The sequence below is a fragment of the Pseudomonas sp. 2995-1 genome (genome assembly GCF_002742505.1).
GTDB classification, from domain to species: domain Bacteria; phylum Pseudomonadota; class Gammaproteobacteria; order Pseudomonadales; family Pseudomonadaceae; genus Aquipseudomonas; species Aquipseudomonas sivasensis.
Window position 1 is genome coordinate 1 of the sequence record NZ_LJSA01000604.1, and the last position, 230,686, is coordinate 230,686.

General features: G+C 57.3%; 195 protein-coding genes, 2 tRNA genes, 1 other RNA gene and 11 pseudogenes (1 of these 209 cut by a window edge). 94 read left to right on the top strand and 115 right to left on the bottom strand.

Annotated elements, in window-relative coordinates:
• Positions 1-186 (top strand): annotated as a pseudogene (locus AOA61_RS32015) (hypothetical protein); the annotation flags it as partial.
• A gap of 114 nt (positions 187-300) precedes the next feature.
• Here AOA61_RS32015 and msrQ read toward each other — a convergent pair.
• The 9 genes from msrQ to mrcB form a co-directional block, all read right to left on the bottom strand.
• Entirely contained in the window at positions 301-921 is a 621-nt protein-coding gene (gene msrQ, locus AOA61_RS28255) for a protein-methionine-sulfoxide reductase heme-binding subunit MsrQ (RefSeq protein WP_099603189.1), read from the bottom strand.
• Positions 921-1,934, bottom strand: coding sequence for a protein-methionine-sulfoxide reductase catalytic subunit MsrP (gene msrP / locus AOA61_RS28260; protein WP_099603190.1), 1,014 nt, complete (start codon positions 1,932-1,934; stop codon positions 921-923). The genes msrQ and msrP overlap by 1 nt, the downstream gene beginning before the upstream one ends.
• 63 nt (positions 1,935-1,997) lie before the next feature.
• On the bottom strand, positions 1,998-2,855 hold the full coding sequence (gene pssA / locus AOA61_RS28265; protein ID WP_099603191.1) for a CDP-diacylglycerol--serine O-phosphatidyltransferase: 858 nt from the start codon (positions 2,853-2,855) through the stop codon (positions 1,998-2,000).
• A gap of 143 nt (positions 2,856-2,998) precedes the next feature.
• Positions 2,999-4,015: a ketol-acid reductoisomerase gene (gene ilvC, locus AOA61_RS28270; RefSeq protein WP_003194132.1), complete on the bottom strand. Its 1,017-nt coding sequence runs from the start codon at positions 4,013-4,015 to the stop codon at positions 2,999-3,001.
• Positions 4,016-4,062: 47 nt separating this feature from the next.
• Positions 4,063-4,554, bottom strand: coding sequence for an acetolactate synthase small subunit (gene ilvN, locus AOA61_RS28275; protein WP_003176102.1), 492 nt, complete (start codon positions 4,552-4,554; stop codon positions 4,063-4,065).
• A 2-nt stretch (positions 4,555-4,556) separates the two neighbouring features.
• On the bottom strand, positions 4,557-6,281 hold the full coding sequence (locus tag AOA61_RS28280) for an acetolactate synthase 3 large subunit (protein WP_095186270.1): 1,725 nt from the start codon (positions 6,279-6,281) through the stop codon (positions 4,557-4,559).
• A 431-nt stretch (positions 6,282-6,712) separates the two neighbouring features.
• Positions 6,713-7,042: a YqcC family protein gene (locus AOA61_RS28285; protein WP_032884758.1), complete on the bottom strand. Its 330-nt coding sequence runs from the start codon at positions 7,040-7,042 to the stop codon at positions 6,713-6,715.
• Entirely contained in the window at positions 7,042-7,776 is a 735-nt protein-coding gene (locus tag AOA61_RS28290; RefSeq protein ID WP_099603192.1) for a M48 family metallopeptidase, read from the bottom strand. Before AOA61_RS28290 ends, AOA61_RS28285 begins: the two co-directional genes overlap by 1 nt.
• Before the next feature lie 16 nt (positions 7,777-7,792).
• Positions 7,793-10,117 carry a penicillin-binding protein 1B gene (gene mrcB / locus AOA61_RS28295; RefSeq protein ID WP_099603193.1) on the bottom strand — a complete coding sequence of 775 codons (2,325 nt, stop codon included), beginning with the start codon at positions 10,115-10,117 and terminating at the stop codon, positions 7,793-7,795.
• Between the two features lie 118 nt (positions 10,118-10,235).
• On the opposite strand from mrcB, the gene AOA61_RS28300 reads away from it, so the two are divergent.
• The 3 genes from AOA61_RS28300 to AOA61_RS28310 all read left to right on the top strand — a co-directional run bounded on the left by AOA61_RS28300 (position 10,236) and on the right by AOA61_RS28310 (position 12,705).
• A complete protein-coding gene (locus AOA61_RS28300; RefSeq protein ID WP_099603194.1) occupies positions 10,236-11,792 on the top strand; it encodes a bifunctional aminoglycoside phosphotransferase/ATP-binding protein in 1,557 nt (518 codons plus the stop codon).
• Between the two features lie 93 nt (positions 11,793-11,885).
• On the top strand, positions 11,886-12,230 hold the full coding sequence (locus AOA61_RS28305; protein WP_032884754.1) for a pentapeptide repeat-containing protein: 345 nt from the start codon (positions 11,886-11,888) through the stop codon (positions 12,228-12,230).
• Between the two features lie 202 nt (positions 12,231-12,432).
• Positions 12,433-12,705: a TfoX/Sxy family protein gene (locus AOA61_RS28310; RefSeq protein ID WP_032884753.1), complete on the top strand. Its 273-nt coding sequence runs from the start codon at positions 12,433-12,435 to the stop codon at positions 12,703-12,705.
• A gap of 244 nt (positions 12,706-12,949) precedes the next feature.
• Here AOA61_RS28310 and AOA61_RS28315 read toward each other — a convergent pair whose 3' ends face one another.
• From AOA61_RS28315 to AOA61_RS28325, 3 genes are read right to left on the bottom strand one after another with little or no spacing between them, the layout of a single operon-like run.
• Positions 12,950-13,717: a heme ABC transporter ATP-binding protein gene (locus AOA61_RS28315; protein WP_099603195.1), complete on the bottom strand. Its 768-nt coding sequence runs from the start codon at positions 13,715-13,717 to the stop codon at positions 12,950-12,952.
• Positions 13,717-14,700 (bottom strand): iron ABC transporter permease, encoded by a 984-nt coding sequence (locus AOA61_RS28320; RefSeq protein ID WP_163034915.1) that lies wholly within the window; start codon positions 14,698-14,700, stop codon positions 13,717-13,719. Before AOA61_RS28320 ends, AOA61_RS28315 begins: the two co-directional genes overlap by 1 nt.
• A 50-nt stretch (positions 14,701-14,750) precedes the next feature.
• Positions 14,751-15,629, bottom strand: coding sequence for a hemin ABC transporter substrate-binding protein (locus AOA61_RS28325; protein ID WP_099603196.1), 879 nt, complete (start codon positions 15,627-15,629; stop codon positions 14,751-14,753).
• A gap of 155 nt (positions 15,630-15,784) precedes the next feature.
• Here AOA61_RS28325 and AOA61_RS28330 point away from each other — a divergent pair, with 155 nt between their 5' ends.
• Positions 15,785-16,102, top strand: coding sequence for a Rieske 2Fe-2S domain-containing protein (locus AOA61_RS28330; protein WP_032884749.1), 318 nt, complete (start codon positions 15,785-15,787; stop codon positions 16,100-16,102).
• Here the strand turns inward: AOA61_RS28330 and sfsA are convergent.
• Together sfsA and AOA61_RS28340 are read right to left on the bottom strand one after the other, a co-directional pair.
• Positions 16,099-16,809 (bottom strand): DNA/RNA nuclease SfsA, encoded by a 711-nt coding sequence (gene sfsA, locus AOA61_RS28335; protein WP_032884747.1) that lies wholly within the window; start codon positions 16,807-16,809, stop codon positions 16,099-16,101. The genes AOA61_RS28330 and sfsA overlap by 4 nt on opposite strands.
• Positions 16,809-17,981: a pyridoxal phosphate-dependent aminotransferase gene (locus AOA61_RS28340; protein ID WP_099603197.1), complete on the bottom strand. Its 1,173-nt coding sequence runs from the start codon at positions 17,979-17,981 to the stop codon at positions 16,809-16,811. The genes sfsA and AOA61_RS28340 overlap by 1 nt, the downstream gene beginning before the upstream one ends.
• Positions 17,982-18,299: 318 nt before the next feature.
• Between AOA61_RS28340 and dksA the strand changes: the two genes are divergently transcribed.
• The 14 genes from dksA (at position 18,300) to AOA61_RS28410 (ending at position 37,729) form a co-directional block, all read left to right on the top strand.
• Positions 18,300-18,743, top strand: coding sequence for an RNA polymerase-binding protein DksA (gene dksA / locus AOA61_RS28345; RefSeq protein WP_032884743.1), 444 nt, complete (start codon positions 18,300-18,302; stop codon positions 18,741-18,743).
• Between the two features lie 83 nt (positions 18,744-18,826).
• Positions 18,827-19,714, top strand: a complete 888-nt coding sequence (gene gluQRS / locus AOA61_RS28350) for a tRNA glutamyl-Q(34) synthetase GluQRS (RefSeq protein WP_032884742.1) — start codon at positions 18,827-18,829, stop codon at positions 19,712-19,714.
• Positions 19,715-19,776: 62 nt separating this feature from the next.
• Complete coding sequence (locus AOA61_RS28355; protein ID WP_003176118.1) at positions 19,777-19,953, top strand: hypothetical protein; 177 nt, start codon at positions 19,777-19,779, stop codon at positions 19,951-19,953.
• The gene (locus AOA61_RS28360; protein ID WP_163033263.1) at positions 19,937-22,891 is read left to right on the top strand and encodes a sensor histidine kinase; all 2,955 of its coding nucleotides are present in this window, start codon (positions 19,937-19,939) and stop codon (positions 22,889-22,891) included. Before AOA61_RS28355 ends, AOA61_RS28360 begins: the two co-directional genes overlap by 17 nt.
• Before the next feature lie 22 nt (positions 22,892-22,913).
• On the top strand, positions 22,914-24,344 hold the full coding sequence (locus tag AOA61_RS28365) for a sigma-54 dependent transcriptional regulator (protein WP_032884739.1): 1,431 nt from the start codon (positions 22,914-22,916) through the stop codon (positions 24,342-24,344).
• Between the two features lie 697 nt (positions 24,345-25,041).
• A complete protein-coding gene (locus AOA61_RS28370; RefSeq protein ID WP_099603198.1) occupies positions 25,042-26,442 on the top strand; it encodes a polynucleotide adenylyltransferase PcnB in 1,401 nt (466 codons plus the stop codon).
• A 2-nt stretch (positions 26,443-26,444) separates the two neighbouring features.
• Positions 26,445-26,924 carry a 2-amino-4-hydroxy-6-hydroxymethyldihydropteridine diphosphokinase gene (gene folK, locus AOA61_RS28375; protein ID WP_099603199.1) on the top strand — a complete coding sequence of 160 codons (480 nt, stop codon included), beginning with the start codon at positions 26,445-26,447 and terminating at the stop codon, positions 26,922-26,924.
• Between the two features lie 245 nt (positions 26,925-27,169).
• Complete coding sequence (gene panB / locus AOA61_RS28380; RefSeq protein WP_099603200.1) at positions 27,170-27,970, top strand: 3-methyl-2-oxobutanoate hydroxymethyltransferase; 801 nt, start codon at positions 27,170-27,172, stop codon at positions 27,968-27,970.
• Entirely contained in the window at positions 27,967-28,818 is an 852-nt protein-coding gene (gene panC, locus AOA61_RS28385; RefSeq protein WP_099603201.1) for a pantoate--beta-alanine ligase, read from the top strand. The genes panB and panC overlap by 4 nt, the downstream gene beginning before the upstream one ends.
• Before the next feature lie 224 nt (positions 28,819-29,042).
• Positions 29,043-30,707: a glucose-6-phosphate isomerase gene (gene pgi / locus AOA61_RS28390; protein WP_095186254.1), complete on the top strand. Its 1,665-nt coding sequence runs from the start codon at positions 29,043-29,045 to the stop codon at positions 30,705-30,707.
• Positions 30,708-30,812: 105 nt separating this feature from the next.
• A complete protein-coding gene (acs, locus tag AOA61_RS28395; RefSeq protein WP_099603202.1) occupies positions 30,813-32,750 on the top strand; it encodes an acetate--CoA ligase in 1,938 nt (645 codons plus the stop codon).
• 16 nt (positions 32,751-32,766) lie between these two features.
• The gene (locus tag AOA61_RS28400) at positions 32,767-33,636 is read left to right on the top strand and encodes an oxygenase MpaB family protein (RefSeq protein ID WP_099603203.1); all 870 of its coding nucleotides are present in this window, start codon (positions 32,767-32,769) and stop codon (positions 33,634-33,636) included.
• Between the two features lie 55 nt (positions 33,637-33,691).
• Complete coding sequence (locus AOA61_RS28405; protein WP_032884726.1) at positions 33,692-34,708, top strand: class I SAM-dependent rRNA methyltransferase; 1,017 nt, start codon at positions 33,692-33,694, stop codon at positions 34,706-34,708.
• Between the two features lie 87 nt (positions 34,709-34,795).
• Positions 34,796-37,729 carry a DUF748 domain-containing protein gene (locus tag AOA61_RS28410; RefSeq protein WP_099603204.1) on the top strand — a complete coding sequence of 978 codons (2,934 nt, stop codon included), beginning with the start codon at positions 34,796-34,798 and terminating at the stop codon, positions 37,727-37,729.
• A 154-nt stretch (positions 37,730-37,883) separates the two neighbouring features.
• Here the strand turns inward: AOA61_RS28410 and AOA61_RS28415 are convergent, their stop codons facing one another.
• From AOA61_RS28415 to rlmE, 16 genes are all read right to left on the bottom strand, one after another.
• A complete protein-coding gene (locus AOA61_RS28415) occupies positions 37,884-38,504 on the bottom strand; it encodes a BON domain-containing protein (protein WP_032884723.1) in 621 nt (206 codons plus the stop codon).
• A gap of 294 nt (positions 38,505-38,798) precedes the next feature.
• Positions 38,799-40,904, bottom strand: a complete 2,106-nt coding sequence (gene pnp / locus AOA61_RS28420; protein ID WP_032884722.1) for a polyribonucleotide nucleotidyltransferase — start codon at positions 40,902-40,904, stop codon at positions 38,799-38,801.
• Between the two features lie 196 nt (positions 40,905-41,100).
• On the bottom strand, positions 41,101-41,370 hold the full coding sequence (gene rpsO / locus AOA61_RS28425; RefSeq protein WP_003177875.1) for a 30S ribosomal protein S15: 270 nt from the start codon (positions 41,368-41,370) through the stop codon (positions 41,101-41,103).
• Between the two features lie 115 nt (positions 41,371-41,485).
• Complete coding sequence (gene truB, locus AOA61_RS28430) at positions 41,486-42,403, bottom strand: tRNA pseudouridine(55) synthase TruB (RefSeq protein ID WP_032884721.1); 918 nt, start codon at positions 42,401-42,403, stop codon at positions 41,486-41,488.
• A 3-nt stretch (positions 42,404-42,406) separates the two neighbouring features.
• Complete coding sequence (rbfA, locus tag AOA61_RS28435; protein ID WP_003176137.1) at positions 42,407-42,802, bottom strand: 30S ribosome-binding factor RbfA; 396 nt, start codon at positions 42,800-42,802, stop codon at positions 42,407-42,409.
• 159 nt (positions 42,803-42,961) lie between these two features.
• Positions 42,962-45,487 carry a translation initiation factor IF-2 gene (gene infB, locus AOA61_RS28440; RefSeq protein WP_032884720.1) on the bottom strand — a complete coding sequence of 842 codons (2,526 nt, stop codon included), beginning with the start codon at positions 45,485-45,487 and terminating at the stop codon, positions 42,962-42,964.
• 27 nt (positions 45,488-45,514) lie between these two features.
• Complete coding sequence (gene nusA, locus AOA61_RS28445; RefSeq protein ID WP_003212187.1) at positions 45,515-46,996, bottom strand: transcription termination factor NusA; 1,482 nt, start codon at positions 46,994-46,996, stop codon at positions 45,515-45,517.
• Positions 46,997-47,043: 47 nt separating this feature from the next.
• Positions 47,044-47,502, bottom strand: a complete 459-nt coding sequence (gene rimP / locus AOA61_RS28450; RefSeq protein ID WP_032884784.1) for a ribosome maturation factor RimP — start codon at positions 47,500-47,502, stop codon at positions 47,044-47,046.
• 140 nt (positions 47,503-47,642) lie between these two features.
• A tRNA-Met gene (locus tag AOA61_RS28455) sits at positions 47,643-47,719 on the bottom strand.
• A 96-nt stretch (positions 47,720-47,815) separates the two neighbouring features.
• Positions 47,816-47,901: transfer RNA gene (locus AOA61_RS28460), tRNA-Leu, on the bottom strand.
• 22 nt (positions 47,902-47,923) lie between these two features.
• Positions 47,924-48,307 (bottom strand): preprotein translocase subunit SecG, encoded by a 384-nt coding sequence (gene secG, locus AOA61_RS28465; RefSeq protein ID WP_010206600.1) that lies wholly within the window; start codon positions 48,305-48,307, stop codon positions 47,924-47,926.
• 4 nt (positions 48,308-48,311) lie between these two features.
• Entirely contained in the window at positions 48,312-49,067 is a 756-nt protein-coding gene (gene tpiA, locus AOA61_RS28470) for a triose-phosphate isomerase (protein WP_099603205.1), read from the bottom strand.
• Between the two features lie 66 nt (positions 49,068-49,133).
• On the bottom strand, positions 49,134-50,471 hold the full coding sequence (gene glmM / locus AOA61_RS28475; RefSeq protein WP_032884717.1) for a phosphoglucosamine mutase: 1,338 nt from the start codon (positions 50,469-50,471) through the stop codon (positions 49,134-49,136).
• A gap of 16 nt (positions 50,472-50,487) precedes the next feature.
• Positions 50,488-51,339 carry a dihydropteroate synthase gene (folP, locus tag AOA61_RS28480; protein WP_032884716.1) on the bottom strand — a complete coding sequence of 284 codons (852 nt, stop codon included), beginning with the start codon at positions 51,337-51,339 and terminating at the stop codon, positions 50,488-50,490.
• An 8-nt stretch (positions 51,340-51,347) separates the two neighbouring features.
• Complete coding sequence (gene ftsH / locus AOA61_RS28485; protein ID WP_027605365.1) at positions 51,348-53,258, bottom strand: ATP-dependent zinc metalloprotease FtsH; 1,911 nt, start codon at positions 53,256-53,258, stop codon at positions 51,348-51,350.
• Positions 53,259-53,458: 200 nt separating this feature from the next.
• On the bottom strand, positions 53,459-54,109 hold the full coding sequence (rlmE, locus tag AOA61_RS28490) for a 23S rRNA (uridine(2552)-2'-O)-methyltransferase RlmE (protein WP_003235041.1): 651 nt from the start codon (positions 54,107-54,109) through the stop codon (positions 53,459-53,461).
• A 105-nt stretch (positions 54,110-54,214) separates the two neighbouring features.
• On the opposite strand from rlmE, the gene AOA61_RS28495 reads away from it, so the two are divergent.
• Positions 54,215-54,523, top strand: coding sequence for a YhbY family RNA-binding protein (locus AOA61_RS28495; protein ID WP_017139256.1), 309 nt, complete (start codon positions 54,215-54,217; stop codon positions 54,521-54,523).
• An 8-nt stretch (positions 54,524-54,531) separates the two neighbouring features.
• Here the strand turns inward: AOA61_RS28495 and AOA61_RS28500 are convergent, their stop codons facing one another.
• From AOA61_RS28500 to grpE, 8 genes are all read right to left on the bottom strand, one after another.
• Positions 54,532-54,936 (bottom strand): hypothetical protein, encoded by a 405-nt coding sequence (locus AOA61_RS28500; protein WP_032884715.1) that lies wholly within the window; start codon positions 54,934-54,936, stop codon positions 54,532-54,534.
• A 28-nt stretch (positions 54,937-54,964) separates the two neighbouring features.
• Positions 54,965-55,441: a transcription elongation factor GreA gene (gene greA / locus AOA61_RS28505; protein WP_032884714.1), complete on the bottom strand. Its 477-nt coding sequence runs from the start codon at positions 55,439-55,441 to the stop codon at positions 54,965-54,967.
• Positions 55,438-58,659 (bottom strand): carbamoyl-phosphate synthase large subunit, encoded by a 3,222-nt coding sequence (carB, locus tag AOA61_RS28510; protein WP_032884713.1) that lies wholly within the window; start codon positions 58,657-58,659, stop codon positions 55,438-55,440. Before carB ends, greA begins: the two co-directional genes overlap by 4 nt.
• 105 nt (positions 58,660-58,764) lie before the next feature.
• Positions 58,765-59,901, bottom strand: a complete 1,137-nt coding sequence (gene carA / locus AOA61_RS28515) for a glutamine-hydrolyzing carbamoyl-phosphate synthase small subunit (RefSeq protein ID WP_032884712.1) — start codon at positions 59,899-59,901, stop codon at positions 58,765-58,767.
• A gap of 259 nt (positions 59,902-60,160) precedes the next feature.
• Entirely contained in the window at positions 60,161-60,967 is an 807-nt protein-coding gene (gene dapB / locus AOA61_RS28520) for a 4-hydroxy-tetrahydrodipicolinate reductase (RefSeq protein WP_032884711.1), read from the bottom strand.
• A gap of 10 nt (positions 60,968-60,977) precedes the next feature.
• The gene (gene dnaJ, locus AOA61_RS28525) at positions 60,978-62,102 is read right to left on the bottom strand and encodes a molecular chaperone DnaJ (protein ID WP_032884710.1); all 1,125 of its coding nucleotides are present in this window, start codon (positions 62,100-62,102) and stop codon (positions 60,978-60,980) included.
• A 318-nt stretch (positions 62,103-62,420) separates the two neighbouring features.
• Entirely contained in the window at positions 62,421-64,337 is a 1,917-nt protein-coding gene (gene dnaK, locus AOA61_RS28530; RefSeq protein WP_032884708.1) for a molecular chaperone DnaK, read from the bottom strand.
• A gap of 102 nt (positions 64,338-64,439) precedes the next feature.
• On the bottom strand, positions 64,440-65,000 hold the full coding sequence (gene grpE / locus AOA61_RS28535) for a nucleotide exchange factor GrpE (protein WP_017139264.1): 561 nt from the start codon (positions 64,998-65,000) through the stop codon (positions 64,440-64,442).
• 254 nt (positions 65,001-65,254) lie between these two features.
• On the opposite strand from grpE, the gene recN reads away from it, so the two are divergent.
• The gene (gene recN / locus AOA61_RS28540) at positions 65,255-66,928 is read left to right on the top strand and encodes a DNA repair protein RecN (protein ID WP_032884707.1); all 1,674 of its coding nucleotides are present in this window, start codon (positions 65,255-65,257) and stop codon (positions 66,926-66,928) included.
• An 84-nt stretch (positions 66,929-67,012) separates the two neighbouring features.
• Here the strand turns inward: recN and fur are convergent, their stop codons facing one another.
• A complete protein-coding gene (gene fur / locus AOA61_RS28545) occupies positions 67,013-67,417 on the bottom strand; it encodes a ferric iron uptake transcriptional regulator (RefSeq protein ID WP_003194220.1) in 405 nt (134 codons plus the stop codon).
• A gap of 98 nt (positions 67,418-67,515) precedes the next feature.
• Here fur and AOA61_RS28550 point away from each other — a divergent pair, with 98 nt between their 5' ends.
• Positions 67,516-68,043, top strand: coding sequence for an outer membrane protein assembly factor BamE (locus AOA61_RS28550; RefSeq protein WP_017528805.1), 528 nt, complete (start codon positions 67,516-67,518; stop codon positions 68,041-68,043).
• Between the two features lie 63 nt (positions 68,044-68,106).
• On the opposite strand, the gene AOA61_RS28555 is transcribed toward AOA61_RS28550, so the two are convergent.
• Entirely contained in the window at positions 68,107-68,409 is a 303-nt protein-coding gene (locus AOA61_RS28555; protein ID WP_032884706.1) for an RnfH family protein, read from the bottom strand.
• Positions 68,402-68,836 (bottom strand): type II toxin-antitoxin system RatA family toxin, encoded by a 435-nt coding sequence (locus AOA61_RS28560; protein WP_032884705.1) that lies wholly within the window; start codon positions 68,834-68,836, stop codon positions 68,402-68,404. Before AOA61_RS28560 ends, AOA61_RS28555 begins: the two co-directional genes overlap by 8 nt.
• Positions 68,837-69,004: 168 nt before the next feature.
• On the opposite strand from AOA61_RS28560, the gene smpB reads away from it, so the two are divergent.
• The gene (gene smpB, locus AOA61_RS28565; RefSeq protein ID WP_003176160.1) at positions 69,005-69,487 is read left to right on the top strand and encodes an SsrA-binding protein SmpB; all 483 of its coding nucleotides are present in this window, start codon (positions 69,005-69,007) and stop codon (positions 69,485-69,487) included.
• Between the two features lie 37 nt (positions 69,488-69,524).
• Here smpB and AOA61_RS28570 read toward each other — a convergent pair whose 3' ends face one another.
• Complete coding sequence (locus AOA61_RS28570) at positions 69,525-70,292, bottom strand: FCD domain-containing protein (protein WP_032884703.1); 768 nt, start codon at positions 70,290-70,292, stop codon at positions 69,525-69,527.
• Between the two features lie 261 nt (positions 70,293-70,553).
• On the opposite strand from AOA61_RS28570, the gene AOA61_RS28575 reads away from it, so the two are divergent.
• The 8 genes from AOA61_RS28575 to AOA61_RS28615 all read left to right on the top strand — a co-directional run bounded on the left by AOA61_RS28575 (position 70,554) and on the right by AOA61_RS28615 (position 79,778).
• Positions 70,554-72,248, top strand: a complete 1,695-nt coding sequence (locus tag AOA61_RS28575) for a lactate permease LctP family transporter (protein WP_032884701.1) — start codon at positions 70,554-70,556, stop codon at positions 72,246-72,248.
• A gap of 106 nt (positions 72,249-72,354) precedes the next feature.
• Positions 72,355-75,165 (top strand): FAD-binding and (Fe-S)-binding domain-containing protein, encoded by a 2,811-nt coding sequence (locus AOA61_RS28580; protein ID WP_099603206.1) that lies wholly within the window; start codon positions 72,355-72,357, stop codon positions 75,163-75,165.
• A 136-nt stretch (positions 75,166-75,301) separates the two neighbouring features.
• A complete protein-coding gene (locus tag AOA61_RS28585) occupies positions 75,302-75,583 on the top strand; it encodes a hypothetical protein (RefSeq protein ID WP_032884699.1) in 282 nt (93 codons plus the stop codon).
• 94 nt (positions 75,584-75,677) lie between these two features.
• Positions 75,678-76,074, top strand: a transfer-messenger RNA (tmRNA) gene (ssrA, locus tag AOA61_RS28590).
• A 155-nt stretch (positions 76,075-76,229) separates the two neighbouring features.
• Complete coding sequence (locus tag AOA61_RS28595; protein WP_099603207.1) at positions 76,230-76,982, top strand: hypothetical protein; 753 nt, start codon at positions 76,230-76,232, stop codon at positions 76,980-76,982.
• 399 nt (positions 76,983-77,381) lie between these two features.
• Complete coding sequence (locus AOA61_RS31395) at positions 77,382-77,540, top strand: hypothetical protein (protein ID WP_158234839.1); 159 nt, start codon at positions 77,382-77,384, stop codon at positions 77,538-77,540.
• A gap of 308 nt (positions 77,541-77,848) precedes the next feature.
• Entirely contained in the window at positions 77,849-78,133 is a 285-nt protein-coding gene (locus AOA61_RS28610) for a transposase (RefSeq protein ID WP_241150105.1), read from the top strand.
• Between the two features lie 436 nt (positions 78,134-78,569).
• Complete coding sequence (locus AOA61_RS28615) at positions 78,570-79,778, top strand: hypothetical protein (RefSeq protein WP_099603209.1); 1,209 nt, start codon at positions 78,570-78,572, stop codon at positions 79,776-79,778.
• Positions 79,779-79,882: 104 nt separating this feature from the next.
• Here the strand turns inward: AOA61_RS28615 and AOA61_RS28620 are convergent, their stop codons facing one another.
• Both AOA61_RS28620 and AOA61_RS28625 read right to left on the bottom strand, forming a co-directional pair.
• Positions 79,883-80,503: a tyrosine-type recombinase/integrase gene (locus AOA61_RS28620; RefSeq protein WP_065935688.1), complete on the bottom strand. Its 621-nt coding sequence runs from the start codon at positions 80,501-80,503 to the stop codon at positions 79,883-79,885.
• 203 nt (positions 80,504-80,706) lie between these two features.
• Positions 80,707-81,927 carry an FAD-dependent monooxygenase gene (locus tag AOA61_RS28625; RefSeq protein ID WP_099603210.1) on the bottom strand — a complete coding sequence of 407 codons (1,221 nt, stop codon included), beginning with the start codon at positions 81,925-81,927 and terminating at the stop codon, positions 80,707-80,709.
• Positions 81,928-82,062: 135 nt separating this feature from the next.
• Between AOA61_RS28625 and AOA61_RS28630 the strand changes: the two genes are divergently transcribed.
• Positions 82,063-82,980 (top strand): LysR family transcriptional regulator, encoded by a 918-nt coding sequence (locus AOA61_RS28630; protein WP_099603304.1) that lies wholly within the window; start codon positions 82,063-82,065, stop codon positions 82,978-82,980.
• Between the two features lie 99 nt (positions 82,981-83,079).
• Here the strand turns inward: AOA61_RS28630 and AOA61_RS28635 are convergent, their stop codons facing one another.
• Positions 83,080-83,718, bottom strand: coding sequence for a TetR/AcrR family transcriptional regulator (locus tag AOA61_RS28635; RefSeq protein ID WP_003192639.1), 639 nt, complete (start codon positions 83,716-83,718; stop codon positions 83,080-83,082).
• Positions 83,719-83,833: 115 nt separating this feature from the next.
• Here AOA61_RS28635 and AOA61_RS28640 point away from each other — a divergent pair, with 115 nt between their 5' ends.
• The 3 genes from AOA61_RS28640 to AOA61_RS28650 all read left to right on the top strand — a co-directional run bounded on the left by AOA61_RS28640 (position 83,834) and on the right by AOA61_RS28650 (position 86,405).
• Positions 83,834-85,384 (top strand): MFS transporter, encoded by a 1,551-nt coding sequence (locus tag AOA61_RS28640; protein WP_015885950.1) that lies wholly within the window; start codon positions 83,834-83,836, stop codon positions 85,382-85,384.
• An 80-nt stretch (positions 85,385-85,464) separates the two neighbouring features.
• Positions 85,465-86,067, top strand: a complete 603-nt coding sequence (locus AOA61_RS28645) for a hypothetical protein (RefSeq protein ID WP_003192635.1) — start codon at positions 85,465-85,467, stop codon at positions 86,065-86,067.
• 29 nt (positions 86,068-86,096) lie between these two features.
• Complete coding sequence (locus AOA61_RS28650; RefSeq protein WP_015885952.1) at positions 86,097-86,405, top strand: hypothetical protein; 309 nt, start codon at positions 86,097-86,099, stop codon at positions 86,403-86,405.
• A 464-nt stretch (positions 86,406-86,869) separates the two neighbouring features.
• Here the strand turns inward: AOA61_RS28650 and AOA61_RS28655 are convergent, their stop codons facing one another.
• A complete protein-coding gene (locus AOA61_RS28655) occupies positions 86,870-87,832 on the bottom strand; it encodes an alpha/beta fold hydrolase (RefSeq protein WP_017530053.1) in 963 nt (320 codons plus the stop codon).
• A gap of 169 nt (positions 87,833-88,001) precedes the next feature.
• Here AOA61_RS28655 and AOA61_RS28660 point away from each other — a divergent pair, with 169 nt between their 5' ends.
• Positions 88,002-88,892 carry a LysR family transcriptional regulator gene (locus AOA61_RS28660; RefSeq protein ID WP_017530052.1) on the top strand — a complete coding sequence of 297 codons (891 nt, stop codon included), beginning with the start codon at positions 88,002-88,004 and terminating at the stop codon, positions 88,890-88,892.
• Between the two features lie 653 nt (positions 88,893-89,545).
• The gene (locus AOA61_RS28665) at positions 89,546-89,905 is read left to right on the top strand and encodes a hypothetical protein (protein ID WP_017530051.1); all 360 of its coding nucleotides are present in this window, start codon (positions 89,546-89,548) and stop codon (positions 89,903-89,905) included.
• Positions 89,906-89,925: 20 nt separating this feature from the next.
• On the opposite strand, the gene AOA61_RS28670 is transcribed toward AOA61_RS28665, so the two are convergent.
• Together AOA61_RS28670 and AOA61_RS28675 are read right to left on the bottom strand one after the other, a co-directional pair.
• Positions 89,926-90,198, bottom strand: coding sequence for a hypothetical protein (locus AOA61_RS28670; protein WP_017530050.1), 273 nt, complete (start codon positions 90,196-90,198; stop codon positions 89,926-89,928).
• Between the two features lie 110 nt (positions 90,199-90,308).
• Positions 90,309-90,914, bottom strand: a complete 606-nt coding sequence (locus AOA61_RS28675) for a VOC family protein (RefSeq protein ID WP_236373601.1) — start codon at positions 90,912-90,914, stop codon at positions 90,309-90,311.
• 87 nt (positions 90,915-91,001) lie between these two features.
• Between AOA61_RS28675 and AOA61_RS28680 the strand changes: the two genes are divergently transcribed.
• Positions 91,002-91,781: a helix-turn-helix domain-containing protein gene (locus AOA61_RS28680; RefSeq protein ID WP_026067431.1), complete on the top strand. Its 780-nt coding sequence runs from the start codon at positions 91,002-91,004 to the stop codon at positions 91,779-91,781.
• 467 nt (positions 91,782-92,248) lie between these two features.
• On the opposite strand, the gene AOA61_RS28685 is transcribed toward AOA61_RS28680, so the two are convergent.
• Positions 92,249-93,031 carry an ABC transporter substrate-binding protein gene (locus tag AOA61_RS28685; RefSeq protein ID WP_065910937.1) on the bottom strand — a complete coding sequence of 261 codons (783 nt, stop codon included), beginning with the start codon at positions 93,029-93,031 and terminating at the stop codon, positions 92,249-92,251.
• A gap of 704 nt (positions 93,032-93,735) precedes the next feature.
• On the opposite strand from AOA61_RS28685, the pseudogene AOA61_RS31005 reads away from it, so the two are divergent.
• Positions 93,736-93,864 (top strand): annotated as a pseudogene (locus AOA61_RS31005) (transposase); the annotation flags it as partial.
• Between the two features lie 153 nt (positions 93,865-94,017).
• Positions 94,018-94,209, top strand: a pseudogene (locus AOA61_RS28695) (hypothetical protein); the annotation flags it as partial.
• Here the strand turns inward: AOA61_RS28695 and tnpB are convergent.
• On the bottom strand, positions 94,196-94,324 hold the full coding sequence (tnpB, locus tag AOA61_RS33055) for an IS66 family insertion sequence element accessory protein TnpB (protein WP_368731127.1): 129 nt from the start codon (positions 94,322-94,324) through the stop codon (positions 94,196-94,198). The pseudogene AOA61_RS28695 and the gene tnpB sit on opposite strands and share 14 nt — an antisense overlap.
• Before the next feature lie 27 nt (positions 94,325-94,351).
• On the opposite strand from tnpB, the pseudogene AOA61_RS32555 reads away from it, so the two are divergent.
• Positions 94,352-94,651: pseudogene (locus tag AOA61_RS32555) on the top strand (hypothetical protein); the annotation flags it as partial.
• Positions 94,652-94,690: 39 nt separating this feature from the next.
• On the opposite strand, the pseudogene AOA61_RS28710 reads toward AOA61_RS32555, so the two are convergent.
• Positions 94,691-94,975, bottom strand: a pseudogene (locus AOA61_RS28710) (chemotaxis protein); the annotation flags it as partial.
• 358 nt (positions 94,976-95,333) lie between these two features.
• Here AOA61_RS28710 and AOA61_RS28715 point away from each other — a divergent pair.
• The gene (locus AOA61_RS28715; RefSeq protein ID WP_158234840.1) at positions 95,334-96,335 is read left to right on the top strand and encodes an amidohydrolase family protein; all 1,002 of its coding nucleotides are present in this window, start codon (positions 95,334-95,336) and stop codon (positions 96,333-96,335) included.
• A 381-nt stretch (positions 96,336-96,716) separates the two neighbouring features.
• Here the strand turns inward: AOA61_RS28715 and AOA61_RS28720 are convergent, their stop codons facing one another.
• Positions 96,717-97,064 (bottom strand): hypothetical protein, encoded by a 348-nt coding sequence (locus AOA61_RS28720; RefSeq protein ID WP_256583510.1) that lies wholly within the window; start codon positions 97,062-97,064, stop codon positions 96,717-96,719.
• A 655-nt stretch (positions 97,065-97,719) separates the two neighbouring features.
• Between AOA61_RS28720 and istA the strand changes: the two are divergent.
• The 3 genes and pseudogenes from istA to AOA61_RS28735 all read left to right on the top strand — a co-directional run.
• Positions 97,720-98,439 (top strand): annotated as a pseudogene (istA, locus tag AOA61_RS28725) (IS21 family transposase); the annotation flags it as partial.
• Positions 98,439-98,651: pseudogene (gene istB / locus AOA61_RS28730) on the top strand (IS21-like element ISPsy20 family helper ATPase IstB); the annotation flags it as partial. The pseudogenes istA and istB, both read left to right, overlap by 1 nt.
• A 654-nt stretch (positions 98,652-99,305) precedes the next feature.
• Entirely contained in the window at positions 99,306-100,754 is a 1,449-nt protein-coding gene (locus tag AOA61_RS28735) for a PucR family transcriptional regulator (protein WP_099603213.1), read from the top strand.
• Between the two features lie 107 nt (positions 100,755-100,861).
• On the opposite strand, the gene AOA61_RS28740 is transcribed toward AOA61_RS28735, so the two are convergent.
• The 3 genes from AOA61_RS28740 to AOA61_RS28750 are packed head-to-tail and all read right to left on the bottom strand — an operon-like array spanning position 100,862 to position 104,067.
• On the bottom strand, positions 100,862-101,212 hold the full coding sequence (locus AOA61_RS28740; RefSeq protein WP_099603214.1) for a cupin domain-containing protein: 351 nt from the start codon (positions 101,210-101,212) through the stop codon (positions 100,862-100,864).
• 12 nt (positions 101,213-101,224) lie between these two features.
• Entirely contained in the window at positions 101,225-102,607 is a 1,383-nt protein-coding gene (locus AOA61_RS28745; protein WP_099603215.1) for an FAD-binding oxidoreductase, read from the bottom strand.
• 59 nt (positions 102,608-102,666) lie between these two features.
• Positions 102,667-104,067, bottom strand: coding sequence for an amino acid permease (locus AOA61_RS28750; RefSeq protein WP_099603216.1), 1,401 nt, complete (start codon positions 104,065-104,067; stop codon positions 102,667-102,669).
• A 419-nt stretch (positions 104,068-104,486) separates the two neighbouring features.
• Here AOA61_RS28750 and AOA61_RS32455 point away from each other — a divergent pair.
• Positions 104,487-104,667, top strand: a pseudogene (locus AOA61_RS32455) (hypothetical protein).
• 227 nt (positions 104,668-104,894) lie between these two features.
• Here AOA61_RS32455 and AOA61_RS28760 read toward each other — a convergent pair.
• The gene (locus tag AOA61_RS28760; protein ID WP_099603217.1) at positions 104,895-105,248 is read right to left on the bottom strand and encodes a hypothetical protein; all 354 of its coding nucleotides are present in this window, start codon (positions 105,246-105,248) and stop codon (positions 104,895-104,897) included.
• 114 nt (positions 105,249-105,362) lie between these two features.
• On the opposite strand from AOA61_RS28760, the gene AOA61_RS28765 reads away from it, so the two are divergent.
• Genes AOA61_RS28765 through AOA61_RS28775 form a run of 3 tightly spaced genes read left to right on the top strand, consistent with a single transcriptional unit; the run spans position 105,363 to position 108,746 of the window.
• The gene (locus AOA61_RS28765) at positions 105,363-106,928 is read left to right on the top strand and encodes a recombinase family protein (protein ID WP_099603305.1); all 1,566 of its coding nucleotides are present in this window, start codon (positions 105,363-105,365) and stop codon (positions 106,926-106,928) included.
• Complete coding sequence (locus AOA61_RS28770; protein ID WP_043205933.1) at positions 106,925-107,839, top strand: plasmid partitioning protein RepB C-terminal domain-containing protein; 915 nt, start codon at positions 106,925-106,927, stop codon at positions 107,837-107,839. Before AOA61_RS28765 ends, AOA61_RS28770 begins: the two co-directional genes overlap by 4 nt.
• Before the next feature lies 1 nt (position 107,840).
• Complete coding sequence (locus AOA61_RS28775; RefSeq protein WP_015885958.1) at positions 107,841-108,746, top strand: plasmid partitioning protein RepB C-terminal domain-containing protein; 906 nt, start codon at positions 107,841-107,843, stop codon at positions 108,744-108,746.
• A gap of 289 nt (positions 108,747-109,035) precedes the next feature.
• Here the strand turns inward: AOA61_RS28775 and AOA61_RS28780 are convergent, their stop codons facing one another.
• Together AOA61_RS28780 and AOA61_RS28785 are read right to left on the bottom strand one after the other, a co-directional pair.
• Positions 109,036-109,293 (bottom strand): hypothetical protein, encoded by a 258-nt coding sequence (locus AOA61_RS28780; RefSeq protein ID WP_236417899.1) that lies wholly within the window; start codon positions 109,291-109,293, stop codon positions 109,036-109,038.
• A gap of 299 nt (positions 109,294-109,592) precedes the next feature.
• Positions 109,593-110,633 carry a GTP pyrophosphokinase family protein gene (locus AOA61_RS28785; protein WP_015885964.1) on the bottom strand — a complete coding sequence of 347 codons (1,041 nt, stop codon included), beginning with the start codon at positions 110,631-110,633 and terminating at the stop codon, positions 109,593-109,595.
• Between the two features lie 430 nt (positions 110,634-111,063).
• Between AOA61_RS28785 and AOA61_RS28790 the strand changes: the two genes are divergently transcribed.
• From AOA61_RS28790 to AOA61_RS28810, 4 genes are all read left to right on the top strand, one after another.
• A complete protein-coding gene (locus AOA61_RS28790) occupies positions 111,064-111,552 on the top strand; it encodes a hypothetical protein (protein WP_043205935.1) in 489 nt (162 codons plus the stop codon).
• A complete protein-coding gene (locus tag AOA61_RS28795; protein WP_099603218.1) occupies positions 111,542-112,204 on the top strand; it encodes a hypothetical protein in 663 nt (220 codons plus the stop codon). The genes AOA61_RS28790 and AOA61_RS28795 overlap by 11 nt, the downstream gene beginning before the upstream one ends.
• 1,025 nt (positions 112,205-113,229) lie before the next feature.
• Complete coding sequence (locus AOA61_RS28800; RefSeq protein WP_099603219.1) at positions 113,230-114,474, top strand: integrase domain-containing protein; 1,245 nt, start codon at positions 113,230-113,232, stop codon at positions 114,472-114,474.
• Between the two features lie 366 nt (positions 114,475-114,840).
• Positions 114,841-115,560 (top strand): hypothetical protein, encoded by a 720-nt coding sequence (locus AOA61_RS28810; RefSeq protein ID WP_099603220.1) that lies wholly within the window; start codon positions 114,841-114,843, stop codon positions 115,558-115,560.
• An 80-nt stretch (positions 115,561-115,640) separates the two neighbouring features.
• On the opposite strand, the gene AOA61_RS28815 is transcribed toward AOA61_RS28810, so the two are convergent.
• Positions 115,641-116,711, bottom strand: a complete 1,071-nt coding sequence (locus tag AOA61_RS28815) for an inovirus-type Gp2 protein (protein ID WP_099603221.1) — start codon at positions 116,709-116,711, stop codon at positions 115,641-115,643.
• A 378-nt stretch (positions 116,712-117,089) separates the two neighbouring features.
• On the bottom strand, positions 117,090-117,320 hold the full coding sequence (locus AOA61_RS28820) for an AlpA family transcriptional regulator (RefSeq protein WP_099603222.1): 231 nt from the start codon (positions 117,318-117,320) through the stop codon (positions 117,090-117,092).
• 647 nt (positions 117,321-117,967) lie between these two features.
• On the opposite strand from AOA61_RS28820, the gene AOA61_RS32460 reads away from it, so the two are divergent.
• From AOA61_RS32460 to AOA61_RS28840, 3 genes are all read left to right on the top strand, one after another.
• Positions 117,968-118,240 carry a hypothetical protein gene (locus AOA61_RS32460; RefSeq protein ID WP_256583514.1) on the top strand — a complete coding sequence of 91 codons (273 nt, stop codon included), beginning with the start codon at positions 117,968-117,970 and terminating at the stop codon, positions 118,238-118,240.
• Positions 118,241-118,326: 86 nt separating this feature from the next.
• The gene (locus AOA61_RS28830; RefSeq protein WP_099603224.1) at positions 118,327-119,295 is read left to right on the top strand and encodes a DUF932 domain-containing protein; all 969 of its coding nucleotides are present in this window, start codon (positions 118,327-118,329) and stop codon (positions 119,293-119,295) included.
• Between the two features lie 490 nt (positions 119,296-119,785).
• Complete coding sequence (locus tag AOA61_RS28840; protein WP_099603226.1) at positions 119,786-120,058, top strand: hypothetical protein; 273 nt, start codon at positions 119,786-119,788, stop codon at positions 120,056-120,058.
• Positions 120,059-120,097: 39 nt separating this feature from the next.
• Here AOA61_RS28840 and AOA61_RS28845 read toward each other — a convergent pair whose 3' ends face one another.
• Positions 120,098-120,442 carry a helix-turn-helix domain-containing protein gene (locus tag AOA61_RS28845; RefSeq protein ID WP_099603227.1) on the bottom strand — a complete coding sequence of 115 codons (345 nt, stop codon included), beginning with the start codon at positions 120,440-120,442 and terminating at the stop codon, positions 120,098-120,100.
• Between the two features lie 136 nt (positions 120,443-120,578).
• On the opposite strand from AOA61_RS28845, the gene AOA61_RS28850 reads away from it, so the two are divergent.
• Positions 120,579-121,031, top strand: coding sequence for a hypothetical protein (locus AOA61_RS28850; protein WP_178075228.1), 453 nt, complete (start codon positions 120,579-120,581; stop codon positions 121,029-121,031).
• A gap of 33 nt (positions 121,032-121,064) precedes the next feature.
• Positions 121,065-121,442 carry a hypothetical protein gene (locus AOA61_RS28855; RefSeq protein WP_206199181.1) on the top strand — a complete coding sequence of 126 codons (378 nt, stop codon included), beginning with the start codon at positions 121,065-121,067 and terminating at the stop codon, positions 121,440-121,442.
• Between the two features lie 1,008 nt (positions 121,443-122,450).
• On the opposite strand, the gene AOA61_RS28860 is transcribed toward AOA61_RS28855, so the two are convergent.
• Positions 122,451-124,133 carry a DNA cytosine methyltransferase gene (locus tag AOA61_RS28860; RefSeq protein ID WP_099603228.1) on the bottom strand — a complete coding sequence of 561 codons (1,683 nt, stop codon included), beginning with the start codon at positions 124,131-124,133 and terminating at the stop codon, positions 122,451-122,453.
• 285 nt (positions 124,134-124,418) lie between these two features.
• Here AOA61_RS28860 and AOA61_RS28865 point away from each other — a divergent pair, with 285 nt between their 5' ends.
• Positions 124,419-124,877: a very short patch repair endonuclease gene (locus AOA61_RS28865; protein WP_099603229.1), complete on the top strand. Its 459-nt coding sequence runs from the start codon at positions 124,419-124,421 to the stop codon at positions 124,875-124,877.
• A 50-nt stretch (positions 124,878-124,927) separates the two neighbouring features.
• Here AOA61_RS28865 and AOA61_RS28870 read toward each other — a convergent pair whose 3' ends face one another.
• The 5 genes from AOA61_RS28870 to AOA61_RS28890 are packed head-to-tail and all read right to left on the bottom strand — an operon-like array spanning position 124,928 to position 132,384.
• The gene (locus AOA61_RS28870; RefSeq protein ID WP_099603230.1) at positions 124,928-125,863 is read right to left on the bottom strand and encodes a PD-(D/E)XK motif protein; all 936 of its coding nucleotides are present in this window, start codon (positions 125,861-125,863) and stop codon (positions 124,928-124,930) included.
• A complete protein-coding gene (locus tag AOA61_RS28875) occupies positions 125,856-126,554 on the bottom strand; it encodes a hypothetical protein (protein ID WP_099603231.1) in 699 nt (232 codons plus the stop codon). Before AOA61_RS28875 ends, AOA61_RS28870 begins: the two co-directional genes overlap by 8 nt.
• Positions 126,551-127,510, bottom strand: coding sequence for a hypothetical protein (locus AOA61_RS28880; protein WP_099603232.1), 960 nt, complete (start codon positions 127,508-127,510; stop codon positions 126,551-126,553). Before AOA61_RS28880 ends, AOA61_RS28875 begins: the two co-directional genes overlap by 4 nt.
• Positions 127,507-129,552: a hypothetical protein gene (locus tag AOA61_RS28885; RefSeq protein WP_099603233.1), complete on the bottom strand. Its 2,046-nt coding sequence runs from the start codon at positions 129,550-129,552 to the stop codon at positions 127,507-127,509. Before AOA61_RS28885 ends, AOA61_RS28880 begins: the two co-directional genes overlap by 4 nt.
• Before the next feature lie 3 nt (positions 129,553-129,555).
• Positions 129,556-132,384: a Z1 domain-containing protein gene (locus AOA61_RS28890; protein WP_158234841.1), complete on the bottom strand. Its 2,829-nt coding sequence runs from the start codon at positions 132,382-132,384 to the stop codon at positions 129,556-129,558.
• A 381-nt stretch (positions 132,385-132,765) separates the two neighbouring features.
• Between AOA61_RS28890 and AOA61_RS28895 the strand changes: the two genes are divergently transcribed.
• Entirely contained in the window at positions 132,766-133,656 is an 891-nt protein-coding gene (locus AOA61_RS28895) for a hypothetical protein (RefSeq protein WP_143521279.1), read from the top strand.
• A gap of 523 nt (positions 133,657-134,179) precedes the next feature.
• Here the strand turns inward: AOA61_RS28895 and AOA61_RS28905 are convergent.
• The 6 genes and pseudogenes from AOA61_RS28905 to AOA61_RS28930 all read right to left on the bottom strand — a co-directional run.
• Positions 134,180-135,856: an NERD domain-containing protein gene (locus tag AOA61_RS28905; protein WP_099603237.1), complete on the bottom strand. Its 1,677-nt coding sequence runs from the start codon at positions 135,854-135,856 to the stop codon at positions 134,180-134,182.
• Positions 135,856-137,709 carry a DUF1998 domain-containing protein gene (drmB, locus tag AOA61_RS28910; RefSeq protein ID WP_099603238.1) on the bottom strand — a complete coding sequence of 618 codons (1,854 nt, stop codon included), beginning with the start codon at positions 137,707-137,709 and terminating at the stop codon, positions 135,856-135,858. Before drmB ends, AOA61_RS28905 begins: the two co-directional genes overlap by 1 nt.
• On the bottom strand, positions 137,699-140,887 hold the full coding sequence (locus tag AOA61_RS28915) for a helicase-related protein (protein ID WP_099603239.1): 3,189 nt from the start codon (positions 140,885-140,887) through the stop codon (positions 137,699-137,701). Before AOA61_RS28915 ends, drmB begins: the two co-directional genes overlap by 11 nt.
• Before the next feature lie 5 nt (positions 140,888-140,892).
• Positions 140,893-142,743, bottom strand: coding sequence for a UvrD-helicase domain-containing protein (locus AOA61_RS28920; RefSeq protein ID WP_099603240.1), 1,851 nt, complete (start codon positions 142,741-142,743; stop codon positions 140,893-140,895).
• Positions 142,744-143,522: 779 nt separating this feature from the next.
• Positions 143,523-144,434 (bottom strand): restriction endonuclease, encoded by a 912-nt coding sequence (locus AOA61_RS28925; protein WP_081797595.1) that lies wholly within the window; start codon positions 144,432-144,434, stop codon positions 143,523-143,525.
• A 27-nt stretch (positions 144,435-144,461) separates the two neighbouring features.
• Positions 144,462-145,007: pseudogene (locus AOA61_RS28930) on the bottom strand (type I restriction endonuclease subunit R); the annotation flags it as partial.
• Positions 145,008-145,594: 587 nt separating this feature from the next.
• On the opposite strand from AOA61_RS28930, the gene AOA61_RS28935 reads away from it, so the two are divergent.
• From AOA61_RS28935 to AOA61_RS28950, 4 genes are all read left to right on the top strand, one after another.
• Positions 145,595-146,527 (top strand): chemotaxis protein CheV, encoded by a 933-nt coding sequence (locus AOA61_RS28935; RefSeq protein ID WP_032884688.1) that lies wholly within the window; start codon positions 145,595-145,597, stop codon positions 146,525-146,527.
• 75 nt (positions 146,528-146,602) lie between these two features.
• Positions 146,603-147,718 (top strand): HD-GYP domain-containing protein, encoded by a 1,116-nt coding sequence (locus AOA61_RS28940; protein WP_099603241.1) that lies wholly within the window; start codon positions 146,603-146,605, stop codon positions 147,716-147,718.
• 132 nt (positions 147,719-147,850) lie between these two features.
• Positions 147,851-150,013 (top strand): methyl-accepting chemotaxis protein, encoded by a 2,163-nt coding sequence (locus tag AOA61_RS28945; RefSeq protein ID WP_095186248.1) that lies wholly within the window; start codon positions 147,851-147,853, stop codon positions 150,011-150,013.
• Between the two features lie 149 nt (positions 150,014-150,162).
• The gene (locus tag AOA61_RS28950; protein ID WP_099603242.1) at positions 150,163-151,596 is read left to right on the top strand and encodes a glycosyltransferase family 39 protein; all 1,434 of its coding nucleotides are present in this window, start codon (positions 150,163-150,165) and stop codon (positions 151,594-151,596) included.
• A 19-nt stretch (positions 151,597-151,615) separates the two neighbouring features.
• Here the strand turns inward: AOA61_RS28950 and AOA61_RS28955 are convergent, their stop codons facing one another.
• Positions 151,616-152,104, bottom strand: coding sequence for a TIGR00645 family protein (locus tag AOA61_RS28955; RefSeq protein WP_005791582.1), 489 nt, complete (start codon positions 152,102-152,104; stop codon positions 151,616-151,618).
• A 165-nt stretch (positions 152,105-152,269) separates the two neighbouring features.
• Here AOA61_RS28955 and AOA61_RS28960 point away from each other — a divergent pair, with 165 nt between their 5' ends.
• Positions 152,270-154,093, top strand: coding sequence for a hypothetical protein (locus AOA61_RS28960; RefSeq protein ID WP_099603243.1), 1,824 nt, complete (start codon positions 152,270-152,272; stop codon positions 154,091-154,093).
• Positions 154,094-154,099: 6 nt separating this feature from the next.
• Here the strand turns inward: AOA61_RS28960 and AOA61_RS28965 are convergent, their stop codons facing one another.
• A complete protein-coding gene (locus tag AOA61_RS28965; RefSeq protein ID WP_032884774.1) occupies positions 154,100-154,417 on the bottom strand; it encodes a hypothetical protein in 318 nt (105 codons plus the stop codon).
• Positions 154,418-154,715: 298 nt separating this feature from the next.
• The gene (locus tag AOA61_RS28970) at positions 154,716-157,154 is read right to left on the bottom strand and encodes a Lon protease family protein (RefSeq protein WP_032884683.1); all 2,439 of its coding nucleotides are present in this window, start codon (positions 157,152-157,154) and stop codon (positions 154,716-154,718) included.
• 267 nt (positions 157,155-157,421) lie between these two features.
• Here AOA61_RS28970 and AOA61_RS28975 point away from each other — a divergent pair, with 267 nt between their 5' ends.
• From AOA61_RS28975 to AOA61_RS28995, 5 genes are all read left to right on the top strand, one after another.
• Positions 157,422-157,910, top strand: coding sequence for a DUF3015 domain-containing protein (locus AOA61_RS28975; protein ID WP_027605327.1), 489 nt, complete (start codon positions 157,422-157,424; stop codon positions 157,908-157,910).
• 92 nt (positions 157,911-158,002) lie between these two features.
• Positions 158,003-159,856, top strand: a complete 1,854-nt coding sequence (locus AOA61_RS28980) for a DUF4105 domain-containing protein (RefSeq protein ID WP_099603244.1) — start codon at positions 158,003-158,005, stop codon at positions 159,854-159,856.
• A 153-nt stretch (positions 159,857-160,009) separates the two neighbouring features.
• A complete protein-coding gene (locus AOA61_RS28985; RefSeq protein WP_099603245.1) occupies positions 160,010-160,315 on the top strand; it encodes a chorismate mutase in 306 nt (101 codons plus the stop codon).
• 159 nt (positions 160,316-160,474) lie between these two features.
• Positions 160,475-160,831: a hypothetical protein gene (locus AOA61_RS28990; protein WP_032884679.1), complete on the top strand. Its 357-nt coding sequence runs from the start codon at positions 160,475-160,477 to the stop codon at positions 160,829-160,831.
• A 70-nt stretch (positions 160,832-160,901) separates the two neighbouring features.
• Positions 160,902-161,399 (top strand): GreA/GreB family elongation factor, encoded by a 498-nt coding sequence (locus AOA61_RS28995; RefSeq protein WP_032884678.1) that lies wholly within the window; start codon positions 160,902-160,904, stop codon positions 161,397-161,399.
• Here AOA61_RS28995 and gdhA read toward each other — a convergent pair.
• Together gdhA and ettA are read right to left on the bottom strand one after the other, a co-directional pair.
• The gene (gdhA, locus tag AOA61_RS29000; RefSeq protein WP_032884677.1) at positions 161,396-162,733 is read right to left on the bottom strand and encodes an NADP-specific glutamate dehydrogenase; all 1,338 of its coding nucleotides are present in this window, start codon (positions 162,731-162,733) and stop codon (positions 161,396-161,398) included. The two genes, AOA61_RS28995 and gdhA, sit on opposite strands and share 4 nt — an antisense overlap.
• A gap of 350 nt (positions 162,734-163,083) precedes the next feature.
• Positions 163,084-164,748: an energy-dependent translational throttle protein EttA gene (ettA, locus tag AOA61_RS29005; RefSeq protein ID WP_032884676.1), complete on the bottom strand. Its 1,665-nt coding sequence runs from the start codon at positions 164,746-164,748 to the stop codon at positions 163,084-163,086.
• 285 nt (positions 164,749-165,033) lie between these two features.
• Here ettA and AOA61_RS29010 point away from each other — a divergent pair, with 285 nt between their 5' ends.
• The gene (locus tag AOA61_RS29010) at positions 165,034-168,885 is read left to right on the top strand and encodes a bifunctional diguanylate cyclase/phosphodiesterase (protein WP_099603246.1); all 3,852 of its coding nucleotides are present in this window, start codon (positions 165,034-165,036) and stop codon (positions 168,883-168,885) included.
• A gap of 220 nt (positions 168,886-169,105) precedes the next feature.
• Positions 169,106-170,359: a serine hydroxymethyltransferase gene (gene glyA, locus AOA61_RS29015; RefSeq protein ID WP_032884674.1), complete on the top strand. Its 1,254-nt coding sequence runs from the start codon at positions 169,106-169,108 to the stop codon at positions 170,357-170,359.
• Between the two features lie 185 nt (positions 170,360-170,544).
• Here glyA and yjiA read toward each other — a convergent pair whose 3' ends face one another.
• From yjiA to AOA61_RS29030, 3 genes are all read right to left on the bottom strand, one after another.
• A complete protein-coding gene (gene yjiA, locus AOA61_RS29020; protein ID WP_095186243.1) occupies positions 170,545-171,504 on the bottom strand; it encodes a GTPase in 960 nt (319 codons plus the stop codon).
• A 148-nt stretch (positions 171,505-171,652) separates the two neighbouring features.
• Positions 171,653-171,850: a YbdD/YjiX family protein gene (locus AOA61_RS29025; protein ID WP_003176208.1), complete on the bottom strand. Its 198-nt coding sequence runs from the start codon at positions 171,848-171,850 to the stop codon at positions 171,653-171,655.
• A 15-nt stretch (positions 171,851-171,865) separates the two neighbouring features.
• Entirely contained in the window at positions 171,866-173,932 is a 2,067-nt protein-coding gene (locus AOA61_RS29030; RefSeq protein WP_032884672.1) for a carbon starvation CstA family protein, read from the bottom strand.
• A gap of 174 nt (positions 173,933-174,106) precedes the next feature.
• Here AOA61_RS29030 and AOA61_RS29035 point away from each other — a divergent pair, with 174 nt between their 5' ends.
• On the top strand, positions 174,107-174,475 hold the full coding sequence (locus tag AOA61_RS29035) for a PilZ domain-containing protein (protein ID WP_032884671.1): 369 nt from the start codon (positions 174,107-174,109) through the stop codon (positions 174,473-174,475).
• 4 nt (positions 174,476-174,479) lie between these two features.
• Here AOA61_RS29035 and AOA61_RS29040 read toward each other — a convergent pair whose 3' ends face one another.
• From AOA61_RS29040 to katB, 4 genes are read right to left on the bottom strand one after another with little or no spacing between them, the layout of a single operon-like run.
• Positions 174,480-175,205, bottom strand: a complete 726-nt coding sequence (locus tag AOA61_RS29040) for a hypothetical protein (RefSeq protein WP_099603308.1) — start codon at positions 175,203-175,205, stop codon at positions 174,480-174,482.
• Positions 175,206-175,221: 16 nt separating this feature from the next.
• On the bottom strand, positions 175,222-176,589 hold the full coding sequence (gene radA / locus AOA61_RS29045; RefSeq protein ID WP_032884669.1) for a DNA repair protein RadA: 1,368 nt from the start codon (positions 176,587-176,589) through the stop codon (positions 175,222-175,224).
• Between the two features lie 35 nt (positions 176,590-176,624).
• Positions 176,625-177,164 carry an ankyrin repeat domain-containing protein gene (locus AOA61_RS29050; RefSeq protein ID WP_032884667.1) on the bottom strand — a complete coding sequence of 180 codons (540 nt, stop codon included), beginning with the start codon at positions 177,162-177,164 and terminating at the stop codon, positions 176,625-176,627.
• Between the two features lie 55 nt (positions 177,165-177,219).
• A complete protein-coding gene (gene katB, locus AOA61_RS29055) occupies positions 177,220-178,761 on the bottom strand; it encodes a catalase KatB (protein ID WP_032884665.1) in 1,542 nt (513 codons plus the stop codon).
• Positions 178,762-179,048: 287 nt separating this feature from the next.
• Between katB and mscL the strand changes: the two genes are divergently transcribed.
• Complete coding sequence (gene mscL, locus AOA61_RS29060; RefSeq protein ID WP_032884664.1) at positions 179,049-179,465, top strand: large-conductance mechanosensitive channel protein MscL; 417 nt, start codon at positions 179,049-179,051, stop codon at positions 179,463-179,465.
• Between the two features lie 46 nt (positions 179,466-179,511).
• Here the strand turns inward: mscL and AOA61_RS29065 are convergent, their stop codons facing one another.
• On the bottom strand, positions 179,512-180,288 hold the full coding sequence (locus AOA61_RS29065; protein ID WP_095186240.1) for a ferredoxin--NADP reductase: 777 nt from the start codon (positions 180,286-180,288) through the stop codon (positions 179,512-179,514).
• Between the two features lie 371 nt (positions 180,289-180,659).
• On the opposite strand from AOA61_RS29065, the gene AOA61_RS29070 reads away from it, so the two are divergent.
• Positions 180,660-181,370, top strand: coding sequence for a LuxR family transcriptional regulator (locus tag AOA61_RS29070; protein WP_099603247.1), 711 nt, complete (start codon positions 180,660-180,662; stop codon positions 181,368-181,370).
• Positions 181,371-181,526: 156 nt separating this feature from the next.
• Positions 181,527-182,651 (top strand): class I SAM-dependent methyltransferase, encoded by a 1,125-nt coding sequence (locus AOA61_RS29075; RefSeq protein WP_032884661.1) that lies wholly within the window; start codon positions 181,527-181,529, stop codon positions 182,649-182,651.
• A gap of 69 nt (positions 182,652-182,720) precedes the next feature.
• Here AOA61_RS29075 and AOA61_RS29080 read toward each other — a convergent pair whose 3' ends face one another.
• Genes AOA61_RS29080 through AOA61_RS29090 form a run of 3 tightly spaced genes read right to left on the bottom strand, consistent with a single transcriptional unit; the run spans position 182,721 to position 185,349 of the window.
• The gene (locus tag AOA61_RS29080; protein ID WP_081797589.1) at positions 182,721-182,888 is read right to left on the bottom strand and encodes a DUF2474 domain-containing protein; all 168 of its coding nucleotides are present in this window, start codon (positions 182,886-182,888) and stop codon (positions 182,721-182,723) included.
• Between the two features lie 12 nt (positions 182,889-182,900).
• Positions 182,901-183,908: a cytochrome d ubiquinol oxidase subunit II gene (gene cydB, locus AOA61_RS29085; RefSeq protein ID WP_032884660.1), complete on the bottom strand. Its 1,008-nt coding sequence runs from the start codon at positions 183,906-183,908 to the stop codon at positions 182,901-182,903.
• A gap of 1 nt (position 183,909) precedes the next feature.
• Complete coding sequence (locus tag AOA61_RS29090; RefSeq protein WP_099603248.1) at positions 183,910-185,349, bottom strand: cytochrome ubiquinol oxidase subunit I; 1,440 nt, start codon at positions 185,347-185,349, stop codon at positions 183,910-183,912.
• 317 nt (positions 185,350-185,666) lie between these two features.
• Between AOA61_RS29090 and AOA61_RS29095 the strand changes: the two genes are divergently transcribed.
• Positions 185,667-186,914: an MFS transporter gene (locus AOA61_RS29095; RefSeq protein WP_032884658.1), complete on the top strand. Its 1,248-nt coding sequence runs from the start codon at positions 185,667-185,669 to the stop codon at positions 186,912-186,914.
• 194 nt (positions 186,915-187,108) lie between these two features.
• Positions 187,109-187,285, top strand: a pseudogene (locus AOA61_RS29100) (MFS transporter); the annotation flags it as partial.
• A 141-nt stretch (positions 187,286-187,426) separates the two neighbouring features.
• Here the strand turns inward: AOA61_RS29100 and AOA61_RS29105 are convergent.
• From AOA61_RS29105 to AOA61_RS29120, 4 genes are all read right to left on the bottom strand, one after another.
• The gene (locus tag AOA61_RS29105) at positions 187,427-189,610 is read right to left on the bottom strand and encodes a xanthine dehydrogenase family protein molybdopterin-binding subunit (protein ID WP_099603249.1); all 2,184 of its coding nucleotides are present in this window, start codon (positions 189,608-189,610) and stop codon (positions 187,427-187,429) included.
• Positions 189,607-190,596 (bottom strand): xanthine dehydrogenase family protein subunit M, encoded by a 990-nt coding sequence (locus AOA61_RS29110; protein WP_032884656.1) that lies wholly within the window; start codon positions 190,594-190,596, stop codon positions 189,607-189,609. The genes AOA61_RS29105 and AOA61_RS29110 overlap by 4 nt, the downstream gene beginning before the upstream one ends.
• Positions 190,593-191,099 (bottom strand): (2Fe-2S)-binding protein, encoded by a 507-nt coding sequence (locus AOA61_RS29115; RefSeq protein WP_095186235.1) that lies wholly within the window; start codon positions 191,097-191,099, stop codon positions 190,593-190,595. The genes AOA61_RS29110 and AOA61_RS29115 overlap by 4 nt, the downstream gene beginning before the upstream one ends.
• A gap of 96 nt (positions 191,100-191,195) precedes the next feature.
• A complete protein-coding gene (locus AOA61_RS29120; protein ID WP_095186268.1) occupies positions 191,196-191,642 on the bottom strand; it encodes a DUF4879 domain-containing protein in 447 nt (148 codons plus the stop codon).
• Between the two features lie 188 nt (positions 191,643-191,830).
• On the opposite strand from AOA61_RS29120, the gene AOA61_RS29125 reads away from it, so the two are divergent.
• Both AOA61_RS29125 and trmA read left to right on the top strand, forming a co-directional pair.
• Positions 191,831-193,126, top strand: a complete 1,296-nt coding sequence (locus AOA61_RS29125) for an NCS2 family permease (RefSeq protein ID WP_032884654.1) — start codon at positions 191,831-191,833, stop codon at positions 193,124-193,126.
• Positions 193,123-194,202: a tRNA (uridine(54)-C5)-methyltransferase TrmA gene (gene trmA / locus AOA61_RS29130; RefSeq protein WP_099603250.1), complete on the top strand. Its 1,080-nt coding sequence runs from the start codon at positions 193,123-193,125 to the stop codon at positions 194,200-194,202. The genes AOA61_RS29125 and trmA overlap by 4 nt, the downstream gene beginning before the upstream one ends.
• Positions 194,203-194,345: 143 nt before the next feature.
• On the opposite strand, the gene AOA61_RS29135 is transcribed toward trmA, so the two are convergent.
• The 7 genes from AOA61_RS29135 to AOA61_RS29165 all read right to left on the bottom strand — a co-directional run bounded on the left by AOA61_RS29135 (position 194,346) and on the right by AOA61_RS29165 (position 204,107).
• Positions 194,346-195,662 (bottom strand): TolC family outer membrane protein, encoded by a 1,317-nt coding sequence (locus AOA61_RS29135; RefSeq protein ID WP_032884652.1) that lies wholly within the window; start codon positions 195,660-195,662, stop codon positions 194,346-194,348.
• Complete coding sequence (locus AOA61_RS29140; protein ID WP_099603309.1) at positions 195,659-196,978, bottom strand: HlyD family type I secretion periplasmic adaptor subunit; 1,320 nt, start codon at positions 196,976-196,978, stop codon at positions 195,659-195,661. Before AOA61_RS29140 ends, AOA61_RS29135 begins: the two co-directional genes overlap by 4 nt.
• Positions 196,979-196,980: 2 nt before the next feature.
• Positions 196,981-198,717 (bottom strand): type I secretion system permease/ATPase, encoded by a 1,737-nt coding sequence (locus AOA61_RS29145; protein ID WP_032884650.1) that lies wholly within the window; start codon positions 198,715-198,717, stop codon positions 196,981-196,983.
• 176 nt (positions 198,718-198,893) lie between these two features.
• A complete protein-coding gene (locus AOA61_RS29150; RefSeq protein ID WP_032884649.1) occupies positions 198,894-199,517 on the bottom strand; it encodes a heme acquisition protein HasA in 624 nt (207 codons plus the stop codon).
• A 103-nt stretch (positions 199,518-199,620) separates the two neighbouring features.
• Positions 199,621-202,371, bottom strand: coding sequence for a TonB-dependent receptor (locus AOA61_RS29155; protein ID WP_099603251.1), 2,751 nt, complete (start codon positions 202,369-202,371; stop codon positions 199,621-199,623).
• A 151-nt stretch (positions 202,372-202,522) separates the two neighbouring features.
• Positions 202,523-203,521 (bottom strand): FecR family protein, encoded by a 999-nt coding sequence (locus AOA61_RS29160; RefSeq protein WP_099603252.1) that lies wholly within the window; start codon positions 203,519-203,521, stop codon positions 202,523-202,525.
• 64 nt (positions 203,522-203,585) lie between these two features.
• Positions 203,586-204,107, bottom strand: a complete 522-nt coding sequence (locus AOA61_RS29165; protein WP_095186230.1) for an RNA polymerase sigma factor — start codon at positions 204,105-204,107, stop codon at positions 203,586-203,588.
• 207 nt (positions 204,108-204,314) lie between these two features.
• Between AOA61_RS29165 and aroQ the strand changes: the two genes are divergently transcribed.
• Both aroQ and AOA61_RS29175 read left to right on the top strand, forming a co-directional pair.
• Positions 204,315-204,764 carry a type II 3-dehydroquinate dehydratase gene (aroQ, locus tag AOA61_RS29170; protein WP_099603253.1) on the top strand — a complete coding sequence of 150 codons (450 nt, stop codon included), beginning with the start codon at positions 204,315-204,317 and terminating at the stop codon, positions 204,762-204,764.
• Positions 204,761-205,609 carry a shikimate dehydrogenase gene (locus AOA61_RS29175; protein ID WP_032884644.1) on the top strand — a complete coding sequence of 283 codons (849 nt, stop codon included), beginning with the start codon at positions 204,761-204,763 and terminating at the stop codon, positions 205,607-205,609. Before aroQ ends, AOA61_RS29175 begins: the two co-directional genes overlap by 4 nt.
• 47 nt (positions 205,610-205,656) lie before the next feature.
• Here AOA61_RS29175 and AOA61_RS29180 read toward each other — a convergent pair whose 3' ends face one another.
• Both AOA61_RS29180 and quiC read right to left on the bottom strand, forming a co-directional pair.
• Positions 205,657-206,322, bottom strand: a complete 666-nt coding sequence (locus tag AOA61_RS29180) for a TetR/AcrR family transcriptional regulator (protein ID WP_099603254.1) — start codon at positions 206,320-206,322, stop codon at positions 205,657-205,659.
• Positions 206,323-206,402: 80 nt separating this feature from the next.
• Positions 206,403-208,304: a 3-dehydroshikimate dehydratase QuiC gene (gene quiC, locus AOA61_RS29185; protein WP_099603255.1), complete on the bottom strand. Its 1,902-nt coding sequence runs from the start codon at positions 208,302-208,304 to the stop codon at positions 206,403-206,405.
• A 232-nt stretch (positions 208,305-208,536) separates the two neighbouring features.
• Between quiC and AOA61_RS29190 the strand changes: the two genes are divergently transcribed.
• Complete coding sequence (locus AOA61_RS29190) at positions 208,537-209,871, top strand: MFS transporter (RefSeq protein ID WP_032884641.1); 1,335 nt, start codon at positions 208,537-208,539, stop codon at positions 209,869-209,871.
• A 1-nt stretch (position 209,872) separates the two neighbouring features.
• Here AOA61_RS29190 and AOA61_RS29195 read toward each other — a convergent pair whose 3' ends face one another.
• Complete coding sequence (locus AOA61_RS29195; RefSeq protein ID WP_099603256.1) at positions 209,873-210,751, bottom strand: DMT family transporter; 879 nt, start codon at positions 210,749-210,751, stop codon at positions 209,873-209,875.
• Between the two features lie 198 nt (positions 210,752-210,949).
• On the opposite strand from AOA61_RS29195, the gene AOA61_RS29200 reads away from it, so the two are divergent.
• From AOA61_RS29200 to AOA61_RS29210, 3 genes are read left to right on the top strand one after another with little or no spacing between them, the layout of a single operon-like run.
• Positions 210,950-211,363 (top strand): membrane lipoprotein lipid attachment site-containing protein, encoded by a 414-nt coding sequence (locus AOA61_RS29200; RefSeq protein ID WP_095186226.1) that lies wholly within the window; start codon positions 210,950-210,952, stop codon positions 211,361-211,363.
• Positions 211,364-211,420: 57 nt separating this feature from the next.
• Positions 211,421-212,308, top strand: a complete 888-nt coding sequence (locus AOA61_RS29205) for a neutral zinc metallopeptidase (protein WP_032884638.1) — start codon at positions 211,421-211,423, stop codon at positions 212,306-212,308.
• A complete protein-coding gene (locus AOA61_RS29210) occupies positions 212,309-213,283 on the top strand; it encodes a hypothetical protein (protein ID WP_099603257.1) in 975 nt (324 codons plus the stop codon). It begins immediately after the preceding gene.
• A gap of 131 nt (positions 213,284-213,414) precedes the next feature.
• Here AOA61_RS29210 and AOA61_RS29215 read toward each other — a convergent pair whose 3' ends face one another.
• Genes AOA61_RS29215 through AOA61_RS29225 form a run of 3 tightly spaced genes read right to left on the bottom strand, consistent with a single transcriptional unit; the run spans position 213,415 to position 215,475 of the window.
• A complete protein-coding gene (locus tag AOA61_RS29215; protein ID WP_099603258.1) occupies positions 213,415-214,002 on the bottom strand; it encodes an HAD family hydrolase in 588 nt (195 codons plus the stop codon).
• Positions 213,999-214,868: an acyl-CoA thioesterase II gene (tesB, locus tag AOA61_RS29220; protein WP_032884635.1), complete on the bottom strand. Its 870-nt coding sequence runs from the start codon at positions 214,866-214,868 to the stop codon at positions 213,999-214,001. The genes AOA61_RS29215 and tesB overlap by 4 nt, the downstream gene beginning before the upstream one ends.
• A gap of 37 nt (positions 214,869-214,905) precedes the next feature.
• Positions 214,906-215,475 (bottom strand): GNAT family N-acetyltransferase, encoded by a 570-nt coding sequence (locus AOA61_RS29225; RefSeq protein ID WP_099603259.1) that lies wholly within the window; start codon positions 215,473-215,475, stop codon positions 214,906-214,908.
• A gap of 76 nt (positions 215,476-215,551) precedes the next feature.
• On the opposite strand from AOA61_RS29225, the gene AOA61_RS29230 reads away from it, so the two are divergent.
• Together AOA61_RS29230 and AOA61_RS29235 are read left to right on the top strand one after the other, a co-directional pair.
• Positions 215,552-216,472 carry a histone deacetylase gene (locus AOA61_RS29230; protein ID WP_032884633.1) on the top strand — a complete coding sequence of 307 codons (921 nt, stop codon included), beginning with the start codon at positions 215,552-215,554 and terminating at the stop codon, positions 216,470-216,472.
• Positions 216,473-216,642: 170 nt separating this feature from the next.
• Complete coding sequence (locus AOA61_RS29235; RefSeq protein WP_099603260.1) at positions 216,643-217,869, top strand: TIGR03862 family flavoprotein; 1,227 nt, start codon at positions 216,643-216,645, stop codon at positions 217,867-217,869.
• Positions 217,870-217,988: 119 nt separating this feature from the next.
• On the opposite strand, the gene AOA61_RS29240 is transcribed toward AOA61_RS29235, so the two are convergent.
• Positions 217,989-219,326 (bottom strand): DEAD/DEAH box helicase, encoded by a 1,338-nt coding sequence (locus AOA61_RS29240; RefSeq protein WP_099603261.1) that lies wholly within the window; start codon positions 219,324-219,326, stop codon positions 217,989-217,991.
• A 48-nt stretch (positions 219,327-219,374) separates the two neighbouring features.
• A complete protein-coding gene (yedA, locus tag AOA61_RS29245; RefSeq protein ID WP_032884630.1) occupies positions 219,375-220,271 on the bottom strand; it encodes a drug/metabolite exporter YedA in 897 nt (298 codons plus the stop codon).
• A 161-nt stretch (positions 220,272-220,432) separates the two neighbouring features.
• Here yedA and AOA61_RS29250 point away from each other — a divergent pair, with 161 nt between their 5' ends.
• Positions 220,433-220,894: an Lrp/AsnC family transcriptional regulator gene (locus tag AOA61_RS29250; RefSeq protein WP_095186224.1), complete on the top strand. Its 462-nt coding sequence runs from the start codon at positions 220,433-220,435 to the stop codon at positions 220,892-220,894.
• Positions 220,895-220,980: 86 nt separating this feature from the next.
• On the opposite strand, the gene AOA61_RS29255 is transcribed toward AOA61_RS29250, so the two are convergent.
• Both AOA61_RS29255 and AOA61_RS29260 read right to left on the bottom strand, forming a co-directional pair.
• Positions 220,981-221,265 carry an acyl carrier protein gene (locus AOA61_RS29255; protein ID WP_032884628.1) on the bottom strand — a complete coding sequence of 95 codons (285 nt, stop codon included), beginning with the start codon at positions 221,263-221,265 and terminating at the stop codon, positions 220,981-220,983.
• Complete coding sequence (locus AOA61_RS29260; protein WP_099603262.1) at positions 221,243-221,809, bottom strand: hypothetical protein; 567 nt, start codon at positions 221,807-221,809, stop codon at positions 221,243-221,245. The genes AOA61_RS29255 and AOA61_RS29260 overlap by 23 nt, the downstream gene beginning before the upstream one ends.
• A 144-nt stretch (positions 221,810-221,953) precedes the next feature.
• On the opposite strand from AOA61_RS29260, the pseudogene AOA61_RS29265 reads away from it, so the two are divergent.
• Positions 221,954-222,153 (top strand): annotated as a pseudogene (locus AOA61_RS29265) (DUF3077 domain-containing protein); the annotation flags it as partial.
• A gap of 140 nt (positions 222,154-222,293) precedes the next feature.
• On the opposite strand, the gene AOA61_RS29270 reads toward AOA61_RS29265, so the two are convergent.
• The 3 genes from AOA61_RS29270 to AOA61_RS29280 form a co-directional block, all read right to left on the bottom strand.
• Complete coding sequence (locus AOA61_RS29270; RefSeq protein WP_032884626.1) at positions 222,294-222,905, bottom strand: PolC-type DNA polymerase III; 612 nt, start codon at positions 222,903-222,905, stop codon at positions 222,294-222,296.
• 42 nt (positions 222,906-222,947) lie between these two features.
• A complete protein-coding gene (locus tag AOA61_RS29275) occupies positions 222,948-223,424 on the bottom strand; it encodes an NYN domain-containing protein (RefSeq protein ID WP_032884625.1) in 477 nt (158 codons plus the stop codon).
• Positions 223,425-223,541: 117 nt separating this feature from the next.
• Positions 223,542-224,291 (bottom strand): DUF2076 domain-containing protein, encoded by a 750-nt coding sequence (locus AOA61_RS29280; protein WP_099603263.1) that lies wholly within the window; start codon positions 224,289-224,291, stop codon positions 223,542-223,544.
• 180 nt (positions 224,292-224,471) lie between these two features.
• On the opposite strand from AOA61_RS29280, the gene AOA61_RS29285 reads away from it, so the two are divergent.
• Together AOA61_RS29285 and AOA61_RS29290 are read left to right on the top strand one after the other, a co-directional pair.
• A complete protein-coding gene (locus AOA61_RS29285) occupies positions 224,472-225,131 on the top strand; it encodes a YciC family protein (RefSeq protein WP_032884770.1) in 660 nt (219 codons plus the stop codon).
• Positions 225,132-225,171: 40 nt separating this feature from the next.
• Positions 225,172-226,260 carry an endonuclease/exonuclease/phosphatase family protein gene (locus AOA61_RS29290; RefSeq protein ID WP_099603264.1) on the top strand — a complete coding sequence of 363 codons (1,089 nt, stop codon included), beginning with the start codon at positions 225,172-225,174 and terminating at the stop codon, positions 226,258-226,260.
• Positions 226,261-226,384: 124 nt separating this feature from the next.
• On the opposite strand, the gene hrpB is transcribed toward AOA61_RS29290, so the two are convergent.
• Positions 226,385-228,892 carry an ATP-dependent helicase HrpB gene (gene hrpB, locus AOA61_RS29295; protein WP_099603265.1) on the bottom strand — a complete coding sequence of 836 codons (2,508 nt, stop codon included), beginning with the start codon at positions 228,890-228,892 and terminating at the stop codon, positions 226,385-226,387.
• Between the two features lie 110 nt (positions 228,893-229,002).
• On the opposite strand from hrpB, the gene AOA61_RS29300 reads away from it, so the two are divergent.
• Positions 229,003-229,422 (top strand): hypothetical protein, encoded by a 420-nt coding sequence (locus AOA61_RS29300; RefSeq protein WP_032884621.1) that lies wholly within the window; start codon positions 229,003-229,005, stop codon positions 229,420-229,422.
• A 9-nt stretch (positions 229,423-229,431) separates the two neighbouring features.
• Positions 229,432-230,325 (top strand): cation diffusion facilitator family transporter, encoded by an 894-nt coding sequence (locus AOA61_RS29305; RefSeq protein ID WP_099603266.1) that lies wholly within the window; start codon positions 229,432-229,434, stop codon positions 230,323-230,325.
• Here AOA61_RS29305 and AOA61_RS29310 read toward each other — a convergent pair.
• Positions 230,322-230,686, bottom strand: the final stretch of a protein-coding gene (locus tag AOA61_RS29310; RefSeq protein ID WP_095186217.1) for a DUF6515 family protein. The gene runs 709 nt beyond the window's last position; 365 of the gene's 1,074 nt are visible here — the last part of the coding sequence; the start codon falls outside the window, past its right edge — the gene reads right to left on this strand; its stop codon occupies positions 230,322-230,324. The genes AOA61_RS29305 and AOA61_RS29310 overlap by 4 nt on opposite strands.

Genomic DNA, 230,686 nt, shown 5'->3' on the forward strand with positions numbered 1-230,686 from the left:
GAGGCGCGCATTCTACAGCAGCCTCATTTGCTGTCAAGTGATTATTTTCAGAAGCTTTCGAAGATTTCTTCAACAACTTCAACCACTTGCGCTTCTGATCTCTCATCAGCGGGAGGCGAATTCTACAGCGTTACACGCTGCTGTCAACACCTCTTTTTCAACTTCCTTTCGGCTTCGATGAACTGAAGCAACTTACTGCCGAAAACTGCGTAACTCATTGTTTACCAAGGAGTTTTACGTTTCGACTGCGCCGGAAGTGGGGCGAATTATAGGCTCCCAGAATCTGCGGTCAAGCGTTAATTACGCTTTTGTTGCAGAAGGTGCTTTTTTCGCAATAAGCCGGGGGATTCGGCGCATCACCGGTGGTAAACGCAACACCAGCAGCAGCGCACCTACAGATGCATAGATTACCCACTCCTTTAGATCAGCTCGCACGATCCACAACATATGCAGCAGTCCAAGCCCAAGAATCACATATACCAGGCGATGCAGCTTCTTCCAACGACTGCCCAGTCGACGTTGGCTATAGCGATTAGACGTCACCGCCAACACCAGCAACGACAAGAACCCTAACGTACCCACAATAATATAAGGCCGCTTACGTAGCTCGACCCCAAGCTGAGACCAATCCAGACCCAGAACAAACACACAATAGGCCGCCAGATGCAGCACCACATAAGCAAAGCACCACAACCCTAGCTGTCGGCGCACCGCTATCCACCCCGCCCAGCCGCTCAACTTTTGCAGCGGGGTCATCCCCAGCGTGATCAACAGCAGGATCAAAGTGCCCAACCCCAGTCGATCAACCAGCACCTTTCCTGGATCTGGTCCAAGAACAAAACTCCACGCCTCATATAGCCATAACAAAGGCCACACTGCCGCGGCTATAAAAACGCCGAGGCGCCAGATGGGGTAGCGCATTAGTAGTTCTTCCGCAGGTCGAGACCTGCATATAAAGAAGCAACCTCATCCGAGTAGCCATTGAACATCTGCGTTTCACGTACATTCGGACTGAACAAACCACTTGGCAGACGACGCTCACGCGCCTGAGTCCAACGCGGATGGTCCACTGTAGGGTTCACATTGGCATAGAACCCATACTCATCCGCCGCAATACTCTGCCACGTGGTTTTCGGCTGCTCACTCACAAGGCTGATCCGCACGATCGACTTCACACTCTTGAAACCGTACTTCCAAGGCACGACGAGACGTAACGGCGCGCCGTTCTGATTGGGCAACTCGCGCCCATACATCCCGACGGCAAGAATCGCTAAAGGATTCATCGCCTCATCCAAGCGCAAACCTTCAACATAAGGCCAATCGATCAAGCCAAAACTCGAACGCTGCCCCGGCATACTCTTGGAATCCTGGAGTGTTTCAAAGCGGATGTATTTGGCCTTGGAAGTTGGCTCAACCTGCTGGAGCAACGCGGAGATCGGAAAGCCCATCCATGGAATGACCATCGACCAAGCCTCGACGCAGCGCAACCGGTAGATCCGCTCTTCCAACTGATAGGGCTTCATGAAGTCCTCCAAGGCATAACGCCCCGGCTTGGCAACCTCACCATCAATCACGACACTCCAAGGTTCGGTCTTGAGTGAACCCGCGTTGTTCGCCGGATCCCCTTTGTCAGTGCCGAATTCATAGAAGTTGTTGTAGTGGGTTGCGTCCTTGAACGGGGTGATAGCCTCACCTTCAACCGTCACAGCCTGCCATTTAGTAGCAGGCAGCTTGCCAGCAAACCAGCCCGGCGCCTTCCCCGGCTCAACATCGGCATATCGCGCAGCGTCATCTGCACTGGCCCAACGCGGCAGGCCGCTGGCAGCAATGCCCGCAAGCGCACCACCGATCAAGCTACGGCGAGAAAAATAGAAGGATTCAGGGGTGACATCCGATTCATGGCAATCGGACGCTTTAGGCAATTTGATTAACATGGCAACTCCGCAGCATTGGAGGACTGATGCACCAATAGACTGCGGAGTATGGGGGAAATTACATTAAGGCAACGTTTTGTCCCGCCGCACATGTAGCAAGTACTGAACTGGCCCAGAAGCGGCGTAGACCAAGAAGGCCAATAGCAGAATCCGAGGCGGATCACTGAAGACCACCGCAAACACCAGCACCACTGCCAGGATTGCCACGAAAGGTACTCGCCCTTTGAGATCAAGCTCCTTGAAGCTGTTGTACTTGATGTTGCTGACCATCAGCATTCCGGCAGCGGCAACCATTAACGCCACCAGGAAAGACATTTTCGAGCCCTGGATGCCGTAGTCACTGAATGCCCAGACGATACCCGCCACGACACCCGCCGCTGCCGGACTGGCCAACCCGATGAAGTAACGTTTATCAGCAGTACCCACCTGAGTGTTGAAGCGCGCCAGACGCAAAGCGGCGCCCGCGACATAGATGAAGGCAACCATCCAGCCAACCTTGCCCATGTCACCCAACGCCCAAGCAAATGCTAACAGCGCTGGCGCGACCCCAAATGCAACCATGTCAGACAACGAGTCGTACTCGGCACCGAAGGCACTTTGGGTATTGGTCATACGTGCAACACGACCATCCAAACCGTCGAGCACCATGGCCACGAAAATGGCAATGGCCGCGAAACCGAAGTACTTGCTGGCACTCGCCGCATCACCCGCCGCCAGCGCACTTTGGGCACTCATGGAGTTGATAATGGAATAGAAACCGGCAAACAAGTTTGCCGTAGTGAACAGATTGGGCAGCAAATAGATGCCACGATGCCGGACCTTGCGGCCTTCAGCGTCATGCCCTTCTTCGACATGTTCATCGATCGGTAGCAGGCTTTCGGCGTCAGGAGCCTGGTTAGGCTCTTCGGGACGTTCGCTCATGGACTTTACCTTGCAACGGTGTGAAAAAATTCGACCAATACTTGCGGCGAGTGTTCGCTCGCAAACGATGCAGCTTTATACCAGAACCCGCCCCCAAACGAAAAAACGCGGCCTAAGCCGCGTTTTCTCTTGATGCGTACGACTTAGTTTTTAGCTTTGTCGACGATCTTGTTGGCACCGATCCACGGCATCATGGAACGCAGTTGCTCGCCGATGACTTCGATACCGTGAGCAGCGTTGTTACGACGCTTGGCGGTCATCGAAGGGTAGCCGGTAGCGCCTTCACTGATGAACATTTTGGCGTATTCGCCGTCCTGAATACGTTTCAGGGCGTTGCGCATAGCCTGGCGGGACTCGGCGTTGATCACTTCTGGGCCAGTCACGTACTCGCCGTATTCGGCGTTGTTGGAGATCGAGTAGTTCATGTTGGCGATACCGCCTTCGTACATGAGGTCAACGATCAGCTTCAGTTCGTGCAGGCATTCGAAGTAGGCCATTTCCGGCGCGTAGCCAGCTTCAACCAGGGTTTCGAAACCGGCTTTAACCAGCTCAACGGTACCGCCGCACAGAACGGCTTGCTCGCCGAACAGGTCGGTTTCGGTCTCGTCCTTGAAGGTGGTTTCGATGATGCCGGTACGACCACCACCGACGCCAGCAGCGTAGGACAGTGCAACGTTTTTGGCATTGCCGGATGCGTCCTGATAGATCGCGATCAGGTCAGGGATACCACCGCCTTTGACGAACTCGGAGCGTACGGTGTGACCTGGCGCTTTTGGCGCGATCATGATCACGTCCAGGTCTGCGCGTGGCACAACCTGGTTGTAGTGAATCGCAAAGCCGTGGGAGAAGGCCAGGGTGGCGCCTTTCTTGATGTTCGGCTCGATTTCGTTTTTGTACAACGAGGACTGGAACTCGTCCGGGGTCAGGATCATCACCAGGTCAGCAGCAGCAACAGCGGAAGCAACGTCAGTCACTTTCAGGCCATGAGCTTCCGCCTTGGCAACGGTGGCCGAGCCTTTACGCAGGCCAACAGTCACGTCAACGCCGGAGTCTTTCAGGTTGCAAGCTTGCGCGTGACCCTGGGAGCCGTAGCCGATGATGGCGACTTTCTTGCCCTGGATGATCGACAGGTCACAATCTTTATCGTAATAAACTTTCATGAGGTTCCTCTATATATCCAGGCCGTAAGGCCATTCACTAATTTGGGTTAGATGCTGAGTACTTTGTCGCCACGGGCAATCCCGGTGACACCACTGCGTACCGTTTCCAGAATCGAGGCCGTCCCGATCGACTGGATGAAGCTGTCCAACTTGTCGCTTGTACCGGTCAGTTGCACGGTATAAACGCTGGCGCTCACATCGACGATCTGCCCGCGATAGATGTCGGTAGTCCGCTTGATTTCGGCACGTTGGGCACCCGTAGCCTTGACCTTTACCAGCATCAGCTCGCGCTCGATGTGGGCACTTTCCGACAGGTCGACCAGCTTGACCACTTCGATCAGCTTGTTGAGGTTCTTGGTGATCTGCTCGATCACCTCATCGTGGCCCACGGTGGTCAACGTCAGGCGCGACAGAGTCGGGTCTTCGGTCGGAGCCACGGTCAGGCTTTCGATGTTGTAGTTGCGTTGCGAAAACAGGCCGACAACACGAGACAGAGCGCCGGGTTCGTTCTCCAGAAGCAGGGAGATAATGTGCCGCATGATTAAGTACGCTCCGTCTTGTTCAGCCACATGTCGCGCATAGAGCCGTCTTTGATCTGCATCGGATAAACGTGCTCGCTGGTATCCACTTGAATATCGAGGAACACCAGGCGGTCCTTCATGGCGAACGCCTCTTCCATCTTCGGCTTCAGATCTTTCAGATCGGTGATGCGAATGCCGACGTGGCCATAGGCTTCAACCAACTTGATGAAATCCGGAAGCGATTCCATATAGGAATGAGAGTGACGGCTGCCGTAGCTCATGTCTTGCCATTGACGAACCATACCCAGCACGCCGTTGTTCAGGCAGACGATCTTCACCGGAAGACCGTACTGCAGGCACGTCGACAGTTCCTGAATGTTCATCTGGATGCTGCCTTCACCGGTAACGCACGCGACGTCGCTGTCCGGGAAGCTCAGCTTCACACCCATGGCCGCAGGAAAACCAAAGCCCATCGTGCCCAGACCACCGGAGTTGATCCAGCGGTTAGGCTTGTCGAACTTGTAGTATTGCGCGGCGAACATCTGGTGCTGACCCACGTCGGAGGTCACAAAGGCGTCGCCCTTGGTCACTTCGCACAGGGTCTCGATCACGGTTTGAGGCTTGATGATGCTGCCGTCGCCCTTGTCGTAAGGGAACAGGCCGCGGTCACCGCGCCATTCGTCGATCTGCTTCCACCAGCTGGCGACGGATTCCTTGTTCGGCGTCTCACCGATGTCCTTAAGCGCAGCGACCATTTCGGTCAGCACACTTTCCACAGGACCTACAATTGGCACGTCGGCCTTGATGGTCTTGGAGATGGACGCTGGATCGATATCGATGTGGATGATCTTCGCGTTCGGGCAGAATTTGCTCGCGCCGTTGATCACACGATCATCAAAACGCGCACCCACAGCCAGGATCACGTCGGCGTGGTGCATGGTCAGGTTGGCGGTGTAGCTGCCGTGCATGCCGAGCATGCCGACGAACTGACGGTCCGTACCCGGAAAGGCGCCGAGGCCCATCAGGGTGTTGGTGACCGGCAGGTTGAGCAGCTTGGCCAACTCGGTCAATGGGGCGGAGCCCCCGCCGAGGATCACACCGCCACCCGAGTACAACACAGGGCGCTTGGCTGCCAGGAGCATTTCTGCCGCCTTGCGAATTTGCCCCGAGTGCCCACGAACGGCCGGACTGTAGGAGCGCAGCTTGGCTTTCTTCGGGAAGACGTATTCGAATTTCTCAGCCGGGTTGGTCATGTCTTTCGGGATATCGACCACGACAGGGCCCGGGCGACCGGACTGCGCGAGGTAGAACGCCTTTTTCATGACTTCCGGAATTTCCGACGCATGCTTGATCATGAAGCTGTGTTTCACGATCGGCCGGGAGATACCGATCATGTCGGTTTCCTGGAATGCATCGGTACCGACCATGGTGCTTGGCACCTGGCCAGAAATGATCACCATCGGGATGGAGTCCATATAAGCAGTCGCAATGCCGGTAATGGCATTCGTTGCGCCTGGGCCGGACGTTACCAGCACCACGCCGGCTTTACCGGTGGCACGGGCGTAACCGTCAGCCATATGGGTCGCGGCTTGTTCGTGGCGAACCAGGATGTGGGTAACAGCCGGCTCCTTGAACAGTGCGTCGTAAACATGCAACAGAGCACCACCTGGGTACCCGTAGATATAGTCGACGCCTTCGTCACGCAAAAAGCGGACGAGCATCTCACCGCCAGATAAAAGCTCCACGTTGTTCACCTCTAAAACGCCAGAATACCGTCCGTTGAAAACCGACGGGTCTTAATAGGTTTACTTCTCAACAGAGCATGAGCGACGGTGGTCGCCGACTACGTCAGCACTGACTGAGCAAGTATTGGGATCGTCCCAAGTGTTGCGGGCTTTTCCCACCCAGCGCGAGGTAACGCGTTGCGGGTGTAACAGGTCGGCGCGGATGTGCGCCTCATGATCTGCTGAGCGGGCCTGCTTCTGGCAGTCCCGATACAGCGGACTTTGGATTCTTCTGTTTCAGGCCGTTCAAGTCAAGCAATAATTGCGCTTTTTTCCAACTAAGCGCATGAGAACGTAGAAGAAAGGGCTTTGAGGAGGGATAAAACTCGCCTGAATGTCGTCAAGCGGTAGAAATATGCGCAAGACTGCCGAAAAAACCGGCAGTCAGGCAATTAACGAGCGTCGACGATCAATTGATCGAACTTTTTCAGCGCATTGCGTAAACCGAGGCTCTCGCGCGGCCGATCGGCGTACACCATCTCGGCCATCTCCAGAATCCCTGACGCATTGGGCAGTGGCAGGTCCTGTTCGAGGATCTGCTTCATGCGCGTCAGGAAAATCCATTGCAGCCACTGGTGAAAGTCCAGGGTATCCACCGAAAACGGCTCAACACTGCTGAGCGCCTCGATGCTGGGGGACACCTCATCCCACCAGCCTTGTATGCGCAGTTCGCGCTCAATCAGCAATAACTGTTCGGCAATCGCGGGAAACCGTACATCCATCAGAGGCTGACCTTGGCTTTCTGCCGGGCCTGAGCAGCGCCAGCGGCATCACCTTGTGCGGCGCGCGCATCTCCGATTAACGCCCAGAGACTGGCCTGCAGATCGGGACGACCGTTGGCCAGCGTGAGGCCACGACGGGCGAACTGTTCGGCCTGAGGCGCATCGCCTTGGGCCATGCGTACCTGTGCCAGGCGATACAGTACTTGCGGTTCACGAGGTGCAACTCGCTGCGCCCGCTCAAGGCTCGATGAAGCGCCGTTCAGGTCGCCACCGGCCTGTTGTTGCTGCGCCGTAGTCAGCAAGGCCAGCACCGGACCGTCCAGTTGCTCGTCAGCCGAAAGGCCGCCGCCACTGGAGGAAGATGGAATGCCACTCGGCGTCGACGGCATGTTGTAAGTGCCCTGGTTGATCGGCGCGGTCTGAATGGGCGTGGACTCAATCGGTCCGGAGGTGCTTGGCCCTGGAGTCCATGGCTCGGCACTGATCGGTGCGGACGTAGCGGCGCCGCCGCCCGGCACCATCACCACCACGCCCGAATCTTGCGGCACGGCCTGAGGCTTGGCCTGCGCCGGACGGTTGGTCACGGTCTGGCGGAAACCGCCATTGGCCGAGATCCGGTCGCTATTGGAGACGGCAGTGCTCGAATCCACCACGGGAATGGAGCCGCGCTGCACGCTGGAGCAACCGCTGAGCAAAGCCAGAGCTGTAATCGCTGGAATACACCACTTGTTCACTTGAAACCCTCTTTGCTTAATTCATCCAGCCCTTGACCCAATCCATCACCGATTCCGCGTCCGCAGGGGCACCGCCGCCGCACGCAGCACCGGGTGGTGGCTCGCTGCCGCGAATATACGGCATCTGTACTGCGCCCGGACAGTTAGCGTCGGAACCCTGGCCGGTATGCGGATCAATCCAGGCCTGCACGATGTTATCCGGCTGCGGCATATTCAATGGCAACGGGTCGGCCTTGCGCATAAAACTGGTCCAGACCTGCAACGCACCGGTAGCACCGGTAAAAGGCGTCTTACCGTTGTCGTCTCGACCGAGCCACACCACGGCCAGTACATCCTGACCGAAACCTGCAAACCAGCTATCGCGCGAATCGTTACTGGTACCGGTCTTGCCCGCCAGCGTCAGGTTGGACGGAAGCACCTTATAGACCGAGCTACCGGTACCTTCACGCATCACGCGCTGCATGGCGTTCTGGATCAGGTAGATAGAGCCAGCGTCAAAGCGCTGCTGGATCTGGAACGGGTAGCGCTTGAGCGGCTCACCCTCAGCCGTCAGTACACTGCGGATCCCGCGCATCGGAGTGTTGAAGCCACCGTTGGCGAGGGTCTGGTACATGGTCGCGACTTCCATCGGCGTCATGGCGCCGGCGCCCAACAGGATCGATGGGAACGCCGGGAATTCGCGGGTGATGCCCAGTCGAGCCAGCGTCTTGAGGACATTCGGCACGCCGACTTCCAAGCCAAGCCGAGATGTAGAGATGTTGTAGGAGTGCGCCAAGCCTTGATACAGGAACACCGTGCCGTGGGAACGGCGATCGAAGTTCTGTGGGGTCCACACCTGGCCGTCCCCGCCTTTGACCGACAGCGGATCATCCGACAGCCAGCTCGTCAGGGTGTACTTGCTCGGTTTTTCCAACGCAGTGAGGTAGACCGCAGGCTTGACCAGCGAACCAATCGGCCGCACCGCATCCAAAGCACGATTGAATCCGGCAAAACTCGCCTGGCGACTGCCGATCATGGCTTGGACTTCACCGGTTTCCGGATTGGTGACCACCATTGCGGCTTCTACTTCGTCGGAGCCCTTACGACCCGTCAGACGCTTGAAGGTATCGCTGACTGACGCTTCGGCCTTCATCTGCAAAATCGGGTCAAAACTGGTGAAAATTCGCAAACCTTCTTCGGTCAAGTCCTCGTCGCGGTAGTCTTCACGCAGTTGACGTTTAACCAGATCGATAAAGCCTGGGAATGAACTGTCCGCCAACTTGCCGCGAGTTGTCACACCCAGCGGCATTTTCTTCGCTGCGGCCACCTGTTCAGCCGTGGCCACGCCTTGCTGCTCAAGCACATCCAGCACCAAGTTACGGCGCTCAAGCGCACGCTCAGGATTGCGACGCGGGTTGTAGTAGGAAGGCCCCTTGACCATCCCCACCAACAAGGCCACTTGATGCAGCTTCAACTCAGACAGCGGCTGACCGAAGAAGAACTGGCTGGCCAGACCGAAGCCATGTACCGCGCGCTGGCCATCCTGCCCGACGAAGACCTCGTTGAGGTATGCCTCAAGGATTTCCTGCTTGCTGTAGTGAAGCTCAAGCAGCATAGCCATCATCGCTTCGGTGAGCTTTCGGGTCAGACTGCGCTCGTTGGTGAGGTAGAAGTTCTTCACCAACTGCTGAGTCAGCGTACTGCCGCCCTGGGTCATCTTGCCGCCGGACGTGTTCACCCAAACCGCACGGGCAATCGACTTCGGCGAAACACCCCAGTGGCTATAAAAATCGCGATCCTCTACCGCAACCAGAGTTTCCAGCAGGTACGGAGGCACCTGATCAAGCTTGATCAGGATGCGATCTTCAAGGTTTTTCGGGTAAATCCCGCCGATCATCAACGGTTCAAGACGTACCACCGGCAATTTCGAGCCGTTGAGGGAGGACAACTCGGCGACGTAATCACCGGAAAAGCGCACGCGGACCGGCTGGGCTTTTTCCAGGCCTTCATAGAACTGGAAGCCACGGGTATTCAGGTCGACAGTGTTTCCGCTGACAGCGGCCGCACCCGGGCCGTTGCTCACGGGTTCGCGGCGGTAGCCGAGGGCATCGAGCTCGGTAAGGAAGTCATCCTTGCTCAGCTTCTGGCCGCTGAACAATTCCAGCGGGCGCGCGTACACCTTTGCAGGAATGGTCCAGCGCTTGCCGGAGAACTTCTCCTGGACCACAGCGTCGAGGTACACGGCGAAGCCGGCGAGTACCACAAGGCCTACGAGGCCGAGCTTGAGCGCCCAGCCAAGCCAAGGGCGCAGGCCGCGGGAAGGAGGTTTTTTACGGGAACGGGGAGATCGGGTTCGAGTCATGGCGGCGGATTATACGCACTTTATTGATGATCAACATGAGCCGGACAGCGGTTTGCACGACCGTCCGTAGCAGCCATAATGCGCGCCATGATTTCCCCCAGACTCTGAAGGATCGCCCGTGAGCCAGTCACTGATCGCCGCCCTGCAAAACCCGGCTTTGTACCCTCATCCGGTTGAAGCGTTCCAAGTCATCGAGACCCATATTTCATGGGTCGTATTGACCGGCCCTTACGCCTATAAACTGAAAAAGCCGATGAATTTCGGGTTTCTGGACTTCACCGACCTGGAAAAGCGCGAACACTTCTGCAACGAAGAGCTGCGTCTGAACCAGCGTCTGACGAACGATTTGTATCTGGACGTGTTGCCGATTACCGGCACTGCCGAAGCGCCTCAATTGGGCGGCGACGGCCCGGTGATCGAATACGCACTAAAGATGCGCCAGTTCCCGCAAAGCCAACTGCTCAGCACCCTGCAAGCCAATGGCGAACTGACGGCAGCGCACATTGATGAAATGGCCAAGCAAATTGCACACTTCCATCTCACGGCACCGAAAGTCCCGCAAACGCATCCGGCAGGCACTCCTGACGAAGTGATGGCACCGGTACGGCAGAACTTCGACCAGATCCGTCCGTTCCTAAGCGATAAGGCAGACCTGGTTCAACTCGAAGCCTTGCAAGCCTGGGCCGAAAGCAGCTTCGAACGCCTCAAGCCACTGCTGGCACAGCGCAAGCTCGACGGTTTCACCCGCGAATGCCACGGTGATATCCACCTCGGTAACGCCACCTTGATCGACGGCCAAGTGGTGATTTTCGACTGCATCGAGTTTAACGAACCGTTTCGCTTCACCGACGTGTATGCCGACACCGGCTTCCTGGCAATGGACCTGGAAGACCGCGGACTCAAGTCCCTGGCCCGCCGCTTCATCAGCCAATACCTGGAACTGACCGGCGACTATCAGGGCCTTGAAGTGCTGAACTTCTATAAAGCCTACCGCGCCCTGGTACGCGCCAAGGTGTCGTTGTTCAGCATGCCGAGCGAAGCAAGCCCGGTACAACGCGCCACCACTCTGCGCCATTACCGCAACTACGCGAACTTGGCAGAAAGCTACAGCACTATTCCTTCACGCTTCCTGGCGATTACCCACGGCGTCTCGGCTGTGGGCAAGAGCCACGTATCCATGCGCCTCGTGGAAGCGCTCGGTGCCGTGCGCCTGCGGTCGGACGTGGAACGCAAACGCCTATTCGGCGAGCAGCAAGTGGAAAACACGCTGCAGGCCGGTATCTATGCAGCCGACGCCAGCACAGCAACCTACGCTCGTTTGAACGACCTCGCAGATACCGTGCTGCGCGCCGGCTTCCCGGTGGTACTGGATGCCACCTTCCTGAAACGCGAACAACGTGAAGCCGCCGCCAAGGTTGCCGAAGCCACCGGTGCGCCCTTCCTTATTCTGGACTGCAACGCACCACAGGCCGTTATCAGCAGTTGGCTGGCACAACGTCAGGCAGACAAAAACGATCCGTCCGACGCTACTCTGGCCGTTATCGAAGCACAGCAGGCCAACCGTGACCCCCTCACAGCTGAAGAACTGTTGCTGAGCAAACGCGTCGAGACCAATCAAAGCGGAACTCTCGACGCGGTGGTCGCGCAAATTCGCCAGCGCTTGCCAGGCCTGTAAGAAAAATTTCTTGGTCGTGTCGTCTACTTGGGCGCACGGCCGAGCAATAGTGGCACTATAATGGCGCCATAAATCCAACAGGAGTTCGTTGTCATGAGTCAGCCCAAGCTTCTTGATACCCCGCTCTACTCGCTCCTGCATAAAGATGATGTTCGCGGTTTCAACCAGGAGCGTCCGAAAGACGGCGCTATCGACATGCGCGGAGGCGACTTCCGTGGGCTGGACTTACGCGAGTTGAATGTCACCGGCGTAGATTTTACCGACGCGTATTTCCGCTCCACCGACCTGCGCGGTTTGGATTTGCGCGACTGCTCGCTGGAGGGCGCCAGCCTGGCCCATGCGCAGATTTCGGGCACTTACTTTCCGCCTGAGTTGACCGCCGACGAAATTCTCATGTCGGTCAATTTCGGCACGCGTCTGCGCTACCGTACCAAGTAACACACGCCTCAAGCCCGCTACGTGCAACGTGTAGCGGGCAGCTCACGCCTGCTCACCGTCAAAATCCCCGCGCCATTCTTATAAGCTTTTTGGCCGTTTCGGACCAAAGAACCACGCTTTTCCTACTGAACGCTACACTCCTGTTCAGGCTTGCCTGGTCACGAATACCCACCGCACCATTCGGCCGTCGCAAGGAGGCTTGATGAACGATGAGCTGCAACACCTGAAAAACCTTGGCAAGACGTCAGCGCAGTGGCTGCATGCGGTGGGCATCCACAGCGCGTCCGACTTGCGGCGCTTGGGCGCGGTCGATGCGTATCGAGCTGTAAGGACTCGCGGCTTCCGCGCATCGAAAGTTTTGCTGTATGCCATCGAAGGGGCGCTGATGGATGTGCACTGGAACGACATCCCCGTTGAGCGTAAGGAAGCGTTGAACCGGCAACTGGATGCAATCTCAACGCGCCAGAAGAATTAGATTGACCAAAACACTCAATATTTACGTAGGTTTCGAACATCTGTTTAAGGAAAGCGGATGGTCACGTAAAAACAATTGTTGACTCTCAAATGAGAATCGTTATGATTATCACAACTGGTCGCGAGATCAGCCGATAACTGAAAGACCATTGGTTCGGACTCTCAGATTATCTCCTCATCAGGCTAATCACGGTTATTTGACCCGGCTCTTGCCGGGTCTTTTTTTGTCTGTAAGAAAGCAGACTTTAACGCGCAATGATCAGCGGATGCCCGCGCTCCGGGTGTGGCTGTACCAGCACATCCAAACCAAACACGGCTTTAAGCGGTTCTGGACGCAGCACCCGCACGGGCGTATCCAGAGCGTGGGGGCGCCCCCCGTCAAGCAGCAGAATACGATCACAGTAGCGCGCCGCCAGATTCAGATCATGGAGGATCACCAGCACTGCCGCGCCCCGATCTGCGAAAGTCCGAATAGCTTGCAAGGTCGTGTGCTGGTGCAGGGGATCCAACATTGACGTAGGCTCATCCAGCAGCAACGTCTGCCCCTCCTCCCCCGGCCATAGCTGCGCCAGCACCCGCGCCAAGTGCACGCGCTGGCGCTCGCCACCGGATAACGCCAGGTAGCTGCGACCGCTCAAGTGCGAAACATCTGCTGCTTGCAAGGCTGCATCGATGATTTCGTCATCCCGCACGCGTCCGGTCTGATAGGGCAGACGCCCCATCCCGACGACCTCCTCTACGCGGAATGCAAAGTCCAGGGTCGAGGTTTGTGGCAACACCGCTAGTCGCTGGGCGCGCTGCGATCCGCTCCAGTCTTTCAGCGCCTGCTGCCCCAGCCAGACCTTGCCGTGATCGGGATGCAACTCACCGCACAACGCCCCCAGCAACGTGCTTTTGCCGGCGCCATTGGGGCCCAGCACGCCGAGCACTTCGCCTGGCAGCAAGTCCAAAGTGACATCCGCCAACACGGTTTTTCGACCGCGGCTGATCTGCAGGTTTTCAACACGCAGCATCAGGCACGCCCCCGTAACAACAGGTAAAGAAAAAACGGCGCTCCAATGAACGCCGTCACAATCCCAATCGGCAACTCCGCGGGCGCCAAAGCCAGCCGTGCGACCAAGTCAGCTAACAGCAGCAGACTCGCGCCCGCCAAAATTGAAGCCGGAAGTAACACGCGGTGATCAGGCCCTGCGAGCAATCTGACCAGATGCGGCACCACCAGCCCCACAAAACCAATCATTCCGGCTGCCGCCACCGCCGCGCCGACACCTAATGCGGTGCAGAACACCAACTCGCGCTTGAGTGCTTCGACATCAATCCCCAGGTGACTGGCCTCGGACTCACCGAGCAGCAGCGCATTCAGTGCCTTCGCCCGGCGCGGTAACCACAGCGCCACACCCGCGCTGACCATCAACAACGGCCACAGGCGGGAATAGCTCGCGCCGTTGAGGCTGCCCAGGTTCCAGAACGCCAGGGTCCGCAGGGTGGCGTCGTCAGCCAAGTAAGTAAAAAGGCCCACCGCCGAGCCGGCCAGCGCAGTGAGGGCAATACCGGCGAGCAGCATCGTCGCCACATTGGTCTGGCCATTACGCCGCCCCAGTCGATAGACCAGCGCGGTAACGCCCAACCCGCCAAGAAATGCGCACAGCGACAGGAGATACGGCCCGAATGCATCCGGCAAACCACCAAAAAACGCACCACCGACGATGGCGACGGCGGCCCCGAGCGCCGCACCACTCGACACCCCCACCAGTCCCGGATCGGCCAACGGGTTGCGAAACAGCCCTTGCATGGCTACGCCCGACAATGCCAATACGCCACCCACCGCCAGGCCCAGCAAGGTACGCGGCAGACGAATCTGCCCAAGAATAAGCTCGGCCTGCTCCAAGCCCTGCGCTTCAATTGGCACGCCGACCAAACGCAAGGCCGCCTTAAGCGTGTCGAGTAACGGCAGGCTCACCGGCCCCAGCGCCAACGAAAGCCAGATCGCCAACACACACAACAGCGTCAGCCCGATAAACAGCGTTTTTGGCTTAACCAGCGTGGTCATAGGGCTGGTTTAGCCTGGGCCGGATATAACCCGGCGGACAACTTCACCAGGCTTTGCGGCAGGCGCGGCCCGAGCCCTCCCACCAACAATGTCGGGTCCAGCTCAAATACACGTCCACTCTTGGCGGCTGGCGTCGACGCCAGAATAGGATTCTCTTTGAACAGCGCCGCACGGGCCGCATCACCTGTGAGGGCACGGTCAGCGAATACCAGTACATCCGGGCTCAACCCTGCCAACGACTCCACCGAAAACGGCTTGTAACCGGTGTGCGTGGCTAGGTTCTTACCGCCCGCCTGCTGCACCATCCAATCTCCGGCCGTGTCCTTGCCTGCGATCAGCGGCTTGCCGCCGGCGTGACCGATCAGTAGCAAGACACCAGGGGTCTTTTGGGAGGCCTGGGCCTTCGCGACCCAACTTTTCTGCTGACTGAGGGCATTCTCGTACCGGGTAAACAATTCGTCGGCTTTAGCCTCATCACCCAGCAACTTGCCCAAGTGCTGAAGATTGCCTTTCAAGGTCGGTAAATCCGGCTGCGCCGAGAACATTTCAACCCGAACCCCCGCGCTGCGAATCTGCGCCAGTACCGGCGGCGGGCCCATCTCTTCAGTGCCTACCAGCACCTGCGGGCGCAGGCTGAGAATGCCTTCGGACGACAATTGCCGCTGATAGCCAACACTTGGCAACGCTTTTAGAGACTCTGGATGCTGGCTCGTGGTATCCACGCCGACCAACTTCGGCTCACCGCCCAGAGCCGCCACCCACTCCGACAGCGCCCCACCGGCACTCACCCAACGCTGTGGCAGTTCAGAGGCGTGCGCCCCAGGGTTGACCAGCAATCCGACAATAAGCGCAATAGCGCTGGCACTCAGGCGCATAACAGGGTTTCCTTCCTAAGGCGGGGCCTTTCGGGCACTCATTGATGTGACAGTTACCCCCTGCCGCGCATCGAACTGAGCACCCAGTCAGCTAACGGGCGAGCCGGCATTTGATAATTGTTTGCATTTGAACGTCAAGGCACTTAAGGATTGAAATGAAGTTTCTCTGCCCCTCCTCTAGCCTCGCGCCAGACAGCAGCCTCGGTTTTGAAATCGATGGTTGCAAATTATTCGCGGTACGCCGGGACGGCATTGCCTACTTCTATATCAACCGCTGCCCTCATCGCGGCATACCGCTTGAATGGCAACCCGATAAGTTCCTCGACGAGAGCGCCAGCCTGATCCAATGCGCCACCCACGGCGCTCTGTTCCTGATCGAAAGCGGTGAGTGCATTGCCGGGCCGTGCTCCGGTAAAAGCCTACAAGCCCTGCGCGGTCGCGAAGACGAACAGGGCCTGTGGGTAGAGCTCTAATCGAGCAGCACGTCCAACCGGCGATCCACGCAAATTTCCTCGGACGTCACGCGCACGCCGTATGCCAATACTTCCACTCCAGCAGCTTTAGCCTCACGCAAGGCAGCGCCATAGAAAGCATCGATTTCCAAAGCTGGGCGCACGGCGTCAATCCCGGAGAGGTTGACGCAGTACAACTGCACCGCTCGCACACCTTCGCGCGCCAAGTGGGCCAGCTCCCGCAGATGCTTGGCGCCACGCTGGGTCACTGCGTCGGGGAAGGCGGCAACCCGGGTGTTATCAAAGCCTAGGGTGACGCTTTTGACTTCGACATAGGCCGCACCCTCTGGATACTCCAGCCGAAAGTCGATACGGCTTTTCTCCTGACCGTAAGGCACTTCGCGCTTCAGTGCGGTAAAGCCATTGAGCTCCGTGATCACACCAGCCAGTAACGCCTCTTCGACCAACTGATTGGCGCGCGCCGTGTTCACGCACGCCAAACGGCCCTGAGGCGTTTCGGCAATCTCCCAGGTGCCGGGCAGCTTACGCTTGGGGTCGTTGGAGCGACTGAACCAAACTTGCCCGCCTTCCACCATGCAATTGAGCATGGAACCGGTGTTTGGGCAGTGAATAGTCAACAACTCGCCGGTAACAGTTTCGATATCGGTGAGAAAACGCTTGTATCGGCGAATCAGTCGACCTTCTTCGAGGGGAGGATAAAAGCGCATCAGCCTTGCCAGCTCCGCAAGCCACGGGCGATGCGTTCCACCGCTTCCTGTAACCGATCGAGGTTTTGCGTGTAGGCAAAACGCACATGATGGCCCGCTTGATAGCGACCAAAATCCAAGCCGGGCGTAAACGCAACATGCTCGGTTTCGAGAAAGTGCCGGCAAAACGCGAAGGCATCACCGCCGAATGCGCTGATATCGGCGTACAAATAGAACGCCCCTTCCGGCTCGACGGCAATGCCAAAGCCCAATTCGCGTAAGGCGGGCAGCAGGAAGTCGCGACGACGGCCAAACTCGGCACGACGCTCCTCCAGAATGCTCAGTGTTTGCGGGGTAAAACAGGCGAGCGCCGCATATTGGGCCATGCTCGGGGCACTGATATAAAGGTTTTGCGCCAGCTTCTCCAATTCACTCACTGCAGCCGGCGGCGCCACGAGCCAACCCAGCCGCCAGCCGGTCATGCCGAAATACTTCGAAAAACTATTCAGAACGAAGGCGTCATCATCGACCTCCAGCACGCTGGCGGCATCAGTGCCGTAGGTTAGGCCGTGATAGATCTCATCCACCACCAAATGGCCGTTACGCGCCTTGATTGCTTCGGAAAGCCCGGCTAATTCATCGCGCGAGAGGATCGTGCCGGTGGGATTTGCAGGGGAGGCAACCAACGCGCCCACGCTGTCTTGATCCCAGTATCTGGCCACTAGGTCAGCGGTCAGTTGATAACGCACTTCAGGGCCTACCGGCACCAGTTGCGCGGCGCCTTCCACTAAGCGCAGGAAGTGTCGGTTACAGGGATAACCCGGGTCTGCCAGCAGCCAATGCTTGCCCGGGTCCACCAGCAGGCTGCTGGCCAGCAGCAACGCGCCAGAGCCTCCCGGAGTGATCAGAATACGCTCGGGATCTACATTCAACCCGTAGCGCTGCTGGTAGAAACCGCTGATGGCTTCACGCAATTCAGGCAGGCCTCGGGCTGCGGTATAGCGAGTCTTGCCATTGGCAAGCGCCGCCTGACCGGCCTGGATGATCGGCTCCGCCGTTGTGAAATCGGGCTCGCCAATTTCCAGGTGAATCACGTCATTGCCGGCGGCCTGTAGCTCATTGGCCCGCGCCAGCAACGCCATGACATGAAAAGGTTCGATGGCGCGACTGCGCGCACTGTAGGGCTGAGCCATTAGCCTTCCTTAACGGTGAGGATAAAATCGGGATTCTACCGAACCCGCGCGGTAAAACATGTTCTATTGCCTGCCCGGCCACCTGTGCGGTGCGGGCAAGCGCGCGCAAAACGACTAAAATCAACATTCGAGCCGAAACATACCCAGCCACGACGGGCCTCTGCAGTTTGCAACCCCGACGCGACAGGCTCGACAACCGGGAGTGGCGCACCCCGAATCTATCTGGTAAGTTCGCCCGCTTGCAGCCGCAGGGCCGGCAGGTGTCGGTGACGTTGCAATCCTGCGCAATGGATTAGAAGAGTGAGAGGCGGTCTATTCATGTCCACCCAAGCAAAGCAACAGCAGACTCAAGGCCTCAATGGCTTCGAACCTTACGTAGAGAAGAAAGGTGAGGAGTACATGGGCGAGCCCATGCGCGAGCACTTCACCAAGATCCTGAGCAAATGGAAACAGGACTTGATGCAGGAGGTCGACCGTACCGTTGACCATATGAAGGACGAAGCAGCCAACTTCCCTGACCCGGCCGACCGTGCCAGCCAGGAAGAAGAGTTCGCCCTTGAACTGCGCGCCCGTGATCGCGAGCGCAAGTTGATCAAGAAGATCGACAAGACACTGCAACTGATCAAAGACGAAGAGTACGGCTGGTGCGAAAACTGCGGGGTCGAGATCGGTATTCGCCGCCTGGAAGCCCGCCCAACCGCGGACCTGTGCGTAGACTGCAAGACCTTGGCTGAAATCAAGGAAAAACAGGTCGGCAAGTAATCCTGTCGAGCTGAACGAATGGAGCGTGTAAACGCTCCATTTTTGTTTCTGGCGTTTACCGATTTTCCAGTAGTATCCGGCCCATGACAGCCTCTACCTATATCGGGCGATTCGCCCCCACGCCCAGCGGCCATTTGCACTTCGGCTCCCTGGTCGCCGCCCTCGCCTCCTATCTTGATGCCCGCGCCAACCACGGCCGCTGGCTGATGCGCATGGAAGACCTCGACCCACCCCGCGAAGAGCCCGGTGCACAGGCGGCGATCCTGCATGCCCTGGAAAGCTATGGCTTTGAGTGGGACGGCGAACTGGTCCGACAAAGCGAGCGGCACGAGGCCTACGCCAAAGTGCTGAACGACATGTTCAACCACGGCTTGGCCTACGCCTGCACCTGCTCACGCAAGCAACTGGAACCCTACAATGGGATTTACCCAGGCTTGTGCCGCAACGCCGGTCACGAGCAGCAAGATGCAGCCATCCGCTTACGTGTACCTGAGCTTTCGTACCACTTTACTGACCGTGTGCAGGGTGAGTTCAGACAACACCTGGGGCGCGAAGCAGGCGATTTCGTCATCCGACGCCGCGACGGCCTCTATGCTTACCAACTGGCCGTGGTCCTGGATGACGCCTGGCAAGGTGTTACCGATATCGTGCGGGGTGCCGATTTGCTCGACTCCACCCCGCGCCAACTGTATCTGCAAGAACTGCTGGGCCTACGCCAACCGCGCTACCTGCACGTGCCCCTGATCATCCAGCCGGACGGTAACAAACTGGGTAAGTCTTACCGTTCGCCGCCGTTGACGCCCGACCAGGCCACGCCTTTGCTATTGAGAGCACTACGCGCCCTTGGCCAACAACCCGGCAGCGAATTGCTTCACGCCAGCCCTAGGGAACTGCTGGATTGGGGCATTCGGCACTGGGATGCCACACAGATCCCGCGCACACTCACCCTGGCCGAAGCGCAATTGAACTGACGGCGCTTGCAGCTTGCCAAGCATCCGTTACCATCGCCGCAGTTTTCTAATCAGAGGCCAACATGTACATCTATCGATTGGTCCTGCTGTTGGTCGTCGGGATCTACCTGTTTTCTCCCGCCATCATGGATTGGTGGATCGATGCCACGGGCGCTTGGTATCGCCCTTATCTGCTGTGGCTGATCCTGATCGTCGTGACCTTCATCCTGCAGAGCCAAAAAGATGCCGATGAGCTTTAGCCTCACTCAGATGCTGCTGATCAGCGCCGCCTACCTGGCCGCGCTGTTCGGGGTTGCCTGGATCAGTGAGCGCGGAATGATTCCGCGGGCGATCATTCGCCATCCGTTGACCTACACCTTGTCCCTGGGCGTATACGCCAGCGCCTGGGCGTTCTATGGCACCGTGGGCCTGGCCTATCAGTACGGTTACGGCTTTCTCTCCAGCTACCTGGGGGTATCCGGCGCGTTTCTGCTGGCGCCGGTATTGCTGTACCCGATCCTCAAAATCACCCGCACCTATCAGCTGTCGTCCCTGGCCGACCTGTTCGCCTTCCGCTTCCGCAGCACATGGGCCGGGGCCTTGACCACGGTGTTCATGCTGATCGGAGTGCTGCCCCTGCTGGCTCTGCAAATCCAGGCGGTGGCCGACTCCATCAGTATCCTCACCCGTGAGCCGGTACAGCATCGGGTGGCTCTGGCGTTCTGTGCACTGATCTCCCTGTTCACCATCTTTTTCGGCTCACGCCATATCGCCACCCGCGAGAAACACGAAGGCTTGGTGTTTGCGATTGCTTTCGAGTCGGTGATCAAGTTGATCGCCATCGGCGGCGTCGGCCTCTATGCGCTGTATGGTGTGTTCGACGGTCCGCAACAGCTGGAACTGTGGTTGCTTCAAAACCAGACCGCCCTCGCCGCCCTGCACACTCCGTTGCAGGAAGGTCCATGGCGCACGCTGTTGCTGGTGTTCTTCGCCTCGGCGATCGTAATGCCGCACATGTATCACATGACCTTTACCGAGAACCTCAACCCGCGCTCGCTGGTGAGCGCCAGCTGGGGCTTGCCGCTGTTCCTGCTGTTGATGAGCCTCGCGGTGCCGCTGATCCTGTGGGCCGGCCTGAAACTGGGGGCCACCACCAACCCCGAGTATTTCACCCTGGGTATCGGTATCGCCGCCAATAGCCCTGCGTTGGCGCTGCTGGCTTACGTCGGCGGTTTGTCTGCTGCCAGCGGGCTGATTATCGTCACGACGCTGGCTCTATCGGGCATGGCCCTCAATCACCTGGTGCTGCCGCTGTACCAGCCACCGGCCGAAGGCAATATCTACCGCTGGCTGAAGTGGACTCGCCGCGCGCTGATCGTCGCAATCATCATGGCCGGTTACTGTTTCTACCTGCTGCTCGGCGCCGGGCAAGACCTGGCCAACCTGGGTATCGTCGCGTTTGTCGCCACCTTGCAGTTCCTGCCGGGGGTACTGTCGGTGCTGTACTGGCCGACGGCCAATCGCCGAGGTTTTATCGCGGGTCTGCTCGCCGGGATCCTGGTGTGGATCGTCACCATGCTGTTACCGCTGGTCGGTAACCTGCAGGGCTTCTACATCCCGCTGCTAAACATGATTTACGTGCTGGACGACACCAGTTGGCACATGGCCGCGATTGCTTCTTTGGCCGCCAACGTCCTGATGTTCACCCTGATCTCACTGTTCACCAATGTCAGCCCAGAAGAAACCAGCGCCGCCGAGGCTTGCGCGGTGGATAACGTACGTCGCCCGCAACGCCGCGAACTGCACGCGGCCTCGCCCCAGGAGTTCGCCACCCAACTGGCCAAGCCCCTGGGCGCCAAGGCCGCGCAAAAGGAAGTCGAGCAGGCGCTGCGCGACCTCTACCTGCCGTTCGACGAGCGCCGACCGTATGCGCTACGCCGTCTGCGTGACCGCATTGAGGCGAACCTGTCTGGCCTGATGGGCCCCAGCGTGTCCCAGGACATGGTAGAGACGTTTTTGCCCTATAAAGCCGGTGGCGAAAATTACGTCACCGAAGACATCCATTTCATCGAGAGCCGGCTGGAGGATTACCACTCCCGCCTCACCGGCCTTGCCGCCGAGCTTGATGCCCTGCGCCGCTACCATCGCCAGACGCTGCAAGAGTTGCCCATGGGCGTGTGCTCCCTGGCCAAGGATCAGGAGATCCTGATGTGGAACAAAGCCATGGAAGAACTCACCGGTATCGCCGCGCAACGCGTGGTGGGTTCGCGCCTCAACACACTCGGCGATCCGTGGAAAGAATTGCTGCAGGGTTTTATTAACCTGCCCGACGAACACTTGCACAAGCAGCACCTGGCCCTCGACGGTCAGACCCGTTGGCTCAACCTGCACAAAGCGGCCATCGATGAGCCACTGGCCCCCGGTAACAGCGGCTTGGTGCTGTTGGTGGAAGACCTGACCGAAACCCAGATGCTCGAAGACAAGCTGGTGCACTCCGAGCGCCTGGCCAGTATCGGGCGTCTAGCGGCGGGGGTGGCCCACGAAATTGGCAACCCGATCACCGGTATCGCCTGTCTTGCGCAGAACCTGCGGGAAGAGCGTGAAGAGGACGGGGAAATTACCGAGATCAGCGGGCAAATTCTCGAACAGACCAAACGCGTATCGCGCATCGTGCAGTCGTTGATGAGCTTTGCTCATGCGGGCGCCCATCAGAATCAGGACGAAGCGGTCTGCCTGGCCGAAGTGGCGCAGGACGCCATTGGGTTGCTCGCCTTGAACCGGCGCAATTTCGAAGTGCAGTTTTTCAATCTGTGCGACCCCGACCATTGGGTCGATGGTGACTCACAACGCCTGGCCCAAGTACTGATCAACCTGCTATCCAACTCCCGCGACGCGACGCCGGCCGGTGGTGCGGTACGCGTCAAGACCGAGGCTTTCGAACATACGGTCGATCTGATCGTCGAAGATGAAGGTAGCGGTATTCCACAGAACATCATGGATAGATTGTTCGAACCCTTCTTCACCACCAAGGACCCAGGTGAAGGTACAGGTCTGGGCCTTGCACTGGTCTATTCCATCGTTGAAGAGCATTATGGACAAATCACCATCGACAGCCCGGCTGACACCGAAAGCCAACGCGGCACCCGTATTCGGGTGACCTTGCCGCGTCATGTCGAAGCGACGTCCGCTGTGAACTGAGACCGTCGAGAGAATTGAATCAATGCCGCACATTTTGATCGTCGAAGACGAAACCATTATCCGCTCTGCCTTGCGTCGCCTGCTTGAACGTAACCAGTACCAAGTCAGCGAAGCCGGCTCGGTGCAGGAAGCACAAGAGCGTTTCAGCATTCCCACGTTCGACCTGATTGTCAGTGACCTGCGCCTGCCTGGCGCACCGGGCACCGAGCTGATCAAGCTTGGCCAGGGCACCCCAGTGCTGATCATGACCAGCTACGCGAGCCTGCGCTCTGCGGTGGACTCCATGAAGATGGGCGCGGTGGACTACATCGCCAAACCCTTCGACCACGATGAAATGCTCCAGGCCGTCGCGCGCATCCTGCGTGACCGTCAGTCGGCCAGCAGCGCGCCGGCCGAGCAGCGCCCCGCCAGCAAAGCCGCCGACAAACCGGGCGTCGACAACAGCAATGGGGAAATCGGCATCATCGGCTCCTGCCCACCGATGCAGGACCTGTACAGCAAGATTCGCAAAGTGGCACCTACAGACTCCAATGTATTGATCCAGGGCGAGTCAGGCACCGGTAAGGAGCTGGTGGCCCGCGCCCTGCACAACCTCTCCAAGCGCGCCAAAGCACCGATGATATCGGTGAACTGTGCGGCGATCCCCGAATCCCTGATCGAATCCGAACTGTTCGGCCACGAAAAAGGCGCGTTCACAGGCGCCAGCGCCGGACGCGCGGGCCTGGTGGAAGCGGCGGACGGTGGCACGCTGTTCCTCGATGAGATCGGCGAACTGCCGCTGGAAGCACAAGCGCGATTACTGCGCGTATTGCAGGAAGGCGAGATTCGCCGGGTAGGTTCGGTGCAATCGCAGAAGGTCGACGTGCGTCTGATCGCGGCCACGCACCGAGACCTGAAGAGCCTGGCCAAGATCGGTCAGTTTCGTGAAGACTTGTACTACCGCCTGCATGTGATCGCGCTCAAATTGCCGGCCCTGCGTGAGCGCGGCGCCGACGTCAATGAGATAGCCAGTGCGTTCCTGCTGCGCCAGAGTGCGCGCATCAACCGTACCGACCTCAAGTTCGCGCCGGACGCCGAGCAAGCGATTCGGCATTACTCGTGGCCGGGTAACGTGCGGGAGCTGGAGAATGCGGTGGAGCGCGCGGTGATCCTGTCGGAGAGCCCAGAGATCTCCGCCGAGCTGCTCGGTATCGATATTGAACTCAGTGACTTGGAGGATGACGACTTCATCGGCCTCGCCCCGACACCGGGCGGCGGTAGCAATACCAGCCATGAGCCGACGGAAGATTTGTCACTGGAAGACTACTTCCAGCATTTCGTCCTTGAGCATCAGGACCACATGACCGAGACCGAACTGGCACGCAAACTGGGCGTGAGCCGTAAATGCCTGTGGGAACGGCGCCAGCGCCTGGGTATTCCACGACGCAAGACCGGTGTGGCCAGCGAAAGCTGAGGGTGCGCCCCCATAGGTAACACCCAATGATGTGAAAAAACTGTTACCGCTGATTTTTTGCGTAACAAAAGCCGGGGCTTACGGTAACGAAGCCCCGGCTTTTTTTGGCCCGTCAAAAACCCGAACCCCCCTCAACCCCCCGGTTTTACTAGGCACTGCAAAAGTTGGCACGCACCCTGCTATATGCTTAGTACAAAAACAATAACAAGCTTTGTACAAGACAATAAAAATAAGACGAATCGACTCACGCATAATAAAAACAACACGGCGGAGGCGCAGCTAACTGATTCTTTTGGAGAGGCGTTGCATTTGGGGCTTGCCCCGCAACCAGGCCGAGAACAACAAAAACTGCCCTAAGGCAGAGCCTGAACTGGTTGGATCATAGATCAGCAACACAGCGACCAAAGCAATCCGTTTGCTCTTGACTCCCGATTGGGAGTGTCATGAAGGTGAAGCTTCGTGGCGAGGGCGATCAACAAAAACAAGAAGCCCGCAACCAATAATAAAAATAGAGCACGCAACTACTTCTGGGGGAGCTTCGGCTCCCCTTGTAGTTTCTGGGATTTGGTGCTCAAAGGCTTGTGGCGCAATGCCTGTAGCTTGTTCCTACACCATCCCCTGACTAAATGCTAGAATCCCGACCCATCATGCGGTCATTCTTCGTTATGGCCGAACATTCCTTCAAACAGTGCATCCCATGCTGAAGAAGTTGTTCCAGTCATTCCGTTCTCCCTTGCGTCGTACGCAACACATTCGCAGCACGCCTGAAGTGCTTAACAGCAATCAGCATTCATTGCAGCGCGCTCAGTTCAGCCGTTATGCGGTGAACATCGTCGAACGTTTGCAGAACGCCGGCTACCAGGCTTATCTGGTGGGTGGGTGCGTACGCGACATGCTGCTCAATATCACGCCCAAGGACTTCGACGTCGCCACCAGCGCCACGCCCGAGCAGGTCCGCGCCGAGTTTCGCAATGCGCGCATCATCGGTCGGCGTTTCAAGTTGGTGCACATCCACTTTGGTCGCGAAATCATTGAAGTCGCGACATTCCGCGCCGGTCATCCGCAAAACGATGAAGAGGAAGATACCAATCAGTCTTCCCGCAACGAGAGCGGGCGCATTCTGCGCGACAACGTCTATGGCACTCTTGAAGAAGACGCGCAACGCCGCGACTTCACCATCAATGCCCTGTATTACGACCCGGTCAGCGAGCGCATCCTCGATTACGCCAATGGCGTACACGACATCCGCAACAACCTGATTCGCCTCATCGGCGACCCAACACAGCGCTATCAGGAAGACCCGGTGCGCATGCTGCGGGCCGTGCGTTTTGCCGCCAAGCTCAACTTCGGCATCGAGAAACACACCGCCGCGCCGATTCGGGAACTGGCACCAATGCTGCGGGAAATCCCTTCGGCACGTCTGTTCGAAGAAGTGCTCAAGCTGTTCCTCTCGGGCTACGCCGCCGACACCTTCGAGATGCTCGTGGACCTGGAGTTGTTCGACCCACTGTTCCCGGCCAGCGCCGAAGCACTGGAGTACAACCCTACCTATACGCACACGCTGATCAGCGAAGCGTTGATCAACACCGACCTGCGCATCAAGCAGAACAAACCGGTCACCCCGGCGTTCCTGTTTGCCGCCCTGTTGTGGCCAGCCCTGCCAAAACGCGTACTGCGCCTGCAGGACCGTGGCATGCCGCCGATTCCGGCAATGCAGGAAGCCGCGCACGAACTGATCACCGAACAGTGCCAGCGCATCGCTATTCCGAAGCGCTTCACCATGCCGATCCGCGAAATCTGGGACATGCAGGAACGCCTGCCCCGCCGCAGCGGCAAACGCGCCGACCTGCTGCTGGAAAACCCGCGTTTCCGTGCGGGCTATGACTTCCTGCTGCTGCGCGAGAGTGCCGGCGAGCAGACTGACGGCCTGGGCGAATGGTGGACCGACTACCAGGACGCCAACGACAGCCAGCGCCGCGACATGATCCGCGACCTCGGCAGCAAAGGTGATGGAGCCAGCGAAGGGCCCAAAAAGCGTCGTCGCAGCGGCAGCAAGCGCAAACGCAGCGCCGATGCCTCGGGCGCCGCTGGCGAATAAACGTGGAACGTATCTACATAGGCATGGGCAGCAACCTCGCTGCCCCGGAGCAACAATTGCGCAGCGCTGTCGAAGCGCTCGCGCGTTTGCCAGACACCACCGTCTTCGGCGTCTCTGCCTTCTATCAAAGTGACTCCCTGCTCCCGGGCCAACCGCGCTACACCAACGCGGTCGCCGCCCTGGACAGCAGCCTGGCGCCCCTGGACCTGCTGGATGCGCTGCAAGCCATCGAGAATGACCAGGGCCGCGAACGCCTTGAACGGTGGGGCCCGCGCACGCTTGACCTGGACATCTTGCTGTTTGGCGATCGCCTGATCGACGAGCCGCGTTTGAAGGTGCCGCACTACCAGATGCACCTGCGCGCATTTGTGCTCTACCCCTTGTCCGAATTGGCACCTGAGGCCCTGCAGCTACCCGATGGCAGGGCACTGCGCGATTTGCTCGAAGCCTGCCCATTCGTCGGCCTGGAACGCATTGTTTAAGCCAGCTCACACAGCTGAAACGCGTCAGTAACAGCGGTAACACCCCACGCGTAACAATGCGGTAACACATCCAATTGACTTCCCGTGTCCTCCTCACGACTATAGGCGTCCCGCTGCCGCCAACCCGGCGCTAAAGGGCGCAATCCAGGCCTTATAAGCACTGCTCTCAAGACAGTGCGCCTGTATAAACGAAGACTCACGCGCGTAACTCGCTGTTTCCAAGCGCCTGAACGAGGACCCTTTTCATGCCAGACATTACCCTGACCACCTTGCAGAGCCTCAAGCTCAAAGGTGAAAAAATCACCATGCTGACCTGCTATGACGCCACCTTCGCCCACGCCAGCTGCCAAGCCGGGGTTGAAGTGTTGCTGGTAGGCGACTCCCTGGGCATGGTTCTTCAAGGGAATGACAGCACCCTGCCCGTTACCACCGATGACCTGGCTTACCACACTGCCAGCGTCAAGCGCGGTAACGACGGCGCCTTCATCATCGCCGACCTGCCGTTCATGGATTACGCCACCACTGAGCAGACCTTCCTCAACGCAGGCAAACTGATGCGCGCCGGCGCACACATGGTCAAAGTGGAGGGCGCACTGTGGCTCGCCGAGTCGATTCGCTTGCTGGCAGAACGCGGCGTGCCGGTGTGCGCACATATGGGCCTGACGCCACAGTCGGTAAACCTTCTCGGCGGCTACAAGGTACAAGGTCGCAACGAAGCCCAGGCACGCCAGATGCGTGCCGATGCCATCGCCCTGGAACAGGCCGGCGTTGCAATGATCCTGCTTGAGTGCGTGCCCAGCGAACTCGCCGCAGAAATCCCCCAAGCCGTAAAAGTGCCGGTAATCGGCATTGGCGCGGGCTCGGCCACTGATGGCCAGGTGCTGGTGCTGCACGACATGCTCGGCCTGTCGATCACGGGTCGCGTGCCGAAGTTCGTGAAGAACTTCATGACCGGCCAGGACAGCATCCACGCGGCATTGAGCGCGTACGTTACCGAAGTCAAAGGCGTGACCTTCCCAGGCGCCGAACACGGATTCTCTGCATGAACACCGTAAGAACCGTACGCGAACTACGCGCCGCCGTCGCCCACGCCCGCAAGGCGGGTAAACGCATTGGCTTCGTACCTACCATGGGCAACCTGCACAGCGGCCATGCAACCCTGGTGACGAAGGCTGTTCAGCAAGCGGACTTTGTCGTCGCGAGTATCTTCGTCAACCCGCTGCAATTTGGCGCGGGTGAAGACCTGGACAAGTATCCCCGCACCCTCGCCGCCGACCAGGAAAAGCTACTGCAAGCCGGCTGCAACCTGCTGTTCGCACCCACCGTCGAGGAAATGTACCCCGGCGGCATGACCGGCCAGACCCGCGTCAGCGTCCCGCAACTGTCCGAAGGCTTGTGCGGCGCCAGCCGTCCCGGGCATTTCGAAGGCGTGGCGACCGTGGTCAACAAGCTGTTCAACATGGTCCAGCCGGACATGGCCGTGTTCGGTCAAAAGGATTACCAGCAACTGGCCGTGATTCGCGCCATGGTCCATGACCTGAACATGCCGATTCAGATCATCGGTGAGCCCACCGTACGCGCCGACGATGGCCTGGCGCTGTCGTCGCGCAACGGTTTTCTCAGCGAAGAGGAACGCGGGATCGCGCCGGTGCTGTATCGCAGCCTCAGCCAGATTGCAGCAGCCATCAAGGACGGTGACCATGACTTCGCCACGCTGCGCGCCGAACAGGTCAAGCAGATCGAAGCTGCCGGGCTGCGCGTGGATTACCTCGAAGTGCGCCAGGGCGTGCATCTGCGCCCGGCAACCCCTGAGGACAAGGACATCGTGATCCTGGTGGCAGCCTTCCTGGGCACGACTCGGTTGATCGACAACCTGCATCTGAGCCTCAATTAAACCTCGCTGAACACCCCGCCTGTTGCCCTGCTCGCTGTGCCGGTATAAAAAAGTACCGGCCACAGCGCAGACAAAGCCAAGACATATCGACACGCTAGGTTTAATGTAATCGCCCGGCGCTATAGTTAGCGCTGTCTGGAACCCAATGCTTGAGATAAGACTGGATGTTCCGGGCTATGAAGTGTCCTAAAGGCAGTCCCCGTAATAAAAGGAAACCCGCAGCGATGGCGTACTACCGCACCCCTCATGACGTTACCGCTCTGCCCGCCTGGCAAGCGCTCAATCAACATCGCCAAGCCATGCAGGATTTCAGCATGCGTGAAGCGTTCAATGCCGATCCTCAGCGTTTTTCCCAATTCACCTTGAGCAGCTGCGGACTTTTCCTCGATTACTCGAAAAACCTGATCACCAGCGAAACCCGCGACCTGCTGGTAGGGCTGGCGGAGGAAGTCGGCCTCAAGGACGCGATCAACTCGCTCTACGCTGGCGAACCGGTCAACTCGTCAGAAGGCCGCCCGGCCCTGCACACCGCCCTGCGCCGCCCAGTGGGTGACAAGCTGTCGGTCAATGGCGTGAACATCATGCCGGACGTGCACAAGGTGCTGAACCAGATCACCGACCTGGTCGGCCGCATCCACGATGGCCTGTGGCGTGGCTACACCGAGAAGCCAATCACCGACGTGGTGAACATCGGCATCGGTGGCTCGTTCCTCGGCCCAGAGCTGGTCTCCGAAGCGCTGTTGTCCTACGCCCACAAAGGCGTGCGCTGCCATTACCTGGCGAACATCGATGGCAGCGAGTTCCACGAGCTGACCATGAAGCTGCGCGCCGAAACCACGCTGTTCATTGTTTCGTCGAAGTCCTTCAACACCCTCGAAACCCTGAAAAACGCCCAGGCCGCACGTGCCTGGTACTTGGCCCAAGGTGGCTCGGAAGCTGAGCTGTATCGCCACTTCATCGCCGTGTCGAGCAACAACGCGGCAGCCGTGGCCTTCGGTATTCGCGAAGAAAACATCTTCCCGATGTGGGACTGGGTCGGCGGCCGTTACTCGTTGTGGTCTGCCATCGGCTTGCCAATCGCACTGGCCATCGGCATGTCCAACTTCAAGGAACTGCTGTCCGGTGCCTACACCATGGACCAGCATTTCCAGAACGCGCCATTCGAACAAAACATGCCAGTGCTGCTTGGCCTGCTGGGCGTGTGGTACGGCAACTTCTGGGGTGCGCAGAGCCATGCGATCCTGCCGTACGACCACTATCTGCGTAACATCACCAAGCACTTGCAACAGCTGGACATGGAATCCAACGGCAAGAGCGTGCGCCAAGACGGCAAACCGGTGTCCACCGACACCGGCCCAGTGATCTGGGGTGGCGTCGGTTGCAACGGTCAGCATGCTTACCACCAGTTGCTGCACCAAGGCACCCAACTGATCCCGGCCGACTTCATCGTGCCGATCGTCAGCTTCAACCCGGTGTCCGACCACCATCAGTGGCTGTACGCCAACTGCCTGTCCCAAAGCCAGGCACTGATGCTCGGCAAGACCCGCAGCGAAGCTGAATCCGAGCTGCGCGACAAGGGCATCCCGGAAGACGAAGTGCAGAAGCTGGCCCCGCACAAGGTGATCCCGGGCAACCGTCCGAGCAACACCCTGGTGGTGGAGCGCATCAGCCCGCGTCGCCTCGGCGCGCTGGTTGCCATGTATGAGCACAAAGTGTTCGTACAAAGCGTGATCTGGGGCATCAACGCGTTCGACCAATGGGGCGTTGAACTGGGTAAAGAGCTCGGCAAAGGCGTCTACAACCGCCTGACCGGCGCCGAAGAAACCTTGGCTGAGGACGCTTCGACCCAGGGTCTGATCAACTACTTCCGCGGCCGTCACCGCGGCTGATGCAGGTATAGCAAGGCCAACGTCCTTTTGGACGTTGGCCTTGAACCCTCTCCACACAGGGTGCATCTTTATGACTTGTCGCAAAAACAAGAATAAGGATCGCTCATGTTCGATATCAGCACGTTTCCCATCGCCGATGCCGTCCGCCGGGCTGCGCAACTCAGTCAAGAGGACTATCACCGCCTCTATCGCCAATCCATCGAACAGCCGGACACCTTCTGGGCTGAACAGGCCAAGAGCTTTCTCGACTGGATGACCCCATGGCACACCGTTCAACACTCGGACATCAACACTGGCGCCGCCCAATGGTTTGCCGGTGGCCAACTGAACGTCAGCTACAACTGCATTGATCGTCACCTGGCGCAACGCGCCGATCAGCCGGCCTTCATCTGGGAGGGCGATGATCCGACAAAGTCTTCCAACATCACCTACCGTCAACTGCATCAAAACGTCTGCCGCCTGGCCAACGTGCTGAAAAGCCGTGGCGTGAAGAAAGGTGACCGGGTGTGCATCTACATGCCGATGATCCCGGAAGCGGCCTACGCCATGCTGGCCTGCACGCGGATTGGCGCGGTGCACTCGGTCGTGTTTGGTGGTTTTTCGCCGGACGCCCTGCGCGACCGCATTCTCGACGCCGACTGCCGGACTGTGATCACCGCCGATGAGGGCGTGCGCGGCGGCAAGCCCGTCGCTTTGAAACAGAATGTCGACAAGGCCCTGGCCAGTTGCCCGAATGTCAGCACCGTCTTGGTGGTGCAACGCACCGGTGCCGACGTGAACTGGAGCGAAGGCCGCGACCTCAAATACCAGCAGGCCGTTGACGCTGCGATCGACGATTGCCCGCCAGAGCCGATGGACGCCGAAGACCCGCTGTTCATCCTCTACACCTCCGGTAGCACCGGTAAACCCAAGGGCGTGTTGCACACCACCGGCGGTTATCTGCTGCAGGCAGCGATGACCTTCAAGTACGTACTCGACTACCGTGACGGCGAGGTGTTCTGGTGCACCGCCGATGTGGGCTGGGTCACCGGCCATAGTTATATCGTGTATGGCCCGCTGGCCAATGGCGCGACCTCACTGATGTTCGAGGGCGTGCCGAGCTACCCGGACAGCTCGCGGTTCTGGCAGGTGATCGATAAACACCAGGTGAATATTTTCTACACCGCGCCGACAGCCCTGCGCGCGTTGATGCGTGAGGGCCACGGACCACTGGAAAGCACCTCCCGCGCCAGCCTGCGTTTATTGGGCAGCGTGGGCGAGCCGATCAACCCGGAAGCCTGGGACTGGTACTTCAACGCCGTGGGCGAACAACGCTGCCCGATTGTGGATACCTGGTGGCAGACCGAGACCGGCGGCATCATGCTCAGCCCGTTAGTCAGCTCCCAGCGGATCAAGCCGGGCTGCGCGACTCAACCGATGTTTGGTGTGCAACCGGTGTTGCTGGATGAGCAAGGCAAGGTCATCACCGGTGCCGGCAGCGGCGTACTCGCCATTAAATCAAGCTGGCCGGGGCAGATCCGCAGCGTGTACGGCGACCCGCAGCGCATGATTGACACCTATTTCAAACCCTACCCCGGTTACTACTTCACCGGAGATGGCGCGCGCCGCGATGAAGACGGCGACTACTGGATCACCGGGCGTATCGACGATGTGATCAACGTGTCCGGCCACCGTATCGGTACCGCCGAGGTGGAAAGTGCGCTGGTGTTGCATGACCAAGTGGCCGAGGCCGCTGTGGTGGGCTACCCCCACGACGTCAAGGGCCAGGGCATCTACGCCTTCGTCACGCCCATGAACGGTGTGGAACCCAGCGATGCGCTGAAAAAACACCTGCTTGAGCTGGTCAGCAAGGAAATCGGCAGCTTTGCCAAGCCGGAACTGATCCAATGGGCACCGGCCCTGCCGAAAACCCGCTCAGGCAAGATCATGCGCCGGATCTTGCGCAAGATCGCCTGCAACGAACTCGACAGTCTTGGTGATACCTCGACCCTGGCCGACCCCAGCGTCGTGGACGGCCTGATCGACAAACGCCTGAACCGCTAGGAAAACCTGAGCCGCCATGGAATTTATCCGCAGCCGTATCGAAACCCAGCTGATGAGCCTCACCGGATTGTCACTGGGGCAACTGGACCTGGAAAACCCCAAGGGCGATCCCGGCCTGTTCGGGCCAGACTCGGTCAGTTGGCAAGTCCATGGTGACTTCAGCAGCATGCTGATCGGCGGCATCAGCGCATTGATGCTGCAAGCCTTGCACCCACTGGCCCTGGCCGGCGTTTGGGACCATTCGAACTTTCGCCAGGACATGCTCGGGCGCCTGCGGCGTACCTCGCAGTTCATTTCAGGTACTACCTTTGGTTCGCGCAAAGACGCCGACTGGCTGATCGAAAAAGTGCGCACCATCCACCTGCAGGTGGTCGGGCATGCGCCGGATGGACGGCCTTATTCGGCGAGCGACCCCGAGCTACTGACTTGGGTTCATGTAGCCGAGGTGAGCAACTTTATGGCCGCTCACTTGCGCTATCGCAACCCGACTCTGTCTAGCCGCGATCAAGATCGTTACTACAGCGAAATCGCCCTGGTGGCGGAGCGCTTGGGGGCGCGGCATGTACCGCGCTCGCGGCAGGAAATTTCCGATTATCTGGAGCGTATCCGTCCGCAATTGCTGTGTGACGAACGCAGCCGCGAAGTACTGCGCCTGCTGCTGAACGCCCCCTCGCCCAGTACCTTAGCCAAGCCGTTTGGCGTTTTGATGATGCAGGCCGGGATCGATCTGCTGCCAGACTGGGCCAGCACCATGCTCGATCAGCATCAGAACCCGCTGCAACGCCAGATGATCCGTGCAGGGGTCAAGCGTAGCGCGCCGTTATTGCGCTGGGCGATGCGCAATGGCTCGGTGCAAGGGGCACACAGGCGGATGGGGTTGGTGTAGGCAAGGCGCCATAGCTGTTAAACTTCGCGCCCTCATTTACAGCCAGGCGCGCTCCATGTCTCCCTTGAATCAGGCGCTGCGCGCCGCCCTCGATCATCGCCAAGACCTGATCAACGAGCTGCATGCCCAGGGCACCGATTGCTATCGCCTGTTCCACGGCAGCCAGGAGGGCGCCGGCGGCCTGACCATTGACCGTTATGGCCCGCAGTTGCTGGTGCAAAGCTTCCACCAGTCGCTGGAAACCACAGACCTACTGGACCTGCATCAACTGATCAACCAGTACCTGGGCCTGGAGTTGCTGCTCGTGTACAACGACCGCTCCCGCGGCAACTCGCGGATCGACCGCGAAGACACGGTATACCGAGCCGAACCCGCAGCACTGGAAGATATGGTCGGGCACGAATGGGGCCTCAATTACCGTGTTCGCGGGCGCCATGCCGGGCAGGATCCGTTGCTGTTCCTCGATCTGCGCAATACCCGCGGCTGGGTCAAAGATCACAGCGCCGGTAAAAGCGTACTGAACCTGTTTGCCTACACCTGCGGCGTGGGCCTGAGCGCCGCCGCTGGCGGCGCGCGTGAGGTGTGCAATTTGGACTTCGCGGAAGGCAACCTGGCGGTCGGGCGTGAAAACGGCCAGCTCAACCCGCAGCTGCCGAGTATGGAGTTCGTGCAGTCGGACTACTTTCCGGCGATTCGCCAACTGGCCGGCCTGCCGATCACCCAGCGGCGCGGGCAGAAACTGCCGAGCTACCCGCGTCTTGAACAGCGCCAATATGACTTGGTGCTGCTCGATCCTCCGGCCTGGGCCAAGAGCGCGTTCGGCACCGTCGACCTGTTGCGCGACTACCAGAGCCTGCTCAAGCCCGCACTTCTCGCGACTGCCGACAACGGTGTGCTGATCTGCTGCAACAACCTGGCAAAGGTCAGCATGGAGGATTGGCGCGAGCAGGTCCTGCGATGCGCGGAGAAAGCCGGTCGCCCAGTGCGCGACTGGCAAATCATGACGCCGGGTGCGGATTTTCCCTCACAGGATCAGCAGCCCCCCTTGAAAACGCTGATACTCCAGCTGTAGGAAGCGTCCCAACGCCCCGGCTCTTCGGAACCGAAAACCCGTGCCATACTCCAAGGCACTCCTGTTCGATATAGATGGCGCCGCCCCATGCCCAAAGGATTGATTCGCGCCACTGGCGCCTTGTTGACCGCCCTTGCCCTGTACAGTTTGCTGGGCTTTTTGATTCTGCCGGGCATCGCCCTTCGCGTTGCCAACCAACAATTGGCCCATTACGCCACGGTGCCGGCGCGGCTTGAGCGCATTGAACTCAATCCCTTCAGCCTGGAAGTCACCGCATGGGGCTTAAAGATTGGCGAACCCGGCAAGGAACAGGTGGGTTTCGAGCGCCTTTACGCCAATCTGCAGATTGACAGCCTGTGGACCCGGGCACTGCATTTGGCCGATGTGCAAATGGATCAGCCCAAGACGGAGCTGCTGTTCGACAAGTCTGGCCAATTGAATCTGGCGCAGTTGTTCAAGCTCCCTGCGAGCGAACCCTCCCCGGCCGCTCCCGATGCCAAGCCGTTCCCACTGCGTATCGACAGCATCAAGCTGGCAGGCGGCTATGTGCACTTTCAAGATCTGCGCCCCAGCGAACCTATCGAATTTCTCTACAACAAACTCGACTTCGAGCTGAAAAACCTCAGCACCTTGCCTGAAGACAACGCCGATATGACCCTGGTCGCGGCAGGCCCTGAAGGTGGTCAAATTGATTGGAAAGGCAACTTCAGCCTGGTGCCGATCACGTCCGAAGGTACGCTAAAGGTCACTGACGGCAAGATGAAAGCCTGGTGGCCATATGTGCGTGACGCGCTCCCCTTGGTACTCGAAGACGGTGTGCTCAATTTCAGCACCGACTACAAATTCAGCCTGGCCAAAGAAACCGAACTGAACTTGACCAACACCGCCGCCAGCATCGCGCCGTTCGCCTTAAAGGCACCGGATGGCCGCCCACTGGTGCGCCTGGAACGCCTGGACGTCAGCGAGACCACAGTGGACCTCGCCAAGCAGCAAGTGGTGGTCGGCAAGATCCGCAGTAATAAGCTGGAGACCTGGGCTGCTCGTGAGGCCGATGGGCAATTGGACTGGCAGAAACTGTTCGCCAGCCAACCGAGCAAACCAGCCAAGGCGCCGGAGCCTGCCACTGCGCCAGCTACAGCCGACTCTCCAAAGCCTGCCCCGACTGCGCCAAGCAAGCCTTGGCAAGTGCTGCTCAAAGACGTGCAACTGCGCAACTATCAAGTACATCTGGCCGACCGTCAGGCCAAACCTGCGGTAGCGCTGGAGCTGGGCCCGTTGAATGTGGATGTACAGAATTTCGACAGCCTCAACCAGAGCCCCTTTAACCTCAAGGTCGACAGCGGCCTGGGCAAGCAAGGCAAGATTCAGGCAACGGGCGTGGTCAACCTCAACCCAGTCAGCGCCAAGCTGAAGGTCACCACCAAAGATATTGACCTACGGGTTGCCCAGTCCTATATCAGCCCATTTATCCGTTTGGAGCTGCGTAGCGGCATGCTCGGCAGTGACCTCGACGTGAACCTGAAGAGCACCGAGCCCCTGGCGCTGCAGATTACCGGCCGAGCGCAGGTCGACCAGTTGCATACCCTGGACACCCTCAAGACACGTGACTTCCTGAAATGGCAGCGTCTGGTCGTCGAGGGCCTGAACTACCAGCACGGCGACAGCCTGTCGATCGACAAGGTCAACCTGCTGCAGCCATATGCGCGGTTCATGATCAACGATGACCGCACCACTAACGTCGATGACCTGCTGATCCCGCAGCCGGCCGACAGTGGCGCCAAGTCGGCCCCCAAGCCTGCGGCGAGCAAAGATAAACCCCTGGGCATTCGTATCGGGCAGATTGCGATCAACGATGGCTCGGCCAACTTTGCCGACTTCAGCCTGACACCCAACTTCGCCACTGCCATCCAACAGCTCAACGGCCAGATCGGCACGATTGACAGCCGTCAGGCCAAACCAGCCAGCGTCGACATCAAGGGCAAGGTGGACCGTTACGCGCCAGTGACGATCAAAGGCAGCGTGAACCCGTTCGATCCGATGGCGGCGCTGGATATCGCCACCAGCTTCAAGCGTGTCGAGCTGACGACCCTGACGCCCTACTCAGGCAAGTTCGCGGGTTTCCGTATCCGCAAGGGACGCCTCAACCTCGACCTGCACTATGTGATCACCAAGGGCCAGCTGAAGGCCGAGAACAAAGTGGTGGTCGAGCAACTGCAACTGGGTGAGAAAGTCGACAGCGCCGATGCCGTGGACTTGCCGATTCGCTTGGCAATCGCCCTGCTTAAAGACACTGACGGCAAGATCTCCATCGAACTGCCGGTGACCGGTGACCTGAATAACCCGCAATTCAGCGTGATGCCGATTGTGTGGCAGACCCTGCGTAACCTGGTGGTGCGTGCAGCGACCGCACCGTTCAAGTTCATCGGCGGGCTGGTCACCGGCGGCGGAGCGGAAGATCTGAGCAACGTGTCCTTCGCTGCCGGCTCAAGTGAGTTGAACAAAGACGCCGAAAGCGCGCTAAACACCCTGGCTAAAGCGCTGAAGGAACGCCCTGCCCTACGCCTGGAAATTGAAGGCACGGCCGCTGCCAGCAGCGATGGCCCCTTCCTCGCAGCGCAACGTCTGGAACGTGAATACCAGTACAACTATTACAAAATCCTGCAGCGCCGTGGCGACAAGGTTCCTGCCCAGGCGTCCTTGCTGGAAGTCCCGGAAAGCGAAAAAGCGCCATTGCTCGAAGGCATCTACCGCATCCGCGTGAAACAACAGCCGCCGGCGGAGTGGAAAGACCTGAGCCGCGATGACCGCACGGCCAAGCTGCGTGACGGCGTGATCAAGTTCTGGAGCAACAGCGACGTGCTACTGCGCCAACTCGGTCAGGACCGCGCGAGCACTATCAAAGACTACTTGGTGGATAAGGGCCAGTTGGAAGACGACCGCGTGTACTTCATTGATGCCCACCTGGGACAGGCGGAGAAAGATGGTCGCGTTGTAACGCCTATGCATCTGGATGCTGAATAACCACCGGCACCAGAAATAGAACAGGCCCCGACACAAGTGCCGGGGCCTGTAATGACCACATCCATATGGTCAGTCGCATGAACCTTAGAGGTGCATTTGAGTGGATATCTAACTCACTCGTGGCCGCCGCTTAATTCAAACGAACTGTCGAGCGTTACTCTGCTTTCAGGCCGTCGGCCGATACAGCTTTAACGCCTTTGATTTTCTTGGTGATTGCTACGGCGGTGGCTTTCTGTGCGTCGGTAACAGCTACAGTCGACGACAGGGAAACAACGCCTTTGTTGGTTTCGACTTTGATGTCGGTGCCAGGAATACCTTTCTCGGTAACCAGATCAGCTTTTACCTTGGTGGTGATCCAAGTGTCGCTGGTGGTTTCTTTGGCGTCATGAGCGGCGCCTTTGGTTTTATCGATACCGTCTGCTTTGGTAGCACCGCCAGCCATCAGGCCATCAGCGGAAACAGCGGTCACGCCTTTGATCTTTTTGGTGATCGAGACAGCAGTAGCTTTCTGTGCGTCAGAGATAGCGACTGTCGAGGACAGGGAAACCACGCCTTTGTTGGTTTCAACCTTGATGTCCGAACCAGGAATGCCCTTCTCGGTCAGCAGGTCGGATTTAACTTTGGTGGTGATCCAAGTATCCGAAACGCTTTCCTTAGCCTTGGTAGCTTCGCCAGCCGCCAACGTCATAGGGGCTTGGGAAGTCTGAGCAAAGGCTACGTTAGCACCCATGGCCAGAGTCAGAGCGGTAGCAGTAGCGAGAGCGAACTTCTTCATACGAGTAACTCCTGTTTTATTAAAAGTCTGCAGTACGTAAACCTTGATGCTGCAGCGTTAACAGGGATATTGCAGGCAGTGTGCCAAGTCGAAGCTCTAAATTAAATCCTTATAAAACAATGACTTAACAATAACGCTAATTTCCGGAATCGTGCAACTTGCATGAAGCCCATCATGCCTGCATGCAAGTTGCGGCTTTTGCAGAGGGCTAAACGGCTGATTTCACTTCACTTTCCCTCGCCCATAAAAAAAGGACCCCGAAGGGTCCTTTTTTTCAGCATAAGCCAGGGGTAATTAAACGCCCGAAGCCTTAGCTGCTGCTACGTCTTTGATGGACAGCTTGATGCGGCCGCGGTTGTCCACGTCCAGCACCAGCACTTCCACTTCCTGACCTTCTTTCAGAATGTCGGTCACTTTCTCAACACGAGCGTCGCTCAACATGGAGATGTGAACCAGACCGTCTTTGCCCGGCAGGATGTTGACGAATGCGCCGAAGTCGACGATGCGCTCAACCTTACCGACGTAGATCTTGCCGATCTCGGCCTCAGCTGTGATACCCAGAACGCGCTGACGTGCTGCCTCAGCCGCTTCCTTGGTTTCGCCGAAGATCTTGATCGAACCGTCGTCTTCGATATCGATCGAAGCCTTGGTTTCTTCGCAGATCGCACGGATGGTCGCGCCACCTTTACCGATAACATCACGGATTTTGTCGGTGTCGATTTTCATCGCGATCATGGTCGGAGCATTTTCCGACAGCTCGGTGCGAGACTGACCAATGATCTGGTTCATCTGGCCGAGGATGTTCAGGCGCGCTTCCAGGGCTTGGCCCAGAGCGATCTCCATGATTTCTTCGGTGATGCCTTTGATCTTGATGTCCATCTGCAGCGCGGTAACACCTTTAGCGGTACCGGCTACTTTGAAGTCCATGTCGCCCAAGTGGTCTTCGTCACCCAGGATGTCGGTCAGGATGGCGAACTTCTCGCCTTCTTTAACCAGACCCATGGCGATACCGGCAACCGGTGCCTTCATCGGCACACCAGCGTCCATCAGTGCCAGGGAAGCACCACAAACGGAAGCCATAGAGCTGGAACCGTTGGACTCGGTGATTTCCGACACAACACGGATGGTGTAAGGGAACACGTCAGCAGCAGGCAGCATGGCCTGAACCGAACGACGCGCCAAACGGCCGTGACCGATTTCGCGACGACCAGCGCCGCCCATACGACCACACTCGCCCACCGAGAACGGAGGGAAGTTGTAGTGCAGCATGAACGGGTCTTTTTTCTCGCCTTCCAGGGTGTCCAGCAGTTGTGCGTCACGGGCAGTACCCAGGGTCGCGACTACCAGAGCCTGAGTTTCGCCACGGGTGAACAGTGCCGAACCGTGAGTTTTCGGCAGAACACCAACTTCGATATTCAGCGGGCGCACAGTGCGAGTGTCGCGACCGTCGATACGTGGCTTGCCGTTAACGATGTTCTCGCGAACGGTGCGGTATTCGATTTCACCGAATGCAGCTTTGACTTCGCTGGAAGATGGCTGACCTTCTTCGCCCGAAAGCTTGGCAACAACCTGGTCCTTCAGCTCGCCCAGGCGAGCGTAACGGTCGGCCTTGACGGTGATGGTGTAGGCGTCGGAAATGGCGGCGCCGAACTCGGAGCGGATAGCGCCCAGCAGTTCGGTGGCTTCGGCTTGCGGAGCCCAGGCCCAAGTAGGCTTGGCGGCTTCAGCAGCCAGTTCTTTAACGGCGTTGATCACAACCTGGAATTCGTCGTGAGCAAACAGTACAGCACCCAGCATCTGGTCTTCGGTCAGCTCTTTAGCTTCCGATTCAACCATCAATACGGCTTCCGAAGTACCGGCAACGACCATGTCCAGGCTCGATGCTTTCAGTTGCTCGTAAGTTGGGTTGAGCAGGTAGCCGGTGCTCTCGTGGAAAGCAACGCGGGCAGCGCCGATAGGGCCATCGAAAGGAATGCCGGAGATAGCCAGGGCAGCCGAAGTACCGATCATCGCAGCGACGTCCGGATCGGTTTTCTTGCTGGTGGAAACGACGGTGCAGACAACCTGCACTTCGTTCATGAAGCCTTCTGGGAACAGCGGACGGATCGGACGGTCGATCAGTCGGGAAGTCAGGGTTTCTTTCTCGGAAGGACGGCCTTCACGCTTGAAGAAACCGCCAGGGATCTTACCGGCAGCGTAAGTCTTTTCCTGGTAGTGAACAGAAAGAGGGAAGAAGCCTTTGCTCGGGTCAGCGGTCTTGGCGCCAACAACGGTCACCAATACGGTGACGTCGTCATCAACGGTAACCAGCACTGCGCCGGAGGCTTGACGGGCGATACGGCCTGTCTCAAGGGTAACGGTCGACTGACCGAACTGGAATTTTTTGATAACCGGGTTCACGGTGTCCTACCTTCTTTGTGGCTCTTGGGGAACTTGTTTTCTTACGAAATTCTTGGGCAATGTCGGGAATCGGCCCAACCCTTGTCCAGGGGGTAAAACGTGTATCCAGATAAAACTTGAGGCTGGGAGCCTACCATGGGCCAGCGGGAATCCCACTGACACACGGCAGACAACCAACCTCTAGCGCAATCGCTTATTAGCGACGCAGACCCAGGCGACCGATCAGAGTCTGATAACGACCCAGATCCTTGCCTTTCAGGTAATCCAGCAGCTTACGACGCTGGTTTACCATGCGGATCAGACCACGACGGGAGTGGTGATCTTTACCGTTGGCCTTGAAGTGACCTTGCAGCTTGTTGATGTTGTGGGTCAGCAGTGCAACTTGCACTTCTGGCGAACCAGTGTCACCAACAGCTTGCTGATAGTCAGCAACGATTTGTGCTTTTTCTTGAACGTCGAGAGCCATGAGGCAATCCTTTTTTCAGGAAACCACCCAAAGGGCAGTCTCAACAGGCCAGGGACAAATCCCTGTATCTAAAAATGAGTGTTGACCGTGCCTGTTAACAGCCACACTCGTTCGGTCATTCTGACCGAATCAGTCTACGTGGCGCGATGCGCCCGTCTTCGCTCACTTCACCGATACCGATAAAGCGACCGTTATGATCCTGTACTCGCACCATGCCGAACTTAGGGGCATCCGGGGCACGTACCGGCTGGCCGTTAAGCCAGTAGAACGCGCTGTGCTCCGAGAAGTGCAGCAATGGCCAATCCAGCAAACCACTGTCCGATGGCATCAGGAAGCGATCAACCGCTTCATTGCCGCCTTCGGCGTGTACCGCTTCCAACTCTTCCAGCGTAACCGTCTGGGCCAGGCTGAAAGGTCCGGCCTGAGTGCGTCGCAGTTCTGCGACGTACGCGCCGCAACCGAGCTGTTCACCAATATCCTCCACCAGGGTACGGATATAGGTGCCTTTGCTGCAGTCCACGGCCAGTCGTGCGGTTTCACCCTCACAAGCGAGCAATTCCAAGCGCGCAATAGTAACAGAACGCGGTTCACGCTCCACTACTTCGCCGGCACGTGCCAGCTTGTAAAGTGGCTGCCCGTCACGCTTGAGAGCCGAGTACATCGGCGGTATCTGACTGATTTGCCCACGAAAAGCGGGCAAAGCGGCTTCGATATCAGCACGACCAACGGTCACGTCGCGAACCTGTAAAACATCACCTTCAGCATCCGCCGTGGTGGTGGTCTTGCCCAGTTGCATCAGGGTTTCGTAACCCTTATCGGAATCAAGCAGGTATTGCGAGAACTTGGTCGCTTCGCCAAAGCACAGCGGCAGTACGCCGGTGGCCAGTGGGTCGAGGCTACCGGTATGCCCGGCCTTCTCGGCATTGAGCAGCCAGCGGACCTTCTGCAACGCCGCATTGGACGTAAAGCCAATGGGCTTATCAAGCAGAATGATGCCGCTGACGTTGCGACGGATACGTTTGACCTGAGCCACCGCTTACTCCTTGGCGTCTTCAGGTGTGGACGGATGCTGGCTGTCTTCAGCCACGGCGCGCTCGATCAATGCAGACAAGTGTGCGCCACGCACGACGCTTTCGTCGTAGTGGAAGTGCAACTGCGGAACACTGCGCAGCTTCATCTCGCGGGCCAACTGCATGCGCAGGAAGCCGGCAGCCGAGTTGAGCACTTTGATGCTTTGTGCGATTTCTTCGCTGTTGTCCTGGCCCATCACGGTGATGAAAATCTTGGCGTGACCCACGTCACGGCTCACTTCAACAGCGGTGATGGTGACCAGGCCAACGCGTGGGTCTTTGACTTCGCGACGGATCAGTTGGGCCAGCTCGCGCTGCATTTGATCGCCGATACGTTGGGTACGGCTGTATTCTTTTGCCATGTCTTGTTACCTGTTACTGCCACACGGTGAAACCCATGGGGTCTGAAAGCGGCAAACGCCCGGCCTGACAAAAGCCAGACCGGGCGTTGCGTTTAGAGTCCGTACGCTGCGCGAGGCATTTGCATGCCCACACGCGGCGTGGCTCCGGAAGTGCGCGAGTTAGAGGCTGCGAGCAACCTGAACCTTCTCGTAGACTTCGATCTTGTCGCCAGCCTTGACGTCGTTGTAGCTCTTGACGCCAATACCGCATTCCATGCCGGCACGTACTTCAGAAGCGTCATCCTTGAAGCGGCGCAGGGATTCCAGCTCGCCTTCGAAGATAACGATGTCTTCACGCAGTACACGGATTGGACGGTTACGGTACACAGTGCCTTCGACAACCATGCAACCGGCGATCGCGCCGAATTTCGGCGAACGGAACACGTCACGTACCTCGGCGATACCCAGGATATTCTCCCGAACGTCACTGCCAAGCATGCCGGTAAGGGCTTTCTTGACGTCTTCGATGATGTCGTAGATGACGTTGTAGTAACGCATGTCCAGGCCTTCCTGCTCGACGATCTTCCGTGCGCCAGCATCAGCACGCACGTTGAAACCGAACAGTACAGCGTTGGAAGCCAGTGCCAGGTTGGCGTCGGATTCGGTGATACCACCGACACCGCCACCGACAACACGCACTTGCACTTCATCGTTACCCAGGCCATTCAAGGCGCCGTTCAACGCTTCGAGAGAACCACGAACGTCAGATTTAAGGACGATATTAAGCGTCTTCTTCTCTGCCTGGCCCATGTTCTCGAAGATGTTTTCCAGCTTGCCAGCGTGAGCGCGAGCCAGTTTGACTTCACGGAACTTGCCTTGACGGAACAGAGCCACTTCACGGGCTTTCTTCTCGTCGGACAGCACGCTCATCTCGTCGCCAGCGTCCGGGGTACCATCCAGGCCGAGGATCTCGACAGGGATGGAAGGACCCGCTTCTTTGATTGGCTTGCCGTTCTCGTCGAGCATGGCACGTACACGGCCATAGTTCGAACCGACCAGCACCATATCGCCTTGGCGCAGGGTACCGTCTTGAACCAGCACGGTCGCAACCGGGCCACGACCTTTGTCGAGACGCGATTCAACCACAACGCCACGACCTGGGGCCGATGGAGTTGCTTTCAGTTCGAGTACTTCAGCTTGCAGCAGGACCGCTTCGAGCAGTTCGTCCACGCCAGTACCGACTTTCGCCGAAACCGAAACGAATGGCGTATCACCGCCCCACTCTTCAGAGGTCACACCGTGAACCGACAGTTCGCTGCGGATGCGATCGAGATCGGCGCCAGGCTTATCGATCTTGTTCACAGCAACAACCAGTGGAACACCAGCGGCCTTGGCGTGCTGGACAGCTTCAATGGTCTGCGGCATCACGCCGTCGTCCGCTGCAACTACCAGGATCACGATATCAGTCGCCTTGGCACCACGGGCACGCATTGCGGTAAACGCGGCGTGACCTGGGGTGTCGAGGAAGGTGACCATGCCGCGCTCGGTTTCAACGTGGTACGCACCGATGTGCTGAGTGATACCACCGGCTTCGCCAGCAGCTACCTTGGCACGACGAATGTAGTCGAGTAGCGAAGTCTTACCATGGTCAACGTGACCCATTACGGTCACAACTGGCGCACGGGAGAACGTCTCACCTTCAAACTTCAGGGACTCTGCCAGGGAATCTTCCAGGGCGGTGTCGCTGACCAGGGTCACTTTGTGGCCCAGTTCTTCGGCTACCAGTTGAGCAGTTTCCTGATCAAGCACCTGGTTGATGGTCGCTGGAGTACCCAGTTTGAACATGAACTTGATGATTTCAGCAGCCTTGACCGACATCTGATTGGCAAGATCGCCAACAGTGATGGTCTCGCCAATCTGCACATCACGCACGACAGGACCGGTTGGGCTCTGGAAACCGTGGGCGTTGCGCTTCTTCAGCTTGGCCTTGCCGCGACCACCGCGACGGAAGCCATCGCTCTCTTCGTCGGTAGTACGTGGAGCAACGCGTGGAGCAGGCGCTTTCTCTTTGACCGAAGCACGATGCGGAGCGTTTTTGCGCTCGCCATCGCCACCACCACCGCGACGATTGTTATCGTCGGCACGTGGTTTGTCCGGACGACGAGGTTCCTCACGCTTACGGGCATCAGCAGCAGGTGCTGGTGCAGCGGCAACCGGAGCGGCCTCGCGCACAGCTTCCACAGGAGCGCTAGGCGCGGCGACCGCATCAGCCGAAGCAGTTTGCGCAGCAGCAGGCTGGCGACGCGCTTCTTCTTCGGCGCGACGCTTGGATTCTTCTTCAGCCTTCTGACGAGCAGCATTATCTACTGCGCGACGTTCATCCAGTTCACGCTTGCGCTCGGCTTCAATTTCTTCCGGGCTGCGCTGTACGAAGACTTTCTTCTTGCGTACTTCAACGCTGATGCTCTTGCTACCAGCAACACGCAGGGTGCTGGTGGTTTTGCGCTGCAATGTAATCTTGCGCGGTTCTTCCACTTTCGCCTTGTGGCTGCTCTTCAAGTGAGTCAGCAAAGACTGCTTCTCACTATCGCTCACACCTTCATCGGCGGCGGTGTGCGGCAGACCTGCCTCACGCATCTGCTGCAACAGGCGCTCTACCGGTGTTTTGACCTCATCGGCCAGTTGTTTCACCGTGACTTGCGTCATGCACTTCTCTCCTCAGGCCGCGCCTAATTACTCGAACCAATGGGCTCGGGCGGCCATGATCAACTTGCCGGCACGATCATCGTCAATGCCGTCGATGTCGAGCAGATCGTCAATAGACTGCTCGGCCAGGTCTTCGCGGGTAATTACGCCGCGCACCGCCAGTTCCATCGCCAAATCCTTGTCCATACCCTCAAGCGAGAGTAGGTCTTCGGCCGGATGGGCGTCTGCCAGCTTTTCCTCAGTAGCGATGGCTTTAGTCAACAAACGATCCTTGGCCCGAGCGCGAAGCTCGTTGACGGTGTCTTCGTCAAAGCCGTCGATGTTGAGCATTTCTTCCAACGGTACGTAGGCAATCTCTTCCAGGCTGGTGAAGCCTTCATCTACCAGCACCTGTGCCAGGTCTTCGTCGACTTCCAACTCGTCAATGAAGTTGCGCAGGATGTCACCGGTTTCAGCTTGCTGCTTAGCCTGGATGTCCGATTCGGTCATCACGTTCAGGGTCCAGCCGGTCAATTGGCTGGCCAGACGCACGTTCTGACCACCACGACCAATGGCCTGAGCCAGATTGTCTGCGCCAACGGCGATGTCCATTGCATGGGCATCTTCGTCAACGATAATTGCCGCCACTTCAGCAGGCGACATGGCGTTGATCACGAACTGCGCCGGGTTATCGTCCCACAGGACGATGTCCACACGCTCACCGCCCAATTCGCCCGACACTGCCTGGACGCGCGAGCCGCGCATACCGATGCAAGCGCCTTGCGGGTCGATGCGTTTGTCCTTGGAACGGACCGCGATCTTGGCGCGCGAACCCGGGTCGCGGGACGCAGCCATGACTTCGATCAGGCCTTCGGCGATTTCCGGCACTTCGATACGGAACAGCTCGATCAGCATTTCCGGCGCGGTACGCGACAGGATCAACTGAGGGCCACGGTTCTCGGTGCGGATTTCCTTGAGCAGCGCACGCAAACGCACGCCGACACGGAAGGTTTCGCGAGAGATGATGTCTTCGCGGGCCAGCAACGCTTCGGCGTTGTTGCCCAGATCGACGATCACATTGTCGCGGGTAACTTTTTTCACAGTGCCGGAGATAATTTCTCCCAGCCGCTCGCGATAGGCGTCAACGACTTGAGCGCGCTCGGCTTCACGAACCTTCTGCACGATGACCTGCTTGGCGGTCTGTGCAGCAATGCGGCCGAACTCGATGGACTCGATCTTTTCTTCGACGACATCACCAACCTGGGCGCCTGGGTGCGTTTCGGCAACCTTGCTTGGCCAGGTTTCGATGGCCGGATCATCAAGATCGGCTTCTTCGACGACCGTCCAGCGACGGAAAGTCTCATAGGCACCGGTGTGGCGGTTAATTTCCACACGCAGATCAACTTCGTCTTCAAAACGCTTTTTGGTAGCAGTGGCCAGAGCCAACTCCAGCGCTTCAAAAATCACGTTTGCCGGTACGCCCTTTTCATTGGATACCGACTCAACAACCAGCAGTACTTCTTTGCTCATCGTACGCCTCGCCTTTCGCAAGCCATTGGATCCGCGGGATCCGCGTCTCAGTCAAAACTGGGAATAATGTTGGCCTTGTCGATCATATCGATCGGCAACAGGAACTCATGGTCTTCTACCTGCACCACGACATCCTGTTCTTCTACACCGCGCAGAAGGCCCTGAAAGTTGCGTCGTCCTTCAAAAGGAGATCGCAGCTTGATCTTCACTTGTTCACCGGCAAATTTTGCAAACTGATCAATAGTGAACAGTGGGCGTTCCATGCCTGGCGAGGAAACTTCGAGGGTGTATTCAACGGAAATTGGATCTTCAACATCCAGCACACCGCTGATCTGACGGCTGACAATGGCACAATCGTCCACCAGCACACCGCCCTCTTTATCGATATAAACGCGCAACATTGAGTGGCGACCTTGAGCCGAAAACTCAACACCCCAGCATTCATAGCCTAGGGCCACGACCACCGGGGCCAACAAGGCCTGCAACTCTTCTAGCTTGCTCGACACCTGAACCCCCTCGTGCATGTATGTGCATGCTGTGCAAAATAAAAAAATGGGCGAAACGCCCATCCTTGAAACGCCGTCGAACAGCGGCGTTGAAAGTGTCCAGCTAACAAAAAGCCCCTTAAAAGGGGCTCCGCTAAAACTGGTTGCGGGGGCCGGATTTGAACCGACGACCTTCGGGTTATGAGCCCGACGAGCTACCAGACTGCTCCACCCCGCGACAAAGCTGGGGCGGAAGTATACGACCGATCCCTTACAGGGTCAATGTAACCTTCCACCTACAAGAAAGCCCGCAACAGCGGGCTTTCCTGATAATTGGTACCGAGAAGGGGACTCGAACCCCTACACCCTATGGGCACAACCACCTCAAGGTTGCGTGTCTACCAATTCCACCACCTCGGCAATACAGCGCTTACAACCCTTCTTACTTCTGCTCTTGAGCTGGAGGTACGTCAGTCGCTGGAGTAGCCGACTTTTGCTCTTGAAGCACCGGAACATCATCAGAAGCCGGTTTTGCTTTTGGTACTTCCAACACTGCAGGGTTTGGCAAACCTACTTGAGTCAGCACATGAGCTTTCTCTTTAGCAAAGTAACCTAACCCTAAGCTGGTTATGAAGAAACCGGCGGCAAGTATAGCAGTAAACTTACTAAGAAAGGTAGAGGAACCTTGGCTTCCGAATACAGTATTTGAAGCACCTGCACCAAAAGACGCACCAGCATCCGCACCTTTACCCTGTTGCAACAAAACCAGGGCAACTACGCCCAGGGCTGCCAACAGATGAAAAACGACTACGACTGTTTCCAGCATTTTTTCAGTTTCCCGCGGCGCGACAAATCGCACCGAACTCATCTGCATTCAGGGAAGCTCCACCAATGAGCCCCCCATCGATATCCGGCATGCCGAACAGTTCGACCGCATTGGCCGCCTTCACGCTGCCGCCGTATAGAAGCCGCACACCTTGTGCGACTTCAGAATTCTCTGCCGCTAACTGCGCACGGATGGCTGCGTGCACATCCTGCGCCTGTTGCGGTGTAGCAGTCAGCCCGGTGCCAATGGCCCAGACCGGCTCGTAAGCAATTACCGCCTTTGCGAAAGCACCAACACCCAGCTCCTCGATGATGCTGCCAAGCTGACGCGAGACAACCTCAAGAGTCTTGCCAGATTCACGCTGCTCAAGGGTCTCCCCAATACACAGCACCGGAATCAAGCCACAAGCCTGTGCAGCTGCGAACTTGCGATTGAGCGTTCCATCACGCTCGCCCATCACCTGACGGCGCTCGGAGTGCCCAACAAGCACATAGGAACAACCCGCATCAACCAGCTGACTCGGTGCAATCTCACCGGTCAACGCACCTTGCATGGCTTCCACCGCAGAATTCTGCGAGCCGACCTGAATCGACTTACCTTTCAAGCCATCAACCACTTGGGTGATATGCAAGTAAGGCGGGAACACCGCGATGTCAACACCGCTAGGCAAGGCCAAGTGACGAAGGCCATTGATCAGCTCAGCGACACTGGCGCGGGTACCGTGCATCTTCCAGTTACCAGCTACCATAGTGCGACGCATGCTGTACCTCGTCGGTCAAAGTGGGCGCAGATGTTACCCAACCACATCATCACTGGCAAGCCGAATTCAGGCGCAAACTTCAGTTACCAGTTTTGCCAGGTCTTCGGCGTGGCCGCGAACCTGTATTTCATCGTCACCTTCGACCATAACGCGCACCAAAGGCTCTGTGCCGGACTTACGTAGCAATACCCGTCCACGACCAGCCATTGCCAGGGTCGCGCGCTCGCAAGCCTCTTTGACAGCAGGGTGGTCGATCGGGTTTTCTCCACCTGCGAAACGCACGTTAAGCAATACTTGCGGGCATTTGCGCAAAGCCTGACGAGCCTGAGCCAGGCTCTCTTCGCGGCGACGCAAAGCCAATAGCACCTGCAACGCAGCAATAATCGCGTCACCGGTGGTGGTGTGCTGGAAGCACACCACGTGCCCGGAGTTCTCACCACCTACCTGCCAGTTACGCTCCAGCAGCTCGGCGATCACATATCGGTCACCGACATTGGCGCGAACAAAAGGAATACCCAGGTCTGCCAACGCAAGCTCAAGCCCAAGATTGCTCATCAGCGTACCGACGACACCGCCTTGCAGCTTGTTGCGCTCATGCAGGTCGCGGGCAATGATAAACAACAGATCATCGCCATCGACCACGGCACCCGTGTGGTCAACCATCAGCACGCGGTCGCCGTCACCGTCGAAGGCAATACCGAGGTCGGCATGCTCGGCCAGGACAGCAGCTTGCAGCTGCTCCATATGGGTCGAGCCGCAGTTCTCGTTGATGTTCAGTCCGTTGGGCTGAGCCGACAGCACAGTCACGTCTGCGCCCAGCTCCTTAAATACGCTTGGCGCGACTTTGTAGGTCGCACCATGGGCGCAGTCGACGACAACCTTCAGGCCGGCAAAGTTGGTACTGGTTGGCACACTGCTCTTGCAGAACTCGATATAACGACCGGATGCGTCATTGATCCGCGACACCTTGCCCAGCTTGCTGGACTCGACCACGGTCATCGGCGCATCCAACAGCTCTTCGATCATCAACTCAATCTCGTCCGGCAATTTGGTGCCCTGCCCCGAGAAAAACTTGATGCCATTGTCGTCATGAGGGTTGTGCGAGGCGCTGATCACAATACCTGCTTCAGCGTGAAACGTACGCGTCAGGTAAGCGATCGCCGGAGTCGGCATCGGGCCCAGCAACATCACATCAGCACCTGCGGCGGACAAGCCAGCCTCTAGCGCAGACTCAAACATGTACCCGGAAATCCGGGTGTCCTTGCCCACCAGGATGCGGCATGCGCCCATGCTGCGGAACGCCATGCCTGCCGCCCAACCCAGCTTGAGCATGAAATCTGGAGTAATCGGAAACTCGCCGACCCGACCACGGATCCCGTCGGTGCCAAAGTATTTTTTTGTCATAAGTGCTCCATCATTCTTATTCGGCAGATTCTACAGCGGCAATCATGCGCACCACATCCACGGTTTCTGCAACGTCATGCACACGCAAGATGCGTGCGCCTTTGGTCACTGCAAGTGCCGCCAGTGCGAGGCCACCATACAACCGCTCACCCACCGGACGGCTCAATGCCAGCCCTATCATGCTTTTGCGCGATACACCGACCAACAGGGGCCGACCAAGGGCATGCAAGGACTCCATGTGTTTGAACAAACTTAAATTGTGTTGCAGGGTCTTGGCGAAACCAAACCCCGGATCAAGGATGATCCTTTCAGGCGCAATACCTACCGCAGCGCATTGGGCAACGCGTTCTGAGAGAAAACCACTCACCTCACCAACCAGGTCATCATAGTGCGGACTGTCCTGCATATTGCCGGGCTCACCCAGCATATGCATCAAACACACCGGCAAACCGGTAGCCGCAGCTGCATCCAGAGCGCCGTCGCGCTGCAGGGACCGCACATCGTTGATCAAGCCGGCACCTAATCGCGCAGTCTCACGCATCACGGCCGGGGTGGAAGTATCAACCGAAATAATCACATCCAACTCTCGAGCGATGCGCTCGACAATCGGCGCCACGCGCTCCAACTCTTCCAGAGGAGAAACAACGCGAGCACCAGGCCGAGTTGATTCACCACCGACATCAATCAAGGTCGCGCCGGCCGCCACCATGGCTTCTGCGTGACGCAGTGCAGCATCAAGTTGGCTGAAGCGGCCACCATCGGAAAAGGAGTCAGGGGTTACATTAAGAATGCCCATAACATGTGTATGGGCCAAATCAAGAACCCGGTTGCCGCAAGGCAACCGGGGGGAGGACGAAGCAAAAGTCATTTCAAACCTTAGTGGTCAGCTGCCGGGCCACCGATTGGGGTTTCAGGGCGCTCGTTCTGAACCACAGGCGGGGTGCCCGAAGTACCCGAACCACCTTCCCAATCACGAGGCTCACGAGGTGCACGACCGGCCATAATGTCGTCGATCTGGTCTGCATCGATGGTCTCGTACTTCATCAATGCATCAGCCATTGCATCAAGCTTGTCGCGATTATCGGTCAGGATTTGTTTGGCCGTGCCATAGCACTGGTCAATGATACTGCGCACCTCAGAGTCAATCAGCTTGGCTGTCTCACCCGAGAAACTGGCGTTTTGACCACCGCCGCCACGCCCCAGGAATACTTCACCTTCTTCCTCGGCGTACATCAAAGGACCGAGCTTTTCCGACAAACCCCACTTGGTCACCATGTTTCGCGCAATCTGACTGGCGCGCATGATGTCGTTGGAAGCCCCAGTGGTCACGCCGTCGAAGCCCAATGTCATCTCTTCAGCGATTCGACCGCCGTACAGAGAGCAGATCTGACTGATCAACGCACGCTTGGAGAGACTGTAACGATCCTCTTCCGGCAGGAACATGGTGACACCCAAGGCGCGACCACGAGGAATGATCGACACTTTGTAGACTGGATCATGCTCAGGCACGACACGCCCCACAATGGCGTGACCCGCTTCGTGATAAGCAGTGTTCTGCTTCTCTTTTTCGGACATGACCATGGATTTGCGCTCAGCGCCCATCATGATCTTATCTTTCGCCAGTTCGAACTCTTTCATTTCAACAATGCGCTTGCCGGTACGGGCTGCAAACAGCGAAGCCTCGTTCACCAGGTTGGCCAAGTCAGCACCGGAGAAGCCTGGAGTACCACGGGCAATCACAGCCGGAGCTACGTCGTCACCCATTGGGACTTTGCGCATGTGCACTTTCAGAATCTGTTCACGACCACGAATGTCCGGCAGACCAACCACAACCTGACGGTCGAAGCGACCCGGACGAAGCAGTGCAGGGTCAAGCACGTCTGGACGGTTGGTTGCGGCTATCACGATGATGCCGTCATTCATCTCAAAACCATCCATCTCGACCAGCAGCTGGTTGAGAGTCTGCTCACGCTCATCGTGGCCACCACCCATGCCGGCCCCACGATGGCGACCAACGGCGTCGATTTCATCGATAAAGATGATGCATGGCGCGTGCTTCTTGGCCTGTTCAAACATATCGCGAACGCGGCTGGCGCCGACACCAACGAACATTTCAACGAAGTCAGAACCGGAAATCGTGAAGAACGGCACCTTGGCTTCGCCAGCAATCGCCTTGGCCAGCAAGGTTTTACCGGTACCTGGAGGGCCGACCATCAGCACGCCGCGAGGAATACGACCACCCAGGCGCTGAAATTTGCCTGGATCGCGCAAGAACTCCACCAACTCGCCGACTTCTTCCTTCGCCTCATCGCAACCTGCTACGTCAGCCAGGGTGGTCTTCACCTGATCCTCAGAGAGCAGGCGCGCCTTGCTCTTGCCGAAGCTCATCGGCCCGCCCTTGCCCCCCGCACCGCCCTGCATCTGGCGCATGAAGAACATGAACACGGCAATGATCACCAGGATCGGGAAGCTTGCCACCAGGAGTTGAGTCCAAATGCTCTGCTGCTCAGGCTGCTTGCCTTCGACAACCACGTGGTTATCCACCAGGTCACCGATCAGACCGTTGTCCTGGATTGCCGGACGAATGGTCTTAAAGCTATCGCCATCGTTGCGTTTGCCGGTGATCACGTAGCCATCAACCGCTACGCGCTCGACCTTGCCATCCTTAACTTGCTGGATGAAGTCGGAATAGTTGAGGGTCTGCGGCTCGTTAGGACTGGAGAAGTTGTTCATCACCGTCACGAGGACAGCCGCGATGATCAACCACAGGATCAGATTCTTTGCCATATCGTTCAATTAACTACCCTCTGAAGCAAGCTCCGCTACTGGCGCGCGCTTCGCATGATATTCACCGGCCTAACTTACTACATTACCTACAACTCTGGCAGGCGCCGTCTGTAACCCTTTGTGAAACTTTGACTACATAATATTCGTAAAGCTTCGTGACGAAAGCGACATAAAAAAACCTATCGCCCTCCTCGAATAAATCAAAAACGCTCTTCACTCGCCGCGCCTTCAACCCCGCGGAACCCGCGGCACAGCAGATATTGCTCGCGAGACCGGTCACGGGAAGAGTCCGGCTTTCGCGTCTGCACCTTGTCGAACAGCTTGCGAATGTTCTTGTGATACTCGTCAAAACCTTCGCCCTGGAAGACTTTCACAAGGAAATCACCGCCCGGACGCAACACCCGGCCCGCCAAATCCAGTGCCAATTCACAGAGGAACATGGCCCGCGGCATATCGACGGCCGGTAATCCACTCATATTGGGGGCCATGTCGGAAATCACAAGGTCTACCTGCGAATTTCCCACGGCCTCCAGAATCTCGGCCAATACCGAGTCCTGGGTGAAGTCGCCGTGCACAAAGGTCACATCCGGGATGCTGTCCATCTCAAGGATGTCGGACGCGATCAATCTTCCCTGGCCACCAATCAGACGACTGGTCACTTGAGACCAGCCACCCGGCGCCGCGCCAAGATCAATCACGCTCATGCCCGGACGAATCAATTTGTCCTTGTCCTGGATCTCCAGGAGCTTGTAACTGGCCCGCGAACGGTAGCCGTCCTTCTGCGCCTTTTTGACGTAAGGATCGTTGAAATGCTCTTGCAGCCACTTAAGGCTAGTTTTGGAACGGGCCACGGGCCACCTCGAAAATAAAACGGGTCGTGATTAACTGGGCGGTCCCGGACTCGCTCGGGTAAACTGGCCGCCGCTTTTTACAAGATCAGACGCAGGGGTCAGATTATGCCGCTCACTCAAGAGCAGAAGAAACAGTACAAATCCATTGGCCACCATCTGAAACCAGTTCTGATTGTGGCAGACAACGGTTTGACTGAGGGTGTGTTAGCCGAACTTGAACGCGCATTGGGCGATCACGAACTGATCAAGATCAAGGTCAACATCCTTGACCGCGAAGCGCGCCTGGCCGCCATTGCAGAACTGTGCAAGGTTGGCAAAGCGGACCTGGTTCAGGTCATCGGCAAGATGGCGCTGCTGTATCGCAAGAACTTCAGCGTCAACAAGCAACTGTCGAACGTTCATCGCTTCAAATGACACAAGGGTCACGGGCGTGCTTTGCGCGCCCTGCCACTCCATCCTGGCGCGGGCTGTACTACCAGCACCAAGCCGGAGAACCCTAGCACAAGATAGCTGAATAGCTGCCAGCGCAACGCTTCCGGCAGCCAAACATGCACGATGCAATACATTGCACACGCATACAGCGCCATCAACAGCAGTTGGCCGCGAATATCCCGCCACAAACTCACAAAACCCTCAGCCTTGACCAGCACCAATGCCTGAAGGGTCACGCACGCCGCTGCAAAACCCACCAGCAACGCACTCAGTAATCCATCGATCTCATCGATCAACAGCGGAGCCAGGCCAATAAGGCCCAGCACCGGGAGTACACCAATGTGCAGCAACCACAGGCCACCCACCCAAAGCATCTGGGAGAGCTGCCAAAGCATGGCGCCCGCACGAAGCGGGCGCCGCCTTTCAGACGTGACGAACTTCAACAATCTCGTACTCGATCACGCCACCAGGTGTTTTTACAGCGACCACATCACCCTCTTCCTTGGCAATCAAGGCGCGGGCCAGCGGCGAACCGACAGAGATCTTGCCGAGTTTGAAATCAGCTTCGTCTTCGCCAACGATGTGATAGACCACGCTTTCGTCCGTCTCGACGTTAGCGATTTCCACGGTCGTGCCGAAAATCACCTTGCCGGTTTTCGGAATGGTCGTGACATCGATGATGACCGCATTCTGCATGCGCCCTTCGATGTCACGGATCCGCGCCTCGACCATACCTTGCTGCTCGCGAGCAGCGTGGTATTCAGCGTTTTCCTTCAAGTCACCCAGCTCGCGGGCCGTACCGATGTCCTGGCTCAACTTAGGACGTACGACCTTGGTCAGATGGGCGTGCTCCTCTTCCAGGGCCTTTGCGCCCTGGACGGTCATTGGGTATTTGATCATGCCTTCAATCCTGCGTGTAGATCCTGCAAGCGGCGCACGGTCTTTTCCGGACCGAACTTGAGCGCTTCACAGATAGCTTCGCCAGCAGCAATGGTGGTGGTGCAGTAGATCTTGTGCTGCAAGGCATTACGGCGAATAGAGTAGGAATCCGCGATCGACTGACGACCTTCGGTGGTGTTGATGATCAGAGTAACTTCGTCATTCTTGATCATGTCGACCACGTGCGGACGGCCTTCCGTCACCTTGTTTACGCGTCGCACCTTCAGGCCTGCCGCTTCGATCAGCTTGGCGGTACCTGCTGTGGCAACTACTTCAAAGCCCAAGCTGATCAGATCACGGGCAACGCCCGCAACCAGTGGTTTGTCGTCATCACGCACACTGATAAACGCAGTTCCGCCGGTCGGTAGCACTTCACTGGCGCCCATCTGAGCTTTGGCAAATGCCTCACCGAAGGTATCGCCCACGCCCATCACTTCACCGGTGGACTTCATCTCTGGGCCCAGGATTGGGTCCACACCAGGGAATTTGGCGAATGGGAACACCGCCTCTTTCACGCTGTAGAAGTTCGGAATGATTTCCTTGGTGAAGCCGATTTCCTTCAGGGTCTTACCAGCCATCACACGGGCAGCGATCATGGCCAGGGACACACCGATGCACTTGGATACAAACGGTACGGTACGCGAAGCACGTGGGTTAACCTCAATGACGTAGATGTCTTCGCCTTGCAGCGCCAACTGAACGTTCATCAGGCCGACAACACCCAACTCAAGGGCCATTTTCTTGACCTGCTCGCGCATCTCATCTTGGATGTGCAGCGGCAACGAATATGGCGGCAGCGAGCATGCGGAGTCACCGGAGTGAACGCCTGCCTGCTCGATGTGCTGCATGATCGCGCCGATCACCACGTCGGTGCCGTCACAAACCGCATCGACGTCCATTTCGATGGCGCAGTTGAGGAAGTGGTCCAGCAGCACCGGGCTGTCATTGGACACTTTCACCGCATCACGCAAGTAACGCTTGAGCTCGTCCTCTTCGTATACGATTTCCATCGCCCGACCGCCCAGCACATAGGAAGGACGCACCACCAGCGGATAGCCGATCTTGCTGGCTGCACGGATGGCTTCGTCTTCACTGCGCACGGTAGCGTTTGGCGGCTGACGCAGGTTAAGGCGCTCAACCATTTGCTGGAAGCGTTCACGGTCTTCAGCGCGGTCGATAGCGTCCGGGCTGGTACCGATAATCGGCACTCCAGCAGCCTCAAGCGCACGCGCCAGTTTAAGCGGGGTTTGGCCGCCATACTGCACGATCACGCCTTTCGGCTTCTCAACGCGCACGATTTCCAGCACGTCTTCCAGTGTCACTGGCTCGAAGTACAGGCGATCAGAGGTGTCGTAGTCGGTGGAAACAGTTTCCGGGTTGCAGTTGACCATGATGGTCTCGTACCCGTCGGCGCGCAGAGCGAGCGCGGCGTGCACACAGCAGTAGTCGAACTCGATGCCTTGGCCGATACGGTTAGGACCGCCGCCCAGGATCATGATCTTGTCACGACCCGACGGCGCAGCCTCGCACTCTTCCTCGTAGGTGGAGTAAAGGTACGCGGTATCGGTGGAGAACTCGGCCGCACAGGTATCAACGCGCTTGTAGACAGGGAAGATGTCCAACTTATGGCGATGCGTGCGCAGGTTCTTCTCGGTCACACCCAGCAGTTTGGCCAGGCGTTGATCGGAGAAGCCTTTGCGCTTGAGGCGGAACATCATGTCGCGGTCGATGCTAGCCAGCCCCAGGGTCTTGACCTTCTCTTCTTCCTTGATCAGATCTTCGATCTGTACCAAGAACCATGGGTCGATCATGTTCATGCCGAAGATGTCTTCGACAGTCATACCGGCACGGAAGGCGTCAGCGACGTACCAGATACGCTCGGCGCCCGGCACAGTCAGCTCACGCTTGAGCACGCTCATGCTTTCCGGGTTGCTCAGGTCGAGCTTCTCGTCGAGGCCGCAAACCCCCACTTCCAGACCACGCAGAGCTTTCTGCAAGGACTCCTGGAACGTACGGCCGATGGCCATAACTTCGCCGACCGACTTCATCTGAGTGGTCAGACGCGCGTCAGCCTTGGCGAATTTCTCAAAGGCAAAACGTGGAAGCTTGGTCACTACGTAGTCGATGGACGGCTCGAAGGACGCAGGGGTCTTGCCGCCGGTGATGTCGTTCGACAACTCGTCCAGGGTGTAACCCACAGCCAGCTTGGCCGCGACCTTCGCAATCGGGAAGCCGGTAGCTTTAGAGGCAAGGGCCGACGAACGGGAAACACGCGGGTTCATCTCGATCACGACCATACGACCGGTGTCCGGGCAGATGCCGAACTGGACGTTGGAACCGCCGGTTTCCACACCGATCTCACGCAATACCGCCAGGGAGGCATTACGCAGGATCTGATATTCCTTGTCCGTCAGGGTTTGTGCAGGAGCAACAGTGATCGAGTCACCGGTGTGCACGCCCATCGGATCGAAGTTTTCGATGGAGCAGACGATGATGCAGTTGTCCTTCTTATCGCGGACAACCTCCATCTCATATTCTTTCCAGCCGATCAGGGACTCGTCGATCAGCAGCTCTTTGGTCGGAGACAGGTCCAGACCACGGGCGCAGATTTCTTCGAACTCTTCACGGTTGTAGGCGATGCCGCCACCGGTGCCGCCCATGGTAAAGGACGGACGAATGATGCACGGGAAACCGAGGGTTTCCAGAACCGCATAGGCCTCTTCCATACTGTGGGCGATGCCGGAACGCGGGCACGCCAGGCCGATGGATTTCATGGCCTTGTCGAAACGCGAACGGTCTTCAGCCTTGTCGATGGTGTCGGCATTGGCGCCGATCATCTCTACGCCGAATTTTTCCAGGACGCCTTCGCGCTCCAGGTCCAGGGCACAGTTCAGAGCGGTCTGGCCACCCATGGTTGGCAACAGGGCGTCCGGACGCTCCTTCTCGATGATCTTGGCAACAGTTTGCCATTTGATCGGCTCGATGTAGGTGGCGTCAGCCATGTCCGGGTCGGTCATGATCGTGGCCGGGTTGGAGTTCACCAGGATGACGCGGTAGCCCTCTTCGCGCAGGGCCTTGCAAGCCTGGGCGCCGGAGTAGTCGAATTCGCAAGCCTGGCCGATTACGATCGGGCCAGCGCCGAGAATCAGGATGCTTTTTATGTCTGTACGTTTTGGCATGGGTTTGTCACTCAAATCCGCAGGTCAATCGGCAAGCCGTCTTGAACAATCTTTGAAGAACCTGCGGGGGCCACCGGGTTTCGGGGCCGCCCGCAGGCCGCTCAGTCAGCGTCGCTTGGCCATCTCATTAATGAAACGGTCGAACAGCGGCGCTACGTCGTTCGGGCCCGGGCTGGCTTCAGGGTGGCCCTGGAAGCTGAACGCGCTTTTGTCGGTGCGTTCGATGCCTTGAAGGGAACCGTCGAACAGCGACTTGTGAATTGCCCGGACGTTGCCCGGCAAGGTCGCTTCATCCACCGCAAACCCGTGGTTCTGACTGGTGATCATCACAACGCCTGTATCCAAGTCCTGCACAGGGTGGTTGGCACCGTGATGGCCATGACCCATTTTCAGAGTCTTGGCACCGGAGGCCAACGCCAACAGCTGGTGGCCCAGGCAGATACCGAATACCGGAATCTCGGTTTCCAGCACTTCCTTGATGGCCTGGATGGCATAGTCGCAAGGCTCCGGGTCACCCGGGCCGTTTGACAAGAACACACCGTCCGGTTGCAGGGCCAGAACATCGCTGGCCGGGGTTTGCGCAGGAACAACGGTCACGCGGCAACCGCGCTCAACCAGCATGCGCAGGATGTTGTATTTAACGCCGTAGTCGTAAGCGACCACGTGATAAGGCAGGTCAGCCGCGTCGATGGTCTCGTGGCTATCGGTCTTCAAGTCCCAGACCGTAGAGCGCCACTCGTACTGCTCCTTGGTGCTGACGACTTTCGCCAGGTCCATGCCTTTCAGGCCTGGGAAGCCTTGCGCCGCGGCAATCGCCGCTTCTTCGGAAATATTGTCACCGACCATGATGCAGCCATTCTGCGAGCCTTTTTCACGCAGGATGCGTGTGAGGCGACGCGTATCGATACCGGCGATCGCCACAACGTTATTGGCTTTCAGGTAATCCGACAGCGACATCGTGTTACGCCAGTTGCTCGCAACCAGTGGCAGGTCACGAATGACCAGGCCGGCCGACCATACACGATCAGACTCGACGTCTTCCGGTGTGGTACCGGTATTGCCGATGTGCGGATAGGTCAGGGTAACGATTTGCTGGGCGTAGGAAGGATCGGTAAGGATTTCCTGATAGCCGGTCATGGCGGTGTTAAACACCACCTCTCCAACGGTTTGACCGTCGGCTCCAATGGCTTCGCCGCGAAAAATGCTGCCATCAGCAAGGGCGAGTATGGCTGGCTTAGTCAAGAAGACCTCCCGTAAATAAAGCCTGAAAGGGCGATCGCAGGTTGTAAAAAAGCGGAGTGACGTATGGACACGTCACCCCGCTTCTTCACTGAATTATTCTGCGCGCTTTTAGTGGACACACTAAAGCTGTAGCTTACAGAAAAAGGCTTTTTTGGTCCACCGCTAATGAGCCTTAAAGGCAGGAGAATGCGACAGGACGTCGCTTAGCGGGTAAAAACGGGGCCTTAGGATAATCCTGAGCCCCCGTTTTAGCTACTGATTAGTGAAGATCCAGTACATCGCGCATGTCGTACAGGCCTGCTTCACGACCTTCCAACCAGAGCGCAGCACGCACCGCCCCCTTGGCGAATGTCATGCGACTGGAAGCCTTGTGTGTGATTTCCAGGCGCTCGCCCTCGGTAGCGAACAGCACGGTGTGGTCACCCACAACATCACCACCGCGAACGGTCGCAAAGCCAATGGTGTCACGCGCTCGCGCACCGGTATGGCCTTCACGACCGTAAACGGCCACTTTAGACAGGTCACGCCCCAGCGCATCAGCAATAGCTTCGCCCATGCGTAGCGCTGTGCCCGACGGCGCATCGATCTTGTGACGGTGATGCGTTTCGATAATCTCGATATCCGCCTCATCACCCAACACGCGCGCCGCCATATCCAGCAACTTGAGCGACAGGTTCACGCCAACACTGAAGTTGGCAGCGAAGACGACAGGAATATCCTTGCCCGCCTCCACCAGCAACTGCTTCTGCTCGGCAGTCAAACCCGTGGTACCGATCACCATCGCCTTGCCCGCCTTACGGCAGAATGCGAGATTTTTCAGCATCACTTCCGGTAGCGTGAAATCGATCAGCACGTCGAATTCGTCAGCCACCTGCTCCAGGTTGCCGGACAACGACACACCGATACGCCCCAGCGAAGCCAACTCACCCGCATCCGCACCAATCAACGTGCTGCCAGGGCGAACAATCGCCGCCGTCAGCCCAGAGGCCGGCGAACGCTGCTGCACTGCTTCGACCAGCGTCTTGCCCATGCGCCCGGCAGCGCCCATTACGGCTATACGTCGCATACTCACTTCCTTACAGGTCGCCGAAGAAGCGCTTCACGCCTTCGAAGAAGCCAGTGGTTTTCGGCGAATGGGTGTCGTCGCCCTCCAACGAACTGCGGAACTCTTCAAGCAGTTCACGCTGACGGCGCCCCAGATTGACGGGAGTTTCCACCGCAACACGACACATCAGGTCGCCAGCACCGCCACCGCGCACCGGCGCTACGCCCTTGCCACGGATGCGGAACTGTTTACCGGTCTGCGTCCCCTCAGGAATCTTGAGCTTGACTCGACCATCAAGGGTCGGAATCTCCAACTCGCCACCCAAGGCTGCATCGACAAAGCTGATCGGCACTTCGCAGAACAGGTGCTTACCATCGCGCTGGAAGATCGAGTGCTCGCGCACATTGATCACTACGTACAAGTCACCCGTTGGTCCACCCTGCGTCCCGGCCTCGCCCTCGCCAGAAAGGCGAATACGATCACCAGTATCAACACCAGCCGGCACTTTCACCGAGAGGGTCTTGTACTCTTCGACGCGCCCCTCACCGTGGCACGAATCACACGGATCGGAAATGATCTTGCCTTGGCCATGGCAGCGCGGGCAGGTCTGCTGCACCGAGAAGAAGCCCTGCTGCATACGAACCTGGCCGATACCTCCGCAGGTTGGGCAGGTAATCGGCGAAGAGCCTTTCTTAGCCCCCGAACCATCGCACGGCTTGCAGTTAACCAACGTCGGTACGCGAATATTGACGCTGGTGCCGCGCACGGCCTCTTCCAGGTTCAGTTCCAGGGTGTAACGCAAGTCGCTACCACGCTGGGCGCCACCACGCTGACCACCCCGGCCACCGCCAAAGAAGTCACTGAATACGTCACCGAAAATATCGGAGAAGTTCTGACCACCAAAACCAGCACCGCCGCCCCCCATACTTGGGTCGACACCCGCATGACCATATTGGTCGTAGGCTGCACGCTTGTTGGGATCAGACAGACATTCGTAGGCCTCGTTGGCCTCTTTGAACATTTCTTCGGATTCTTTGCTATCCGGATTACGGTCCGGGTGGTGCTTCATCGCCAAGCGACGGTAAGCCTTTTTAAGGTCCGCCTCGCTGGAGCCGCGCTCCACACCCAATACTTCGTAATAGTCACGCTTTGCCATAAGTCTTTGCACTCTTAAGGACGTTCAGCCAGACCCTCCTGAGCCCGACTAAACTCGTTGAGCCCCAATACAGGCCCGGACCCAACTCACGTCAATTCAACGATCCTGGTCATTACTACTTTTTAGCCAGGGACCCGGCCAAAAACGCGGTATTTATTGATCGGAAAGCAGGAGCATCCCCGATCACACCGCCAGCATCCGAACGTTGTCGCATGCTGTAAAAATTCACATACCCCAGACACGCCAACGCGGGAGCAAGCTCCCGCGCGGCGACATCCTACCAGTCACCGCTTGATAGCGGTCAACCGGGCGACCAACTTACTTGGTCTCTTTAACTTCTTCGAACTCAGCATCGACAACGTCGTCGTGCTTGGCTTCAGGCTCTGCCTGTTGCGCAGCAGCGTCAGCAGGCTGACCTTGTTCGGCGTACATCTTCTGAGCAACTGGCGCGGAGACTTTCGACAGCTCCTCAACCTTGGCATCGATAGCCGCCTTGTCGTCACCTTTTACAGCGGCTTCCAGCGCAACTACAGCGGCTTCAATTGCGGCCTTCTCTTCAGCGGTCACTTTCTCGCCAGCATCAGCGATCATTTTGCGCGTCGAGTGAACCAGTGCGTCACCCTGGTTACGAGCACCAGCCAGTTCTGCGAACTTGGCATCCGCATCAGCATTGGCTTCAGCATCACGAATCATCTGTTGAATTTCTTCATCAGACAGACCGGAGTTGGCCTTGATGGTGATCTTCTGCTCTTTGCCGGTAGCCTTGTCTTTCGCGCCGACGTGCAGGATGCCGTTGGCGTCGATGTCGAAGGTCACTTCAATTTGTGGCACGCCACGTGGTGCTGGTGGAATCTCAGCCAGATCGAACTTGCCCAAGGACTTGTTCTGAGCAGCCTGTTTACGCTCACCCTGCAGCACGTGAATGGTCACAGCACCCTGGTTGTCATCGGCAGTCGAGAACACTTGGGATTTCTTAGTAGGAATCGTAGTGTTTTTCTCGATCAGCGCAGTCATCACGCCACCCATGGTTTCGATACCGAGGGTCAGCGGACTAACGTCCAACAGCAGCACGTCTTTCACATCACCGGCCAATACCGCGCCCTGGATGGCAGCACCCATGGCAACCGCTTCGTCCGGGTTTACGTCTTTACGTGCTTCTTTGCCGAAGAACTCGGTAACCAACTTCTGAACCAGTGGCATACGGGTCTGACCGCCCACCAGGATTACATCGTTGATAGCACCAACGTCGATACCGGAGTCCTTCAGAGCGATGCGGCAAGGCTCGATAGTGCGCTGAACCAGGTCTTCAACCAGCGCTTCCAACTTGGCGCGAGAGATCTTCACGTTCAAGTGCTTAGGACCGGTAGCGTCTGCCGTGATGTACGGCAGGTTAACGTCGGTCGACTGAGCGGAAGACAGCTCAATCTTGGCTTTTTCAGCGGCCTCTTTCAGGCGCTGCATCGCCAGCGGGTCACCTTTGAGGTTCATGCCACTTTCTTTCTTGAATTCGTCAACGAGGTAGTCGATCAGACGAATGTCAAAGTCCTCACCACCCAGGAAGGTGTCGCCGTTAGTAGCCAACACTTCGAACTGGTGTTCGCCGTCCACTTCAGCAATTTCGATCACGGAGACGTCAAAGGTACCGCCACCCAGGTCATAAACGATCACAGTGTGGTCGCCTTTGGCCTTGTCCATACCGTAAGCCAGAGCAGCTGCGGTTGGTTCGTTGATGATACGTTTTACGTCCAGACCCGCGATGCGGCCGGCGTCTTTGGTCGCCTGGCGCTGGCTGTCGTTGAAGTAGGCCGGAACGGTGATCACCGCTTCAGTCACTGTCTCACCCAGGTAGTCTTCGGCAGTCTTCTTCATCTTTTTCAAGATTTCAGCCGAGATCTGTGGCGGCGACATTTTCTGGCCGTTTACTTCAACCCAAGCGTCACCGTTGTCAGCCTTGGCGATTTTGTACGGAACCATCTTGATGTCTTTCTGTACGACTTCTTCGTCGAACTTACGACCGATCAGACGCTTTACCGCGTACAGCGTGTTATGCGGGTTAGTCACTGCCTGACGCTTGGCCGACTGACCAACCAGGATTTCACCGTCGTTGGCGTAAGCAATGATCGACGGCGTGGTACGCGCGCCTTCGGCGTTTTCGATTACTTTTGCTACGCCGTTTTCCAGCACGGAGACGCAGGAGTTGGTGGTCCCCAGGTCAATACCGATAATTTTGCCCATGATTTACTCTCCCGAAACTTGAATTTGGTTGCCGCAGCAGTGGTGGCTAACTGCGGTAGCACTTAAACGCTTGACTTATAGATGGGGGCCTTGCGGCGGATTTCAAGCCTGCTCATCAATAGAAGGTGCAACCGGTGCAGGAGCCTTGCTCACCACTACCATTGCCGGACGCAGCAGACGGCCGTTGAGCTGATAACCCTTCTGGAACACTTTCAACACACTATTAGGTTCCAGATCATGGCTTTCCTGCATGGCCATAGCCTGGTGATGCTCAGCATTGAACGGTTCGCCGCCTTGCGGATCGATGGCTTCGAGCTGATAACGCTTCAGGGTGTCCTGAAACATTTTCAAGGTCAGCTCAATACCTTCGCGCATCGGGCGGATGTTTTCGTCATCCGGATTAGACAATTCAAGACCACGCTCCAGGCTGTCGATGATCGGCAGCAAGTCATTGGCGAATTTTTCCAGCGCGAACTTGTGAGCTTTTTCTACATCCTGCTCGGCACGGCGGCGGACGTTCTGCAGATCGGCGGCAACACGCAACGACTGATCCTGCGCAGCGGCCAACTGCTCTTCGAGCACTTGCACACGAGTTGCCAGTTCATCACCGGCAGCCGAATTGGCGTCTGGAGTTTGCGTATCCTGCGTCTGTTCGTCAGCCATAGATTTCTCCTTTCAAAATCATGCGCGAACTCAACTCGCGCTTCTGTTCCGGTATATGGGGCCACAATTTCCAGGTTCAAGGGCGCAGGCGTTACCAAAAGTCTTTCGCCTGCCACAGATCAATTCCCGCACCACCATTCTTCTTTGCGCTAAAAAACCTGCTCGACCGAGCAAATCGAGCTAAGCATCAGGATTGTCAGCCCCAAACAAAACACTGTATAAATAACCATATCTAAAGCCTGGGAGCGGCCTTCATGCTCGTGCACCTGTCCGTACATAACTACGCCATCGTTGAACATCTGGATCTCGAACTGGATCGCGGGATGAGCGTAATCACAGGCGAAACCGGCGCCGGCAAGTCGATCATGCTCGACGCATTGGGCCTGACCCTGGGCGACCGAGCCGATAGTGGCGTAGTGCGCCCAGGGGCTGACAAGGCCGACATCCTGGCCACCTTCGACCTCGCCGATATCCCCGAAGCCGAAGTCTGGCTAGCCGAGCGCGACCTCAATAATGACGGCCCATGTATCCTGCGCCGCGTCATCACTGCCGAAGGACGCTCGCGCGGCTATATCAATGGAACGCCCTGCCCCCTCGGCGACCTGAAAGCCCTGGGTGAACTGCTGATAGACATTCATAGCCAGCATGAGCACCAGTCCCTGCTCAAAACCGATACCCACCGCCGCCTGCTCGACGAATACGCCGGCGCAACCGACCTTGCCCGGCAAGTACAACTGGCTGCTCAGCGCTGGCGCCAGACTCGCCAGGAGCTGGAACGACTGTCCAACTCCGGCGACGAGCAGCGCGCTCGCCACCAACTGCTCAGCTATCAACTTGAAGAACTGGAAAGCCTGGGTCTTGGAGAAACTGAGCTCGAACAACTGGAGCAGGAACACAAGAACCTCACCAACGCCGAAACCCTGCTGGGTATCTGCCGCCAAGTGGTTGAGCAGTGCAGCGAGAGCGACTCCGGCAACGTGCTCAATGCGCTCACGGCGAGCCTAAACAGATTGTCCAGCGTTAACAGCGCTTCGGGCTCATTGAGTGAAGCCACAACCCTACTGACCAGTGCGCAAATCCAAGTAGAAGAAGCCGTGGGCGAGCTCAACCGCTTCCTGGATCATTTCGACGCCGACCCGGCGCGCCTGCAGGAAATAGAGGAGCGTCTTGACACCATCTACACCCTGGCGCGCAAACATCGAATCCAACCCACTGAAGTGGCAACCATGCAGCAAAAGCTGCTGGATGAAATCGAGACGCTGAACGCGAATGACGAATCCATCGAGCGACTAGGCGAAGAGCTCGGCTCTTTTGCCCGCCATTACCAGGAAAAGGCCCGCGAACTGAGCGAGCTGCGCCAACAGGCCGCCAGCAGTCTGGCAGATGCCGTTGAGCAGGAAATCCAGCGCCTGGGCATGCCGGGCGGGCGCTTCACTATTGAATTGCGCGCCAACACCACTACTGAGTTGCAGCCACACGGCCTGGAGCAGGTTGAGCTATTGGTCAGCGCCAACCCAGGACAACCGCTCAAGGCACTTGCAAAGGTCGCGTCCGGTGGCGAGCTGTCGCGTATCAGCCTGGCGATCCAAGTGATTACTGCGCAAACATCCCGGGTGCCGACGCTGGTGTTCGATGAGGTTGACGTAGGCATCGGCGGCCCTACCGCGGAGATTGTTGGCCAGTTGCTGCGTCGCCTGGGAGATCGAGGGCAGGTACTGACGGTCACTCACTTGCCACAAGTGGCAGCCCAGGGGCATCAACACTTATTTGTGCACAAGGTAAGAGGAAGCGATGCGACGCACACGGCAGTATCTAAGCTGAGCAAGTCGGAACGCGTTGAAGAAGTGGCCCGAATGCTCGGGGGTATCGACCTGACTAAAGAGTCTTTAGCACACGCTAAGAAGATGGTAGTAACCACCAAGGCCTGACCCAAACTTTTCCTTATATAGAAAGCACGAAGGCGACCCTAGGGTCGCCTTCAATCGTTTTGCAGAGCGAATCTGCATCGATTTTTACTTTTTCTTACGGATGTACAACACGAGATTGTGGTCAACCAAATCGAATCCATGCTCCTCAGCAATCTTATGCTGCAGCGCTTCGATCTCTGGGCTAGTGAACTCGATAACCTCATTGGTATCCAGGTCAACCATATGGTCATGATGACCACCGTCGGCCAATTCGAACACTGCATGACCGCCGTCGAAATTATGACGAACCACCAGCCCTGCGGCTTCAAACTGGGTCAGTACACGGTAAACCGTGGCTAGGCCAACGTCCTCATTAGACTCCATCAGCGCCTTGTAAACATCCTCGGCACTCATGTGGCGCTGCTCAGCAGAATCGAGCATTTGTAGAATCTTGACTCGTGGCAGAGTCACTTTAAGACCGGCTTTGCGTAGTTCGCTATTTTCAACCATGGTTAGCTTTCTCGCGGATGCTGCTTCGCAGCTTCTCTTAATACGGGTATGATCGGCGTTTACGTTGTCCCAGCCAAGATAGTGGAAGTCGCCCACCGATGCAAAACACCAAGCTCTTGCTAACCAGTTTCACCTTTGTGGGACTGCTCGCACTCGCCGGTTGTTCATTCCCCGGGGTTTACAAAATCGACATCCAGCAGGGCAATGTCGTCACGCAGGACATGATAGACCAGTTACGCCCGGGAATGACCCGACGGCAAGTACGGTTTATTATGGGCAACCCCCTGCTGACCGACACTTTCCACGCCGATCGCTGGGATTATCTCTACAGCCTGCAGCCTGGTGGCGGTGAACGCCAACAGGAACGTGTCAGCGTCATTTTCAATGGCAATGACCAGCTTGTCAGCCTGTCGGGTGACTTCATGCCTGGCGTAAGCCGAGATGAAGCCCTGCTAGGTAAAGACAACGGCACCAACGTGACTGCACCTGCGCAGGAAAGCGAGAAGCCGAAATCCGAAGTACCAGCGAAGCCAGGCTCGTTGCTCGACAAGATCCAGAAGGACGTCGACGGAGTGGAAACCGTTCCGGTACCGACGCCTCAGCCACTGGACACCAGCCCGCAGTAACATTGCGGCACCTACAAAAAAGCCCGGCATGCCGGGCTTTTTGTTGCCTGATGATTAGCAATCTTATGAGTTCTGCTGCTTGATCAACGCCGCCTTGGCGGCACGCAGCCTTCGCACCTCTTTAGGGTCGACGAGCAAAGGGCGATAGATCTCAATGCGATCACCCGATTGCACAACGCGCGCTTCAGCGTCCGCGACAACCTTACCGAATATCCCCAAAGGACAATCAGCCAGATCCAACTCGGGAAACCGCACTGCAATTCCTGACGCCTGTACCGCCCCTCGCAGACTGGTACCCGAAGCCACCGTTACCGCCAGCAAGACCTGCTGATCTAGGGCAGCGTATACCACCTCAATCTCAACCATGCAGTTGCTTGGCCCGCTGACAGAACGCATCTACCAGCGTATTGGCCGCCTGATTGAACAATGGCCCCAATGTCGCCCGCACAAGCGGGCCAGCGTAATCAAACGACAGGTCCAAGCTGATCTTGCAGGCCTTGTCGGTCAGCGCCTTGAATACCCAGATACCGTGTAACTGGGTAAAAGGGCCTTCCTGCAGATTCATTTCAATGGACTTGCCCGGCACCAACACATTGCGCGTGACAAAGTGCTGGCCCAGCCCACCTTTCGCCACACCGACACTGGCGACCATGTGCTCATCAGTGCTTTCAAGCACCTCAGCCGTTGAACACCAAGGCAGGAATTCCGGGTAACGCGCCACGTCGTTGACCAGGTCATAGAGCGCCTGCGCCGGATAGGGCAGCAGGGCCGAACGTTGAATATGCGTCGTCATGTGCGCGTTATTTCCACAGCTGAGCGGCAAACATCGCGAAAGAACAGCTCGTTCCGCGAGAGAAAAAAAGCAAAGAACTGCCAGCATTGTCCGGGATTCGACCAACACGCTCAAGCACGTAGGTTGACCGTAGCCGACACGCTCGCAACTCCCTATAATGCCGCCCCTATGGCTAAACAAAAGAAACACCCCACAGGGACCATCGCGCAAAATAAAAAGGCGCGACACGATTACTTCATCGAGCATCGGTTCGAGGCTGGTCTGGTCCTGGCCGGCTGGGAAGTAAAAAGTCTGCGTGCCAGCAAGCTGCAACTGGTCGACAGCTACGTATTGCTCAAGGATGGCGAGGCATGGCTGCTGGGCAGTCATATCACCCCGTTGACCACTGCGAGCACCCACGTAATTGCCGACCCGGTGCGCACGCGCAAACTATTGCTCAACGCACGCGAACTGGAAAAGCTCGCCGCTGCCGTGCAGCAGAAAGGCTACGCCTGCATCTGCCTGTCCTGGTACTGGAGCAAGCATCTGGTCAAGTGCGAGATCGCACTGGGCAAGGGCAAGAAGGAATACGACAAGCGTGATACCGAGCGCGAACGCGATTCCAACCGGGAACTGCATCGCGCTGTGCGCAACAAGGGCAAGGAAGAGTAACCCTTGTGACGATGTAGCCTCGGAATAAATCCCCCGGCTACATCCCTTTACGACGCTCCGCTCGCGCCACGCGCTGAACCTCCTGACGCACTTCCGCCAACACTTCCTGCACGTATTCCAAATGACGCGTTGAGACTTCTCGCGCCTGCTCTGCCCGCCCCTCAATAATTGCCAGGTACAACTCCCGATGCTGACTGATCAGCATGTCGCGAGTTTCCGTACGCTGCTGATACATGCCGCCAATATTGGTCACCACGTTACGCTTGAGCAGGTCGAACAGGCCGCGAATGGTGTGCAGCAACACGGCGTTATGACTGGCCTCCGCAATGGCCAGATGAAATCTTGCATCCGCAGCACCCTCCTCGACCCGACTCACTTCATCAACGCGGCCATAGCAATCCTGCAGCGCCTCGAATGCAGCGGTCAGCCGCTCGCGATCGACCTCGGTGGCACGCAACGCAGCGTAATAAGCACAGGATGCTTCGAGGGTCTGGCGGAACTCCAGCAGGTCACGCTGCGCCTCGGGGTTGTTTTCCAACAGGTGTAGCAACGGATCACTGAACGTCGAGCCCAGTGACTCGGCAACATAATTGCCTCCGCCCTGCCGACTCACCAACAACCCCTTGGCCGCCAGTTTCTGAATGGCCTCCCGCAGCGACGGACGCGACACGCCAAACCGCTCAGCCAAAGCGCGCTCAGCCGGCAAGCGCTCACCCGACTTCAGCGTGCCCTCAAGGATCATCCCCTCAAGCTGCTCGACAATATCGTCAGACAAACGGCGCTGACGCACCTGATCAAACCCCATAACTCACTCTCCACCATCCCGACCACTCGCCGGGCCCTCTATTCTGGCCTATCGCCGCCCTTCCAGCACCTATCAGAACAGCTTCGATTCAACCGATCAGATGGTCTTACCCAATGACCTACGACCAAAGTTTCGCGAGCGGCAAATTGACACATCCCCTGAAGGCTTTTAACCTACCCTCCAGCGATTGTAAATTGGTAATACCAATTATCCAGATCGACTAAAAAGTGCCTGACCAACAACAATTAGGGGCCACCCCATATGCAAACCTGGCAACAGCTTTACAGCCCGCTCGGCAGCCTCGGCCTGTCCGCATTGGCCGCCGTTATTCCGATCGTATTTTTCTTCCTGGCCCTGGCCGTGTTTCGCCTCAAAGGCCACGTGGCCGGCAGCATCACGTTGGCGCTGTCGATACTGGTGGCAATCTTTGCCTTCCAGATGCCAGTAGATATGGCGCTGGCCGCTGCTGGCTACGGCTTCGCCTACGGTCTTTGGCCTATTGCCTGGATCATTGTCGCGGCGGTGTTTCTCTACAAACTAACGGTCAAGAGTGGCCAGTTCGAGATCATCCGCAGCTCGGTGCTGTCGATCACCGATGACCAACGCTTACAGGTGCTGCTGATCGGTTTCTGCTTTGGCGCCTTCCTGGAGGGCGCTGCCGGTTTCGGTGCCCCCGTGGCAATTACCGCCGCATTGCTGGTAGGCCTGGGGTTCAACCCGCTGTACGCAGCCGGCTTGTGCCTGATTGCCAACACCGCGCCCGTTGCCTTTGGCGCCCTGGGGATTCCGATCATCGTTGCCGGGCAAGTGACCGGTATCGATGCCTTCAAGATCGGCGCCATGACCGGACGCCAGTTGCCCTTGTTGTCGCTGTTCGTGCCGTTTTGGCTGGTATTTATGATGGATGGCCTGCGCGGTGTGCGCGAAACCTGGCCGGCTGCGCTGGTCGCTGGCTTGAGCTTTGCCATCACTCAATACTTCACGTCCAACTTCATCGGCCCGGAACTGCCGGACATCACCTCGGCTTTGGCCAGCCTGATTTCCCTGACCCTGTTCCTGAAAGTCTGGCAGCCCAAGCGCACCGCAGGCGCGCAGATTGCGGGCGCAACCTCCGGCGTAGCCATTACCGCCAGCGTTGGCGGCTTCGGCTTGCCACGCAGCACCGTCGCCTCGCCTTATAGCCTGGGGCAGATCTTCAAGGCTTGGTCGCCATTCCTGATCCTCACCGTGCTGGTCACTATCTGGACGCTCAAACCGTTCAAGGCGATGTTCGCCGCCGGCGGCTCTATGTACAGCTGGGTGTTCAACTTCGCGATCCCGCACCTGGACCAACTGGTGGTCAAGGTCGCACCCATCGTGACCAACCCGACTGCCATTCCAGCGGTATTCAAGCTGGACCCAATTTCAGCCACTGGTACCGCGATTTTCTTCTCCGCACTGATTTCGATGCTAGTACTGAAGATCAACATCAAGATTGGTCTTACCACTTTAAAAGAGACGTTCTACGAACTGCGCTGGCCAATCTTGTCGATCGGCATGGTGTTGGCATTTGCCTTCGTCACCAACTACTCCGGCATGTCGTCGACCATGGCGCTGGTATTGGCTGGTACCGGTGCAGCCTTCCCGTTCTTCTCGCCGTTCCTTGGCTGGCTGGGCGTTTTCCTGACGGGCTCCGACACTTCGTCCAACGCCCTGTTCAGCTCGCTGCAAGCCACGACAGCGCATCAGATTGGCGTCAACGACACCCTCTTGGTAGCCGCGAACACCAGCGGCGGCGTCACCGGCAAAATGATCTCGCCGCAATCGATCGCAGTGGCCTGCGCCGCAACCGGCCTGGTGGGCAAAGAATCCGATCTGTTCCGCTTCACCCTCAAGCACAGCCTGTTCTTCGCCACAATCGTCGGGCTGATCACGCTGGCTCAGGCCTACTGGTTTACCGGCATGCTGGTGCACTAAAGCCACAAGCAATAGGGTAATAGCCGACGCCGGGCGGTAACCTCGGCGTCGGCATTGCGCATTCGTGTCAATACGGCGCCCTGGGGGTGCTGATCCTGGAGGCCCCATGAGTCTGCCTGCCGCTTTCTTAGCTGACGTCGCACAGCTGATCCCAAAAGATCGGCGTTTCGACGATCCACTTTCCACCCTCGCATTCGGCACCGACGCCAGTTTTTACAGATTGGTCCCACAACTAGTGATCCGCGTGGAGTCGGAAGGTGAAGTGGTAGCTCTGCTGCAACTGGCCCAGCGTGAGCGCGTGCCAGTGACCTTCCGCGCGGCCGGCACCAGTTTGTCCGGTCAAGCGATCAGCGACTCCGTACTGATCGTGCTGGGAGACAATTGGAACGGCCGCGAGATTCGCGGGCACGGGACTCAGATCCGCCTGCAACCCGGCGTAATCGGTGCCCAGGCCAACGCCTGGCTGGCGCCGTTCGGGCGCAAGATCGGCCCGGATCCCGCATCGATCAATGCCTGCAAGATCGGCGGAATCGTCGCCAACAATGCCAGCGGCATGTGCTGCGGCACCGCGCAAAATACCTATCACACCTTGGCTGGCATTCGTCTGGTGCTGGCCGACGGCAGTTGCCTGGACACCGAAGATGCGGCCAGCGTCAGCGCCTTTCGTGAGCGGCACGGCGCGCTGCTTGAACGCCTGGCGACACTGGGTCGCGAGACGCGGGCAAACGCCGACCTCGCCGCGAAAATCCGCCACAAATATCGTCTGAAAAACACCACAGGACTGTCACTCAATGCCCTGGTGGATTTCGATGAACCACTGGATATTCTTAGCCATCTGCTGGTCGGCTCCGAGGGGACGCTGGGCTTTATCAGCGCAGTGACCTACGACACCGTGATCGATCATCCCAACAAAGCCTCGGCATTGATTGTGTTCCCCAATGTGGAGACGTGCTGCAACGCAGTAACCGTGTTGAAAACCCAGCCGGTCTCAGCCGTAGAGCTGCTGGATCGACGCAGCATGCGTTCGGTCCAGAACAAACCCGGCATGCCCGCCTTCGTACAACACCTGTCGGAAAATGCCTGCGCGCTGCTCATCGAATCCCGCGCGGCATCACCTTCTTTGCTGCATGAGCAAATGGCGCTGATCATGGCGTCCCTGGCCGTTTTCCCCGTCGAGAAACAGGTCGATTTCACCGAAGACCCTGTAGAAAACGCCCGACTCTGGGCGATTCGCAAGGACACCTTTCCTGCCGTCGGCGCTGTGCGCAAAACCGGCACCACGGTGATCATCGAAGACGTAACCTTTCCCGTCGAGCAACTCGCCATCGGCGTAAACCGTCTGATCGAACTGTTCGACAAACATCACTACGACGAAGCCATCCTTTTCGGACACGCCCTGGAAGGCAATCTGCACTTTGTGTTCACCCAAGGCTTCAACAGCGCCGAAGAAGTCACACGCTACCAAGCGTTCATGGATGACGTGGCGCAACTGGTGGCCGTCGAGTTCGGCGGCTCACTGAAAGCCGAGCATGGTACCGGACGCAATATGGCGCCATTCGTCGAGTTGGAATGGGGCAGCGATGCTTACCAACTGATGTGGCAGCTCAAGCGCCTGCTCGACCCCAACGGCATTCTCAACCCCGACGTAGTGCTCAGCAACGACCCGCAGATCCACCTCAAGCACCTCAAACCACTGCCTGCAGCCGACGAGCTTGTGGATAAGTGCATCGAGTGCGGCTTCTGCGAGCCTGTGTGCCCCTCAAAAGGCCTGACGTTGAGCCCACGCCAGCGCATCGTGATCTGGCGCGACATTCAGGCGAAGAAACGCGCCGGCGTCGACACCACCGAACTGGAAGCCGCCTACCACTACCAAGGCATCGACACCTGCGCAGCCACCGGGCTATGCGCCCAGCGCTGCCCTGTGGGAATCAATACCGGCGACTTGGTGAAAAAGCTGCGCAGTCGTGACGCCGACCGTACGAAAACAGCCGAATGGCTTGCCACCCATTTCGCCACCGCACTGCAAGGTGCGCGCTTTACCCTGCATGTCGCCAATGGTGCTCGCATGCTGCTCGGCGCTCCTCGCCTGGCGAAGCTGTCTGCCACCGTGACCAAGCTGTCCAAGGGACAAATTCCGCAGTGGAGCAGCGCTATGCCACAGCCGGAAAAGGCGATTCGTTTCAGCCCGGCTGTGACGGATGAGCGGCCTCGAGTGGTCTACCTGGCGGCGTGCGTCTCACGCGCCATGGGCCCGGCCTCCGGCGATAAAGAGCAGATGTCGCTGTACGACAAAACCCGGGGCCTGCTGGAAAAGGCTGGCTACCAAGTCGTCTTTCCCGACAACCAAGACAGCCTGTGCTGCGGCCAGCCGTTCGCGTCCAAAGGCTATGCCGAACAGGCAGAGCACAAGCGCCAGGAGTTGATCGGCGCCCTGCTCCACGCCAGCCGCGGCGGCCTCGATCCGATCTATTGCGACACCAGCCCGTGCACCCTACGTCTGGCGCAAGACCTGGGCGAAACCCGCCTGGACCTCTACGACCCAGTACGCTTTATCCGCACGCACCTGATGGACCGCCTTGATTTCATGCCGCAGGAAGCACCGATCGCCGTACACGTCACCTGCAGTACCCAACACCTGGGAGAAAGCCAGGCGCTGATCGACCTAGCCCGTCGCTGCGCCAAAACCGTCGTGATTCCAGAAGGCATCCACTGCTGCGGGTTTGCCGGCGACAAAGGCTTCACCACGCCAGAACTCAATGCCCACTCACTGCGCACCCTCAAGGATGCCGTGCAATATTGCAGCGAAGGCATCTCCACCAGCCGCACCTGCGAAATCGGCTTGAGCCAGCATGGCGGCATTGATTATCACGGGCTGGTGTACCTCGTGGACCGAGTAACCCAGGCCCGCGCCCAATAATCCTGCAAAAAAAACAGAACCCCTGCACGCCAGCGTAGTCACTTGAATAGGCCTCGACGAACGAGGCCAATCAGTGATGTCGCTGGCAGCGCTTGAAGGCCAGCAGCGTCGAGCCCTTTGCGCAAGGAGATACCCTATGAAGCGTTCCGCTCTTGCTGGCTTGTTCGTTACCGCTGCGATGCTGGCGTCCCCGGTCTTCGCGGCCGACAGTGAAAAAGACCTGTGCCAGATCAATATAGACAAAATTAACAACGCCAAAGCGACACTCGCCACCGACACCACCGGCAAGAGTGGGGAAATCGACACGGTTGTCTCCCAAGCCAAGGCATTTCACGCGTCTGGCGATGATAAGCAGTGCATCGAAGTCACCAACAAAACCCTGCAAGACCTGCAAAACAGCAACAAAGGCGGCAAGTAAGCAGTAAGGCCAACCTTCGGGTTGGCCTTCGGTGACCGTATGGCGTACACTGCACAGGCTTGTCACTCACTATGAAACAACGAGTTACAAGCACGGGGCCGTTTAGGATTCGACGCCGGTCGCGAAACTTTAGGTGCATGCCGAGTTGGTAACAGAACTCGTAAATCCACTGTTGCAACTACTTATAGTTGCCAATGACGAAAACTACGGCCAGGAATTCGCTATCGCTGCGTAAGCAGCCTTAGACCTGAGCTTCTGGTACCTTCGGGTCCAGCAATCACCAGGGGATGTCTGTAAACCCAAAGTGATTGTCATATAGAACAGAATCGCCGTGCAGTACGTTGTGGACGAAGCGGCTAAAACTTACACAACTCGCCCAAAGCACCCTGCCAGTCGGGTCGCTGAGGGTTAACTTAATAGACACGGCTAAGCATGTAGTACCGACAGCGGAGTACTGGCGGACGGGGGTTCAAATCCCCCCGGCTCCACCAAATAAGCTTTAAAAATCAGGCACTTAGCGAATACCGCAGGTGCCTTTTTTGTGCCTGAAAGGGCTGATTTGGCTCGGTTATGCCAGCTTAATGACAGCTTGTCTAATGAGTCGTACAGGATTTCTACATAACTGACGAAGAAATTGGTGGATCGGATGGAAACCAAAAATAATCCTACTGGTAGACTCCTAGACATATTGGTGGACGTCAGATCAAAGCCGGATGGCCACTCTGCTCGAAAGGTATGGGCTTCGGTTTTCGACTGCGACCCTGCCAACACAGGCGAAATTCTGGGATCGCTTGCGGATCTGATAAAGCTAGTCGCAGAAGCTAAAGAGGCAACCGCAAAATTTATACCTGGTGACGTGACGCTGTTTTTGGCGCCCTTCCCAAAAATCGAGTCTATGTTGAGCCGCGTTCACTTCGATACGGTTTGGCAGCCATCGAAGGCTCATCTTGATGACAACACAATGTCCGGCCTCGCGTTTGGTAATCTTGCACTCATACCTTTTTACGGAAAAAACGCTCTTAGTGAAGATTCAATAGCCGAGTTCATCGCCCAATTGAATGAGCTTCTTCAGCAATGTCTAGCCTCCGACCTACCGCCTGAACTCCAAAAGCTGTTCATTAAAAATCTGGAAGCACTCAGGCATGCGCTCATGGTGTACAGAATTTCGGGCGCGCGTGGATTGGAGGCTGAACTAGACAGGGCAGTTGGCTCTTTATTTCGACATCATGAAGAGATCAAGGCAGCCTCTTCAGACCCGCAAGCAAAAGCGTACACGACTCAGGTATTCGATATCATTTCAAAGCTGAACGACTCGGTGCAGTTTGTTCAAAACGCCGTCGTTTTGGCAGGGCCAACTTTAAACGGCATCGCCCTATTGCTTAACCAGCTCAGCTCCTGACGCGGTTTGTGATTGATCTCATCCGCTATTGCAGCAGTATGGGCTTGAGCAGTGCATAGGCCATATAAACCGTGGCCTGTATAATTTCGGTGTCTAAAACTCTACCGTCATTTAGGGTGGGTTTCGCCCAATGAATGCGAGGTAAGTCGAGGTAGTTTTAGACAGCCTTTTTAGGTTTTTTAGGCATTGGGCGGTGTTCAGCTATTGCGCTTTTTCGGAAGCCCTGAGAACATCGCCAGCACTCTGACACCACGGGCTATTACCAGTGGTGCCTATGAACCGGTTGGGTGCCGTGCCCTGTGTCTGGTCTCAAACACAAAACAGCGGCGCAGTCTGAGCCAGCCACCTCCCTACCAGCCGCAACAGGGGACTGAGGTGGCAGTTCTGGGAGGGGATACGATGAGTATTACCGAGCTGAACGGTTCAGAGGCTCTCGCTCAGCGCATTTATGCGTTCGGCGCGGCAACAGCGGCGCTTTGCGCTGCCGGTGTCGGCCCAGTAACCGCTGCAGTACTGGTGCTCTGTGCAAGCTTTTTGCTTGCCAAAGTAAGAGCCTAAGGCTGGAGCCTCCCCCCGCTGGCGGGCGGGGGCGGCTCATCTATAAACGCTTCGGTGTCCTGCCGAACGTCCTCTACTGACACGCAACAACCGCCGCCACCAGCTGCCGCTCGTAGCCGATCCGCTGCCGTCGCTCAGCCAGTAAAGCGCGCACCTTCACTTCCAGGCTCTCGGACGTCCTCAGACCCTGCGCCGCCCACGGAGGGTATCCGTCCGGCCAAGTCATCTACCCAGCCCCGCAAAGCCACGACATGGTGTGCACTTAAATTTAAGTGGGCACCAGTTCTAGCCTTTTAAGCGGGTATTTCATGCAGCCACAACGCCGTTCCTACTCCAAGTCCTTCAAGACTCAAGTCATTCAAGAGTGTGCCCAGCCAGGCGCTTCTATTGCCAGCATCGCGCTCAGCCATAGCCTCAACGCAAACCTCGTCCATAAATGGATTCGGGTACAAGCGCAGAAAAGCACGGCGCTGCAACCTGCGTTTATTCCGTTACCCATGCAGCTGGCCGGAGTAAATTCGCAAGCTGCATCATCGACTATCTGCGTTGAGATCCAGCACCCGCGTGGCACCTGCGTAATTGCATGGACTTGAACACTCATTTGCATTGCCACTGACCAGCCATTTGCATCCGTGCTGACCAACCGTTTGCATTCGACTTGACCAGCACACGCCGTTATCACGATCGGCAGAGAACGGCCAATAGCTGTCGGTGGCGACGGGCAGAAACCGACCCTTAGCTGCCGATCAGCACCGGCAGAGTTCGGCCAGTCTCTGCTGCTCACGACAGGTGGCAGCCGGCCAAGAGCGTTCACCAAAAGCCGTCAAAATCCGAAGGTGACTCTCACGCATGGCTTTACCTTGCAAATTGAGAAAGTTTTGAGCTACCGTCACAACTGCGCTGGTGCGGCGCATTGAAACCTGAGAGGGACGCACTTTTGTACTAATGGCCCCTGTATGAAAGTCCCATTTCTATGCGGGCCGATTTTTCTGACCGTAAGGTGCCCAAGTAGGCATCAAAGGCTAAAAAATGGCGTTTTCTCTAATTCGCAGTCTTACTGCGTCCGTTGTTCGTAACGTCTCGGCATTGAAGCGTGATGCCAAGCGTCTCCAAAAAAACTCCCAGCTGGTTTTTGGTACCGAGTATCCACTCAAGGTCTGCCAGCACGCCGTAGCGGTATCTCGCGGATTCCGCTCACTTACCGATGTTGAAAATATCTCTCGACGGTTGGGACTGGATAAGAACGCACCGTTCTGGACGATTCTTGGGCGAAGCGATAACCATCAAGCAGCATTGAGTGCCCTGTACCAGCTTGGCCTTGAGTACTCAGAGAACGGCCCTGTGGTGTTCACTGGCAATCAACGACACTCTATTGTTCCAGCCCTGACATTACTGTTTGAGGAAATGAGTACACGAAAGTTGCCGGGCCTAATCCTGGTAGAAACACAGGCAGAATCAGTTCAGGAAACCCTGGTTTACGACGGGGTTAAGGCGCTAGGGTTCGACGAAATCTTTGAAGGGTTCCGCTCACTGGATTTGCGAGAAAAAAATCTTCCTGTATCGCTATGCACAGGGTCCAGATGCTGGGTTTTGGCAATTCTGAATGCTTTTGACCTCGAGATTCAGTCAAAGCTGCAACGGACTGACTGGGCAATATCTCTAGAAACGAGCGCTTTTGAAAATGCCAAGTCGCGCAGACAGGTAACCGAATCAAAGAACTTTGATGCCATTCCGTTCTACTCGGTAAAAGAGGCGGCATATCAACTGGTCTATGGTTGCGGGTGGCCTTTATGGATAGACGACAATGCTAAAATGGCTTCCTTCCCCGAAAAGCTGGATGAGGATACAGCCAAAGTTTTGCTACATCTGATTGGCGAGCTAGCAGAGCGTAACTTCTCACTTGGTGTTTCTTGTGAACATGAGAGCAGTTGGCGCCCGTACGTTGTCCTCTTCTCAAGAAACGACCCAGCCAGTGAGGTACTAGCTGGCGTTGTTCACTCATATTATTCTTGGTGTCAACCTCGCGAAAATCCAACTCCGATACTTTATGTATCAGACGGGGCATCGCCTTATGCCCCCCGATTTTTGTCGTTCGGTGGCAACACGGCAGTAGTTAATGGTCTTGACGGGATTCCTGATGGAAAGCAGCCAGGCCAGTTCTATGGCTACAAAAATGCACTCAAAGTTGTCGGCTCGCCAGAAGGTCTGACGTACATGGGTAAGCGCGTTTCTCTGTAGGGCTGAGAAGCATATGGGCTAGGTTTGGGTCGAAAATGGACGCTCGTGAGCGTCTGTTTTTGGCCGGTTCGCGACGGTCTGACTTCGACCGTCGCTATACATGGTCAAACCTCAGTCTGTTCCGCCATTTCCAGGGCGTCATCGACCTCAATCCCCAGGTATCGCACAGTGCTCTCCAGTTTTGTATGTCCGAGCAGCAACTGAACCGCCCGCAGGTTCTTCGTCCTGCGATAGATCAGTGATGCTTTCGTACGTCTCATTGTGTGTGTGCCATACATCGCAGGATCAAGGCCTACGGCTTTAACCCAGCCTTTGACGATACGAGCGTATTGACGAGTAGATAGATGGTCTGAAGTATGCAGCCGGCTAGGAAAAAGGCAGTCCTCGCTGTGTAGCTGGGCCCGGTGTATCCAGGCCGCGAGAGCAGACCGTGTTTGCTCAGTGATCTCAAACTGCACAGGCCGCTGCGTTTTCTGCTGCATCACCATGGCTCGTGATGATACGTGCTCGCCATGAGCGACATCGCGCACGCGGAGCTTGGTTAAGTCGCAGGCTCGAAGCTTGCTGTCGATGGCCAGATCGAAGAGAGCCAGATCTCGGGTTCTTTCCGCAATTTGAAGCCTTACTCGGATGGCCCAGATATCGCTCAGTCGGAGTGGGGTTTTCTGCCCGACCAGTTTTCCTTTGTTCCAGGGCTGACGGCTGCAGGTAGCGATGATGTTCACGACAAGTCCTCCACGTGGTGAAGGACAAGGATGACTAATCAGAGCAACGGTCGCTAACCGGCCAGAAGCCGACATATGAAGAGCATCATTGTGAGCTGCCAGACTTGGCGCTCCAGCGCGGCGGGCAATGTCATGGGCCACGGTTTACAGTGAGGCGTCTCGGGGCCGGAGACGCCATGCGGTGTCCAGATTGCCACAGTCTTTCAGAGGCGGTACAGACTGCCGAAGTCAGCGCCATCCATCGGCGTGCTGTCCATGCAGCCCGTCATCGGCAAACCCTGTGACCATCCTGTCGCCAAGGCCTGCACGTCACGCAAGGGATCGGACGCCTTGGCGCGTTCATTGCGAATGCGGCAGGTTTCAGGATCAGTGGCAAACAGACCTCGAGCGAAGACTCGACCCTGCTCGGCCAGCTTGGCGGTCTTCGGCCCGCGGATCTCCGCGAAGCGCTGCAAGGCTTCATCAAGGCCGTTCGTTCCTTCCAGGCATCTAGCAAGGTGCCAAGCGTCTTCCAACGCCTGACAAGCGCCCTGGCCCGATGTCGGCAACGGCGCGTGCGCCGCATCTCCCACAAGCAGCACATTAGCCCGGCTCCACGCATGCAGCGGCTCCAAGTCGTGCACGGCAATCATTCGGATGGCGTGCGTCGGCGTTGCCTGGATGATACGGGCGATAGGCTCCGGCCATCCCGCGAACAGATCCTCGATCTCCTTGCGCATATCGGCTGCGGGCGTCGGCCCTGACAATGGCCGCGCCTGCGCCGCTGCCCAGTAGACCAACTCCGGCCGGACCGGCACGCAACCGAAGCGATTGCCCGAACCCCAATAGTCCTGAATCGCTATATCGCTCACCAACGCACTTTCCCCCTGCGCCACACCTATCCAGTTCACAAATCCCTGATAAACCGGCGTGTTATCCCCCGCAACGAACTCGCGTGCCACCGACCCCATACGGCCATCGGCGCCGATAAGCAGATCTGGACGGATACTCACCCCGTTCTGGAAGCGCGCCACCGCTTTGCCATTAGCCTCCAGATCTATCCCCACCGCCCGATGCCCGAACTCCACCGGGATTCCGCTCTGTGCCGCATGCTTCAGCAGCACGGCCTGCAAGTCCCTCCGCAAAATGGTATGAGTCGGATATCCCATTGTCTCGTCCAGCAGCGCGATATCTATGCCCCCCAACGAATTGCCCGCAGCGTCCTGGCGGCGCACTAACACTGGCCGGCCACCCGCTGCCGCGATGTCTTGGAGGAGGTCCAGTTCCTCCAGCACAAAGCCAGCGTTGGGCCAAAGCGTCACGCCAGCCCCCATGGTCGCTGGCCCCGCCCGGCGCTCATATACCCGGGGACTGTGTCCCCGCTTGCGCAAGGCAAGCGCCATGCTCAACCCCGCAATTCCGCCGCCAAGTATTCCGATTTCCACGCTGGATCTCCTATTCAATCCGCCCCAACGCGCCATCGGCGACAACCCATCGGACGAGACAGCATCTTAGATTCCGTCAATGGGGAGAACTATTATGTAAAAATGGGCGACTTTAATACCTTAATCGGGATAATCATGCGCAATGCCCTCGACCTGAACACCGTCCGTGTATACGTGGCGGTCGTCGATGCACAAAGCTTTGCCGGCGCGGCGCGCCTGCTGTCCCTGCCATCTTCTAACGTCAGCCGCCACGTCGCCTCGCTGGAACGCAGATTGGGCGTTCGCTTGCTGGAGCGAAGTACTCGCCACCTGCGCATGACTGAAGCCGGCAGACTTCTCTACGAACGTGCAAAACCTTTGCTCGACTCCTTGCTCTCCACTGAGGAAGAACTTGGCGCGGTGCAGCGTGAACTGCGGGGGCCCTTGAGGATGTGCATGCCAGGCGAAGCGCCAAGGCTACTGGCCCCTATCCTGGCCGAATTCTGTAGCCTCCATCCCGGCGTCGAATTGGAGTGCGACACACGCCTGACCGGTTTAGAAGCGCTCCGGGAAGACGTGGACCTCTCCATCGTCTTCCATCGTGGGCGCCAGGATGACAGCACCATCATCACCCGCGAACTCGCTACGCTACCCAGCATTGTGGTCGCGGCTCCCGCTCTGTTAGCCAAAACGGGAACTCCGCGACAAGTGCGCGAACTAGAGTCCTTGCCGTGCATTACTACACTGAGCGCATTGAAGGGCCAGCCCTGGCTGTTTCTCGACGGCACAGGCGAAATCGTGAAGGTGTCTGTGCGTAGTCGCTATCGTGTCAACAGCGGAGAGCTTGCGTTGGCGGGCGCGCGGCAAGGCATCGGTTTCGCGATAGTGGCAGCCTATCCATGCCAGGAAGATCTTGCCGCGGGCCGATTGCGGGAAGTGTCGCTGGACCTTCGCGCTGCGCCGCTGCAATTGCTTGGCGCGTACAGCCACCGCCATTCCGTGACCGCGCGGGTTCGGGCGTTGCTGGAATTTATACAGCTGCGGTTGGAACGAGTTGGGAGCGGCTCAAGATGAAAGTCGTAATGAGGGCAGCGTCCGAACGGCCGAGGTCCTACCCCGGGTCGTTTTCTGCCTTTCCTGTATGACTGCAATTGGCCGAAGCACCGCCTCCGATCAGGCTTGTTTGACGCCGTTGGGTAACATCAGCAGGCAAGCATCAGCAACGGCATGGGCAAACGGGGCGAAGTCCTCGGTATTAGCGGCGATGATGTTATCAGTCGCGCCATGGACGCCCGCATAAATGAGCAATGCCACAACGTTCGGATGTTCTGGCGCCCAATTGCCGGCCAGCTTGCCCCCTTCAATAATCGCAAGCAATTGCTCGAGAATAGCGTTCTTCGAGCCGTTGGCACGATCATGATGGTGGTGGTTCACGTAGACGATATCGTGGATACGATATGTCTTGACGTAGGTTTCGATGTTGGCGTGAATCCAGGCGCGAAGACGCTCTTCCCAGTCATCGGCAGCGCAGCGCGCCATTGCATTGTCCAGGCTGAGCATGAAGCGCTCGGTATAGCGCACGGCCAGAGCGTCAAGCATTTCGTTCTTGGAAGAAAAGTAGTGATAAAACGTGCCCTTGGCCACTTGAGCTGACTCAACGATCTCGTTGATCGTGGTGGCCTCGACCCCCTGAGCTAGAAAAAGCTTCTCGGCTGCCGCCATCAGTTCATCCAGACGTACTTCGGCGGGTTTGGTCCGGGGCTTGGGAGCACGTTCTGTCGCCGGAGCTTTTACGGGGGCTTTGGTTTTCATCGTCTCGTTTCAAACAATTCGTCAAAGGAAATCAGTGTAAAGGAGGGAACCAATCGAGGTGGGAAAAAGTTGAATGACCCATTGACCGACGGTCAGTCGGCAAATATCATGAGGCATGAACATTGATCGCTCCGCCTCAGATAACCCGGTCACCCGCCGCTTTCCCCGCATAGCGGCGCTATGTGCAGCCTACCTCGGCACGTTTCTCGCTACGCTGGATATCAGCGTCGTGAACGTGGCACTACCGACACTGCAAGACGCGTTGCAAACGGATATTTCCGGTCTTCAATGGGTCGTCAATGCATACACGATCTGTTTGTCAGCCTTCATGCTGTCTTCGGGGCCAATCGCCGATCGTTATGGGCATAAGCGGGCCTGGCTGGCAGGTGTAGGGGTGTTTACTGTCGGCTCAGCAGTTTGCGCTATGGCATCCAACCTGGATTTACTGCTGTTCGGGAGGGCGGTGCAGGGAGTCGCCGGTGCGCTTCTGATCCCGGGTGCCCTGCCAATTCTCAGCCATGCATTTCCAGACGCTGAAGAGCGTGCTCACGTCATTGGTGGCTGGTCGGCGTTCAGCGCATTGGCGCTTATCCTGGGGCCATTGCTGGGTGGCTTGTTGCTCCATGGCATAGGTTGGCAGAGTATTTTTGTTATCAACCTGCCTCTTGGGATGATTGCCATAGGCCTGGGCATCTGGGGGATCAGGGAGCACAAACAGCAAGCGCGCACAGCGCTGGATCCGGCAGGGCAAGTGCTCAGCGTCGTGTGTCTTGCCAGCCTGACTTATGGGCTCATCAGTATCGGCCAGCCGGGCTTGAACTCTTTGATACCCATAGCGGCGCTGGCAGTTGCCCTGGTGGTGTTTATTTTGTTTATGTTTGTAGAGCGGTGTGTAGATCGACCGTTATTGCCACTTTCGCTGTTTCGCAGGCGTTCGTTTGCCGTGGTCAACCTGGCCTCTTTTACCCTGGGTTTTTCGTACTACAGCTGCCTGTTCTTCTTCTCGATCTATTTACAGACGATTCAAGGCTTGTCAGTGGTTGAAACGGGTTGGCGAATGATGCCGCAGTTTCTGGTCACCGGCTGCGTGTCGATTTTGTACGGGCGCTTGAGCGCAGTGATGACATCGCGAAGACTTCTGGTGGCCGGTTATGGCGTGACGGCGCTGGCGATGTCTACCATGGTGACCTTCACAGCACATACCCCTTATTGGATTGTGGGCACCCTGTTCGGGCTTCTGGGGCTCGGAGCCGGTCTCGCAGTACCTGCCACCAGCATGGCGGTTATGACCGCCGCACCGATTGATCGTATGGGGGTGGCCTCTACCACGATGAACGCGTTGCGTCAGATGGGCATGACAATCGGCGTCGCCTTTTTGGGCACGCTCATGAGCAGCGAGGCGTCACGAGTGCTAGCTGCCGCGCTGCGTGATCAAGGGGTAGCCAAAGCGCCTGAGATTGCGCGGTATGTGATTGCTCATGGTGTGGCATCAAGTGACTCGCTGATTGTTTCTACACTTTTTGTTCCCGCGATGGAGCACGGGTTTCATGTGGCAATGATGGTTTCCGGGCTCGCCTGTGCACTGGTGGCCCTGATGCTGTTAATCACCTCTTTTGAGGCCGACACCTTGCCATCGCCCCCACCGAAACACACAGATGGCGGCTGAATTTGCTTCAGAGTGGAGCCAGCCTTGAAATTCACCTGCAGTTCTGTGGTCTGTACAACAATCCCGTAAAGGACTGTTTTATGTCTATTCGCCGTACCCTCTGTTTCCTGACGCTGCCGTTGTTCGCAGGTTGCCAGTATTTGCCCCACACCAACTACTTCACCGCGCCCGAAAACGAGCCCAATCCTGCCTGGGTACGTATCGTCGACTACACGCAACATGCCGAAGTTTACCAATACGAAAACGGTAAACGTTCGGGCGGCGCTGTTCGCACCGGCCTCCTGCCGTTCACCCATACACAAGACGTGGGCATGCCCAAGGCAGGGCAAGACCTCACATGGGACTATTACGAAACGCGGATCCGACCCGGTATCGAAACGCAGGTGGATCTTTTCTGGGAGGGGTCACGCACTCGCTCCTGCCACATCTCGACGAAGTTTACTCCCCAAGCCGGACTCTATTACCAGTTCAGGCTGACATCCGGCTCATCAGGCAGCTGTAGGGTGTACGCATCGCTGATTGAGCGCGACACAGAAGGAAACGGTTGGCATCTCACGCCGAATCCGCAGGTGACCTACAACGGTGATGGACCGACGGCCCAAACCTATTACCAGAACAGTAGGTTTGAGGACCCCGATTATCATCCACCTGAAGCTCTGTATCCGGGGATGGACATTTACTAGACAGGTGCACGACTACAAGGAATCGTTAATTGGCTAGCGCGAAATACTTCCGAACGCTCGGCGAGCGAGCCTCAGAAGATGTGTTCGCATGGGCGGCATTTGTCGCGCAAACAGAATTCCAGTGGAAAGACACAGCGTCAGTCCAGGACGCCGTCGCCTGGCAGCGTATTTGGTTCGAGCTTGAAATACTCAACGGGCTTGCGTTGGCGCATTGGGAGGATGAGGGAAAGCCTATTAACTGGTCGAGCCGCTGGAATACCGACTATCGACAAGAAGCGGCGGCCCTGGCGAATGACTTGCTGGAGCTTTTGTGCGATGCAGAATCATCTGGAGGCTGAACCATCACGCTGGTCTCACGCAAAGTGCCCAGAAGTCGGATTGCGGCGAACAACGACCCGACGGTCAGCTCAATAGGCATCTAAACCGCTCTTCAGGGAGTTTCTCTGCAAAAATCGCGTCGGCTTTCAGCAGCACACCCTCAAATATGCCAGCTTATCCATCCCCATCCGCGCGCTTGTGCAATAGAGCATTTTATAAACCGCTCACACCGTATTGTTCCTCACTGCGTTGATGCTCTTTTGGCTGATACTGCGCGTAGAGGTTGTAGAGTGATCACGGGATGACTGCTTCTGGCCGTTTTCTGTCCGTCGCGAGAGGCAGGAAACGGCCAAAAGCAGTCAGTCGGATGTTTCTACGAAGCTAGGCGCTATTGAGCCACGTAACACACAACACGCTAACGAGTGAGTAGAGAGGACCAGCAACAGCGAGCGCACGGCCCGCCGTTGCAGAAGTGCGACAGGACTTATTTTTGCTGCACCACATTCCGGTCTAGGAAACGGTGGATTTCGCCACTGATCTCGTTCAAGTGTGTTTCCAGTGCGAAGTGCCCGGTGTCGTAGAGATGTACCTCAGCTTTGGGAATATCACGCTTGAACGCGTTCGCTCCTGCCGGGAGAAAAAACGGATCGTTCTTTCCCCAGACGGCCAACATCGGCGGCTGATATTTGCGGAAATACGCCTGGAACTCGGGGTAGCGCTTCACATTGGTAGCATAGTCTGCGAACAGGTCTAGCTGGATTTCATCGTTACCTGGTCGCGAAACGAACGCGTAATCCAAGGTGTATGTTTCAGGTGCGATACTGTCAGGGTCCGCTACGCCATGCGTGTATTGCCACTTGATTGATTCTGGTTTGAGCAGCTCGCGCAATGCGTTGCGGTTCTCGGCAGTGGGAGCGTTCCAGTAACGTTGAATCGGGTTCCAGCCCTCGCTGAGGCCTTCAACGTAAGCATTCCCGTTTTGGCTGATGATTGCGCTGATTCTATCGGGGTGTGCGACGGCCATCCGCCAGCCTACAGGCGCACCGTAGTCGAACACTTGAAGAGCGTAGCGATTCAGCGCAAGCGCTTCAGTAAATCCGTCCATGGTTTTGGCGATGTTGTCGAACGTGTATGAGTACTTCGCCCGATCAGGGCTGTCCGAGAATCCAAAACCTGGGAAGTCAGGGGCAATCACGTGGTAACGGTCCGCTAGCTTCGACATCAAGTCGCGATACATGAATGATGAGGTAGGGAATCCATGAAGCAACACGATGGTTGGCGCCGATGGGTCGCCCGCTTCCCGATAGAAGATGCGGACCCCTTTTACCTCTACAAAATGGTGTTGTACGTCGCTTGCCCTTTGGTGGCTAATGTCGGCTGCTTCCACTCCTGCGCTGGCGAGCGCTGCACTAAGGGCAGTGGCGGCTAACAAAGTCTTAATGCTCATGCAAACTCCTTGGACACTGAATGAAAAAGATAAGTGGGCTATCAGGCGGTGAGTTCATGGCTTGTCGAGCTTCAGGCGCACCAACTTGATATGGCTATATTGCCCGTTTCAATAACCCAACATAATCTGAGAACATTGGTAATCTCCCTACCAAATATTGGAATATTCCATGGACAGATTTGAGGCAATGAAGCTGCTCGTGGCGGCGATTGATGCTGGCAGCCTGACGGCAGCCGGGCGGCTAGCCGATATCCCTCTTCCCACCATCAGCAGGAAAATTTCTGACCTGGAGACGCTGATAGGTAGCCGTTTATTGATTCGGACCACGCGTAGGCTCTCGTTGACCGATGCAGGGGTGGCTTATGTGGCTGCTGCACGCCGAATATTGGAGCAGTTGGAGGTTGCCGAACGCGAAGCTGCCGGAGAATTCATTGCCCCCAAGGGCGAACTGGTCCTGACTGCGCCAATCATGTTCGGCCGGCTGCATGTGCTGCCGATCGTCAACGCGTTTTTAGGGGAGTTTTCCGAAATCAACATCCGGCTCTTGCTTTCTGATCGCAACGCTCACCTCGTTGACGACCACGTGGACATGGCAGTGCGCATTGGAACACTCGCTGATAGCGGCATGATCGCCACTCAGGTGGGGGCCATGAGAACTGTAATTTGCGCGAGTCCTAGGCTGCTGGAAGCGTATGGAAGACCTGAATGTCCCGCAGACCTGCAGAACTTGCCAACCGTGCGACTTGACGCCCCTATGCCTTTTCAATACTCAAAACATGGCGTGGCAGAATCAACGAGGCGGATGACCCCGCGCTTATCGGTGACGACCGCTGACGCAGCAGCGCAGGCCGCTATTGATGGCGTTGGAGTCGTTCAGTTATTGCACTACCAAGTCGCGGAGGCGATCAGCGAGGGACTGCTGGAGATTGTGCTGGATAACTATGAGCCTTCGTCGGCGCCTATCAACCTGATCCACATGTCACCGGGGCATATGCCCCTGAAAATGAGGCGATTTCTGGATTTTGCGATTCCTCGGTTTCGTCAACGCCTGGATCAGTAAGCTCAGCGATGGCGTGCGTAATCATTCCGATGTCATAAGACTCATATCGGGTATTTTGGCGCAGACACGCCGACGACATGGGCTAAAAGCTGGACGCTCCTAAGCTGGCTATTGTTATTTTGCCTTTGGTCGCCGGACAAGCCGTAGACCCAAAAGCCATTGCTGGAAGTTGGGCGCCCCTCTTCATGTTGATGGCTGCAATCGCGGGGATTTGTCATTTTTTTCACGAGGTGGTTAAGGACAAAATCAAGAGACTGGCCCCTCCATCACAATTACGATAACGACCAACGCCGACTGGCTCGGAAGGTCTAGGAATTATTCATGCCATTTATTTTTACCTGCGTTGTGTCCCTATTTTTTTGGACTGTTGTTTCAGCAATCACAGGAGCTGAGGAGCCTTGGGACCTGGCCAGTTACTGGACCATCATCTACCCCGCCGCGCTAGTGTTGTCCGTGATCCTTGGAGCCGTTCTAAAAAGCTCACAGTGGTCCGCAGGCGCCATCGTAATACTCTCTCAGGTCCCCGTGGTTTTGGCGACTTCTGGTACATCCCCGTTGCTAGCTGCCGGTATCATCGTTGCGGCCGTTCTCTCAATTCCGGCCATAACGCTGTCATGGCTCGCCGGCAAATTGCGCTCAGGTAAGAAAGGACGATGGACATCTACGAAGAAATGAAGGCACCGTTCCAGGAGCACCCGCGACGAGTACTGAATACACAATACAGATTGAGCCAGATAAAAAAACGGCGGCAAGCTGGACAGTACGACGTAACCACCGACTCGCTCAAATACGACTTTGAGGTCATAACGACTAATGAGACCGCACATGGCCGAGAACTGTTGAGCGGCACCACCATGCCGCCCCATAAATGGGGCTCCAGAATGGTGTACACCTTCGTCCGGTCGTCCGGTGAACCTGTGAGGTTGCATTGCGCGATTGCACTGATCCTGGCGCCTTGGCGAAAGGCGTCTGGCAAAGTCACCTTCTCGACCCCTGCCGTTCACGTTAAATAGAAAGCATCGCCCTTAAGTCATCAGTTTTGTTGAACTCGCTGCGCTACGTCGCAAAGCCACCGGCGCAAAAGTTGGGCTGCTTCACCCAGCACCACATCTTTGGCCTGCACCAAATAATAGCCCTTGCCAGTCTTTAGTACAGATTCAAAGACAAGTACGAGAAAGCCTAGTTGTACGTCTTCTTCAACCAACCAAGGGCTGGTAAGCACTAAACTTTGATCGCGGCGGGCCGCGTCGATTGCCAGCTCAGACTGGTCAAATTTGAGGCTGCTGGAGAAGCTATCGGGGGACATGCCAACCGATGATAACCATTGAGACCAGTTAGCATGAGACGTCATGCGCGACGGAGAGCGCTTTAAGTAATTGCTTTAGGGAAATAAGCTTAACAGCCTTCGGCAGGAAGCTACTCATTAGCCTGCATCAGTTCCAGAGTGATTTGATCTGGCCCGGTCACATATACAACTAGAGTTCCCTTGCGTGGGCCTGCGGGAATCGCTTGAGGCTTGCCTCTTGCTTTCCAGCCTGCTTGCTCAATGCGTTCGAGTACGGCGTATATGTCCTGCACTCTCAATGCCAAATGCGCTGAACCAATCGCTGATGCCGTAGGTGGAGTGATACCGTGGCGTTCACCCTGCGAATATTCCAGCAACTCTACTCGGCTGCCATCCGGGCCTTTGACTATCGCCGTTCGCACGCTCGGATCGGCGGTGCCGGTTACTTGCAAAATGAATGATCCGCCCATTTCCGACTGACGCTCAAGAGTGAACCCAAGTCCAATTGTCCAGAAGCGAATGGCTTCTTCCAATGAACTGACTGCGAAGCCAATATGATCGACGGCATGCACCATGTGGTTAGAATTCATCAAATGATCCTTTAAAGGTTCACGGGCCAAATAGGGAGGTGAGCTTGCGCATCCAGCTGTTACGGCCAAAACACAGAAAATAAATGTGTGAGGGGTACGCATAATCAGGCCAATCCAAGAGAAGCAACATTTGCGATTTTTAGACATTGAGTATTCCTCTGACCGGTCTTATTCTCCATTAGGCATTCAGGATATGGCTACCTCGGATATGACATTGGATAACGTAAACCAGCCATGAACCGCGCGCTTATGCCACTGTTGGCGATAGAGCAACGCGACCGGGCGATCCGCGAAACGGCGCCCCACACTCATACGAAAGGCCAACTAATCGCAAGCCTTGCCGGCCTGCTTTCCGTCAGCACTGACGGCGGCTCATGGGTAGTGCCGGCTACCCATGCCATTTGGATACCTCCCCGTGTCGCACACGCGATGATGTCACATGGCGCTTTTGCAGGAGCGATGGTCTATATCGCGGAGCAAGAGTGCGGGATCCTGCATCAAATGCCATGCACATTTAGGGTCAGCAGTTTGCTGCGCGAAGCGATAAGCCGCGCTGCGTCGTGGGGACAACCACCCCGCAACGAAATGGAGTCGCGGGTTGCAGCAGTCATCTTAGATGAAATTGCTACCTCACCCGCTGAACCCATCGGTCTGACGCACCCCAATGACCCGCGCTTGAGGCGTATCACCGATGCGATACTTGCTCAGCTTGATGACAATAGATCACTTGAGGATTGGGCTGCTTGGTCAGGTATGGCACCTAGAACACTTGCCCGGCGTCTGGTCGCTGAAACCGGTTTTAGTTTTTCTGAATGGCGACAGCGTGCGCGCACGTTGCGCGCTATTCAACTATTGGTCGAGGGGATGTCAGTGACGACAACGGCGATTGAGCTTGGCTACGAAAATATTAGTGCTTTCATTGCCATGTTCCGTCGGATAATGGGTGTTACGCCAGGACAATATGTGCGTGCGCAGACACTGATTAGCAAAGAGGCAATTTCTAGATCAAGTTGATGGGTGTAAGAACCGCTGTACCATCCAACCCGATTCTGCACGCTACAGGCTAGACCTTCAACCATGTGCTGGAACAGATGAAGAAAGAAATGCCAGCCACTTCAGGAGTCGCCAGAGCATCAGTTTTCTTTTAACTGGTGGGGCACTCACGCTGCACTCAGCTGGCGCTTGTAACTTCAACCGTGCTAGTTGCGTATTCCCCCCAATACCACCACAAGCACTCTACGAGCTGTTCGTTAGTGCATTGGCTCAGGCATAACGTTAGTGTACGCGAAGTCCATGCTTCGCCTAATTGTGCGGCGCTAAGTGCTAAGGTGCTTTTGTAGAGAGCGCTGCGCGCACCACGCGATAGCCTTGCGTACGCCGCAATGATGTCCATTGGGAAAAGAGAACAGATTTATTTCTCTGTTCTAAACGTCCGCTTCTGGCCGATGTGGGATCTTCGTGAGAGGCAGCAGTCGATGCGTTCAATGTGAAGGACCTTGGAGCCATTTTTTGACGATAGCGTGATATGTGCCATCTTGCTTGATCCGATCCAATTCTGCCCTAAACCGTTCTACGGTTGCGTCTGGCGTAGCTGGACTGAAGGCCATGTACAGTCCTTCTTCACTTGATAGCTCGGGTAACGGCAGTGAACGCACCATCGTCATTTCAGGATCATCCCCATTCTTGCGCATAAGGTGAATGGCGTTGAGCTCATTGGAGATCCACAGCTCAACGTGATCGACCTTAAGCTTGCGGTAAGTGTTCTCGTACATGCTGCTAGACAGTAACTCTTTGCCCACCTGGAACCCGTGGGCCATCATGTACTGCTCACCAACGTCCTGTTTGACAGTCGCGATGTGATACTGACGTGCATCGTCGAGTGAATTCAGCCAAATAGGTCTTTCGGACAGACTGAACAGAAACCACCTCGTCGGTGCGATGGCTCCGACCCATTTGAAGAGATGTTCCCGCTCTTGGGTTCTTGCCATCGAATAGATCAGGACGTTGTCGGAATGTTGCGCTAAATCATAGGCGCGAGCCCAAGGCAGAATCTCAATCTTGGAGTTGAGCCCGAGACCGGCCATAACTGCTTGCACGATTTCCGTACTCAGGCCTGTGACCACTCCGTTTTCTGCCATGTTGTATGGCGGCAATTCCTCAGTGACAACCCGAATCGGCGCTGTAGCCGGATCTGAGGCGACGGAGATGCCTGAGGCAGCGAGTAAGAGGAAAGCGCACAACTGCCTTAAAAGCGGGGAGAACATTTTGCACCTGTGTACGCGCCGAATTCTGTGGGTAAGTCGGACTTCATGAACCTTAGGTATTGTCTGTCTTATAGGCATTAAGACTCGTTCTCACCTTAGGAGTTCATCCACATGAAACCTGAATGTTGGCTTGCACGTACCTTTGAAGGCTGTCGCTGTATGTACGCAAGGGGAGTTACAAAAACTTAGATGCTTGTTTTCATGTGTGCTGCTACCCCATCGCGAGAGAGCGTTGTTACGAGAACCCCATCCCTTGTTGAAAATATCACAAGTCGCGCGGGTTGGGCACCTACGCGCAAGATTATGCACCGTTACTCGCGGGATGAGCTAGAGGAGTGAGCTAAGTAAGCACGCCAATAACCGCACTCACCATCGCTGCCGCCATGTTGTCTTTGTTGACTATGGCGTCGGGATGGTCTCGCTGAATGATACTGATAGGCACGCTGGCTACAACTGCATCCTGTGGTTCCTGAACCAAGCACTTACCACCAGCTGCTGCCACTGTGTTGGTGTCCCTGGACGCCGCCGCAGTCTCCGCCTGAAAGAACAACGCAAATAACGCGTGGCCCAAATACCTCCGCCGCCGTAGTGGTCGCGGTAGGGACGGCAGTTACCTGCCGCCCCCCCGCTCAGATCCGTACGTGCGGAACTACCGCATACGGCTCCTGCCTTGGGTACGTGACGCGAAGCGATCCTCAGGGTAAGGATGTGCATTCTTAGCGATCCCGCGCTCAACACTGGCCCAATGGGTCGGACAGACCGGTCTACAGCTTCAGGCACTGGTTGATGCTTTGCGAGAAGCGGTTCTAGCGCAACGAGTGCATCACACGGATAGAAAAAAGGAAGATGCCATGGACGCAGTAATCCGGCTTGCCAAACTTGCCGATATCGATGCGATTTTAAGATTCGAACCAGTGTTCGGGAAAATCACTTATTGAATCGCCCCTGATTTTCTAGACGCCTTTGACTGGCTCCTTTTGGCCGGTTATCGCTTGACCCTGCTCAGCCGCAACAGCGACACCCAGCAGGATCATCTCAACGACGACAAGATCTACATCGCCCCGGCGCTGACCTGGCGCCCTGACGAAGACACATCGCTGACCCTGCTGTCCTTCTACCAGAAAACCGATACGCGTTTCCCCGCGCCCCTGCCCTATCAGTTGGTCAAAGGTGTGGGTGTACCAGTGTTTCATCGGGGCGCACCGCGCGAATGCTTAGCCAGTGAAACCTACCCTGATTCAACCTGCGAGCCGCCAGCCAGATACCGAAGCCGTCGTGGACTAGAACCTTCATGCGAGTGGCACGACGGTTGACAAATAGATAAGCACAGTGCGGCTTCGCCGCACCAAACACCGCAATCACCCTGCTAACGCGGTTTCGGTGACCGCCGCACTGGTCGCCTGGATCGGCTGCGCTGCGCTGGGTAGTTTCGAAGTCTGGCAGCAGGCATTCGAATCCGCACGACCTTACCTGCAGTGGTGGCACGCCCTGCTCTACGCAGCCCTATTTGCGCTCTGGTGGGACCTGCTTCGGCGCTACCGACATCGACCACAGGATCGACTGCGCGTGAAACGCATCGGAGCATTAGGGCTCGTGCTCTTTACATGTGTAGAACTCACCATAGGCGGCAGGTTCCTTGTACCACCGCGTGGTTATCCCAGTCAGGGCTTCGATCTTCCTTTCCATACGGCCAACAGCAGCGGCCAGCTCGTTACCTTCTTTGGCGAACGGGTCGACTCGGGCGTCGGCTTGTTTGCGGGCCTGGCGTTCCGAATCGAGCAGTTCGTTCAGCCTGCGGACGGTGCCGATATCGGCGTTGTCCATGGCGCGGTCGGTCGCATCCCGGGAGAGGAATTTCCTCAACCAGAGGAAGCCACCCAGTAGGGTTCTGCCCGTGCCGCCCAGCCAGGTAGCTGTGCCTGGGCCGAGGTCGGTCGGGTCCATTGTTACTACAGAAATGAAAAAGGCCCGCCGATATGGCGAGCCTGGGATTGGGTGCAGTTGGCTGGAGCAGATATCCAGCTCTATTGGTTCGGATCGCCTGTTCATGTACCCCGTCCGGAATTTAGTAAAAGGCCGGTGTTGTCACGGAAATTGCGCGTTGGCCAGACCCGTTAATTCCACGCCACCGTCCCTTCGAAACTCCCTTGTGACCGGTTTCCACATGAATCCTTAATCCAAATCATGCTATACCATCTGGATTTCGGACTTGTAAGCTGCCCGGAATTTCGAACTCTCGCCGGCTGTAAGCTGGCGATGGCCTTTTCGAAGAGAGCTTGGAAAAATGGTTGAGGAGCCAAAAATGCACATGATCGCGACCGAGGAGGCTTTCGCCACTCCGGAATATCTTGAAGCTCTTGGCAAGTTCGCTTCGACGAGCACTTCTGACAACGTGCGCTATGCCGCCTATTTCCAGACGAAGCCGGAAGCTGCCAGAGGTCTTTGCGACGTTGAAACGCGTCTCGCAAACATGGATGCGAACGGTGTCGATATGCACCTCATGTCGTTGACGAGCCCAGGTGTTCAGCTATTTGACGCCGACCTTGGGACGAGTTTGGCCAAACAAACGAATGATTATTTGGCCGGCTTGATCCGGCAGTATCCGACGCGCATTGCCGGTTTGGCCGCCATTGCGCCACAGGATCCCGTGCGGGCTGCTGACGAGGTCAAACGTGCAATGACCGAATTGGGAATGCACGGCATTATCATTAATTCGCACACAAATGGAGAATATCTGGACGAACGGAAGTTCGATCCTATTCTCGAGGCAGCCCAGCGCTGTCAGGCTCCTGTCTATATTCACCCCACCTTTCCGTCCGGCGACATGTGCAAACCAATGATGCCCTATGGACTTTCTGGCGCGATATGGGGATTTGCCGCCGAAACTGGCCTCCATGCCACTCGCATGGTGTTTGGGGGAGTGTTCGATCGGTTCCCCGAACTACAAGTCGTTTTGGGCCATATGGGCGAGTCATTGCCCTTTTGGCTATTTCGCTTCGACAACATCTACAAAATGATGATGTCCCAAGGCCAGGTTCCGCCGGGCATGGTCAAGCTGGAGCGAAAGCCGAGCGAATACATTAAATCGAACATCCATATCACGACGAGCGGAATGTTCTGGGATCAAGTGCTCAAATTCGCGATCGAAGCTCTTGGCGCAGATCGTGTCATGTTTGCGATCGACTATCCCTACGAATCGTCGGAGATCGGTGCCGAATGGATACGCAACGCACCGATTTCCGCAGAGGAAAAGGAGATGATCATGTCCGGCAATGCGCAGCGGCTGTTCAAGATCAAACCGTAGGAATTTTGGGGGACCAGGCGGCATCGTCAACTTAACGGAATCTGGAGTTTGATGCGCGATGGCGGGCGATGACAGACAGTAATCCACTCTATCATCGCCACCGCTTTCCCGCTGACTGTACCTTCACCCAACCAATCATCCGTGTTTACGGAGAGCCGAAAGCTAGTAAGTCGATCACCGCGCCATGTAAGGGTGACCGACAAACTATACAGTCGGATCAGCCTCGTAGTGGGAAGAAGCCGTATCTCCCACTCTTTCTGCTTTTCGTGAAGTGCTGATAATTCAAATGAGGGATGAGCGCTATATCAGGATTCTTGTTCTCAAATACAATTACTTGAGAATCTTTGAAGTTGTCGGCAATATCCTGATAGAACGTATAAATCACGTCCGCTGCCACTTCCTATCATCTTCCTCAGGCTCCGGATCCCCTTCTTTGTATGTCGTCAGTGGCGAATCAAGCACCACAAAGCCAGGGTGGCACCCAGAGAGTTTTAGTAGATTCATCAGCCCTAGAGCAAATGCAGAAGACGCGATGGCTGGATACCCCTTGCCAAAATTGCCTCTCGCACTCGCACCAATGGTGATGTCCCGTGCTTTGAAATTGAATTCCACCGGGGCGTGATTCGGGAAACTCCAGAGCTGCAAGATATCCTGAATCTCTTTAACCAAAGGCTTGGCAGACTCCTCAAAGCTTTCAGGGGTGTATTTGTTTTGCTCCTCAAGCAGCAATACACCCAGCTATGGTGATCCACTGGTGCCCTCCTTCGCGGCGGTCAGCCACAAACAGAAGCGTCCATCAAGTCCTAAGAGAAGATTGGCATTCACCTCGCTCCGGGTGCTGATCAATCTAGTACGTCTTGTCGATGCTCAAAACGTAAGGTTCCGTAGTGTAAAGTCATGACCGCAGCCGAGTACCCGAGGAACGGTTAATTTCTCTCAAAAGACCAGGATTGCCTAGGCATGGCCGCAATACCGAAAAATATCCATCGACCGCAGCGTTGGCAACTCTCCTCCTGAGCTAAGAAGCATTCTGCGAATATACTCTGAGGATGGATACCCAGACCACTTGCTAACTCGTAAGCGTCCTAAAGCTGAATTTCTTATTTCTACATTCAAGCAAAATCAGATACGTTCTGCTGTTAACAACACCAAAATATCCCTGTGTAAGCCGCTGCTTCAAGCGCATTTGCTTTAACAAAATGGCAAACGCATCTGTCAGCTCCATCATTAGATCCCGAAAAGGGACGATGAGGCTTTTTAACGGCTATATGTTGCCGCCGACCGAAAACTGACCCAGTGGAGGCTGTTCTGCCGACTGAAAACTGACCCAGGTGTTCAACTGCTTCTGCTCACTTTTTGAGCAGGAGAACACAGGGTGATCAGCATGGAAATGTTGGGGAAAATCCGGCGGATGTACTTCCGCGACAAACTCTCGCTGCATCAGATAGCCAAGCGTACCGGGCTTTCTAGAAACACCATCCGAAAATGGGTCAGAGCGCCCGAAGCCACTCAGCCGGCGTACCAACGGTGCGCAACCTTCAACAAACTCAGCCCTTTCCACGAGACGTTGGAACAGGCGCTCAAGGCCGATTCGTTCCGGCCAAAACACAACCGCAGGAGCGCCAAAGCGCTTTTCGAGCAGATCAAGGCCGAGGGTTACGACGGCGGCTACAGCCAGCTCACGGCGTTTGTACGCTCTTGGCAAGGTGAGCAAGGCAAGTCTTTACGCGCTTTTGTACCGCTGACTTTTGCGCTCGGCGAGGCGTTTCAATTTGACTGGAGCGAAGAGAGTCTGCTGATCGGTGGCCTGTTTCGACGTATCCAGGTCTCCCACATGAAGCTGTGCGCCAGTCGCGCATTCTGGTTGGTTGCGTACCCCAGCCAAGGCCACGAGATGCTGTTTGATGCCCATACCCGTTCGTTTGGAGCGTTGGGTGGCGTGCCACGTCGCGGCATCTACGACAACATGAAAACGGCTGTCGACAAGGTCAACAAAGGCAAAGGCCGCACGGTCAACGCCCGGTTTTCCATGATGTGCGCGCACTATCTGTTCGATCCGGACTTCTGCAACGTGGCCTCTGGCTGGGAGAAAGGCATCGTCGAAACCTCAGCTTCTCGGAATGGTCGAGTGTGTTTGGCGACGCCAAAATGACTACGGCGCTGCTGGATCGGCTGACACACCACTGCCATATCGTTGAAACAGGCAACGAGTCTTACCGCCTGCAACACGGCACATTGGCTGCCCAGACAAAGATCAAAACACGCGAACGAAAGCGAAAGGACGGAAATGATATCGAGGACGATGAGCCATTTTGATCCGCACCATAAACACCCTGCTGCATGCGGTGGAGCTTGATGCGTCTTTAATCGGAACACTGCTGCTAAGCTTATCCACAATTGCTGGGACAGAAATCAGCAATCCGTCCTGGGTCAATTTTCAATCGGCAGGGGGGTCAGTTTTCAATCAGCGCCAACATTGCAGGAGGCCAGAAACACAAAAAACCCGCAATCGCGGGGCTTTCGTTTGAGTGTTGGCGGGAAACCAGGTATTTGAACCCTGGGAACGCTATTAACGTTCGCCGTTTTTCAAGACCGATAGGCAAATACACGAGTGCCACGGTCTTGAGTCGGCTTGCAGTTCCATTACTCAAAGTAAATGACTGAGCTACAGACCGCGCTTTAACTGGGGTGCCTTCTGGGTTTGAGAACGCTTAATACCTACTCCTCGCGTCTTTCACTGCCCCCCCAGCGAACTCTAGATGGGCGTGGATATTATCCGCTGATTAGAGTCACCCACCTCAAAATTCAGTCATTGAATTTTTTCTGTAGCGAAACCACCTTTCATTATCTACGAAACGACTGCGTCCTCATCGAAGCGCGAAATGTCGTCTCAGCAACTCTTAAGGGCTATGGTTGCTTTCCTCGGTACTCGGTACCATGAGACCTCGATAGTTGAAGGACAGTGAGCCCATGTTAACCGTGCAGGACCTGATCAATATCGAGTTGCTGAAGCTTCAGGCGGTGGCAGGCGAAGGTGCTACGAGTCGGCTGATTACATGGGCTCATGCCGTCGATTTGCCGGACCCGTGGAGATGGATTTCTCCTGGCGACCTAGTCATGACAACCGGGGTCGGAATTCCTCGTGCAGCGCAGGATCAAGTAGCTTGGCTGGAGCAACTGGTACAAAGCAATGCAAGCGCGTTAGTGGTTGCTCCCCGCCACGATGCCCCGATCCTGTCGAACCAGATGCTCAAAGCGGCGGACAACCTGTTGTTCCCGATCCTGCTTGCCAGCTTTGAGCTTGAGTTTATCAAGCTGTCCCATTACGTGATCGAAAGCGTATTGAACGCCCAGCGCGAGCGTTTCAACGCCATCGAGCACCTGTTTCAGACCTATGCGGATGCACTACGCAAGTCGCCTGAAATGTCTGGTCGCTTATCCATCCTCGCCCAAACGCTAAAGCTAGATCTGGCGATCGAGGATGCGGTAAGCGGATTTAAGATCGTCAAAACGGCCCCCTCCCTTGCCCCTCACGACGAACACATCGAGCGGATAGCAATCGGAGGGCGCACTCGAGCCAATCTGGTCATGATTCGCAAAGTCGAGAGAACAATGGATGACTCGATTCTCGTGCGTTCACTTGTGGGTCTGTTGGGCGTCGAGTTGGAACGGTCGATGATCTACCGGGACCAGCAGCGAGAGGAAGGCGCAGCGCTGCTGCGCAGCCTATTGGACAGCGAAATGCAGTTTATTCTGGCACGTCCGATTCTGGAGCGCCGCGCACTCTCCGGAACCCTGGTGAGCCTGGCAATAACCCCAGGAGAGAAAGGCACGTGGGGTGTCGATGAGATACACCATTCACCCCCCCTTCACGCCGCACCTCCTCTGTTGCTGGAGGATGGAGAACTGCTGTTGGCGATAAGCCCGGACGACAGTGCGACGCTCGATTCCCTTCTTGCCAATCTTGGAAACGGTACGGTGATGGGTATAAGCAGGCCGATAACATCAGCCACGGGCGTTCGTGAAAGCGTCAGGCAAGCGCGTCTGGCGATGCTTCAGGCCAAGGAACTCAGGGCCGGCATACTGCGCTATGGTGAAGTCGAGACCGGACTGATCATGGCGCCAAAATCGCTATCCGAGGCCAGGGCACTAGTAGGTCGTTATCTCGGCCCCTTGATAGAACACGACCGCGCGAATGGCACCGTGCTTTTACGGACTCTGATCACATTTCTTGAAAACGATGGCAACTGGAAGAGCTCAGCGTTCGATCTAGGTATTCATCGCCAGACACTGGTTTACCGACTCAAGTCAATAGAGCAGTTGTCGGGGCTCAAGCCCACTACTACTCAAGGCATTGCAAGATTCTGGATTGCTATCCAGGCGGGCAAAAATACCGAATTGCTCGATAGTCACACATGAATGCAAACGGCCCCGCAGTTGGCTGAGGGGCCGTCTATGTGAAGTATCAATCCAGAAAATCAGCGATTGATACAGCTAAGGTAATGAATACGCATGAGTTTGAGCGTTCAGTAAATAGCGTACACCTTCCTGACCGTCTTGATCACATCCCATCGGCCACTCCAGCCCGGTGGGAGAATGATCAGGTCGCCGCCCGTTACCTCCACAACACGGCCGCTGGCCTCATCAGTCAATAACGCCACGCCAGAGAGAATATAAGTGAACTCGGTGTCCGCGCGATTGATGACCGGCCAGCCGCCCGGTTCGCACTCCCACACCCCGAGATTACCAGATGCCTCACGCGCAAGTTGCTGGGTCGCTATTTGCGGATCTCCCTGGTCCGCTCCAGCACGCAGTCCCCCAGGGTTCAGCGGCAGAGATTGGAGGTCGGCGGATTTGATAATTGTAAATGAATTCACGTGATTCTCCTGTTAATGGGCACCGGTCAATTTTTCCAGCAACTTCGCAGTGCAAGATGGGCGATGGGTAATGCGTTCTTCGATATCGCTGAGTGAAGCCGCAGCAAGGCCGCCGTTGACGCCGAGCCAGCGCAGTGGCTCTGGCTCCCATGCTGGAGAACGGTGATTGACTAAAGGCAACGTATTGATCTGCTCGTCCCGGCCAAGAATAAGGTTGCGCAGAATGCGACCGGCCAAGTTACTGGTGGCCACACCATCACCCACATAATTACCTGCCCAGGCCAAGCGTTTTTCCCGATCAATACTCACCGTAGGACACCAGTCACGTGATACACCGAGTGCGCCCCCCCAACGATGCGTGATGCGGGCATCAGCAAGGTCGGGGAAGAACTCCAACATTGCGTCATGGATTTTGGAGTGAACCTTATTCACCAGATCGGCATCTCCAGACATCTGCGAGCCCCAGTGATAAGGCGCGCCGCGGCCTCCGAACACCACGCGTCCCTCTGCCGTCACCTGCCCATAAACCCTGAGATGGCGCATGTCATTAAATGCCATACGATGGTCAAGATTGAGTTTGCCGAGTAACTCACGAGGCAACGGCTCAGTGGCTAGCACTAGCGAATACAGCGGAATAACAAAGCGCGAGTAACCAGGTTGCTGCGAGGTAAATGCCTCTGTCGCACGTACAGTGAAGCCGGCCTTGACCGACCCTCGTGCCGTGCGCACCTCTCCTGGAGTGAGTTCCGTAACCGCAGAGTGTTCATATATCCTAGCCCCCATTTGCTCGACGAGCTCAGCCAGGCCGCGCACCAGCTTTCCTGGATGGATAAGTGCGCAGTGTTCGGTATAGAGGCCACCTAAGGTGCCTTGGGCGCCCACTTTGGTGAAGGCTTGCGCACTGTCGAGGACTTGCCATTGGTGCGGTAATCCGAAACGCGCAGACGCATCTACCGTTGCCTTGGCGCGCACCATCTGTGGGGCGCTGCGGGCCAACGAGAGAAAACCTTGCTTCGAATAGTCTGCGTCGACGCTTTCTTTGGACAGAACACGGCCGATCTCATCGACCGTATTATTCATCTCAGCCTGCAAATCCAGCGCGGCAGAGTGGGAATACAACTCGGCCACACGGGAAAGCGAGATCGGGAAAATCGCCGAAGCCCAGCCGCCATTTCGTCCGGAAGCGCCAAACCCCACATGATGTTTCTCAAGCAACACCACTTGAAGTGACGGATCACTCTTGAGCAGATAGTAGGCCGTCCATAGACCCGTGTATCCGGCGCCAACAATCACCACATCTGCCTGCACCGAGCCGTCCAAGCGCTCACGGGATGGCGCAGATTCGAACCACAGAGGCTTGTTAGGCAATTGATTCAACCCTAATTTTTCCGACATGCTATTGGCTTCCCACTGACCGCCCTAGATAAGGCTTGCGTCCGATACGGCTTGGCTTGCTAAGTGCTGCTTGCCGGCCGAGTTTTGAGTTCGGTGCTGCTCTGGCGAGCACGTTTCCACCGCAGAACAGCGTATGAGAGGGCAATCACCAGGATTGCGATCACACATTGAAGTAGGCTGACCTGCATCGTGGCGTCGAACGCCATGCTTGCCAGGACGGCGATGATTGAAGCGGTGACCAACAGTGGCAGCCAGGGATGAGCCCACATGGCGAACTTCAACGAGCCCTCATTCAGCCATTTCTGGCGAAGCTTGAGTTGCGAAAGACAGATCATCAGGTAAACAAACAGGAAGACTGTCCCGGAAGAGTTGATAAGGAACTGAAACACTGTATCTGGCCATAGTGCTGCAATAACAACGCAGCCATACCCCACGAGCGTCGAGGCGATCACGCCTCTTACCGGAACGCCATTACGGCTCAGTGAGGCCATCAACCGCGGGGCTTCATCATTGGAGGCCAGCACGAACAAAAGACGCGACGAGGTGTAGAGTCCCGCGTTCAGCACCGAAAGTACGGCAACCAGAATAACCACGGTCAATAGCGTACCCGCGCCAGGGATACCAATATGTTCAAGCGTCGTGACAAAAGGCGATTTACCCGGAACGATATCCGTCCAGGGCTGCGCTACCACGATGAAAAAGGTGGCCAGCACAAAAAACACCAGGATTCGAACCATCACTGTGTTGACGGCCTTGCGGATGTTACGCGAGGGATCTTCAGACTCCGCAGCGGCGAGGGTCGCAACTTCAACGCCGGTCATAGAGAAAATCACCACGACGACTCCGGTGAATAATGACGACACGCCATGAGGCAGGAACCCCCCATGTTCGGTAAGGTTACTGAAGCTTGCAGTCGAGCCGGGCCAAAGGTTAAACACGTAGATGCCTACGACAACCAGAAACACGACAATAGCCGCAACCTTGATACCCGCAAACCAGTACTCCGCTTCCCCAAAGGAATGGACGGACATCAAGTTCAGTAACGTCATGCTTATCATCAACCCCAGCGCAATGACCCAAACCGGAATATCTGGTAGCCAGCCATTGATAATCTGCCCGCCGACGACTGCCTCGAAACCCACCACGATGACCCAGAAATACCAATAGAGCCATCCCGTCATATAACCTGCGGGACGCCCAAACGCCATACGGGCGTAATCGACAAAAGAGCCTTTAGAAGGATGTGCAGCAGCCATTTCGCCAAGCATACGCATCACCAACGCAACGATAAGGCCGGTGATGGCGTAGGTGATGAAAGCACCCGGGCCGGTGGAAGCTATTACTGCGCTGGAACCTACAAATAGCCCAGCGCCGATAACTCCACCTAGCGCCAGCATGCTGATATGCCGCGTCTTGAGTGAACGTTTCAAACGCGGGTCGTGCTCGGTCTGAATAGGCATGGTCGTCTCCTTTTATTGTTAGTGATCAACGGGCCTGACAGAAGGGTATGCATGTACGAAATGATTGAACATCGTAAAAATCCATGTATCGAGCCGCCCCACTGTACAATTGTATGAACACTCAGCAGTTTCACGATTTCAGCAGTATTCAACCCATAGGAATCAGGACGGCAAAATTTCTCGCTGACTATGTAGGTTTCTAGTTTTGGCGGGCGGAAGATCGGTAAAGCGAGCGCAGTAGCTATCGAAACTATGTTCGATGATGGATTGGGCGTAGCCCTCCTCCAACGCATCAAGCAGATTGGCTAACCCTCCGTAGTCTCTTCGCTTTGTGGCAATTTCTAAGCAATCCGCGATTCCTGCCTGACCAAGGCACCACCGGTACTACGCTTGTACTTTTCTCGAAAGGAGTCGATGCAATGCTAGGTGACTATTCCCTGTCAGATGTACTGGAGAGGATGTACACCAACCAACCAGCCGGCCCTTGAGGTCGCCTTGATGGAGCTGACACTGCAGGTCGAACAGCTGAGGGAGTCAGACGTGGGGGAGAATGTCCGTGGGGCACTGCACACGATTGGTGAAAACGCTGGCCACATCTAACAGGGCACCTAGCCAAGCTAAAGGGTTCGAGCGCCGGTTAAGCCACTTCTATGTCCTTTTAGAATCGCAGCGGGCAAGCCAGCGATGGTCAATATTAATTTGTATGACGGACTGCTTACGGCCAATACCTGCCATTTTTGAGCGTCTGCATTTGGCCGATTGCTGCCTGTCGTGAGGGGCAGCAAGCGGCCGTCGGGTGTCTACGAAACCCGGGGCGAATCATTGAGCTAGGGCAGCTCATCCGCCACCGACAAACAACAGTCAATTGCAATCACTGCCCGCATTAGATCATTCCTCAATGATGGAAGCGTAGCGCTTATTACTGAGCTGTTTCGCTTGGACATATTTAGGAAAGTTGCCAATACGGCGTCGGAGTGCTGAACCGGACGGGCTAGATGCTCACCACGAGGGCCACAAGTCCCTTTCAGCCAGTTTTTAGCAGTACGTTCGTTTGCATTCGTCCACTTCATCAATGTCTTCACGGCCTGGTGCGTGGAGCCCAACTCACTTTGTAATGCTGCCGCAAGTCCCGACGCATAGTCTTGTTTGTCCGGAAAAATTTTGCCTTTTTTAGGAATCATTTTTCCCCCTCAAATCCTCTATGGTTGAAAGACACCGCTTGCTTAAGTAGCAAGTAGATTGAATGCGTCCCGATGGCGCACTCCCAGTGTGGATGCACGCAGGGGCTATTGCGTATGCGTAGTGGTAAAAGTGCTAAATCAGAACACTCACGCCGAGAACCAGGTTTGGCAGCGGCGTACGTCCGGATGTCCACAGAGCATCAACAGTACTCAACTGAAAACCAGCTCGAAACCATCAAGGTTTACGCAGCCGCGCACTCTCTCGAAATCGTCAAAATTTATACCGACGCAGGAAAAAGCGGCCTTCGCCTCGAAGGCCGGGACGCGTTAATTCAACTGTTCAGCGATGTTGAAAGCGATGTTCTCGGTTTTTCGACCATTCTCGTCTACGACGTCAGCCGCTGGGGGCGCTTTCAAGATCCGGACTTGGCCGCCAGCTTCGAGGTCCGTTGCAGACAGGCAGGTGTGTCGGTTCACTACTGCGCGGAGCAATTTTCCAATGATGGCTCGCCCGTATCTAATATCGTCAAAAGTCTGAAGCGCATGATGGCGGGCGAGTACAGCCGGGAATTGTCTGTCAAAGTCTTTGCGGGCCAATCCCGCCTCATACAGTTAGGCTTTCGGCAAGGGGGAATAGCGGGCTACGGGCTTAGGCGTCAATTGGTGGACGCTGCTGGCAACCCTAAAGCAGAACTAGCGCTTGGCGAACACAAAAGCATCCAAACCGACCGTGTGAGACTTATTCCCGGACCACTGGAGGAAGTTGCAACTGTTCATTGGATCTATCAGCGTTTTGTTGAAGCGGGTTACTCAGAGGCCGAGATAGCCCAACAACTGAATAGTCGAGGACTTCAGAATGACCTAGCCAGGCCTTGGACCAAAGGGGGAGTTCATCAAATCCTGACCAACGAAAAATACATCGGCAACAATGTCTGGAACCGGTCCTCCTTCAAACTTAAACAAGAACATGTGAGGAATGATCCCGAACAATGGATACGCGCTGACGGTGTCTTTCCCCCTTTAGTTGACAACATACTATTCGCCGCAGCCCAAGAAATCATCCAGTCGCGCAGCTACCGCATGTCCGACGCCGAAATGTTGGAGAGGCTTAAAAAGCTATACGAGAAAGCGGGTTATTTATCCGGCATGATCATCAACGAGTCTGACGACTGCCCTTCCACCACAGCCTATACATCGCGGTTTGGCAGTCTTCTGCGTACCTACTCGCGCATAGGCTATACCCCTTCGCGGGACTACGGCTATGTCGCCGCCAATCATCAGCTTCGGTTGATGCATCCTCTCCTGCTGGCTCGAACCGTAGAGCATATTCAGCAAGTCGGAGGAAGAGTTGCAATCGACCCAACCAGCGACCTGCTTCTAGTCAACGAAGAGATTTTGATTTCTCTCGTCCTGTGTCGCTGCCGGCGCGCTGACTCGGGCACGAATCGCTGGAAAATACGCTTCGATCTTGGTCTTTCACCTGATATCACCGTTGCCGTTCGAATGGAGCCAGGGGAAGAAATCGCCCGCGATTACTACATCCTGCCTACCCTTGATATTCAACAACCCAATATTCGTCTGAGCGAGTCAAACGCCTCCAATCTGGAAATCTATCGTTACGACAGCCTCGAAGCACTCGCGCAACTTTCTCGTCGAACGGTCGTGGGGAGAGCCGCATGAATATGCCGCACCATCCTCGTAGCCCACTACATGTTGGGGAAGCAACGACTATCCTAATGGTCAGCCTGGATCGTATCCGCGTCCTCAATCCTCGCGCGCGTAATAAACAAGTGTTTGCCAAACTTGTCGAAAACATTTCGAACCTAGGCCTGAAACGACCGATTACGGTTACCCCAAGCAGCGACCAAGACAACTCTGATTTTTTCGAACTAGTGTGCGGGCAAGGTCGATACGAAGCCTATTGCGCCTTGGGCGAGCGCGAAATTCCCTGTGTCGTCGTCAGTGCCAGTGAAGCCGACCGGTTTCTAATCAGCCTGGTCGAAAACTTGGCCCGCCGTAAGCACACGAACAAGGACCTGCTCTACTCTATTCAAATTCTGTCTGATCGCGGATACACCACCAAACAGATCAGCATGAAGACCAGTCTGGATCCCACTTACATCAACGCAATCCTTCTACTTTTACGTCAAGGAGAAGAGCGGCTCATCTCAGCAGTCGAAAAAGGCTGGTTACCCATCACACTTGCGACAATGGTGGCTAGGTCGAGTGATACGGAAGTACAGGTCGCGATGGTGGAAGCTTATGAAACGGGCCTCTTGAAGGGAGAACAGCTGATTAAGGTGAGACGCCTCATAGATAGGCGTCGATTTTCAGGAAAAAACTACGGTCAAAAGCGATCAGCCACCGAGCAATCAACGACGCCTCAAAAACTTTTGAGTACTTATCAGACCGAAGTCAGGCGCCAACGAGTCATGCTCAAAAAGGCCGATATCAATGAGCAGCGAGTATTGATCATCGTTACTGCTATGCGCCGACTGCTGGCCGACGACTATTTCTGCACCCTACTACGCAGCGAAAATATCGCAGACATGCCTAAGTCGCTGGCTGACCGTATTCAAGGAGAGGCGTGATATGGGCCAAGTGAAACAAGGCTTTGAACGGCAGATCATCCCAATCCCCGTTGACCGAATCCTTCCGACCCGATCTTTGGACAAAGATATAGAACAGACAAAAAAATACTTAACTATCCTAACTTCGATTAGGGAGTTGGGCGTTATTGAGCCGCTGGCAGTGCATCGACAGCAGACCAATGTGGAGGGGACCGCAGCTTTCGTGTTGCTAGACGGCCATCTACGCCTGCATGCACTTAAAGCGCTGGGCGCCACTGAGGCACTGTGCTTACTCTCAATCGATGACGAAGGTTTCACATATAACCGGCAGATTAACCGCCTAACGCCTGTGCAAGAGCACAAGATGATTCTCACCGCTGTGCGTAAAGGCATTTCCCCCGCCTTGATAGCAAAGGTTCTGGGTATCAATGTAGAGAGAATCCATGATCGACAGCGCATGCTCGATGGCATCGCGCCCGAAGTAGTAGAAATGCTTAAAGTCAAAATGGTCAGCCAAGGAGTATTTCGCACACTGAGAAAAATGAAACCCATGCGCCAAATCGAAACCGTGGAGCTCATGGTATCCGCCAATTGCTTTACCCAAACTTACGCCGAAATGGTACTTGCAGCTTCACGGCCGGACATGTTGATCGAAAAAAAATCCAAGCTGTCCGCAGAGGTCAGCGTCGAGGAGCTGGCGAGGATGGAGCGCGAGATGGAAAAGCTCTTTCACGATTACAAGGTCGTGGAGGACACGCTGGGGGAGACCATGCTGTTTTTAGTCGTTGCCAAGGGTTATCTCGCTCGTCTGCTGCGCAATGAAACCATATCGGGCTACTTAAAGCGTTGCCACAGCGAACTTCTAGATGAACTAGCTGCAATCATGGAGGCAGTTAGCTCCGACGCAAGGAAGCCTGAGCGAGAGTGACGAACCGACCTGGCGAGAAGATAGAAAGCTGTACCAACCACAGGAACTTGCCAATTACTTGGCAATATTCAGGACATTTTCTGATAGTTCGGGATAAACCTAGAGCATATGTCAGCAATTCCATACCTACTGTCTCAATGACTGCACTGGGCTGGTTGCCGACTGGCATTCCTAGACAGAAATCTCTTGTCAGCAGTCTACAAACCAATTGTAAAACCGATATCCCGCAGCCACCGACACGGCGCAGGTTCCAAGGGCCAATAGAGGCCACTAGAGAATCCGGGGCGATTCAACCTTTGGGAATAGTCAGGGGCGCGAACTTGTTTTTTTGCCCTTGCAGTGGCACCAGTTTGCACCAGTAGATCGAGTACGCATTCGGGCTCGTTTGCTTGATTGAAACGGCAGCCACGACAGATTTAACCTCGGTCTTTTTGTATATCTTCATGGACGCATCCATATAGCTTGCGGCCAGGCATCTCGCGTCCGTAAGCAGCTGCTCGTACTGCTGATCCAGCAGGGTGACTATAGTTTTTGCTTCTTTGCTCATGACCAAGGCTCTCTGCTTTGTAAGAGCCAAATGGTGACAGATCGCTGAGCACCCCAAATTCGATTTCAGACGATTTTATCGTCGGAAATCTAACAAAATTTGAGTTGGCCGGCTGACACTATCGATCTGCCGTGCACTAGATAGACGACAGATGACGATAGGGCAGACGCAGGAAAATATCACGTACAAAGGATGCACAATAGATACCCCCGTTATTTCATGCTTACTCCTAAAAAATGTATTCCCATTCGCTCAATGGCTACATGCTCTATCGGCTTTATGAGGTTTATAGGAAAATTTTACGGCATCTGATTGTAAAGCTTAGCTATCTGTGCAAGTCGCGTTGGACGTCCTTTGGCTCTTCCCATAGGATGCCTGGCTAAAACTTCGTCAACCTTATTTTTCAATAACCCAGCCAAGAGCAAGTCTGAACTATCCCTCTCTAATATATCCACATTTTGTTCCTCGGCAAATCTGAGAAGGCGATCAAACTCTGTCTGGACAGTTTCCTTAAGATTTTCTCCGCCGGGGCAGATCGCATTATGAATCCCTCCAGGCGAATTAATTCCTAACGCCTCTAGTTCTTCAAATAGCTGTCCAGCATTGGCGGAAAACCCGGTTCCGACTTCTAGCTCCTTTCTCATACGCGCTACAAAATCATGGACGTCATCAAATGCGCCAGTTCGATGAGTAAGACGCTCATCCGTATCGGTCAGAAGTCTTTTGATCGTTAGGTCACCCGCCTTCGTCAGCAGCCCTAACTGGTCTATGAACTCCCTCTCCGCGTCAGACAGCTCACCGCTTAGCGGTTTATATTGAAGATCATGCTCAATTTCATTGAAAACATGTGCGAGCAAGCTACAGACTTGAATCTCACATGTAGTACCGTCTAGGTTAGAGTTTGTACCTGCGAAGTCTTCTTCAATTAAATATACTTGGCAGTGAGTTGCTCGGTAATGCCTCCCTACTTCTGCGCGATCTTTTACATCAATATCTGGCTCACCGCCGTCTCTTCCGACAAAGGCCTGCCTTATTTCCTGAACAACATTTTGACGATCTGATTCTAAATAGGTTGCGATTCGCACCCCGGCTAAATCACTGATCCTCTCAAAAACCTCATCAACACTGTTATATCTATTCCGAAGCTCTGCCTTTCGCAATTTGTCGAAAAAGCTCTTTGGATTCTTCGCGCGCCGCTGAACGGTTGCACGCACAGTTAATTTTTTCTGTACGATTTCTATACATTTTTGATATACCAAATCTGCCATCTTTGAGTACCTGTCATATTCCCGCAGATATCTCTGGTGACATTCCTGAATTTGCTCATCGCTTAATGGCATTCTCATTCCTTGAAAGCTTGGATTTGGTATCGCGTCCCGAAATGGCGGAAATCCCCCATGGTGGACCGATTATTTAAGCGGGACCTCATAGCAAATAGATTCGCCGATATCATAATGCCATGCGACTAATCGCAATGCCATCCGAGGTACGTCTTTGCGATCAGCTTTGCTTGGTAGACGCCTCTAGGTCAGATTCGGGTCTATTTCGGCCGGTAGCGAAGGGTGAGCAGCCATCTCTGAAGGGCGGCTCCTGGCCGATTTTCGCCACCCCTACAGGCTGCAATGGGAAGGAAGTATCGTCCACAAACGCCTACCGCAGCGTCTGTTTTTGGTTCTTGTGCTCTAACTCGGTAAAGTGTGCTATATGCAAAATTTGACGACTAGCCGATAGCGCGCAGCCGCGCACGGGACAGATATGGAATCAGGCTACATGAAGAAGAATCAGACTGAACCGGTCTACAAAGAGTACCTACGCTTCAGGTTTCCTGGGTTTGGTTCGGAGGGTACGTGCTTCCTACGGGTCTGGGTACGACCAAGCGGGTTGGTTGTCCTCTGCAGTCAGCTTCTCGAATATTACGGTACGTCGGTGACCAACGCGGTGGAGCAAATCCTTGTGGCGGCCATCGAGCGGTTGCAAGAAGATGTCGGATTGGATCACCTTGTTGCTCCTAGGCGTTGGTGGCGATTTCGAGCTGATCACGAAGATTTCATTAGCCAGGTCGTGCGGCGTACGGTGTGGATTGAGCACTACCCACCTGGAGCCGGACTGCATCCTGCTGGTTCGTTTGCATTGGTGGCGTTCGACAGCGATCTGCATCCAGTCTGGAACTACGTATCCAAGAAGACGGCTGCAGGAGAATGTGGCGTGGACGCAGCACTCCTCGAAGTTGATACGCAGTTACTAAAATATGAATCCTAGACGCCTCATCCATCATGGGCCGCGGCTGATCAACATCCTGCACAACCAGCTCCCGCACCACGTTATATCTGAAAACGGCCTTGTGGGCGGCTCGAAGGACGCGCATCAGGCAGAAGCTTCAGTACAGCAATTGATCGTCAAACTGCTCACACCTCACCTACCCTCCCCTGACTTGGTAAGGAATAACAAGCAGGCTCTCGAGCATCCAACACTTGGCCGCTGCATTCCCGATGTGATCATTGATCGAATTGGCGGTTCTCCTTGGGGATATTTTGAGTTGAAGACCTTGCTTGCCGAAGATCAGTTGACTGAGGACGCAGTCGAGCATGATTTGAGAAAGTTATGTGCCTATAAGGACGCTCGTCCTGAAGCAGCGGCAGTCTTCGTCCTCGTAGGTACACGCAAGAGGCTATCGGATAAATACGCGAAAGCACGCTGGGAAAAAGCCGGAATTAGCGCTGAAGAGTCGGCATTCAGCACGGGGCAGTTGCGGCCTCAGAAATTGTTTGATGCTAATTACATTGCGATTCCTTGCGGATGGTCTGGAAAGGCTAACGAGGTGATGACCCTGACGTGGGAGGTTCAACCCACTAGCAAGTTTCGTATTCAGTCAGACACATACCGATTTCTGGCATGCATGGCTGGCCCTTGATATTCAAAACTAGGTTCTTAAGGTGCTGTTGGGTGAAAGCTCAAATAGGTCAAACAATTGATCGCTTCGGCTAGGGGCATACCGACGCACATGAATGTCTCTTTATGGCCGTCTGTTGCCTACCACGCAGGATAAAATACTGCTTATCAGCAAGCCACGAACCAGTTATAAAAACGATATCCCGCGCCAACCGACACGGCGCAGATTCCGAGGGTCAGTAGAGGCCACTGCCCTTCGACGCCTAGCCACCACTGCACTTTGAACAGAAACGCTCCTACCAAAACGCAGGCCAGAACACCAAGAGCCAGGCCAACCAAAGCGAACAGTCGAGCCCCTAACCCAGGATTTCCGCCGTGCCAGTTCTCACTCAGGCAAAAGGGGCAATGATTGGAAGAAAGCGAATACCCCCAGAAACCACGGCTATATGACGCTCTCGGAACCATCGCCTTGCCACAGTTGTGACAGGTAACCATCGAGTGTCTCATATCGCACCTCAGCTCAAATCATCCTAGATGAGCCGATGGTGCGCTACCGCTGAAAAAACCCAACTACGTGACCTGACATCTACCCAGCGCCCGGTGTGAGCTGGGCTCAAACCCTCGTAGCCAGATAACCGAGGTTATGGCTGTACACGACCAACTCCATTGAATGCTCGCCGGTGGCTGACTGACCTCGCCCGGTCGCAGAGCGATAATTCAGGACGCCAGTTCAACTCCTCAAATAGCCGCTCATCGGAAATGCGTGTACGGGGGCACTTATGGGGGCACTTAAAAATAAACCGCTCAGTAAAGTTATTTAAAACAATAGGTTATGTATAGATTTTCAATCCCCCCGGCTCCACCACTTCAACATCTAAAGATGTCCAAGGACGTCTTTTTTTGTGCCTGAAATCCAGCAAACACGGGGGTTTCAGGTCCAACGGAGTCCGATGGTATCTGAGCACATCCTACAATTCGTGTATTCCACGTGGTATTCCAAGCCCACGACTGCTATTTTTTGGAATACACGCAGTATCGGAGATTCTCATGGGTGCCCAAGCCACTCGGCTTTCAGACATCAAAGTCAAAGCAGCAAAACCAAAGGAAAAAGACTACATCCTCACTGATGGCGATGGCCTTCAGATGAGAGTGAGGGCTAATGGCTCAAAGCTCTGGAATTTTAACTACATTCACCCAATCACCAAAAAGCGGATCAATATGGGCCTTGGTACGTTTCCGGAGGTGAGTTTGGCTCAAGCCAGGAAACGGACGGTAGAGGCCAGGGAGCTGGTGGCGCAAGGGCTTGATCCGAAAGCGAAGCGTGACGAGGATCGGCAAACGTTAAGAGCGACTACGGAACATACCTTTAAAAACGTAGCCACCGCTTGGTTCGAGCTCAAGAAAGACTCGGTTACTACTGCTTATGCTGAAGATATCTGGCGCTCTCTCACGCTGCACGTTTTTCCTGACTTGGCCGCTACCCCAATCTCTGCGATCACTGCTCCGGCGGTTATCAAATTGCTCAGGCCGCTTGAGACCAAAGGCAGTCTTGAGACCGTGAAGCGACTGAGCCAGCGTCTCAACGAGATCATGACTTATGGCGTGAACTCCGGCTTGATTCACTCGAATCCACTGAGCGGAATACGCTCTGTCTTCAAGAAACCCAAGAAGACGAACATGGCAGCACTTGCGCCAGACGAACTCAATGAACTAATGGTGACGGTGGCCAACGCCAGTATCAAAAGGACCACACGCTGCTTGATTGAGTGGCAACTTCACACCATGACTCGCCCTGCAGAAGCAGCCACCGCACGATGGGCAGATATCGACATCAGCAAAAAAATCTGGACGATACCGCCTGAGCGGATGAAAAAGCGCCGGCCCCACATCATTCCACTCACGGAACAAGCTTTGGAACTCTTGGAAGCTATAAAGCCCCTTAGCGGGCACCGCGAGTATGTCTTCCCGGCGGATCGAAATCCCCGTACTCATTGCAACAGCCAAACAGCTAACATGGCTCTGAAGCGCATGGGTTTCGAAGGCCGTTTGGTTAGCCACGGCATGCGCTCAATGGCCAGTACCATCCTCAACGAACACGGCTGGGATCCTGAACTAATCGAGGTTGCCCTGGCTCACGTGGACAAGGACGAGGTGCGCAGCGCCTATAATCGGGCAGATTACATAGAGCGCCGAAGGCCAATGATGAAATGGTGGAGCGAGCATATACAGGAAGCGGCTACCGGGAACCTTTCTATGTCCGCAACCAATGACAGCCGGAAAGTAGCCCACTAGTGTAATACACACGATTTTGCATGATATGACTTACGTGTGAATCACGAGGCGCAGTGCCCGATCGTCCTCTCGAGACCAGGCAGGGGAATGTACTCATTTCCCACGTAAGGTATGTGAGATGGCTATGGCGCATGATAAAAGCGACCAGACCGAAGGAGCTTACTCCCGCTCAGACTTTCTCGGTAAACGGCGCGCCTTGGTGGCCGACTGGAGCAAATTTACCAACACTGCAAAAAGCCTACAAATCTTGAGTTTGAGTTATCCTCCCACTACACGAGTGCAAAAGCAGCAGCATATTACTCGTCATCACAACGCCAGCTAATGAAGCGCGAAATTGTATTAATGATCAACAACAAGGAATAAATAATGATTAAACGAGCCCAGCCGCTATTTGCACCGCAAGAATTTACAACAAACATGAATGAACGCATAGGCAACACTACAATTGATGAAGCTATAGCTAGAAACCATGACTTAATTGGTCATCACTTTTTCGACCCCCTACTTAATCTCGACGACTATACTCAATTGCTTGAGAGCATCCGCGCGGTCACAGACCACCCTGCACTACAAGCTGAATTAGAAACTTGCTGGGAAGAACAACACATACAGCAGGATGAAGAATTCAACACACTGTTGCATCAAGTGAGATATGCGTGCCTTTACCTTGAGCTGGGGAGCACCGCTGAGGCACAAAAAAACCGTGATCGGGCATGGGCTTTCACCAACTATGCCAGTGTAATGGTCGGCGAGATCATAGAAAAATCTGCAGCCTTCCAAAATTCAATCGAAGCAGATAATCGTTCGAGCCAGAACAGTAGAAATGCTCAAGCACGAAACAAATCTATCCTTCTGGTAAAAAACGAGGCAGCAAGACTACTAGTGGAGCGACAACCTGAGGATGGGTGGCCAACAAAGATTAAAGCCGTTTACCACCTTGAAGATCCTTTGGCCGAGTTTATTGAAAAAAATAACATTCCTGCTCTAAAGATTTCAAATATTGAGAAATGGCTGACCGCGTGGCTACGTGAAGATGTACTCGTTAATCAGGCTTGGGAAAAAACCAAGCATGCTAAAGCACGATAAAGTCTAGATTAGCGGCATTGAATTTTATTCATCGACCAGACTGCCTTCAGCGCCTCTAAGGGGCCTCTGCGGTGATGCCCCTAGACCATGCGCTCCCTTGACGACGAAACAGCCCTTGGCCTACCACGGGCGCCTTTGGGGGCAGGGCTTAACCCTTTGCCCATACCCCGGCCTTGAGTTTGCAGCTTCATGTAAAGGTCCGTTTTCGTGAGGTAGATCACCGCGCCTCGCAAAGCCTCACGTAACGCGGACTGAGTATGGTCGATCATCCCGACCCCACAGGTCTTGTAGGCGTGCTTGTTCGCATTGCAGTTGAAATACAGACCACGCCCTTTCGTGACTACATCCGCCCAATACTCACCCACCCGCCTAGCCAGGGTCACGTCTTCTCGAACCTTGGATCCATCAAAGAAAAACATCATGTGGTAATGGAAGCCCTTCTCCGGCCCGTGCTCCAGCTTCCAGATATAGCCCACCATATCGTCAAACAATTTGTTCGACCTGGAGTTCCCGAACAGGCGCTCTCGATCTTGCTTAGCAACTGCCTGCGTAGTTTTGGAGTTCTCTTTCGAGTAGGAAAGATCAACCCTCAGCACCAGCAGCCTGGAGTAGCGCTCAAACAAAGCATCAACGTACCCGGTGAGCTCCTTATAGTTTTTGTTGCTTGATCGCTGATAGCTATTGAGCCGTGCTTGGAAAGCTTTAGTCTTGACACTTTTACGAATCTGATTCACACACTCATTTAAATGCTTCATGAGCATTTCAGTTTCATTAATAGGCCTTTCAAACCTCCAGGTCATGCAGTGGTAGTACAGATCAAACTCTTTAACCTTACTCATCGCCATCTCCAGATATGGCTCAAGCGTATAAAGAGCGTTGAACCGGTTATCGTCCGGCATGTGTAGCCTTACCAACCTGAGCAACAATTTACCGGAAGGGTAGCTTTCCAGACTTGAGTTACCAAACTCATCTGTCGCAGTTAGTCTGAACGCATCTCCTTGCGACCTTACTAGCCTTCCTACAACGGAAGAAGCGTCTTTCAATGTACAGATCAATCCTGCGTCTACAGCTCCTACCTGACCGACACCTTTTATGTGTACGTCCATCTTACTCACGAGCGCCGTATAGCGCTCCTCAATGTCAACACTCATAAGCGCACACCATCACTTCTCCAGAGACTCGTTAATTAAATGAAGTTACCGACCTACTTGGTTACTGACCAATCCCATCCACTTCGTTTGTCTAAACACACCTCCTACTCACATACTCATGCACATCAACAGTCATAGGTTGTCATTAAGAATGACAACACCTACTCATTAACGAGACCATTAACAATACTGCCAACACTACTAATAACATATAAACCAGAAATAATACCGCGACAAAGCCCTGATCAAAGCACTACCGACAACGGGCCTTTCAATCTAAACAGAAGAGAATTCTATATACAGAGTTAGTGTGAGATCTCAACACAAAATAGCTAAGGTTTTTCAGCACAACCACCTAATAACGTTCCGGTTCAATACTCAGCGCGCCTCCTTAGCAAACATTCGCTGCTCAATCCAGGTGGTGATTTCGGAGTCAATCCAGCCTATAGCTGCAGCCCCCAATTTGATCGGTTTTGGAAACGTGGCGTCGTACCTTGGTGACTGGGCGTCCATGCGGTCATAGATCGTTGACCGGCCTAGACCAATGCGCTCGCTCAGCTGCTTGAGCCGTAAAACTCTCGGGTAGGGAACAGATGTTGAATTTGTCACTTGCCTTCTCGCTGTTGGCTTGGGAGTGATCGAACTTTAAATCTCTCTCAATCCAACAAAAAGGTCGGCAGCGACGAGTATTTTTTTCCTGAGCCTCGAATAGATCTTTGACTCAAGCTGAGCAAGTGCTTTCGCAGTAGAAGTGGTTTACCTGCCTGACACCCGCCAAAGCGACAGGTCGCCTCTCCCGTCAGTCTCTCAGCTGTAACGCAGTGTGAGCGCGCCTCACGCTCAGTAGCTATCGACCAAGCAAGACAGTGCTCAATAGTTCGGGGGGACAGCACTGATCATTCAGGAGCACGATTAAATGTAGGCCACTGCGTATGCCATAACGCATCCAGGTAGTTTTTTCCCAGCGAATCACTCTAGGCGAAAATGCAGTCAAAAAGCTCCGCAAAGGGGAGCAAGGAACTAACTCTGCACATCGAAAACTGGAGTCGTTTTCAACGGGAACTAACTCCGTATAGCATTTACTGAAAATTGCCGGCTTTTGGCACCGCCACAAGGTACCCAACTTGCCCCTCCCCGAAATTAGAACGGTTTCTAAGCCTATATCACGACACTGAACATCCACCATGGAATCCAAAACCATGTCATTTCAGTGCCCTCGCTGTAACTCCAAAGAAATTGCTTTACTCAGAACAGCCATGACGATCGGGGCCAGTGTTGGTGCCGTAGGCGGTGCTGCGCAAGGAGCGAGTACCGTACTCGCGGGTAGCCAAATAGGCGCTACTGCCGGCGCGCTTGCCGGACCGCTCGGCATCACCATCGGTACAGTCTCGGGCGCCCTTCTTGGCGGACTCGCTGGCGGTGTAGGTGGTTGTGCCATTGGCGCCCAGCTCGGCGAAAAACTGGATCGCCATGTATTGGCAAATAACCGCTGTTTGGTCTGCGGGCATCGCTTCAACCTACCCACTTAAATCCACCTCTCCCCCCACGTTAATCCCGGATCGTACTGCTCCCTGCGCAGTACCTATTCCGACCTGTACTCAAAGGAATCTTTCCCATGGCTCACCTCATTGAACAAATGGCTTACGTTGGTGCTACACCTTGGCACGGCTTGGGCAGTCGCCTTACCGAAAAACAACCATTAGAAGTCTGGCAGCGCGAAGCGGGGATGAATTGGCAGATTCAAGACAGTCCGGTTCATTTCAAAGCCGAGGCTGCCGGTCCCTTGGGCAGCATTCACACCTTCCCGGAACAAAAAGTGCTGTATCGATCAGACACTAAAGCCCCATTGTCAGTGGTCTCCAATCGCTATCAAGTTGTGCAACCCCGTCAAGTGCTGGAGTTCTACCGAGACCTGACGGAGTTCTCTGGCTACGAGCTGGAAACCGCCGGCGTGTTGAAAGGTGGACGCAAGTTCTGGGCTCTTGCTAGAACGGGTCAAGCGGCCACACTGAAGGGCAATGATCAGGTCAACGGCTATCTGCTGCTAGCAACCTCCTGTGACGGCACACTGGCGACTACCGCCACTCCCACCACCGTGCGCGTGGTCTGTAACAACACCTTGAGCATTTCTCTCAACGGCGCCACTCACGCCATCAAGGTGCCGCACAGCACGCGCTTTGATCCTCGAACTGTCAAAAAGCAACTGGGCATCGCCGTCTCGCAATGGGACGAGTTCATGTATCGGATGCGCATCCTCGCCGAACGCAGAGTTCAGACAAAAGAGGCCCTAGGTTTCTTTATGGAAGTTCTGTGTGACACCAGCGCACGTGACCACATTCCTGAAGTGCTGCCCAACAAGCGCGCGGTGGAGAAAGTGCAAAGTCTGTATGAAGGAAAAGGTCGAGGTGCCGATCTATTGTCCGCACGCGGTACGGCCTGGGGATTGCTGAACTCGGTAACGGAGTACGTGGATCACGAGCGTCGAGCCCGAAGCTCGGAGTATCGAATGGATTCCGCCTGGTTTGGTCAAGGTGCAGCGATCAAACAGAAAGCCCTGAATGCTGCAATGCAACTCGTGGCATGAGCCTTGGGGCATATATCTATACAAGCTCAATGTAAGCGACATCGCTCGAGACCCGGAACCCAGCTAGTCCAATCACAACCTGACATGGGAAAGACGCTCGCAGCCTGGTAGGCACCTGGACTCTGGACCATGTTGTTATCGGTGCAGAAGTCCACGTGTCACTCGCCGAACCCCGCTTTTCTAGGCGCCACCCAATAAACATCCCCCCGTGACTCCCACTTACAGGTACCAAGACAGGAAATACGTCTATGACAGTACTTCGATTTTTCCTCACGTTGTTCATGTTCATTTGCCTGCTTGCCGGTAGCAGCATCGTGGTAACGACCATTTGCCTGATGTTGCGCTTCCCACCCCTACTTTTTGCCGTCGTGTTGGGCTGTGTTCTGTTGGTCATCATTCTAAGAAAACTTCGCGCGCATTACCGCACGGCGGTTTGATACCCATAACGACATGCTCAGCACTGCATTCACTATTCAGATAGAGGCCTCGCATGAACCCAAACTGCTTGATTTGTGAGTCTTCAGCTGTCCTTAGCCAAGAAAGCGCCAAGGCGATCGTTCAGTTCTTTACTGTGCTAAATAGCTTCGCTCACGAATGGCAAACAACCCCTTCCACCAAGAGCATGCACACAGTGGAACCTATGGCGTGGTTTCTGCAGAACATGACGGCGGCTGTGGCCAGCGCCGCCTCAGCGTTTAGCGCAAGTGACAGGTTTATTCAGGATATGCACAAATATCAATTCGGCTCCTTTACCTATTTTTGATTACGCTGCGACGCCCACTTTGACTCCGTCGAGCCATGATCACGCTTTAAGTCGATTAACTAAACGCTCGACCAGTTCGACCACCAATTGTCTATCGGACTGATTCAAGGATGCCAATAAATGACTGATCCGACTCGCCTGGTCATCGACCAGTGGGCTCACCTCACTCAGTAAGTCAGCCGCCCCACAGCCAAAAATGTCGGCGAACTCCAAAAGCCGAGTGATATTTGGCATCACGATCCCTCGCTCAATGCGAGAAACCGCCTCGTTCCCCACCCCCAAGTGTTCTGCAACCGCCTCCTGGGTTAGTCCGCTACGAACCCGCTGTTTAGATATGGCGCGCCCCACTGTGCCCGCCAATTGCTTCTGATCAATTTCAGCCATTTTGCTCTCCCATCTCAACCTAGATGGTTGGGCATCACCTCATTGACATGAAGAACATGAAAAGTTGAAAATCACCCTTAAAGGTTGCTATTCATCCCAAAACTACACATCAGCCTCCTCGATAAGGAACATCCCTATGAATACCAAAACCCTACTAATGGTGGCTCTTAGCTGCCTGGCTGCAAATAACGCCTCTGCCGGAACCAATACTTGGACCTCGGGCTGGGCGATGGGCACCGCCGAATATGCCGTCGACGACGGTAACGGCAATGAATTAGTGATTGCATGCCCCAGTGATGACGACCGCTATGTCTCCGCCAGCGCCACCGTAAATGGCCGGGGGTATAGCTCAGAAGACGGGCGAGGTTTTGACCTCATCGTGGATGGAAAAACCTTCCATAACCCGTTTTACACAGACTGTCGCGCCTGCAGCAGCATCTTCACTCACGAGTTCTGGGGGGCCTTGCGCAAAGCCAATCGGCTGCAGTTCAGCGCTCAAGGCAAGGTCTTCAACCTACCCACTCAGAACCTCAAGGCGGTATTGCCAGCTCTGAACGACGAAAACAACAGCTGCTTGGCTGCCTGGTAACTGATCTGCCAATCATCACAAAAGGAGAATCACGTGTCTCAACAAGGCGAAAACCCACAGAGCGGCGTCAACGAAGAAGACCGTAGTACAAGCAGCATCAGCCCAGTCATGATTGGCTGGGGTGTGGCAGCGGCGGTGTTGGCAATAGTGAGTGTGACCTTCAATACCTCGTCCATGGTATTGAGCGCAGGCTGGTTTGCTAAATGCGTGGCCGTTCTGGTCGGCGCGATTTTGGGCTGGCTGGGTGCCATGGCCGGTGATGCGATCCGTAAATTCGCTCATCCAGATGCAGTCTTCACCAATGGTGGCATCCTGAGCCTAATTTGGATCAAGGTGTTTTGGGCGGTTGGCCCGCAAGTACTTGGCTTATGTGTGGGCGTATTCTTCGGCTGCGCTATGGTGCTGCGCTGATGCACGGAGTCAGCCTGCACCCAAGATGCAGTACAATCGCTGCACTTTTGCTACTGGTGGGTTGCTCCGATGAAAATTCGCACGCCAGAGGGGAATTTCTTTCTGGATGCGTACAAAGCGGGGCGCCTAAAGCTATTTGCCAGTGTACCTTTCAGAAACTGGAGGCGAAGTACTCTCCAGCGCAGCTTCGCTCGATTAGTAATCCTGACAAGCTGCTCCAGGACGTAATGATTGCAGCACGCACCTGCCAGAAAGAGTGAACGTCAAATCTCACCAACAGTGACCCGAACGGATAGCTAACAAATAAGCCTGAAGAGCCGGCCTCAAAAATGGGTCGTTTCTTCAGGCTTTAATTTTGAATTATGCCGATTAGTTAATCACCTCGGACACTCTAGATATAAAAATAACTTCATTGAGTTAATGCGGTATTGCACTCAGTGTTTGCGCCTAAACAGACTAGAGCTGACCGTTTGTAAATTTTTTTATCATAAATTACCAAGCGCGTTGGCTCGCCTCACCTAAAATCATCGATAAAGGCTGAGATGCCTATGAATCCCTAATCCATGACCAAGCCAAGCGGGCAGGCGGTAGATCTGAGCAATCACCGTAAAACTCTCTTGGAGGCTCGTAAACGCGACATGAGCCTAGCTGATGTCACAATCGATTTTGTGCTGATCGGTTTTGAGTAGAATGTTGAATTCAACGTGTATTCAGAAAGAACCGGATCAACTCTTGGCACCTCACTCAGGGAGCCGCGATGAAGCTTGAGGCCCTCCCGATCCCTGCGCCCCCCCGCAACCATGGCTATGACAGCGCTGACTGCCTAAAAAATCCGATTTGGCCCACCCTAAAAGCTGTAAGAACAGTGATGGTGTGTTCCAATTTCGAATGATGCTACCCGCGACATTGCCCGTATGATCGTTCAACTAACGAGCGTCCGCGCTTCAAGACGATGAGAACCTTGAGCGCGTTGCTACACACTCTGGGCCAAAAGCTGTCAGTAAGCGTCTATAGCAGCAGTGGCGATTCATTTTGTGCAGGTGTTTTCATAATATCTTGACGCTCGGCAACCCGCCGACACACAACGTCATAAACAATTTCCGCGATTTTGTTTGCCAATAAAGGCGGTACCGCGTTGCCCACTTGGTGGTACTGCTGGGTTCGATTCCCTTCGAAATAATAGTTATCTGGGAAGGTCTGAAGCCGCGCGGCCTCGCGAACGGTCAAGCTACGACATTGCGCAGGGTCGTAGTGAATAAAGTAGTGGCCATCCTTCGAGATATGGCTGGTGATAGTCGTTGCCGGGAGTTCTGCGAGCTGCACCCTGAAGCGGTCAATGAATTTACCGCTTTCCCAGTTCTTGTGAGCGGGAGCAAGGCCAGGTAGTGAAAATTGTTGATGGCCCTTTGGCGAATACTTGTTGTGCTCAGCGAAGGTGCTTGCAAAAGCGTATCGCCGCAGGTCGGACTGCATATGTCCGCGGGCATCGTGGCTCATCCAGTATTTGATATTGGCGTCTTGGTACCAGGCATCAAGGGTGGGTATACCCGTGTTGCCTAGACCTTGTTCCTTAGGCACTCGCTGACTGCCAGAACTCTGAGGCGCATTGAAAAGTGCTTGACGAGTAGCTCGCAGAGGCGCAATGAGTTTGCCATTTTCCATTTCCGCGTGACGCAGTAAATCGTCTACTTCGTCGGCAACCGCCCGGTACCAATCTTCTTGGGAGTCCAAACCCCGCGACAGCTTGCTTCTAAGCTTGGGCAGGCCGCCGATGGCTTGTCTGACCGATACCGGATCGGCTGTTTTCAGGAGGTCATGAAATGGGGTATTACCGTACTCGTCGAGCGCTATTCCCAGAAGAATGACTCGATGGCGAGCTTGTGGAATCCCGTATTTTTCTGCTTCGATGATAAAAGACTTCGGGTTTACCCTGCCGATGCAATCAGCAGAGCTGATCGACTCTTCGGAAACCAGAGAACAGATCTTGTATTTCTGCCCGCCCTCTACATGATCCAATGCTAGGGTAGGGTCCACTAGATCTCTGAGAATCTGCGCAAAAATCCCTTCACCCCCAACCTTGGAAGACAATATCCCTTTGACATTTTCCATGACAAAAACAGTAGGGCGATAATTCTTGATGATGCGCAGATAATCTTTATACAGAAAATGCCGATGATCATTCTCAGCGACATAACCCTGCTTGCCTTGATTTCTAGCCCGACCAACGATTGAATACGCTTGGCATGGAGGGCCGCCTATGAGGACCCAGGGACGTCCATCTTTATTCAATCTGGCGTCGATGAGTTCATTTAGCTCAGAGTCGCCCTCCTCCGACCCTAGGGTGATCTGCCGTGCTTCCTCCTCGGCTCGGGTCCAGAAATCTCTCGTTTCAGGAGTGAAAGGCTCTGCGGCCTCACCATTGCAATACCGGTAGTAGTCCTGAAGCCCTTTGGGATACTCGCGCTTGAGCAAGCGATAGAAGGCACGCAGTTTAAGTGTCTTCCTAGCTACAGGGTCCATTTCGGCGGAAACGATGATGTCGAATCGATTGCCATCACCTGAGGATGAAAAACCCTCACCCAGTCCGCCAGGGCCAGCAAAAAGGTCAACGATTTGGATAGCGTCCTCAACTGCAACAGCTGGCTCGGCGGTCGCCCTCGGCGGGAAAAGAGTGTTCTGGTATTGAGTCATGGGCTCATCAGTCAAGGAAACAGGAATGGCAACAGCGTAGTTAGCCGAGCAGCAATACTCTACCAGGATTGGCCCACCAGCGCAGCTTTAGCCGCGCTCACGACGATTGCCAACTAAAAGTTTCTCGGCGGAAATGACAATCTCAAATTATGGTCCATACGCAGCAAAATCGTTGTCCCCCCTCCGCGCCCAGCAAGAAAGCCAACGATTTATAGGCCTAGGGAGCGCTAGCGCAGTTGAATGGTCATAACTTCAGCAAGAGGAGGCACATCTGGAGGGTGATCGGTGGACGTAGTCAGCAAAGAAGTCAGATCTCGCATGATGGCCAGCATCCGCGGCAGCAATACAATCCCAGAGATGAAGGTTCGAAAGCTGCTGCACAGTCATGGATTTAGGTATCGATTGCACCCACGACAGCTTCCGGGTCGCCCCGACGTGGTGTTACCTCGGTACCGCCTCTGCTTATTCATTCATGGCTGCTTCTGGCACAGGCACCCCGGATGCCGGTACGCGACCAATCCCAAGTCTCGCGAAGATTTCTGGCGCGCAAAATTCGAGCAGAACGTGAAGCGAGATATAAGAAACAGGGACGAACTGCTGCAACAGGGTTGGCGCGTCTTCGAACTCTGGGAGTGCGGAATCCGCAGACCGGAAGCAGAGATCCAATGGCTTCTGGAGGCCGTGCCGGATTGCGATCAACGTTATATTTCTTGGCCCGTTTTCCATACCGAGCCGTTCAGCTGACCGGGGCGCTCGGGCTACCGGGCCGGCAATTCCGAGCCTCCATCGAACCGTTACGCAACCTGAGTCAATCTCTGTAGCAGCTTGGACTTTAGACCAGAAAGATCAACGCTGTATTCGAACTGAACAACGCCTGCGGGTAACACCCCACCTATGAAACTTGCAGGCGTTATCCGGGGAAAACTGTCATCAACCGAATAGGACAGTGCCTCGAGCAGGTTGTATGCTTCTTTTCGTGCCGAACATCCTGCCTCCATGCCGAGACGCTGTAATGCTCCTTCCAGCACGGCGGCATCGATGCCGAGAGCAACGAGACGATCGCAAACGAGATCAATCGACAGACCTTCATCGACCGGCTCAAACCTGAAGTGAATCAGTTGTAGCGGCTTACCCGATGAGGCGGCCAGCTGGAACTGCCCGGAAATGTTGATCACGCTCCCGTAACGGCTGATCGTCGACTTGACTTCGTAGTCGGTCGTTGGAGTTCTAATGTCAACTACGCCGCCGAAAGGGCCGCTCCACTCATAGGAGACCCCTCCTATAACCAGCGTCTCCAGAGCAAGCAGTTCAGCGAGCACGTCATAGCCATGCTTGTCGACCAGCGCATTCCCCAGCAGGTGCCGCCACCTTTCCCACCAAACCAGAGGATCAGCCAGCAACGCTTGCCGTACCGCGGCGCCGGACTCGACGCTGACCATATGCTCGCAGATAACCCCGAACTCGTTGCGGAGCCATTCAATGGACGACTCCAACCGCAGGAAGCGTCTCTGCTGTCCCGCGATCACCCGCTCCACTGTCCGGAGCCTGGCGCCGGCGAATACTTCCGAGATCTCCAGGGGGGCGGAGCACTCAACGGCAACGCCGAACCTGTCGCCTTCACGAAATACCCACGCAGGGCAGGCTGCTGGCATCACCTTGATGGGCAACATCCGCCCGCTCTGGTCAAGGTTGGCAAAGCCTCCCTGAATCTCTTTCAACAAGTCAGTCATGGTCGCTATTAATACCAATAGGGGCGCATCCTACATCCGCAAACAGTGCATCGACGTAGCCGAACAAACCGCCTTCGCAGAAAACGGGTTCCTTGAGCACGATCTGCGCCGTATTGAGCTTCATGATTGCCCTGAACTGATCCTGGGAAGGTTTACGCAGCAATCGCATCCTGAAAATCAAGCGCGTCAGATCAATCCTGAAACCGCCCTTTCCTGGGCGTTCAACCAGTTGTACGACCGTATCGGTAGTCACGCTCTCCAACACCTTTCGAGTGTTTTCCTCGGTGCCCTGCCACGTTAGATGAACGGTCCACCACAACGCCCGTAACCAGATGCGGCTTCGGCCTTTCCAGTAACGCACGGGTGGAGCGCTGTCCCAACGATTTTTCACCAGATCAGGCAGTACACGCAGGGATAAATAGCGCCACCAGCCGTCATCAGCGGCGGTGCGAATGTCCATACCAGCCTCTCCCAAGACCTGGTACAGGGCAAGGCCAACTTTCATGTCATAGACGCCAGGGCCTGAGGCGTTGCTTCTGGCAATGGGGTCATACATCGACACAATGGCAAAGAGTTTGCGGCGTACCTCTTCCATTTCCGGACTGGAAGCTTCGTGGAGAAATGAACCACTTTTGACCATCTCGTCAAAGTGGCGCTGCGACAGTTTGAGATTCAGTGTCGGGAAGCTCATACCGCGTTCTCCAGTGCCCGAATCCGGCGATCAAGCCAGCATTGGGTGGATATGAACAATTCCGGAAGAGAGGCTGTATTCAGATCACCCATTCGAATGAACGTATGCACTGCATCCGCAATACTCGCAATACCTTCATCGGTATCGAGCGTGTCCTGATATGTATCGAATTGTGCCCCCATGTCTGCTTTGACCTGCGCAATGACTAGGGCGAGCCATGCTGCGAACACCTGGCGCATTAACGGCGACTGCTCGATATTCAGCGCCCGACGGTCGCGCAACTGCTCAAAATGCGGGTGGGCATTGTTGAGTACCAGAGCGACATAGTCGCTTGAGAATGGCTCATCCTGCGGATCGCTCCAGCAAGCTTTTAATTCCCACAGTGGTCCGTCTGCGCCAAGGGATTCCTCCACCACAGGGAAAAGGGAGCCGTCACCGTCGATGATGATTTCGATCGGTTGTGCCAAAGGACCCAGTCGTGCACCTGGGTGATGCGCAAATCCGGGAACGAACTCTGCTTTGGATTGGCCTAGAAACGCCTGAACAGACAGAAAACCGCTCCCTCTGACGGTCCCGGGCTCCAGTTCGATGTTGAGCATCACACCGCTGCCTGCTTCTTCGTGACGCAGGCCATGAACGGGCCCAAGCATTCTCCAGCAGGAGTCTGCCGATGCCCATTCCAGTGCCAGCAACACTTCAGCGTCGCTGTTCGCCACACCCTCAGGACCGAAGATGGCTTCCAGAAGCGGAGCACGCTCGATCAAGGATTGAACCATCAAGGGATGTTCGGCCGGATTCCAGTCACTGTCCTTGCCCAAAGCGTATTGATCGCCACTCACCTCCGTCGCCCCCGGATCAAGGCCATCATGTGACCGGAAAACAAAGAGCACTTCCGAATCGCTTGCGCCGCCGAGTGGCGCATTCAGCATTCGATATAGCGGCAACCGAGTACTCATCGCGCGGCTCCATTGGAATCCGAAATCCGCACACCGACCACCGGCCGCAACAACTTGCCACCAGGTTCATTTATCCTGACGTGAAGCTCCCCCTCCAGCACCAGCCCCGGTTGAACAAACGCAGTATCGACCGTGAGCCTGACACAGGTTCCGTCGCCCATTTCCGTGCACTTTACAGAAGGGATCGCACTGCTGATTAGGGGTGATTCCAGTCGAAACGGAAACGTGCCGAGCCCGTTCACAATCCATGCTTCTAAGGGGATCGGCCCGGATTCGGAGTCCACGGAAACGGTGATTTCTCTGGGTATGTCTGGCTGCACCAGCCCCCACCTCAAGCACCATTTCATGACGATGGCGGATGCCGCATACTTGACTTCGGTTATCTCCAGTTCAGGCGAAGCCACCGCCCCTTTTCTGGAACCTTGGCCGATGGACGGAGGCGGCACCGCTTTGCCAAACCTCCCATCCCCGCCAAATCCACGGCTGGGCAGCACGAGTTCGGCCAATTTGCGTGACATACGCATCGAAGGTTTGACGGTTACGCTGGGCTGGGACGGTACGCCGAAATCCTTCAGGATTCGGCCACACTGGCCACGAATCTTTTCAACCACTCGCCCTCCGTTCACGTCCACCCACGAGGCATGGTCCGCACGCTCGCAGCTTCTTAGATAACCTTCAAGATTCTGTATGTTCGAGCGTAACCCTCGGGCTGCGGATGGCAGGAGCTCCTGTGCCGAGTCTGGAACAAAAAGCGCCACCACGTATCGGCCGTCTGCAAAACCGGAGAACCCACCGGCCCAGCCTCGCGAATCGATACTGTCTTCCCAACAGATGTTCATTCCAGGCGAACGCATGAATGTTACTATCGGTCGATGGGGAGCGCCGCTGCCTGGCTTGGAGAAGATGCAGGTTTCCGGGCTGGGGGCGTTGTCTGGCGCCTCCATCTGCAATTGACGTGAAGTCAACGCCACGCCAAGCAGCCAGCCCGCGTGACCGGAGGCCACGAACTCACCTCGCAACTGGATAGCTTTGCAAAGCACCTCATCGCTCTTGATACCTCTGGCCGTCAAATAATCTGCCTCTTCAGGCACCTCTCCTATTGCGCGGTCATACAAGCACTGACTGGCCCGGAATATCGGCAACATATCCCCGCTGGCTATCTCCATGCCGTTAACCGAAGCACTCAGGTATCTACCACTGGCGAAGTAGGGGTTATCCAGGCGCGCACTGAACCAGCGCTGGATCGCAACATTTACGTAATCTTCGTAACTACTGTGCCACCACGGTGCCGGCCCATCCTCATGGTCGAAGACGGGCAGCAGGTTTTCTTTGAGCAATGGGATGATGATTGCCGTGCCGGTTGTTTTACCGCTGAACGGCTGGGCACCCAATGCCTTCAGGATATTGTGGATGTGCTCCGGCGCCGTGATTGCTTGCAGTCGATCATTCTCCCCCCACCAAGCAATGCCGGTTTGCGTGGTGACCTGCAAGCGGTCGACACGGTTTTCATCTTCGACCAGCGAAGCCACCAGCCGCTCTTCATATCCTTCGGAGGTCTCGATCCGGCTGTAGTATATGACGAGGCCTGCCCCCATGCGGAAGTAACAGGTCTTGCCCAATCCCCACGAACCGCCCGCACTATCATCAGTGCGAGTCCGGCCGATTTCGAACACGAGCTTCAGGAAATTGCCATGTTGACCATTGGCTAACACGCTGTCGAAGGTCATCGGCCCGGTCAGCCCCTCGGTACCTGAGTCGCGGATCTCAAGCAGTTTCGGCGTACGTGGATAGCGTTTTCCGAGCATCTGCAGGTTCAGCCCTTCACTGAAGATGGAGGCGATGGCCTCCAGAGAATGCTCACGGATATGGAAATCCACTGACACCGGCAGTTCCTGATTATCTTTGCGCCCTGCGTCGAGCGCGTTCTGAACGGATTCGCGTACCAGCAAGTCCAACAATGGCGTTTCTTCATTCTGCAGCGCGCGAAGCAGGAACGCACCGGACTCCTGCATGGGCTGCAGTGGGAGGCTGTAATACTTCATGGATCAGATCGCGCCTACCGTTTCTTCAAGATTATTTTCCGATGGCGCGAAGGTCTCCGGAATATTGACTGTCACGTGAGTGACATAGCTTTTCTGCTTGCCTTGCGAACCCGGCAGATAAAGGCTGATACCTACGATGTGCGCTTTGGCATTGAGCGATTGCCTCTCTCGGCGCGGCGCAGGGGCGACCTTTGTAGAAGGTTCATAGGGGCTGTCTTTGTCGATGAGATAGATCAGCAGTTGAGGTACTGTTCCGACACCACCTTTGTCGCGCTCTTCTGCCACTTGGAAATTACTAGACCCCGGCTTCGGAAGACCAACCTCTTGAAGCGCATAGGCATCCGCCAGCAAGTCCTTCGGATCTCGCAGCGTACCAATGGACACACCATCATCCGAACGCTTATCGGCGAAGCGGCTACGGTTGATCCGGCCAATAGTCTCGCCGGAAATCTCCCAGCTATTTTCCGGTTTCGGTGTGTTGCCCGCCACTACGACATTCCACTCCGTATAGCCAGCGTCTCTATTGTGCTCACCGAGCCATGTCAAAAAAGCTGGCATGTCGGAGAAGAACTGATTACCGGGATGAAACGAGAGGTCCGCAAGATATCTGACTACCTGACCGACGTCGACATTACGCCAGACAAGGCTATTGGCCCCCTTCAATTCGGTTTTTTTGAGGTTGGTACCTGCCGAGCTCAGAAATTTCTCTGTACACAACAAATTGTTATTGAGCACCGCAGCAGCATCATCGCCGTCATGAAAAACGGTTGTTTGCCGATTGATTCCCGAAAAGTCGAATTTCGCCTTGATCGCGCGCTGCATCCTGTTCGCACCTGTCGGGCGAAGCCATGCGAGCCGAGCATGGACACGGACCCGAGGCCCGAACTCTTCAGGCTTGGCACCGGCATGCATGAAGCGCTGTAGATCGTCACGAAGTTCCTCTTCCGCGACGGTCATGAACTCGTACTTTTCTCTCGTATCATCGGACATCCACACGCGAGGCAACAGTTCATAGCCTCTGCGGTAACCAAACCAGCGCCCCATCTGCATCAGGGAATCTGCCTGCGCCGAGCCACGCAGGAAGAATGTGCTGACGAGGTTTTCAATCGTCAGCCCGCGAAAAAGAGTCCCACCGCCGATAACGATAAACGCTGTGCAGTAATTCAGAGCGTGCTCAGCGTCAGGGTAGAATAGCCGCCTGACCTCGTTCTCATCAGTCACACCGTTATTGGCACAGTTATCAACACAGATATGGATGCCCTGGTGGTATGTCCGTTGCAAATCCGCATCCAGCTGGATAGCTGTCACCGCATCCAGCAGTGTCCGCACTTCTGCAAAAAAATGGTCAAACGCCGGGAGTTCACGAAGCTCGGAGAGCCGGCCGTAGTCAGGGAAGCGGTCGGCAAACTGAGCACCATCGAGTTGTGACGAAACGTTGTCCCACACGGGCCTGAACGTAGCGGCCAACTGATCATCAGCGTACTTCGACCACTCCTGGAGCGCTGCCTGCACGGCTTTGCTCATGTACTCATGATCAAGCTGTCTTGCACTTGTATGGATCAACATGCTCACAGGCTTTGCAGCGCCGGACAATCGCATCACGGCTACACAGCACAGGTACCAGGTCAGGCTTTCTTGCAGCGCGTCAGGCAGTGTCAAGTCTTCCCCTCGGTGAAGGCTACCCACCTGTTCCACGTCTTTTGTAGAGACTTCACGAACGATTCCAAGCGGCTCTTTATCATGTTCGGCGTAACCGAAAATCTGCACGGGCCCGAAATGTTCGTCCGCCTGTGGCAGCGCTGCAATGAAATCCGAAGGGTAAAGGGTTTCTCCTGGTCCTTCATTGAGAAAGTTGGCGGAGGGTGTGGCGGTGAACGCAACGTAGTTCACACATTGCAGAGGCAAACTGATCAATTGAAGGATGAGTTTGTTGATGGCCGTTCGCTCAGCCTTCGAAACGTCATTTGAATTGATGCCCGCTTGATCCGCCTCGTCATCAATCACCACGAGCCGCATCTGCGACATCCCCAGCGGGTGCGCTTTGATCCACGCAATGAGATGCTTCAACCGAGCCGGGTTCTTCAGGCAAACAACAAGGTGGCGGTCTCTTCGGCCAGCGTCGAACTGCATGTCCTGCGCACGGGCACCATAAGGACTGTTCTTCGATGGATGCTCGATCGCCTTCCAACTGACGTTACCATCATGCTGGAACAGATCGCCGACCAGACGCTTATTGGTTTGTACCCGCAGGTTCTCGAGGGTGCCGGTGAGCACGACGAACAGGTTCCATCTATAGTCGGCTGCCATGGAAATCAGGCCCGCCATGTTGGCCGTCTTGCCGGATTGTACATGTCCCACCACCAGCCCTTTTACAGGCATGCGATCTTGGGTGGTCTGCCGCAGATGCCGAAGGACGCGCACCGCAGACTTTTGAATATTATCGACCGAGGCTTGCTTCCAGCCCTGCGCGATCAGGTGTTTTCTGTAGAGCTGCCATGCACTTCGCGCGTCTTGCGGCACTGCCATGCCAGGCTCGGCTTCTTCCGCCCCAACAACAATCAAGGGTCTCGCCGCGGCGACGGATTGCTGCTCGGCCTGTTCCTTGTGCCGAACGATCTTCTTCCAACATTCAAGGCGCTCTTGCGGGCTATTGCCCAGCGAAGGCCAGTCGTCCATTTGCTCCTGCAACAGGAACCAGTCGTTGGCCTTCTCAAGTGGCTGTTCCGTCCGGCCGAGTCTGGCGATATCTTCCCAACTCCAGCTTTTCAGGCGCCGTCCATCAATGAACGCACGGCATTTATCGTACGCTGGGTTGATACTGTAATCAGCCATTAGCATCCCTACTGTATTCGGAAGACAACTCGAAGCAGGAACATCCCTACATTCAAGTCAAAGCCAAGGATAGTGGCACAGAGCCGGTCACCTTACAAAACCCGGCTGCTAGGCGGTGGTGAATTACGAGTACATTGCTGCCTGCATGTTTTTCATCACCATGATGAGGCGATATCTGTTCAGCCTTTTCAAATAGCCGTTAAATTATTGCTAATACACTCTTGCCAGAGTTCGGTAGCCGTGTGCGTGATAATTCAGCGGAAAAAGATACAGTGATGGTTGCTCACCAGCATCTCGATTCGACAGGTTTGGGCGATTGCCTCACCACGGTAAGATCGGCTTTCTCATCTTACTAAAAACGCTGATTCAAGGAGTTAGTGCGTGAAAAAGCTCTTGCCAAGCAGGAACAATGTTCCCAGTATCACGCAGGGCAAAACCAAGCGGGCCCTAATACTCACGGAGCAGGATGACATGACACTCAAAAAACAAGCCAAGCCTGCTAAAGCGCTTCTGACCTTCGAGGTGTTTTATAATGGCGAGCTGGTTCAAACCGTCGAGTTTTCCAGCCTCCGCAAGTGCAACAACTGGCGCGAAAAGAACCTAAAGACACCGTTTCTTTATGTGATCAAAACACCCGACTGCAACCGCGAGAGCTGCATCGAGCTATCCAAGCGCTACTTCTTAACCAAACACCGAGTGTACCCGGATCTATTTGAGCGGCCTGCGTGGGACGTCGTGACCCAGGCAGAACTGCAACAGCTTGCAGAGACTCGCATTGTGCGGGAGACCCGCGAGCGCACAGGTGTACCGCTTTCTGTCCAAGTCGGCGGCGGTAAATACGACGTCACCATCGTTCACTTTGACAAGCCGATGCGTGACCGCGTTGAGATCATCAAAGGCGACCTGAGCCGCGAAGAAGCTTACGAATTCATTCGCCACTACGGCACCGATGTCGTCCAAAAAGTAGCGACACTAACCGAAGAGGAAATGAGGCCAGTGATAGAAATGAATCAAACCGAGCGCCAGCAGCTGATCCTGAGCACGTTGCTAGACACCATCAAGCCAGAAAAAACTGGCTGGCGAGAAATTATCAAAACCATTGAAGCGCTGAGGTTGATCAAGCCGGACGGCTGGCTGGAAGTACGCGACGTGCTTCAATACGCCTTGGACCAGGGTCTCATCGCTCGCCCTAAATTCGATCCGCATGCCGATGACGAGTATTACTTTGCAGTCACTCCCGCTCACTCTGCCAACACGGAGGCTGAGGAATAAGCAGGAATTGACGCGCTCGCAGAGAGAAAAACTGATGACGAGCTTTGGTGTGTGTTGCATGGGGTGGAGCTCATCAAAAAACACCTAAGCGCGGGGACGTGACGCTAGCCTCGCACGGCTTTTTCGTAAGCGCATGGCAGCTAGCGGCACAAATGTCTTCTTCATTGGGGTTTCAGGGAAAACCACTCACCCGGGTATACGGGATAAGGGACTGATGACATGTACCCTCGAAAGCCAGACGCCTCACTGCACGACCCCTCCCCGGCTTACCTGCGCGGCCTTCTGAAGACGGCAGGCATCACCCAAGAAGCAGCAGCGACCGCACTCGGCATCACGGACCGGGTTATGCGCTACTACTTGAGTAGCCAAGAGTCGGCCACCTACCGACCAGCGCCGTATGCAATCCAGTACGCACTTGAGCAGTTGGCTGCACACGCTGCGAAGAAGCGAAGCGTTAAACGCGCCTGAACCTAGGTGGGTCGCCAGCGACCAGAGCCAAGTCCAGATACCACATGATATCGAGTCATTTTTTTTCGGAAAGCCACGCCAAGTCCGCATCTGAGCAAACAACGCACAAATACCCCCTCGCCCTCGAGAATGCGACATAAGCAAGCTCTCGCTGCTCCATATCTTCTCCGCTTACAACGAGGATCACTGCCGACCGCTCCAGTCCCTTGAATCGCCTAACGGTGTCTACGACTATGTCCTCAAGTACCAACGTCTCAGCGTCAGTAAACGAAATACTTGTTCCGCTACCTTTTTCGACAATGCTCGCTCGCTCGGCCTTCCCGTTAACCAGTACGGCGATGTTGCCTGGAGCTACCTCCTCTTGGTATACGAGCCGCCGCAGTTCTTTATAGGCTGCGTCAACTCTTGCAGTAGGGTTCTCAGCGGTGATCCAGGAAACATCGAGACCATCTGGACCATCGGCAACTATCTCGACGCCCGAATAGTGCACTGAGGCAGCGATATGGATGTTCTTTGTATTGCGAAAATTCCGAGAAAGCCGTATCGGAACCACACTCAGGTCTTGGACGCCATTTCCCGCGCTACCGTATATCTTCTGGTTACTATCCAAGAAAACGCGGAGTTGACCGCCACTAGTCAGGCAGGAGTCGACTGCAAGCCACCATTCAGCGCGAAAGTCCTGGCCCTCATCAATAATGACGGTGTCCCATTTTAGGGAAGGCTTGATTTCCATGGCCTTACAGAGAGCTTCTGGCAGCACGCTTTCGTAGAAATTGCTGTCATTCGTGTCGGCAGACAGCTTGATGCCTGCCTGAACAGCCGCGCGACCACACAGCCCATGAAAGCTGGCGACCGTAAGATTCTCTACGGCTTTCAACTTTCGTTCGAGGTATATTCCGAGAGGTCGGCTATAGCAGCTCAGGAGAGTCTTCTTGCCACGAGCCGCAGACCGGAGAGCTTCCTCGATTGCGACCACGGTTTTACCTGTCCCTGCCCCTCCCTGGATCAACGCCCGGGGGATGTCCGCGATGATATCAAGGATATGATATTGAGCGGGCTCAAGGACGCGAAACTCTCCATCAGCTTCCGCCAGTGCGGCACCGATACGAAAGCTCAGCGTAAAAGGGTGAGCCAAAAGCTTCTCCAGAGCAACCAATCCATCGCGCCCCAGAGAATCACAATTATCGGGCCGATTCCCTTCCTTCATGCGACTCGCGATCCAATCATGCAGGTGGTTCTGAAACTCGTTTGAACAACAAAAGATGTGGGCCGGGCGATCGGCTCCAAGGTTGCCACGAGGTGATCCCGCGCTAGGGAATATGACCCCATGGGTAGCATGGATCATGCGCTTCTGACCCTTGAGCGCTTCAGTGAGCCGTTTACGAATTTCATGTTTAGCGCTGCGCGCCTGCGACACTGGATCTTTTATTTTGTGGACGAAGTCCCTGTGATCAGTGCTGCGCCACTGACCGTCCAGTGGATCGAACGATATTTCCTTGCCGCCTTTGACCTCTATCGCAAGGATGCCATGACGAGCATGAGCGATCAGAAAGTCGCATTCACCATCCTTTTCATTTCCGAACCTGTCGGTACCCAACCACGGGCTCGAATAGAAGACATGGAAAGTGTTGTCCAGCACTTCACTTAGACGGTCATAGACACGAACCTCTGCTTTGCGCCGTGGGTCCTCCAAAACGGAACGTGGTAGCTTCCTTGGCCATAGTATCGCCATCAGCTACTCCTCAGCATTTCTTCAAAATATCCGAGCCCCGAACCCGTTCCGTCACCGACCAATAAAGCTCGATCAAGAAAGCTATTAAATGCTTCGCATGATGTCTCTGGGGCAAGACAACAGGCGTGGCACACCGAATGCGAGTAATTGTTAATAGCGCCCATCATGTCCGTGATACACAGCGGGTCGGATGAGCACCACTCGATGGAGTCGATCGCCCGCTGCAGGATACCCTCGATGCGCTCCGCTTTTCCTTGCCGCTCCAAGCCGCCAAGCGTGCCATCCGAATCGGGTGTCGCAGTGTAAATCAACAGCCCAGCCATCCTTTCATCGCCGCTCCCTGCGTAGATACGCTCTTGCAGTGAAGCGGAGGAATACCCGCATTCCAGCGTAAGTTGACGCATGAGAGCGTGCGCCAAGGTGTGGCAAAGCATGTAGCGAGGGGTAATTTCAACAGGCGGGTTAGACCCCTCTCCATACCGCTCCTTCCAGTCAGCTCGATGCCGAGTTTCGCAGTCAAAAACGCGCGTGGTGACGTCTGATCGTTTTTCCCAGCAGGACAATCGCTCTTCATTGAGCGCGAGGAAAATGCCCTCTCCACGCACTTCGATCGCAGGCAACCAGTCGAGTGCCGTCTTGGAAAGTCGCGCTACTTCAGACGAGTCCGGGTCGCCGGGTGGGTTGATCCGCGTGAACCCTTTGATCGCACGGATTTCACGAAGGCGTACCGCTCTCACGACTTGAGATACCCATAGAGCTATTTTTGGGGATACTACTGTTCGACGGGTTTCAAAGTCGGGGGTCCGAGTAGTTCCGGAGTCTGTTACGAACTGGCGGTATTCCTCAGGACGCAGGTCGTCGGTTTTCAGCTGCCCGTACGAAGCGAGGCGGTTTCTGACCCTTTCGGCCAATTCCGCAGACGATATGTTCATCGCTTGGATGATGCTTCCCAGTTCACCTCTGACAAGCAGATCGATGTACTCCTCCAGCTTCGACAGGTCATCAAGATTCGTGAGGGTACTCCACCAACTCCCCAGATCCTCCTGAAGGCGGTCGGACCAAGGCGGAATGCTGAGAGCCGAATCGACCACCGGAAAGTACAGGTTGGATGCACCTCGCTGAACAGCATATTGTTCTCTGCCGCATGTTTCATCGCCATTGCTTAGCCATGGTCGATGCCCACGGCACTTGGGACCATGCTCCCAGGTCCGTTTCGAGAAAACACCGTCCATAGAACGACGGGCTCCGCACTTGGGGCAACTGAGGATGAGCCCGGCGAGACCGGGTTTCTCGGCTCGAAGAATAAGGCCTGGGTGACGATCCGAGTTTTCACGTTTTGCAGCCGAGCACTCCGGCTTGTGACTCACCCACCAGTCCCAGGTAAACTCGTCTACGTGACCATGTTTACAAGCCATAACGAAACGGACCGGGATTACAAAGATCTTGTCAGATCCGGGATTCTTTGCTGTGCATGTCGGACAATAGCGATAGGCGTTACCCGGATCATTTGCCCACCGGTTGTGTGGCTTGATCAAATCGCAGGCGGGGCACTGCAACCATTTCGGAAAACGCACGGCTACAAGGCGGCGGGTATCGGGTGCCTCATCTTTCCCCCGATCGGTAACGACGGGGGGAGTTCTGAAGCCCTTGACGCCGAGCTTTTTCTGCAAGCGAGGCTCTCGAACGACCTGCGGGTGGGCCAGACCGGCAGGGCTGAACGAGCGGTCCCACTCTTCGAGGCCCGCAGCAATGCCGGACACTGCGCCGCCGCCTGAGCGGAAATCCACAACGGAACCGGGACCAAATGTCGAAACGACCGCGCTGCGTCGCAACTCCTGAAGCTCATCTTTCATATGTATCGTCCTTATCCCTGAGGCCAGGGGCCATCCTGAAAGGGGTGCCCGCTTCGACGGTGCGCATGGAATTGAGGGTCGGCCAGGCAGCCCCAGTGCGGCGATTGGTAGCCTGGCGAGCGGCGGCGCGCTCGGCACTCTGAAGAAGTGAACTTCCGCCTTTGAAATCGCTCCAGTAGACCGTCGGTTGTCTTGCTATCCAAGTGTCCAGGTAACTTTCAAGCTCTTCCCTGACATCAACTTCCTCGGGATCGATTCGTTTCGCTCGCTCTACAAGCAGGTCGATAAGGTCCATCGCCTTGTTCTCTGCATACTCGCTCATTTCTGGAGAATCGAGCATGTCGGGAACAAGATGCCGTACGGCCGCCACTAGCGCTGCGTGCAGTGCCCTGTCCCGAGCTCTAGAGGCAAACGGGGTGACACTGGTGGCCTCCACATCCCTGTAAAGCGTGAGATGCCAGCTGCAGAAGGCCTCAAAGTGGGAGCGGTCACGCGCCTTGGCGTTGTTCAGCACCGAGACAACAAGCCCACTCACTTTCCCCCGACCCACACGGCTTGTGGCCTGAATATATTCAGCAATGGTTTTGGGTTGCCCGTTGACTAGCATCAGCCCCAGTCGAGAGATGTCCACGCCAACACTGACCATGTTGGTCGCAAGCACTGCATCGACTGCGCCTGGGAGCCCCACTCTGAAGTCCAGCTTGCCAAGCATGTCGCGGATGTCTTCCTGAGTTCTTCTTGAGGTTAGTTCCTCGATGTTGCTTAGCTGTCTTTTCGGTTCACCCCGTGCGTCTGCGCAAAGGGCAATACTGTCTGTAACGTCGTCCTGCATAAGGACGAGCGCCCCGCCCAACTCACGAATGGAGTTGAAATACCCGACGAGTGTCCAGTAGGCATCTCGGCGCACATCGTCACAGAAAGCCCCATAAGCGGTCTGCAGTAGAGATCCTGCCACTGCTTGCAAGGTGAACTTTGCTGATCGACCTACCGTCGTGATACCAAGGTAGCGCCTTCCCATCGCCTCCGCCCCCCGATCACGCACGGTAAAGCCGGAGTTGTCATGATCGATTGCCGGAGGCGGGAACTGGAACGCCTGGCGATCAAACAGCGCTAGTACTTGCTCCGATGCTCTACGAATCGTTGCCGTGGAGCCGATGACCTTGGCGCGATGACCACGCGCAGCGAACATAAGATCGAACGCTGCCTCATACACGCCCGCAATCGTCCCTAGAGGACCGGAAATCAAATGCAGTTCGTCCTGGATTATGAGGTCAGGCGGAGCCCCATCTGAAACGCCGAATAACCTGTTCGTCCTTTTTTCCCGAACGATCTGCGCAAACTTGTCGGCCGTTCCGATCAGCAACGTTGGTCGGCTTTCGTAGACATCATCGTCGACCGTGAAAATAGGCAGGCACCCGCACATGGTGCAGGAGCTATTCCTGCATTCAACCTGAACCGGCGAGGTTGCACTTACCATCCACCACTCCAGTTTTTCTCCGCATGCGGGACAGCGAGCGAGCTGCTTTGGTGATGCCACCTCCAATGCCCCTCGGAGGGAAGCAAATGCATCGGTGCGCTTGTTGGGAGTTGCGTCTCCACCCACCCACAGGCCAATCGAGAAAGGCACGTTACCTTGAAGCGGCAAGCCGGCGGGAGATGCCACTCGGCCAGTACGTATCGCTTCCAGAGCAATGATCATGGCGGCCGAGCGTGCGAACTGCTGTGTCGTCAGCAGACGGAGTGTGTAGCGCATGAAGGCGCTGACGCCACCATGATCATCAGGGTTGTCGGAGAGACGGCGATACACCGCAATACAGGCGATCAAGGCGAGGTAAGCCTCTGTCTTGCCACCCCCGGTCGGGAACCAGAGCAAGTCCATGACGCCTCGGTGCCTGTGGTCGCGAATCACCGACGACGGCGCACTGAGAAGCAGAAAGCCGAGCTGGAACGGCCGCCAGCGCAATGGCCCATGCTGGCTCTTGGAAGTGTCCCACGAATGCTGCAGGTGCATGGCAAGATTCGCCAGCTGGAAGGCTCGGCGCAGCCGCGGATTGACCCCTAACTCATGAACAGAGTCCAACATACGTTTCAGCGCTTCTTCGCACCGGGCAAGGTTGGCATGCGCAACGTACTTCAATTCCGCACGCACATCCATTACGTCGTCGATCCGTTTGCGCTGCGTGCGTATCCAGCGGGCATAAGCATCACAAAAACGCTGCAGCCCTTGTTGGAGCAACGTGACGTCCGCACTGGCCAGTGCCTGAGCCGAAAGAGGATTGAAAGTCCCAGGCCCTGCGTCCAGCTCCGAAAAGAAGGCGTGACCATTCGGATCAACGCTTTCGACGATAGCCGAGGGAAGCCAGGTCGTTCCCACCCAAATTGCCGTCGGTGGTACCCCGACTGCGGGCTCAGCGGATTCCCATTCAGCCGAGCAGACGTGTCCGACAGCGAATTCAGCCACGTTTCTGTAAAGGAGCGCGCCACTTTCTTCATCACTGATGAAGCCGACCCCACCGTCTCCAGGCTGCCGCAGCGACGTTACCCGCCGAGGAGGCTTGGGTACCAGATGAGTTCCTTCACAAGGGTCTACGCGCAACTCCGTCTGGAACAGCAATGCTGCCTCGATCTCGTCTCGGACCTGTTCCGAGACAATTGAATTCATCAAAGTCAGAGTGACTAGGACAGTATCCCCTGAGCTAATGCAGCGGACATTGAGCTCGACATCCGGCAACCCACGTGTAACCGCTGAAAGCATCCGACGGGTCGTGCCGACCGACAGATCGATATCAGGAATAACGACCCTGTGCGGCTGCCGAACCCAGGTGGCACTGGCATCATGCTTTTCGAGCCGATAGGTAGCGAAGCTACAGATGACTCGTACTTGGGGGGTGCTGCAGGAAGAAGCACTGAACGATATGCCTGCTACTGAAGGCTTCTGTAGCGACCCCGTTCTGACTGCCTCGGCCTCGCCGTCGCTATCGTCTCCTGTTCCGCTGCCGGCAGCCCCAAGCCGCTCGTCATCCTCCCCGAACATTGCCGTGCGCTGAGGCCACAGAATACCGGTCAGGTAGATATCGGATGGCCGTGTCGTCAGTTGCTCATCCACTGCGCGTGGCCCGATCAAATCCTCGGCAAGCCTACGGGCGACGAGGTCTCTGTCGTGGGATTTATCGTGCATGGCAGTTAACTCCGGCCACTAAAGTAGAAGGGGGGGAACGCAACAATTCTCGGCATCAGCACGAAACCGGAGGAAGCCCAAGGCTGATGCAAGGCTCCAAGATCAGTATCGTCAGGGCCAAGCACGACAGTGGCACACCCCTGACCTCGCACATGGTTGACACGGAGCGGCGGTCTATGACTTTGTTTCTGCTTCCTGTGAGCAAGAATGTCCCAAAGGTCGTAGGTGAGATTGCGCGAAAGTGCACCGATGCAGAAGGTTTCGCTAGCGGTCTGAATCCTGTAGCGCCAATCGAGGTCTGGGTCCGCTGCCAGTTTGTAGCTGGTGACTACATCGGCGACTTGTGTCAGAAAACTTTGCGCTGCCAAGGCATCTTCTGCACTTAACTCACTGCGACCAACCAGACCACGTGCAGTTAAGTCTCCTTCACGTCCAATTTCGACCATCACCGATTGACCTGCTCTCGTCGACCTATGGCAGCGACCCGAGGATAGCGTTGACGCTCTGAAGGCAGCACATTCTGCTACAGTAAGGGATGTGCGCGCGCGCGTGGCTCCGACAAAGAGCACTCGCACCTCTTCGGCCTCTTCCTCGATACTGTCGAACTCCGCGCCATTGGGCAGAAGCAGCACAACGCTGCTCGCCTCACGCCCTTTACTGGCGTGAATAGTTCCCACTATCGGCCCGTAGAGGCCGTACTCGGGAAGCGTCAGCTCAACAGGGGGCCTGGTCTGGCTAAGGCGCCGTCTCAGGTTCAGCATATCGATAGAGCCATCCTTGCGCCCTGCGATACGCATAAGATGTTGCCAGGCCTCGGCTGGCCCATATTGGGGCGTCGCTTTCCCCTCAATGCGAGAGGCCCAGAGATCAAAGAACCAGCGCTCCGCGAGCAAAGGCTCGAAAAAATCCCAAAAGCAGATGGCCAGCCAGGCTGGCAGGGTGACGCCGTAACCAGACAACCTCAACCGATGGGGAAGCTTACAGAATTGCGAGGCCATAAGTACTTCAGCCCGAGTTCTAAACAGCAGAAGGTCGGCACTGGTAAAGTCGCCGACTTCCATGTCCATCCACTTCAGCCCGCTCTTATCGGCTAACTCGCTGATTCGTTCTACTGTCGCGCAGTGCAACCCCTCACGGTGTCTTGTCGTGTCGAGGACATCTTGGCGCAATTCCGAGAAAATTTTCCGAAGACCGGGAGACGATGTACGGTAAATCTCCTTCAGAGAGAGTGTTATGAACGCGAGAGTATTCTGGGCGCGTAGGCGGCCAAGTAACGGCAACACCGCCTTGAAAGGTATGTTTTTCCCACGTGCGACACTGTCGTCGGAGAAGCCATAGATTGCCTGGGCTTCATCGGCGAATACCGTGATACCGCAAGTCTGAGGCAACTGGTTGACCAGCGCCTCGACCAAGTCTGCTCGTCTTCCGACGAGATCCTGTGCCTCATCAATTACAACGTGCTCTATTTGTGAGAGTTCTTCTGCGACGTCCGGATCAGTCTGCAAAAGCTCGATGACCCGATCAATGTTTTCTTCGTAGGATCGAGTCAGTTTGGCATTCGAGTCATGGCCGGAATGAATGGACCACGCATGAGAGTCAACAGTTGCAATACGAATAGCGAAGGCCGCATCACCCACATAGGAATGCAATCGTGCACGAATTTCCGCGACTGCGGTCCTTGTGAAGCTGATCATCCATGTGTTGCTGGGCTCTAGATCTTCCTCACCAATAAGATAGGCCAAACGCGCGCAAGCGACAGCAGTCTTACCAGTTCCGGGCCCTGCCTCGACAATAAGCCGGATATCCATGTCTTCCTCGATCACCCGCAGCTGATCCGCATCCCAGCCTGATTCCATCAGAGTATTTCCAGCACTATTTCATGGCTAAAGAATCCTTGCTTCAGCTCGGCATCACTCGTAGCGGCAGTCTGCAAAACCAGAAACTTAGTCGCCACGGCGTTCGATCTTCAAGGGAATTCGGCGGGTCGGCCCGTTACGTAGAGACCCGCTACACCGTACTTTATGACATCTGCACGCAGAACGCTCTAGTCATCCTGCGGAATTGCCTTACATAGGTGCCATTGCCAACTGGGGTAAATGAAGCGAACGGCAAGTCGCAGGGGGAAACAGCAATCAGGTTCTGATCAGAACCGAATACAATGGCAGGCCAATTCAAGCCGTTTGCGAATTGAGATGGACTCAGTATTCCAAAAGGTATTCCAAGACTCGCAAAAAAAACTAAAAGTATATATAAATCAATATCTTACTGAATCGGTTCAGATTACCCCGGCTCAACGAAAAAAGACGTCCACGGACGTCTTTTTTTTTGTGCCTGAAATCCAGTGAAATCAGGGCTTTCGCCGCCATTACCTTCCGTAGACGACTTTTGAGCTTCACCGGTTTTGGTCTTCCCAGCTTCCCGAAGCTAATCTTGGGAATACCAAATGTGGAATGGAGTTATTCTCGTGCGCACTCAAATTACACGTATTTCCGACCGCCAGCTCAAAGCCTGTGAAGCGTGTGCACCCGGCTCCGAATGATCAAGACCGCCTACAGGTAAGGCGAGTAATTGAAGCACTTCACATACAGCAACACCACCGAGTTGCCTTGACTGCTCCTGCAGGCCAGGTTCCAAGTCACTCGCCCGAGAAGTAATCACTGTCGAGTTGCTTCACCTCGTAAACATCCTTAACGCTCACGCCTAGGTTGTTATCTACCATCAATCGCGCCAGCTCAACACCGTCGATCAATACCACTTTGATGTCCAGCCCCAGCGCCGCAATGCGAGCCCCTTCAGAGAACTCAGAGGTAGTGATGAACACCCCCTTACGCGCACGCTGGCGAGTCAGTGCGCCGATAAACTTGTCAATCTCCGGGCGATGCACCGTATTGGCCCAGCGCTTGGCCTGCAGATAGATAACATCGAGGCCAAGCTTGTCTTCTTTGATGATGCCGTCGATACCGTCATCATTGGTCGCTTGGGTAGCCTTACCAGCCTCTTTACGCGAACCGCCGTAACCCATTGCGATCATAAGATCGACTACCAACTGTTCAAAGAAGCTGGGGGTGGCCAACCGGACTTGCGTCAGCAACTCGTCTGCCAGGGACTGCATGAGGGTCTGATGCGCCTCGGCCAACTGTTCGTCTGGCGTGGTTTCGGAAATACCCACGTTCAGCAGGGAGGGAGCGTCAACTGATTGCGGTTTGGCCGTATGGAAGTCCGCAAACTCAGGAAACTGCTTCAACCAGCTCACAGTGATGCGCTGCGGACCATTGGTCAAAGCATCAAGGCCACGAGGGGTAATTTGCACCATGCCTTTGGCCGGAATGCATAGCAGCCCGGCCTTATTCAAATAGGTACGAGCCCAGCCCACTCGGTTGTTGATCACCGTCTGCTGACCAGAGGGTAGGCGCTCCTTGCGTTCGTCCTCGGTCAATTGGAATTGATCAGCGACCCTCTCGCGCAACTCATTGAGCGGCAGCGGCGCACCGCTCTGCACGGTGCTCAACACTGGGCGCATCACACTTTGAAAATCCGGAATTGCCACTGTTTCTCCTTAATTTTAGCGGCTGCTTTAGGCGCCGCCCACGCGAGCCTCATCGAAGGAAGCCGCGGTCTTGAGCACCTTCAAAATCACCAGCGCAAACGCGCGGCTCTTCGTTTCGTTATCCAGTACTTCCAGCGAGAGTTTCTCGTGTTCAGTCATAGCATCTAACACTGTATCGAGGACGCGCTTGGGAAAAAGGCCGTGCATCACTTGATCCACCGAATGGTTGTTCACCTGGGCCATCACATCTTCCTGACGGCTGATACGCTGGGCGATGCAAGTAAGGAACTGCAGCTGGTCGTCGTCCCTCACTTCGGCACCAAAGATATCGTTAAGCGCCTCAATGATTTCGGATAAGCGCTTCTTCTCCGGCTCATGCGGCTTACCGCTCCCCACGTCACTGCCGGGTTTGACGGTGTATTTGCCCGTCTCTTCGTTCAGGCGAAGCAGGTGTTCGGCGCGCTTACTCAGACGGTAGTGGCTCAGTTACAACTCACCCACATCCACGTCGTTCTCTAGCAGGCGATCTACGCGCAGCAGTGGGTGTAGATGCTTGGCGTACACGCACAGCTGCAAGTTTACCCCGTAAAGCTCGCGGTCGGTCACAGAGGCGACGGCCTATTTTCACTCGGCTCCCATGACTTAAAGGTGCTATGGCCGTACTCAAACGTATGGCCAGCAACGATATGTCTACTGAACGCGTTCTCAACCCCCCACTTAGCAACCTACACTGGCGTAGCAGACAAGAAATGGATCAGCCCGCCTAGCCATTTGACTGGCTGGTTTTCTAAAATAATTTATCGTCTTACTCCCATTCCCCCCCTCCCCTCACTAAACACCATGACCACCAGCCAGCCCTTCGAACTCGACGATACTCACCGCCACACGCCGCTAGCCGAAAGCTGGACGTGGAACACATAAGGCGCCGTAACTTTGCTGAATCCTAGCTTCCAATCTTAATCATTCTCAACACTTAAACTAGCAAGTTAGCCAACTAACTAATTTCAAACATCCACTTGAATAGCTCATCATCCGCTTGACTATCGCTTTAACGATTAACCTAAAAAGTATTTCGCTTTCACATATATTTTACATTCCCCTACATATGATAATGTCATTACGACATCAACGCTGTTCCAACCAGAATCAAAGGGGTGTGTATGGCAGGTGTAATGGCATCCGTTAACAGCCGTACACAACTGGTCGGTCAGAACAGACTGGAATTGTTGCTATTCCGCTTTAACGACCAACAGCTGTATGGCATTAACGTCTTTAAAGTCAGAGAAGTTATTCGCTGCCCCAAGCTATCTCTACTACCAAAGTCTAATAACAACATTTGTGGCGTTGCGAATATCCGTGGTGCTTGCATCCCCATTCTAGACCTTGCAATGGCTACCGGGCTGCCCGGCATCACAGATAAAGAAAGCGCTTTTATCATACTTACGGAGTACAACAACCGAGTTCAAGGTTTCTTGGTGTATGCAGTTGAACACATCGTTAACTTGAACTGGGAAGACATTCATCCGCCTCCCAAGGGCAGCGGTGACAACAATTACCTGACGGCCGTTACCCGCACCGATGATCGTCTGGTTGAAATCATCGATGTAGAAAAGGTGCTGACGGAAATCTCGCCCTCGTCCGAGGAAATTTCGATTGGTGTGGTGGATGACGCGGTCAATCAACAGGCTCGACACCTGCGAGTGCTGACCGTGGATGACTCGATGGTTGCGCGTAAACAGGTGACCCGCTGCCTGGAAACAGTGGGTGTCGAGGTCGTCGCCTTGAACGATGGTCGCCAGGCGCTGGATTACCTTCGGGCCATGCTTGACGAGGGCCGCAACCCGGATGAGGAGTTTCTGATGATGATTTCAGATATCGAAATGCCGGAAATGGACGGTTATACGCTGACCGCCGAAATCCGCAGCGACCCACGCATGGCCAAGTTGCATATCGTGCTGCACACGTCCCTATCGGGCGGTTTCAACCAGGCCATGGTCAAGAAAGTCGGGGCCGATGACTTCCTCGCGAAGTTTCGCCCGGATGACCTGGCAGGTCGTGTAGTCGCACGAATCAAGGCCGTGAGTCCTACCTGAAAGGCAAAACGACACTGCTCAAGCCAAGGAGGCTGATGAACAACGTATAAAAAGACCATCAACAGAGGGCATACCATGTTGAAGTGCAATGAACTCGATCTTCAGGCGCCTGATGGCGAGGCAAAGCCATTCTGGCGGGGCGGTGAGCCGTCGCAGGCACCGTGCGCCTTGGGCTGCGGCACTCAACCGGCCGCTACGGCCCAAGCGGCTGCGCCAGCCGTCCCAGCCATCCCCACATCCATGCAAAACGAATTAGTCGCCGCACAGGAAATCTGTAGTCGCGCTAAAACCGCCGTTGTCGAGATGTTCGGCCATGCCCGCATGGGCCGGGCCCTGGAGCTTGAGCACATCAGTGCATTGGTGGAAGACATTTCGAGCTCTATCGCCCGCCACCCTAATGCCTTTATCAGCCTGGCACGCCTGAAAAGCATCGACGACTACACCTACATGCATTCAGTCGCCGTGTGTGCGTTGATGATTGCCCTCGGCAATCAATTGGGCCTCTCTACCGCACTGATTCGTCGCGTCGGCATGGCCGGGCTGTTGCACGACATCGGCAAAATGGCCATACCGGGCGCCATTCTCAACAAGCCTGGCCGGTTGAGCACTGACGAATTGCAGTTGGTGCGTACCCATCCACTGGAAGGGGAAAAAACCCTGCAAGCGACTTCGCAGATGTGCGAAATGGTCGTGGATGTATGCCTGCATCACCACGAAAAAGTCGACGGCACCGGCTACCCCCATCAGTTGGTAGGGGACCAGATCAGTCTGGTGGCTCGGATGGCTGCGGTGTGCGATGTCTACGACGCAATCACCTCGGACCGCTCCTACAACCAAGGCTGGGACCCCGCCGTCGCCATCCAGCAAATGTCCACATGGGAAGGGCATTTTGATGACGAGGTATTCCGCGCGTTTTTAAAGTCCGTGGGTATTTACCCGGTCGGTTCTATCGTTCAATTGAAAAGTGGCAGTATCGGTGTAGTGATAGAACAACATCCCGAGTCGTTACTGACACCAAAAATCAAAGTGTTCTTTCTGCCCGTTCTAAATATTTATGTAACGCCGAAAATAATAGACCTGAGTGATCCCGAACAACCCGACCGAATTGTCGCGCGGGTACCGCCCCAGCGTTACGGCTTTAAAAACACCGAACGTTTATGGCTCGACGAAGAGATGCCCAAAGAGCATTAAGTAACTCAAAGCGCTGTACAGCATTTCCATGCCTAAGCAGCCAATGATAAAACACCGTGCCTTGTGCAAAAGAAGTACCGAAATGTCGACATTCGATGATGTTGGCGACTATTAGCATGGGCAGGAAATATCATGAAATTCAACTCATTGCAGACTCGAATTTGCTTCACCGCCGGACTCTGCCTGTTTATCTCGTGTGCGAGCCTGGTCTCATATGGCCTTTATTCTTCAAGCGCCAATCAAGCGTATGTCGGCACTGAAGTTTCAACCCTGATTGAAAGCGCCACTATCCGCGAAGTGCAAAACCTAGCTGAGTCGCGTGCCAATGCCATCCAGGCAAAACTGCAGAACGCCTTGGATTCGGCACGCACAATGGCCAATACGCTGGGAGCGAGTAAAAGTGCGCAGAGCCCACTGACCCTCAGTCGTGAGCAGATCAATACGATGCTGCTCAGCGTGCTCAAGGACAACCCCGACTTCAACGGCACGTATTCATGCTGGGAACCGGATGCGCTGGACGGCCAGGACCAAGCCTTTCGTATCAATGAGGGCGGTAACAACCCGTTGACCGGTCGCTTCACCCCCTACTGGACACGCAGTTCAGATGGCCATATCGCCGTGCAACCGCTGGTTGAGTACGACTCCGATGCCCGCCACCCCAATGGCGTGTTGAAGGGCGGCTGGTACTCAGGCCCACGGGACACCCAGAAAGAAAGCGTGCTGGACCCACTTCCCTACGTGGTGCAAGGCAAAAATGTGTGGCTGACCACGCTATCGGTACCTATCACTGCCAATGGCAAGTTCTACGGCGTGGTCGGGGCTGACTTCGATATCTCATTTATCCAGAAACTCAGCGAGCAAATGTCCGCAGACCTGTATGGCGGCAAAGGCTCCGTGTCGATCCTGAGCAATCAAGGGCTCGTGGTGGCTGACAGTAAACGCCCGGAATTCATTGGCCAGTCACTGAAAGGCTTGTTGCCAGGCACTTGGGAAAAGGTGTTGGCGAATGTGCAAAAAGGCCAGGGAGACAGCCGGCTCAATCAGGACTCCCAGGAAATCGAAGTACAGATGCCGATCAATCTGGGGCGCACCGGCAAGCCGTGGGCGATTTTGATCCATCTGCCCAAGGCGGTGGTCATGAGCCAGGCCTTGGCCCTGGAGCAGGAACTGCAGTCACGCGGCGTCAAGAGCAGCATCTGGCAGGTCTCGGTCGGCGTAGGTGTCTCCTTGCTGGCATTGCTGGCGCTGTGGTTTGCCACAGCGAAAATCGTCGGCCCGATTCGTGAAGCTGCCGCTCTGGCCGCGAATATCAGCCTGGGTGATTTCTCTCGCCGGCTGGTGCAGAAATCTGATGACGAAGTCGGCCAATTGTCCTTTGCCTTGAACGATATGTCGGAAAGCCTGCAACGCCAGGTGCGTGTGGCCGAGCGTATTTCCGAAGGGGACCTGGATTTGGAAGTACGCCTGTCCTCCCCCAACGACACCCTCGGCAAATCGTTGGAAAAAATGGTCGGTAACCTGAACACCCTCATTTCCCAAGTCCAGGCCAGCGCCACGCAAATCACCGGCAGTTCCGCACAGGTCACCGAGTTGAGCCAGTCGCTGTCCGACGGCGCGTCCAATTCTGCATCGTCCATCACCGAAATCAGTGCCGTGATGACCCAGATGGCAGCGCAGACTACCGACAACGCCGCCAATGCGAAGAAGGCAGACGAGCAATCCCAAGCCTCGCGCGCCGACGCCGGGGAAAGTGACAAACTGATGAGTGAATTGATCGCGGCCATGGCGGAAATCGACAATTCAGGCAAAGACATCACCGCGATTATCACCACCATCGACAACATCGCCGCTCAAACCAACCTGCTGGCGTTGAACGCAGCTATCGAGGCCGCACGTGCCGGAGAACTGGGGCGTGGTTTTGCGGTGGTCGCCGACGAAGTCAGAAGCCTCGCCGCCCGCAGCGCCGAAGCCGCCCAGCAAACCGCCGCGCTGATTGCCGACTCCTCGACCAAAACGCAACGCGGCATGATCATCGCCGGGCGCACCGCCGACTCGTTGAGAAATATCGTCACCGGCACCAGCACGGTTTCCAGCCTGGTGTCGTTGATCTACCAAGCCTCCAGCGAACAGGCTTCCGGCCTGCAACAGGCGAGCATCGGCCTGGAGCAGATCGACGAAGTCACCCAGCAGAATCAGGCAAACTCCCAGCAATGCGCAGTGGCGGCCAAGAACCTGTCGGAACGGGCCAACTCCATGCAACAGGGCCTGAGTCGCTTCAAAGTCAAAGCCTCGTAATGCCTCACGCGAAGCCAGGGGGTCGTCAACCTCCTGGCCCAGCGACATAACCCACGCCCATTCATGAAATATTAAGAATCACCTCCCTATACTCATCGATTGTGAGCCGTTCCCTCAAACGATCCCCCTTCTCTCGGTAGCCAGACTCCATGACGCGTCCCGCTCCTCTGCTGCTCCTGCTTGCAGGTCTGCTGTTCTTCTTGGCCCTGGGTAACCATGAACTGCAAGGCTCCACCGAGGCCCGTGTCTCGGGCATTGCCATGGCCATGCACTTGGACAATGACTGGGTCGTACCGCAACTGTTTCGTGAGCCCTTCCTGGAAAAGCCGCCCTTGAGCCTGTGGCTGGACGCCGGAGCGATTCGCCTGTTTGGCGGCACACCTGGGGCGGTACGGCTGGCTTCGGCATTTGCCGGTCTGTTCAGCGTGATGCTGCTCTATGGAATGCTGCGCAGGTTCGGACGCCCAAAGACACTGGCGTTTTGCGCAGCGCTGATCCTCGCGACCATGGCCAGTTACTGGGGCAATGTGCGCGGCGTGGGTGAAGATTCACTGCTCAGCCTGGGCGTAACCACCGCGCTGCTGGCGTTCTACCAAGCCGTGCGACCCGGACGTGAGGGTTCCAGCGCGTTGGCATGGATGCTGTTTACCGCCGGCATGGTGATCGCCACCCTGAGCAAAGGCGTGCTGGGCCTCGCGTTGCCGGGCATCGTGATCTTTGTGTACCTGACCAGCATCAGCCTGATGGACAAGCGCCTGCGTATCGGCGAGTGGCTCAAACCGGGCGTGTTCACCGTGCTGGCGTTGGTGCCGTTGATGATCTGGCTGGGCTTCCTGTTCCAGCGCGGCGGGATGCAGGCCGTGGGCGAAGTGCTGTGGACCAACAGCGTCGGGCGGTTCAGCGGGTCGTTCGTCGAGGCTGGGCATTACGAGCCGTTTTACTACTACTTCGCGAAGCTGCCGCAAGCGTTCCTGCCCTGGAATATCCTCGTGTACCTGGGCCTGTGGCACTTTCGAAAAAGCCTGGTGCGCGATCGCTACCGCCTGTTTTTCAGTGTCTGGCTGGTGGCGCAGTTCACTCTACTGACTCTGGCGTCCAGCAAGCGCACCGTTTACCTGATGGCACTCACGCCAGCCGCCGCCGTGCTCGCAGCAGAATATGCAGGTGTGCTGTTGGAATGGCTCAAGGTGCGCAAGCCGGCGCTGTACCGCTACCACCGGGGGGTGATCATCGGCGTGTTCAGCCTGGCAATGGTCAGCTACCTGACGGCTGCGTTCTGGTTCGCACCCAAAGCAGACAAGCGCGAATCCTTCGTACCCGTGATCAGTCAGGCCAGGGCGTTTCAAACTGAAGGTAAGAACGTGGTGATGTTCCAGCCCAATGAGCGCATCGCCGGGGCGAGCGTGTTCTATCTGCAGGCCTACTTGCCGATCCTGCAGACCGAAGCTGAATTACACAGTTTTCTCACGGCCAAACCCGGCAACGTTGCATTGCTGGACAACACCCGCCAACTGAGCGGGAAGATCACCGTGATCAAGGAGATGAAGATCGGTCGCCAGCCTTACTACTTCATCGAGCAGTAAGGCCAGCGCACCCAGGGCATCAGTGCTTGGTGAGCTTGTCCAAGTAGCCCATGGCAAAGGCCGAGACCACGAAGGTCATGTGGATGATCACGTACCACATCAGGTGCTGGGGATCGACGTTCTTGGCGTCCATGAAGATGCGCAGCAGGTGGATCGAGGAAATCGCCACGATGGACGCCGCCACTTTCATCTTCAGCGACGAAGAGTCCATGGTGCCCAGCCAGTTGAGCTTTTCCTTGTTTTCATCGATATCCAGCTGCGACACGAAGTTCTCGTAGCCGGAAATCATCACCATCACCAGCAAGCCACCCACCAGCGCCATGTCGATCAACGACAGCAGCAGCAGGATCACTTCCGCTTCCAGCATGGTGAAAATGTTGGGAATCACGTGAATGATTTCCTGGAAGAATTTCAGCGCCAGGATCAATAAACCCAGGGATAACCCCAGGTAGATCGGCGCCAGCAGCCAGCGTGAAGCGTACATAGTGTTTTCGATAAAGCGTTCCATGGGATCTCACACAGCTTGGCTAAAAATGGCGGCGAGTATACCAGCCGCTACAAGACACCTGTAAGCGCGAGAAAACTGACCCAGGCGGCATCTGTAAGAGAATTTTTCTGCTAGTGTCGAGCCCATCTCAACTCGGCTCGATGACGTCGGACAGGAAAAACTCAGATGATGGATGTGCGATCCCCTTTGGCCAGCATTGGCCTGTGCGCGGCATTGCTGCTGGCCAGCGGCTGCTCCCCCAGCGACGAGCAGAAGCAGACGACCCTCGAAGAGAAAACCGCCAAATTCGAACAGTCCCTCGACAGCATCCAAGACCCCAAACTGCGTGACGCCGTCGCCGACCTCGGCGGTTCGCTGCTATTGCTGGAACGGGCGCGGGTCAAACTGGCCACCAAGCCCATCGAGGCCGAGTACGGCGAAGACAACCTGGCCCTGCTCAAGCACTACCCCACGCCCCAGGCGCTGGTGGATACCTATATCAATGGCCTGTTCGTACTGCGCAAGACTTCACACTCCGACTACCTGACGGATTTGCAGCCGGTCTTCCCGTTCAGTTTCAACATGCCCGACCAATTCCCCTTCCCCCATGGCCTGGAATGGCAGTCGGTCACCTTGAGCAACAACAAAGTCATCCCTTTCCAGCCGGAATGGTCGGAGACAGACCCCGGCATTCAGTTAAGCCCCAGCAGCTCCAACCTGACCAACCCCGATGACCTGACGGTGACCTACCCCTTCATCGACGGCATCGAGACGGAAAACAAGAGCCAACCCCAGCCTGTCACCCTAAAAGGCGCGGTCGAAGTCATCGCGCCGGGCAAGGTGCTGACGTTCGACCTGTCGAAAAAGGACGTGGGTCACAAACGCACTGAGGGCAATATCACCCTCAATTTGCTGCTGCTGGAGAAGAACTACGCCGAAATCGAGCTGACCAACAGCGAGCCACTGGCGCCGCAAGTCGGCGACGAGTCGCCAAACCCTCTGCTGGTGCAGGCGCGCGACACTACCGGGCAATTCCTCACACGCTCAGGTTCGATCAACGAAAGTGCCGCGCAAGTGGCGTTCTACGAGAAACAGTTGGCCGAGATGCAAAAGCAGAAGGCCTGGTCGGAGGGGTTCGAAAAACAACTGACGGATGAACAGAAAGCTTTCGAGCATAAGCAGGGCAGTCATTACGCCAAGGTGTATTTCAACGGCTTGATCGATACCCTGCAGGTCAACGTGATGGACTTTTCCACGGCGTCCGTTACCCGCAAGGACCTTGACTTGCCGGTGTTGCGCTTCGACAAGAACAGCCTGGAAAAGACCGTACAAGCCTTGCCGATGCCGGTCACCGTCTACGACGACAGCGCTGCCAGCTGGCTCAAAGACTCGGCAATGACCGAAGAACAACTGAAAAACAGCGTCAGCATCAGCCAGTCTGTCGAAGACGCCAGTGCCGCGCATATCGAGTTCGACCACCCTTTCACCTTTAATGACGACCTGGTCGGTGCAGAGCGCAACAGCAGCGAATCGCCGATTACCTTTTTTACGGCGGACGAAAAAGGGGAGCGCGGCGACCCCATCGAGCTGCCGACCGAAGCGTTCGAGCTGAATCCGGCCCGTGGAACTCTCACCTACGACCTCACCCTGTTCCCGGAAAACCCGGCGTTTGTGGTGGGCTCAATCCCGCTGTTTTTGGCGACTATCGAGAAAGGTGAGTTAGACGTGGCCAAGCTGCCCAAGGGCTTGTCGCTCAAGGACAATGCGCTGATCGTCGATCAGAAAGAATTCCCGGCCGACAGCTGGCGCTTCTACGCCAAGGACGCCAGTGGCCAGTACCTCAAGGAAATCCTTGGGGTGAGCCACCGCGCCGAGGAATACGGCACGGCGATGTTTGACGTGCATTATTTCTACGGCCGACCGACCGCACTGGAAAGCTACCAGCGCACCGACCTGAACACCGTGCAGTACGGCTTCGAGGTCAAGCTGGACAAGCCCGACAGCAAGTGACCGCCACTACAGCGCAAGCGGCTCATGGTTGCCATTGAGCTGCCGCAGATGGGCTTGCATATGCAGGCACCAGATCTGTGGGTCGCCCGCCACTTCATAGCCGTGCATGGTCAGGCTATCCACAATCGATTCCAGGATGGTTTGCGCCGCAAAAGGCCCATGAAACGGGCCTTGGGACTTGATGGTGGACGGCTGTTCACCGGACATTCCGGCGGCAAATAACAAGGTCCACATCCCGTTATCCCCCGCGAGAGGGCGAATGGAGCATTCGATACGGGTGACCAGGCCAAAGCACTGGCGGGTAAGACAAAGGTTGCGCGGCATGGCGGCGACCCTCGGCAGATCGGTGTTCAGCCCGGCCTGGGGCAAGGCTGTTTCTATCCAGCGACTCCTGTGAATATCCCTAAAGCAGAGAATAGAAGAAAAACCCGACAAACCAAGGCCGTAGGGACCAACGGACATTAGTCCCTCAGAAGAAAGTCAATTTAGTGACGCAACCAGTTCCAAATGTGGAAGGGGGCTTGCTCCCGATGCAGTGTGTCAGTCGACATTTACATGACTGACCTATCGCAATCAGAAGCAAGCCCCCTCCCACATGTTTAACCCGGCCTGGCCTCAGAACTCAGGTGGGCTTGGCTTCAGCCAGCGCCTGCTGCGCCAACTCCTTCTCCGCCTCTTTCAAGTCTTCCTCGCTGATCATCTCGGCAATCGCACGCAAACGCTCGACCACTCGCGCATTGACGGTCCCTTCCGGGAACTGCCCTTCGGCGTCCGGCTCACCCGCGTCTTCACCCACCAACAGGCTCAACGCCTCATCGGCCTGGCGCACCGCGTAGATATGGAACTGCCCGGCGCGCACAGCCTGCAAGACCTTCTCATCAAGCATCAACGTGGCCACGTTGGCCTGAGGAATGATCGCCCCTTGCTCACCGGTCAAACCGCGCGCTTCACAGAGACGGAAGAAGCCTTCAATCTTCTCGTTGACCCCACCTACCGCCTGCACTTCACCAAACTGGTTGATCGAACCGGTGATGGCAAAACATTGCTTGAGCGGGGTTTTCGACAGGGCCGAGATCAAGGTGCACGCCTCGCCCAGGGACGCACTGTCGCCGTCCACATAACCGTAGGACTGCTCCAGCGCGATGCTCGCCGAGATCGCCAGCGGGAATTCCTGGGCATAACGGCTGCCCAGGTAACCCGTGAGGATCATCACGCCCTTGGAGTGAATCGGCTGACCGAGGTTAACCTCACGTTCGATGTCGACAATGCCGCTGCCGCCCGGGTACACCGTGGCGGAAATCCGCGCCGGTACGCCGAATGCCGAGTCACCGACTTCCAGCACCGTCAGCCCGTTGCACTTGCCCACGGCCGCACCGGCGGTGTCGATCAGGATCACCCCGGCGAGCATGTCATCCAGGATCCGTGCCGACACGCGGCCGGTACGGGTGGCCTTGGCTTTGAGGGCGCGCTCGATATGGCCGGCATCGGTCATTTCATCGCCGGCCAGGTGGCGGATAAAGTCCGCCTCGCTCACCAGTTGAAACAAGTCACCAATACGCGCCGACAAACGGCCCTGATGCTCCGCCAGCCGCGCGCTGTAAGTCGCCAGCCGCGCCACCGCGTCCGAGGTCAACGGCGCCATGCCCTCTTCCGAGGTTCGGGTTTTGAGCAACTGGGCGAACTGCTCCAGGCTTTCGTCGACCATCGGGATGTCTTCGTCGAAATCCACCAGCACCCGGAACATCTCCTGGAAGTCCGGATCGGCGTCCTGCAACGCGTAGTAAAGCTGGCGCGAACCGATAATGATCACCTTGACCTGCAACGGAATCATTTGCGGGTTGAGGGTCACGGTAGCCAGACGGCCCAGCTCGCCCAGAGGCGATTCCATCTTCAACTTGCGCGATTGCAGGGAGCGCTTGAGGGCGTCCCACACGAACGGCTCGCTGAGCATTTTTTCGGCTTCGAGGATCAGGAACCCGCCATTGGCACGGTGCAAGGCACCCGGTCGCAGTTGGCGATAGGTGGTGTAGAGCGCGCCCTGGTCGGTGCTGTATTCGATACGGCCAAACAGGTTGTCGTACGTCGGGTGCGGTTCAAACACCACTGGGGCGCCGCCGTTGACCGGGTGCCCAACCACCAGGCTCGGGCAGTATTGCTCTTCGAGCAGCTTGCGGGCCTGGGCGTCGGTCTTGGCGTCGTCGACCAATTGCTCGACCACAGTTTTCAGCAGGTACACCTGCATCGCCTGCAAGTAACCGCAGACAGCTGCGTTCTCGGCGTATTTTTCCGACAGTGGCGCAAGCAAAGGTTGCAGGGCCAAGGTGATGGTTTCTTCGTTGAACTGGCGCAGTTGGTTGTTGGACTCACGCTTCCACTGCGGCAGGCTGGCCAACTCCTCGTTGAGGCGCTCTTCCAGCTCGGAAATATCTGTGTGGAAACGCTCGCGATCTACTTCCGGCAGTTGCGAAAACTCGGCTTCGTCCAGCGCCTTACCGTCGAGCATCGGCGTGAACGCGATGTTGGAACTGTCGCGGTACAGCGCCACGTCCTTTTCCAAAGCCAGGCGTTCGATCACATCGAGGGCCTTGTCGTAACGCTGGTTGAACGCGCGGTCGATGGCGCTTTTGCGCTGTTGATAAGTCGGGTGCTCAAAGACCGCCGGGAAGGTGGCCACCAGGTTGTCGACCAAGCCGTTGATATCGGCAATGAACGCCGCCGCTGCACCGCCTGGCAATTCCAGGGCGCGTGGTTCGCGGGGTTCATCGAAATTATTCACATAGACCCAGTCCGCCGGGGTCTGCAGGCGCTTGCCTTCGGCCTTCAGGTAGCGTTTGACGAACGAGAAGCGACCGGTGCCCGGCTCGCCCATGACAAACACGTTGTAACCGGGGCGTGGCATGGCCACACCGAACTGCAACGCTTCAACTGCGCGTTCCTGGCCAAGCACACCGCGAAAGGGCTCCAAATCATTGGTGGTCGAGAAGCTGAACTGTTCAGCGGAAAAAGGACGAGTCAGCGCTTCGGGCGCTAGACGCAGGCTGGCAGCAACAGGATCAGGCATCGGGCTTCCTTACATCAGGCGGGGCAGATGACGGCATTCTGGCTCCCCGTTGCGCGCTCTGGCAAGGCGAGCCTTTGTGAAAGCGTAGACACCGAATGAGTCCTACAAAAAAATCGCGACATCTCTGATTGTTTTATAAAAACACACGGAACCCTTGGAACGTGCCTAAACTCCAAACTGCGCGGGTTGGACTAATAACCGATCCCTAGGGCGCTATGAAGTGCCTGAACCCTTGTCCATTGGTTTGCACACAAAGAGAACAAAGCTATGAAACGGATCCTTCTCGGTACTCTCTTCACCGTCGTCTCCCTCAATGCAATGGCTGAAGCACCAGGTGGCCCGAACTGCGGTTGGGGCAACATGTTGTTCGAAGGCCAGCGCGGCACTCCGGCTCACTTCCTGGCTTCCACCACCAACGGTACTTCGGGTAACGCCACCTTCGGCATGACCTCGGGCACCAACGGTTGCAGCACCAACAGCGCGCTGACCTACGGCGGCAAGTCCTGGATTGCCATGAATGGCATGATGAACGAGCTGTCCGAAGACATGGCCAAGGGTAATGGCGAAGCACTGACCACTTACGCGGTGGTACTGGGCGTTGCTCCGGAAGATCGCGAACACTTCGCTGCAGTGGCTCACGAACACTTCCAGCAAATCTTCAGCAAGGCCGATGTGACCGCTGAAGACGTGCACAACAACACTCTGGCTGTACTGAAAGGCGATGCCCGTCTGGCGAAATACGCTACCCAGGCTTAAGCTCGACCTGCCCGCGCCTCCCCAGGCGCGGGTTTTATTTTTGGACCCGCTTCCCCTTTGGGTCTCTCTAATTTCCGACTTAAGTTGCCCCTATGCTCAAACGCTTTGCCTGGATGGCACTCTTCGCCTGCGCCCCGCTGTACGCAGCACCGCACCTTGATGATCAACGTTTGCAGCAATTGGCCAACGATCCGTTCTGGCTTTCGCTGGGCCATTACGAAGCCGGCAAAATCAGTGGCTGGCGCAGTTATGTCAGCGAGCAGAAATTTTTCATCGCCCCCGATGGTGCCCACCACCCGGATGCCGAACTCAAGGCCACCGTTGAAGCACTCTATGCTCCGGCCAGCCTGGGTGAAAAACACGCCCAATGTGTCTACCCCGCACGTACCCGCTGGTTAAAGGATCAGTTGCACCTGACTGACCTGCCCGCCGTGGACTGCACCGAATTCAAGCAATGGTTCAAGGACGTCTCGCCCCATAGCGCGGTGATGATCTTCCCGGCGGCCTACCTCAACAGCCCGTCCTCGATGTTCGGCCACACGCTGCTGCGTATCGACCAGGCCGACGTGCAGAGCAACAAGACCGCGCTGCTCAGCTACGCGATCAACTTCGGCGCCTATATAGAAGGCTCGGACAACAGCATTCTCTACGCCTGGAAAGGCCTGATGGGCGGCTACCCCGGTCTGTTCGCGCTGGTGCCTTATCAGGAAAAACTCTCCGAGTACCGCAGCCTCGAAAACCGCGACCTGTGGGAATATCGCCTTAACCTCACCCAAGTCGAGACCGAGCGCATGGTCGAGCACGTGTGGGAGCTCAAGCAGATCCAGTTCGACTATTTCTTCTTCGACGAAAACTGCTCCTATCGCCTGCTGGAACTGCTGCAAGTGGCCCGCCCCGGCCTGCGCCTGACCGAGCAATTCCCGCTGACCGCCATTCCTACCGACACCGTCAAGGCAGTGAAGGACGCGGGCCTGGTCGAGAAGATCGACTACCGACCGTCCCGCGAGCGCGAGTTGCTGGAGCGCGCAAAGCCGCTGGACAGCGACGAGCAGCAATGGGTGCTCAAGGTCAGCGATGACCAGCAGCAACTACAAGAGCCTGCTTTTAAAGCGTTACCCCGCGAACGTCAGGCCCTGATCATCGACGCCGCCTATCGCCTGGGCCGCTACCGTGCCAATGGCCTTGAACGGGACACCACACGCTCCCAACGCAGCTTCGAACTGCTGCGCGCGATCAACCAGAACCCCGCGCCCGATCTAAAGATCACGCCTCCCGGCCTGCCGGAAAACGGCCATGAGTCGCGTACCTGGCAAGCTGGCATCGGCACCCGGGGCGACAAAGCCTTCGGTGAATACGGCCTGCGCATGGCCTACCACGACCTCAACGACAACGCGGAAGGCTTCCCCCTCGGCGCCCAGATTGAAATCCTGCAAATGAAACTGCGCCAGTACGAAGGTAACCACTGGCAATTGCAGCAACTGGACCTGGCTACCATCCGCTCCCTGACCCCACGCAACGCCCTGCTGCAACCCTGGTCCTGGCAAGTCACCGGTGGCCTGGAACGCGTGCCGGGCAAACACGACGACGAAACCCTGGTCGCCCACGTCAACGGCGGTGCCGGCGGCACCTGGCAACTACGCGACGACATGCTCGGCTTCGCCCTCGGCACCGTGCGCGTGGAACACAACAACGACTTCAACGAAGCCATCTCCCCCGCAGCCGGCTTCAACACCGGCGTGCTGTGGAAAAACCCGCTGGGCAACTTGAGCCTGGAAGCCAAGGGCGATTTCTTCACCAATGGTGAAGTGCGGCGCAGCATCAGCCTCAACCAACAGTGGGAACTGTCCCGTAACCTGGGCCTGCGCCTGAGCGCACAGCGCGAGTACAGCCACCTGTCGACGCCAGTGAATGAAGTGATGCTTGAAGTGAAGTGGTATCACTACTGACCAAAGCCTGGCGAACATCAAAAATGTGGGAGCGGGCTTGCCCCCGATGGCAGTGTTTCAGTTAAGTATTGACTGACTGACACTCTGCTATCGGGAGCAAGCCACCTCCCATATTTTGTTAGCATTGCCCGCACAATCAGGAGTTCACTCGACATGGCCGTTACCTGCACCACCCTTGAAGACGTTCGAAACAACATCGACCGCCTCGACCAGCAAATCGTCACCCTGCTGGCCGAACGAGGCCGCTACGTATCACAGGCAGCACGCTTCAAAAAAGACACCGATGGCGTCAAAGCCCCACAGCGGGTTGAGCAGGTGATCACCAAGGTGCGGGAATTATCGGAGACCGTGGGCGCAAACCCCGAGGTAACCGAGCAGGTCTATCGCGCAATGATTTCAGCATTCATTGAGCAGGAATTGGCGGAACACAGGGCTTTGGCGAACAGCCAGGCCACATAGGCTCTTGTGGTGAGGGAGCCCAGCTTCCTCATCACCGGTTCGGCAGTCACCGACCGATCTCATCGTGCTCCACACCTTTCTCACACCCCTTTCACACCTCCCCGACAAATCCCTATCTAGACTTCCCCTATCAGCCGTTAAACGGCCAGGGAGCAAGCAATGTGGCGGTATGCAGTAATACTGTGTGCGATGGTGTGGCTGGCGGGTTGTCAATCGACTCATCAGGAATTGCTGGCCAGAGGTTATCCACCGGCCTTCGCCGATGGATTTGACGATGGCTGCAGCAGCGGTCGCCAGGCAGCCGGGGTGATTTCCGGGGAGTTTCGCAAAAATGTCCCGCGCTACCTGAAAGACCGGACATACGCCGAAGGCTGGGAGGACGGCTTTCGCCAGTGCAAGGCCATGCGTGAAAACGAAGAACTGCGCGACTACAAGGACAATCACTGGGACGACCGTGAGCGCGCCTGGCAGCACGAGAAGGATCGCGATGCCGCTCGGGCCTATCGCTCGCAATAGGTCGCTTTCAGACATCCATCGAAACTAAAGCGCAGCGAACATGGCCCAAGCTCCATAGAGGGAGAACGTCATGAGCCGAGCTTTTGTAAATGAGGATAACGCCGCCGCCCAGGCTGATCAGCCAGTGGAGCGTCAGGTCAGTGAGCAACCCAATCACTTGACCGCGCAAGGGTTGGCGCAGTTACAGGCCAAGGTTGCGCAGTTGAAGGCTGAGCACAGTGCCGAATCTGCCAAGGGTGAGCAGGCCGATAAGCAGCGCCAGGCCGATCTTGAGCGGGATTTACGCTACTTCAACCAACGCGTCCAGAGCGCCCAGGTCGTGGCGCTGGCCACCGGCACCGACAAGGTGCAGATCGGCAGCTGGGTGACCTTCGCCAATGAGCATGACGAGCAACAGCGCATACAGTTGGTCGGTGAAGACCAGGCCGACGCCAGCACAGGCCTGATCAACTGGGGTTCACCCCTGGGCCGCGCGTTGCTGGGCGCCCAGGTGGGTGATGAGGTGCTGTGGAAGCGCCCCGTTGGCGATCAGCTGATCGAGGTGCTGCGTATCGAAGCCGAGACCTAGACGATGCCTTGGGCCAGCATCGCGTCGGCGACTTTCACGAAGCCTGCGATGTTCGCGCCCTTCACGTAGTTGATACGGCCGTTTTCTTCGCCGTAGTGCACGCAAGCGTGGTGGATCGACTGCATGATGTTGTGCAGCTTGCTGTCCACTTCACCAGCGGTCCACAGCAAGCGCATGGCGTTCTGCGACATTTCCAGGCCACTCACCGCCACGCCGCCGGCATTGGATGCCTTGCCCGGTGCGAACAGAATGCCCGCCTCGATAAAGATATCCACAGCCTCAAGCGTTGTAGGCATGTTGGCGCCTTCGGCCACGCAAATACAGCCGTTGCGCAGCAAGGTGCGGGCGGCGTCGGCGCCGAGTTCATTCTGGGTGGCGCATGGCAGGGCGATATCGCAGGCCAGGTCCCACGGCGTTTGCCCCTTGCGGAACTCCAGGCCGAACCGCTCGGCCAGTTCGCTGATGCGCCCACGCTGAACGTTTTTAAGCTCCAGCAGCGCCGACCATTGTTCCTCGGTCAAACCACTTTCGGCGTACAGGGTGCCTTCGGAGTCAGACAGGGAGATCACCTTGCCGCCCAGGTCCATAACCTTGCGCGCCGCGTATTGGGCGACGTTGCCTGAGCCGGAGACCGCCACACGCTTGCCCTCGACCCGTTTACCGTCGCGCTTGAGCATCTCTTCGGCGAAGTACACGCAACCAAATCCGGTCGCTTCCGGGCGGATCAGACTGCCGCCGTAGGTCATGCCTTTGCCGGTCAACACGGAGGTGAACTGGTTGCTCAGGCGCTTGTACTGGCCAAACAGGAAGCCGATCTCACGTGCACCCACGCCGATATCGCCAGCCGGCACATCCACATCCGCACCGATATGGCGGTACAGCTCGCTCATGAATGCCTGGCAAAAACGCATGACTTCGGCGTCGCTCTTACCTTTTGGATCAAAGTCCGAGCCGCCTTTGCCGCCGCCCATTGGCAACGAAGTCAGGGAATTCTTGAAGGTCTGTTCGAAGGCGAGGAATTTCAGCACCCCCAGGTTCACCGACGGGTGGAAACGCAGGCCACCTTTGTAGGGGCCGATGGCGCTGTTCATCTGGATACGGAAACCGCGATTGACCTGGACCTTGCCGTGATCATCGACCCACGAAACCCGGAACGTTATCGCTCGTTCCGGCTCGCAGATGCGCTCCAAAATACCCGAGGTCAGGTAATGGGGATTGGCTTCAAGAAACGGCCACAGACTGCGTAGGACTTCTTCTACAGCCTGGTGGAATTCTGGCTGGTCTGGGTCGCGTTTTTTGAGGCGGGCAAGGAAGGATTCGACGGATTCGATCATGAAAAGTCTCGGCAAATTGATTGTTTTTAAGGGAGATTGAGCCGGACTTTATCAATTCATGTCGCACCGCGACAGGGCAAAATGTCGCTTTTGTGAATTTAAATGGTGCATTGGATATAAATAAACACAGGAAACAGGGATTTTTTGCACTTAAAAGAGGATTGCCAAGGCAGGTTACGCACCAGCAGGGAAATAGCTATCGGGGGCAAGCCCCCTCCCACATTTTGGATGTGTTCACAAATCAAATGTGGGAGGTGGCTTGCTCCCGATAGGGCCATCAAAAACACTGCAAAACCCCAGCGCAAAAAAAAAGCGGAGCCCGAGGGCCCCGCTTTTTTCAACCAGCCGGATCAGGCCAGTTTTTTGTGCCGTACACGGTGCGGCTGGGCAGCAGCTTCGCCCAAACGCTTTTTGCGGTCCGCTTCGTACTCGGTGTAGTTACCTTCGAAGAACACCGCTTGGGAGTCGTCTTCGTACGCCAGGATGTGGGTCGCGACGCGGTCAAGGAACCACCGATCGTGAGAGATCACAATGGCGGCGCCCGGGAAGTCCAGCAGGGCCTCTTCCAGGGAACGCAGGGTTTCAACGTCGAGGTCGTTGGATGGTTCGTCGAGCAGCAGCACGTTGCCGCCCTCTTTCAGGGTCAGGGCCAGGTGCAAGCGGCCGCGCTCACCACCGGACAGGTCCTTGACGAACTTCTGCTGATCGCCGCCCTTGAAGTTGAAGCGGCCAACATAGGTGCGCGACGGAATTTCATAGTTGCCGATGCGAATCTGGTCAGAGCCGTCGGAGATTTGCTGGAACACGGTCTTGCTGCCGTCAAGGTCATCACGGCTCTGGTCCACACAGGCCAGCTGCACGGTTTCGCCGATCTCGATGCTGCCCGAATCCGGCGTTTCCTTGCCCATCAGCATGCGGAACAGGGTGGATTTACCCGCACCGTTACCGCCGATAACGCCGACGATCGCGCCTTTTGGCATGGAGAACGACAGGTTGTCGATCAACACGCGGTCGCCATAGCCTTTGGAAACGTTCTTGAATTCGATGACCTTGTCACCCAGGCGCGGACCGGCCGGGATATAGATCTCGTTGGTTTCGCTGCGCTTCTGGAATTCCTGGGACTGCATTTCTTCGAAGCGTTGCAGACGTGCCTTGGATTTGGACTGGCGGGCCTTGGCGCCTTTGCGCACCCACTCCAGTTCTTCCTTCATGGCTTTTTCATGGGCCGATTGCTGCTTGGATTCGGCGGCCAGACGATCGGACTTGGCTTCCAGCCAACCGGAGTAGTTGCCCTCGTACGGGATACCGGCGCCACGGTCGAGCTCAAGAATCCAGCCGGCCACGTTGTCCAGGAAGTACCGGTCGTGCGTGATCGCAACCACGGTGCCCGGGAAATCGTGAAGGAAATGTTCCAGCCAGGCGACGGAGTCGGCGTCCAAGTGGTTGGTTGGTTCGTCGAGCAGCAGCATGTCGGGGGCCGACAGCAGCAGGCGGCACAGGGCCACACGACGCTTTTCACCACCGGACAGGAATTCGACCTTGGCGTCCCAAGCCGGCAAGCGCAGCGCATCGGCGGCGACTTCCAGTTGGCGTTCCAGGTTATGACCGTCACTGGCCTGCAGAATGGCTTCGAGCTTGGCCTGTTCGGCGGCCAACTTGTCGAAGTCGGCATCCGGCTCGGCGTAGGCGGCGTAGACTTCGTCCAGGCGCGCCTGGGCGTTTTTGATCACGCTGACCGCTTCCTCAACCACTTCACGCACGGTCTTGGTTGGGTCCAGGATTGGTTCCTGCGGCAGGTAGCCGATGTTCAGTTCCGGCATCGGGCGGGCTTCGCCTTCGAACTCGGTGTCGACGCCGGCCATGATTTTCAGCAGCGTGGACTTACCCGAACCGTTGAGGCCGAGCACGCCGATTTTGGCGCCGGGGAAGAAGGACAGCGAAATATTTTTCAGGATTTCCCGCTTCGGCGGAACAACTTTTCCCAGCCGATGCATGGTGAAGACGTATTGAGCCATGGTGAACCTAGCGTCAGTGACTGATGAATTAAGCGGGCGAAGCCCGTGCCAAGCCATGCGCCGCGCGGGCCGTTGACTATCATCAATGCCAGCGAGCGAAAAAAGCCTGAGTATCTGGGGCTGGAACGCCCCCGCGTAACCGGCAAAGCTACCTCAATGCGCTTGGTCAGTCCAGCCAAGCAGGGCTGGCACTTTGCCACAAGTCAAGGCATGCTAGCCGCCCTCCGGGCGTCCGGCTTATAGTGCACGTCGCGCGCCAGTCCAGCCAAACCGCAGGATCACAGCTTGTCCAAAGTCACGCCGCCAACTCCCTTGCGCGCCGCTCATATAGCGCCGGGAGCGCCCCTGCACGGCACCCTCAAAGGCGCATTGGCGACGCTCGTCCTCATGCTGCTCGCCTTATTGTTCTGGCAACTGCTGGACCAACTGCAGCAAAACCAGAAAAACCAGCAGCAATACACCATCGACTACAGCGCCGACCTGGCTGAGCAGATCAGCCTGAACATGGCCCTGAGCGCAAAAATCGCCTTGAACCTGCTACCGATGGTCGAGCCGCCGCGCGACATTGAACAGCAACAGGCCCTGACGCGCACGCTGCAGCGCTCGCTGCCGGAACTGCGCAGTATCGCCCTGCTCGCGCCCAGCGGCGCGATGATCAGTGACAGCGCCAACGACAGCCAGGACAGCGCCTGGCTGGAAGAACTGGTGCAGCGCAGCCACGGCCAACCGTATTACCTGAGCAATAACGAAGACGGCACCATCATCTATCTGCTGCTGCACCAGCCCAGCGGCGGCTCAAGAATGTACTGGGCGCTGCGCCTGGCACCTAACTACTTGGTCAACCTGACCCGCCAGGACAGTCAGGGCCAGCGCCCCATGTGGGCCATCGAGAACAGCCTGAACCACCGCGTCGTCAGCCGTGACAGTGGCATGCCGGCGCAATGGTCCAGTGCCCTGACCCCGGATGACTTGAATAAAAGCGTGCTGGTCACCCCCCTGAGCAAAAGCGACTGGCAGTTGCGCGGCATGTTTGACCGCGCAGCCGTGCTGGAACAACTGCTGCCGGCGTTTATCGGCAAATGCCTGTTGGGCCTGGCCTTCTCGCTGATCCCCGTAATCGTGCTGCTGAATATGCGTCGCCGCCAGCGCCAGGTGCATGAAGGCCGGCGGCGTTATCAGGATATTTTCGAAGGTACCGGCGTCGCCCTGTGCGTCCTGGACCTGTCAGGCCTGAATGCGTTTTTTGCCAAGGCGCACTTGCAGACCCGCGAACACCTTCACGCCTGGCTGCAAAACAAACCTGAAGAATGCAGGCAACTGCTCGCCGAGCTGCGCATCACCGAAATCAACCAAGTGGCGGTGCGCCTGCTCAACGTGGACTCGTGCGAGAAGGCTTGGGAGCGGCTGATCGATGATTGCCCACGCAACAGCACGTCCATCGGCCATCAAATACTCGAAGCGGTCCTGACCCAGCAGAGCCAGCTTGAACTGGAGATCCAGCTCAATGATGTGGTCGGCAACGAGCAATACCTGTGGCTGGTGATGCGCCTGCCGGAGCAGCAGGACGATTTCAAGGCGGTGATCCTCAGCATCAGCGACATCACCAGCCGCAAGCTGATCGAACTGTCGCTGGTGGAGCGTGAGAGTTTCTGGTCGGACGTGGTGCGCACCGTGCCTGATCACCTGTATGTGCAGGACGTGGTCAGCCAGCGCATGATTTTCAGCAACCACCATTTGGGGCAAACCCTCGGCTACGTAAAGGCCGAACTGCAGCAAATGGGCGAGTACTTCTGGGAAATCCTGCTTCACCCTGAAGACGCCGAGTATTACCACGATTTGCGCCAGCAACAGCGTCAGGCCGGCTACGCGACGCAGTTGCACTGCCAGTTGCGCTTCCGCCATCGCAATAACCAATGGCGGCGCTTTGATATTCGTGAGCAGGCCCTGGCCCGTGATAAAACGAGCCAAGTCACCCGCATCATTGGCGTCGCCAAAGACATCACCGACCAGATCGAAGCCAGCGAATCCCTGCGCGACAGCGAACAGCGCTATCGCATGCTCGCCGAAAGCATCAGTGACGTGATCTGCTCCACCGACAGCAAACTGGCCCTCAACTACATCAGCCCGTCGGTCAGTGCGGTGCTGGGGTATGAAGTGGACTGGGTGTTCAAGAATGGCTGGCAGTCGATCATCGCCAACCCAGCGCAATTGGCGGGTATTTACAGCCTGATGGAACAGGTCAGTCGTGCGCTGGGCGACACCGATGCGCTCAATAAGCTGCGCGATGAAGTGCAGACCCAGCTGTTCCTGTTTGACTGCCTGCGCGCCGACGGGCGTAAAGTGCCGATCGAACTGCGCCTGGTACTGGTGTGGGACGAGCATGGCGCCTTCGAGGGCATTCTGGGCGTCGGCCGCGATATCAGCCAACAACGCCGCGCCGAGAAAGACCTGCGCATGGCGGCCACGGTATTTGAGCATTCCACCTCGGCGATCCTGATCACTGACCCGGCGGGCTATATCGTGCAGGCCAACGAGGCATTCAGCCGAGTCAGCGGCTACGAAGTGGCGGACGTACTCGACCAGTTGCCGAACATGCTGACCGTGGATGAGCAGCAGGAAGCCCACCTGCGCTACGTACTCAAGCAATTGCACCAGCACAGCACCTGGGAAGGCGAAGTGTGGCTCAAGCGCCGCAACGGCGAGCACTACCCGGCGTGGGTCGGCATTACCGCCGTGTTCGACGACGAAGGCGACCTCGCCAGTTACGTATGCTTCTTCAGTGATATCAGCGAGCGCAAGGCCAGCGAGCAGCGTATTCACCGCCTGGCGTATTACGACGCCCTGACCCACCTGCCCAACCGCACACTGTTCCAAGACCGCCTGCACACCGCGTTGCAGTCTGCCGAGCGGCAGAAGTCGTGGGTGGTGCTGATGTTCCTCGACCTTGACCGTTTCAAGCCGATCAACGACTCCCTTGGCCACGCCGCCGGCGACCGCATGCTCAAGGAAATGGCCACTCGCCTGCTCGGCTGCGTGGCCGAAGACGACACTGTCGCACGCATGGGCGGTGACGAATTCACCTTGCTCCTGCAACCACGGGTCAGCCGTGAAATGGCGCTGAACCGCGCGATTCACGTGGCCGAACAGATCCTCGCCAGCCTGGTGAAACCCTTTGTGCTGGAAGGCCGCGAGTTCTTTGTGACCGCCAGTATCGGCATCGCCCTCAGCCCTCAGGACGGCAACGAGCTGAGCCAACTGATGAAAAACGCCGACACCGCCATGTATCACGCCAAGGAACGCGGCAAGAACAACTTCCAGTTCTACCAGGCCGACATGAACGCCAGCGCCCTGGAACGCCTGGAGCTGGAAAGCGACCTGCGCCACGCCCTGGAGCAGAACGAATTCGTGCTTTATTACCAGCCGCAGTTCAGCGGTGATGGCAAACGCCTGACCGGCGCCGAAGCCCTGCTGCGCTGGCGCCATCCGCGTCGCGGGCTGGTGCCGCCGGGGGACTTTATTCCGGTGCTGGAAGAGTTGGGCCTGGTGGTGGACGTGGGCGACTGGGTGATCAGCGAAGCCTGCCGCCAGCTCAAGACCTGGCATCAAAACAAGGTGCGCGTGCCGAAAGTCTCGGTGAACATCTCGGCGCGGCAGTTCTCCGACGGCCAACTGGGCACCCGCATTGCCACCATCCTCAAAGACACAGGGCTGCCGCCGGCGTGCCTGGAGCTGGAGCTGACCGAAAGTATCCTGATGCGCGAAGTCAACGAAGCCCTGCACATCCTCGACAGCCTGAAAAACCTGGGCCTGAGCATTGCGGTGGACGATTTTGGCACGGGCTATTCATCGCTCAACTACCTCAAGCAGTTCCCCATCGATGTGTTGAAAATCGACCGCACCTTCGTCGACGGCCTGCCGTCCGGCGAACAGGACGCGCAGATCGCCCGGGCGATTATTGCCATGGCCCACAGCCTCAACCTGGCGGTAATCGCCGAGGGCGTGGAAACCCATGAGCAGTTGGATTTCCTGCGCGAGCATGGCTGCGATGAGGTGCAGGGTTATCTGTTCGGACGACCGATGCCGGCGAATCGGTTCGAGGCGCAGTTCAGCAATGATGCCCTCTTCATGTTCGACTGATCGTTTGTGGTGAAGCCACTGGCCTCATCGGGCGCAAGCCCCCTCCCACAGGGGAATGCGTTTCAAATGTGGGGGGACTTGCCCCCGATGAGGCCGGCAATGACACCGCTCATCCCTAAGTGAATCCAACTTGTCCGCGACTTGATGTCCTTTCATATGCCATCTAAAACCCATTGGGTTAGAATGCTTCCTTTTCTGCCCCCGATCCTTGAGGACCGCCATGTTCAGCCGTGATTTGACCATTGCCAAGTACGACGCCGATCTCTTCGCCGCCATGGAGCAAGAAGCCGTGCGCCAGGAAGAGCACATCGAGCTGATCGCTTCGGAAAACTACACCAGCCCTGCGGTCATGGAGGCTCAAGGTTCGGTTCTGACCAACAAGTACGCCGAAGGCTACCCAGGCAAGCGCTACTACGGCGGTTGCGAGTACGTCGACGTGGTTGAGCAACTGGCCATCGACCGTGCAAAAGAACTGTTCGGCGCCGATTACGCCAACGTCCAGCCACACGCCGGCTCCCAAGCCAACAGCGCCGTGTACCTGGCCCTGCTGCAAGGCGGCGACACCATTCTGGGCATGAGCCTGGCACACGGCGGTCACCTGACCCACGGCGCCAGCGTTTCCTCCTCCGGCAAGCTGTACAACGCCGTTCAATACGGTATCGATGCCAACGGCCTGATCGACTACGACGAAGTTGAGCGCCTAGCGGTTGAACACAAGCCAAAAATGATCGTGGCCGGTTTCTCTGCCTACTCGCAGATCCTGGACTTCCCACGCTTCCGTGAAATCGCCGACAAGGTTGGCGCCTACCTGTTCGTGGACATGGCTCACGTGGCCGGTCTGGTCGCCGCGGGCGTCTACCCGAACCCGGTTCCATTCGCTGATGTGGTAACCACCACCACCCACAAGACCCTGCGCGGTCCACGTGGCGGCCTGATCCTGGCTCGCGCCAACGCCGAGATCGAGAAGAAGCTGAACTCCGCTGTATTCCCAGGCGCCCAGGGTGGCCCGCTGGAGCACGTGATCGCCGCCAAAGCGATCTGCTTCAAGGAAGCACTGCAGCCTGAGTTCAAGACCTACCAGCAACAAGTGGTCAAGAACGCCCAGACCATGGCCAGCGTGTTTATCGAGCGCGGCTTTGACGTAGTGTCCGGCGGTACTGAAAACCACCTGTTCCTGCTGTCGCTGATCAAGCAGGACATTTCCGGCAAAGATGCTGACGCTGCCCTGGGCAAAGCCTTCATCACCGTGAACAAGAACTCGGTACCGAACGACCCACGCTCTCCGTTCGTCACCTCGGGCCTGCGTTTCGGCACCCCGGCTGTGACCACTCGTGGCTTTAAAGAAGCAGAGTGCAAGGAACTGGCCGGCTGGATCTGCGACATCCTGGCAGACCTGAACAACGAAGCCGTGATCGACGCGGTCCGTGAGAAGGTCAAGGCCATCTGCAAAAAACTGCCGGTATACGGCGCTTGATTGCAGTTGCTTGAATAAAAAGCCCGGCTCTTAAGCCGGGCTTTTTTATACCAATTGTCCAGTTTGAAATGCGCCCAAGTGTGGGAGGGGGCTTGCCCCCGATAGCAGTGTGTCAGTCACATATAGGTTTACTGACCCACCGCCATCGGGAGCAAGCCCCCTCCCACAGTTGACTGCATTACACATCAGGGTTGGTAGACTTTGGCAAAGCCTTCGCGGATTTTGTCTTCCGGCAATTCATCGGCAATAAACACGATCACACTCTCCCGCGCTTCACCCTCGGCCCATTCGGTGTCCCAATCGAACCCGTAGAGCTTCAGCACGCCCTGAAACACCATACGGCGGTCTTCGCCGGCAATGTTCAGCACGCCCTTGTAGCGCAGCAGTTGCTTGCCGTGGTCTTCCAACAGCTCATTCATAAACTCGCTGAGGCGGTCGATATCCAGCGGCTGGTCGGTGCGCAGCACCAGGCTGGAAATACGGTCGATGGACGGGGCCTTGCTCACCGGGCGCAGGCTCATGCCGGCGTTTAGGTTGAAGCCGCGGACATCGAGCAGTTCTGCCAAATCAATCTTGCCGTGCTCGACCACACGAATCGGCGCGCGGCGGTTGATGCGGGTGAGGCGATCACTGAGCGCCTCGAAGGTGGCGTCGTCCACCAAATCACGCTTGCTCACCAGCAGGCGATCGGCAAAACCGATCTGGGCCTGGGCGATGGTCTGGGTCAGGTGGTGCTCGGCGTGGGCCGCGTCCACCAGGGTGATGATGCCGTCGAGGATGTAGCGCTCGCGCAGTTCTTCATCGATGAAAAAGGTTTGGGCCACCGGCGCCGGATCGGCCAGGCCGGTGCACTCGATCACCAGGCGATCGAAGGCGATCTCGCCGCTGTCCAGGCGCTCAAGCAGCAGATAGAGAGCCTTGGTGAGGTCGGTGTGGATGGTGCAGCACACGCAGCCGTTGGACAGGGTCATGACTTGCACCGGTTCTTCGCCCAACAACTGGGTGTCGATACCGGCATCGCTGAATTCGTTTTCGATCACGGCGATTTTCAAGCCGTGTTCGGCCTTGAGCAGATGGCGCAGCAAGGTGGTCTTGCCGGCGCCGAGAAAGCCGCTGAGTACGGTCACTGGAATGGGAGAGGACAAAAAATTCTCCTTGAAGGAACACTGAAACAAATGTGGGAGGGGGCTTGCCCCCGATAGCAGTGTGTCAGGCACTTATCTGTCACTGACACACCGCTATCGGGAGCAAGCCCCCTCCCACAGTAGATCACCACCAGCCCGAACTAACGGGTCAGCAGCACTTGGGCCCACCCTTGCCGCCGTATCGGGCCTCCTGACGTTCCCGGAAGAACGCCTTGTAGTCCATCATCGGCTTGTCTGGGTGCTTGGTTTGCATATGCTCGACGTACGTGTCGTAGTCGGGCATGCCGACCATCAAGCGCGCGGCCTGACCGAGGTATTTACCGAGGCGACTGATGTCATTGAACATGTTTGCAATCCTCGGTTATGCGTCGGGTACTGCCTGGAACGGGGCTTCTTTATCAGTACGCTCTTTGTTGCCCCAGGCGGCGACGCCAACCTTGAGCGCATAGAACAGGATGCTGAACACCACGAACAGGAACAGCGCCGTCAGCGTTGCGTTGGTGTAGGCGTTCCAGATCACGTGCTGCATCTGGTCGATGCTCTTGGCCGGGGCCAGGATCTGACCGTTAGCCAGCGCGTCACTGTACTTCTTGGCCAGCGACAGGAAGCCAATCGCCGGGTTGGCGTCGAACAGCTTGATGAAGCCTGCGGTGGTGGTGCAAATCAGCAGCCAGACAGCCGGCAGCATGGTCACCCAGATGTAGCGCTGGCGTTTCATTTTGATCAGCACGACGGTGGCGAGCATCAGCGCGATACCGGCCAGCATCTGGTTGGAGATACCGAACAGCGGCCACAAGGTGTTGATACCGCCCAGTGGGTCGATCACGCCTTGGTACAGCAGATAACCCCACATCGCCACGCAACCGGCGGTCGCGATCAGGTTGGCGGTCCAGGATTCGGTGCGTTTGAGCGCCGGCACGAAGGAGCCAAGCAAGTCTTGCAGCATGAAGCGACCAGCTCGGGTACCTGCGTCAACAGCCGTCAGAATGAACAGCGCTTCGAACAGGATCGCAAAGTGGTACCAGAACGCCATGGTGTTTTCACCCGGCAGTACGCTGTGCAGGATCTGCGCGATACCCACCGCCAACGTCGGTGCACCGCCGGCGCGTGCCAGGATGGTGGTTTCACCGATGTCATGGGCCACGGCCGACAGTGCCTCAGGGGTAATTGCAAAACCCCAGCTGCTGACGGTTTGTGCCACGGTAACCACATCGCTGCCGACTACGGCGGCTGGGCTGTTCATAGCGAAGTAGACGCCAGGCTCGATCACCGAAGCGGCAACCATGGCCATGATGGCGACGAACGACTCCATCAACATGCCGCCGTAACCGATGTAGCGGGCGTGGCTTTCATTGGCCAGCAACTTGGGCGTGGTGCCCGAGGAGATGAGCGCATGGAAACCCGAGACCGCGCCACAGGCGATGGTGATGAACAGGAACGGGAACAGGCCGCCCTTCCACACCGGGCCGGTGCCGTCGATGAACTGGGTCAGGGCCGGCATTTTCAGGTCTGGCATGGTGACCAGGATGCCGATTGCCAAGGCGATGATGGTGCCGATTTTCAGGAAGGTTGAGAGGTAGTCACGCGGCGCCAGGATCAGCCACACCGGCAGTACCGCCGCGACAAAACCGTAACCGATCAGCATCCAGGTGATCTGGATCCCAGTGAACGTGAAGGCCTTGGCCCAGACCGGATCAGCGGCAATTTGCCCGCCCAGCCAGATCGAGCCGAGCAGCAACAACACGCCAATGATCGAAATTTCACCAATGCGGCCCGGGCGGATGTAGCGCATGTAGATGCCCATGAACATCGCGATCGGGATGGTCGCCATCACCGTGAAGATGCCCCATGGGCTCTCGGCCAGCGCCTTGACCACGATCAGCGCCAGCACCGCAAGGATGATGATCATGATCAGGAAGCAGCCGAACAGCGCGATGGTCCCCGGGATACGGCCCATCTCTTCACGAACCATGTCCCCCAGGGAACGGCCGTTGCGACGGGTCGACAGGAACAGAACCATGAAGTCCTGGACCGCGCCGGCCAGCACCACGCCGGCAATCAGCCAGAGCGTGCCGGGCAAGTAGCCCATTTGCGCCGCCAGTACCGGACCGACCAACGGGCCCGCACCGGCAATGGCCGCAAAGTGGTGACCGAAAAGGATGTGTTTGTTGGTCGGCACATAGTCCAGACCGTCGTTGTTGATCACTGCGGGGGTAGCCCGCCGTGGATCGAGTTGCATCACGTTGTTAGCGATGAACAGGCTGTAGTAGCGATAAGCAACCAGGTAGATGGCCACAGCAGCGACCACAATCCACAAGGCGTTGATCGCCTCGCCTCGGCGCAAGGCCACTACGCCCAGGGCGCACGCTCCTACGATTGCCAGCACCAGCCAGGGTAGATGGCGTAGCAGGCTATTATTATTTTTCATTTTTATATTCCAGCCAGGGTGGACAGAAAGGACAGCCGTTCGGAGTTTAGCGCTGTTGGCCTTAAAGGCCACCCCCCTACGTTGGTCTAGAGCCTTGCAACGAAGAAAAAACCAGAAAAAACGGCTCAATGATGGCGCAGGGCTACAATCCTTTTATCCACAGAGGGTTTCACCATGACCGAGCAAGCGTCTGATCGTCGCCGTTTTCGCCGGATTGCCTTTGATGCCAAGACCGAACTTCGGCAAAACGGCAACGAATGGCCAGTGCAATTGGTGGATTTATCGCTTAAGGGCCTGTTGGTGCAACGGCCTGAAGAGTGGAAGGGAAATAAGGCGCTGCCGTTCGCGGTCGACATACGCCTGGATCCCAAGGCGCATATAAAGATGCAAGTACGGCTAACCCACGAAGCAGTGGGTCAACTGGGGTTTGTGTGCACAGACATCGACCTGGACTCGATCAGCCACTTGCGGCGGCTGATCGAGTTGAACCTAGGCGATCAGGAGGAACTGGAGCGAGAGCTGGGCGCGCTGCTGGAAGTGTGATGGCTCAGGGGAACGCACTACGTGCGGGAAAATCACTTTCCATGTCCCAGTAACCCTTCTTCTGACTTGAGGCGCCGTGCCACTGCCCGTCGACAAACCGATAGGTCTGATAACGGGTGGCAAAGTCATCCTCACCGTCACCGTCCATAAATGACGACACCTGCAGCAGTTCATCCGCGCCGCCGTTGGCTGGCGTTGCGATCATCCACGCAGCCTTGCCGGTATGAGCCAGGGTCAGCGCCTGGACTTTGCCGTCGGCGCCCTGGTAACTCAACGGCTTGAGTTGCTGCTTGCCGGGCAGCAGTAACTGCGTGGCAGGCCCGCTGTAGCTGCCCATGGGGGCGGTCTGATCGATGGTCAAAAAATACACAGGCTCGGGCAGCCCTTTGAGCGGGGCTTTCTTGACCTCGGCCAAGGGGTAGCCGAGGTCTTCGTGAGCTATCACCTCGCCAGAGGCCGATACCCACCGCACCTGGGCTTCGAGCAGCGGGTTGTCGACCAAATCGCCGGGCTCGTCGAACGAGTCTTCATCCAGCCCACTGCCCCAACTGTCCTTGTGCAGTTGGGGGCTGATGCGCTGGTCTTCGAGCACCTGCAGCACACTGCCCTCTGGCGTCACCAGCGTTTGCGCCAGGCGATAGCCCGTTGGCAGCTCCGCCCAGGCCATGGCGGGCAAGCTGGCCAAGGCGATAAACAGGGCGACTACACCCCAGTGATTCGATCGTTGCATCGCGTCCATCCCTGAATTATTCGAAAAGTGCATCCAGTGCCTGTTCCAGGCGCGTGACCCCAATCACCTGCAATCCTGGCGGCATTTCCTTCGGCGCGTTGCCCTTGGGCACAATCGCGCGTTTGAAGCCATGCTTGGCCGCTTCCTTCAAGCGCTCCTGACCGCTCGGCACCGGACGCACTTCGCCGGACAGGCCGACCTCCCCAAATACCAAGAGGTCGTGCGGCAGAGGCCGGTTACGCAAGCTGGACATCACCGCCGCCATCAAGGCCAGGTCGGATGCGGTCTCCAGCACCTTGACCCCACCCACCACGTTGAGGAACACATCCTGATCGTGGGTCGGAATGCCGCCATGACGGTGTAACACCGCCAGCAACATCGCCAGGCGGTTCTGATCCAGCCCCAACGTGACCCGGCGCGGGTTGGCCAAATGGCTGTCATCCACCAATGCCTGGACTTCCACCAACATCGGTCGGGTGCCTTCCCACGTCGCCATCACCACACTGCCTGGGACTTCTTCCTGGGCACGGGTCAGAAAAATCGCCGAAGGGTTGGAGACTTCTTTCAGTCCCCGGTCAGTCATGGCGAATACACCCAGTTCGTTCACTGCGCCGAAACGGTTTTTCACCGCCCGCAGCAAGCGCAGTCGACCATCGGACTCGCCTTCGAAATACAGCACGGTGTCGACCATATGCTCCAACACTCGCGGCCCGGCCAGCGCGCCTTCTTTGGTCACGTGGCCGACCAGGAAGATCGCCGTGCCGCTCTGCTTGGCATACCGCACCAGTAGCGCTGCACTTTCGCGCACCTGGGACACACCACCCGGCGCCGATTGCAACTGCTCGGTGAAAATCGTCTGAATCGAGTCGATCACCATCACCTTTGGCTTTTCGATACGAGCCGTGGCGATGATGCTTTCGATGCAAGTCTCGGTCATGACCCGCAACTGATCCTGAGGCAAGCCAAGACGGCGTGCGCGCATGGCCACTTGTTGCTGGGATTCTTCACCGGTCACATATAACGCCGGCATGCGGCTGGCGATGCTGCACAGAGTTTGCAGGAGGATGGTCGATTTACCGATGCCAGGGTCGCCGCCGATCAGCACCACCGAGCCGTCCACCAGGCCGCCGCCCAGCACACGGTCCAGTTCACCTGAGGCGGTGGAGAAACGCGGGATTTCTTCGACGCTGACTTCGGCCAGGGTCTTGATCTGCGCCTGCTGCCCGGTCCAGCCGGCACGGCCCGTGGGCGCCGCAGCGCCGCCGCTTTCGATCATGGTTTCGGTCAGGGTGTTCCACGCACCGCATTCGCCGCACTGGCCGGCCCACTTGGGAAAGGTCGCGCCGCACTCCGTGCAGCCGTACATGCGCTTGGCCTTTGCCATTTGAGAACCTCCAACCGAAAAACCGCGATGATAGCTCAGCGCGGCGCCGGGGTCCGGATTTCACCGCTGGCCAATCGCGAAGCACTGTTGCCGATCGGGTCTTCGGCATTGAGGTCAGCGCCTTTGGCTTTCAATTCATCAAGCAATTCGACGCGCTTGAACAGGCCTGCATACATCGCGGCCGTCTGCCCGGCGCCGTTGCGTTGGTCGGGGTTGCAATCGGTGGCCAGCAGGCGCTGGGCAATGTTCAGCTCGCCTTTGAAGATCGCGCCCATCAGCGCGGTGTTGCCGCGCTTGTCCTGTACACAGGCGTCGGCACCGGCACTGAGCAAACGCTCCACAAACCGGCCCTGGCCGTGATAGGCGGCGAGGATCAACGCGGTGTAGCCCTTTTCGTCCTGGGTGTTGAGGCTGTAGCCAGACTCAATAAAGGTGTTGAGCATATCGAGGTCGCCACGGCGGGCGGCGTCGAAGTAATAATCCTGCAACTGTGCCTTGAGTGCTGCCGGTTCGGGGGATTCGGCATGGGCGACAAAGGCCAGCATGGCCATCAGCAAACCGATAGAAATACGCATGGGTTTCTCCTGCCATGGGTCGACGCCCCAACCGGCGCGTCGACCGTCACCAATGTCAGTCAGTCAATTTTTCAGCCAGCGCCTTGACGCGGGCCAGGTCACCCTTCGCGACCTTGGCCACGCCGGTGCCGTATGCCGGGTCCGCTTTGTAGAGGAACGAGAGGATGATGTGCTTGCTCTCGTCATCCGTGGTGGCCAGTGAGCCGCCGAAGTTGTCGATCAAGTCCTGCTGCTCTTTTTTGGTGTATGAGCGATACAGATCACCGGCCTGCTTGAAGTTCTGCTCGCGCTGAATCTTCGCCTGCTGGGTGCTACCAGACAGTGCCGTCTGGCTGTAGCGCGCGGTTTGCGGCTCTTCGCGGTTTTCCAGGCGGCTTGGCTGGTAGTTCACGCCGCTGGTGGTCTTGCCGAAGTTCATCGCGCCGTCCTGGTTACCGTTGTTGACGGTGACCCGTGGGGCATTGATCGGCAGTTGCAGTGCATTGGCACCCAGGCGGTACATTTGGGTGTCGGCGTAGGAAAACACCCGGCCTTGCAGCAGGCGGTCTTCCGACGGTTCGATGCCGGGCACAAGGTTGGCCGGGGCCATGGCGACTTGCTCGGTTTCCTGGAACACGTTCGCCGGATTGCGGTTCAGCACCATCTGCCCAACTTTGCGCTCAGGCACGTTCGGCCAGATCTTGGTGGCGTCCAACGGATCGAACTCAAACTTGGCCAAGTCTTCGGGCTTGAGCACTTGCACATACAAGTCCCACTTGGGGAAGTCGCCTTTGTTGATATGGGTGACCAAGTCGTTAGTCATATGGCTGTAATCACGACCTTGCACTTCGGTGACTTGCTTTGGATCAAGGTTCTTAATGCCTTGCAGGCTCTTCCAGTGGAACTTGACGTAATGGACTTCGCCTTTGGTATTAATCAATTTGTAGGCATGTACGCCATTACCGTCCATTTCCCGATAACTGGCGGGCGTGCCAGAGTCCGAATACAACTCGGTCAGCGTGCGCGTGGCCTCGGGTACATGTGAGAAGAAGTCAAAGCGACGGGAGTCGTCATCCAAGTTCGTGCGCGGATCCGGCTTGAACGCATGCACCATGTCCGGGAACTTGATGGCGTCACGAATAAAGAAAGTTGGGAAGTTATTGCCGACCAAGTCCCAGTTACCGTCAGCGGTGTAGAACTTGGTGGCAAAACCGCGCGGGTCACGCAGGGTTTCCGGGGAGTGGTTGCCGTGAACGACAGCCGAGAATCGCACAAATACCGGGGTGGCTTCGCCAGCGGCGAAAACTTTGGCCTTGGTCAGGTCGCTAAGGTTATCTGTCACCGTAAACGTGCCGTGGGCGCCGGTACCCCGGGCGTGCACCACGCGCTCCGGAATGCGTTCGCGGTCGAAGCGCTGCAACTTCTGAATGAGCTGCACGTCTTGCAGCAGCACCGGGCCATTGGCGCCTGCGGTTTGCGAATTCTGGTTGTCGCCGACGGCCGCGCCGTTATCTCGCGTCAGGTTGGCGGCTTGCACCGAAAGAGAAAGCAGACTGGCAGTCGCCAGCAACAGCGCATGTCGCGCCAGCACTGGACTGCGGCTCATTGGGTTGTTCATCGAGGTTTCCTCTGGTTTTTTTAGTGCACATTCAGTTGTGCTTGCCAGAGGCTAGTGACCTGGGAGTCAGAAGATAAATAGAAAAACCCCACCAGGGCGATTAAGAAATTAATGTGGTAACCCACTGAAACAGCGAGTATTTCGCGCGCGATTGGTGGCACTTTGCAAACTATTTGCGTTTTAATGTGTCGATTAAAATTAACAGTATTAACAGTTGTGTCGCACAAGCCCTATACGACTGACTTACACTGTGCTTCACCCTTCTCATCTGTAACAAGGAATAACCTATGAGCGTGATCAGTGAGTTCAAGGCCTTCGCGGTCAAAGGTAATGTGGTCGACATGGCCGTCGGTATCATCATCGGCGCAGCCTTCGGCAAAATTGTTTCCTCGTTTGTCGGCGACGTGGTGATGCCGCCCATTGGTCTGTTGATCGGTGGTGTGGACTTTGGTGACCTGGCGGTCACCCTCAAGGCGGCCCAAGGCGATGTTCCCGCCGTCGTGCTGGCCTACGGCAAGTTCATCCAGAGCGTGATCGATTTTGTCATCGTCGCCTTTGCGATCTTCATGGGCGTGAAGGCCATCAACCGCCTCAAGCGCGAAGAGGCCGTAGCACCTAGCCTGCCGCCGACGCCGACCAAGGAAGAACTGCTGCTGGGGGAGATCCGCGATCTGCTCAAGGCACAGAACGACAAGCCGCTTTAACCCGGATCGGCTTAAAAAAAGGCGCCTGCTTGAGGCGCCTTTTTTATTACCAGTAGTTTTCCACCGCCACCTGCCCAGGCCTGCGGCTCAGGCTCAGTTGCATGTCACGCTGCTTGAGCAACTGGCGGGTGTCATCAACCATCTGCGGGTTGCCGCAAATCAGCACGCGGGAATGCTCCGGGCTCAGCTCTACGCCCGCTGCGCGCTCCAGCTCACCGTTTTCAATCGAGGTAGTAATGCGCCCGCTCAATGCGCCTGGATGGTGCTCGCGGGTAACGAGTGGGATGTAGGTCAGTTTGTGCGCGTACTCGGCAAGGTACTCACGCTCACCCAGTTCCTTGATCAGCGACTGATAGGCCAGTTCCTTGGCTTCCCGTGCGCTGTACACCAGCACGATCCGCTCGAATTTCTCCCAGACTTCGAAGTCCTGCAGGATCGACAAAAACGGCGCGACTCCGGTCCCTGTCGCCAACATCCACAAGTCACGGCCATCGACGAACCGGTTCAAGGTCAGGAACCCCGTAGCCTGGCGTTCCACCATCAAGGTATCGCCCACGCGCAGGCGGCTCAGCTCGCTGGTGAACTCGCCTCCAGGGACCACAATCGAGAAGAAGTCCAAGTGCTCATCAAACGGCGAGGAAACTATCGAGTAAGCGCGCCACACCGTAGTGCCGTCCGCCTTGGTCACGCCCAGACGCACGAACTGACCCGCAGTAAAACGGAACCCAGGGTCGCGAGTGGTTCGCAGCGTAAACAGGCTGGGGGTCAGCGATTGCACATCGAGCAAGGTCTGGCGGGTAAATTTCTCAGCACTGGCCGTCATGGGGGGCTCCGTTCTACAGGTGCCCTAGTGTCCCTCAAAGTCGCGCACGGAAACACCGGTGGTTTGTAGTGGCATCGCGCAGCCCCTAAGTAGTGGCAATTTAGTGGCAGTCCAACCCATTGGCTATTAGTCCCTCTGCCCTAGCTACAAGCCCACTCTAAGTTGATCATTCAACTCACTAAAAAATCGAAAAAAACCAACTAAGCGCCGTTACACACCTTTTGCCGTCCTTAAAAAATCTTCTTAAACCCCCTGCGTTCAAGAGCGAAATTTTCCTCTTGCACCGTAAGTAATGTCCTACACTCATTCCCGTGCATTTGGGAGTTCAGGAGGTATCCCATGTCATGTAGACCCCACATGGAGAGTTACCAATGGTTAACTGGCGTAATACACGTCTTCCCAAACTGGAAGGTGAAAGCGAGGCCACCACTCTTTTCGAGATAGCCCTCAACCACACCTTCGCACTCGGCTTTCAATACTGTTCCTTTACGATGAGTTCACACCTACCCAACAATCGAACGAAGCCCGTTCGCTTCAATAACTATCCAGATGAGTGGAACAATCTTTACAACCAAGCGCACTTCTTTGAAGTGGATCCTGTGGTAACACATTGCAAACGCTCTGTATTACCCATCGTCTGGGAGGAAAAAACGTTTAAAGACTCACCCAACTTATGGTCTTTGGCTCAGTCGTTTGGTGTGCATCTGGGTTGGACCCAAGCAGTGCATGATTTCCAGGGTGTGTTCAGCATGCTTACCCTGGGTCGCAGTAAAGGTGCCGTGACTCCGGAAGAGCTCTACGAAAAAGCTGGCCAGGTCCTGTGGCTTTGCCATGCGATGCATGCGGCCGTGGCGCAGACTTACGCGGCCAGCCCCAGTATCAACCCTGCGAAAAAATTGACCTCGCGCGAGAAGGAAATCCTCAAATGGTCAGCCATGGGCAAAACTGCCGCAGACATTGCCACCATCCTGTGCCTTTCCGAACGTACCGTGGGCTTTCACATTTGCAGTTGCTTCAAAAAGCTTGGGGTCAACAACAAGATCGCCGCCGTGCTCTGTGCCTCGAAAGCAGGGCTGTTTTAACCGCCCTTGAAACACCGCATGTAATCCCCGTAGAAAAAAAGTAACATTTACGCCCAATTCTGAGTGCAGGGCCCCTTGGGGGCCCGCCTGTAGTTCACTCAGACGGTTGCGCAGGTCACTGCCGCCGCCCATCGATTACCCAGAGCCTCCCCCGCCATGCCCCTGCTCGACAGCCCCTTCGCCCAGCTCGATCTGATCCGCCAGCCAGAGCAACATAACGATCCGCTGCAAGCCTTCGATGCGGCCGACGAATACCTGCTCAGCCACCTGGCCGGACAACAGCCGAGTGCAGCGACGCGCGTGCTGGTACTCAATGATAGTTTCGGCGCCTTGGCGGCCAGTCTTGAAGGCCAGATGCAGGTCACCTCCAGCGGCGACTCGTTTCTCGCCGCCCAGGGCCTGGAGAAAAACCTGGTACGCAATGGCAAGGCGTTTGATGGCGTGACTTTCGTGCCTGCCCACCAAGTGCCGACCGGCCCCTTTGACCGAGTTCTGATCCGCGTACCCAAAACCCTGGCACTGCTGGAAGAACAGCTGATCCGCCTGCAAGGCCAACTGGCACCGGGCGCAGAGGTCATCGCCGGGGCGATGGTCAAGCACCTGCCCCGTGCGGCCGGTGAGTTGCTGGAGCGTTACATCGGGCCGATGCACGCCTCCCTTGCGGTAAAGAAGGCACGGTTGCTGATTGCCACTCTGGAAGATCGCCCCGCGGCAGTCTCGCCCTACCCAACGCGCTATCAGCTTGAAACACCCGCTATCGAACTGCTCAACCACGCCAACGTGTTCTGCCGTGAAGGCCTGGACATCGGCACCCGCGCCTTCCTGCCGCACCTGCCCAAAGGCCTGGGCAGTGCGCGCGTCGCGGACCTGGGCTGCGGCAACGGCGTGCTGGCGATTGCCAGCGCGCTGCAAAACCCGGACGCCCATTACACCTTGCTCGACGAGTCGTACATGGCCGTGCAATCAGCCCTTGAGAACTGGCAAGCCGCCCTCGGCGAACGGGAGGTGACCGTGCGTGCTGCCGATGGCCTGGCCGGCCAGGCCTCGGACTCTCTGGATGTGGTGCTGTGCAACCCACCGTTCCACCAACAACAAGTGGTCGGCGACTTCCTCGCCTGGCGCATGTTCCAGCAAGCGCGGGAAGCGCTAGTGGTGGGCGGCGCGCTTTATATAGTCGGCAACCGCCACCTGGGTTATCACAGCAAATTGGCGCGACTGTTCCGCGGTGTCGAGCAAGTGGCCGCCACGCCGAAATTCGTCATCCTCAAAGCGCGCAAATAAAAAAAGCCCTGCCTTTCCAAAGGAAAAAGCAGGGCTTGAAAACCGGGCCGCAAAGCCCGGATCGGGATGTCAGTGGGTGGTCAGGCCGGCCGCATTCATGAACATGCGCATCAGGCTGGCCACGACGAACAGTGCCAGCACACTGCCGGTCCAGATCATCGCCAGCCACCCCAGACGCCGCCACAACGGCTGTTTCTCGCCCTCTTCAATCTCGTGCAACGTAGGTTTGCCGGACATGCCACAACCCTCCTAGTGATAGCCGTCTTCGTGGGTGACCTTGCCGCGGAACACGTAGTAGCTCCAGAAGGTGTAGCCCAGGATGAACGGGATGATGAACAGCGTACCCACCAGCATGAAACCCTGGCTTTGCGGCGGTGCGGCCGCGTCCCAGATCGATACGGAAGGCGGAATGATGTTCGGCCACAGGCTGATCCCAAGGCCGCTGTAGCCGAGGAAAATCAACACCAGCGTCAACAGGAACGGCGTGTAGTGGGCATTACGCGCCACCGCGCGGATCAACCCGTACATGGTCACCAGCACCAGGATCGGCACCGGCAGGAACCAGAACAGGTTCGGCAGGGTGAACCAGCGCGTCGCGATTTCCGGGTGCGCCAGCGGCGTCCAGATACTGACGATGCCAATTACCGCCAACACAACGAATGCCAAGGGCCGCGCCAGGTTGTGCATCTTCTCCTGCAACGGGCCTTCGGTTTTCATGATCAACCAGGTGCAGCCGAGCAAGGCATAGGCCACGATCAGCGCCACGCCGCAGAACATCGTGAACGGTGTGAGCCAGTCCAGTGAGCCACCGGCAAACTGGCGGTCCACCACCGGAATCCCGTCGATAAACGCCCCCAGCGCTACACCCTGGAAGAACGTGGCCGTCAGCGAACCGCCGATAAACGCCTTGTCCCACAGGTGGCGCTTGTGGTCCTTGGCCTTGAAACGGAACTCGAAGGCCACGCCACGGAAGATCAGCCCGATCAGCATCAGGATCAGCGGCAGGTACAGCGCCGACAACACCACCGAATAGGCCAGCGGGAAGGCGCCAAACAACGCTGCGCCACCGAGTACCAGCCAGGTTTCGTTACCGTCCCAAACCGGGGCGACGGTGTTCATCATCACGTCGCGGTCGACTTTGCCCGGAATAAACGGGAAGAGGATGCCAATGCCGAGGTCGAAGCCGTCCATCACGACGTACATCATGATGCCGAAGATGATGATCACGGCCCAGATCAGCGGAAGATCAATACCCATCTCAATGCCCCTTGTGCTGGATGTCGACGTGGTCGTCATCGTTGCCGTCATCGGCAGCCGACAACGGACGGGCCGGTGTGCGTTTCTGGCCAGGGCCACCGTGGGTCGGTTCAGTACTTTCGTGGGTCACAGGGCCTTTGCGTACCAGGCGCATCATGTAGCCCAAGCCGGCGCCGAACAGCGCGAAATACACCACCACGAACAACACCAGGGTAATCGTCATCTGCGCCAGGCTATGCCCGGATGAAGCGTCCGCCGTGCGCATCAACCCGTAGACCACCCACGGCTGGCGGCCGATTTCGGTGGTGAACCAACCGGCAAGAATCGCGATCAGGCCGGACGGGCCCATCCACAGCGCCAGGTACAGGAACGGCTTGGACGTGTACATCTTGTCGCCGCGACGCAGCCACAGGCTGAACAGACCGGTGAAGATCATCAGGAAACCCAGGCCGACCATGACCCGGAACGACCAGAACACGATGGTCGAATTGGGGCGGTCTTCAGGCGGAAACTCCTTGAGCGCTGGCACTTGTTTGTCCAGGGCGTGGGTCAGGATCAGGCTGCCCAGGTAAGGAATTTCCACCGCGTATTTGGTTTTTTCGGCCTTCATGTCGGGCCAGCCAAACAGAATCAGCGGGGTCGGCTCATTGCCTTTGTTTTCCCAGTGGCCCTCAATCGCCGCGATTTTTGCCGGCTGATGCTTCAGGGTGTTGAGGCCGTGGAAGTCACCGATCACCGCCTGGATAGGCGCCACGATCAGCGCCATCCACATCGCCATCGAGAGCATTGTGCGGATCGCCGGGTTGTCCTTGCCGCGCAGCAAGTGCCACGCCGCCGAGGAACCGACAAAGAAGGCCGTGGCAACAAAGGCCGCTGTGGCCATGTGCGCCAAGCGGTAAGGGAACGATGGGTTGAAGACAACGGCGAACCAGTCGGTTGGAATCACCCGGCCATCGATGATTTCAAAGCCTTGTGGCGTCTGCATCCAGCTGTTGGACGACAGAATCCAGAAGGTCGAGATCAACGTGCCCACGGCCACCATCACGGTGGAGAAGAAGTGCAGCTTGCGCCCGACCTTGTTCCAGCCGAACAGCATCACCCCAAGGAAACCGGCCTCAAGGAAGAAGGCGGTGAGCACTTCGTAGGTAAGAAGCGGCCCGGTGACGGCGCCGGCAAAGTCCGAGAAGCGACTCCAGTTGGTGCCGAACTGATACGCCATGACCAGGCCCGAGACCACGCCCATGCCGAAGTTGACCGCAAAGATCTTCGACCAGAAATGGTAGAGGTCACGGTAGGTGTCGTTGTGGGTCTTGAGCCACAAGCCTTCCAGCACCGCGAGGTAACTGGCCAGGCCGATGGTGATCGCCGGGAACAGGATGTGGAACGAGATGGTGAACGCAAATTGAATTCGGGCGAGATCTAGCGCCTCCAAACCGAACATAAGTCTTCCTCTGTCAGGTAATACCGGCTGCTGGCGGAAGCCTGCACCCACTGCCCCCACGGATATGGAGTGTGGCGAATTTCAATTCGTTTCTTTTTTTACCAGCCACGTAGGGATTCTGGCCTTGCGGCCGCCAGATCAATCCCCACGGAGGTTTTGATCTGGATCAAGCATTACTGAAAGAGTAGTCCCATTTTCTGTGTCCAGTTATGTGGTCTTTTGCCGCGTGACAGACTGCCTCAGCCCAGCTCTAGCAACTATCTGTTACAACTTAATGCTAATCTCGCGGCTCCCTCTCGCCTCGACCCGAATTCCCGATGCCTAGTGAACCCGTGTTGCTGTTGCGTCATCACCGCCCTTTCATCGCGTTCTGGCTGGCACGGATTTTCACCGCCAGCGGCTTCCAGATGCTCACCGTGGCCATCGGCTGGAACCTGTACCAACTGACCGGCAATGTGCTGGACTTGGGTCTGGTCGGGTTGGTGGAGTTCGTGCCACGGGTGCTGTTCATGCTGCACACCGGACACGTGGCCGACCGCTACGAGCGGCGCAAAGTCGCAGCCATCTGCCAGACCGTACAGGCGCTGATTGCCCTGTCCCTGGCCATCGGCGGCCTGACCGGCAACGTGACCCGCGAGATGATTTTTATCCTCGCCTTCCTGCTCGGTGCCGCGCGCTCGTTTGAATTGCCCACCACCCAGGCGCTGCTGCCGAGCATCGTGCCCAGTGCGCTGTTCCCGCGTGCGGTGGCGTCTTCACAGTCGGCCCAGCAACTGGCCACCATCGTCGCCCCGGCGCTCGGCGGTTTGCTTTATGCGTTCGGCAGCGTCTGGGTGTATGGCCCCACGGTGGTGCTGTACATCATCGCCTGCGTGCTGACCCTCAACCTGCCCGCCCGCCAGACCCCACTGAACAAAGGCAAGGCCACCTTGGACTCGCTGCTGGCTGGCATCCGTTTTATCCGCAGCCGCCCGGACATCCTCGGCGCTATTTCCCTGGACCTGTTCGCCGTGCTGCTGGGCGGCGCCACCGCGTTGCTGCCGGTGTTCGCCAAGGACATCCTGCTGACCGGCGCCTGGGGCCTGGGCCTGTTGCGTTCGGCACCGGCGGTGGGCGCACTGTTGATGTCGTTGTGGCTGGCGCGCTTTTCGGTGGACCGCAAAGTTGGCAGGGTAATGTTCACCGCTGTCGGCGTGTTCGGCGTGGCGACCATTGCTTTCGGCCTGTCCACCTCGTTCTGGTTTTCCCTGGCAGTGCTGGTGGTGCTGGGCGCGGCGGACATGATCAGCATGGTCATTCGCGCCTCCTTCGTGCAGTTGGAGACGCCGGATGAAATGCGCGGCCGGGTCAGTGCGGTCAACGGGCTGTTTATCGGCGCGTCCAACCAGTTAGGCGAGTTCGAGTCCGGTATCACTGCGCACTGGTTCGGCACCGTGCCCGCCGTGGTCATGGGCGGAATCGGTACGCTGGTGGTAACCGGAGTGTGGATAAAACTGTTCCCGACACTGGCGAATCGGGATCGTATGCATGTGCCGGTGGAGGAAAGCATCAAGCCCGCTGCATGATTCAATGTGGCAATAAGGTCAATGTGGGAGGGGGCTTGCTCCCGATAGCGGTGGATCAGCCAACTTATGCTTGGACTGAAACTCCGCCATCGGGAGCAAGCCCCCTCCCACGTTTGGATCTTCAATGTTTGCTGGACCGCGTCAGAGCACCTTATCCAGGGTGATCGGAAACTCCCGCACCCGCTTGCCGGTGGTTAGGCGAGTTCGAGTCCGGTATCACTGCGCACTGGTTCGGCACCGTGCCCGCCGTGGTCATGGGCGGAATCGGTACGCTGGTGGTAACCGGAGTGTGGATAAAACTGTTCCCGACACTGGCGAATCGGGATCGTATGCATGTGCCGGTGGAGGAAAGCATCAAGCCCGCTGCGTGATTCAATGTGGCAATAAGGTCAATGTGGGAGGGGGCTTGCTCCCGATAGCGGTGGATCAGCCAACTTATGCTTGGACTGAAACTCCGCCATCGGGAGCAAGCCCCCTCCCACGTTTGGATCTTCAATGTTTGCTGGACCGCGTCAGAGCACCTTATCCAGGGTGATCGGAAACTCCCGCACCCGCTTGCCGGTGGCATGGTAAATCGCGTTGGCTACCGCCGCCGCTACCCCGACAATGCCGATCTCGCCAACACCCTTGGAACCCAGTGCATTGACGATCTCGTCGTGCTCTTCGACAAACACCACGTCAATCTCGCCGATATCGGCATTCACCGGGATGTGGTACTCGGCCAGGCTGTGGTTCATGTAGCGCCCCAGTTGATGGTCGATCTGAGTTTCTTCGTGCAATGCCATGCCGATTCCCCACACCACCCCGCCGAGAATCTGGCTGCGGGCCATCTTCGGATTGACCACGCGCCCGGCCGCAATCGCGCTGACCACACGCCGCACTTTGATTGTTCCCAGGTCTTCGTCCACCTGGACCTCGACGAACACCGCCGAGTGGGTGGCGGTGGCGTAACCCTCGCGTTTTTTGTCCGGCTCGCTGTCGACCTGCACTTCCAATGCGTCTTCGCCACTGTCCTTGACCAACTGCGCCAGCGACACACTCACGTCACCGGTGTGCAGTTGGCCGTCTTCAAAGCGAACGGACTCGGCGTCCTTGAACACCGGGTAAGTCTGGCGGGCAATGCTCAGCAGTTTGGCCGTCAACGCTTCGCAGGCTTGCTGCACGGCAGTGCCCACTGAGGACACGGTAAACGATCCACCCTGCAACGGCGCGGTGGGTAAAGACGAGTCACCGAGTAGAAAATTGACATCGTCGACAGCCACGCCACTGGCCTGGGCCGCGATCTGAGTCATCACCGTGTACGTACCGGTGCCGATGTCGGTGGTGGCGCTACTGACCGTCAATTTGCCCAGCGAATCAATACGCGCCTTGGCGCTGGCCTTCATTTGCATGGCCTCCCACACCCCGCCGGCCATGCCCCAACCGATCAACTGGCGGCCGTCGCGCATGCTGCGCGGCTCCGGGTTGCGCTGCTTCCAGCGGAAACGCTCGGCGCCTTCGCGGTAACACTCGCGCAGGGCTTTGCTCGACCAGGGTTTATCTTCGTTCTGGTTGCGTTCGGCGTAGTTGATCAGCCGCAGTTGCACCGGGTCCATGCCCAGGGCGCAGGCCAGTTCATCCATGGCGCATTCCAGGCCAATCACGCCCAACGCGGCGCCTGGCGCGCGCATGTCCAGGGGCGTGAAGACATCCAGCGGCACCAACTTATAAGTAAGCTGCACGTTGTCGCAGTGATAGAGCATGCCGCTCCATTCCACCACGTGTTCACTGAAGTCCTCAAAGCGCGAGGTCTGGCCAATCGCGGTATGCCCCAGCGCCAGCAAACGGCCGTTAGCGGCGGCGCCCATCTGCAAACGCTGCAGGGTGCGGGGGCGGTAGCCAAAGGTGAACATCTGCTGGCGCGTCAGGGTGACCCGCACCGAACGCTTGAGCGCCAGAGACGCCATCACCGCCAAAGGCAATTGGTACTGCGGGCGCAGACCAGAGCCGAAGGCGCCCCCGACGAACGCAGCAAAGATGCGCACCTGACTTTTATCCAGGCCGAAGACTTTTTGCACATAGGCCTGGCAGTTCTGCGGGCCCTGAGTCTTGTCATGGATGTGCAGGGTGCCATCCGGCTGAAACAGCACGGTGCTGGCGTGGGGCTCCATCGGATTGTGGTGTTCGATGGGTGTGCTGTAGTGCAGATCGAGGCTGATGGCCGCGCCGGACCATTCAGCCTGGAAGTTGCCGCGCGGCTTGGGCGGGGTTTGCGGCGAGGGATAGGCCAGTTCCTGCTGGGCTAGCAGATCGGTCTCGAAGTCCTCGCACTCATAGTCGATATGCACCAGCGAGCCGGCGTGTCGCGCCAACTCCAGGTTATCGGCGATGACCAATGCCAGGGGCTGGCCGCTGTAGAGCACGCGGTCGTTGTACAGCGGGCGAAACGGCGAGCCATCCGCCGCATCGTCATCGGCAAAGGCGTCGTCATAGCTGGCGATTTTCGGGCGGTTGAGATGATGGATAACATCCACCACACCCGGTAGCGCTAACGCTTTGGACGCGTCGATATTGATAACACGGCCTTTGGCGATGGTGCTGGACACCACGCTGCCATGAAGCAGGCCAGCCTCAGGAAACTCACCGGCGTACCGCGCCTGGCCTGTGACCTTGAGCAGACCGTCGACACGGTTCAAGGGTTTACCGATAGCGGTCATGGCTGTTCTCCTGCAACGGCGGCGTCGCTCAGCGCGCGGATAATTGCGCGGCGCGCGAGCTTGATCTTGAAGCCGTTATGTTCCAGCGGCTCGGCGTCTTGCAGCAGCACGTCGGCGGCGTTGCTGAAGGTTTCGCGGCTGACGGTCTGACCGATCAGCGCGGCTTCTACCGCGCGGTCACGCCAAGGTTTGTGGGCCACGCCGCCGAGGGCCAGGCGAGCGTCAACGATAGTGTCGCCGTCCAGTTCAAGGGCGGCGGCGACTGACACCAAGGCAAACGCGTAAGACGCGCGATCGCGAATCTTCAAATAGTGGCTGTGACGTGCCAGATGGTCGGCGGGCAATTCAATTGCAGTGATCAGCTCATCGTCGGCCAGCAGGTTGTCGCGCTGCGGCGTATCGCCAGGAAGACGATGGAAGTCGGCGAACTCGATGACCCGTGCGCCGCCACGTCCCTCCACATGCACCCGCGCCTCCAACGCAGCCAAGGCGACGCACATGTCCGACGGATGAGTGGCCACGCACTGCGCGCTGGCGCCAAGAATCGCATGGATACGGTTCAACCCGCTGCGGGCCGGGCAACCACTGCCGGGTTCGCGTTTATTGCACGGCACCGTGGCGTCGTAGAAGTAGTAGCAACGGGTGCGCTGCAGCAAGTTACCGCCGGTACTGGCCATGTTGCGCAGTTGCGGCGACGCGCCTGCGAGGATGGCTTGGGACAGCAGCGGGTAACGCTCTTCAATCAGCGGGTGCCAGGCCAGATCGGCGTTGCTCACCAGCGCGCCGATCCGCAGGCCGCCATCGGCGGTTTCTTCAATTCCATGCAGTGGCAGGCCGGTGATATCGATCAGGTGTTCGGGACGGCTGATGTTTTCTTTCATCAGGTCCAACAGGTTCGTACCACCGGCAATAAAACGCGATGCGCCGCTGGTCAGGTGCACGGCCTCCTGTACGTCGACAGGTTTGCTGTAGTGGAAGGGATTCATTGCTCACCTCCCAGGCCGTCTTTGATGGCATCGCGGATATTGGTATAGGCACCGCAGCGGCACAGGTTGCCGCTCATCAATTCCTGGATTTGTGCAGTGTCGTGGGCACGGCCTTCATTGGCCAGGCCGACGGCGGAGCAGATCTGGCCCGGCGTGCAGTAGCCGCACTGGAAGGCGTCGTGTTTGATGAAGGCTTGCTGCATGGGGTGCAACTGATCGCCGCTGGCCAAGCCTTCGATGGTGGTCAGCTCGGCGCCATCGCACATCACGGCCAGGGTCAGGCAGGCGTTTATGCGCTTGCCATCGCGCAGGACGGTGCAGGCACCACATTGGCCGTGGTCGCAGCCTTTTTTACTGCCGACCAGGTCGAGTTGTTCCCGTAGCAAGTCCAACAACGTGGTCCAGGGCAATACGTCCAACTGACGATCCTGGCCATTGAGGGTCAAGCGTATGGAGTGGGCGACGAACGGTTGGGCCGCCGCGCCATTGGGGGTCGCGCTCATAAACACCTCACGGGTTGGTGTACATCCGCGGCGTTCAGGAAAGTCGCCGTCTCAGGGGTACGACTTCCCGGGGTTTTGAGCGTTCAAGATGATTGATCAGCGGATATTGAGCAGGGTCTTCAAGGTGTTTCGCGGGGGATTGATCGATGAGTTGCTGTATTCGAACCAGCCTTGGGCTTCGACATTCAGGTCAAACACATAGATGTAGCCCATCAAGGTGCCCCCGCCAGCGCAGGCCTGGCTGACGTTGCCGACCTGACACACCGGCGTGCGCTGACCGTTGAGCACCGCGCCGTTGAAGAGGCCGACCGGGTTGTTACCCAGGCCCACTTCCATCACCGACACCTTGGTCGGCCCTCGGTGCGTGCACATCTGCGTGGTGCTGGTGCGCTCTGGAATGGTTTCGGTGCACTTGGCCGATTCGACCTTGAACACGCGCACTTCGCTCAAGGCCGGTGCAGTCGCGCCCCAGACCGGTGCCGCACCCAGCCACAGGCCGAGACAAGGGATCAGGGCTAGACTCCACGCGTTGGCTTTTTTCATGCTGTCGATGACCCGGTATTGAACGTCGGCGCAGTATGCCTCAAGGCCATGCGCCATACAGCCTCGGCTGCTGGTATGATGCGCCGCTTTTTCCGATCCTCTCTGAAACCACAGGCGTTTGGCGCAGTTTGTGCTTTGACTTAGAGGTCAACAAATCACGACGCAAGATAGCGTCACAGGGAGCAGGCATGCTGGAAAAGCTGTTTCAACTCAAGGCACACAACACGAACGTGCGCACCGAGATTCTCGCGGGCATCACGACATTCCTGGCCATGGCCTACATCCTGTTCGTGAACCCGAGCATCCTCGGCGAAACCGGCATGGATAAGGGCGCGGTATTTGTCGCGACCTGCCTCGCGGCGGCCATCGGCTCGACCGTGATGGGCCTGATCGCCAACTACCCGATCGCACTCGCGCCGGGCATGGGCCTCAACGCCTTCTTTACCTACACCGTGGTCCTGCACATGGGCCATACCTGGCAAGTGGCGCTGGGTGCGGTGTTTATTTCGGCGGTGCTGTTCTTCCTGCTGTCGATTTTCCGCATCCGTGAGTGGATCATCAACGCCATCCCGCTTCCCCTGCGTTCGGCGATTGCCGCCGGTATCGGCCTGTTCCTGGCGTTGATCGCCCTGCACAACGCCGGAATCGTGGTGAGCAACCCGGCCACCATGGTAGGCCTGGGCGACCTGACAAAAGCGGCCCCGATCCTCGCCACCCTCGGTTTTGTGCTGATCGTCGCACTGGAAGCCCTGGCCGTACGCGGCGCGGTGCTGATCGGCATTCTTGCGGTCACTATCGCGTCCATCGTCCTGGGCGTGACCCCGTTTGGCGGCGTGACCTCGATGCCCCCTTCGCTGGCCCCGACCTTCCTGCAGCTGGATATCAAAGGCGCACTGGACATCGGCCTGGTCAGCGTGATCTTCGCGTTCCTGTTCGTTGACCTGTTCGACAACTCCGGCACCCTGATCGGCGTCGCCAAGCGCGCCGGCCTGATGAGCAAGGACGGCCACATGCCGAAAATGGGCCGCGCCCTGATCGCCGACAGCACCGCCGCCATGGCCGGTTCGCTGCTGGGCACGTCGACCACCACCAGCTACATCGAATCCGCCGCGGGCGTGAGCGCCGGTGGCCGTACCGGTTTGACCGCCATCGTGGTGGCGATCCTGTTCCTGTTGGCGCTGTTCTTCTCGCCACTGGCCGCCAGCGTACCGGCGTTTGCCACGGCGCCGGCACTGCTGTTCGTGGCGGTGCTGATGACCCAGGGCCTGGCAGAAATCGACTGGGATGACATTACTGTTGCAGCGCCGGTGGTGGTCACCGCCCTGGCGATGCCCTTCACATACTCCATTGCCAACGGCATCGCCTTCGGTTTCATCGCCTGGACCGCCATCAAGCTGCTTTCGGGCCGCTACCGTGAGCTGAACCCAGCGCTGGTGATTCTGTCGATTCTGTTCGTGATCAAGCTGGGCTGGTTCAACGCATGACTTTTGACGCCGCAAGCTACACCGTTCAACTGCAAGACAAGGTCACGCGCTTGCGTGACCTGCTGGCGCCGTTCGACGCGCCCGAGCCACAGGTATTCGACTCACCGCTGCAGAACTTCCGCCTGCGGGCGGAGTTCCGCCTGTGGCGCGAAGGCGGAGATCGCCACTACGCCATGTTCTCCCAGGACGACAAGCGCACGCCGATCCTGATCGAAGAATTCCCGATTGCCAGCCAACGCATCAATCAGTTGATGCCGCAACTCAAGGCCGCCTGGCAAGCCTGCGCCGCCCTGAGCCACAAGCTGTTCCAAGTGGAGTTCCTCACCACCCTGGCCGGCGATGCGATGATTACCCTGTGTTATCACCGCCCGCTGGACGAGCATTGGCACACGGCGGCGAACAAGCTGGCAGCTGATTTGAATGTCAGCATCATCGGCCGCTCCAAGGGCAAGCGCGATGTGATCGGCCACGACTACGTGGTGGAAAAACTCGACGTGGGCGGGCGCACTTTCAGCTACCGCCAACCCGAAGGCGCGTTCACCCAGCCCAACGGCACGGTGAACCAGAAGATGCTCAACTGGGCATACGAAGCCTTGGGCGATCGCCCGGATGACTTGCTGGAGCTGTACTGCGGCAACGGCAACTTCACTCTGCCGCTCGCCACCCGCGTACGCAAAGTGCTGGCCACCGAAATCAGCAAGACCTCGGTGAATGCGGCCCTGAGCAACCTCGATGAAAACGCGGTAGATAACGTCACGCTGGTGCGACTCTCTGCCGAAGAACTCACCCAAGCGCTGAATGAAGTGCGCCCGTTCCGTCGCCTGCAGGGCATCGATCTGAAGAGCTACGAATTCGGCAGCGTCTTCGTCGACCCGCCCCGCGCCGGCATGGACCCGGACACTTGCGAATTGACCCGTCGCTTCGACAACATTCTGTACATCTCCTGCAACCCGGAGACGTTGGCGGCGAACATTGCGCAGTTGCATGACACGCACCGCATTACGCAATGCGCGATGTTTGACCAGTTCCCGTGGACGCACCACATGGAATCGGGGGTGTTGCTGACTCGTCGGTAATTCCAAGGCTGGTAGCAGTTCAACATGTGGGAGGGGGCTTGCTCCCGATGGCGGTGGGTCAGTTGAAGGTTTGCTGATTGACGCACTGCTATCGGGGGCAAGCCCCCTCCCACATTGGCTTGGTGTATTGGCAAATAGCGTTGTCAGGCCGACGGTTGGAAATACCCCGCCAACGCCCGCAAGTCTTGCTCGCTGAGCAGTCCCGCGTAGTACTTCAACTGAATCCTGGCCAGCAAATACGCATGTCGAGCGTTCGCCAGGTCGCGGCGGGCGGTGAACAGTTGCTGTTCGGCGTCGAGCACGTCGAGGTTAACGCGCTCGCCTCCGCTGACGCTTTTCTTCGTCGCGGTGACCAGTGCCGTGGCGGAGCTGACGGCCATTTCATAAGCCCGCACTTTTGCCGCGCCGCTGGTATTGAGGTTGAACTGCTTGCGCAACTCCACCAGCGTGGCCGAGGTTTGCGCGTCCAGTTCGTACTGGGCCTGGCTCAATTGATTGCCCGCCTGACGAGTAGAAGCCGACACCGAACCGCCGGCAAACAATGGCAAGCTGACCTGAATGCCGACGCTGTTGGTGTCGTACTGCTGGTTGTAGCTGCTTTCCGAATCGGAACGGGTCTGGCGGCTGCTGGCGTACAGGCTGACCTTGGGCATGTGCCCGGCGCGTTTGCGCTCCACTTCGTAGGACGCCACGTCCAACGCGTGATGCTGGGATTTAAGCTCCGGATTGTTGGCCATGGCCATTTCCCGCCAGGTCTCGAAACGGTTCGGCTCCAGGGGCGGGATATCGAATTGACGGGTCAGCGGCGCCAGTTCTTCGATCTGCAGCGGTTGGCCGACGATGGCTTCCAACTCTCGCAGGGCGCTGTCCTGGGCATCCAGGGATTCGATTTCTTCAGCCTGGGCCAGGCTTAGGCGCGCTTGGGTTTCCAGCACATCGGTACGTGTCCCCTCGCCACCTTTGAGCAGGCGATCGTTGAGTTGCAGGCGTTCGGCAAATGCGCGTTTCTGCGCGCGGCTCAACTCGATGCGTTCCTGGGCCAGCAACGCCTGGCTATAAGCGCTGAGTACCCGCACCGCAAGTTCCTGGCTTTTGCCGCGAAAGCGCTCATCGGCCATCAGCGCCTGGGCCGTGCCTTGGCGAAACCGCGCGTAGGCTTCGTAGTCCAGCAGTGGTTGCTGCAAGGTCAGGGTCGAGGCATAGCTGCGGTAGTCGCGGTCGCTGGTGACATCACCTGCGGTCACCTGCGACTCGTTGCGCGAATTGTTGTAGCTCCACGACAGATTCGGCAGCAACGCCGCCCGACCTATCACGCGATTCTCTTCACCGGCCTCACGCGCCTGGATGGCGGCCTGAAAGGTCGGGTCATTGCGCAGCGCCAGGTCGTACGCATCCAACAACCCCAGGGCCTGCGCAGCCGGTGTAAAGCTCACGCACAAGGTAAACAGCAGCGCCTTCATTCTTCCACCAAGGCCATATGGGTGCGGTCCAGCAAAGGTTTGAACAGGTAGTTGAGCATCGACCGCTCACCGGTCTTTATGAACGTTTCCACCGGCATGCCGGGGCGGATCTGTGCGCCGGCGAGTTGCTGCATACCCGCCGTGCTGACTTGGGCACGCAACGTGTAATAAGGCTCGTCGGTGCGTTCATCGACCTGGCGGTCGGCGGATACCAATGTCACCTCACCCGCCACCCGCGGCGTGGTGGCCTGGTTGAAGGCCGAGAACAGCAGTTCCACCGGTAAACCGGGGTGCACTTTGTCGACCATCTGCACCGGCACCCGCGCTTCCACCAATAGCGGCTCGCCCTGGGGCACGATGTCCATCAGCGCCTGACCGGGCTTGATCACGCCGCCTTCGGTGTACACGTCCAACCCCACCACCACGCCGGACGCCGGGGCGCGAACCAGGCTGTTGGCCAGTTCGAACTCGGCCGACGCCAGGCGATTACGCAGGTCGTCGCTGCGGGTGCGGGTTTCGGCCAACTGGCTGCGCAGGTCTTTCTGGAAGTCTTCGCCGAGCTGGCGGATACGCAGGCGCAGCTCCAAAACCTGACGCTGCAACTGGCCGATGCGGCCATAGTCCTCGGCGATGGTGCCGTCGATCTGCGAGTAAAGGCGCTCGCTGTCGAGCAGGCGATTGCGCGGGATATAACCGTCCCGCGCCAGTTCGCGCAGGCCTTGCAGTTGCTCATTGAGCGCCGCCCGTTGCTGCAGTTTGCTCGCTTGGGAATCCCGCGTGCCGCGCAACTGCGCTTCGGCACCGGCGATGGTTTCGCGCAGGCCTTGTTGCTCGGTGGCCAGCGACTGGGCGCGGCTGTTGAACAGTTGCCGTTGCAGATTCAGGGTGTTGGTAGCCTGCGGCTCATTCAGCAGTTCAGGGCCGAAGGTGATCGCAGGCAACCCTTCGCTTTCGGCATTCAACCGCGCCTCGGTGGCCAAGGACGCGAGGTACTGGCTGCGCAGCGACTGCATCTGCCCGCGCAACGGGGTTTCTTTCAAGCGCAGCAACACTTGGCCGGCGTTGACCACCTCACCGTCGCGCACTTCGATACGCTCGACGATGCCGCCGGTAGGGTGCTGAACGGTTTTTCGATGGCCCGAAACCATCACCTTGCCCGACACCGCGACGCCCTTGTCCAGAGGGGCCAGCGCGGCCCAGCCGATAAACCCGACAAATCCGCCAAGCACCAGCAGCCAGCCCAGGCGTGAATATTTTTTGTCATCCAGCGCCAGCACGTTATGGGATGCGTCGCTGACCAGCATCGGTTTGCTCATGCTCATGCCTGTTTTCCTTCGCCGAGGCGGTAACTCATGCTCATGGTCGACACTGGTTTGCTGACTGCCGGTTTCTGCCGCGCCTCCAACACCCGCGCCGTTGGACCGAAGGCCTGCAACTGGCCGTCCTTGAGGATCAGCAATTGGTCAGTGAGGCTCAGCACATTGGCTTTGTGGGTAATCAGGATCACGGTGCGACGCTGCTGCTTGAGCTGGGCGATGGCCTGGAGCAGGGCCTGCTCGCCCACTTCATCGAGGTTGGCGTTGGGTTCATCCAGCACGATCAGCGCGGGCAAACCGTACAGCGCACGCGCCAGGGCCACCCGTTGTTTCTGGCCGCCGGACAAGCCTGCGCCGCCCTCCCCCAACTGCGTGTCATAGCCTTGGGGCAGTTGCAGGATCAGGTCGTGTACGCCGGCCATTTGCGCGGCGGCGAGGACCTTGTCGGCATCCAGCTCGGTAAACCTCGCGATGTTGTCGGCGATGCTGCCGGCAAACAGTTGGATGTCCTGGGGCAGATAGCCGATGTGCGGGCCGAGTTGCTGCTTGTCCCATTGGGTCAGGTCGGCGCCGTCCAGGCGCACCTTGCCGGCCAGTGGAGCCCAGGCGCCCACCAGCACCCGCGCCAGGGTTGACTTGCCGCAGCCTGACGGCCCGATCACCCCCAGCACGTCACCCGCAGGCAGGTTGAAGCCCAGATTAGCCAACGCCGGCCGACGGCTGCCGGGGGCGCAGGCGCTGAGTTGCTCGACGCTCAATTGCCCCTTGGGCGCCGGCAGGCTCATGCGCGCCGGGCGCGCGGGGTTGTCCGCCAACATCTTCGATAGCCGATCAAAGGCCAGGCGCGCCGAGCCCCATTGCTTCCACACGCCGATCAGTTGGTCGATGGGGGTGAGCACCCGGCCCATCAGAATGGAACCGGCAATCATCATCCCCGGCGTGATGTCGCCCTGCACCGCCAGCAACGCGCCCAGGCCAAGCACCAGCGACTGCAACGCCAGGCGCACGCCCTTGGACCAGGCACTGACAGCGGCGGTCTTTTCACTCGCCAGGTTCTGCTGCGCGAGAAACGCCTGGTGCTGGTTGAACCAACGCCCGCGCAACGTGGCAAGCATGCCCATGGCTTCGATGGTGTCGGCATTGCGCAGGTTGGCGGTGGCTTGCTGGCTCGCGCTGATAGACAGTTGGCTGGCCTGGGCCATCGGCGCCTGGCTCACATGATGGTTGATCCACGCCAGCGCGATCAAAATCACCGCGCCGCCCAGCGCCAGCATTCCGAGCCAAGGATGGAAGAGGAAGATCACCAGTAGGTACACCGGAAACCACGGCGCATCAAAGAACGCGAACAACGCCTGTCCGGTAGCGAACTGGCGCAGCGTCGTCAGGTCATTCAGTGCCTGCCCCGCCGCCTGGGTGCCGCCCTTGAGTTGTGCCTCGAACGCGGCGTCGTACACCCGCTGGTTCAGGCGCATGTCCATCTGCGTGCCGAGGCGGATCACCACTTGGCTGCGCACCCACTCCAATGCGCCCATCAGGCCGAACAGGCCGAGGATCATCAGCGTTAGCATCAACAGGGTCATCTGATTGCCCGAAGCCAGCACTCGGTCGTACACCTGCAACATGTAAAGCGCCGGGGCCAGCATCAGCAGGTTGATCACCGCCGAGAACAGGCCGATGTTGAAGAAGCCACTTTTATAGGCCGTGAGGGCGGCCAGGGTTTCGTTGCCGGCGTGGCGCATCTGGAGGTTCTCGTGGGGTTAAACGTGCAAGGTCGCCGCGTTGACAGGCGATACGACGCTGCGCAGAATTTGGCACCGCCGTCGCCGGAAGAGTTAGACGGCTTGGGCGACGGCGGTGTGTCATGCGGCGAATGGGAGAGCGATCTTCCATTCGCTTTTTTCATGCAGCGAAGGCGTTAGGCGGCGAGTGCCCAGTCCTGTGCCACGTCTTGCACACCCACCAGCGCAACGTCGGTGGTGGCCGAGGATGCGGCATGGCTGGCGACAGCGGCGCTGATCTCGTCGAAGGTGCTGTTGAGGTCTTCGCCGATTGCGCCCAGCAGGTCAGCGAGAACGGTTTCCAACGCGGACGTGTTGCCCTGCATCAGGCCGTAGATCACGCTCTGGACCTCGTTACCGACGCGACCGGCATCCGACGCTGCGCTCAGGTCGAGGCCGTTGAAGGCGACCTTGAAGTCGGTCAGGCTGAAGTCGCTGCCGCTACCGCCGCCCAGACCAGTGCCCAGTTGAACGTTATCCAGCTCACCCCACAGGAAGTGGTTTTGGTTGCTGCTCGCTGGCAGCAGTGGATTGAATACATAGTGCAGGCCATTGCTGGTGTCGCTGTCGGCAATGAAGGCGTAGTCGGAGCTGTTGGCGCCGTGGGTAGCGTACTGGTCACCGGCGAGTGAGCCGTTGCTGAAGCCACCGGTGTTGCTGTTGCCGTGACCGGCTGTGTTGAAGCCCAGGGCCCAAGCGCTCAGGTATTCCGAGACGGTTACATCACTCAGGATCGAATCGTAGCTAACAGAAATAGTCATCACTAAACCTCGTTAAACAACGCTATTGATGAGTACGCACAAGCGGCGCACTTTTTTACCCACTGTTGGGTAAAACCATTGATCACGTACCGCTGCACGTAGATCAGAACTTGTATTCCAACATCCCGCTCAACGTCCGGCCGCGCGCCAGGCTCAAGTTGTTGGCGTCGCCCATGGCGACGAAATAGGCTTCATTGGTGGCGTTTTCCAATGCCAGCGAAATGTTCAGGTGGTCAGTCATCCAGTAACTGCCGTACAGGTCATACAGGGTGTATTGAGGCCAGAGCGCCTGGTCGATCAGGTCGTAACCCTGCTGATTGAGGTTTTCCCCATTGCCCGCGCTGTAGCGCACACGCACACCGGTATCCAGGCGCTTGTCCAGGAAGCGCGCACCCAGGGTCAAGGAGCCACGGTCGGCGGGCATGTAGGTGGCGTTGCCCATGATCCGGCCACAGCTTTCCCGATTGTTGGCGACGTCATCGTCGAGCACTTCATAGCGGGTCACGAGGCGGATTCGTGAAACGCCGTTTGCATCCACATAGCGCTCGATACGCGTCGTGCTTGGGCCGTTTTTCTTCGCGCCGCCCATGTAATAGTTCTTCGAACAGAACTCGTTACTGCCGATCATGTGGGTGAAGCTCAGGTTGGCGTAGACGCGGCCCATGTCGTAGTTGAGCTGGTACTCAAGCCCACGGAAACGCGTGGGGTTGGTGTTGTTGACGTAGGCCATGGTCCCGAGAAAACCACCCGATGTGGTTTCCGGAAGGCTGACGCTGGTGTTGAGAAAGGAGAAGTTTTCGATCTTGGTATCAAAGTAGGCCACCTTGATGCCCAAGCGATCATCACCGAACAACAGCCCTTCCTTGAACACGTTCACGCCCACCTCCCAATCCTTCGACTCCTCGGGCTTGAGATAGGGGTTGGGAAACACGCGCTCACCCGAGCCGCCGCCATGGGGGCGGCCCGTCATGAAGGTTTCGGTCACTGCCGGCGGGCGCCAGCCTTTGCCCCAGCGCGTATAAAGCTGCAGCCAGTCCAGGCCAGGTTTGACGGCGATGCCGAAGGTGGGGGAGAACTGCCCCTCCTCGCGATCGACATCGTAGACTTCCACGACCCGCTTGGCCCCCACCAGGCTGCTGTAGAAGCGATCACGGCGGTACAGCGTCATGCCCGTTTCGCCTTCGAGCCGATAACGGTCGTAACGCAAACCGCCATCCAGGGTCAGCCAATCGCCATACTCGTATTGCAGGTTATTAAACAGGCTCGCGATGGTGCGTTTGCCGCCCGGCGTTCCACCCTCGGCGTAGGGCAGCAAGGCGAGGTCGTTGGTGGCTTCGACCTTGTTGGTGCGTGGCTTGAACTCGTCCTGGTACAGCTCCCCACCGTAGTTCCAGCTCACATGGCCCAACTGACCGAAATCAAAGCGCGAGGTGTTGTCGCCTTGTAGTCCCCAGGTGTCCGTCTGGAAGTGGTCAGTGTAGGTCCCCACGTAGTTTCCGGTGCCTACCGTCGCGCCGTTCGGCGCATTGGTGCGATCAAGCTGGGTGGTGACGTAGTACGCCTTGGCCTTCAGATCGATCAGTGGGTTATCCGGGGTATAGCTGTAGTCCAACGCAAAATTCTTGGCGTTGAGGTTGTTTTTGCTGACTCGTTGGTAAAACACACTCTGGTTATCGTCACTGGTGTAAGCCCAGGCATCGTTGCTGTCGCTGTCACTTTCCAGGTAGCTCAGTTGCACGCGCTGGTCATTGGGCAAGTTAAGGCCCAGCTTGACGATCTGTGATCGGGTCACGCTGCCCATGTCACCGACTTCGCTGTTCAACCAATCATCGAACGCACCCGGCATGGCCTTGCGGGCGCGCAGGTTGGTGCCCAATTTCTGGTCATTGTGGTTACCCGAGCGGTAATCGCCGAAATGCCGTTCGCTGTACCCCACCAACACATCGCCGCGCTCATCACCAAAGGCAAACACACCGCTGCCATTAAAATTGGTGCCATTGCCCAGCTCACCAATGCCGTGGCCTGCGCGGATGCGTCCGCCGTATTCCTTGCCGTCTTTCAAGAACTCACTGGCATCCAACGTCTTGAACGAGGCAATCCCGCCCAACACTGCTGCGCCGCCCTGCCCCGACTGACTGCCCTTGTCGATCTCGATACTGGAGATGAACTCCGGGTCGATCAGCAGGGTGCCGTTGCGTTGCTGGTGGCCGTTGACGTTGAAGTTCTGGCGCATGCCGTCGATGTTCATGTTCACGCGGCCGTAGTCTTGCACCCCGCGAATGTTCACCGACAAACCAGGATCGCGCTGGTTGACGGCGGTGTAGACGCCTGCGGTTTCTTCGAGCATGTCGGCGGCGTGACGGGGCGGGCGTTTATCGATCATGTCACGGCTGATCACCGCCACGGACTTTGGGGTCTGGTACACCCAATCACTGGCCTGGCCATTGGTGTTGGCGGTGATGGTGGTGGTGCCTACGGTCATGGCGCCCGCGTGATCATCGCTGACGCGGTTGAGGGTCACTTGGCGTTCACTGGTGAAGCGATACTCCACCGGCGCAGCGCCGAGCAAACGGCCCAGGCCTTCCTGCACGCTGAAGCTGCCTTTGAGCGCGGTGCTGTTCAAGCCTTGCAGGCGCTGGCTGTCAAACAACACTTGCAGACCGGCCTTGTCGGCGAACGCCAACACGGCACTGCCCAAGGATTGCGCAGGGATATCGAACGTCAGCACGACGGGCTGGGCCGCTCCCGCTTGAGGCTGCGCCGCGTACACGGGAGCCGCTGCGGCGAACAGGCCCAAGTGAATGGCCAAGGCTAACCGGCTACCGGTGATACGCCCCTTGGTGAGTGCTGACATTTCTGGTTTTCCCTGCGCTGATCGTATTTTTGTTTATGCGAATGCTTCTCACCTAGCAAGACGTACGAGGCGCAGGAAGTCAGTAAGACTTTTTAAAAGTTTTTCGTGCGGGGGGTTTTAAGCGGGCGGGAGCAGACCTCCCGCCAGGTCATTAATAGATCAGGCTGAGGCCTGCCAAGTCCAAGCGTTGCACCTGGAGTTCCTGAGTCAGGGTGCCGAGCGCCGTGTCGAGCATGTCTAGGCGGAACACGCCGCTGACTTCACGTTCACCCAGGTCGGAATGGGTCAACACCACCTGACCGGGGCGGTAGCGGTTGAGCTGCTCAATCACTTTGGCCAAGGGCTGACGATCAAAAATCAACACGCCACGCCGCCAACTGGTGGCACGCTCTACATCAAACTGATCCAAGGGCTCGATGCCCTGCGCGGGGCTGTAGCGGGCGGCCTGGCCTTCCTTGAGCACGTGGTCGCTCGGGCCTTTTTTCGGTGTGGCGTGCAGGGAGACTTCGACGCTGTGCTGCAACACGCCGACCCAGCCCTGGCGGTCGTCCTCACGCTGCACCACAAACCGCGTGCCCAGCGCCCGCGTCTGCCCGCCGGCGCTCTGCACCACGAATGGCCGGGTTTCCTTACCCACCATCGGCGCCACGTCAAAAATCGCCGAGCCCTGGATCAGGCTGATGCGCCGCTGCACGCCGTCGTAGTCCAGCCGGATGGCGCTGGCGGAATCCAGTTCTACCGTGCTGCCATCGGCCAAGTGCACGGTGCGCACTTCGCCCTTCTGGGTCACGTAATCGGCCTGCATGCGCAGCCAGGCCTCCGGCCCGCGCACCCAACCCACGCCGGCGACCACCACCACCAGCGCCACCGCCGCCGCACGTTGCCACGGCCTGCGTCGCGGGGTTCGGCGCACCGGTAGCGTCGCCGCCGCCGGACGCTGACGGTGCACTGGCTCGTCCTTATGCACCTCGCCCAACGCTGCCCAGGTCTGCTCGGCAAAGCGCAGCGCCGCTTCATGGCGGCTGTCGCAGGCAATCCATTGGCGCAGCTCGGCCTGCTCCTGGTCGGTCAGGGCAGCGGCGTGCAGGCGCACCGCCCAATCGGCGGCGGCCTCGGTAATGCTGTGCTGTTGCGGACCCTGGATATTCACGTGTGAATCTCGAATTTTTTCGTTATGTAACGCTGTGACGTCTGAGCGGAGGTTTTTCCGTAACTCACTCGTCGGATGGCGCCACCTGACCGTCCTGCAAGCGCTGCATGACATACGCCAACGCCTTGGCCAGGTGCTTTTGTACGGAGCTGTCTGATATATCCAAGTGCCGCGCAACCTGGGCATGAGTCATGCCCTCTATCCGATTCAGACGGAAGATCTGCTGGGTTCGTTCCGGCAACTCCGCCAATGCCTGCTTCAATGCCTGCCGCTGTTGCTGCGCCATTGCCTGAGCCTCCAACCCGGCCACTTCATCTTCAATCTCGGCCAGCGCCTCATTAGGCACGGAATCGGTCTTGCGCCGTGCTTCCTGGCGGATATGGTCGATCAGCAGATTGCTCGCCGTTCGATAGAGATAGCCCTGGGAATTGTCGATGCGCTCGCCGGGTGGTTTTTCCGCCAGGCGCAGGAAGCTCTCCTGAACCAGGTCGGCCGCCAACTGCGGGTCCCGTACCTTGCGAGCCAGATACCCGCGCAGGGTATCAGCGTGCTTGAGAAACAGGCCCTTGAGATCCACGTCCGACAAACCGACTCCCTGGAATGAAAAGGAAACAGGCGGGCATCTTAAGCGTTGTCGAGAATGATTTTCAATTGATATCTAATCCGATTCAGCTAGGGGCACACCTGATTAAAAGTTCGGTAATCGAACACATCCGCCGCCATCAATTGACCAAATTAACTAACCAGTACATTTTATCTGCACAACGAACAAGAACTGTGGAGATCCCCCCCAATGCCGCCTATCGTGCTGGTGCTCAACGGCCCCAACCTCAACCTGCTCGGCACCCGCGAGCCCGCCACCTACGGCCATGAAACCCTGGCCGACGTCGCCGCCCTGTGCGGGCGCAGTGCCGATAAGCTCGGGCTGAAAATCGAATTTCGCCAGACCAATCACGAAGGCGAACTGCTGGACTGGATCCACGGCGCCCGTGGCCGTTGCGCCGGTATCGTGATCAATCCTGCGGCCTGGACGCACACCTCGGTGGCGATTCGTGACGCTCTGGTGGCCAGTGAAGTGCCGGTGATCGAAGTGCATTTATCCAACGTGCATGCCCGCGAAGCATTTCGTCATCACTCCTTTGTGTCGCCCATCGCCAAAGCGGTGCTCGCCGGTTTTGGCAGCCACGGCTACCACCTGGCCCTGGAACACTTCAGCCAATTGTTGAAGGGATCGGCTCAATGAAACCGCGCATCCTCGCCGGCCTGATCGGCGCCGGTATCCAGGCTTCCCGTACCCCCGCTCTGCATGAACAGGAAGGCGACGCCCAAGGTTTGCGTTACCTGTATCGCCTGATTGATCTGGAGCCGCTGCACCTGGACACCAACGCCCTGCCCGACCTCCTGCGTGCAGCCGAGCAGATGCACTTCACCGGACTGAACATTACCTACCCGTGCAAACAGGCCATCCTACCGCTGCTCGATGAACTGTCCGATGAAGCACGGGGTATCGGCGCGGTGAATACGGTGGTGTTCAAAGACGGCAAACGCATCGGCCACAACACCGATTGCCTGGGGTTCGCCGAAGGTTTCCGGCGCAACCTTAATGATGTGCCACGTCAGCGCGTGGTGCAGATGGGCGCCGGTGGTGCGGGCGCGGCGGTGGCCCATGCGCTGTTGGCTGAGGGTGTGGAGCACTTGAGCATTTTCGACGTGGACGCCAGCCGCGCCCGCGACCTTGTGGATAACCTCGCCCAGCGCTTCGGCAGCGGTCGTGCGCAAGTGGGTCTTGATTTAGACAACGCGATGGCCGAGGCCGATGGTCTGGTCAACACCACGCCAATGGGCATGGCCAAACTGCCGGGTATGCCGGTGCCGGCGACTCTGTTGCGGGCGCAATTGTGGGTCGCGGAAATCGTGTATTTCCCGCTGGAAACCGAACTGCTGCGCAACGCCCGCGCCTTGGGTTGCCGCACGTTGGATGGCGGCAATATGGCGGTGTTTCAGGCGGTAAAGGCGTTTGAGTTGTTCAGTGGTCAAGCGGCGGATGCGCAGCGGATGTTGGCGCACTTCAAGAGCATGAATGCCTGAAATGTGGAGGGGGCAAGCCCCCTCCCACATTGGGTTAGGCGCTGTATTCAGGCCTGCAGGTAACGCAACACCGACTCGCAGATCATCTCGCGATGCCGCTGTTTAACCACTTCATCCGACAGCTCGATCTGAAAAAGCTCACTGAACGTATGGCGGTTGGACACGCGGTAAAAGCTGAATGAGTTGATCAGCAAGTGCACATCCAGCGGCTCCAGCCCTTCACGGAACACCCCCATTTCGGAGCCTCGGCGCAATGTCGCGCCCAGCCCTTCAAGGATCTTGCTGTTCATCGCCTTGATCGTGTCGGTGCGTTTCACATACTCGGCATTGTGGATATTTTCGATGCTGACGATGCGCACAAAATCCACGTTCTGATCGTGGTGATCAAAGGTGAATTCCACCAGCCGCCGAATCGCCTCACGCGGCTCCAGCGCCGTAAGGTTCATGCGTGCTTCGGTGTTGCGGATATCGCCGTAGAGCTTTTCCAAAACCTCAACGTACAACTGCTCTTTACTGCCGAAGTAGTAATAGATCATGCGTTTGGAGGTGTGGATGCGCTCGGCAATGGCGTCCACGCGAGCGCCGGACAGGCCCTGTTGGACAAACTCCACAATGGCTTCCTGGAGGATGTTCTCGCGGGTCTTTTCCGGATTGTTCTTACGACTCTTGCGCGGTGCGTCTGGCACCTCGGGGAGTTCGGGACTTGAGGTCATGGTGCGCTCACGGCCATTTTTATTTTGCAGGCCGCGATTATGGGGCCCGGTGCTCCCCGAAGGAAGCACCCGACACCCTCTTATAAACGTGCCTGACGCACTGCACCGCTGCGGGATTTGGCCATCGCCGCCAGACGCACCGCCACGTTGGCCGCGCCGTAGCCGGCGTAACCGTTCTTGCGCTGGATGATCTCGAAGAAGAACCGCCCTTCAAACGGTTCGGTGTACACATGAAACAACTCACCGCCCTGGGCGTCGCGGTCGTACAACACGTTGTAGTACGCCAACTCGCTGAGGAACTCATCGTCAAAATCAAAGCGTGCAGCCAGGTCGTCGTAATAGTTGAGCGGGATATCCAACAGCGGCACGCCGGCCTCTTTCGCGCGGCGCACCTCGGCGAAAATGTCCGCGCAATCGAAGGCAATGTGGTGCACGCCCGAACCGCGATAGCTCGATAGCGCGTGGGAAATGGCAGTGTTGCGGTTTTCGGAGATGTTCAGCGGCAGGCGAATCGAGCTGCAACGGCTGCGCAATGCGCGGCTTTTCACCAGGCCGTAGGGGTCGGGCAACACCACTTCGTCATCAGCTTCAAAGTCCAGCAAGCTCTTATAGAACAGCACCCAACTGTCGAGGCTGTCGGCCGGCAAGGCCATGGCCATATGGTCGATACGCAGCAAACCACCGGCGTCGGTCGCAGCGGATTGCAGATTGAAATCGGTGTCGTACAAACCACCCTCGCTCTGGTCCACCAGGTAAATCAAGCTGCCGTCCGGCGCGCGCACGGCCGCCAACTCCAGCTCGTTAGGCCCGACCAGTCCGCGATAGGGCTGGCCTTTATAGGCGACCGCTCGCTCCAGAGCCTTGGCGCTGTCCTTGACCCGGATCGCCGTGGCGCACAACGACGGTCCATGGGCTTCGAAAAAGTTATGGGCGAAGGAATAGGGTTCGCAGTTGAGGATCAGGTTGATATCGCCCTGGCGCAGCAGGCTCACGCTCTTGGAGCGGTGCTGCCCGGCCTTGACGAAACCCAGGCGTTCCAGCCAGTTCGTCAGCTTGGCACCGAGGTTTTCATCGACCGCAAACTCAAGGAATTCAATGCCGTCGTATTCGCTGGCCGCCGGGGTTTCAAACAGGATATCGACCGGCGTGGCAGGCGCCTCCTCGGCCAGGCGCTGGCGGGTTTTCTCCTCCAGGTACAGCAGAGAACGCAGGCCATCGGCGGCATTGGCCCGAGTCGGCGCCGCACGGAAACCATCGTTGAAAATTTCCAGGGACAACGGCCCGGTGTAGCCGCTCTTGATGATCGGCGCCAAAAAGCCCGCCAGATCGAATTCGCCCTGACCGGGGAAGCAGCGGAAATGGCGGCTCCACTCCAGCACATCCATGGCCAGGATCGGCGCGTCGGCCATTTGTACAAAGAAGATCTTGTCGCCTGGGATCTCGGCGATGGCAGTTGGGTCGCCCTTGAGCGACAGGGTATGAAAGCTGTCGAGCAGCACGCCGAGGCTTGGGTGATCAACCTGACGCACCAGATTCCACACCTGTTGCCAGGTGTTCACGTGCTTGCCCCAGGCCAGTGCTTCATAACCGATGCGCAAGCCGCGGCGCCCGGCATGTTCGGCCAGCAGGCTCAAGTCATCGAGGAGAATACGTTCATCGCCGACGCAATCGGCCGAGGCGTTGCTGCACACCAGCACCAGGTCCGTGCCCAGTTCCTGCATCAGGTCGAATTTGCGCTCGGCCCGTTCCAGGTTGCGCGCCAGACGGTCGCGTCGGCAGCCTTCAAAGTCGCGAAATGGCTGGAACAAGGTAATGGCGATGCCGAGGTCGGCGCACATCTGCCTAACTTCCCGTGGGCTGCCGTCGTAATACAACAGGTCGTTCTCGAAGATCTCAACCCCGTCAAACCCGGCGGCGGCGATGGCTTCAAGCTTTTCCGGCAGGGTGCCGCTCAAGGAAACAGTGGCAATGGAACGTTGCATAGCGCGACTCCCGGCATTTAAGGCTCGTCTTATTTACGGCAAATTATTGGCCGCTAAACTACTCACAGCAATTAAAATGTACGAACCGGTTAGTTTTTGGTGCGATTATCGAACACTAAGCCTCTTGGGCGAATTGACGATTTTTTAGCCGCTGCGCACCATCGATCCCGCACCAACGTTTAGAAAAGACCCAGAACACACCATAAAAATTTCAAAAAACGGGTACAACCACATGCCTTCGCAAAACTCCGCCCTGGCTTCGCGCCCCGGCACCCCGCACGCCGGCATCGGCGACAAGATCCGCGGCGCCATGGCCGTCGGTAAAACTCGCTGGGGCATGTTGGCCCTGGTGTTCTTCGCCACCACCCTCAACTACATCGACCGCGCTGCCTTGGGCGTGATGCAACCGATCCTCGCCAAAGAGATGAGCTGGACGGCGATGGACTACGCCAACATCAACTTCTGGTTCCAGGTGGGCTACGCGATTGGCTTTGTGCTGCAAGGCCGATTGATCGACAAGGTCGGCGTGAAACGCGTGTTCTTCTGCGCGGTGCTGCTGTGGAGCCTGGCCACCGGCGCCCACGGCCTGGCCACTTCGGCCGTCGGCTTTATGGTCTGTCGCTTTATCCTTGGGCTGACCGAAGCCGCCAACTACCCGGCCTGCGTCAAGACCACGCGCCTGTGGTTCCCCGCCGGTGAACGCGCCGTGGCAACCGGGATTTTCAACGCCGGTACCAACGTTGGCGCGATGATGACGCCAATGCTGCTGCCGCTGATCCTGCATGTGTGGGGCTGGCAGGCTGCCTTCCTGTGCATGGCATCGCTGGGCGCGATCTGGCTGGTGTTCTGGGGGTTGAAGTACTACAACCCGGAAGATCATCCGAACGTTAAACAATCAGAATTGGATTACGTGCAACGGGAAGTCGAGCCGGAACAGCCTGGCGTGCCGTTCAGCCGAATCCTGCGTATGCGCGGCACTTGGGCCTTTGCGATTGCCTACGCACTGACCGCGCCGGTGTTCTGGTTTTACCTGTATTGGCTGCCGCCGTTCCTGAACCAGCAATACAACCTGGGCATCAACGTGACCCAGATGGGCATCCCATTGATCATCATCTACCTGACCGCCGACTTCGGCAGCGTGGGTGGGGGCATCCTGTCGTCATTCCTGATCGGCCGTGGGATGAACTCGATCAAGGCGCGGCTGTTGTCGATGCTGCTGTTTGCCTGCTGCATCGTCGGCGTGATCATGGCGGCCGGTTCCAGCCAACTGTGGGTCGCGGTATTTGCAATCTCCCTGGCCATCGGCGCGCATCAGGCCTGGACCGCCAACATCTGGAGCCTGGTGATGGACTACACGCCCAAGCACATGATGAGCACCGTGTTCGGCTTCGGCGGCATGTGCGCAGCCATCGGCGGCATGTTCATGACCCAGATCGTCGGCCATATCCTCACCGTGACCAACAACAACTACACCGTGTTGTTCACCCTGATCCCGGCGATGTACTTCATAGCGCTGACGTGGATGTACTTCATGGCGCCGCGCAAGATTCCTACCGTCGACGCCTGATTTACCGACGCCGCTGCTGCCAGGCAGCGGCCAACCCGCTCATGCAGATCACCCCGATACCCACCACCGTGGTCATATCGGGGGTATGGCTGAACACCAGCCAACCCAACAACCCCGCGAACACAATCTGGCAATAGCCGAACGGCGCCAGCAAGGCCGGCGCCGCAAAGCGGAACGCCTGGGTCAGCATCAAGTGCGCGGTCATCCCGCACGTGCCCAGCGCCAGCATCATCACCCCATGCCACAGCGTGGGGATCTGCCAGAAGAACGGCACCATCGCGCTCATCACCAGGGTATTGCACAGCCCGGCGAAGAAATTGCTGGTGGTTGGCGTGTCGTACTGGCTGAGGATGCGTGTGAGCAACTGGTAGAAGCAGAAGAACAGCGCCGAGCACAGCGGCAGCAACACCGCCGGGGTGAAGAGTTCACCGCCGGGATGGATGATCACCAACACGCCGACAAACCCGCAGATCACCGCCAGCCATTGGCCACGCGTGACGTGCTCACCCAGCAGCGGCACCGACAGCGCGGTCACCAGGATCGGCGCCAGGAAGTTCACCGCAGTGGCCTCCGCCAGCGGGATGTAATGCAGGGCCGAGGTAAAAAACAGGCTGGTGCCCAACAGGCACAACGCCCGCACCACCTGCATGCCTGGCCGTTTGCTGCGCAGCACGCGCAAGCCGGATTGCGGCAGGAAAATACCGGCCATCAACAAGGTGTGCACCAGGTAGCGCGCCCATACCACCATCACAATCGGGTAAAAACCGGCCAAGTATTTGGACAAGGCGTCGTGGCTGGAGAACAGGAACGTCGCCGCCACAATCAGCAGAATGCCTTTGAAGGGATGGTTGACGCCGGACAACGGGGTACTAAGGGTCATTGAATTCTCTTGCGTGGCGAGCGGAACGCTGAGCGCTGAACGAAGAAGCACTCAACCCGGTAATCTAGCAGCCGGGCCGAAGTCTGCCCAAAGAGCATAACCAAACACCGGGCGAACAGCGCACTAAATCACGGGAACCGAGTCCAACCCTGCACGTTCGCCCCCGTGCTGCACACTTTTTAACCAAGGCCTGCTGCTATGAAAAAAACCCTCTTTGTTCTGTCTACCCTTGCCCTGCTCAGCGCCTGCAACCAGGAGGCCAAGGAAACGCCCAAACCCGCGCCCGCCTCTGTGCAGGCCACCCTGGTGCCCGAGACCCCACCCACCGATAAATGGGTCGGTAAGTGGATCGGCGTCGAAGGCCTGAACCTGACTATCGCCAAGGACGACACCATCGGCCGTGGCCACTACGTTCTCACCATGCAATACGGCCTTGATGCGGACGATTCCGGCACCTTCAAGGGCGAAGCAGCTGAAGACGGTATCGCCTTCACCCGCCCGGACGGCCCGCAATTGCTGCGTGCCGGCGACGGCGAAGCCACTGGGCTGAAATGGCTGGCCGATAAAAAAGACTGCCTGATCGTCGCCACCGGAGAAGGGTATTGCCGCTAATACCGGCCATACTCAAACCACATTTTTGTAGGACCGTTCATCAAGAGGATTGCCCCCATGCTATGGAAAAAAGGCCGACGCAGCGACAACGTGGTGGATGCCCGCGAGGACAGTGGCGGCGGCGGTGGCGGCATGCGTTTTGGCGGTGGCAAGGGTTTGAGCCTGACCGCGATTGTGCTGATCGTCGGCATTGGATGGCTGACCGGCCAGGACCCGATGCAGATCCTCGGCCAATTGACCGGCCAAATGGAACAGGCGCCGTCCGTCAGCACGCAGTCGCGCCAAGCGCCGCCGGCCAATGATGAACACGCCGATTTCGTCCGCGCAGTGCTCGGCGATACCGAAGACACCTGGGCTCAGGTGTTTCAGGAAAACGGCCTGACGTACAAGAACCCGAAACTGATCCTGTTCCGTGGCCGGGTCAATTCCGCCTGTGGTGGCGCCACCTCGGCCAGCGGTCCGTTCTATTGCCCGGCTGACCAGCAGGTCTACCTGGACCTGGATTTCTTCCGGGAAATGTCCCAACGCTTCCAGGCCTCCGGCGATTTCGCCCAGGCCTACGTGATCGCCCACGAAGTTGGGCACCATGTGCAGACGTTGCTCGGTATTTCCTCGAAGATCCAGAATGCGCGCCAACAGGGTCGGCAGATGCAAGGCGACGGCGGTCTACTGGTACGCCAGGAGCTGCAAGCCGACTGTTTTGCCGGCGTGTGGGCCAACCGTGCGCAAAAACGCCTGAACTGGCTGGAAGCCGGCGACATTGAAGAAGCCCTGAACGCAGCCAACGCCATCGGCGATGATCGCTTGCAGCAACAGGGTCAAGGGCGCGTGGTGCCGGACTCGTTTACCCACGGCACCTCGGCACAGCGGGTTCGCTGGTTCAAGACCGGTTTCGCCCAGGGCCAGATCACCCAATGCGACACCTTCACGGCCAAGAGTCTTTAAATGAATAAGCGATGGGGCTTGCTGCTGACTTTATTAGTGTCGTGCTCAACCCTGGCGGCTGAACACGGCGTCAAAGTCGTCAGCCCCGATCGTTTTCATCTGGACGCCGGCGACCTCAGCCTCGGCGTGAGCCAGGACTGGCGCCAGCCGCTGCCTAACGTCACCCGCGCCCTGATTCTTGTGCATGGTCGCCTACGCAATGCGCAGACCTACCTGCAAAGCGGTATCGATGCCGCCGAGCACGCAGGCGTTAGCGCGAATACGCTAGTCCTCGCGCCGCAGTTTCTGAATGCGTCCGACATCAAGCGCAACCATCTGGACGGCCAAGTACTGCGCTGGAACGGCAACGACTGGATGGCCGGCGAGCCTTCCATCGGCCCAGGCCAAGTCAGCTCCTACGGCGCCCTTGACCAGATCATCAAGCACCTGGGCAACCGCACGCTGTTTCCAGCTTTAAAGGAAATCGTCGTCGCCGGCCATTCCGGCGGTGGCCAGGTAGTGCAGCGCTTCGCCCTCACCGGCCATGATCACCCAACCCTGAAAAACGAAGGCATCCGCCTGCGCTATGTGGTGGCCAACCCGTCGTCCTATGCCTACTTCAGCCGACAGCGACCGGTGCAGTTCGATACCGCCAGTTGCCCAGGCTTCAACGATTGGAAGTACGGCCTGCAACACCTGCCGGCCTACGCCAAAGGCCAAAGCGTCGAACAGTTGGAGCAGGCCTACGTGTCACGGGACATCACCTACCTGCTGGGCCAGCAAGACACTGATCCGAACCATCCTGCGTTGGATAAAAGCTGTGAGGCAGAGACACAGGGCGCCTATCGGCTGATGCGTGGGCATAACTATTTTGACTACCTCAAACACCGGCATCCGCAGTTGAGCCAGACGCTGGTTGAGGTGCCAGGGGTGGGGCATAACGGGGATGAGATATTTACTTCGCCCGAAGGCCAGAAGGTGCTGTTCACTCAGTAATACCTGAAGAAACAGTCTCAACATGTGGGAGGGGGCTTGCCCCCGATAGCAGTGTGTCAGTCAGCAATTTTTTAACTGACAGACCGCTATCGGGGGCAAGCCCCTTTCACATTTGATCTCTATTGCTTGGGTTAAATCATCCGGCGCAATGCAGCGCAATCTTCAGCATGCCAATCCGCCAGCTCCGGCCACGGATTCTCCGGCAGGTTGACCAACACCGTCCTGGCCCCCGCCGCCCGGCCGCAGTCCAGGTCAAAACGGTAATCGCCGACCATCACCATCTCGCTCGGCGATACATCCCACGCCGCCGCCAATTTCAATAACCCACCCGGATCGGGCTTGGGTGGCGCATCGTCTCGGCCCAGCACATCCTCGACCGCAAAGCAGTCAGCCAGGCCAATTGCTTCCAGCGTCACGTGGGCCAGCTCCCGCGCATTGCGAGTCAGGATGCCCAGGCGATAACCGCGCCCGGCCAATTCGCGTACCAATTGCACCGCGCCTTCAGCCGCAACAGAACCGAGTGCCAACTCGCGCTCGTGCTCCAACAACCAGGCATGCTTGGCCGCCGCGATGTCCGCCGGCAATGCGCTGAGGTGAGTGAGGATGTCGTCCTCGGGGGGAATGTCCAACGCCACACGAATCGCCGCGAAGTCATGCACGGCCACCGTGAGGGTGCCGTCCATGTCGAACACCCAGTGCTTAACCTCCCTCAGGCTCATGCCCAATCCTTGCGATGGCGGATCAAGCCTTCCTGGGTGACCGAGGCCACTAGTTGCCCGGCGCGGTTGTACACGCTGCCACGGGAGAACCCACGGGAATTGCCGGCCCACGGACTGTCCATGGCGTAGAGCAACCAGTCATCGGCACGCAGATCCGCGTGGAACCACAACGCGTGGTCGAGGCTGGCGACCTGCATGTCTTTCTGCCACACGGTCTTGCCATGGGGCAGCAACGAGGTGGTCAGCAGGCCAAAGTCCGAAGCGTAGGCCAGCAGGTATTTATGCAGCGCCGGTGTGTCGGCCAACGCGCCGTCGGCACGAAACCACACGTACTTGACCGGGTCGGACGGCTGCGGGTTGAACGGGTCTTTTTCGGTGACCGGTCGCACTTCAATCGGCTTCGGGCACAGCAGCTTGTCACGCATGTGCTCGGGGATCAGGTGCGCGCGCTGCTGGGTCAATTCCAGCTCCGACGGCAGGTTTTCCGGGCCGACCACCACGGGCATGGTGGTCTGGTGCTCGAAGCCTTCTTCGTCGTACTGGAACGACGTGGTGCAGGTGAAGATCGGGTGGCCCTTCTGAATCGCGGTCACGCGGCGCGTGCTGAAACTGCCGCCATCACGCACACGGTCAACCGAATAAACCACCGGCAACGCGGCATCGCCGGGGCGCAGGAAATAACCGTGCAGGGAATGCACGTGGCGCGCTTCTTCAACGGTCTGGCTGGCCGCCGACAGCGACTGGCCGAGCACCTGACCGCCGAACAGTTGGCGAAAACCCAGGTCCTGGCTGCGGCCGCGAAAGAGGTTTTCCTCGATCGGCTCCAGGGTCAGCAGGTCCACCAGATCTTCCAATACTTGGCTCATAGAGCAACTCCTACAATCTATGGGGCATTCCGGGCTGCTATCCGTGCAGCGTGTCCAACCATTGGGCGCGGGTGATGCGGTACAAAACATGTGGGCGCAGCGGGTCATCGGCTGCGACCTTGGGGTGTTCAAAATCTGCCTGGGGATCGTAATGCATACCTATGGCCTGCATGACTTTTTGTGATGGCAGATTGGCTTCGGTGGTGAAAGCAACGATTTCATCCAGCTGTAAACGGTCGAAACCACAGCGCAGTGCCGTCCACGCCGCCTCGCTGGCATAGCCCAGCCCCCAATGCTCGCGGGCCAGGCGCCAGCCAATTTCTACTGCTGGGGTAAAGTCCGCGTCAAAGCTGACATGCTGCAACCCGGTCAGGCCGATGAACTCACCGCTGTCCTTGCGCTGCAGCGCCCAGAGGCCAAAGCCATATTCGGCGAAGTGGCCGCGTATCCGCCCGATCAGTGCGGCGCTTTCCAGGTGGCTCAGCTTGGCCGGGAAATAACGCATCACGTGTGGGTCGGCGCACATGCTTGCGAAGGCCGTCAGGTCGCTGTCGCGCCATTGGCGCAGCACCAGGCGAGCACTTTCCAATTCGAGTATCGACTCCACGGGTCCCCTCCCCTTGCCATGTGCGTGAGTGTACAGCGCTGGTAAGATCCTTCGCAGGTTCCCGTCAGAAAATCCCATGCCTTTGCCATTGATCTACCACGATGACTACAGCCCCGAGTTCCCGGCGGACCACCGATTCCCCATGGACAAGTTCCGCCTGTTGCGCGACCACTTGGTGGCCACCGGCCTGACCGAAGACAGCCAACTGCTGCGCCCGCAGCTGTGCCCTGCCGACATCCTGGCCCTGGCCCACGAGCCTGGGTATATCGAACGCTATATGAGCGGCGAGTTGTCCCGCGAGGACCAGCGCCGCCTTGGCCTGCCCTGGAGCGAAGCCCTGGCCCGGCGCACCGTGCGCGCGGTCGGCGGCTCGATCCTGGCGGCGGAGCAAGCGCTTGAGCACGGTCTGGCCTGTCACCTGGCGGGCGGCACGCATCACGCGCATTACGATTACCCGGCGGGCTTTTGCATCTTCAATGACCTGGCGGTGATCAGCCATTACCTGCTGGCCAGCGGCCGGGTCAGCCGCGTGTTGATCTTCGACTGTGACGTGCATCAGGGCGATGGCACCGCGCGCATCCTCCACGACACGCCGGATGCCATCACCGTGTCGCTGCACTGCGAAAAGAACTTCCCGGCGCGCAAGGCCCAAAGCGATTGGGACATCCCACTGCCCATGGGCATGGGCGATGCAGATTACCTGCGCGTGGTCGATGACGCCCTCAACTACCTGCTGCCGCTCTACCAACCCGACCTGGTGCTGTACGACGCAGGCGTGGATGTGCATAAAGACGACGCCCTCGGGTACCTCAAGCTGACAGACGAAGGCGTGGCCGCCCGCGATGAGAGCGTCATGCGCCACTGTCTGGGCCGCGACATTCCGGTGATGGGCGTGATTGGCGGCGGCTACAGCAAAGACCGCCCAGCCTTGGCCCGTCGCCACGGCATCCTGCACCACAGTGCGCAACGGGTGTGGACGTCATCAGGTTGTCATTGAGTTGTGCGCTTACCCACAATGGCTGTGGAACGGCCTGTGGATAACTTGAGCGTAAGCGGCTGAAAGCCAGCAGGCATAGGACCTGTAGGAAAGTGTACGTTTTTTGATCAGGCAGCCAGGCTGACGTCGGGTAGAATGCTCGGCCTATTCACGCCACCGTAGCCCTACCCATGCCTCAGACCGCACCTCACCACGTCACTATTATCGGCGGCGGCCCTACCGGGCTGATGGCCGCCGAAGTCTTGAGCCAGGCCGGGGTGCGCGTAGATCTGTATGACGGCATGCCATCAGTGGGGCGAAAATTCCTGCTGGCGGGTGTGGGCGGCATGAACATCACCCACTCCGAGGCTTACCCGGTCTTCCTCTCGCGCTACGCCGAGCGCGCGCCGCAGATGGCGCCGCTGCTGCGTGGGTTTGGTGCCGAAGCGTTGTGCGAATGGATACATGGGTTGGGTATCGAGACCTTTGTCGGCACCTCCGGCCGAGTGTTTCCTACGGACATGAAAGCCGCCCCGCTGCTGCGCGCCTGGCTCAAGCGCCTGCGTGACCAAGGCGTGGTTATCCACACCCGGCATCGTTGGACCGGCTGGAACGCCGAGGGTGATTTACTTATCCACAGCCCTGAAGGCGAGAAAGCCGTGCGCAGCGATGCCGTGCTGCTGGCACTGGGCGGCGGCAGTTGGTCACGGCTGGGCTCAGATGGTGCGTGGCTCAAGCTGCTGGAGGACAAAGGCGTGCCTTACGTGGCACTGCAACCGAGCAACTGCGGCTTCGAAGTGTCGGCCTGGAGCGAATTGATGGTGAGCAAATTCGCCGGCGCTCCGTTGAAAAATGTCGCCATCGGTTTGGGCGACGACAAACCTCGGCTCGGCGAATGTGTGGTCACCGCCACCGGTATTGAAGGCAGCCTGATCTATGCGCTGTCGGCACCGATTCGTGAGGCGATCAACCGCGACGGCGCGGCCACCGTGCATATCGACTTGCTGCCGAGCAAGCCGCTGGACAAGGTGCAAGCTGCGCTGGCCAAACCGCGCGGTTCACGCTCGATGAGCAAGCATCTGCACAGTCAGCTGGGGCTGGACGGGGTCAAGGCGGCGTTGTTGCGTGAGTTGGCGCCAGCCGATCACTTCAATGATCCGGCGCAACTGGCGGTGGATATCAAGGCCCTGCCGTTGACGCTGGTGAAGACGCGGCCAATAGACGAGGCGATCAGTACGGCAGGCGGCGTGCCGTTTGAAGCGTTGGATGAGCGCTTGATGCTCAAGCAATTGCCTGGCGTGTTTTGTGCGGGGGAGATGCTGGACTGGGAAGCGCCGACCGGCGGGTATTTGCTGACGGGGTGTTTTGCCAGTGGCAGAGCGGCTGGGCGGGGGGTGTTGGAGTGGTTGAACGCTTGAGATTGCGGTGAGCTCAAGTCCGCTGTCGGGAGCAAGCCCCCTCCCACATTTGAATTGTGAACACCTTCAAATGTGGGAGGGGGCTTGCTCCCGATGAGGCAATCAGCAACCCCGCAAAATCACTTCTTCTTACGCGGCCCAGTGTTAAACACCGGCACCTTACGCACCGGCTTAATCGACGGTTCCGACGGTGCCACTTCACCACTGTCCACCCACTTACCCAGGTTGCGCTTACCACCGCCACCACCGGACGCCTTAGGCTTCTTCGGTTTTTTCGGCTTCTTCACCACTTGCCCACTGGCATCGGTATCTGGCACGCGGTGCTCCGGTTCGAAGTCCTGCTCCATTTTGCGGGTCAAGGTCTGACGGGTCAGCATCTCGATGGCCGACAGCATGTTCACTTCATCGGCGCACACCAGGGAAATCGCCTCACCGGTGTTGCCCGCACGCCCGGTACGGCCGATACGGTGAATGTAATCTTCGGCCACGATCGGCAGGTCGAAGTTGACGACCATCGGCAGGTCTTCGATATCCAGGCCACGGGCCGCCACGTCGGTGGCCACCAGGATCTGCACTTCGCTGCTCTTGAAGCGATCCAGCGCACGCTGGCGGGTTGCCTGGGGTTTGTCGCCATGGATGCCGTCGGCATTGATGCCCAGGCCCTGCAACTTATCCACCAGCGCGTCCACGCCGTTACGGGTCTTGGCGAACACCAGCACCTGCTTCCAGCGGCCTTTGCGCATCAGGTGCACAAACAGCTCCGCCTTGCGCTTCTTGTCCACCGGCACCACCCATTGCTTAACGGTGTTGGCGGCCACGTTGCGCGGGCTGACTTCGATGCTCAGCGGGTCGTTGAGCATCTGCCCGGCCAGCGTGCGAATCTCATCGGAGAAGGTCGCGGAGAACAGCAGGGTCTGGCGCTTTTTCGGCAGCATGCGATAGATATTCGCCAGCTCCTCGGAGAAGCCCAAGTCGAGCATGCGGTCGGCTTCGTCCAGCACCAGGGTCTGCAGCTGATTAAGCTTCAGCGCGTTCTGGCGGAACAGGTCAATCAGGCGGCCAGGGGTGGCAACCAGGATGTCGACGCCCTTGCGCAGCTTCATCATCTGCGGGTTGATGCTCACGCCGCCATAGACCGCGTAGGTGGTCAGCGGCAGGTTTTTGGCATATTCGGCAACGCTGGTATGAACTTGCTCGGCCAGTTCGCGGGTCGGGCACAGAATCAGCGCGCGCGCCGAGTTGGCGGCGACTTTCGGCCCTTCCATGGTCAGCAGTTGCAGCAACGGCAAGGCAAAACCTGCGGTCTTGCCAGTGCCAGTCTGGGCCGCAGCCATGAGGTCACGACCGGCCAGCACCGCCGGAATGGCTTGCGCCTGCACCGGCGTCGGGGTCTGGTAGCCAAGCGTCTCAAGGGCGCGCAGCAAGGGTTCGATCAGGCCAAGTGTGGCGAAAGTCATGTAGTTACCGTAGGAAAATTCAGCGCAAGGTCGCAATTGCGCGGCAGTTTACCTTATTTCCGGCTTGGGCTTTCGCCACTGGGGCAGACTGATCAACAGCACGGCGCTGATAATCACCAGCATGGCCAAGCCCTCTTCCAGGCCGATGGATTCACCCACGAACACAATCCCCAGCAACACCGCCACCGCCGGGTTCACATAGGCATAGCTGGTTGCCGCCGCCGGGCGTACGTGCTTGAGCAGGTACATATAGGCGTTGAAGGCGATGATTGAGCCGAACACCGTCAGGTAGGCCAACGCCAGCCAACCCTCCAGCGGCGGCATGGCCTGCAGGTGCTCACCGGAAAGCGCGCTGCCGATCAACAATGCCACGCCCGCCACCAGCATCTCCGCAGCGCTGGCCATGGCGCCCTGGGGCAGCGACAACTGCCGACTCCACACGGACCCGAATGCCCACGATGCCGCCGCGAACAACAACAAGGCGGCGCCCACCGGACTCGATTGCAGCGTGCTGCCCATGTTGAGCATGGCGATGCCGACAATCCCCAGGATCACCCCGGCCCATTCCAGCCGCGTATTGCGCGCGCCCCAGAAATACCCGCACAGCAAGGTGAACAGCGGCACGGTCGCCACCGCCAGTGCAGCGACGCCAGACGACACGCCCGCATGTTCGGCCAACGTGACGCCGCCATTACCGAAGGTGAGCAGCAAAATGCCGATCATCCCGGCGGCCTTCCATTGTGGCCACGTCGGCGCTGGCACGCCGCGCCATCTGAGGTAGCCATACATCAGCGCACCCGCCGTGCAGAATCGAATCCCCGCCAGCAACAACGGCGGCCAGTAGTCCACGCCGATGCGGATCACCAAGTAGGTAGACCCCCAAATCACATACAAAGCAAAAAAAGCGGCGATCAACGGTAAGGGAAAGCGACGTGTGCCAGGCATTGGGCGGCTCGAAGGCAGATATAAGAGAGGCTTATTCTAAAAAAGCAGGTCGTTAAACATAAGTTACAAAACCTGTTTAAACCGCCCATACACTTTTCAAATCATGGTTATGAAGGCTATAACCCGTGCTTTCGAAAGCCACGTGCAATTGGAGCCTTATCATGGACAAATACGACCGCATGCTCCTCAGCGCCCTGCTCGAAGACGGCCGCGCCTCCTACGCGCAACTGGCCCGCAAGGTAAACCTTTCCGCCCCCGCCGTAGCCGAGCGCGTGGCCAAGCTGGAGGCCAGCGGGGTGATCACCGGATACCAGGCCAAGGTGGATTTTTCAAAGGTGGGCTTGCCGATTCAGTGCGTGATCGAACTGCGGCTGACTAACCATGGCAGCCAGAAGGTTTATGACGCACTCGCCGAAATCCCCGAACTGACCGAATGCCATCGGGTGACAGGGGATCCGTGCGTGATCATGCAAGCGGCGGTAGGGTCGATGCCAGAGTTGGAGCGTTTGATCAATCGGCTGGCGAAGTTCGGGTTCAGCAAGACCTCAATCATCTTGTCGAGCGCGATAGAGCGGCGGGTGCCGTTGGGGCAGTTGGAAACCAATGGCAAAAATGGTGGCTAATCTACCGCCATCGGGAGCAAGCCCCCTCTCACAGTTTGATTTGTGAATACATTCAAAATGTGGGAGGGGGCTTGCTCCCGATGGCGTCAGTGGCCGCACTGCAAATTCGAGCGTTCAACAATCAAATCGACTATCTGCTGGATGGTAGTGATGTGATCCCAATCTTCCTGGGTCGCTTGCAAGTTGAATTGCCACTTGTTCTGCATGAAAAAACAGGTCAAATCATCATCAATAATCGTGAAGTCATGGATGAAGTCCGTTTGCTCCGTGACCTGGCTTCGGTCGATGAAACCGATGATGTCGACGAAGAGCTGAATCACCTTTTCGCTGATCTCGGTTCTGGTCGCGCTACCTTCCGTTGCTTGTTTCATAGGCGCACTTACCGGCACTGACCAGATTAAAGACAGCCAACCCCCCAGCGACGAAAGGAATACCCCGTCCAACAATGCCAAACACCCGGACGGTGCCAAAATTTGCCTTTGCCACTCTGGCCGAGGTGGGTTGCCTGATCAATGTACGAGGGAAAAAGCACATCCCGGTGAGACTCAGCGGGCTAGTCGTTTTGCTGGCGCCGACACGGCCCCAGGTGCCCACGGCAATTTTGCTGACAGCTATGCCCTCAGCACCGGCCAGAACCGTCGCGTCGGTCAAGGCGTGGTGTTGCTGTGTAGGTGTCCAGAGCTCGTCAAACGGGGTGCTCGGCACTGAGGAGTCAGCCTGAATGGGCTTGAGTAACTGGTACCTGGCGCCATGGGTCCAGCCTGGTGAATGAGGCAACACTATGACTGCCGGGCAGCTTGTCATCGCATTACCCAAATGAAACGCCATGCTGGAAGTTGAGCCGAAATCGATGCCGTCCCGTTGGAGTTCAAGCTGGCTTCGCATGATTGCTGTGTGAAGATCGCTTTCCTGCATAACGTAGTCCTTTTACGTAAATGACAGGCGGGATGTTAGGTTGCGGCGAAGAGCGATAGGTGGGAGAAGGAAAATCCAGAACGGTCTGACGAAACACTAGGGCTGAGCCTACTGACCATTCAGAAAGCGGATAAACGCCCTCAAGATGCCTCGCCCTTCATCCTGAACGACAACCTGAGCCTCGAAGATGCCCTCGCCCAGGCGGCGGATTTGCTGCATTGCGCGGTGGGCACTGCGCACTCGTCGGGTGAGGCGATGGATGTGCAGCAGCGGGCGGTGATGCATTTGGTGGAGATGGCGAAGGGGTGGTGGATCGGGCGTTGGAGTGTGTGCAGCCTCGATGAACGACCGATAACCAATGTGGGAGGGGCGGTGCGACGGTTCGACTTGCTCCCGATAGCAGTGGATCAGTCAGCTTATGTGTGGCTGACCCGCCGCAATTGGGAGCAAGCCCCCCTTCCACATGTTGAACGGCGTTGTTCTGTCAGAACCCGCGATGCTTCTTCAAATGCTCATTGATCTTCGCCGCCGGCACTTTCTGCAAAGTGCACAGCAGGTCGTGGGACAGTTCGCGCAAGCCGTGGGTACGCCGCAGTTCCTGGGCCAGGTGCGCCGTGAGGTTGGCCGCCATTTCCGCATCCGCCAGCGCTCGGTGAGCCTGGCCGGTGTGGGGCAGTTTCGCGTAGGTGTTGAGGGTGCCGAGCTTGTGGTTTGGTGCCGATGGCATCAGACGACGTGCCAGCAACAGCGAGCAGGCGAATTTCTGCAAACGCGTCCGGCGAATCAACCCCAGCTCGTAATCCCAGAACTTCTGGTCGAACGCGGCGTTATGCGCCATCAAGGGCGTGGTGCCGACGAATTCGTTGACCTCATTCATCACCCGCTCGGCCGGCGGGGCGCTGCGCAGCATGGCGTTGCTGATGCCGGTGAGTTGTTCGATGAAGCCCGGTACGCGCACACCTGCGTTCATCAGGCTCTGGTAGCGGTCCACGATCTGGCCACGTTCGAGGATAACCACCGCGATTTCCGTGGCCCGGCAGTGGCTGCTCGGGGTGATGCCGGTGGTTTCAAAGTCGATGACCGCTATACGTTCCAAACCTGTTCCAACTCCGTCTAACAATTGATTGAGCCGCAGCGCTTATTTGAGCAGCAGCGCGCCTTCGATCGGCACGTAGCGGCTGGCGGCGCGTATCAGTGAGTTGGCCGTCAGCCCGGGCACGCCGTAGGCCACGGCTTCAACCCCATGCTTTTGAATGATGCGTTCGAGCAGCATGTCGAAGTCCCCATCACCGGAGGCCAGTACCACTTCGTCGACGTGGTCGGCGGCGTCCATGATGTCGAGGGTGATGCCCACGTCCCAGTCGCCCTTGGCCGAGCCGTCACTGCGTTGGATGTACGGTTTGAGTTTTACCGTAAACCCCAGGTTGCGCAGGATCTGCTGGAATTGCTGCTGCTTGCTGTCGCCACGGTCGATGGCATAGGCGTACGCCTCGACGATCTGCCCGCGGGAGCTGATGTCTGCCCACAGGGCGGCGTAGTTGAAGTGGCAGCCATACGCCTGGCGGACGGTGTAGTAGAGGTTTTGTACATCGGCGAACACTGCAATTTTCTTCACCGCACTTCCTCATGACAGCCAGGCGCCTGGGCCCGGAAAGGGTGCCAGTATGCCAGCCGCGAGAAAGTTTCCGGAAAAAATCAGACCGGGACGCCGCAGCGCCCCGGACCGGGAGTGTCAGACGAAGGAGTCGTCGTCGCCAAAGGAGGAGGAATCGTCGGAATAATCGCTGTCGGCGAAGCTGTCCGAGTTGTTGCCGCCCCAGTTGTCATTGCCGGCGAACTTCTGGTCGTCATTGCCCCAGTTGCCGTTGTCACTGGCGGGCGCCGGCTCTTCACGGATTATTTCTTCCACGACCTGCGGCTGTTGCGAGTTGTGGTTGAACAGGCTGCTGATGCCTTCTGCCAGCAACACACCACCGGCCACGCCAGCAGCGGTTTTCATCGCGCCACCGAGAAAGCCGCTGCCCATGGGCGCAGCGGCGGGTGGTTGTTGTGGTTGTTGATAGTTTTGCTGCGGCGCGGACTGGCCGCCGAACGAAGGCCGCGCTGGCTCGCGCCAGCCACCGCCCGAATTGCCCGGAGCGCTCGACACCGGTTGCGCGTCACGGGAACCGCCGCCGCCAAAGATGCTCGACAGGAAACCACCGCTGCTCGCCGGGGCTGGTTGCGCAGACTTGGCCCGCTGCAACTCATCCTGCAATTGCTGGATCTGCTGCGCCTGTTGCTTATTCTGCGCGTCGAGACTCTTGAGCGCGTGTTCCTGCACCAGGATCGACTGCGTCATGTAGTACCCGGCGGCCGGTTGGCGAGTCATGTGCTCCTTGATCCGCGCTTCGGCCTGGGCGTCGCGGGGGGCTGAGTCCGTTTCGGCTTGCTGCAACCGTGAAAACAGTCCATCGATCAGGGTTTGCTCTTCGCTGTTCATGGCGACCTCGTTAGATTGCCGGTAGAAATTCTGGTCCCGCCTGTGATCAGGTCAGGTGCCTTCCAGTTATGGGGGTGTTACGAGTTGTTTCAATGGTCTTTACTCAAGGTTTACGTTTGTGACCCTCTGACCGTGATCGGTTAAAGTGTCGCCCTTGTTTCCAGGCCTGCGATGAACCTGATGAATCCGTTAGACGTATTGCGCGACTCCCTCCGTTTTACCCGCAGCAACCTGGGCGCGATCGTCCAGTTATGCCTGCCGCTGGTGATTCTCGAAGCCTTGCTGCAACAGATACTGGACCACACGTTGGGCGCGGATGCGTTTCCCGGTTACAGCGTAGTGGTGGGCTTATTGGTGTACCCGCTGTACACCGGCGCCTTGATTCTGTTCCTCGACGCGCGCACCCGTGGTGAGTCCCCGCGCACCAAGGATGTCTGGGCCATGTCGCTGGCTCTGTGGCCGCGCTTCGCCCTGCTGACGGCCATGAGCACCCTGTTGATCCTGCTGGGCCTATCGCTGTATTTCCTGCCTGGCCTGTGGCTGATGGTGGTGCTGGCGTTTGCCGAGTACCTGCTGGTGCTGCGCGGCATGCCGGCGCTGGAGGCGATGAAGGAAAGTTTCCGTCTGACCCGTGGGCATTTCTGGCGGATCCTGGTGTGCCTGCTGTGCGTCATGACCCCGCTGTGGTTGCTCAAAGGCGCCAGCCTCGCGGCGTATCCCAACCCGGCGCCGCTGCTGGGGCTGTTGATGGACAGTGCCCACAGCTTCCTGCAGTTGTTCACCAGCGTGGTGCTGTTCCGTTTATTCATGCTGATCGGTGGCGATGCCGACGCGCGGTGATATGCTCCGTGCCATTCCTGAAACGCTATAAGCCGAGCCGATGACCCGTTTATTGCGCATCACCTTGCTGGGCCTGCTGATCATCGCAGGCGTGCTCACCGCCCTGATCTACAGCCTGACCTGGCGCCCCGCGCCTAAGGAAACCTTGCCGGTGAGCTGCGTTGCGCCCCGCGCGCCGACGCTGCTGCCAGGGCAGGCGCTCAAGGCTATGACGTGGAACGTGCAATACCTGGCCGGCAAGAACTACGTGTTCTGGTACGACACACCCGACGGCAGCGGCCCGGACGACCGCCCCACCGTGGAAGACATGGCTGTGAGCCTGGATGAAGTGGCGCGGGTGATTCGCGACGAACAGCCCGACATCCTGCTGTTGCAGGAACTCGACGAAAACGCCAAGCCCTCCCATTACCAGGACCAACTTGCCTTGTTGCAGGAGCGCCTGGTCGACCTCTATCCATGCAGCGCCCAGGCCTTCGACTGGAAGGCCGACTTTGTGCCCGACCTGCATATCTTCGGCAGCGTCGGCCGAAAACTCGCGACCCTAAGCCGCTACCAGATCGAACACGCCGAGCGCCTGCAATTGCCGGTGCCGGACGCCAACTTCATCAGTCGCCAATTCCAGCCCAAGCCAGCGTTGCTGTTGACCTACCTGCCACTGAGCGACGGCGGCCAACTGGCCGTCCTCAACACCCGCCTGGACGGCGACGCGCCGGGGCGCAGTGCCGTACAGGAGCAAGTGCAAGCCACCGTAAAGTTACTGGATAAATTCGAAGGCCGTGGCACGCCCTGGCTGATCGGCGGTGATTTCAACCTGCTGCCACTGGGGCAATTCCTGCGTTTGGATGCGGGTAAGCGCGGGCAGTATTCGCCGGACAGTGAGCTGCATCTGTTGTGGGATAAGTACCCGATGATCCCGAGCAACAGCCAATCCAGCGGGATTGATCGTGAGAAATGGCTGACGCATTTTCCCAATGACCCGAGCATCGATGGCCCGGATCGCACCCTGGATTACCTGTTCTACAGCCCGAGGATCAAGCGAGTGGAGGCCAAGGTGCGGCAGGAGGATACGTTGCGTATTTCCAACCATTTGCCGGTGATTGCGCGCTTCCTGCTGCCCGCTGCGCAATAACTGACACACAAAACTAATGTGGGAGGGGGCTTGCCCCCGATAGCGGTGTGTCAGTCAACTCATCTGTAACTGGCCCACAGTCATCGAGGGCAAGCCCCCTCCCACATTTGGATCTCTATCACGCTTACTTTCGGGGTTTGATCCGCGCGGTCGGCTCTGCGATCAACGGATCATCCGGCCAATAGTGCTTGGGATACCTGCCTTTCAAATCCTTCTTAACCTCGGCGTACGTACTGCGCCAGAAGTTCGCCAGATCCTGCGTTACCTGCACCGGCCGCCGCGCCGGGGACAACAGGTGCAACTTCACCACCTGACGCCCGCCCGCAATCCTTGGCGTATCCGCCAGCCCGAACAATTCCTGCAAGCGCACCGCCAGGATCGGCGGTTGTTCGCTGTAATCCAACCGCACCGATGACCCCGATGGCACCTTCACATGCTGTGGCGCCAGCTCGTCCAGGCGCTGGGGCAGCGGCCAGGGTAAGAGGTTGTGCAGGTAGCTGGAGATATCCAGGTTGGCGAAATGGCTCAGGCGCGAGACCTTGCCCAGGTAGGGCATCAGCCAGTGCTCCAGGTCGGCGAGCAAGGCGCTGTCGCTGATGTCGGGCCAGTCGCTGGTTTTGCCGACGTCCAGTTGGCGCAGCAGCATGACGCGGGACTGCCATTGGCGCAGCTCGGGCGTCCACGGCAACAACTCCAGGCCTTTGCGCCGCACCAGATTGACCAGCGCCTGGCTGCGTGCGTTTTCGTCGAGACCGGTGAGAGGTTCGCGGCTGAGCACCAGTTCGCCGACTTTGCGCTGGCGCTCGGCACGCAGCACGCCTTCGCGTTCGTCCCAATCCAGCTGGTCGACGTTGCGCACTTGCTCGGCGAGTACCGAGTCGAACAGTGCCGGATCAAAATCCGCCGCCAAGTAGATGCGTCCTTCGCGCTGGCCCTGGCGGCTGCCAAGGTCGGCGATGACCAGCCAGGGTTGTTTCATCAGGCTGTCGGCTTCGGCGAACAGCGCCGCGCGGCCGTTGGCCAGGCGGTATTCGGCACCGCCGGGGCGACGTTGCTGGGCGACACGGTCCGGGTAGGCCAGCGCCAGCAACGCACCGAGCCAGCGCGGGTGATCCGGATCGGGCACCGGTTGGGTCGCCTGGCCTCTTAAATAGCTGCGATATTGCCGCGCCAATTGCTTGGCCCGCTGCACACCGCCTTGGGTTCCGCGCGCCCGCTCTTCGCCGGACAGCAGGGCCAGACGACTGTGCAAATCCGCGCCGCCACCGCGCAAGATATCGCGCTCACCCAACAAGGCGGCGACATCACAGGCAGTGGCCGCCAACCCCAGGTCCTGCCCGCGCAACAGCAAGTGGGCAATGCGCGGATGGGCCGGCAGCTCGGCCATTTTCTGGCCGTGGGCGGTGAGTGTGTCTTCGTTTAATGCACCGAGGCGTTGCAACAAATCCTGGGCCTGGGCATACGCGGCGGTCGGCGGCAGATCCAGCCACACCAGTTGCGTGGGCGTGACGCCCCAGCGCGCCAACTGCAAGGCGAGGCCGGCGAGGTCGGCTGCAAGGATTTCCGCACTGCCATACGCGGCCAGCCCTTCATGCTGGTCTTCGGACCACAACCGATAACACACCCCCGGTTCCAAGCGCCCTGCCCGGCCGGCGCGCTGGGTGGCGCTGGCGCGGGAGATACGCTGGGTGTCGAGTCGGGTCATGCCGCTGCCGGGGTCGAAACGCGGCACGCGCGCCAACCCGGCGTCGATCACCACGCGTACGCCGTTGATGGTCAGGCTGGTCTCGGCGATGTTGGTGGCCAGTACGACTTTGCGTTTACCAGCGGGTGCCGGGTCGATGGCGGCGCGTTGGGCATTCAGGTCCAGCTCGCCATGCAGGGGGCACAACAGCACATCAGGGCGATCACCCAGCGCGTCGACCAGTTGCTGGTGGACCCGCCGAATCTCGGCTTGCCCCGGCAGAAACACCAACACGCTGCCGGTCTCGTCATGCACGGCTTCGAAGATAGTCTGCACCACACGCGGCTCGATAAATTCACCGGCCTGGTACGGCCGGCCCCAGCGCATCTGCACCGGGAACATGCGCCCTTCACTGCGCAGAATCGGCGCGTCATCCAGCAGGCTGGCCAGGCGCTCGCCTTCAAGGGTCGCAGACATCAGCAGGATTTTCAGTGGTTGCTCGTCGCGAAACAACTCGCGGCCGTTGAGGCTCAAGGCCAGCGCCAGGTCGGCGTCGAGGCTGCGTTCGTGAAACTCGTCAAAGATCAGCAAGCCCACGCCGTCCAGCGCCGGGTCGTCCTGCAGGCGGCGCGTGAGGATGCCTTCGGTGACGACTTCGATGCGGGTGTTGGGGCCGACTTTGCTGTCGAGGCGGATGCGGTAGCCGACGGTTTCACCGACCTTTTCGCCCAGCTCGCTGGCCAGACGTTCGGCGGCGGCGCGAGCGGCCAAACGCCGGGGTTCGAGCATCAGGATGGTCTGCCCGGCCAGCCAGGCTTCATTCAATAGGGCCAAGGGCACACGGGTGGTTTTACCGGCGCCGGGTGGCGCTTCCAGCACGGCTTCATGGCGATTCGCCAAGGCGTCACGCAGGGCGGGTAAAACATCATCGATCGGCAACGAATTCATACTGGCTCCAAAGCAGAGCGGCGAGTATAACGGCGAACTGCCGGATGCCGACGATGGTCTCAATGGCAGTGCTATATAGTCCCCTATCAACCGTGTTCAGGAGAGTCTTCATGCGTATCGCTTCCCGTGTCATCGGCGGTGTCCTCGCCGTCACCCTGCTGAGCCAACTGACGGCCTGCGGTTCGATTTTCTACCCGGACCGTCGTGGCCAGATCGACGGCAAGATCGACCCGGCCATTGCCGTGCTCGATGCCGTAGGCCTGTTGTTCTACGTGATCCCTGGCTTGATCGCGTTCGGCGTCGACTTCGCCACGGGCGCGATCTATTTCGAACCCGGCAAGACGGCCCAGGTCGCCCCGGAAAAACTCCAGGAAGCTATCGGCGCCGACGGCAAGGTCGACAACGCCAAGCTGCAAAGCATCATCCAGAAGGAAACCGGCCGCACCCTGCCGCTGGACGACCCACGCATGATCCAGTTCAAGGGCAGCGTGCAACAACTTGCGTCCCTGGGCCTGCAACCCGCCGCCTAAGGAACGTTTATGACCAGCAGTCCCGAACACGCCCGGCTGTTACGCCTGGCCACCCGCGCCTCGGTGGGCGTGGCCTGTGCGCTGATCGTCACAAAGGCCATCGCCTGGTGGCTCAGCGGCTCGGTGAGCATGCTCGCCGGGTTGACTGACTCACTGCTCGATGGCGTGACCTCGCTGCTGAACCTGCTGGCGGTCCATTACGCCCTGCGCCCAGCCGATGACGATCACCGTTACGGCCACGGCAAGGCGGAGTCGCTGGCGGGCATGGCCCAGGCGTTGTTTATCGGTGGTAGTGCGGTGCTGATCGCCTTGCAGGCCTACGAGCGTTTGCAGCATCCGGAACCGGTCGGCGCGCCGTGGCTGAGCATTGGGGTGATCGTGTTTTCCCTGGCGCTGACCGTGGCACTGCTGATCCTGCAACACCGAGTTGTGCGCGAAACCGGCTCCAATGCCGTGCGGGCGGACTCGTTGCACTATCGCTCGGACTTGCTGCTCAACGGCAGCATCCTCGTGGCGCTGGTGCTGGCGGGCATGGGGTTTCATCAGTTCGACGCTTGGTTCGGCCTGGGCATCGCCGCCTACATTTTGTGGAGCGCGATCCAGATCGCCAAGGAAAGCTTTGCGGTGTTGATGGACGAGGAACTGCCGCCGGACGTCAGCCAGCACATGCTGGAACTGGCGCGCGGCGTGCCGGGGGTGCTGGGTGCCCATGACTTGCGCACGCGCATCTCTGGCAACCATTGGTTTGTGCAGTTGCACCTGGAGCTGCCAGGGGAGTTGACGCTGTCAGTGGCCCACGGCATCAGCGACCAGGCCGCCGATGCCATTCACGCCGCCTACCCGCGTGCCGAAGTGCTGGTGCACGCCGACCCACGAGAAGTGGTTACGGGCGCCAAGGCCTAGTACTGCACCTGATACCCGCGACTGCTCAGGCAGTTGCCCTGGGCCTGGCGGTAGGTTTGCACCACCGCTGGGTCAGGGGCGTAGGTGGCCGCCTGCGGGTCGAAGCCGCTTTGTTGCACCGCCCAGCGATAACAGTCGTAACCGTCCTGCTGGACTTGCGCCGGTGACTGCCCGTTGGCGGGATAGGCCACCACGTCATAGCCATTGCCTTGCGGTGCTGGCTGTGGCGCTGGCACTTGCGCCGGCGGTTGCACCACCACGTATTGCTGGGTGCTTTGTTCGTAGGCGTAGTAAGCGCCAGCGGCAAGGAACAACAGCGAGCCACCGACCCAGACTTCGCGCGCATAGTCCGGCAAGTAAT

Bases quoted from the DNA above. Each gene is read 5' to 3' on its own strand.
- msrQ (WP_099603189.1), bottom strand. From the start codon at position 921: ATGCGCTACCCCATCTGGCGCCTCGGCGTTTTTATAGCCGCGGCAGTG.
- msrP (WP_099603190.1), bottom strand. From the start codon at position 1,934: ATGTTAATCAAATTGCCTAAAGCGTCCGATTGCCATGAATCGGATGTC.
- pssA (WP_099603191.1), bottom strand. From the start codon at position 2,855: ATGAGCGAACGTCCCGAAGAGCCTAACCAGGCTCCTGACGCCGAAAGC.
- ilvC (WP_003194132.1), bottom strand. From the start codon at position 4,015: ATGAAAGTTTATTACGATAAAGATTGTGACCTGTCGATCATCCAGGGC.
- ilvN (WP_003176102.1), bottom strand. From the start codon at position 4,554: ATGCGGCACATTATCTCCCTGCTTCTGGAGAACGAACCCGGCGCTCTG.
- AOA61_RS28285 (WP_032884758.1), bottom strand. From the start codon at position 7,042: ATGGATGTACGGTTTCCCGCGATTGCCGAACAGTTATTGCTGATTGAG.
- mrcB (WP_099603193.1), bottom strand. From the start codon at position 10,117: ATGACTCGAACCCGATCTCCCCGTTCCCGTAAAAAACCTCCTTCCCGC.
- AOA61_RS28305 (WP_032884754.1), top strand. From the start codon at position 11,886: ATGAGTCAGCCCAAGCTTCTTGATACCCCGCTCTACTCGCTCCTGCAT.
- AOA61_RS28310 (WP_032884753.1), top strand. From the start codon at position 12,433: ATGAACGATGAGCTGCAACACCTGAAAAACCTTGGCAAGACGTCAGCG.
- AOA61_RS28315 (WP_099603195.1), bottom strand. From the start codon at position 13,717: ATGCTGCGTGTTGAAAACCTGCAGATCAGCCGCGGTCGAAAAACCGTG.
- AOA61_RS28325 (WP_099603196.1), bottom strand. From the start codon at position 15,629: ATGCGCCTGAGTGCCAGCGCTATTGCGCTTATTGTCGGATTGCTGGTC.
- AOA61_RS28330 (WP_032884749.1), top strand. From the start codon at position 15,785: ATGAAGTTTCTCTGCCCCTCCTCTAGCCTCGCGCCAGACAGCAGCCTC.
- sfsA (WP_032884747.1), bottom strand. From the start codon at position 16,809: ATGCGCTTTTATCCTCCCCTCGAAGAAGGTCGACTGATTCGCCGATAC.
- AOA61_RS28340 (WP_099603197.1), bottom strand. From the start codon at position 17,981: ATGGCTCAGCCCTACAGTGCGCGCAGTCGCGCCATCGAACCTTTTCAT.
- dksA (WP_032884743.1), top strand. From the start codon at position 18,300: ATGTCCACCCAAGCAAAGCAACAGCAGACTCAAGGCCTCAATGGCTTC.
- gluQRS (WP_032884742.1), top strand. From the start codon at position 18,827: ATGACAGCCTCTACCTATATCGGGCGATTCGCCCCCACGCCCAGCGGC.
- AOA61_RS28355 (WP_003176118.1), top strand. From the start codon at position 19,777: ATGTACATCTATCGATTGGTCCTGCTGTTGGTCGTCGGGATCTACCTG.
- AOA61_RS28360 (WP_163033263.1), top strand. From the start codon at position 19,937: ATGCCGATGAGCTTTAGCCTCACTCAGATGCTGCTGATCAGCGCCGCC.
- AOA61_RS28365 (WP_032884739.1), top strand. From the start codon at position 22,914: ATGCCGCACATTTTGATCGTCGAAGACGAAACCATTATCCGCTCTGCC.
- AOA61_RS28370 (WP_099603198.1), top strand. From the start codon at position 25,042: ATGCTGAAGAAGTTGTTCCAGTCATTCCGTTCTCCCTTGCGTCGTACG.
- panB (WP_099603200.1), top strand. From the start codon at position 27,170: ATGCCAGACATTACCCTGACCACCTTGCAGAGCCTCAAGCTCAAAGGT.
- panC (WP_099603201.1), top strand. From the start codon at position 27,967: ATGAACACCGTAAGAACCGTACGCGAACTACGCGCCGCCGTCGCCCAC.
- pgi (WP_095186254.1), top strand. From the start codon at position 29,043: ATGGCGTACTACCGCACCCCTCATGACGTTACCGCTCTGCCCGCCTGG.
- acs (WP_099603202.1), top strand. From the start codon at position 30,813: ATGTTCGATATCAGCACGTTTCCCATCGCCGATGCCGTCCGCCGGGCT.
- AOA61_RS28400 (WP_099603203.1), top strand. From the start codon at position 32,767: ATGGAATTTATCCGCAGCCGTATCGAAACCCAGCTGATGAGCCTCACC.
- AOA61_RS28405 (WP_032884726.1), top strand. From the start codon at position 33,692: ATGTCTCCCTTGAATCAGGCGCTGCGCGCCGCCCTCGATCATCGCCAA.
- AOA61_RS28410 (WP_099603204.1), top strand. From the start codon at position 34,796: ATGCCCAAAGGATTGATTCGCGCCACTGGCGCCTTGTTGACCGCCCTT.
- AOA61_RS28415 (WP_032884723.1), bottom strand. From the start codon at position 38,504: ATGAAGAAGTTCGCTCTCGCTACTGCTACCGCTCTGACTCTGGCCATG.
- rpsO (WP_003177875.1), bottom strand. From the start codon at position 41,370: ATGGCTCTCGACGTTCAAGAAAAAGCACAAATCGTTGCTGACTATCAG.
- rbfA (WP_003176137.1), bottom strand. From the start codon at position 42,802: ATGGCAAAAGAATACAGCCGTACCCAACGTATCGGCGATCAAATGCAG.
- infB (WP_032884720.1), bottom strand. From the start codon at position 45,487: ATGACGCAAGTCACGGTGAAACAACTGGCCGATGAGGTCAAAACACCG.
- nusA (WP_003212187.1), bottom strand. From the start codon at position 46,996: ATGAGCAAAGAAGTACTGCTGGTTGTTGAGTCGGTATCCAATGAAAAG.
- secG (WP_010206600.1), bottom strand. From the start codon at position 48,307: ATGCTGGAAACAGTCGTAGTCGTTTTTCATCTGTTGGCAGCCCTGGGC.
- tpiA (WP_099603205.1), bottom strand. From the start codon at position 49,067: ATGCGTCGCACTATGGTAGCTGGTAACTGGAAGATGCACGGTACCCGC.
- glmM (WP_032884717.1), bottom strand. From the start codon at position 50,471: ATGACAAAAAAATACTTTGGCACCGACGGGATCCGTGGTCGGGTCGGC.
- folP (WP_032884716.1), bottom strand. From the start codon at position 51,339: ATGACTTTTGCTTCGTCCTCCCCCCGGTTGCCTTGCGGCAACCGGGTT.
- ftsH (WP_027605365.1), bottom strand. From the start codon at position 53,258: ATGGCAAAGAATCTGATCCTGTGGTTGATCATCGCGGCTGTCCTCGTG.
- AOA61_RS28495 (WP_017139256.1), top strand. From the start codon at position 54,215: ATGCCGCTCACTCAAGAGCAGAAGAAACAGTACAAATCCATTGGCCAC.
- AOA61_RS28500 (WP_032884715.1), bottom strand. From the start codon at position 54,936: ATGCTTTGGCAGCTCTCCCAGATGCTTTGGGTGGGTGGCCTGTGGTTG.
- greA (WP_032884714.1), bottom strand. From the start codon at position 55,441: ATGATCAAATACCCAATGACCGTCCAGGGCGCAAAGGCCCTGGAAGAG.
- carB (WP_032884713.1), bottom strand. From the start codon at position 58,659: ATGCCAAAACGTACAGACATAAAAAGCATCCTGATTCTCGGCGCTGGC.
- dapB (WP_032884711.1), bottom strand. From the start codon at position 60,967: ATGCGACGTATAGCCGTAATGGGCGCTGCCGGGCGCATGGGCAAGACG.
- dnaJ (WP_032884710.1), bottom strand. From the start codon at position 62,102: ATGGCAAAGCGTGACTATTACGAAGTATTGGGTGTGGAGCGCGGCTCC.
- dnaK (WP_032884708.1), bottom strand. From the start codon at position 64,337: ATGGGCAAAATTATCGGTATTGACCTGGGGACCACCAACTCCTGCGTC.
- grpE (WP_017139264.1), bottom strand. From the start codon at position 65,000: ATGGCTGACGAACAGACGCAGGATACGCAAACTCCAGACGCCAATTCG.
- recN (WP_032884707.1), top strand. From the start codon at position 65,255: ATGCTCGTGCACCTGTCCGTACATAACTACGCCATCGTTGAACATCTG.
- fur (WP_003194220.1), bottom strand. From the start codon at position 67,417: ATGGTTGAAAATAGCGAACTACGCAAAGCCGGTCTTAAAGTGACTCTG.
- AOA61_RS28550 (WP_017528805.1), top strand. From the start codon at position 67,516: ATGCAAAACACCAAGCTCTTGCTAACCAGTTTCACCTTTGTGGGACTG.
- AOA61_RS28555 (WP_032884706.1), bottom strand. From the start codon at position 68,409: ATGGTTGAGATTGAGGTGGTATACGCTGCCCTAGATCAGCAGGTCTTG.
- AOA61_RS28560 (WP_032884705.1), bottom strand. From the start codon at position 68,836: ATGACGACGCATATTCAACGTTCGGCCCTGCTGCCCTATCCGGCGCAG.
- smpB (WP_003176160.1), top strand. From the start codon at position 69,005: ATGGCTAAACAAAAGAAACACCCCACAGGGACCATCGCGCAAAATAAA.
- AOA61_RS28570 (WP_032884703.1), bottom strand. From the start codon at position 70,292: ATGGGGTTTGATCAGGTGCGTCAGCGCCGTTTGTCTGACGATATTGTC.
- AOA61_RS28575 (WP_032884701.1), top strand. From the start codon at position 70,554: ATGCAAACCTGGCAACAGCTTTACAGCCCGCTCGGCAGCCTCGGCCTG.
- AOA61_RS28580 (WP_099603206.1), top strand. From the start codon at position 72,355: ATGAGTCTGCCTGCCGCTTTCTTAGCTGACGTCGCACAGCTGATCCCA.
- AOA61_RS28585 (WP_032884699.1), top strand. From the start codon at position 75,302: ATGAAGCGTTCCGCTCTTGCTGGCTTGTTCGTTACCGCTGCGATGCTG.
- AOA61_RS28595 (WP_099603207.1), top strand. From the start codon at position 76,230: ATGGAAACCAAAAATAATCCTACTGGTAGACTCCTAGACATATTGGTG.
- AOA61_RS31395 (WP_158234839.1), top strand. From the start codon at position 77,382: ATGAGTATTACCGAGCTGAACGGTTCAGAGGCTCTCGCTCAGCGCATT.
- AOA61_RS28610 (WP_241150105.1), top strand. From the start codon at position 77,849: ATGCAGCCACAACGCCGTTCCTACTCCAAGTCCTTCAAGACTCAAGTC.
- AOA61_RS28615 (WP_099603209.1), top strand. From the start codon at position 78,570: ATGGCGTTTTCTCTAATTCGCAGTCTTACTGCGTCCGTTGTTCGTAAC.
- AOA61_RS28630 (WP_099603304.1), top strand. From the start codon at position 82,063: ATGCGCAATGCCCTCGACCTGAACACCGTCCGTGTATACGTGGCGGTC.
- AOA61_RS28635 (WP_003192639.1), bottom strand. From the start codon at position 83,718: ATGAAAACCAAAGCCCCCGTAAAAGCTCCGGCGACAGAACGTGCTCCC.
- AOA61_RS28640 (WP_015885950.1), top strand. From the start codon at position 83,834: ATGAACATTGATCGCTCCGCCTCAGATAACCCGGTCACCCGCCGCTTT.
- AOA61_RS28645 (WP_003192635.1), top strand. From the start codon at position 85,465: ATGTCTATTCGCCGTACCCTCTGTTTCCTGACGCTGCCGTTGTTCGCA.
- AOA61_RS28655 (WP_017530053.1), bottom strand. From the start codon at position 87,832: ATGAGCATTAAGACTTTGTTAGCCGCCACTGCCCTTAGTGCAGCGCTC.
- AOA61_RS28660 (WP_017530052.1), top strand. From the start codon at position 88,002: ATGGACAGATTTGAGGCAATGAAGCTGCTCGTGGCGGCGATTGATGCT.
- AOA61_RS28665 (WP_017530051.1), top strand. From the start codon at position 89,546: ATGGACATCTACGAAGAAATGAAGGCACCGTTCCAGGAGCACCCGCGA.
- AOA61_RS28670 (WP_017530050.1), bottom strand. From the start codon at position 90,198: ATGTCCCCCGATAGCTTCTCCAGCAGCCTCAAATTTGACCAGTCTGAG.
- AOA61_RS28675 (WP_236373601.1), bottom strand. From the start codon at position 90,914: ATGTCTAAAAATCGCAAATGTTGCTTCTCTTGGATTGGCCTGATTATG.
- AOA61_RS28680 (WP_026067431.1), top strand. From the start codon at position 91,002: ATGAACCGCGCGCTTATGCCACTGTTGGCGATAGAGCAACGCGACCGG.
- AOA61_RS28685 (WP_065910937.1), bottom strand. From the start codon at position 93,031: ATGTTCTCCCCGCTTTTAAGGCAGTTGTGCGCTTTCCTCTTACTCGCT.
- tnpB (WP_368731127.1), bottom strand. From the start codon at position 94,324: ATGAAGGTTCTAGTCCACGACGGCTTCGGTATCTGGCTGGCGGCTCGC.
- AOA61_RS28715 (WP_158234840.1), top strand. From the start codon at position 95,334: ATGCACATGATCGCGACCGAGGAGGCTTTCGCCACTCCGGAATATCTT.
- AOA61_RS28735 (WP_099603213.1), top strand. From the start codon at position 99,306: ATGTTAACCGTGCAGGACCTGATCAATATCGAGTTGCTGAAGCTTCAG.
- AOA61_RS28745 (WP_099603215.1), bottom strand. From the start codon at position 102,607: ATGTCGGAAAAATTAGGGTTGAATCAATTGCCTAACAAGCCTCTGTGG.
- AOA61_RS28750 (WP_099603216.1), bottom strand. From the start codon at position 104,067: ATGCCTATTCAGACCGAGCACGACCCGCGTTTGAAACGTTCACTCAAG.
- AOA61_RS28760 (WP_099603217.1), bottom strand. From the start codon at position 105,248: ATGATTCCTAAAAAAGGCAAAATTTTTCCGGACAAACAAGACTATGCG.
- AOA61_RS28765 (WP_099603305.1), top strand. From the start codon at position 105,363: ATGCGTAGTGGTAAAAGTGCTAAATCAGAACACTCACGCCGAGAACCA.
- AOA61_RS28770 (WP_043205933.1), top strand. From the start codon at position 106,925: ATGAATATGCCGCACCATCCTCGTAGCCCACTACATGTTGGGGAAGCA.
- AOA61_RS28775 (WP_015885958.1), top strand. From the start codon at position 107,841: ATGGGCCAAGTGAAACAAGGCTTTGAACGGCAGATCATCCCAATCCCC.
- AOA61_RS28780 (WP_236417899.1), bottom strand. From the start codon at position 109,293: ATGAGCAAAGAAGCAAAAACTATAGTCACCCTGCTGGATCAGCAGTAC.
- AOA61_RS28785 (WP_015885964.1), bottom strand. From the start codon at position 110,633: ATGCCATTAAGCGATGAGCAAATTCAGGAATGTCACCAGAGATATCTG.
- AOA61_RS28790 (WP_043205935.1), top strand. From the start codon at position 111,064: ATGAAGAAGAATCAGACTGAACCGGTCTACAAAGAGTACCTACGCTTC.
- AOA61_RS28795 (WP_099603218.1), top strand. From the start codon at position 111,542: ATGAATCCTAGACGCCTCATCCATCATGGGCCGCGGCTGATCAACATC.
- AOA61_RS28800 (WP_099603219.1), top strand. From the start codon at position 113,230: ATGGGTGCCCAAGCCACTCGGCTTTCAGACATCAAAGTCAAAGCAGCA.
- AOA61_RS28810 (WP_099603220.1), top strand. From the start codon at position 114,841: ATGATTAAACGAGCCCAGCCGCTATTTGCACCGCAAGAATTTACAACA.
- AOA61_RS28815 (WP_099603221.1), bottom strand. From the start codon at position 116,711: ATGAGTGTTGACATTGAGGAGCGCTATACGGCGCTCGTGAGTAAGATG.
- AOA61_RS32460 (WP_256583514.1), top strand. From the start codon at position 117,968: ATGACGATCGGGGCCAGTGTTGGTGCCGTAGGCGGTGCTGCGCAAGGA.
- AOA61_RS28830 (WP_099603224.1), top strand. From the start codon at position 118,327: ATGGCTCACCTCATTGAACAAATGGCTTACGTTGGTGCTACACCTTGG.
- AOA61_RS28840 (WP_099603226.1), top strand. From the start codon at position 119,786: ATGAACCCAAACTGCTTGATTTGTGAGTCTTCAGCTGTCCTTAGCCAA.
- AOA61_RS28845 (WP_099603227.1), bottom strand. From the start codon at position 120,442: ATGGCTGAAATTGATCAGAAGCAATTGGCGGGCACAGTGGGGCGCGCC.
- AOA61_RS28850 (WP_178075228.1), top strand. From the start codon at position 120,579: ATGAATACCAAAACCCTACTAATGGTGGCTCTTAGCTGCCTGGCTGCA.
- AOA61_RS28860 (WP_099603228.1), bottom strand. From the start codon at position 124,133: ATGACTCAATACCAGAACACTCTTTTCCCGCCGAGGGCGACCGCCGAG.
- AOA61_RS28870 (WP_099603230.1), bottom strand. From the start codon at position 125,863: ATGACTGACTTGTTGAAAGAGATTCAGGGAGGCTTTGCCAACCTTGAC.
- AOA61_RS28875 (WP_099603231.1), bottom strand. From the start codon at position 126,554: ATGAGCTTCCCGACACTGAATCTCAAACTGTCGCAGCGCCACTTTGAC.
- AOA61_RS28880 (WP_099603232.1), bottom strand. From the start codon at position 127,510: ATGAGTACTCGGTTGCCGCTATATCGAATGCTGAATGCGCCACTCGGC.
- AOA61_RS28885 (WP_099603233.1), bottom strand. From the start codon at position 129,552: ATGAAGTATTACAGCCTCCCACTGCAGCCCATGCAGGAGTCCGGTGCG.
- AOA61_RS28890 (WP_158234841.1), bottom strand. From the start codon at position 132,384: ATGGCTGATTACAGTATCAACCCAGCGTACGATAAATGCCGTGCGTTC.
- AOA61_RS28905 (WP_099603237.1), bottom strand. From the start codon at position 135,856: ATGGCGATACTATGGCCAAGGAAGCTACCACGTTCCGTTTTGGAGGAC.
- drmB (WP_099603238.1), bottom strand. From the start codon at position 137,709: ATGAAAGATGAGCTTCAGGAGTTGCGACGCAGCGCGGTCGTTTCGACA.
- AOA61_RS28915 (WP_099603239.1), bottom strand. From the start codon at position 140,887: ATGCACGATAAATCCCACGACAGAGACCTCGTCGCCCGTAGGCTTGCC.
- AOA61_RS28920 (WP_099603240.1), bottom strand. From the start codon at position 142,743: ATGGAATCAGGCTGGGATGCGGATCAGCTGCGGGTGATCGAGGAAGAC.
- AOA61_RS28935 (WP_032884688.1), top strand. From the start codon at position 145,595: ATGGCAGGTGTAATGGCATCCGTTAACAGCCGTACACAACTGGTCGGT.
- AOA61_RS28940 (WP_099603241.1), top strand. From the start codon at position 146,603: ATGTTGAAGTGCAATGAACTCGATCTTCAGGCGCCTGATGGCGAGGCA.
- AOA61_RS28945 (WP_095186248.1), top strand. From the start codon at position 147,851: ATGAAATTCAACTCATTGCAGACTCGAATTTGCTTCACCGCCGGACTC.
- AOA61_RS28950 (WP_099603242.1), top strand. From the start codon at position 150,163: ATGACGCGTCCCGCTCCTCTGCTGCTCCTGCTTGCAGGTCTGCTGTTC.
- AOA61_RS28955 (WP_005791582.1), bottom strand. From the start codon at position 152,104: ATGGAACGCTTTATCGAAAACACTATGTACGCTTCACGCTGGCTGCTG.
- AOA61_RS28960 (WP_099603243.1), top strand. From the start codon at position 152,270: ATGATGGATGTGCGATCCCCTTTGGCCAGCATTGGCCTGTGCGCGGCA.
- AOA61_RS28965 (WP_032884774.1), bottom strand. From the start codon at position 154,417: ATGCCGCGCAACCTTTGTCTTACCCGCCAGTGCTTTGGCCTGGTCACC.
- AOA61_RS28970 (WP_032884683.1), bottom strand. From the start codon at position 157,154: ATGCCTGATCCTGTTGCTGCCAGCCTGCGTCTAGCGCCCGAAGCGCTG.
- AOA61_RS28975 (WP_027605327.1), top strand. From the start codon at position 157,422: ATGAAACGGATCCTTCTCGGTACTCTCTTCACCGTCGTCTCCCTCAAT.
- AOA61_RS28980 (WP_099603244.1), top strand. From the start codon at position 158,003: ATGCTCAAACGCTTTGCCTGGATGGCACTCTTCGCCTGCGCCCCGCTG.
- AOA61_RS28985 (WP_099603245.1), top strand. From the start codon at position 160,010: ATGGCCGTTACCTGCACCACCCTTGAAGACGTTCGAAACAACATCGAC.
- AOA61_RS28990 (WP_032884679.1), top strand. From the start codon at position 160,475: ATGTGGCGGTATGCAGTAATACTGTGTGCGATGGTGTGGCTGGCGGGT.
- AOA61_RS28995 (WP_032884678.1), top strand. From the start codon at position 160,902: ATGAGCCGAGCTTTTGTAAATGAGGATAACGCCGCCGCCCAGGCTGAT.
- gdhA (WP_032884677.1), bottom strand. From the start codon at position 162,733: ATGATCGAATCCGTCGAATCCTTCCTTGCCCGCCTCAAAAAACGCGAC.
- ettA (WP_032884676.1), bottom strand. From the start codon at position 164,748: ATGGCTCAATACGTCTTCACCATGCATCGGCTGGGAAAAGTTGTTCCG.
- glyA (WP_032884674.1), top strand. From the start codon at position 169,106: ATGTTCAGCCGTGATTTGACCATTGCCAAGTACGACGCCGATCTCTTC.
- AOA61_RS29025 (WP_003176208.1), bottom strand. From the start codon at position 171,850: ATGTTCAATGACATCAGTCGCCTCGGTAAATACCTCGGTCAGGCCGCG.
- AOA61_RS29030 (WP_032884672.1), bottom strand. From the start codon at position 173,932: ATGAAAAATAATAATAGCCTGCTACGCCATCTACCCTGGCTGGTGCTG.
- AOA61_RS29035 (WP_032884671.1), top strand. From the start codon at position 174,107: ATGACCGAGCAAGCGTCTGATCGTCGCCGTTTTCGCCGGATTGCCTTT.
- AOA61_RS29040 (WP_099603308.1), bottom strand. From the start codon at position 175,205: ATGCAACGATCGAATCACTGGGGTGTAGTCGCCCTGTTTATCGCCTTG.
- radA (WP_032884669.1), bottom strand. From the start codon at position 176,589: ATGGCAAAGGCCAAGCGCATGTACGGCTGCACGGAGTGCGGCGCGACC.
- AOA61_RS29050 (WP_032884667.1), bottom strand. From the start codon at position 177,164: ATGCGTATTTCTATCGGTTTGCTGATGGCCATGCTGGCCTTTGTCGCC.
- katB (WP_032884665.1), bottom strand. From the start codon at position 178,761: ATGAACAACCCAATGAGCCGCAGTCCAGTGCTGGCGCGACATGCGCTG.
- mscL (WP_032884664.1), top strand. From the start codon at position 179,049: ATGAGCGTGATCAGTGAGTTCAAGGCCTTCGCGGTCAAAGGTAATGTG.
- AOA61_RS29065 (WP_095186240.1), bottom strand. From the start codon at position 180,288: ATGACGGCCAGTGCTGAGAAATTTACCCGCCAGACCTTGCTCGATGTG.
- AOA61_RS29070 (WP_099603247.1), top strand. From the start codon at position 180,660: ATGGTTAACTGGCGTAATACACGTCTTCCCAAACTGGAAGGTGAAAGC.
- AOA61_RS29075 (WP_032884661.1), top strand. From the start codon at position 181,527: ATGCCCCTGCTCGACAGCCCCTTCGCCCAGCTCGATCTGATCCGCCAG.
- AOA61_RS29080 (WP_081797589.1), bottom strand. From the start codon at position 182,888: ATGTCCGGCAAACCTACGTTGCACGAGATTGAAGAGGGCGAGAAACAG.
- cydB (WP_032884660.1), bottom strand. From the start codon at position 183,908: ATGGGTATTGATCTTCCGCTGATCTGGGCCGTGATCATCATCTTCGGC.
- AOA61_RS29090 (WP_099603248.1), bottom strand. From the start codon at position 185,349: ATGTTCGGTTTGGAGGCGCTAGATCTCGCCCGAATTCAATTTGCGTTC.
- AOA61_RS29095 (WP_032884658.1), top strand. From the start codon at position 185,667: ATGCCTAGTGAACCCGTGTTGCTGTTGCGTCATCACCGCCCTTTCATC.
- AOA61_RS29105 (WP_099603249.1), bottom strand. From the start codon at position 189,610: ATGACCGCTATCGGTAAACCCTTGAACCGTGTCGACGGTCTGCTCAAG.
- AOA61_RS29110 (WP_032884656.1), bottom strand. From the start codon at position 190,596: ATGAATCCCTTCCACTACAGCAAACCTGTCGACGTACAGGAGGCCGTG.
- AOA61_RS29115 (WP_095186235.1), bottom strand. From the start codon at position 191,099: ATGAGCGCGACCCCCAATGGCGCGGCGGCCCAACCGTTCGTCGCCCAC.
- AOA61_RS29120 (WP_095186268.1), bottom strand. From the start codon at position 191,642: ATGAAAAAAGCCAACGCGTGGAGTCTAGCCCTGATCCCTTGTCTCGGC.
- AOA61_RS29125 (WP_032884654.1), top strand. From the start codon at position 191,831: ATGCTGGAAAAGCTGTTTCAACTCAAGGCACACAACACGAACGTGCGC.
- trmA (WP_099603250.1), top strand. From the start codon at position 193,123: ATGACTTTTGACGCCGCAAGCTACACCGTTCAACTGCAAGACAAGGTC.
- AOA61_RS29135 (WP_032884652.1), bottom strand. From the start codon at position 195,662: ATGAAGGCGCTGCTGTTTACCTTGTGCGTGAGCTTTACACCGGCTGCG.
- AOA61_RS29140 (WP_099603309.1), bottom strand. From the start codon at position 196,978: ATGAGCAAACCGATGCTGGTCAGCGACGCATCCCATAACGTGCTGGCG.
- AOA61_RS29145 (WP_032884650.1), bottom strand. From the start codon at position 198,717: ATGCGCCACGCCGGCAACGAAACCCTGGCCGCCCTCACGGCCTATAAA.
- AOA61_RS29150 (WP_032884649.1), bottom strand. From the start codon at position 199,517: ATGACTATTTCTGTTAGCTACGATTCGATCCTGAGTGATGTAACCGTC.
- AOA61_RS29155 (WP_099603251.1), bottom strand. From the start codon at position 202,371: ATGTCAGCACTCACCAAGGGGCGTATCACCGGTAGCCGGTTAGCCTTG.
- aroQ (WP_099603253.1), top strand. From the start codon at position 204,315: ATGCCGCCTATCGTGCTGGTGCTCAACGGCCCCAACCTCAACCTGCTC.
- AOA61_RS29175 (WP_032884644.1), top strand. From the start codon at position 204,761: ATGAAACCGCGCATCCTCGCCGGCCTGATCGGCGCCGGTATCCAGGCT.
- AOA61_RS29180 (WP_099603254.1), bottom strand. From the start codon at position 206,322: ATGACCTCAAGTCCCGAACTCCCCGAGGTGCCAGACGCACCGCGCAAG.
- quiC (WP_099603255.1), bottom strand. From the start codon at position 208,304: ATGCAACGTTCCATTGCCACTGTTTCCTTGAGCGGCACCCTGCCGGAA.
- AOA61_RS29190 (WP_032884641.1), top strand. From the start codon at position 208,537: ATGCCTTCGCAAAACTCCGCCCTGGCTTCGCGCCCCGGCACCCCGCAC.
- AOA61_RS29195 (WP_099603256.1), bottom strand. From the start codon at position 210,751: ATGACCCTTAGTACCCCGTTGTCCGGCGTCAACCATCCCTTCAAAGGC.
- AOA61_RS29200 (WP_095186226.1), top strand. From the start codon at position 210,950: ATGAAAAAAACCCTCTTTGTTCTGTCTACCCTTGCCCTGCTCAGCGCC.
- AOA61_RS29205 (WP_032884638.1), top strand. From the start codon at position 211,421: ATGCTATGGAAAAAAGGCCGACGCAGCGACAACGTGGTGGATGCCCGC.
- AOA61_RS29210 (WP_099603257.1), top strand. From the start codon at position 212,309: ATGAATAAGCGATGGGGCTTGCTGCTGACTTTATTAGTGTCGTGCTCA.
- AOA61_RS29215 (WP_099603258.1), bottom strand. From the start codon at position 214,002: ATGAGCCTGAGGGAGGTTAAGCACTGGGTGTTCGACATGGACGGCACC.
- tesB (WP_032884635.1), bottom strand. From the start codon at position 214,868: ATGAGCCAAGTATTGGAAGATCTGGTGGACCTGCTGACCCTGGAGCCG.
- AOA61_RS29230 (WP_032884633.1), top strand. From the start codon at position 215,552: ATGCCTTTGCCATTGATCTACCACGATGACTACAGCCCCGAGTTCCCG.
- AOA61_RS29235 (WP_099603260.1), top strand. From the start codon at position 216,643: ATGCCTCAGACCGCACCTCACCACGTCACTATTATCGGCGGCGGCCCT.
- AOA61_RS29240 (WP_099603261.1), bottom strand. From the start codon at position 219,326: ATGACTTTCGCCACACTTGGCCTGATCGAACCCTTGCTGCGCGCCCTT.
- yedA (WP_032884630.1), bottom strand. From the start codon at position 220,271: ATGCCTGGCACACGTCGCTTTCCCTTACCGTTGATCGCCGCTTTTTTT.
- AOA61_RS29250 (WP_095186224.1), top strand. From the start codon at position 220,433: ATGGACAAATACGACCGCATGCTCCTCAGCGCCCTGCTCGAAGACGGC.
- AOA61_RS29255 (WP_032884628.1), bottom strand. From the start codon at position 221,265: ATGAAACAAGCAACGGAAGGTAGCGCGACCAGAACCGAGATCAGCGAA.
- AOA61_RS29260 (WP_099603262.1), bottom strand. From the start codon at position 221,809: ATGCAGGAAAGCGATCTTCACACAGCAATCATGCGAAGCCAGCTTGAA.
- AOA61_RS29280 (WP_099603263.1), bottom strand. From the start codon at position 224,291: ATGAACAGCGAAGAGCAAACCCTGATCGATGGACTGTTTTCACGGTTG.
- AOA61_RS29285 (WP_032884770.1), top strand. From the start codon at position 224,472: ATGAATCCGTTAGACGTATTGCGCGACTCCCTCCGTTTTACCCGCAGC.
- AOA61_RS29290 (WP_099603264.1), top strand. From the start codon at position 225,172: ATGACCCGTTTATTGCGCATCACCTTGCTGGGCCTGCTGATCATCGCA.
- hrpB (WP_099603265.1), bottom strand. From the start codon at position 228,892: ATGAATTCGTTGCCGATCGATGATGTTTTACCCGCCCTGCGTGACGCC.
- AOA61_RS29300 (WP_032884621.1), top strand. From the start codon at position 229,003: ATGCGTATCGCTTCCCGTGTCATCGGCGGTGTCCTCGCCGTCACCCTG.
- AOA61_RS29305 (WP_099603266.1), top strand. From the start codon at position 229,432: ATGACCAGCAGTCCCGAACACGCCCGGCTGTTACGCCTGGCCACCCGC.